The organism is Actinomadura hibisca NBRC 15177, assembly GCF_001552635.1.
GTDB classification, from domain to species: domain Bacteria; phylum Actinomycetota; class Actinomycetes; order Streptosporangiales; family Streptosporangiaceae; genus Spirillospora; species Spirillospora hibisca.
The window spans coordinates 1-228,586 of the sequence record NZ_BCRO01000012.1; the positions used below are offsets into that span (position 1 = coordinate 1).

The window sequence follows — 228,586 nt, forward strand, 5'->3', positions numbered from 1 at the left end:
ACTCGTCTAGGAGGGAGGGTGTTCGCCCGGCGTCACGAGCCCCGACTCGTAGGCGAGCACCACCGCCTGCACGCGGTCGCGCACCCCGAGCTTGCCGAGCAGGCTGCTGACGTGGGTCTTGACGGTGTGCTCGGTGACGTACAGCTCGCGCCCGATCTCGGCGTTGGACAACCCCCGCGCGACCAGCCGCAACGTCTCGCCCTCCCGCGCGGTCAGCGAGGCCAGCCGCGCGTCGGGACGCGCCGCGCCCCGCCCCCGCCCGACGACGTCGGCGATCAGCCGCCGGGTGACGGTCGGCGCGAGCAGCGCCTCCCCGGCCGCCACGACCCGCACCGCCTCCACCAGCTCGTCGCGCCGCATGTCCTTCAGCAGGAACCCGCTGGCCCCCGCGTGCAGCGCGTCGTAGACGTACTCGTCCAGGTCGAAGGTGGTGAGCACCAGCACCCGGGCGTCGCTCTCCCGGCAGATGACGCCGGTGGCCTCGATGCCGTCGGTGCCGGGCATCCGCACGTCCATCAGCACCACGTCGGGCCGCAGCTCGCGCACGGCCCGGATCGCCTCGGCCCCGTCGGCGACGGCCCCTGCCAGCTCCAGGTCCGGATGCGCGGACACGATCATCCCGAACCCGTCGCGCACCAGCGCCTGGTCGTCGGCGATCAGCACACGGATGGCGGTCACACCCCTAATTCAAGGGCAAAGTGGCCACCACGCGGAACCCCGAACCGCCCGCTCCCGGCCCCGCCGCCAGCTCCCCGCCGACGGCCGCGACCCGCTCCCGCATCCCCACAAGCCCGTGACCTCCGCCTTCGACCGCGCCGCCCACGCCGTCGTCGACGACCTCCACGCGCAGAACGTCCTCGCCCCACTCCAGCCGCACGACGGCGTTGCGCGCCCGCGCGTGCTTCACGGTGTTGGTGAGCCCCTCCTGAACGATCCGGTAGACGGCCGAAGCGAGATCCTGCGGCACCTCCACGGGCCGCCCGCTCTCCTCCAGCGAGACGTCGAACCCCGCCTTCCGCACCCCGTCCACCAACCCGGGCACCCCCGCCAGCCCCGGCGGAGGCCGCCGCCCCGAGTCCTCCTCCCGCAACACCCCCAGCGCCCGCCGCAACTGCGCCAGCGCCTCCCGCGCGGTGACGGAGATCGCGTCGAACACCTCCTCGGCCTTGTCCGGATCGCTCCGCACCACCAGCGGCCCGGCCTCGGCCTGGATGGCGACCATGCTCATGGCGTGGGCGAGGATGTCGTGCATCTCCCGCGCGATGCGCTGCCGCTCCCGCGTCGCCGCCGCCCCCTGCTCCTCGGCCAGCCGCTTGGCCCGCTCCTCCAGCATCGCGATCCGGTCCGCCCGCGCCCGCGCGGCGGTCCCCAACGTGTAGGCGGCGGCGAAGGCGAGCCCGACGACCCCCAGGTTCAGCACCTCGTCCTTGGGGATCAGGACCGAGGTGGACACCCCCACGACCGTGCCCGCGACGGCGATCGCCCGCTCGACCGGCGTGCACAGCGCGGCGAAGGTGTAGGTGGCGACGAGCTGCGCCGCCGGGAGGTCGCCGAGCGCGTCGCCGAACGCCAGCGCCGTCGTCCCGATCCCGCAGACCAGCGTGACCTCGAACGGGTACCGCCGCCGCCACAGCAGCGGCAGCGAGTTCCCGGCCGCCAGGATCGGGATCCACCAGGTGAGCCGCTCGTCGATGGCCATCTGGACCACCAGGTGCAGGCAGCACGCGAGCGCGATGACGGCGTCGGCGGACGCGGGCGGCAGGCGGGGCAACCGCTGGACGAGGGCACGGGGAGAGGGCACGGACTCCACTCCGGCGACGGGGGACCGGGCCCTCAGTATCCGCCAACGATCATCCCGCCGTCCTCCCTCTCAAGAGCGACTCAAGAGCGACCCGGCGGCCCTCACGGACGGGCGAGCGCGCGGGCCGTGACGGCGGCGTCCAGGATCCGGAGGCCGTCGGGGCTGCCCAGGTCCAGGCCGACCAGCTTGGCGACCTTGGCCAGGCGGTAGTCCAGGGTGTTGCGGTGGATGCGCAGCTCGGCGGCGGCGCGGGCGCGGTTGTGGCCGTGGCGCACGAAGGTGCGCACGGTGTCCAGCAGCACGGGCCTGCCGTCCAGCGGGTCCAGCTTGGCGGCCAGCGCGGGCAGGGCCGGGCCCGGCCGGGCCATCTGGTACTCCAGCAGGACGTCGTCCAGGCGGTAGACGCCGGGCGGCCGGTCCAGGCGGCCCAGCAGGTCGGCGATCTGCTCGGCCTCGGCGAGCGCGCCGGGGACGGCCGCGTGGTCGGCGGCGGTGGCGACGGCGGCGGTGACCGTGCGGGAGGTGGCCTCCGCGACCCGCTCCATCAGAGCGGGCAACCCGTCGCCGGGGGAGCCGGGCAGCAGGATCGTCCCCCCGTCCGGGCCGAGCGCGGCCAGCACGTCGGCCTGCTGGTGGGCGTCCAGGGCGGCCTGGACGCGGCGCACGGTGGGGCGCGCGTCGTCGCCGCCGGGCCCGAGCCGGAACACGACCACCAGGTAGGCGTCCGCGAGCGCGACCCCCGCCTGCTCGGCCAGGTCGGCGGCGGGCTCGCCCGCCAGCAGCGCGGCGATCAGGCCGCGCCGGGTGTCGCGGCGCTGCCCCTCGATCTGCTGCTGCTCGTGCAGGTGGGCGAGCGCCAGCGCGGGCAGGACGGCCGCCAGGTAGCGCAGGACGTGCGCGCCGTACCGGCGCAGGTCGGCGGCGTCGGCGTCCTCGGCGAGCAGCTCCCAGCACGCCTGCCAGCCAACCGGGTAGGCGGCGATGGCGGCGTCCAGCGGCAGGCCCTCGGCGGCCCGTCGCGCCGACCAGTCGATGATCTCGGTCAGCTCGGTGGCGTTGGGGCCGCGGTCCTCGCGCAGGGTCGTGGTGACCAGCCGGATGGTCTGGTCGAACGCCGCGCGCACGTCGCCGTCCAGCAGCTCCCGGGGCAGCAGGCCGTAGAAGGGGATCTCGGCCGCGCACCGTTCGACGGCCGCACGGGTCAGTTCGGGGATCCGGGCCACCATGCGGTCTTCGAATCGGGACATCGCCCAATATTTGCACGCGAACGTTGCCGCAGATGCGCACAGACAACACACCGGCCACATGAAAAGTTGTGCGTCCATACGGCCTCCCCACCCCTGGGCCGCATCACCCGAGGAGCAGCCATGCGCCGTCTCGCCTCCGTCCTCTCCGTCGTGGCCGTCGCCGGGGCGTCGCTGCTGGCGACCGCCCCCGCCAAGGCGGCCCCGCCCGGCGACGACACCTGGAGCAACCCCGGCCCGCACCCCGTCGCGACCAAGAACGAGCAGGTCACGACCTTCTACTACCCGGGCGACATCGCCACCAGCACGCGCACGCACCCGGTGATCGTGTGGGGCAACGGCACGTTCGCCTCCCCGGCGGCCTACGACCGGCTGCTGCGGCACTGGGCGAGCCACGGCTTCGTCGTGGCGGCCGCCAAGACCGCGTTCTCCAACAGCGGCAAGGAGATGCGCGCTGGCATCGACCGGCTCGCGACCCTGAACGGCCAGGCGGGCAGCCCCCTGCGCGGCAAGGTGGACCTGGCCCGCATCGGCGCGGCCGGTCACTCGCAGGGCGGGGCCGGTGCCATCAACAGCGGCGAGGACCGCCGGATCAGCACGTTCGTCCCCGTGCAGCCGGGCCCGCTCGCCTCGGCCTCGACCGTCCACGGCCCGGTTCTCTACCTCGCCGGGCAGAAGGACGGCATCGTCCCGCCCAAGAAGGTGCGCGTCTTCTACGACGCGACCAAGGCGGTGCCCGCCATCTACGCCGAGCGGCGCGGCGCGAACCACTTCGCCGCCACCGGTGACGGCGGCGGCTTCCGGGGCGTCACCACCGCGTGGTTCCGCTTCCACCTCATGGGCGACGCGCGGGCGCGCGCGGTGTTCTTCGGGCCGGGCTGCGGGATCTGCACGGACGCCGCCTGGAGCGACGTGCGGCGCAACGCCGAGGCCCAGCAGGTCCCCGGCGCGTAGGCGGAGGTGAGGCGGTGCCCGTGTCGTCGATGACCCTGACCCCCACCGAACTGCACGAGCGTGTCCCGGCCGTCGCGCGCGAGGTCGTGCACCAGATCAGGCGGGACCTGCCCGCCTTCGCCTGCGACCCGTGGTCGATGGCCGAGACGGCCGAACGCGCCCTCGGCCACTTCGTCGACCTGCTGGACGACCGGGACCCGCCGTCCGGCGCGCTCATGGAGCACTTCCGGCGCATCGGCGCGCGGGAGGCCCGCGAGGGCCGGGACCTGGAACCGCTGCGGGCCGCGTTGCGGATCGGCACGGGCACGGCGCTGCGCCACCTCACCGAGGAGGTCGCCGCGCAGGGCCCTCCGGCGGCCGTCGCGCACCTGATGGAGGCGGCGCTCGCCTACCTCGACCGGCTCCTCGACGCCGCCGCCGACGGCCACGCCGACGCCCCGGGGACGCGCCGCCGCCGGCTCCTGGAGAAGCTGGTCGCGCAGGACCTGACGGGCCTGGACCGCCTGGCGGCCGACTGCGGCTGGCCGTTGCCGCGCACGGTGGCGGCGGTGGCGCTGCGCGCGTCCCCCACCGCCGCCCGGCCCGCCCTGGACCCCGACACGCTGCTCGGCCTGCACCTGGCCGAGCCGTGCGCGATGGTCCCCGACCCGCAGGGCTCGGGCCGGTCCCGCGTGTTGCGGGCGGGGTTGCGCGGATGGACGGCGGCGATCGGCCCCACCGTGCCGCTGGCCGAGGCGGGCCGCTCCCTCGCCCTGGCACGCCGGGCGCTGCCGCTGGCGGCGGCCAGGACGACGCTGGTGGTGACCGACCACCTGCCGCTGCTCCTGCTGGACCGCGACCCCGACCTGGTCTCGGCGCTGATCGACCACCGGCTCCGGCCGCTGCTGGGACTGCCCGCCGCCTCCCGCCGACGGCTGGCCGAGACGCTGCTGGCCTGCATCGAGAGCGGCTTCAACGCGACGGAGGTGGCCGGACGGCTCTACCTGCACGCGCAGACCGTCCGCTACCGGGTCCGCCAGCTCGAAGCGGTCTTCGGGCAGGGCATCCACGACCCGGACCGGCGCCTGGACTACCACCTGGCCGTACGGGCGTGGCTGGCCTGCGCCGACGCCGCCGACGACCCGTGACGGGCGGCCGGGCGGAGCCGCGCGCCGGGTTAGGTTAGGCTCTCCTCATTCGGCCCGTTTTCGGAGGAAAAGTGTCGCTAGTCGGACTCGCGGGACGGGGATGAGCACGCTCGTCGAGCGGCGGCCCGCGTCCGGCGTCGTGGCGGTCCGGCGGCGGCGGGTCGCGGGGCTGGCCGTCCTCGCGGTGGTCCTCGCCGTCGCGGTGGCGGCGTCGCTGGCGGTCGGCGCGCGGGCGCTGGGCCCCGGCGAGGTCTGGCGCGGCCTGTTCGCGGCCCCGGGCTCCGACCAGCGGCTCACCGAGATCCGGCTCATCGTGCAGACCGTGCGGGTGCCCCGGACGGTGCTCGCGATCGTGGCGGGCGTCGCCCTCGGCGTCGCCGGGGTGCTGGTGCAGGGCTGCACGCGCAACCCGATCGCCGACACGGGCCTGCTGGGGGTGAACTCCGGCGCCTCGGTCGCCGTGGTGACGGCGATCTCCCTGTTCGGGCTCGCCAGCCCGTTCCAGTACGTCTGGTTCGCCTTCCTGGGGGCGGCGCTCGCCGGTGTCGTGGTGTTCGGGCTGGCGAGCATCGGGCGGGGGGCGGGCAACCCGCTGACGCTCGCGCTGGCCGGGCAGGGGATCACGGTGTTCCTGGCGGCGATGACCACGGCGGTCGCGCTGTCGAACCAGGCGGCGCTGAACGCGTGGCGGTTCTGGAACGCGGGCTCGGTGGCCGGTGTCGGCTTCGACGTCATCTGGCCGGTGGCCGCGTTCGTCGCCGCCGGGCTGGTCCTGGCGGCGGTCACGCTGCCCGCCGTCAACCTGCTCACCATGGGCGACGACGTGGCGCGGGGCCTGGGCGTGAACATCGCGCTGAGCCGGACCCTCGGCATCGTCGCCATCACCCTGCTGGCCGGTGCGGCGACGGCCGCGTGCGGCCCCATCGCCTTCCTCGGCCTCATGGTGGCCCACCTCGCCCGCCACCTGACCGGGCCGGACTACCGCTGGCTGGTGCCGTACGCGGGCCTGCTCGGCGCGGTCGTCCTGCTGGCCTGCGACATCGTGGGGCGCGTGGTCGTGCGGCCGGGCGAGCTGGACGCGGGCATCGTCGTCGCCGTGCTCGGCGCGCCGTTCTTCGCGATCCTGGTGCGGCGCGGAAGGTTCCGGAACGCATGACGGACACGGACGTGAAACCCCCGATGGCGCCGGGCGTGCGGCTCGGCCGCGTGTCCTTCGTGTGGCGGCCCTGGCTCGTCGCCGTCACGCTGCTGCTGGCGGCGGCGACCTTCCTGGTGTTCTGCCTGTCGATCGCCGTCGGCGACCTGTTCGTCAGCCTGCCCCGGGTGGTCGCGACGATCGCCGGCCGGGGCGAGCGGGTCGACCAGTTCGTGATCATGGATTTGCGCATGCCGCGCGCCCTGGCCGGGCTCGTGGTGGGGATCGCGCTGGGGGTGGCCGGGGCGATCACGCAGTCCATCGCGCGCAACCCGCTGGCCAGCCCGGACGTCCTCGGCATCACGGCGGGCGCGGGCGCGGTCGCGGTGTTCCTGGTGACGGTGTCGGGCGGCGTCGCCGCGACGGTCGCCGGCACGGTCGGGCTGTCGGCGGCGGCGCTCGCGGGCGGCCTCGGCACGGGGCTGCTGGTCTACTTCCTGGCGTGGCGGCGCGGGATCGACGGCTTCCGGCTCGTCCTCATCGGCGTCTCGGTGAGCGCGGCCATGGAGGCGGTCACGAGCTGGCTGCTGGTCACGGCCGACATCAGGGACGTCGCCCGCGCCCAGACGTGGCTGGTCGGCTCGCTGGACGGCCGGTCGTGGAACGAGGTCCGGGTGGCGCTGTGCTGCGCGGCCGTCCTGCTGGCCGTCGCCGCGGCCGCCGCGTTCCAGTTCCGGCCGCTGCACTTCGGCGACGAGGTCGCCGCGGGCCTCGGCGTCCGGTACACGGTGGTGCGGGCGGTCATGCTGCTGTGCGCGGTGCTGCTGGCGGGCGCGGCGGTGAGCGCGGCGGGCCCGGTCCCGTTCGTCGCGCTGGTGGCCCCGCAGGTGGGGATGCGGCTGGCGCGGCGCCCGACGCCGCCGCTGGTGGTCTCCGGGCTGGTGGGCGCGCTGCTGCTGATCGGCGCGGACGTGGTGGCGCGCACGGTGCTGCCGGTCACGCTCCCGGTCGGCGTGGTCACCGCCGCGATCGGCGGGCCCTTCCTGGTCTACCTGCTGGTGCGGGCCAACCTCAGGCAGGCGAAGTGACGGCGGGCGAGGAGAGGGAGGACGGGTGACCGCTCAGCACGGCACCGGGACCGGCGACGCCGTACGGCTGGCGGCCCGGGGGGTCGCGGTCGGGTACGGCGGCCGGACGGTCATCGACGGGCTCGACGTGGCGATCCCGCCCGGCGTCATCACCACGATCATCGGCCCCAACGGCTGCGGGAAGTCGACGCTGCTGCGGACCCTGGCCCGGCTGCTCAAACCGGCGCGGGGCACGGTCGTGCTGGACGGCGCGGACATCGCCGCGCTGAAGACCAGGGACGTGGCCAAGCGGCTCGGCCTGCTGCCGCAGGCCCCGGTCGCGCCGGAGGGCCTGACGGTGGCCGACCTGGTCGCGCGCGGCCGCCATCCGCACCAGAGCTGGTTGCGGCAGTGGTCGTCCGACGACGCCGCCGTCGTGGAGCGCGCGCTCGCCATGACCGGCGTGGCCGACCTCGCCGACCGCCCGGTGGACGCGCTGTCGGGCGGCCAGCGCCAGCGCGTCTGGATCTCGATGACCCTGGCCCAGGGCACCGACCTGCTGCTGCTGGACGAGCCGACCACCTACCTGGACCTCGCGCACGCGATCGACGTGCTCGACCTGGTGGACGACCTGCACGAGGCGGGGCGCACCGTCGTCATGGTGCTGCACGACCTCAACCTGGCCGCGCGCTACAGCGACAACCTCGTGGTGATGCGGGCGGGGGCGATCCTGGCGCAGGGCCACCCGCGCGAGGTGATCACCGCCGGGCTGCTGCGCGAGGCGTTCGGGCTGCGCGCCGAGGTGATCGACGACCCGGTGGGCGACCGGCCGCTGATCGTGCCGATCGGCCGCGCCCATGTCCGGTCCCACCAGGAGTGACCCGGTAAGCGGCGAAGATCCTAATTAGGTTAGGCTGCCCTTATTTTCAACGGACCGCCGGCCCCGGCCGGGCGCGGCGCACGGCGCGCGAACAAGGGATCTCGATTGCTCCTCCACCGAACGACCACGACGAAGTCCCTGCGGCGGCTGGCGGCCGTCCTGTCCGCGGCGACCCTGAGCGCCGGCCTGCTGGCGGGCTGCGGCTCCGGCTCGACCGACGAGCCGTCCGGCGGCGCTCCGGCGGCGGCCGCCGGCGCGTTCCCGGTCACCGTCGAGCACGCCTTCGGCTCCACCAAGATCGACGCGGCCCCCAAGAAGGTCGTCTCGGTCGGCTACACCGACGACCAGGCCATCCTGGCGCTCGGCACCACGCCGGTCGGCATGGTCGACCAGTACCCGAACCCGCCGGGCAAGAGCCCCGACATCAACACCCAGTGGCCCTGGGTGAAGGACAGGTGGGGCAGCGCCCGTCCCGAGGTCGTCATGAACAACGGCGACTCGGCGCCCAACTACGAGAAGATCGCCGCGCTGCGGCCGGACCTGATCATCGCGGTCTACTCCGACATCGACCAGGCCGCCTACGACAAGCTCTCAAAGATCGCTCCGACGGTGGGCCGGACCAAGGCCGAGAAGGAGCCGTTCAGCGCGCCCTGGCAGGACAACGCGGTGCAGATCGCCAAGGCGCTCGGCAAGGAGACCGAGGGCGCCGCGATGGTCAAGGGCATCCAGGACAAGCTCGACGCCGCCCGCAAGGCGCACCCGGAGTTCGCGAGCCAGACCGCCGTCGCGCTGTCCTGGTACAAGGGCACGATCTCGCCGTTCACCACCACCGACGTGCGCGGCCGGCTGCTGACGGGCATGGGCTTCAAGGGCGCCACCGGGATCGACAAGATCGCGGGCGGCAAGTTCTTCACCACGCTGTCCCCCGAGCGCATCGACCTCATCGACGTCGACCGCATCGTCGTCATCAACGACAAGGCCGACCAGGACTCGCTGAAGAAGTTCGGGCTGTTCAACAACCTCTCCGCCGTCAAGAAGGGGAAGGTGTCCTACCTGCTGGACAGCGAGGGCCCGGCGGTCGGCGCGGCCATGTCCCAGGGCACGCTGCTGTCGCTGCCGTACGCGATCGACGAGATGGTCAAGTCGGTCGGCTAGGTGTGAGCGCCCCCGACCCGCACGCCACCCCGGCGGCCCCGCGCACGGAGAGCCAGCGCACGGAGAACCCGCGCGAGAGCCCGCGCACGGCGGCTCCACGCACGGCGACGCTGCGCACGGCGACCGGACGCGAGGCCGTCCGATGGGTCGTCGCGCACTGCCGCGGCGTGCCCTGGTTGTCGGCCGCCACCGTGCTCACCACGGTGGCGGGGGCGGCGCTCCAGGTGCTGCCGGTGCTCCTGCTCGGCCGGGTGGTCGACGCGGTGGTCCGGGGCGAGTCGCAGTCGGTCCTGGTCACGGTCGGGGCCCTGATGGCGGCCGCCGCGCTGCTCGGCGCGGCGGCCACCGCGGCGTCGGCCTACCTGATCGGGCGGCTGGGCGCGGGCCTGCTCGCACGGCTGCGGGAGGGCGCGGTCCGGGCGGTGCTGGCGATGCCGAGCGCGCGGATCGAGCAGGTCGGCCGGGGGGACGTGCTCTCCCGGGTCGGCGACGACGTGGCCGTGCTCTCCAAGGGCGTCCGGACGGCCGTCCCCACCGTCTTCTCGGCGGGCGTGCTGGTCGTCATCGCCACCGCCGGGATGTTCGGCCTGGACTGGCGGCTCGGCCTGGCGGGCGCGGGCGCGCTGCCCGCGTACGCGCTGGCCCTGCGCTGGTACCTGCCCCGGTCCGCGCCGCTCTACCGGCGGCAGCGGGCCGCGCAGGCCGACCGGGCGCAGGCGCTGATCAGCGGCCTGAACGGGATCGCCACGGTCCGGGCGTACCGGCTCGAAGCCGCCTTCCAGGAGCAGGTCACCGCCGAGTCCCGGCGGGTGCGCGACCTCGGCGTCGAGGTGTTCCGGTTCTTCGGCCGGTTCGTCGGCCGGGAGAACCGCGCCGAGTTCGTCGGGCTGGTCCTCATCATCGTGGTGGGGTACGCCCTGCTGGAGGCCGACGCCGCCGGGCTGGGCGAGGTCGCGGCGGCCCCGCTGCTGTTCCACCGGCTGTTCAACCCGCTCGGCTCCATCCTGTTCACCTTCGACGAGGCGCAGAAGTCGGGCGCGAGCCTGACCCGGCTGGTCGGGGTGCTGGGGGAGGCCGCCGAGGACCGGCTCGTGGGCGACCCGGCCGTCGCCCCGGCGGACCCCGCCGCGCGGCCGGTGACCGTCGAGGGGCTGACGTTCGGCTACCCCGACTCCGAGGAGCCGGTCCTGCGCGACATCGACCTGGCGATCCCGGCCGGGGGCTCGCTCGCGCTGGTGGGGGCCACGGGCGCGGGCAAGACGACCCTGGCCGCGCTGGTCGCGGGCATCGGGACCCCGCAGGCCGGAACGGTGCGCGTCGGCCCGACCGACCTCGCCGACCTGGACGGGGCCGGGACGCGGGCCCTGGTGAGCATCCTGACGCAGGAGACGCACGTCTTCTCCGGCCCCCTCGCCGCCGACCTGCGGCTCGCCGCGCCGGAGGCGACCGACGCCGAGCTGGCGGACGCCCTGCGCACGGTCGGCGCCGACGGCTGGACGGACGCGCTGCCCGACGGCCTGGACACCCCGGTCGGCGAGGGCGGCGAGCGCCTGGACGCCGCCAAGGTCACCCAGATCGCCCTGGCCCGGCTGGTGCTGAGCCGGGCGCCGGTGGTGGTGCTGGACGAGTCGACCGCCGAGGCGGGCAGCCAGGGCGCCGCCGAACTGGAACGGGCCGTGCTGGCCGCGTGCCGGGGGCGCACCACGTTGTTCGTGGCGCACCGGCTGACCCAGGCGATGGCGGCCGACCGCATCGCCGTGCTGGACGCGGGCCGCGTGGTGGAGCAGGGGACCCACGAGGAACTGGTGGCTCTCGACGGCCGGTACGCGCGGCTTTGGCAGGCGTGGCGGGAGGCCGGCTAGCCCGATGACGACCTCTGACGCGCAGCACCGCACCGGGGCCGCGATCCTCCGGACGGCGCTGCGCCGCAACGCCGGGCCCATGGCCTGGGGCACCCTCCTCATGGGCCTGTACCAGGCGGGCGAGACCGCCTTCCCCATCGCGCTCGGCCTGATCGTCGAGCACACGATGCGGGACCGGAGTCCGGCCTCGCTCGGCCTGGCCGTCGCCGCGCTCGCCGTGATCATCACGACCGTGTCGTTGTCGTGGCGGTTCGGGATGCGCGTCCTGCAGAAGGCCAACACGACCGAGGCGCACCGCTGGCGGGTGCGGGTCGCGGCCTGCGGGCTCCAGCCGGTGGCGCGGAGGGTCGATCTCCGCTCCGGCGAGGTGCTGACCATCGCCACCGAGGACGCCGACCAGACCGCCGACATCATCGAGGTGGTGCCGCTGCTGGTCAGCTCGCTGGTGGCGGTGCTGGTCGCGGCGGTCACGCTGGGCCTGGCCGACCTCCGGCTCGGCGTGCTGGTGATCGTGGGGACCGTCGCGATCCTGTCGGCGCTGAGCGTGTTGTCCCGGCGGATCGGCGTGCGCACCCAGGAGCAGCAGGCCCGGGTGGCGCGGGCGGGCGCGAAGGTCGCCGACCTGATCATCGGCCTGCGCCCGCTGCGCGGCTTCGGCGGCAACCACGCGGCGTTCCGGTCCTACCGGAAGGTCAGCGGGGAGGCGGAGCGGCAGGCGATCGCCGTCGCCAAGGTGAACGGCGCGTACGAGGGCACCGCGCTCGCCCTCAACGCGGTCCTCGCCGCCGCCGTGACGCTGACGGCGGGCCACCTCGCGTTCCAGGGCAGGATCTCCGTCGGGGAGCTCGTCATGGCCGTGGGGCTGGCGCAGTTCATCATGGAGCCGCTCAAGCTGTTCTCCGAGATGCCGAAGTACGTGATGACCGCGCGCGCGTCGGCCGAGCGGATGGCGCTGGTGCTGGCCGCGCCGCCGGTGCGCGCGCCGGGGCCGGAGCGCCCGGTCACGGGCGGCGACCTGGAGATCGACTGCGTGCACCACGGGTCCTTGCGGAAGCTGAAGTTCACGGTGTCGGCCGGGGAGTTCGTGGCGATCGCGGCCTACCAGCCGCGCGCGGCGGCCGACCTCGTCTCGCTCCTGTCCGGCGACGTCCCGCCCGACGCCTGCGAGGGCGCGGTGCGGATCGGCGGGCAGGACACGGCGGACCTCTCCGTCGCGGCGGTCCGCGAGCACCTGCTGGTGAACCCGTACGACGGGGAGATCTTCGCGGGCACCCTCCGCACGAACATCGACCCGTCGGGCACCGCCCCGAGAGTGGCCGAGGCCGTCGAGGCGTCCCTGCTCACCGACGTCGTCGCCCTGCACCGCGCGGGGCTCGACCACGCCGTCCGCGACCGCGGGGCGAACCTGTCCGGCGGGCAGCGGCAGCGGTTGTCGCTGGCCCGCGCCCTCGCCGCCGACCCCGGCGTCCTCGTCCTGCACGACCCGACGACCGCCGTCGACGCGGTCACCGAGCAGCTCATCGCGCGCAACATCGCCGGGCTGCGCCGGGGCCGCGCCACCATCGTGATCACCAGCAGCCCGGCCCTGCTGGACGCCGCCGACCGCGTCCTCGTCCTGGACGGCGGCGCCATCACCGCGGAGGGCACGCACCGGCGGCTCCTCGACGCCGACGAGGACTACCGGCGGGCCGTGGCCCGCTAGCGCCCCGCCGGGCCCTTGCGGCCCACCCCCGCGTAGCACCACTGGCGCTCCGCGCGGGGCGGGACGATCGCGCCCGGGTCGGGACGCCACATCGACAGGGTGGTGAGGCCGGGGTCCACCAGCTCCATGTCCTCGAACAGCTTCATGACGTCGGCGCGGCCGCGCAGCGTGATCTGGTACGTCGCCTTGTCGTAGGCGGCGGCCGCCTCCTGGATGCTGCTGTCGGCGTCGAAGTCGCCGGTCACGTGCGACACCGCCAGGTAGCTGCCGGGCGCCATGGCGTCGCGCAGCCGCGCCACGACGCCCTGCGGGTCGTCGGCGTCGTCGATGAAGTGCAGCACCGCCAGCATCAGCACCGCGACCGGCTGCTCGAAGTCGATGAGCCTGTTCAGCTCGGGGTCGCCCAGGATGTCGTCGATGCGCCGCACGTCGCCCTGGATGACGGTCACCTCGGGCGTGTTGGCCAGCAGCGCCCGCCCGTGGGTCAGCACGATCGGCTCCACGTCGGAGTAGACGACGCGGGCGTCCGGCGCGACCTGGTGCGCGACCTCGTGCACGTTGCCCTGGGTGGGCAGGCCCGAGCCGAGGTCGATGAACTGCCGGATGCCCCGCTCGGCCAGGAACCGCACCGCGCGCCGCAGGAAGGCGCGGTTCTCGCGCGCCATGAACGGGGTGTCGGGCGCGTGCCGGACGACCTCCGCCACGGCCTCCCGGTCGACCGCGTAGTTGTCCTTGCCTCCGAGCAGGTAGTCATACATCCGCGGGACGTTCGGCGTCTGCGGGTCGACGGCGTTCAGTGTCTTCTCCCGGGCCTGTATTGCGGCGTTTTCCACGCTAGCCATATCGTGCAGTATCCAGAACATGGAAGCATTGCGCACATCCCCGCAACAACCGCATCGAAGAAACTGACGTGGGAGAGCGCAATGCGAGGCGACGGAGCCACTCCACCGCAGATCCCCGGGCCGCCCGCAGAGGACGACGGTGCCGAAGCCGTCGCGGCCGCCGGAGGACTGCACAACTACCAGTTGAATCTTCACGCAGAATACGGGCCGGTCGTCCGGCTCCCGCTGCCCGGCGCGGGCACGGCGGTGTCGGTGGCCGATCCGGTGCTGCTGGAGGCGACCGCGCGAATCAACAAGCGGCCCGAAAAGCTCTTCGAGTTCCTGGCCCCGCTCCAGGAATCGGGCAATCTGCAGACGATCCCCGCCGACGAACACGGCCCATGGTGTCGCGTCATGTTGTCGGTGCTGGCCGGACGGCCCTCGCACGAGAAGCACTTCGCGCAGTTCACGGCGTTGACCAATGAACTGGCCGACCGATGGGCGGAACGCGCCGCCGAAGGAACGGTCGCCCTGCAAAAGGACCTGAGCGAACTGTCGCTGCGCATGATCTGCGAATATGCGCTCGGCAGCAGTCTGGAAACGCCGGAATCGGCGGGCCAGGTCGTTTCCGCCTTCGAAAAGGTGCTCACCGAGTACCTGACGGACCGGGCGGACATGCCGGGCGCCGAACGGGCCCTGGCCTACCTGCGCGGGACCGTCGACCAGGTGCTCGCCGCCCACCGCGAACGCGGCGCCGACGAGGAGGCCGACCGCAGCGACCTGATCGCGGCCCTGGCCGCGGCGGGCGAGTCCCCGGCCCGCATCCGCGACACCGTCCTGATGACGATGCTGGCCGCCCACCACACCACCGGCGTCGCCATCTCCTGGACGTTGTACCTGCTGGCCCGGCACCCCGACGCGGCCAAGCGCGTCGTCGACGAGTTGGACGAGGTGCTGGGCGACCGCGCCGTCCCCGAGTACGCCGACCTCAAGCGGCTGACCCACCTGGACCGGGCGCTCCGGGAGACCATGCGGCTGTACCCGCCGGGCCCCTACGGCGCGCGCGAGGCCACCGAGGACCTGACGCTCGGCGAGTACACCGTCCCCGCGGGCACGGCGATCTTCTACCCGTTCTGGGCCGTGCACATGAACCCCGAGTACTGGCCCGACCCGCAGGTGTTCGACCCCGACCGGTTCACCCCGGAGGCGTCGGCCCAGCGCCCCCGGCTCGCCTACATCCCCTTCGGGATCGGCCCGCGCAGCTGCGAGGGCGCGGCCCTGGCGACGGTCGAGGCGCAGCTGGTGCTGGCCGTGCTGCTGAAGCGCTTCCACTTCGAGCTGGCGTCCGGCCAGTCGGTGACGCCCGTCGAACGTTTCGTGCTGTGGGCGGCCGAGGACATCAACATGACCCTGACACCGCGTTCCTGAACGCCTGGCCCGGCGCGCGGGGACCACTCCGCGCGCCGGGTCGGTCGGCGAACACCCAGCGGTTGACCGCGAGGGCGTCGTCGGGTTCGGGCAGCGGGCCGCGCCCATGGTGGCGGGCGAAGTCGAACGGGCTGGTGACGGTGGTGGACCAGCCGCGCGCCGCGAGGTCACCGGCGGAGTCGGGCCGCGGCTCGCCGTCGAAGAGGGCGAGCAGGTCCACGCCGATCCGCTGCCGGGCCGCCGTGTAGACGGGGTTGGCGCGGACCTGCGGGGACTCCGCCATGAGCTTGACCTCGAAGGCCATCGTGCTACCGGGGGCACTCAGCCGGTCCACGGTGTCGATCACCTGCTGCTCGGCGTCACGGGGCAGATAGAGCAGCAACCCCTCAGCCAGCCAGGCGGTCGGCACAGCGGGATCGAAGCCAGCGCCAAGCAACATCCGCGTCCAGTCATGACGCAGGTCGGCCGCGATAGGACGCCGGACGGCCCGGGGAGCGGCGCCGACGCCGTCGAGCACACCCTGCTTGAACGCAAGGACACCCGCCCGATCGATCTCATAAACGCTCTGCCCAGGCGGCCAATCAAGGCGGAAGGCCCGCGTGTCCAGGCCCGCACCGAGAAGCACGACCTGCTGGACACCCTCGCACGCGGAGCGCATGAGGAAGTCGTCGAGAACCCGGGTGCGCAGGCCGAAGTAGCGCCCCAGCCTGCCCCACAGCGGATCGCCGTCGCCGCCCGGCACGTCCTCCGGGCGGACCGGCCAGCCCGCCGACGCCGCCGCGGCGCGGACGAAGTGCTCGGCGTAGGGGTCGGCGGCCAGGACGTCGGGCCGGCGGGTCTCGATGGCCCGCGCGGCGGCGACCATGAGGGCGGTCAGGCCGACGCCGTCCTCGATTCCGGTGCGCTGCACGTGTCCTCCTGCGCGGCGGGCGGGGCCCAGCGGTCGGGGTGGTCATGAGTCGCGGTGTGGGCTCCGTAGACGGCGGTCATGAAGCGCAGAACATCAGCGTCTTCAAGGTGCAGGGCGGTGGTGCAATCGGTCAGCACCGTGATGTGGAAGCCCTTCTGGAACGCGGTGCGGGCCGTGGAGTCAACACACACGTCGGCGTAGAGCCCCGCGAACACCAGCCGCCCGACACCGCCCCGGACAAGATGCCGCTCGAAGCCAGAACCGAGAAAGGCGTCAAAACACGCCTGCTTGGTGAAGACGGCTTCTCCCACCTGCGGAGCGACCTGGCGGAACTCAGCACCCCACGAACCCTCCAGGCACTTGGGCCGCTTGCCCAGCACACGATCCCTGCGCCGCCAGCTCGCTCCCTGGTGCTCAGCGTCACCAACAAAGCGGACGAAAACGACCTCGACCCCACGTTCCCGCGCCAGCGCGACGGCCCGCGCGGAGTTGACCGCGACCTGCCGCAGCCGCTCCGGAGGCCCGGCGCAGAAGTCGTTCTGGAGATCCACCACGACGAGCGCCATCGTCTCCACGGCTCAGGTCTCCGCCGCCAGGACCGGCTGATCCTCCGGTTCCAGCGCGTCGATCAGGGCGTCCACCACGGCGGTGGTGGAGTGCCGCCCGCCGAGGTCGGCCGTGCGAACACCCTGCCGCCCGAGCGCCTCCAAGCCCCGCTCCACCATCCGCACGGCCCCGGCACACCCCGCGTGCCGCTCGGCGACCATCGCCGCCGCGCGCACGGTGGCGGTCGGGTTGACGGCGTCCCTGCCCTCCAGGTCGTCGGCCGAGCCGTGCACCGTCTGGTACTCGGCGAGCCCGGCGGCGTCCGGGTGTAGATAGATGTTCTCGGTGCAGCGGTTCTCCTGGCGCTCGGAACCGAACCGGTCGAGCAGCACCACGTGCATGATGTCGGCCCACTCGTTGCCCGCGATGATCACAGAACGGGGAGGCGGCCCCTTCTCGATGAGATCGCGGTTCACCGTGTCGGGCTGGCACAGGCGGACGCGGACGCCGTGCCGCTCGGCGGCGGCGGCGACCCACTCGTCCAGCGCACCGTCGAGCAGGTGGAACTTGTAGGCCATGACGATCTCGTCGACCCCGCCGTCGGGCCACTGCCGCCGCGCGCGCTCGACCGCGAAGGCGACGACCTTCTCGGTGATCTCCCGGCTGAAGGTCATGGTGCGGACGAGCGCGCCGGGTATATGGACATTTTCCCCGGTGTAGAACCCCTGTGCCGCATCCCGCACCAGCAGCAGGGAAACATCCCGATCCGCCACGAGGTCGACCTTCACCCCCTGCAAACGCTGGCGCACGAGATAAAGCGACTGGGCGTTGATGGCCGTACGAAAAACAGCCGTCGTACCCAGCGCCGCCTGCGTCCGGCAGAAATCGGTGTAGTGGTCCGCGTCATTCCGGGTGACCTCCCGGATGCGCTCGATTCCCGCACCGCCCAGCGACGAGTACGAGTGGTAGACCCTTTCCGACCGGACGATACCGACATCGGCCGAGAAAACGTCGGCGACACGACCCAGCACACGTTCGAAGACGGCCGCGAGCTCGGGGCCCGTCCCCCGGCCGACGGCGAGTCCGATGACCGCTCCCACCTGCGCTCCTTCGTCGGGGGTCGGCCCCGCGGTCGCGGGGCCGACGGGACGGGTGCGGCTCAGCCCGCGGCGACCAGCCGGTCACCGGCGATGCCGGCCTTGTCGGGGCTGTAGTAGTCCTTGATCCCGGAGATCCAGACCGAACGCTTGATCCGGTCGCCGGACACCGGCCCGAACGCGTCGAACAGCGCGTCGATGTTGGCCGGCTCGAAGCCGATGGCCGTCATGAGATCGGTGAACCGCTCCCGCTCGACCAGCCCGTCCCCATCCGGATCGCCCAGCGCGGCGAGGGCCTCGGCGAACTCGGCGATGGCGGCGTCGAAGCGCTCGGGGGACAGCACGCAGGCGCGGAACTCCTCGAAGGTGATCTGCCCGTCGCGGTTGGCGTCGAGCTCGGCGGCGAGCGTCATCCAGTAGTTGCGGAAGGCGGCCTGCATCGCCGCCCTGGCCGCCTCCCCGGAGTCGGACGCGGCGGCGACCACGCGGGCCGCCATGAGGTCGAAGTCCGCGGGTTCGAGGTTCCCGCTGCCGTCCGCGTCGAAGAGGGAGAAGATGAGCCGCACGCGCTCGATGGCCGCCTGTTGCATCGTTGCCGCCTTTCCATTGACCGCCACACGAAGTGGAAGCGGAAATCGGGTACCGACCCGCGGCAACTATAAGCAGCCGGTGAAGCGAAAACCAAGAGCCCAGCGGACTTCTTGACCATTCACAAAAACGACCAAAACCACGAACACGAAAAACGAAACAACCCCCGCCGGAGCACTCCAACAAAGGTCATTCCACACCCAAAGCGCCGACATGCCCATCAACCAACATGACGCCAAACACACTGAAATCTCCGAGCAAGCCGCGCACTCCGTCACTCGATCACACGACCCCAGCGCGCCCCTTCACACTGTCGGGCCAGCCGACACGGAACCGAGGAACCCGAGGGCTCCGGCGGCGGCGCCGGACGTCTGAGCAGATCACCCGCGCTTCATTCGGGTGCTGGGCCAGGATTGCCCTTGAGCCGGGCGGCGAGCTCTCGGATCTGCTGTTTGCGCTGCTCCTCCTGGTTGTTGCGATCCTCGGCCTCGTGGTGTTCCCGGCGCAGACGGCGGTCGCGCTCATGCTCGTCCAGCAGGCGAAGGGCGTCGAGCCGAGCCTGGACGTTCTGCGTCTTGGCGTGCTTGAGAAAGACCTCGTGCGTCTCCATGTCGGCGGCGGCGTGGTCGGCCACCTGGCGGTCGTAGGTGCTGAGTCCCGAGAGGCGTTTGGTCAGGATCGGCATGCAGTCCAGAGTGATCAGCGCGATGCGGAGCAGCCAGACGAAGAGGAAGACCATCAGGCTCTCGCCCTGGAGGGCCAGCAGCGCGTCGTCCTCCTCCAGGATGCCGATCTTGCCCTCGGGTCGGGGCAGCTGTTTGTCGATCTCTCGGGCGATCTCGGTCGAGTAGCCGGCATTGACCGTGCCCTGGGCCTCGACGGCGTTCTTGCTCTTGGTCTGGAGCTCGGCGAGCTGGGCCCGCCGCTCCGGGAGCTTGGAGGTGCGCAGGAGCGCCGCCCGCTCGCTCCGGATCTGGCGGCAGTTCGGTCCCTCGCCGACGACGCCCGTGGTCTCGTCACCGACGCGCTCGCCGCCGCATTCGGCGTGCCCCAGCCGCTCCAGCCTTTGCAGCGCGGCCATGTCCTTGTCGATGGCCGTCGACAAGGTCGACACCTGCGCGCCGAGCGACGTCACCGTGGTCGTCGCGGCCGCCGGATCGGTGCTGACGGTGATGAGCAGCTTCCGTTCCTGGCACGACTTGACGTCCTTGGCGGGGAGCTCCCGGTAGGGAACGGGATTGCAGGCGGTCAGCGCGCTGAGCTTGGTCGCCCGTTCCATCCGCCGGTCCTCGGCCACCTGCCGGTGGATCGCGGGCTCGAACATCTTGATCAGTAGCGGCTCGGCCACCACGAACCCCAGCACGACGGCCAGCAGGACCCGGGTGAGGAACACTCCGCGGCTGCTCTGCGTTCCGTGCGCGCTGGCGATCAGCCACCGGTCCACCGAGAAGATGATCCAGCCCCAGAACCCGGCGGCCAGCAGGTCCACCGGGAGCGGGGCGTCCGCGAACTTCTGCATCATGACGAACATGGACACGGCGGCGAGGGCGCCCGCGTTGATCACGATCAGGGCCATCGCGGTGTAACGTCCGCGATCCAGCGGGGCCATGCTCAACACCGACTCGTCCACCCCGATCAGCGAACGAAGCCACACGCCAGGCCCCTTAGGACCGCGCACCGGACGCCGAGGCGGCTCCCCCTCGATCCCGAGGGCAGGGACTGTCTGGACCGCCGTCATCAGAGGTCTTCCTCCCGGTACGGCATGTCGTCGGCGTCCTCGTGCTCAGGGGCCGGCCGCGGCGCGGCGGGCCTCTCCGGGACCGGCTCGGCCGCCTCGACCGGCAGGGGCTCCCTGCCGGACTCCGCCGTGGACGGCAGCTCGACCCGCTTCCCGGCGGCGAGTTCGGTGAGGATGCCGTCGATCTCCTTGATGCCCCGCTCGTCGAGGTGGCCCTTCCGCACCATCTCCTTGAGGACCTCCAGCCGCATCATGGTGCCCTGCACCATGGTGTCCCGGGAAAGCTGCGCGTTCTTGACCGAGTCCTCGTAAGCGCGGTCCTCGCGCAACCGTTCCAGCACGTGCTGCCGGTCGGCCTCCAGTTGGTGGAACTCGGCCAGCTCCTTGGCGCTGATCTCGCCCTGCTCGGCGGCGAGGGCGTAGGCCACCAGGGGCTGGTCGCCCACCGCGTCGGTGATCTTCGTGGCCTGGTGGATCCCGAAGTTCGTCTCCAGGGCCCGCCTGCGGTGCGTCGCGGCCTGTGCCGCCTCCTCGTGCCGTTCCCGCTGCTCCTGCTTCAGCCGGTCGCTGCGGAGCTTGTTGAGCTCCTGCTCGGTGCCCAGCACCTCCAGCCTGAGCTTGTGCAACCTGGTCTCGGTCTCCTCCAAGGCGTGCGCCCGGTCGTAGGTCCCGTTCCTCGCCAGCCCCGCGAGCCGCTCCTGGTGGTCGAGGTCGTCCCGGACGGCCTTGTCCACGTAGCCCCGGACCTCCTCCGGTGCGGGGATCTCGACGTTGTACAGAGTCGCCGTCATCCCAGTGAGCGGAACCGGCACGTAGTGGTTGTACGCCCGCAGTTCGGCGCGCACCTCCGTCTGGGCCGCCAGGAAGTCGGCGAGCTTGTGCTTCATCCCCGCCTTGAAGACGTCCTCATGCGCCCTCAGGTACGCGGCCAGGGAGGTTTCGATGTCGCTGAGCCCGGCCTCCACCACGGCGACCGGGTCGTGGACCCGGCACGTGAAGACGACGACGACGGTGAACTCGCCGCCCTCGGCGGAGGGGATGAAGAACTCGACCCTGACCTGCTTGTTCTCGGTCATGTTGACGACGCTCAGGTGCGTCGCCTCCACGACGACCTCGTCGTCCAGGCCCCACCGTCCGTTGTCGAGCACGTACCGGCCGCCCGAGTGGAACACACGGACCTGGCCCGCCTCCAGGGAGGGGATGTCCGAGGTGTCGCGGCGTCGGGAGCGCAGCCCGAGGAATCCGGACTTGGACACCGGCGACAGGACCTTCTGCATGCTGATCGGATAGGTCACGCTTGTTCTCCCATACGACGTTGTGCTCGTTCGATGGCCGCGAACAGGGCGGTTGTCACCGGGGTCACCCCGTTCCGCTGGTTCGCCGGAAGCCCGGCGAAGGCCGTGAAGTCCTTGGCCAGCTCGTCCTGCTGGTCCTTGGTCAGAAGGTTGCCCAGGAAGTCTCCGAGGCGTTGGGCGATCCGCTCCGGCTCGTCGGTGTGATGCCGCAACGCGTCGAGGTTGGCGTGCAGCGCGGCCAGCGCGGCATGCCTGACCGGCCGGTTCACCAGGAGCACCGACCAGGTGTAGCCGATGGCGTCCGCCAGTTCGGGGCGCTCGCAGAGCAGTTGCGCCGCCAGCGGCCGCCCCTGCGGGTCGTTGGTCTGGTAGACGGCGAGCATCGCCCGCAGCGCCATCCCGTACCTCTCGATCCGGCCGGGGACGCCGCGCAGTTTCCTGATCTTGCTCTCCAGGAACCGGACGACGCGCACGCGCCCGTCCGCGTCCTCCTGGGACAGGAACAGCCCGCCGAACGCCTCGACGGCGAGCGGTCCCAGTACGACCCCCCGGTTGCACGCCAGCTGCCAGAGGTTCTTCACGGCCTCGATCGGATAGAGCCGGCCGAGGACCCCCGAGAACGCGATGATCGCGTTGTACTTCTGCCCGGGCGTGCTGCCCTGCGTGGCCCATCCCGCGGCGACCCGGAGCGCGACCGGCGCCAGGTCCTCGTCGAAGCACATGAACCACAGCACGTGGACGGTCGTCAGCCGCCTCTGCCGGGCGTGCGAACGGGCCGGCTCGCCCCGCCCCGCCGCGACCGACCACGGGTTCAGGTAGGAGACCTCGACCTCGTCGAAGCTCGACCCGGCCAGTCTGGCCAGGCCCGCCGCGATGTGGAGGGAGAGCTCCGGCCTGGTCAGGATGTTCTCCAGCCAGATCCGGACCGCGTCCCAGAAGTACTCGTCGAACCGCCCCGCCATCTCGGCGAACAGGAAGCGCTGCGCCTCCGGCTCCCGCAGTTCGATCAGCCGCCGGGGCCGCCCGTCGACGATCACCTGCCTGATCCGGATCAGCGGGTTCTCCAGCTGCCGCCCTCTGACCTGGGGGAAGGCATCCTCCCTGGGGTACGGCGGTCGATCCGGGGGACGTGCCTCCTGCGCGGACTCCTCGGGCACCAGCTCCGCCAGCGCGACCTTCAGCAACTCCCGGCACTGCCCGAACCGCCGCTCGGACAGGCCCGGCAGGAACGCCAGCACGGTGATGTCGAGCACCTGCTCCCGCGTCGGCCCCTGCGCGAACCAGTCGCACACCTGGTCCTTCGCCGCCTCCCGCAGGACCGACGAGATCGCCTTCTCGGGCGGCAGACCCTGGACGAGCAGGTCCGTGACCTCGATCAGACACGCCATCGTCATGTCCTCGGGCAGCGCCTCGACCACTTTCACGATGTCCACGTCCGCCAGGCCGTCGCCCGCGTGCTCGCGGACGACCGCCGCCCTGTCCTCGGGCTGCGACCACTCGATCCTGGCGGTCATGGCCGTGCGCCGGCTCTCCTCCGAGGAGGTCACCACCAGGAACGAACCCCGCTTGTGCAGTTCTCCCTGGATCCGTTCCCAGTGGTGCTCGGCCTCCTGGTCGAAGGTGCCGAACCAGCCGGGCAGCAGGTAGCCGGTGTTTCCATTGAACTTGTGGTCGGCCAGCTCTCGCAGGCTCCTGGTCAAGGACAGCCTGACGATCGGCGCCTCTCCGCCGAGCATGCGGACGAGGAGATTGACGGCCCCGGTGAGCTTGCCGCTGCCGTCCGGCCCACACAGGGTGACCACGGCGTGCTTTTCTAGTGCCCCGATCGCGGCCTCGAACGGCTCGGGCTTCACGAAACGGCAGGTCAGCGCGGCGACCCGCTCCCGGGGCATCGGCCCGCTCACCGTCTGGCGGCTGGCCCGGCTCGTCGCCTTGCCAAACCCGAAATTCGCTCCCGACGCCTCCACGTCGCTGTTGAAAATGTTGATCAGCTGGTTAACCGGGGGATGGTCGGCGGGAGGAGGGACGTCTTCTCGCCCGTCCGCCTCGGCGGGGTTGCCGACGTGTTGGAAAGGCTGGCCGTCGTCGTCGGTGTGCACGCCTTCGCCGGAGGTCTCCTCGGGCACGGATCAGCCCCCGAAACCGAAGTTGGCGCCTCTGGCGTCCACCCGCTCGTGGAACTCGTTGTGCACCGAGGCGGACTGCTTCGGCAGCGAGCCGCCGCTCCTGGCCGTCGGCGCGGGCGCCTCGTCCGGCGGGATGGCAAGGGTGAGGGAGTGGATGGTCCGGCCCCGCGGGATCCAGAGCCAGGCACGCTCGCTGAACTCCTTGACCTGGACCTTCACCTCGCGGAAGTCCTTGGGGTCGACGGAGAGCGCGTGCCCGTGCCGAACGATGTCGGTGAAGATCCGGTCAGAGAGCATGACGGCGAGATCGGCCTCGGACTCCTTGAGGGCGGCGCGTAGCGGGGGGCTGTCGCAGAGCCGGGCGACCTCGACGGGACCCTGACCGCTGCGGCCGTTCACATCGGCGATGGCCGTGCCGTAGTGGATGGCCAGCCGGAGCCGGAGGCGGTTCTCCCACGGCGCGTTCCCGTTGCGCCGGTTCAGGAAGGCCGCCAGATAGCGCGGGAAGTCCCCGACCAGGCGTCCCTCGGCGGTCTGCGGGAGAAGGACCGAGAACTCCCCGTCGCCGGCGCCCTGCCGCTCCCAGTTGTCGCGGTCGAGCCCGGCCGAGGCCGCGGCCTGGTTCAGGACATCCAGGAGGCCCGTCTGGACATCCGACTGCCGCTGGTCGTCACCGCTCCCGTATCCCATGGCGTCGACCGAGATCATCGGACGCCGCTCGAATGCCCCTACCACCTTTTGTCCCCCTGTCGTGTTGGTGTCGGAAACGGGATCCTTGCACGCCCAGCCCTACGAGAAGCAGTACAAATACCTGTTTCGCCTAGGTCATCTAAGTCACTCCATCATTTGGTATTAGTACCAAATGATGGATTCGCCCAGGTGGTTCGCTGGTCTCAATCAAAGATCCGCAAGCTGGGAGGGAAAGTGGACTCCGAATCCATCGCCCCCGGTCCCGCGCACGACGCGACGGTCGCCCTGACCGCGGTGGGGACCTTCCAGAACTACCTGCAGCACGCCGACGCGAAGGTCTCGGTCCTGTCCGCGGTGCTCGCGGGCTCGGTAGGGGCGATGCTGAGCGCTGCCGACGGCACTTCCGCCGCCTTCGCCCTCCTCTATCTGGCCGCGTTCCTCGGCGCGGGCTTCCACCTCATCCAAGCGCTCCGGCCACGCCTCGATGACGATCCCGTGACCAGCGCGTTCGGCATCATGGGGATCGGTGAACACCTCCCGGCCGACGCTGACGCCCAGCGGGACGAAGCGTGGGCGATGGCCCGCATCCTCGCCGGAGTGGCCGCGCTGAAACACCGCCATGTGGCCCGGGCGGTCCCCTGGACGGCGGCGTCCGTCGTACTGGCCGTCACCGAGGTCCTCTGGGTTTCGATCACCGGCTGACCATCGCGAAGGCCTTCAGCTCTTCGATATCGGTCACCACGATCCGCCGATAGCCCGTTTTGATCAGGCCGGTGCCGCGCATCTGCTTGACGGCCTTGACCGCCGACTCCTTCGCGGCGCCGACCAGCTTTCCCAGTTCTTCCTGAGTGAGGGCGATCCCGAGGTCGACACCTCCCTCGACGGGGTAGCCGTGGCGTTCGGCGAGCTGGGCGACCGCCCGGGCCAGCCGCTTGTCGACCGGATAGCCCGTGAAGTCCAGCCGCCGCTGGTTGGCCCAGTCGAGCCGGTCGCCGAGCATGGTCGCGAGGAGCCGCCACGCTTCGGGATTGCGGTCGAGGAAACCCAGGAACCGCTCTTTCGGCAGCCGGTGGACCGCCCCACTCGTGCACGCGATCACGGTCGCGGACCGGGCCGTGTCACGGATCGCCGCCAACTCGCCCACCAGGTCTCCGCTGACCCTGATCCCGAAGAGGGCCTCCGCGCCGTTCTCCAGACAGCCGACCACCTTCACGCACGCCGGTGACCTGCTGCCCTGGGCCCTCAGCACCAGCACCTGGTCGGTGGACGCCCCCTGCACCATCAACGTCTGTCCGGCGCTCACGTGCTGCTCGGGCGCAATCGCCAGCAGCTCGCTCCGAAGCGACGCCTTCAACCCCGCCAGAAAAGTACCGATCGGCCAGCCTTCGCTCCCTGCTTCGGCCATGACCTCACTATCCCCGTCCACTGCCGCCCGAGACGCAAATCGTCAGTTTCGGAATCGCTCTTTGGCCGACGGAACCAGGTGCGGCGAGCACCTCGTCACCTCTGGGTGATCATTCGCGCGCACCGGCGACGTGAAAAGCAAAGATCAGAAGCGGTGGGCAGCGGTGCATGCCTGCTCGGCGGAATGAGGCGGGCCTTGCTTGGACGCCATCAAAAAACGCCCCGAGCCGGAGGCTTCGAGGCGTTCTGATCGTTGCTCGCTGTGGGCAGGGGCGGGGTCGAACCGCCGACCTTCCGCTTTTCAGGCGGACGCTCGTACCGACTGAGCTACCTGCCCAGGACGCACGCGCGGCGCGTCTGGCGGTCCTGACGGGATTTGAACCCGCGGCCTCCACCTTGACAGGGTGGCGAGCACTCCTAACTGCTCCACAGGACCTTGCGTGTCTCCGAGTCTAGCTTGTTCGGAGGTGTCCCTTGACCGGCTGGCCGTTTGTCTTGGCCGGGGCCGTTCTTGGCGACGTGGAAGAGCATACGGGATGCCTGAGGTCAGCGCCAACTCGTTAAGCCGGGGTGGGGGTCGTCGGGGTGTTCGGGCAGGTCAGGGGCGTGGTTGGGGGATGTGGGTGGGGGCGTGGGGGTGCGGGTGGGTGTCTTTGGGGGTGTCGGTGCGGGGTGGGGGCCGTGGGCGGTGCGGTGGGGGGAGGATGGGGCACGTCAGGTAACGGGGTGATAGCAGGCCGGTACCGGAACGGGGGTCGGTTTGGGCCTATGTATGGTGCAGGCGTCTCTGTTTTCGCTTTTGTAGCTTTCCGTTCCTGCTCTCACCGGGGGCGCGTCACGACGCGCGCGTTCCGGTGGCGCCGCTCCGACCGGGGCGGCTGAGACGCGAGAAAGGCCGACCCACATGGTTGAACCAACCTCCGAGGAGGGCTACCAGCGGGGCCTCGGCACCCGGCAGATCCAGATGCTGGCCATCGGCGGCACGATCGGGACCGGGTTGTTCCTCGGCGCGGGGAAGAACATCGCCAAGGCCGGGCCGGGGCTCATCCTCACCTACGCCGTCGCCGGCCTGATGTTGTTCTTCGTCATGCGGGCGCTGGGCGAGCTGCTCACCTACCGGCAGGCCGAAGGCGGGTTCGCCGGGTACGCGCGCGAGTTCCTCGGTCCCTTCTGGGGCTACGCCACCACCTGGACGTACTGGATCATCTGGGTGACCACCGGCATGGCCGAGCTGACGGCCGCGGGCGTCTACATCCAGAAGTGGTATCCGGGCTTCGAGACGTGGAAGACGGCGCTGATCGCGCTGGTCGTCCTGTTCGTGGTCAACCTGATCTCGGTCAAGCTCTTCGGCGAGCTGGAGTTCTGGTTCGCCATGATCAAGGTTGCCGCGATCGTGATGATGATCCTGGTGGGCCTGGGCGTGCTCGCGTTCGGGTTCAGCGACGCCGGGCCGACGGCCTCGGTGGACAACCTGTGGTCGCACGGCGGGTTCTTCCCCGAGGGCGGCTCGCCGGTGCTGATGACGCTCCAGATGGTCATGTTCGCCTACCTGGGCGTGGAGCTGGTCGGCGTCACCGCCGCCGAGGCCCGCGATCCCGACAAGAACATCCCGCGGGCCATCAACGCCCTGCCGATCCGGTTCGCGCTGTTCTACCTCGGATCGCTGCTGGTGATCCTGTCGGTGGTGCCGTGGACCGAGTTCCGGGGCGGCGCCAGCCCGTTCGTGCTCGCCTTCGACAAGATCGGGATCCCGGGCGGCGCGGACATCGTCAACTTCGTGGTGCTGACGGCGGCCCTGTCGTCCTGCAACGCGGGCGGCCTCTACTCGACCTCGCGCATGTTGCGCACGGCCGGGGTGAACGGCGACGGCCCCAAGGCCCTCACCCGGCTCAACGGGCGGGGCGTGCCGGTCCTGACCGTCGTCATCTCCGCGCTGGTGATGGGCATCGGCGTCATCATCAACATCTTCGTCCCGGAGAAGGCGTTCGAGTACATCACCTCGGTCTCCACCGGCGGCGCGATCCTTGTGTGGGCCGTCATCGTCGTCTCGCACCTGGTCTACCGCCGCAAGGTGCGCGCCGGTGAACTCCCCGCCTCGCCCTACAAGATGCCGTGGGCGCCCTACACGAACTGGCTCGTGCTGGCGTTCTTCGTGTTCGTCACCGTGACGATCGCGTGGGAGGCCGACACCCGTATCGCGCTGTACGTGATGGCGGGCTGGATGGTGCTGGTCCTGGTGGGCTGGCCGTTCGTGCGCCGCAACTCGCGTAGGGCCGAGGAGGGCGCGGTCGCGCTGGAGAAGACTCCTCAGGCTTGACGGAAACGGCCCGATGACGCGCGCGACGCGTCATCGGGCCGTTTTTCCTAGGCCACCTCTACGAGACGGCCGTCACGCAGTTCCGCACGCGTCCCTACGAAACCGTGCTGGAACCGCCGGTCGTGCGACACCACCAGCAGCGCCCCCTTGTAGGCGCCCAGCGCTTCCTCCAGTTCCTCGATGAGCGCCAGGGACAGGTGGTTGGTGGGCTCGTCCAGGATCAGCAGGTCCGCCGGACGCGTCACCAGCCGCGCCAGCTCCAGCCGTCGCCGCTGCCCGACCGACAGCGACGTGACCGCCTTCCCCAGGTCCTCCTTACGGAACAGCCCGAGCGCCAGCAACGCGTCCGCGTGCTCTACGGCAGCGCCCGGCAGCCCCTCCGCGAACGTGGCCAGCACGCTACGGCGAGACTCCTGCGCAGGCACTTCCTGCCGCAGATAGCCGATTCGCTTAGGCCGCTTCACCTTTCCGTGGTCCTGCGCCAGATCCCCGGCCAGGACGCGGAGCAGGGTCGTCTTTCCGGCACCGTTGGGCCCGGTCAGCAACATCCGTTCGCCGGGCGCGAGCTTGAACTCCGCGACGTCCAGCCGTCCGGACACCTTCACCCCGTTCATCTCGGCGGTCAGGCCGTCGCCCTTACCGCCCTCGATGCGCGCGGCGAACCGCAGCGGGTCCGGCGGCCGCGGGACGGGGTTTTCCTGCAACCGCTGCAACCGCTCGCGCGCGTTGCGGATCTGCGCCGAGACGCCCGCGTCCTTGGAGCGCCGGTGCTTGGAGAACCGGTCCTCGCGCGCGGGCGGTCCCAGCGTCCGCAGCCGCTCGGCCCCCGACTCGGCCAGCTCCGTCTGCCGGTCGATCTCGGTGAGCCACTCGGCGTACTCCTGCTCCCAGCGCCGACGCGCGGCCGCGCGCGCCGCCAGGTAGCCGTCCCAGCCGTCGCCGTAGCGGACGACGCTGTGCCGGTCGCGGTCGACTTCGAGGATCGCCGTCGCGAATCCCTCCAGGAACGCCCGGTCGTGCGTGACGGTGACGACCGTGCCCTGGTGCGCCCGCAGTTGCGCCTCCAGCCACGTCACCGCCTGCTCGTCCAGGTGGTTGGTGGGCTCGTCGAGCAGCAGCAGTTCGGGGGAGGCCGCCAGGACGCACGCCAGCCCGAGCCGGGACTGCTCGCCGCCCGACAGGCCGCCCAGCGCCCGGTCGCGGCCGATGTGCGCGAGGCCCAGGCCGTTCATGGCGGCGTCCACCCGCGCGTCGGCCTCGTAGCCGCCGCGCGCCTCGTACGCGCCGAGCAGATCGCCGTACTCGGTCATGTTCTCCTCGGTCAGGTCGGCCTCCAGCTCGCGCATCCGGCGCTCCATCGCGCGCAGGTCGGCGAGCGCCCGGTCGATGGCGTCGGCCACGGTCAGGTGGGCGGGCAGGCCCAGCGTCTGCCCCAGGTGGCCGACGCCGCCCACCGCCTCGACGGTGACCTCGCCGGCGTCGGGCCGCTCGGCGCCCGAGATCAGGCGCAGCAGCGTGGACTTGCCCGAGCCGTTCTCGCCGATGACGCCGACCTTCTCGCCGGTGCGGACGGTGAACGACACCTGCTCCAGGACGGGCCGCCCGTCGTAGGCCTTGGCGACGTCCTTGAGGGTGAGCTGGGAGACAGCAGAATGTGGGCGGCGGGTCATACGACCACCTCCGGAAGGTGAGAACCGGTCGCGACGGACCGGGAGATCGGCATGGGGGACTGGTCCGCTCACCGGGAGGGCACGCCGACGGCACGCCGCGACATCACACGGCGGTGCCGATACGGAGAAGAAGGACCCGGCAGCGGGGCGAAGGGCGAAGTGACCTGCACGGCGCGGGACGCACAAGGCGTCGCGGGCGCGGGACCTCGACCGGCCGCGCGGCGATCAGAACGCCGCGGCGGTGCGGGAGGCGACTACAGGTAGTACTGCCCGAAGAAGAAGCTGCCAGGAGAACCCATGGGGCACAGGATACCCAGCGACCTCTCGTCCGCAATTGTGACGGTCGTCATACTGTGATCGTGGTCGTGGGCCGGACCGTCCCCGCGATCTAGGGTGAGGGCGTCCCTCCCGACGTCGTCGTGACCCTCCCCGGGGGCAGGAGGCACAAGGTGAACGGCAGAGCGGTGCCACGCGCGCTCGGCGCGCGGCTCGGCGAGCTGCACGGTGTTCCCCGGACGATGCTGGAGCTGCGGGTCCGCTGGGTGCTGCTGGTGGTGGTCTCGGCGGCCAACGTCGGCGGCGCGCTGGTGGTGCTGCTGTTCGCGACCTTCGTCGTCCCCGACCCGCCGCTGAGGGACCCCGACCACGTGCACCTGGTGAACGCGGTCGCCTTCTTCAGCTACCCGGTCCTCGCCGGGCCGATCGCGCTGCTGCTGGGGCTGCGGTTGTGGCAGCCGGTCGTCCGGCTGGCCCGCGACGGCGGCGTCCCCGACCGCGCGCAGCGGCGCGCGGTGCTGCTCGGCCCGCTGCGGCTGACGCTGCTGGTCGGGGTGTTGTGGACGGTCGGCGCGATCGGCTGGGCCGTGCTCGACCTCGTCCTGTTCACGCCGCGCCTGGCGGTGAAGACCGGCCTGACCTGCCTGCTGGGCGCCGGGACCACCTGCACGCTGGTCTACCTGCTGTCGGAGCGGCTGCTGCGCCCGGCCGCCGCGCTGGTGCTGGTGATCGAGCAGCCGCGCCGCGTCCGGCTGCCCGGCGTCACCACCCGCGTCATGCTGGCCTGGGCGCTGGGCACCTCGATCCCGGTGTTCGGCCTGGTCTGCGTGGGCATCGCCGCGCTGGTGGTGCCGAGCATCCGCGCCGCCGAGCTGGCGGTCACGATCCTGGGCCTGGGCGGCACCGCGCTGCTGGTCGGCGCGGCGATCACCTACATGGCGACCCGCGCCATCGCCGACCCGATCGCGTCGGTGCGCTCGGGCATGGCCCGCGTCGCGCGCGGCGACCTGGACACCGTGATCGAGGTGTACGACGCCAGCGAGGTCGGGCAGCTCCAGGCCGGGTTCAACCACATGGTGGCCGGGCTGCGCGACCACGAGCGACTGCGCGACCTGTTCGGCCGGCACGTCGGCGAGGAGGTCGCGGGGCTGGCGCTGGAGAGCGGCGACGACATCGAGCTGGGCGGTGAGACGCGCGAGGTCGCGGTGCTGTTCGTGGACCTCGCCGGGTCCACGACGCTGGCCGAGACGCGCGCGCCCGACGAGGTGGTGGCGCTGCTCAACGCGTTCTTCGGCGTGGTGGTGGCGACGGTGGCGCGGCACGGCGGCTGGATCAACAAGTTCGAGGGCGACGCGGCGCTGGCGATCTTCGGCGCGCCGACCGACCTGGAGGACGCGGCGGGCGGCGCGCTGGGGGCCGCGCGCGAGATGGCGCTGCGGCTGCGCACCGAGATCCCGGACCTGAGGGCCGGGATCGGCGTCTCGGCCGGGCAGGTGGTGGCCGGGTACATCGGGGCCCGCGAGCGCTTCGAGTACACCGTCATCGGCGACCCGGTGAACGAGGCGGCCCGCCTCAGCGACCTGGCCAAGAACGCCGAGGAGCGGGTGCTGGCGTCCGGCACCGTCCTGGAGTTGGCGCACCTGGCCGAGGCCGAGGAGTGGGACCTCGGCAAGTCGGTCACGCTGCGGGGCCGCCGCAAGCAGACCCGGCTGGCGACGCCGCGCCCGCGCCCGCTCGTCCCCGAGCCGCGGGAGGCGGAGGACGAGGCCGGGGCGAGGGCGCGCCGCCGCCTGCCGAGGCCGCGCGTGCGGCGGCGTCGCCGGACGGTGGTCGTGCTGGGGGAGGACGCCGAGAACGTCCAGGAGGCGCGCGCCGAGTCGGTGGAAGCCGGTGAGGACGGGTTGATCGAGGTGGGCGTCGTCCCTGAGCGGCCTGTCCGGTTGACGGACGACGAGCCCGGGGAAGCGGCGGACGCCGTCCCCGCGAAACGTTTCCGGAAGCGTGCAAAAGTGGCGGACGCCGTGCCCGAGGCGGCCCCGGCATTTCCTAGCGAATCCCCCGAGATGAACACATAAGGTCATCAGGGTTGCACGATCCGACGCCGGGACGTTACGCGCGCGTCACCATCAGCACCAAGGGTTGGGCGGGACATCTCCTACCTTCCAGAGGTGACGATGCTCCGCCGGCTCGGTCCCAGCCTCGCCGCCGTCGTGGCGGCCACCGCGTTCACCGGTCTCGTCCCGGACGCCGCCGAGGCCGCTCCCGCCCCCGCCGCCCGGACCCTTGCACCGCCCAGGCCCCACCTCCTGCCCGCCTCCGCCCCCGACCTCCTGACCGCCCCCGCCAACGCCGCGCACCGCGGCGCCTCCGCGTCGGCCCCCGAGAACACCGTCGCCGCGTTCCGGCTCGCCCGTACCCACCGCGCCGACCTGTTCGAGCTCGACGTCCAGCAGACCCGGGACCGCAAGCTGGTCCTGATGCACGACATCACGCTGGCCCGCACGACCAACGTGGAACAGGTCTTCCCGCACCGTTCCCCCTGGCGGGTACGGGACTTCACCCTCGCCGAGATCCGCAGGCTGGACGCCGGATCGTGGTTCGCCCCCAAGTACCGGGGCGAGCGCGTCCCCACCCTCGGCGAGACGCTCAAGACCATGCGCGGCTCGGGCCTCGGCCTGCTGCTGGAGGTCAAGTCGCCCGAGCTGTACCCGGGCGTCGAGCAGCGGATCGCCGGTGATCTGCGGCGCGAACCGTCCTGGTTGCGGCCCGACCCGCGCGAGCGCCGCCTGGTCGTGCAGTCGTTCGACTGGAACTCCATGCGGAGCTTCCACCGCGTGCTCCCGGCCGTCCCGATCGGCCTGCTCGGCACGCCCAAAACGGCGCAGCTGCCGGGGCTGGCGAAGTTCGCCGACCAGATCAACCCGCCGTACACGGGCCTCACCGCCTCCTACGTCGACCAGGTGCACCGGTACGGCATGGACGTGCTCACCTGGACCGTCGACGACCCCGCCAAGATGCGCCGGGCCGTGCGCCTGGGCGTGGACGGCGTCATCACCAACAAGCCCGCCACCCTCGCCAAGGTGCTGCGCGAGAAGAGCAGCCGCGACGCGTAGCCACCGCCGGCGGCCGGCCACCGGCGCGGTGTCCGGGCGGCCCCGGCGACCCGGCCGAAACGGAATCCGCGCCCCCCGACGCCCGGGACGGGGCGATCGGGACGGCGGCGGCCCGATCGGCCCAAGCCGTTTCTTTGCCGCCTCTTGTTCGGCCGCCGCCCGTTCCCGCCCTCATGATCAACCCGCCGGATGGTTACCTCGCCTGCGGGAGGACGGGTGACCAGACGGCGATCATGGTCCATACGGGTGCGGATGACCCTGGTGGCGACGGCCATCGCGACGCTGGTGTGCGGCGGGGTCTCGGCGCTCGTGCTGGTCGGCGTGCGCGGCCAGGCCGCCGACTACGAGCGCGAGCAGACCACCTCGGCGGCGCTGCGCGTGGTGCACGTGATCAAGCGCGAGCGGCTGCCGTCCCTGCTGACCTCCGACGACACCGCCGCCCTCCAGGTGCTGAACGCCGCCGGCCGGGTCGTCGCCGCGACCGCCAACGTGCGCGGGCGGCCGCCGATCGCCTCGTTCCTGCCCAGCGAGCAGAGCGTCTACAGCACCCGCGTGTTGTGCCCGCCGGCCGGGCTGGCGGGCTGCATGAACGTGGTGTCGTTCCGCGTCTACCAGGGCGACGGCGACTGGATCGTCTACGCCGCCGACGCCACCGTGCCCTGGTATGTCAGCCCGGTGCTCTGCCTGGTCCTGCTGGGCCTGTCGCTGCTGGTCATCGCGCTGGCGGCGGTGTCGACCTGGCGGATCGTCGGCCACACGCTGGCGCCGGTGGACGCCATCCGCGCCGAGCTGGCCGAGATCACCGCCACCGACTCGGGCCGCCGGGTGCCGGTGCCCGCCAACCGCGACGAGATCCGGTCGCTGGCCGAGACCGCCAACGCCACCCTGGACCGCCTCGACGCCGGCCTGGAACGGCAGCGCCGCTTCACCTCCGACGCCTCCCACGACCTGCGCAGCCCCATCACCGCCGCCCGCGCCACCGTCGAGGAGGCGCTGATGTACCCCGACGAGACCGACTGGCCGCGCGCCGGGGCGTCGGTGCTGGAGTCCCTGGACCGGCTCCAGGCGATCGTGGCCGACCTGCTGGAGCTGGCCCGGCTGGACGCCGACACCCACGCCGGGGACGACCCGGTGGACCTGGCGACGCTGGTCAACGACGAGCTGGAGCGCGGCTCCCGGCACGTCCGGCTGGACCTCGCGCTGCACGACGGCGTGGTCGTGCGCGGCGACCGGCTGCGGCTGGCGCGCCTGCTGACCAACCTGCTGGACAACGCCGAACGCCACGCCGACGACGGCGTGCAGGTCGTCGTGCGGGCCGACGGGGACACCGCCGTCCTGACGGTCTGCGACGACGGCCCCGGCATCGCGCCCGCCGACCGCGAGGTGGTCTTCCAGCGCTTCGCGCGCCTCAAGGCGGCCCGCGAGCGCGACCCCGGCGGCACCGGTCTCGGCTTGCCCATCGCGCGCCAGATCGCGCGCTCGCACGGCGGGACGCTCACCATCGAGGACAGCCCGAAGGGCGCCTGCTTCACCCTGCGCGTCCCGCGCGCGCCCGCCTGATCAGGGCATGTTCCGCGCGTCGGCCTGTCAAGGCGCGTTCCGCGCGTCGGCCTGATCAGGCGGACGCGCCGGACAGGTGCATCCAGCCCGACACCTCCAGCGTCTTCACCTCGTCGGCGACGTGCCGGAAACCGGCGGGGTCCAGGCTGCCGCGCGCCTGCGCGATCACCGTCTCGTACACGAACGTCGAGGTGATGAACCCCAGGTCGGCGCTGGTGCGGGCCATCGCCCGCTTGAAGACCGGCGCGTCCAGCAGCCGGGCGGTCTGGATGATCGCCCAGCCGGAGACGCCCTCGGCGTCGGGCACCACCGGGCCGACGTGCAGCGCCACCCGCATCTGGAAACGTTCGGCCTCCGGGGCCGCGAGGTTGTGCCGCCGCAGCCCCTCCGCCAGCCGCGTCAGCATCGGGTCGGTCACCGCGCGCGTCGGGATCTCCGGCGGCGCGACCAGCAGCGCGCCGTCGCCGCGGTCCTCGCGGTGCAGCGCGGGCCACGGCACCGCCGAACCCTCCAGCGCCTCGCGCAGCAGGTCGTACATGACGCGCCGCACGCGCAGCCGGTCGTCGTCGCGCCGGTGCAGGCCACTGAACCCGACGATGTCGGTGAACAGGATCGTGCACATCTGCCCCGCCCACGTGGGCCGCTCGGGCGAACCGGCGGGCGAGGGGACGAGCCGGAGCACGCCCGACGCGGTGCCCGCCGGGCCGGCCGCGCCCGCCGCCCCCATCGGATCCGCCGCGCTCATGTGACCGGCCGCGCCTGCCTGGCCGGTCGCGCCCGCCACGTCCATCGGCCTCGTCGGACCCGCCGCACCCCTCTGGCCGCTCACGCCCATCGGCCCCGCCGGGCCGGCCGCGCCCGTCCTGTCCGCCATGCTCGCCGCGCCCGTCGCGTACGGCGTATCTGGCGTGTCCGGGCCGCCGTCGTCGAACGCGGCCCACGGCTCCGGCGGCCGGGCCCCGGGGAGGCTCGAACCGGTCGCCGACCGCACGGCCGAAGTGTGCTTCGGCATGAGCTCCTGGAGGTAGGGCTCCTCGGTGAGCCGGTCGTAGACCTGGTTCTCCATGACGGCCAGCACGCGCGGGTGCACCGACAGGAACGCCGCGAACTGCCGCGTCGACATCCGCAGGAACCGCAGGGTGTCCAGCGTGAACACCGACGCCGAGCGCCGCCGCAGCAGCAGCGCCGCCCGCTCGCCGAGCAGGTCCCCGGCGCCGCGCACCGCGATGATCTGCTCGCGGCCGTCACGTTCCACGCAGACCTTGGCCCAGCCCGTCAGGATGACCAGCAGGTGGTCGGCGATCTCGTCCACGCGCCACAACATGTACCCGGCCGGGAGCACGACCTCCTCGGCGGCCAGCGTGAACGCGGCCTGCTCGACCGGGGTGAGCGACTGCCAGAACGTCTGCGGCTGCCTCCCCTCGGGCGCGGGCGGGGCCGTCCGGGCGGGCTGCGCGAGCCCCGCCACCACCGGCGACCCGATCTCCTCGGGCTCGGCCACCGGGTGCCGCCCCGGGCCGGGGAGGGCGTGCAGGGACATGTCGGAACGGGCGCTCATCGGAACGGCGTCCGGGTCGTGCCCGTGCCGCATGCGGTCGGTCACCATGCCCGCCCCGTTTCCGGGAAGGAGCCGGTCAGGGCTCCGGCGGCCACGGCGGCCTGGCGGCCTCCGAACGCCAGCCCGTCCGTCGGCCCGCCGTGCGAGCGCCCTGGACCCCGGCGGCCCGGCCGGGAGGGGCCGGGCTCCGGGGAGTGGAGAGAGGCACGCCCCGCGAAGGCGCGTGCCATACGGGTGCATCCCGGCTGAGTGCGCGCCGCGCGGACGCACCTCGTGCAGGCGTGTCCCATGCGAGGGCGCGTCATACGGGTGCACCCCGGCTGGGTGCGCGCCGCGCGGGCGTGGCCCGTGCGGGCGTGCCCCGTGCAAGTACGCGCTGCGCGGGTGCGTCCTGGGAGGGTGCGCGTCGTGCCGGTGCGGGCCGCCGGTGCCTGCGGCGGGCGGCCAGGGGTGGACGGGGCGGAGCGGACGGCCGGTGACGCGGAGTCACCGGCGCCGGGGCGGGAGAAGGGGGCGGGAACGGGTCGGCGGGGACGGAAGTCGATCGTGGATTGGCGTGCACGGATTCTGATCATGTCGAGAACCCCATGTCCGGAATCGCGGTTTCCTGCGCGATCCCCTGGTCACTGTCTCCGTTGTCACGGATTGGACCGATGTATCGACCGCAAGCCGCTCCGCCTATACCCACACCACGTGATCGCGGTTAGACTGGAGAGGACGGTTGGGCTTGTTTCGCCTGGTCAAAAGGGTGTTTTCGGTAATGGAACACCCGATTGGCCGGCGCGCGGACGGACCCATCGGTCCCGAAGGGGTCGCCCTCCGCTTTCCTTCGATCCGCCTGGCCGCTAACCGGTGATCGAAGGGGAGTGAGGGCGGCTCTATTCATTTGTGCGCAAAAGCCGAAATGTCGGCGACGTTTCGTCCTCCTGCCGGCGGGCGGGCGCCGTGGGGATGGCCGCGCGGGCTCGGCGGGCCGGTCGGCGGCCGACGGACCGATCGGCTCCTCACCCAGCGTGAAGGATGATCGTACTGTATCACGGCACCACGCCTTGTACTAATGCGTGCCCTTTCATTATGCTACCTAGCACCATAGAAGGTGTATCTCCGCCACGAGACGCTTTGACACTTTGGTTTAGACCTTTGGCCTCGTTGCCGCGTCCGGGCCGTCCCGGGGAGGGCGTCCTACCCCGTGCGCCTGCCGGAGTGCCCTCCGGCAGGGCGGAAGGTGCCCGACTGCTATGTTGCATAAGACGAGTTGGCAGGCACTACCCAGAGTGAGATACGCGATGACCACTGACCAGGGCCCCGTTGTCCAGAGCGCGCTGCTGCGCAGCGAGCTCTCCCGGCTCCGCAAGGAGAAGGGGATGACCCAGGAGCAGGTCGCCGGCGCCCTGGAATGGTCGGCCTCCAAGCTGATCCGCATCGAGGGCGGCAAGAGCTCCATCACCCGGACCGACCTCCAGGCCCTGCTGATGGTCTACGACGTCACCTCCGAGAGCCGCCAGGAGCGCCTCCAGGCGCTCGCGCGCGGCGCCCGCGAGCCCGCGTGGTGGAACGAGTTCCGGGGCGAGGTCGAGGACATCCTGCTCACCTTCGTCGGCTACGCGGCGGGGGCTTCGTTCATCCGGCAGTTCCACGGCACGCTCGTGCCCGGCCTGCTGCAGACCGAGGAGTACGCGCAGGTGCTGAGCACCGGCATCGTCGACCCCACCGTCCGGGTGCGCAGCGCGCAGCTCCGGCTGCGGCGGCAGGAGGAGCTGGCCCGGCGGGAGAACCCGCCCCGCCAGTACTACATCCTCGACGAGGCGGTGATCCGGCGGCATGTCGGCGTCAAGGTCGATCCGGCCATCATGCCGAACCAGCTGCGCCACATCGCCGACGCCGCCGAGCAGAACGACCAGCTCACGGTGCGGATCATCCCCTTCAACGCCGGCGCCCACCTCGGGCTGTACGGCCCGTTCACGCTGCTGGAGTTCGAGGGCGGCCTGACCGACGTGCTGCACCTGGAGGGGCGGCCCGGGGCCAGCCTGGTGATCAGCGGGGACACCCCGCAGGTGAGCGACTACCGGGACAACTTCGAGGTGCTGCTGGAGGAGGCCCTGTCCGCCGACAAGTCCCTCGAACTGATCCGCCGGACCGCCGAGGACCTCGTGAACTGACCGCACCGCCGGTGTCCTGGAGGTGATCACCGACCGTCCGTCCACAGCCGCATAGCGCAACTTTTTGATCTTGTGGTCCCGTGTAGGCGGGATAACCGAGAACGTTTACACTCGTGAACGGGAAAATCCACAAGGTCGTGGTTTGTTGTGCCCTGCTCGGCTTTCGCTCGGTGGGAGTTCCTACCCGTACGGATTCGGTGAGACGGAGCCCGCCAGCAATGGATGGAGGGTTGCTGGATGGTCGACTGGTCTATTCGGGTGCCGGAGAACGCCTGGCGGAAAAGCAGCCACAGTGCTGAGGGCGGCGATTGCGTCGAAATCGCCGTCACTGATGCGTTCCTGCTGGTCCGTGACTCGCTGGACCGCGCCGGAGGGATCCTGGCCCTCGACGGCCCCGAGGGGCGTTCGTTGCTGACGCGCATCCGGGGCGGCGAACCGGCAGGACGCCGGAGCGCCTGACGTCCTTCCGGGACGGCCGCGAAAAGCGCGGCCGCGAAGTCCGCAGCGCCACTGATTTGCGGTGAAGGCCCGGGTGGCGCATGGGTCACCCGGGTGGCGCCGTTCGCCTTTTCTCACCCTTTGCAGCAATGAAGTCGCAATGAGTTAGACGGCCGCCATTGCCGCGACTTCCGTATGCGTGGAACCGTGCCGACGGCCCGCGTGGGAGCCGTCTGGTTCCGCGCGCCTCCCATCGCCAGGACCGATCTTGCCAACTATTGGACATCCGGTCTAGATTCAGCTCACCCGCGACACAAGTAAGCACTTACGTGCTCGGCGACGGCGGGTCTGACCTGGGAGGCTACGGCCGTGCGCGCAGCAGCAGGACCTCAAACCACACGGACCCGCACCGCCCGATCGCGCGCCAGGCGCGTTCTCGGCTCCCTCGCCCTGGCCCTCGGCCTCACGGCGAGCCTGACGGTCGTGCCCACGGCCTCCGCGCACGCCGCCGCCAAGTACCCCGTCGGCAACGTCGGCAAGGCCCTGGAGAACTTCTTCAACAGCCCCGACCAGGTCGCCGGTGCCAACGACTGGTCCTGCAAGCCCGGCCGCGAGCATCCCACCCCCGTCGTCCTCACCCACGCCACCTTCGTGAACCAGGGCGCGAACTGGGCGGTCCTGTCGCCGATGCTGGCCAACGAGGGCTACTGCGTCTACGCCTTCAACTACGGCATGGCGCCCATCTCGGTCGGCCGCGTCGGCGGCATGGGCGACATCCCCGCCTCCGCCGGGGTCCTGCGCGCGTTCGTGGACAAGGTGCTGGCCAGAACCGGCGCGGCCAAGGTCGACATCGTCGGCCACTCGCAGGGCGGCCTCATGCCGGGCTACTACATCAAGCGCCTGGGCGGCGCGGCCAAGGTCCGCACGTTCGTGGGGCTGTCGCCCAGCAACCACGGCACCACGCTGCTCGGCCTCGTCGAGCTCGGACGGCAGCTCAACCTGCTCGGCTTCGTGAACGAGGGCTTCAAGGGGCTCGGCACGCCCGCGCTGGTCCAGCAGCAGGCCGGGTCCGACTTCGTCAGGGACATGTTCGCCGACGGCGACACCGTCCCCGGCCCCCGCTACGTCGTCATCCAGACCAGGAACGACCTGGTCGTGACGCCCTACACCAACGCGTTCCTCAACGGCCCGAACGCCACCAACATCCTGATCCAGGACCAGTGCCCGAGGGACTACGTCGGCCACGTCGGGATGTTCAACGACGGCCCGGTCCTCCAGAACGTGCTGAACGTCCTCGGCCGCAACCGTCCCGGCTTCCGCGCCAGGTGCACCGGGTACGGCCTGCCGGTCTGACCGGCCCCGCCCCTACGCTGGACGGGTGCCCGATCACGCTCGCCGGCTCCAGGCCGCGCTTCCCGGCGTCGTCCGCACCGACCTGACCACCCGCGCCGCCTACGCGTCGGACGCCTCGGTCTTCCGGCGGGTGCCGCTCGCGGTCGCCGAGCCGCGCTCGCCGGAGGAACTGGCCCGCGTCCTGGAGGTGGCGGTGGCCGAGGGCCTGCCGGTCACCGTGCGCGGCGGCGGCACCTCCATCGCGGGCAACGCGATCGGCGCGGGCGTCGTCATCGACACCTCCCGGCACCTCAACCGGGTCCGGGCGGTCGACCCCGACGCCCGCACCGCCGTCGTGGAGCCCGGCGTGGTGCTGGACGACCTGCGCGCCGCCGCCGCGCCGCACGGCCTCACCTTCGGCCCCGACCCCTCCAGCCACTCCCGCTGCACCCTCGGCGGCATGATCGGCAACAACGCGTGCGGGTCGCACAGCGTCGCCTGGGGCGGCACGGCCGCGAACGTCGCGGCGCTGCGCCTGCTGCGCGCCGACGGCCGGGAGCTGGCCGCCACCCGCGGTTCCAGCGGCGACGCGCGGCTGGACGCCGAGCTGACCCGCCTGCGCGACGCGCACCTCGCGCCGCTGCGCACCGAGCTCGGCCGCTTCAGCCGCCAGGTCTCCGGCTACGGCCTGCACCACCTGCTGCCGGAGAACGGCTTCGACGTCGCCAAGGCCCTGGTCGGCAGCGAGGGGACCTGCGGCCTGGTCACCGAGGCGACCGTGCGGCTGGTGCCGGTCCCGGCGGCCCGCGCCCTGGCGGTGCTGGGTTTCCCGGACGTCTACACCGCCGCCGAGCAGGCCCCGTTCGCCGCCGCGACGGGCGCGCTCACCGTCGAGGGCATGGCCGCCGACCTGCTGGCCGCGCTGCGCTCCCAGCCGGGCCGGTCGGGCGCGGGCGCCGACCTGCCGCCCGGCGGCGGCTGGTTGTACTGCGAGGTCGGCGGCGAGACCGCCGGGCAGGCCCGGGAGGCCGCGCACGCGCTCGCCGCCGCCGTCCGCGACCGTGTCCCGGAGATGACGGGCGTGGTGGTGGACGACCCGGCCCGGATGCGCGCCTTGTGGTGGATCCGGGAGGCGGGCGCGGGGATCGTGACCCGGCTGCTGGACGGCGGCGAGGCGTGGGCGGGCTGGGAGGACTCGGCCGTCCCGCCCGAGCGCCTGGCCGGGTACCTGCGGGACCTGTACGCGCTGATGCGGACGCACGGCCTGCGCGGCGTCCCGTATGGGCACTTCGGCGAAGGTTGCCTCCACCTCCGGCTGAGTTTCGGGCTGGACGACCCGTCCGGCGTGGCGGTCTACCGGCGCTTCATGGAAGAGGCCGCCGCGCTCGTCGTCTCCTACGGCGGGTCGATCTCGGGCGAGCACGGCGACGGCCGGGCCCGCTCGGAGCTGCTGGGCACGATGTACCCGCCGGAGACGATGGCCGCGTTCGCCGCGTTCAAGCACACCTTCGACCCCGGCGGCGCGCTCAACCCCGGTGTGATCACCGACCCCGCCCCGCTGGACCGGGACCTGCGCCCCGGCCCCGGCCGCGACGCTCTGACGATCACGCCCGTGCACGCCCTGACCCGCGACCACGGCTCGTTCACCGCGGCCGTGCACCGCTGCGTGGGCGTCGGCTCGTGCCGCGACCTGCGCACCGGTGCGATGTGCCCGTCGTTCAAGGCGACGCGCGACGAGGTGCACTCCACGCGCGGCCGGGCGCGCGTGCTGGCGGAGATGTTGCGCGGCGAGACGTTGCCGGACGGCTGGCGCTCGACGGAGGTGCGGGACGCGCTCGACCTGTGCCTGTCGTGCAAGGCGTGCGCGACCGAATGTCCGGTGAATGTCGATATGGCGACATACAAGGCGGAGTTCCTGCACCGCCACTACGCCCGCCGGCTCCGCCCGCTCGCCCACTACTCGATGGGCTGGCTGCCGCTGTGGTCGCGCCTGGCGACAGCCGTGCCCGGCGGCGCGCGCCTGGTCAACGGGGCGCTGGAGCGCCGACCCGTCGCCGCCGCCGTCAAGCGCCTGGCGGGGGTCGAGCCGCGCCGCGAGATGGTCCGCTTCGCGGAGACGACGCTGCGGGCGTGGTTCCGCCGCCGCCCGCAGCGCCAGGGCGAAACCGTGGTGTTGTGGCCCGACACCTTCACCGACCTGCACGCTCCCGAGGTGGGCCGGGCGGCGGTGGAGGTACTGGAGGCCCTGGGGTACCGGGTGCTACTGCCGCCCGGACGGGTCTGCTGCGGCCTGACCTGGCACTCGACCGGCCAGCTCACGATCACTCGGCGGGTGTTGCGGCACACCCTGGCGACGTTGCGGCCCGCGCTGGAGGCGGGCGTGCCGATCGTCGGGCTGGAGCCGTCGTGCACGGTGATGTTGCGCGAGGAGGCGCCCGAGCTGCTGCCCGGCGACCCCTTGGCCAAGCTGCTGTCGGAGCACATGACGACCCTGGCCGAACTGGTGGACGCCCAGCAGGAGTGGCCGTTCACACCCCTGAACACGAGTGCCGTGACGCAGGTGCACTGCCACCAGGAGGCCAAAGGGTCCTACGACGCGGACCGGGCCGTCCTCGAACGCCTGGGCATAGCCGCCGACGTCATCGGCGCAGGCTGCTGCGGCCTGGCGGGCAACTTCGGCTTCGAGCCGGGCCATTGGGAGGTGTCCCAGGCGTGCGCCGAACGGGAGTTGTATCCCAAGGTGAACGAGGCCGACGACGACACCCTGGTGCTGGCGGACGGTTTCTCGTGCCGGACGCAGATCGCCCAGGGGACCGAGCGGCGGGCGCTCCACCTGGCCCAGGTGCTCCAACGGGCCTTGGGGTAGGAGAAGGGGAAGCTGCGCGCGCACGGACACGAATTCCGATGGAAGGCGAGCGCCGCCGCTGCGCTGGAGCTGGCGGACTTCGCCGTCACCGACCGGCTCCAGGGTGCCTAGTCCGCGATCAGCCGGGCGGCGTCCTCCTCATTCAGCACGATGCCGAACGTCTCGGCCAGCAGCCTCGGGATCTCCGCGCGCTCCACCTCGCGCACCTCGCTCGGGCCGCCGGGGAGGTTGGTCGTCCAGGTCGTGCCGTCCAGGACGTGGTGCGACTCCGCCGTGAAGCGCTGCGCGTAGGGACGGGCCGTGAAAGGCGACCTCGGGTGCGTGGACACGTAGTGGTTCCCCACGACGTAGTCCACGGTGTACTGGGGGTTCAGGGTGAAGGAGTGGCGGTCGATCCACCCGTTCGCGTTCGCCTGGTTCAGCGTCCACACGTCGTTGCCGGAACGTTCCAGGTGGAACTGCCAGCCGTCCTGGTCCACCTTCGTGCCGGGACGCAACTCGATCGGCTCCAGGGGCCCGGAGCCGAAACCGACGTCGCACAACCACCCCCGGTCGTCGTCGCTCGTCGTCACGCGCAGCAGGGCGTGGGTCGCCGGGCGAAGGGTGTCGGCGCCCAGGCTGACGCGGCCGTGCACCCCCGTCAGGCCGAAGCCGAGCCGCTCCAGCGCGGCCGCGAACAGCAGGGTGTGCTCGTAGCAGTAACCGCCGCGCCGCTCGCCGACCAGCTTCTGCTGCAAGGACGGCAGGTCCAGCGGGATCGGGCGGCCGAGCAGGATCTCCAGGTTCTCGAACGGCACCGTCGTGACGTGCGCGCGCTGCAAGGCGAACAGGGCCGCCGTGGTCGGCGCGCGCTCGCCGTCATAACCGATGCGGGCCAGGTAGGCGTCCAGGTCCAGGTCCTCGCCATGCCAGGAATCATCGTGCCGCACCGTGGGCCGTCCCCTCGTTGATCGCGATTACGGTCCGACCTTAGAAGCTCAGGCGTGCTTGAGGTCAAGGCCGGACGTGGCCGTTCCACCGCCCAGCACGGCGGTGTCGGCCAGCCGGAACGTGGCGGGGGAGAAGGCGGCCGAGAACGCCGGGACGCCGAGGGGTGAAATTCTCCCAAGAGAAGGTTAGCGATCATCTCTCAGGGCAATGATTCAGTCGCGGAGAGTAATCATCCGTCCTGAAGATCACCCGCCGCGCCCGGGACCGTCGACCGGAGCCTTCCACCGACCCCCGGGCCAACCGGCCGCCCTACCGGGCGCGGCGGGTGCATCACCTCAGCGCACGTAGACCGGCGTCCCGATCGGCACGATCGAGAACATCAGGTCGGCGGTGTGCGGCATCGGCAGCCGCGCGCAGCCGTGCGAGGCCGGGTACAGCGGCACGCTGCGCGAGCCGTGCAGCGCGTAGCCGCGGTAGAAGTAGATCGGCTTGTACAGGTCGCCCAGCGGCGCGTGCCGCCAGCCGTTGATCTTGCGGTAGACCTTGAAGTTCCCCGACGGGGTGGTGGCCACCTCGCACTTGCCCTGGTGGCAGTAGCGCTTGCCGCTGCCGGTCGAGGTGTGCGTGATGAGCTGGACGCGGCCGCTCTTGTAGACGACCACGAGCTGCCGCTTCTTGGAGATCTCGACCCGGTTCGCGGCCCCGTTGCGCACCACCGAGCCGGGCGTCTTCGGCTTGGCGAGCGCCGCCCAGGTGCCCTTGCCGACGTTCCCGCTCGGCTTGAGCCCGTTGACCTTCTGGAAGGCCAGCACGGCGTACCGGAGATCGGGCCCGTACCGTCCGTTGACCGCGCCCGGGTCGTACCGCAGCGCCTTGAGGCGGGTCTGGAGGTACTTCACGTGCTTGCCCTTGGCGCCGTACTGGATGGCGGGCCGCTTGACGGCGGCGGCCTCGGCCGCGGGGGCGACCAGCAGGGGGGCGACGAGGGCGGAGGCGAGGACGGCCATTCTCACGCGCATACGCAAACGACTCTCTGTCCTTGGAGGTGGGGGGAGCCTCCTGGAATCCCAGGGGCATCACCGACATCCTTGCGGAACAGGGGCCTTCCTGAAAGTCAGTCCTCGACATCGACGCCGAAGCGCCGCGCCAGTTCGGCCAGCCCGAAGTCGTAACCCTGCCCCACGGACTGCTGGGCCCAGCAGTCCGAAACGGTCCAGCGCCCGCCCGCGGGAAGATCCACGACCCCGCTCCGAGGCAGCACGACCGCCGCCCCGTCATCCGGTCCCTCCACGACGGGACCGTCCAGCCACCCGACCTCGTGCACGGGCACCTCAAGCGAGACGATCCGCGCCATCCGCCGATCCTTCTCCCCGCCCGCCAGAACCACAACGTCGGTGATACTCGCCGAAAGATTGACGGCGGCAGCGGCCCCTAACTCCCCAACGCGCGCCTGAGCGGCCGAAGCCTGCGGATGCGTCCCGCCGAGCACCAGAACACGCCGCCCACGAAGCGGCCCGGACGGTGCCTTCCCCGGCTTCGGAACCACCGTCTGCTGCTCATGCGGAACACCAGGCCGGACATCGTCCAGCAACCGGAGGAAGGCGGCCTCATCGACGATCGGCACGCCCTCGGTGATCGCCCGGCGGGCCTTCCCCGTCCCCGAGTTCCGATCGTTGGTGACGAGCACGCTGGTATGCCTGCTGACCGACCCCATGACGTTCAGCCCGGCGTCCACCGCCCGCCGCGCCAGCTCCCCACGATCCACCGAGGTGTCACCGGTGAAGGCGACCTTCATCCCCTGGACTAGGGGCTCACCCGCCTCCAACCGTCCAGGACTGCGATAAGCACACCGGACCTTGGGAACCTGAGTCGGGCGCAACGCCCTTTGCCAAGGCTGACAGGCGACCAGCGGCAACTCCATCCCGTACCGCGAGGCGTCCACCAACGAGGCCCGGAAAATCCCGGCCAGCGCCCGAGCGTCATGCAGGGCGTCATGCGCCTGCAACAGCTCGACCCCATAGTGCGCGGCGAGCGTCCCGAGTTGCATGTCCGAGACGGGCGGCCCGAGCCGCCGATTGAGCGTCAACGTGCAGAGCCGCCGCTCCACAGGCGGCTCCAACCCCGCCCGCGCGAACTCGGCCGCCAGAAAGCCGTAGTCGAACTGCGCGTTATGGGCAACGAGCACCCGCCCCCTGAGAAGCTCGGCAACACGCCCCGCGACCTGATCAAAGGTGGGCGCCCCCTGCAACCGCTCCCGGGTCAGCCCATGAATCTCGACGGGCCCGGGATCACATCCGGGATCGAGGAGCGTGGAGAACTCCCCGACCTGCTCCCCACCGGCCGAGAGCAGGACAACGGCGACCGAGAGGACCCGGTCGAACTCGGCGTGCAGCCCGGAGGTCTCCACATCGACACAAGCCCACTCGGCCGCACTGACCAGGGAAGACGCCACAGGGCCCAGCGTAACCACCCCATCTAGGACTTGGCGGTCAACTCGGCCAGATGTTCGTGCAGCAGATCGCGGCTGGCGTCGACCGACAACGTGTAGTCGCCTTCGATCAGGTTCCAGATGTCGCTGAGGTCGCCGGCCGCGAGCGCGATGCCGAGAACGCTGTAGGAGAGGCTGATCCGGTCGGCGACGCGCGGGAACTCCAGCACGTCGAAGTTGTAGAGCCGGTCCTCGAAGATCGGCGCGGCGGCGGGGACCAGCCGCACCTTGGCGTCCGGCCGGTCGGCGAGCTCCAGCAGGTGCCGGACCTGGGCGGCCATGATCTGCGGCTCGGGCACCCGGGTCAGGGCCTCCACGCTGATGATCAGATCGAGGAACCGGGTCCGGCCACCGGCGCGGAACCGCTGCCGGTGCCGGATGTTCTCCAGGTCGTCCTCGGGGTTGTGGGGCGGTAGCCGGTGGGCGTTCAGCAGCCGGGTGTAGGGCTCGGCCTGGGCGAGGGGCGGGATGGCCTGGAACCCGTGGGACCGGACGACGCTGGCCTCGGCCTCGGAGATGAGCGCGTCCCGCTTGAGGGCCTTCATGTCGGACAGCAGCGGCGCCATCCACTCCGGCCCGTTCGGCCGGGTCGCGAGATCGATCATGAGATCGGCAACCTTGGCGTCCCGCACCCGATAGCGCACGAGCAGGCGCTCGACCTCGTCCGGCGACGGCTGCCCGAACCCGGTCTCGACGCGCGCGAGCCAGTCGACGTCGAACCCGGTGGCGGCGGCGGCCTCGTCGTAGGACAGCTCGACGAGTTCACGAGTGCGCCGCAGATACAACCCGAGCCGCCGGGCGTTGATGTTCGGAACACGCTCTAGCTCACCCATCCGCACCTCCGAACCCCAGCGTGCCCCACCAAAGCACACCCCGCCCAGCCAATCGCCATTAGCGTCCAGTACGCCCCGATTAGTGCAGATGAGGCAATCGGCACGCGCAGCGCGAAGTTGTCCTGGGTGATCATTCTGCGATCCAGGAGAGTCTGGTGGGTGGGGTGCGTGCATACGACGTTGCCAGCCATAGGCTTCTATGGACGCACACTGCTCATGTGCGTATCAGGGCCACTGCGTGGCTGAACATTTCATTCAACCTGGCCAAGCTGCGAAGTCATGAAACGCGCGTAGCGTTTGGCAATAGCCTCGGGGTTGGGGCGGTCGACTTTTCGACGGGGCACACTTAGGTGCGCATCATGCATCTCCTGCAACCCGTGCTTGAGCATGGGGCCATCAACTACAAGCAAGATATCGCTACGGATGTGGACGGTTAGGTTGGGGCGTATGCCGAGGAGGTTATGGTCGTAGGCGGCATGGTGGATTTTGCAGAGCGTGAGTCCGTTGGATACCGCGGGAATTCCCTGCTCTTCGTGGTCCGGGATGATGTGCGCTGCGTCCAGGAGTGAACTATGCCGGAGGTGGCATATGGCGCAACTGTTTCCGTACGCCTGGAGTACGCGTTCCCGAAAAACAGGTTGATGCAGCCGCCGCTTGCTGGTTTGCGTGGCGTACCGGCGTTCGATGGGGGTACTTACCGAGGTGGAGGTCTTCCGCTGGTCGGCAGAGAGTGCCACTGCAACCTGCAACTTTTCAGGCTCATCTGCGACGATCCATACCGGGTAGATCGGCAAATAGCGACTCTGGCCAACGCCGAAGAACCAGATCAACGGCACACCACGGTGGAATGCCTCCCGCAACCCCACATTGGTGTAGAGCTGCGGATCGTGGCCTTGGTACTTGTAGCGCAGGAGGCCATCGGAGCCGATGGCATCTTCGTAGGGCGGGCGCTCGTTGTCTGAGGTGTAGGTCGTCAAGATAGACAGCGCTGCTGGTAGACGGCCAGGCTTACGGATGCCAAGTTGGCGGTCGACAAGCGGGAACGGCTCGCCTTCAAAGACGAAGTTGCGCAGTTCTTCGCGGTGTACTACCTGCTTTTCGTCGGTGACGACCTTGTCCAGCCACTCCATGGCGGCGCGGCGGATACGGCCGTCCAGGTCAGTGTCATGCGGTGCGGTGATCACTCCATGGTTGTACCGCACCTATCGGACATATCAGGCATGTCGCGTTGGCTGCTCTCTGCTCCTCTCGTGCCGTCGGTGGCAATCAGCCAGTGGTGGTCTTGGCGTAGTGGAAGACGTCGCCGGGCAGAGGGTGGGCCAGATCCCACAGGATGCGCATCGGGCGTTCGCCCTTGTGGCTGAGGTAAGTAATCGGGCCGGCGTACAGGTAGGGCGGGGTTCCTACCTTCGTCTCGCGGATGAACAGGTGCACCGAAGAACCGCGCTCAACGTGGTGGATGTAGCGCTGGCCGTCTCGGGAGTCCTCAGTGGTGCTGCTCTGTGACTCCCACTGGAACAGCGTGGGGGAGATGGCGCAGTCGTTGTACATGGTGGTGGGCTTGAAGCCCTGCTCGGTCTTGTTGATGGTCACCATGAACACGTCGGCTTGCTCCTGCTCCACCCAGCGCACGCCCTGTACCCACGAGCGGGGCTTGTCGATGCCGAAGGCGGAAAGCAGTTCGTCCTTGCTGTAACGAGCGTGCAGGTGAAGTGGAAGGTGCTGGATCTCAGGGACGGGACGTGTCACTCGGTGGATGCGCTCGAACAGCACATCGGTGATGGCCAGGATCTCCTCGCGACGGGCGTGGTTGGCCCACAGGCGGGCGAGATTGGCTTCCACGGCGCTGAGTGGGCGGCTGCTGTCGAGCGAGGCGTGCAACATGGCGATCAGGCGCTGGCGACGCGGGTCCGCGGAGGCCAGATCCGGCGGGTGGGGTGCGGCGAGGACCTCGCGAAGGAAGTCGAGGCGTTCGAGGTCGTCGATGTGCAGGATGCGGCCGATCGCGCGGCCGACATCCTGATCGTCTTTCTCGTTGGGGATCGGGCGCTGGTCGTAGCCTGCTTCGCGGCGCAGCCGGGTCCAGCCGCCTCGGGTGTTCCCGTAGAGGTCTTCGAGCTCTCGGCCCGTCTCGGCGAGGAAGGTGGGCAGCTCGACATCGCCCAATTCACGCAGTTCGGTTACCGCCTCCCTGAGGCGGAAACCGAGTGACTGCTTGATGTTGTCGAGCACGATCTGGCTGACTTCACGGTCCAGGTCGATGGAGCAGCCGGCCGGAAGGGTGGGGAAACCTGCTTCCACCTCGTCGCTGAGTCGGCCTCGCGGGATGCCGGTGAGGGCGGTGAAGCGCCGGTCGAAGCGGAAGTCCTTGTTCTGGTGGCCGACGAAGTCGAGCACCGTGAGGACCGGCTTGTCCTCGGTGAGCCGCAGGCCCCGGCCGAGTTGCTGGAGGAAGACCGTCGCGCTCTCGGTGGGACGCAGGAACAGGACGGTGTTGATGTCAGGGACGTCTACGCCCTCGTTGAACAGGTCAACGGTGAAGACCACATTGAGCGTGCCGTTCCGCAACTCTTGCAAGGCGGTCTCGCGGTCGGCGGTGCTCATCGTTGATGTCACGGCGCGCGCCGGAATGCCGCGGTAGTTGAACTGGTCAGCCATGAAGTGGGCGTGCTGGATGCTGACGCAGAACCCCACGGCCTTCATCGTTGACACGTTGCCGAGCTTGTCGAGGAGCGCTTGAACGATCATGTTCACGCGAGTGTGCAGCCCGGTGTAGAGCTCGGTCAGCTCGGTGGAGTCGTAGCCCTTGCGGCTCCAGGTGATCCCGGTCAGGTCGCTGTCGTCGTGGATGCCGAAGTAGTGGAACGGCACCAGTAGGCCGCGTTCGAGCGCTTCCCACAGCCGGAGTTCGACATCGGGCCGTCCATCGAACCAGTGCAGGATGTCGTCGCCGTCCGAGCGTTCGGGAGTGGCCGTGAGGCCGAGGAGCACGGTCGGCTTGAGGCGGTCCAGCAGCCGGGCATAGGACGCAGCGGCCGCGTGGTGGAACTCGTCCACGATGACCATGCTGAAGGCGTCGGGCGCCAGATCGGACAGGGAGTTCAGCGACTGGATGGAGGCGAAGACGTGCTGCCACTGCTGGGGCTTGTTGCCGTCTACCAGGAGTTCGCCGAACGAGCCGTCCTTGAGCACCGTGCGGAACGTGCTCAGGCTCTGCTCCAGGATCTCCTTGCGGTGTGCCACGAACAGCAGTGAATCGACTTTGCCCCGCTGCCGTAGTCGCTGGTAGTCCAGGGCCGCCACCACGGTCTTGCCGGTACCGGTGGCCATCACGACCAGGTTGCGCCAGCGCTGGTGCACCTCGCGTGCGGCGTCGAGTTCGTCGAGGATCTTTTGTTGGTACGGGTAGGGCCACACATCGATGTTGGCGATTTTCAGCGGGAGGGGAACGGGGCCGCTCTGCTCGGCGGTGAGCGCGGTGTCGAGCCTCTCCCGGTCTCGTGCGGGGTCGTAGTGCTCGAACCCTGGGTCATTCCAGTACTCGTCGAAGGTCGTGCGGAAGGTGTCGATGAGGTGGGGCTGCTCGGCTCCGGCCAGCCGCACGTTCCACTCCAACCCGTCCAGCATCGCGGCACGCGACAGGTTGGACGAGCCGACGTAGGCGGTGTCCAGTCCGGAGTCGCGGTAGAAGAGCCACGCCTTCGCGTGCAACCGGGTACGGCGGGTGTCGTAGGAGATGGCGACCTCGGCGCCCATCTCTACGAGACGTTCGATGGCGCGCAGCTCCGTCGCGCCCATGTAGGTGGTTGTGATCACCCGCAGCTTGCCGCCGCGCGCAAGGAACTCGCGGAGCGGTTCCTCGATGAGCCGCAGGCCGTACCACTTGATGAAGGCGCACAGCAGGTCCACCCGATCAGCGGAGGCCAGTTCCTTGGCAACCTCGTGACCGATCTGTGGCTGGTCACGTCCGTTGACCAGCAGCGCGCTGGAAGAGAGGGGGACCGCTGGGCGTTCCGGAAAACGCACCTTGCCGTTGGGTAGCTTGCTGGCGGCAATGGCGAGCAGCGCGTCGTGGGTGTCGGCCAGGAGGTCGTCTGGACCCGCAGAACCAGCGACGATCGTGGAGATCGCCTCGCTGATGTTGTTGGCGGCCTGCACCTGGAGGATGAGGGGATCGTGATCGGCGTCCGAAGTTTCCGCGGCGATCCGCAAGGCACGCCGGACGGTTTGAGTCAGATGCCGGACCAACAACTCTTCGGTGTCGAGGCGGTCGAGCGTCTCGCGATGCACAAGATCGCCGTTCACTTGCGTCAACTTCCGCTGCAACTCAGCGGTCACGACAGTCTCAAAGACCCCAGGGGCAAGCTCCGCCATAAGAGCACCCTATGAGGTGACTCTGACAGACCAAGCGCTACTGCCTAGCCCAGTTGGACGCCGAAGAAGAGGGCCGTCAGGGCGCCTAGTAGGCCCAGGGCGCCCCAGATCGCCAGGGCCCGCTTCGTTGTCGCGCGCATGTGCAGGAACGCGGCCACTCCCGAGAGCAGGACGAACGCCATCTTCACGTTCAGGGTCATCTGCGCCTGGTCGCTCATCTCGGTCGCGGTCATGTTCCAGATGCCCGTCAGCACCAGAATCGCGAACGCCGGCCACGCCACCGTGTTGAAGCGGCGGGCCGCCACCTTCGTCACGCCCTCGTAGCCGCGCAGTGCCGGTACCAGCGCTCCCAGCGTCAGCTGGCCGCCCACCCACACGGTGGCCGCCAGCACGTGCAGGAAGACACGCACGGTGTCCAGGGAGACGGGGAGCATGGGGCCTCCGGTCGGGGCGCGGGGTGGGTGCCGGATCAGGGTAACGGGGTGGGTGCGGTGACCAGGGGTGGCGTTTTAGGGGAGGACTGCAATTGTGCGGTGTTTTCGGTTTTAGACTGGAAATGGCATGACAGCGCCCCGCCTTCGGTGTGGGGAAGGCGGGGCGCGTTTATCGAGAAAGTTCTACCAGCGGTACCAGCGACCGCGCTTGCCGGACGGGCCGGTGCCGCGCGCCACGAAACCCAGCAGCCAGAGCACCAGGACGACCGCCGCAATGATCCACAGGACCTTCAGCGCGAAGCCGGCGCCGAGCAGGACCAGGGCGAGCAGCAGAACCAGGATCATCAACCAAGGCATTGTCATTTCCTCCTTGGCGCCATGTCTGCCCGAGGAGGAAGGGCCCATGCCGGAATAAGATCACAATTCGGAATCGTTGCCGATCATCGGACCGCGAGCCCGCGACCCCGGTCCTGATCCGCCGGCCGTCCCGACTACTGGCAGACTCAGCGGGGAACGCCCTGCCGACCATCGGCGTCGTACAGGGCACGGTGCGGCCGCCGGACGGCCGCGCCGGTGAACGATCGCCCTGGCACAGGAGGACACGCGGTGAGCACCGAGCTGGACATCACCGTCGCCGAACGCCGGCCCCTGCTGGTGGTCCTCGCCTACTCCGGCGAGCTCAACCTGCGCACCAGCGGCGAGATGCCCGCCACCGCCCTGGCCCTGGCGGGCGACGACCACCCGCACGTGGTCCTGGACCTGTCAGGGGTGCCGTTCTGCGACTCCAGCGGCCTGAACGCGCTGATCGTGCTCTACCGGCGGCTGCACACCAACGGCGGCACCATGACGCTGGCCGCCGTCCCCGACCGCCTGGGCCGCCTGCTCACCATGACGGGCATCGACCGCCTGATCCCCACGCACCCGACGGTCGAGGCGGCCCTGGCCGCTCACCCGACGCCCTCGTGAGAGCAGGGGCGTCTGTAACGCGAAACCCCGGCTGATCACTGGTGATCAGCCGGGGTGGTGATGGGTGGGTGCACCCATGCTTGCCGTACCCCCTACCGGATTCGAACCGGCGCTACCGCCTTGAAAGGGCGGCGTCCTAGGCCGCTAGACGAAGGGGGCCCCAGGGTGGCGGCTGGCCGCCACTCTTGACCAGACCAGCATAGGGGACAACCAGGCGGGACATGCAAATGGTTAGGCGCCCTGGCGCGGGGTCGGTGTGGACGGGCTGGTCGGCGGTGTTGTGGAGGGGGAGGTCGGGGTGGGCGAGGTCGGGGTCGGTTGCGGTGTCGGCGGGGTTATCGCTCGGTCCGGGGCCGGTTCCAGGTGGCGTTCGATCTGTGCCGACGTCAGGCCCAGGCCGCCCAGGCGCAGGTCGTCCCAGCCTTGCAGGCGGTGCGTCGCGCGGCTGAAGTAGAGCACGGACAGTTCGATGGGGGTGGGTTCTTCGTGTTCCACTGCGCGCAGGCCTGCGCCGCCTGTCGAGCCTTGTATGAACAGGCGGGTGTTGGACGGCAGCAGTTTCGTGCTGCGCTTGTGGGCGTGGCCTGACAGCACCAAGGGGGTCTGGCCTGAGAAGCCTTCGCCTTGGAACGGGTCGTGTACTGCTACGAGGTCGGGTGTTGTTCCGGCGGCCCGCAGCTTCTGTGCCTGGGACGCGCCCAGGGCGCGCAGCTGGTCGGAGTTCACGTTGTCGTCGCGCGTGCTCTTGTCCGGGGTGAAGCGCGAGTCGCCCACGCCGTAGATGCGCAGGCCCTCCACCTCGCGCACCTGGTCGTCCAGCACGATCGCGTTCTTCTGGCGGGCCACGGCGCGCTGGGTGCTCCGGGAGTCGTGGTTGCCGCGCACGTAGACGTAGGGGACCTTCAGGGACGCGATGTCGTCGGCGAAGCGGTCCTCGGGTTTGCTGCCGTGGTCGGCCAGGTCCCCGGTGTCGATGATCAGGTCGGCCTGGAACTGGGCGCTGACCGAGCGGATCACGTTCCAGGCCGCCGGGTTGAGGTGGATGTCGCTGACGTGCAGGACCCGCAGCGTGGACGGGTCGGGCTCGTAGGTCGGGAGGGTGGAGGTCGCCGCGTACAGCTTCGACACGTTGCCGACCAGGCGGGCGAGTTGCGCCCGGTACGCCGAGAAGCGCTCCACGATGTTGCGGGTGTCGCCCACCACCTGCGGGGCGTTGGCCAGCAGGCCGGTGTAGCGGGGTTCGGCGATCGCCTGCGGGTTGAAGGTCAGCCAGGTCACCAGGGTGATCGTCAGGGCGGCCGCGACGCTCGCGCCGAGGCCCAGCAGGGCGCGCCGCCAGGAGCGGAACACGATCAGGCCCGCCAGGAACGACGTCGCCAGCGCCAGCCCCACCGCGCGCAGCAGCAGCATGACGACGCCGTGCCGCAGCTCGGTGGCGATCTGGTCGGTGAGCCGGTCCAGCGCCCCCGCGTCCTCGATCAGCTTGCGGGCGGGCTCGGGGTGCAGCTCGGTGACGCTGGCCTGGAGCTGGAACGGTCCGGCGTGGGTGTCCAGGTGCAGCGCGCCCAGCGGCGGGATCTGGACCGTGGTGCCGCCGCTCCAGGCGGGACGCAGGTGCAGCGACACCTCCGTCGGGCCGACCGGGGTCTCGACGCGGCCGCCGAGCAGCAGGCCGACCAGCCCGCCGAGCAGGCCCACGGCGGCGACCGCCAGGATCCGGGCGGCCAGGCGGGTGCGGGGGCCGGGAGGCCGGACGCGCACGATGGCTCCTTCCGTCGCGCAGAATGAGGATGTGATCGAGATATCGCGAGCGGCGTTCGAGGAGCTGGTGGGCGAGGCCCTCGACACCATCCCGCCCGAGCTGACCGCGCACATGCGCAACGTCGTCATCGTCGTGGAGGACGACGCGCCCGAGCCCGGTCTGCTCGGTCTCTATCAGGGCGTACCCCTCACCGAGCGGGGTGACTGGTACGGGGGCGTCCTGCCCGATCACATTTCGATCTACCGCACCGAGATCCTGCAGATCTGCGAGACCGCCGAGCAGGTGGTGGAGGAGGTGCGCGTCACCGTCGTCCACGAGATCGCCCACCATTTCGGAATCGACGACGAGCGGCTGCACCGGCTCGGATACTGAACTGTGGCGCACATCACAGCGCGGCAAAGGGTTTCATCAATTGGGTACGGTAGGTCACATAACTGCCACGCAGCGTGAGTTAATAGGGGGGTCGCCCGGAACCGGGCCACCGAACTGGAGCGCGCGTGGCGGAGAAGCAGACCGGCCGGCATCGGCGGCCGCCTGAGGTGCAGGCCACCTACCGCGAGGTCTTCGCGGTGGGCGAGTTCCGCGCGCTGTGGCTGGCCCAGGCGTTGTCGTTCGTCGGCGACCAGCTCGCGCAGGTGGCGCTGGCGGTGCTGGTCTACCATCGCACCCAGTCGCCGTTGCTGACGGCGCTCACCTACGCCCTCACCTACCTCCCGCCGATCGTCGGCGGGCCGGTGTTGTCGGGGCTGGCCGACCTGTTCCCGCGCCGCACCGTCATGATCGTCTGCGACGTGGCGCGGGCCGGGCTGGTCGCGCTGATGGCGTTGCAGGACATGCCGTTCTGGCTGCTGTGCGTGCTGGTGTTCCTGGCGGTGCTGCTGGGCGCGCCGTTCAGCGCGGCGCGGGCGGCGCTGCTGCCCGACGTCCTGGACGGCGACCGCTACGTGGCCGGTTCGGCGATCAACAACATCACCCACCAGGCCAGCCAGATGCTGGGCTTCGTGGCGGGCGGCGCGGTGGTCGCGGCGGTGGGGGCCTACGAGGCGCTGGCGCTGGACGCGGTGACGTTCGGGCTGTCGGCGGTGATCCTGGTGGTCGGGATGCGGCGGCGGCCCGCGCCCAAGCGCCGCGAGCGCGAGTCGCTGGGGTTGTGGCGCGGCACGCGCGACGGCGCGGTCCTGGTCTTCGGCGACCCCACGCTGCGGTCGCTGGTGTTGTTCGCGTGGTTGTGCGCGTTCTACGTCATCCCGGAGGGGCTGGCCGCGCCGTACGCCGCGACGTTCGACAACAGCCCCGTCACGGTGGGCGTGCTGATGTCGGCGATGCCGACCGGCATGGTGGCCGGCGCGTTCCTGTTCAGCCGTTGCGTGCGGCCCACCAACCGGATCAGGGTGATGGGCTGGATGTCGATGCTGGCCTGCGCGCCCCTGATCGGCGCGGCGATGCACCCGCCGCTGTGGACGGTGGTGGCGCTGTGGGCGCTGTCGGGCGTCGGCAGCGCCTACCAGCTGGCGGCGAACGCGGCGTTCGTGGCGGCGGTGCCCCCGGCGGGGCGGGCGCAGGCGTTCGGCCTGGCCCAGTCGGGCATCCTGGCCGGTCAGGGCGTGGGCATCCTGATCGCGGGTGCGGCGGCGCAGGCGCTGGGCCCCGAGACGGTGGTGGCGCTGGCGGGCGCGCTGGGGTTGTCGGTGGCGGCGATGATGACGCTGAACTGGAACCAGGTGCGGGGCCAGGTGATCGCGGGGATGCGCGAGCGCTCGGAGGCGTCCTCGGCCGACCGGCCCGCCCCGCCGGACGCGGACGCGGTGGAGGAGGCGGACGCGGCGGGCCTGGAGACGGTCCCCGCCGACCCCGAGCCCTATGCGGTGGGTCAGGGCGGCGACCACGCCCCGGACCGCGCCCCCGCGTCCTAGGGCCTGTCTCAAAGACTTCAGCCACCGCGCGAGTGACTAACTGTCGCGGCGGGGCGAAGCCGGAGGCGAGCCCCGCCGGGACAGATCGCGAAGCGATGTGGCACTCGCCAAGGCACGGTCAGGGGGCGAGCCGCCAGGCGAGCCCCCTGGGCCGGGACTTTGAACACTGCCTAGCGGGTGACGTGCTTGTTCATGCCGTCCTTGGTCTTCTGGATCAGGTCCTGGATCTGCGGGGACTCGCCGGCCTTCCGGAGCAGGTCCTCGCCGATCGAGGTGGCCGCGCCCTCCTCGGGGATCAGCACCCACGCGATCGCGTACAGGGCGACGCCCGCGCCGCCGAGCAGGGTGAACAGGCCGAGGCCGAGCCGCAGGACGTTGGGGTCCACGCCCAGGTAGTCACCCGTGCCCGAGCAGACGCCGGCGATCATCTTGCCGTCGCGGGTGCGGCGCAGCCGCTTGGCCGGGGGGACGGTGTCGGTGGGGGCGGCGGTCTCGTTCTTGGTGAAGTCCATGCCTTGATGGTGCCCGCCGGGGCAGGCGCCCCACATCGGGGAACAGCCCTGATACGACCCTGAGCGGACCCCTGGACGGGGCGGGACGCGGGGGCGACGTACCCTGACGGGCGGACGATCCCGGCCCGGCGAGAGGACCCCTCATGGACGTGCTGCGCGTTGACGACCAGCTCACCGACGAGGAGCGGCTCGTCCGCGACACCGTGCGGGCGTTCGTCGCCGAGCGCGTCGCGCCGCACGTCGCGGAGTGGTTCGAGGAGGGCGCCTTCCCCGCCCGCGAGCTGGGGCCCGAGCTGGGCAAGCTGGGGCTGCTCGGCATGCACCTGGAGGGGTACGGGTGCGCCGGGACCAGCGCGGTCGCCTACGGGGTGGCCTGCCGGGAGCTGGAGGCCGCCGACTCGGGGCTGCGCAGCTTCGTGTCGGTGCAGGGGTCGCTCGCCATGGCCGCGATCCACAAGTACGGCTCCGAGGAGCAGAAGAACCGCTGGTTGCCGCCGATGGCGGCGGGCGAGGCGATCGGCTGCTTCGGGCTGACCGAGCCCGACCGCGGCTCCGACCCCGGCGACATGCGGACCCGGGCGCGGCGGGACGGCGCGGACTGGGTGCTCGACGGCGCCAAGATGTGGATCACCAACGGGTCGGTCGCCGACGTCGCGGTCGTGTGGGCCCGCACCGAGGAGGGCGTGCGGGGCTTCCTGGTCCCGGCCGGGACGCCCGGGTTCAGTGCCCGCGACATCCACCGGAAGATGTCGCTGCGCGCGTCGGTGACGTCGGAGCTGGTGCTGGAGGGCGTGCGGCTGCCCGCCGACGCCGTCCTGCCGGGCGTGACCGGGCTCAAGGGGCCGCTGGGCTGCCTGTCGGAGGCCCGCTACGGCATCCTGTGGGGCGCGGTCGGGGCGGGCCGGGCCTGCTACGAGTCGGCCGTCGAGTACGCCAGGACGCGCGAGCAGTTCGGCAAGCCCATCGGGTCCTTCCAGCTCACCCAGGAGAAGCTGGCCTGGATGGAGGTCGCGCTCGGGCAGGCGGGGCTGGTCGCGCTGCACGTGGGGCGGCTGAAGGACGCGGGGAAGGTCACCCCGCAGCAGGTGTCGTTCGGCAAGCTGGCCAACGTCCGCGCCGCGCTGGACGTGGCGCGGCAGGCGCGCACGGTCCTCGGGGCCAACGGGATCACGCTGGAGTACCCGGTGATCAGGCACATGAACAACCTGGAGAGCGTGCTGACCTACGAGGGCACCCAGGAGATCCACACGCTGGTGCTCGGGCAGGCGATCACCGGCATCTCCGCCTACCGGTAGAGGGGAAGGCCCCGCCCGGCGGCGGGGCCTTCGGTCGACGTCAGCGCACGACGACGCCGTCACCGCCGGACCAGGACTTGTTCCAGTACCCGGTGCCCGCGAAGCCGGCCTGCCAGTAGCCCGACGCCTTCGCCTGGAAACGCTTGCTGAACTTGCCGCCGCTCGCGGTCGTCACGGTCCCGTACGGGACCCACTTGGCGGTGCCCTTCTTCTTGAAGTAGATCGCGATCTTCTGGTTGCGGACGCCCGCGTAGGCGTAGCCGTAGCCGTCCAGGCCCTTCAGCCAGCCGGAGACGGTGATCGCCTTGCCCTTGCGGACCGGGGACGGGCTCGCCTGGAAGCCGCTGAAGTAGGTGTTCTTGCGCACCTGCCAGGTGCCGGTCCGGCGGGTCTCCCAGTTGTCGCCGGCCTCGTAGTCGGCGGCCTCGACGTCGACCGTCCAGGCGCCGGCGGCGTCGTAGTTGTACAGGTAGTCGCTGGCCCGCCACAGGCCCGGCGTGGAGGTCTTGGCCAGGTTGACGAAGATCCCGCCGCTGCCAACCCGCGGCTGGAGCTCGGCGGTCACCGAGTCGACGCCGGCGCTGGTGCGCACCTCGACGGTGACCTTCTGCTTGTTCACCTTGCTCTGCACGGCGACCGCCGGGGTGATCTTGACGCCGGTGATGGCCGGGGCCGCGGCGTGCGCCGGGGCCGCGACCGCGACCGTGCCCGCGGCGGCGACGGCGGCCGTGGACAGGGCGGCGGCGAGCAGTCTTCTCATGGTGTCTCCGGGGGTTGGAGTCGATCAGGGCATGGAAGAGACGCACGGGGTGATCATCCGGTTCACTCGACGGACATCCCGGTCGGCGACATCTCCCGGGGTTCCGCCGGGTACGGGTGGGACGACGGGGGATCTTGGGGGACCGCATGACGATGATCATCGTGACCGTGCTGCTCTGCCTGCTGGTCGCCTTCCTCCTGGTGCTGGGGGTCGGGGTGCTGCTGGCCAAGGCGCGGGTGGGGCCGTTCCGTTTCGGGACGCGGCGGCCCGAGGACGTCCGCCGCGCCGCCGAGGAGGACGTCGCCGCCGTCCGCCGCGACGACCGGTACTTCCGCCGCCGCTCGCCCGGGGCCGATCCCGACGACCTGTGACCCGGCGCACGCCCCGGCACCGTGAAGTACTGCTTAAGGTCGAGGCGAAGGGTTATTGACTGGACGCCGGTCGGCGGACCTGGGCAGACTCGTTGGCCCAGGTCAAGTGATTTCGCAGAGGAGCGGCATGAGAATCGGGATCGTCGGGGCCACCGGTCAGGTCGGGGGCGTCCTGCTCAGGATCTTGGCCGAGCGCGGGTTCCCGGTGGAGGAGTTGCGGCTGTTCGCCTCGGCCCGCTCGGCCGGGCGCAGGATGCCGTGGGGCGACGGCGAGGTGACCATCGAGGACGCCTCGGCCGCCGACTACCGCGGTCTCGACATCGTGATCTTCTCGGCGGGCAAGACCACCTCCCTGGAGCTGGGGCCCAAGGTGGCCGCCGCCGGTGCCGTCGTGATCGACAACTCCTCCGGCTGGCGCATGGACCCCGACGTGCCGCTGGTGGTCGCCGAGGTCAACCCGCACGCCGCCACGCGGCGGCCCAAGGGGATCATCGCCAACCCCAACTGCACCACGATGGCCGCGATGCCGGTGTTGCGCCCGCTGCACGAGGAGGCCGGGCTGACCGCGCTGGTCGTCGCCACCTACCAGGCGGTGTCGGGCAGCGGCCTCGCGGGCGTCGCCGAGCTGCACGAGCAGGCGCGCAAGGTCGTGGAGGGCGCCGACCGGCTCACCCACGGCGGGTCGGCGGTGGAGTTCCCCGAGCCGCAGGTGTACACGCAGCCGATCGCGTTCAACGTGCTGCCGCTGGCCGGCTCGATCGTCCCCGACGGGCTCGCCGAGACCGACGAGGAGCAGAAGCTCCGCAACGAGAGCCGCAAGATCCTCGGCATCCCGGATCTGAAGGTGTCGGGCACCTGCGTGCGCGTGCCGGTCTTCACCGGCCACTCGCTCCAGGTCAACGCGTCGTTCGAGCGCCCGCTCAGCCCCGAGCGGGCGGGCGAGCTGCTGTCGGGCGCGCCGGGCGTGGTGCTGACCGACGTCCCGACGCCGCTCCGGGCCGCCGGGCAGGACCCCACCTACGTGGGCCGCATCCGCCGCGACGAGACCCGCGAGAACGGCCTGGCGCTGTTCGCCTCGGGCGACAACCTGCGCAAGGGCGCCGCCCTCAACGCCGTGCAGATCGCGGAGCTGGTCGCCGCCGAGTGACCGTCCGCCGGTCGGCAGCCGCGCGCCTTCTCCGTTCCGGGGAGGGCGCGCGGTCGTTTCCGGATCATTCGGTCCGTTCGAGCGCGGCCGCGGGGAGGGGGCGCGGACCGGTCGGCGGGACGGGCTGCGGACCGGCCGCCGAAGCGCGCCGCCCCGCCTCCAGCGCCGGACGCCGCGCGGCCACCGGGGCGGAACCCGGCGGCACGGGCACCGGCACCCGCACCCAGCCGCGGTCGCGCCGGTCGGCGACCCGCACGTGCACCAGCGGCTCGTAGCCGTGCGGCCGCAGGTAGCCGTGCCGCACGATCGCGGTGAAGATCTCCTGCGACACCACCAGCACCAGCGGCGCGGCGGCCGCCTCCCGCAGCGCCCGCTTCACCGGCGGCGCGTCCAGCAGCCGGAACGCCAGGTCCAGGTCCTCGCCGTAGAAGCCCCAGTCGTCGCTGTGCACCTCGCCCGCGTGCACCACCGCCCGCACCCGCATCCGCAGCTCGGGCGCGGCGGCCGCGGCGTTGTGCTCGGCCAGCAGCGCGGCGAGCGTGGGGATCAGGCGGCCCAGCAGCAACGTCTTGGGCAGCGCGTCGTCGGGCCGGATCAGGATCAGCGCGCCGTCGCCCCGGTCGACCGGCTCCTCCCGGTGCTCGGGGGCGATGCCGGTCTCCCGCAGGGCGCGGTCGAGCAGCGCGTACAGGACGCGGCGCAGCTCGCCGCGTTCGGGGTTGGTCCGCGCCGTGGACCGTTCGAGGTCCACCGCGACGATCGACCGGTGCACCGGGCCGGGGGCCGTGCGCCCACCGGCGGGGGGCGCCGGTGCGAGCCGAATGCTCACCGTTCCTCCTCGTTCGCCGAAGGTCTTCGCCCCCAGCGTGACGGCGCGGCCCGGCGCGCGGGCGGCGGTGCACGAGGTTTGACCACGGTGGACGACTTTGCGCGGCGCGGACAGCGCGGACAGTCCGGCGCCGCGCGGCCACGCCGGGAAATTGGCCTATGGCTTGCCTGGACGCGTTTTGACAAAATTGGACATCGCTGGACTTCATGGAGGTTGCTGCGGTGGCGGCGATCAGGCGAAACCCGGCTCCTCCCGGGCCGGTCACCGAACTGCTCGACCGTCTCCACGAACTCCACCTGGCGGCGGGCCAGCCCTCGGTGCGGCGGATGGCCGTGCGCATCGGCCGGGGGCGGATCAGCTCCTCGACCATCCACAACATGTTCCGCGGGCCGCGCGTGCCGGGCTGGGAGTACCTGGAGCTGGTGGTGCAGGAACTGCGCGGCGACACCGTGGAGTTCCTGGCGCTCTGGCAGGCCGCGCGGCTGGCCGAGGACGCGGTCGCCGAGCCGGTCCCGCCGTCGGTGCTGGACGGCGCGGTCCCGCCGCCGCGCCCGGCCGGGGAGGCGGCGGGGCAGGGGCGGCGCGTCTGGTCCACCGAGATCCCGCGCCGCAACCCCAACTTCACCGGCCGCGCCGCCGAGCTGGACCGGCTGGCCGCCAACCTCGCCGCGCGCCGCCCGTCCGGCGGCCCGGCCATCCAGGTGATCTCCGGCATGGGCGGGCTCGGCAAGACCGAGATCGCCACCGAGTACGTGCACCGGCACGGCGACGAGTACTCGATCATCTGGTGGATCCGGTCGGAGAACCACGACCGGGTGCGGGACGCGCTGGTCGAGCTGGGGCGGCGGCTGGAGTTGCGGCAGGCCGCCGACGGCGGCGAGCGGGACCGGGCGATCGCCGCGGTGCTGGCCGCGCTCGGCACCGGCGCGCGGCCGAGCTGGCTGCTGGTCTACGACAACGCGACCCAGCCGCTGGACCTCCAGCCGTACCTGCCGGCCTGCGTGCCCGGCGGCCATGTCATCGTCACCTCCCGGCTACGGAACTGGCCCGGCTACATCGAGGCCGACGGCGTGCACCTGGCGCCGTTCACCGAGGACGAGGCCGTCACGTTCCTGCGCCGCCGCGTGCCCGGCCTCGCGCTGCACCACGGCCTGCCGCGCGAGGAGGACGCGCGCCGCACCGACGAGGCGCGGCGGCTGGCGGCGGCGCTCGGCCACCTGCCGATCGCCGCCGAGCACGCCGGGGCCTACCTCGCCGAGACCCGGCAGAGCGTCGGGGAGTACCTGGACCGGTTCGCCGAGAACGCGCACCGGCTGCTCAGCGAGCAGCCCGCCGACTTCCCCGCGCCGGTGTCGGCGACCTGGGCGGTGTCCACCACGCTGCTGAGCGCCGACGCGGTGCACCTGTTCAACGCCTGCGCGTTCTTCTCGCCCGAGCCGATCGCCGCCGAACTGTTCCTGGACAACGGCGACGCCGTCACCGAGCCGCCGGAGCTGGCCGCGGTGCTGACCTCGGCGCAGCGGTTCCGCGCGGCCTGCGGGCAGCTGCACCGGCTGTCGCTGGCCAAGGTGGACGGCGCGCACGACCTCATCCAGCTGCACCGGGTCGTGCAGGCCGTCACGCGGGGGCGGTTGCGGCAGGACCGGCCCGCGATGTTCCACGCCTACCGGCGCGCGGTCGACGCGCTGCTGGCCGCCTCCGACCCGGGCAACCCCGACCGCCGGGGCAACGACGGCGTCTACGACCTGTCGTTGCAGCACCTGGAGTCCGAGCCCGGCTTCCTCAACAGCGCCGACCCCGGCCTGCAACGCCTGATCGTCGACCAGGTGCGGCGGCTGCACCTGCGCGGCGGGCACGTGGAGGCGGTGCGGTTCGGGCAGCGGGCGCTGGCGGCCTGGCGCGGCCGGTTCGGCGCCGACGAGCTGCCGGTGCTGACGCTGGCGGTGGAGGTCGCGATCGCGATGCGGATGGACGGCCACGACGCCGACGCCCGCCAGCTCACCCTGGAGACGTTGCCGCTGCTGCGCCGCTCGCACGGCGACGAGCACGAGGTGACGCTGCTGTGCGCCAACACCTACGGCGCCGACCTGCGCGGCCGCGGCCAGCTCGGCGAGGCGCTGGAGCTGGACCTCAGCCTGCTGCCCAAGTTCGAGCGGGTCTTCGGCGTCGAGCACGAGCGCACCCTGAACGTCCGCAACAACATCGCCGCCGACTACCGGCGGCTCGGCCGCTACCGGGAGGCCCTGGAGTACGACCGGCGCACCCACCGGGACCGGCGGCGGGTGCTGGGCACCGACGACATCCGCACCCTGCACTCCCACGACGCGGTCGCCCGCGACCTGCGCGGCCTCGGCGCCTACCAGGAGTCGCTGGACACCGCGCGGCGCGTGGTGCACGCGTTCGAGGCGGTCGGCGGCGGCGAGAACCTGGACCGGCTGAACGCGCGCAAGGGCTTCGCGGTCGCGCTGCGCAAGGCCGGGCACCACTGGGACGCGCTGCGCGAGAGCGAGGACGTCGTGCAGCGCTACCTGGACTACCTGGGCCCGGACCGCCAGTACACGCTGCGCGCGGCGGCCAACCTGATCAGCGACCGGCGCGCGGTGAGCGACCTGGCGCGCGCCGAGGAGCTGGGCCGGGAGGTGCTGGAGCGGTGCCGCGCGGGGTTCCCCTACGACCTGACCTACGCGGTGCTGACGAACCTGGCCTCGGTGCTGCGCGTGACGGGCCGCGCCGAGCAGGCCCGCCGCTACGATCTCCAGGCCCGCGAGGGCTTCATCGGCGTGTACGGCGACCGGCACCCGTTCACGCTGGCGGTGACCATCAACTACGCCTCCGACCTGGCCGAGCTGGGGGAGCTGGCGGAGGCGATCCGCGTCGGCGAGGAGGTGCTGGTCAAGTGCCGCGAGACGCTCGGCGAGGACCATCCCGACACCCTGATCGCGGCGACGAACCTGGCGCTGGACCGGGCGTCGGCGGGCGACCGGGAGGCGGCCGGGGAGCTGCTCGTGGACACGGTGCGGCGCTACGAGCGCACCCTCACGCTGGAGCATCCCGAGGCGCGGGCGGCGATCCAGCGCGTCCGGCTCACCGCCGAGATCGAACCGTACTGAGGGCCTAGGAGGGTGTGCCGAGTCGGGCCAGATCGCCGAGTACGCGTGCGCTGACGTGCTCGATGAGCCGTTTCAGGTCCGCGCAGTAGACCGACGGGTTGCGGAAGCCCGCGCCGGGCCGGTAGCGGTGCGGGTAGAAGCCGCCGCCGCAGACGTCCATGACGGGGCAGGCGCGGCACGCGTCGGACAGGGCGTCCGCGCCGATCTGGCGGGCGACGGTGGTGGGATGGTCGAGCGCGGCGTCGAAGGGGTCGGCGGCGACGTGCAGGCCGGTGTGCGCGGCCCCGTCGTAGGCGGCGGCGAGCGAGTCGAGCTGCCGGATCGAGCCGTCGGTGTCCACCCCGATCAGCGAGGCGGGCAGCAGGCCCAGCGTCTCCACCGCCCCGGCCGCGCCGTACACGAGCTGGATCAGTTCCTCGAACATGCGGACCGAGGTCTCCTGCCGCACCGCCGAGTACCAGCGGTCGAACACCGCGATCAGCCATTCGCCGTGCCCGGCGCGGGGCTCGCTGCCCCAGTGCGCGTGCGGCAGCAGCAGATCGAGGGCGGGTGGCTCGAACGCCAGCAGCTCCTCGTAGGTGTCCACGGGGTCGTTGTGGACGTCGACGGTGCACAGCAGCCCGCTGTAGACGTCGCGGAACTCGGGCGAGTTGAGCAGCCGCAGCCCGGCCGCGACGCGGGGGAAGCTGCTGCGGCCGCTGGGCAGCAGCCGGTGCCGTCCGGTGGCGACCGCGCCGCCGTCCAGGCTGACGCCGAGCCGGACGCCGTGCGCGGCGAGGGCGCGCAGCAGCGACGGGGTGAGCACGGTGCCGTTGGTCTGGGCGGACATGGCGACCTCGGCGGGGACCTCGGCGCGCAGCCGTTGCACGAGGCCAGTGATCCAGTCCGCGCCCGCCAGCAGCGGTTCTCCGCCGTGCAGCACGACTTCGACGTGCCGCAGGTCGTGTGCGCGGGCGTGCTCGGCGATTCGTTGGACGGTCTGCTCGACGGTGGCGGCGCTCATCCGCCGGGGCTGGTCGCGCCAGCCCTGGTCGGCCATCTCGTAGACGTAGCAGTAGGTGCAGGAGAGGTTGCATGTGCTCTGGATCTTGAGGATGAACTGCCGGAACGGGACCGGGCGGTGTCCTCGTGCACGCTGCCGCGCCACGTCTAGATCGAGCAGGGGCCAGGGGGCGGGGTGCCCGGTGCTCAACTGCTCGGTGCTCATGCGAAGCGGCCCGCCAAATCCAGCGGATCGACCGGTTCGACGCTGCCGCTGAGCAGGGTGTGCACGTCGAAGACGAGCGGGAGGTGGGCGGTGAGCCCAGTGGCGGCCGGGGAGGGGGGCAGCCGGTGCAGGGCGAGCGCGAGGCCGATCCAGGCGTCCGGGCGGGGCTCGGGGGAGTCGAGGATCAGCTCGCGGTACGCCTTGACGGCGGTGTCGTCCGCGCCGTCGAGCAGCAGGGCGTCGGCGTTGCTGAGGGACGTGGTCGGGTTGCCCGTGTACAGCGCTCGGTAGCGGGATGGGTCCAGGTAGCGCAGGTTGAGGGCTCGGGTTCGTGCGTCGGCCACCACTTTGCGGGTGTCGGGCACGATCTCGCCTGGTGATGGTGGCGGGGCGACGGAAGTGTGGCCTTCGCGGAAGGCGTTCGCGGCGGCGGCGATCGTGTCCGGGGAGTGGTGGACGTGCCTCAGCAGCCAGGTCAGGCGGTGGTCCAGGGCGGCTTCGGCGGCGATGCGGCGGGGCTCGTCGGGGAGGGGTGCGCCGGTGAGGGCGCGGCCGTGCGCGTTCAGGACCGTCACGAAGTGTTCGCCCTGCTCGGTCAGCAGGCCGGTCGCCTTGAGCGTCCGGACGGTCGGGGCCAGCGTCGCGCGCCAGCGCGCGAACGACGCCTGCGCGTGCAGGACGGCGTCGGGCTCGGTCTCCGCCTCGTGCTGGACGCTCCAGAACCGCGCGATGCCCAGATGTGCGTAGATTCCTTGCAGGAGGCCGCCGGCAGGGCGGGGGTCCTGTCGCCAGGGGGCGTAGACCTGCGGGCCGCCCGTGCCCACGAGGGGGATCAGGTCCAGCAGGCCGCACAGTTTCAGGTGCTGGAACTCGTGCACCAGCGTCTCGGCCAGCGTCGCGACCTCGTCCGGCCACGAGGTGGCCACCGCCCCGAACGCGGCCGGGGTCGTCGCGCTCACCAGGTCGGTGGCGCGGCGCGGGGTCAGCGGGACCAGCACCGGCAGCGCCTCCGCGATGGGCTCGGCGGCCCAGCGGTGGTGCGACGCCAGCAGCCGCCACGCGTCCTGGACGCGTCGCCGCCAGCGTTCGACGTCGGGGGCGGGCATGTCCTGCGTCATGGGCAGCGAGTAGCGGTCGAGGTAGGGGTCGGCCGTCTCCAGCAGCACTTCCCAGCAGATCCCGGCAGCTTCGGCACGCACCAGCGGTGTGCCCTCCCAGTGGGGGATGGGCGGACGGGTGCCGTCGTCGGGGGTCAGCAGGGTGCGGTTCAGGGTTAGGTGCTCGCCGAAGGCGACGGTTTCGGCGTCGCCGCGCACGTGGATCCAAGGGCGGTCAGTGCCGAGGCGTGCTGCGCCGAGGCCCGGCAACCTGACGCGTCCCTCGTGCACCGGCACGTCCAGCGCGAACGGCACGCCCGCCCGCACGGCCGCGGCGGCGGCCAGGCAGGCGAGCTGCGCGAGGTCGATCGGCGAGCCCCGGTCCAGATGCACCAGACAGTCGTGCGCCCACGACCCCAGGTGCGGCAGGCCCAGCAGCCAGGCGTAGGCGTCGGGGACGGCCTCCTGGACGCGGGCGAGCAGGTCGAACGCGTCCTGGAAGGCGGCGGCGCCCGGCCTGCCCGCCGCCGCCCCGGCGATCGCCCACACCATCAGGACGTGCTTGCTGCGCTCGGCCTCGCGCAGGCGTCGCAACACCCCCGCGTCCCCGCCGCCCGCCGCGAGCGCGGTGAAGTCGGCGACCGGCAGCCGGTGCCCGGTGATCACGGCGCGGGCCTAGATCCGCGCGTTGAACGAGCTGAGCGGTGTGCCGGTCTCGCGCAACCGGCGCCGGTACAGGGCGATCGACCGGGCCAGCGGGGAGTCGCCCAGCTCGGCGAGCCGGTCGAGGGGGACGTCGCGCAGGTCGGGCAGCGCGGTCTTGAGATCCGGGCGCGGCGGGGTCATCGGCTTTCCCGCGGAGGCGTGCCGGGAAGGGACGGGCCGGAGAAAGCCGGGCCGGAGAGGGGCGAGCCGGTCAAGGGCGAGCGCCACCGCGCGGGAGTCACTGGGCCATACTGGAGCAACCTAGCGTGGTGGGGCCGCTCGCGAACCGCCGAGCGGAATGATGGGCATAGAGTCATGCCCTTTTCCGGGGATAGTGGCCGCCGATATTGGACGGCCGTGTGACCGGGGTGGCCCGGCGTTCAGTTCCCGATGGGTCCGGCTTGGCGCGGCCGGTTTGGCGCGGCCCGGTCCGTCGAGACGCGGACGGCCGTCGCGGGCGTCAGGCCGGGCGGCGGCCCCGCACCTGTAGCGAGTCCAGCAGCGTGGCGGTCGCGGCGGCGATCTCCTCCACGGCACGGTCGAACGCCTCGGCGTTGTGGGCGGCGGGCGCGCGGAAACCGGAGATCTTGCGGACGTACTGGAGCGCGGCGGCCCGCACGTCCTCGTCGGTCACGTCCTCGGTCATCGGCGGGCGAAGGGTCTTGATGCTGCGGCACATGCCGCCATTGTGACCCCCGCCACCGACAGTCCGCCGTCCCGGGAAAGTGTTCGGCCCCCGGCACCAGGAGATCCGGTGCCGGGGGCCGTGCGGGGGGCGGTCGAGAGGGGGCTGGGGGTAAGACCGTACGGGCCGGGCCGAGAGTCGTCCCGTACGGCCCGTCTCACCTCACGCGCTCGCGGGGACCGCCGGGCTCACATGGGAGCTGTGGCGGAGGGGCCGATCCGGTCCCCGCGGGGCGCATCACCCGTACGAGCCGGTACGGCCGTACGAGCCGGTGCGTCCGTAGGAACCGCCTTCGCGGCCGTACGAACCATCGCGTCCGTACGAGCCGCTGCGGCCGTACGAACCGTCATCGGTGGCCGCCGAGGCGTTCGTCACGGGGACGAACACCGTCGCGGCGGCGGCGAGCGCGGCCAGGGCGAGCGCGGTAGGGCGTTTCACAGGGGTGCTCCTTCCGGTACCCGGCCCGCGGCCGCCTTGTGGGCGGGAGGGTCCGCCGGGCCGGGCGTTCGACTGTGGAGGGGGACCCCGCGGTGGTGCTCACGCGGATGCGGCCGGGCGGGGGCGGCCGCATCCGCGAGCGTTCCGAGGCGGGGACGTCGCGGTGCGCTGGGGCGGGGTTCCGATCCGTTGTCTTGGAGAGGGGGACTCATCCGGATGAGCTGAGCAGCAGTGCACCGTGATATCCGGCCCGTGTCAATGAATCCATTCGCCACTGGATTTTCAATGCCGGAGCACAGGCCGTCGAATGTTCTGAAAAGCGGCGCTGAGCTGCGGCGGGAGTGGTGGCGTCGGGTCATCGAAGGGGCCGTTCCTCGGGGTTTTTCACATCGCCTGTACGGGGAATTCGCACCGGCGGGCGGTGGTCAGGACCTGGTGATGGTCAGGTTGTCCACGCCCGCCTCGACCAGGCTCGCGGTGCCCGCGTCGGCCGCGTCCACCAGGATGCGGACCGACTGCCCGGCGTAGGCCGACAGGTCGGCGTTCGCCGTCTGCCAGGCCGCCGCGCGGTTGGTCGCCGAGGCCGTCTGGTTGAGGACGGTGGTCGAGCCGTTCGGGCCGACGACCCGCACCCGCAGGTAGTCGGTGGCCGAGGCGTTGTTCAGGTGCCCCAGGTACCAGGAGAACGACAGCCGCAACGTCCCCGCGGGCAGGGTGATCGGCGCGGACTGGATGCTGGTGGTGCCGCCGTCCAGGTCGTTGGTCCCGGCGTCGGCTCCCGCGCTCGCGCCCGTGACCAGGGACGATCCGGCGAGCTGGAGCGCGGTCCCGCTGTAGGTGGTGGCCTGCGCGGTGGCCCGCTCGAACCTGCCGGAGGTGGCGGTGTCGGTGCCGCCGGGGTTGGCCGTCCAGCCCTTGTCGGTGGCGAAGTCGTCGCTGTAGACGGTCTCGCCGGGCGGGGTGCCGGTGCCGCCGAGCGTCCACACCGCGTAGGCGATGGCGTCGGAGTTGCGGTCCAGCGCGGTGTCGTTGATGTTGCTCGTGGTGTCGCAGGAGGCGTGGTAGCAGCGGTCGAAGGCGGTGCCCGCCGTGCCGCCCCACAGTTGCGCCTGCGCGGTGGTCTTGCGGCCCTCGGCGCCGGTGAACATGCCGCCCGCCGGGATGCCGTAGCGGATGAAGCCGCCGTAGTCGGAGCGGCCGTCGAAGGCGGTGTCCTGGACGGTCACGCCGATCGAGGAGAAGTAGGCGCGCAGCGTGCTCTCGATCTCGGCCGAGCCCGCCGGGCCGCCGCTGCCGCTGGAGCCGTCGCCGTCGTAGGCGAAGTAGCCGGGGTTGGGCGAGCCGACCATGTCGAAGTTCAGGTAGCCCTTGATCTTGCTGCGCTCGGCCGAGGGCAGGTTGGCGGTGTAGTAGTTGGAGCCGAGCAGGCCCAGTTCCTCCGCGCCCCACCAGGCGAAGCGCAGGTGCTTGGCGGGCTGGAGGCCCGCGCGGGAGACGGCGAGGGCGGTCTCCAGGATGGCGGCCGAGCCGGAGCCGTTGTCGTTGATGCCCGGCCCGGCCGTCACGCTGTCCAGGTGCGCGCCGGTCATGAGCACCTGGTTGGCGTCGCCGCCGGGCCAGTCGGCGATGAGGTTGTAGCCGGTCGCGCCGCTGGCGGTGAACGACTGGATCGTGGTCTGGAATCCGGCGGCGTCCAGCTTGGCCTTCACGTAGTCGAGCGAGGCGCGGTAGCCGGGACGGCCGTGGGCGCGGTTCCCGCCGTTGCTGGTCGCGATCGACTGGAGTTGCGTCAGGTGGGCCTTGACGTTGGCGAGCGGGATGTCGGGCGCGGCGGCGGCCGTCCTCGGCGCGGCGGCGTTGGCGACCGTTCCGCCGGTCAGCGCGGCCGACAGTGCGGTCGACAATGCCAGGGCGACCGCGCCCGCGAGCACACGGGATCTCATGGGTTCCTCCGGGGGGAAGGGACCGGTCCGGGGCGGCGGAGCCCAAGGGGGAGGGACTGATGGGCGCCGCCGCCCCGGACCGGGCGATCAGGAGCTGGTGATCTGGACGTTGTCGAGGGCGCCCTCGACGAGGCTGGCGGTGCCCGCGTCGGCGACGTCCACCACGATGCGGACCGACTGCCCGGCGTAGGCCGACAGGTTCGCGGTCGCGGTCTGCCAGGCCGCCGCGCGGTTGGTGGCCGAGGCCGCCTGGTTCACCACGGTGGTGGAACCGTTCGGGCCGACGACCCGCACCCGCAGGTAGTCGGTGGCCGAGGCGTTGTTCAGGTGGCCCAGGTACCACGACAGGCTGAGCGACACGGTGCCGCTCGGCAGGGTGATCGCGGGCGACTGGGCGCTGGTGACGCCGCCGTCCACGTCGTTGGCCCCGGCGTCGGCCCCGGCGCTCGCGCCGGTGACCAGCGTGGTGCCCGCGAGCTGGAGCGCGGTGCCGCTGTAGCTGGTGGCCTGCGCGGTGCCGCGCTCGAACTTCCCGGAGGTGGCGGTGTCGGTGCCGCCGGGGTTGACCGTCCAGCCCTTGTCGGTGGAGAAGTCGTCGGTGAAGACGGTGCCGCCGGGCCCGCCGCCGCCGACGGTGAGGGTGTAGGTGGCGGTGCGGTCCACGCTCGCGCCGTCACCGAGGACCGTCAGGGTGTAGGTGCCGTTGGGCGTGCCCGCCGGGACGTTGACGGTCATGGTGGCCGACTGCCCGGAGGTCACCGTCGCGGGCGAGAACGTGGCGGTCGGGCCGCCGGGCGTGCTCGTCGCCGACAGCGCCACCTGCTGCGCGCTGCCGCCGGTGGTCTGGGTGCTGACGGTCGCGGTGACCGAGCCGCCCGCCTGCGCGCTGCCCGAGGTCGGGCTGAGCGACAGCGAGAAGTCGTTCTGCTGGGTGCCGCAGGACGCCTCGCCGGACTGCGCCGGGACGCTGACGGCGCTCCAGGCCGCCTTGACCGCGTTGCACTCGGTCGCCGAGCCCGGGAACAGCTGCACGGCGGCGTTCACCGTCTCCAGCCGGGCGCGGGCGTGGCTCCAGGCGGTGACCTTGCGGTTCAGGCCGCCCATGAAGATCTGCCCGGCCTTCTGGATGCCGATGCCGGTCACCGTGGAGCTGTTGCAGGTCGGGCTGGAGGGCTTGCCGCCGCCCGGGTTGGAGCCCTCGGCCAGCAGGTAGAACCAGTGGTTCTGCGGACCGGCCGCCGCGTGCACCTCGGTGCTCGGGATCGAGGAGGAGTAGCAGTTGGGGTCGCCGACCGCCGACGGGTTGTACATGTTGCGGATCGGGCCCTGGCCGACCAGGTCCACTTCCTCGCCGACCAGGTAGTCCGGCGGGTCGTAGGCGGCGGGCTCGTTGATGTAGTGCTCGGTCAGCGCGCCGAAGATGTCGCCGGCCGACTCGTTCATGCCGCCCTTCTCGTTGCCGCTGCCGCCGCCGGAGCCGCCGGGCGTGGTCTGGAAGATGGCGTGGCCGTACTCGTGCGCGACCACGTCCACCGAGGTGGCCTGCCGGGTGTTGGCCTGGTTGTGGCCGAAGTTGGTGTAGCTGCCGTTCCAGTAGGCGTTGACGTCGGCGAGGCCGACGCGGGCGGGGAAGCCGCCGCCGGAGCCGTTGATGCCGCTGCGCCCGAGCCAGGCGCCCAGCATGTCCCATTCCTTCTGCGCGGCGTACAGCGTGTCCACGCACGCGGTTTCCAGGTTGGTGCCGCTGCCGTTGCCCCAGGCGCTGTCGGGGCCGGTGTAGGCGCTGCCGTTCTGGCCGCCGCAGCGCAGGCCCGAGCGGTTGGGGTCGGTCATGGAGGTGGGCTGGGTGCTGATGTCCACGGTGCCGTGGTAGTAGCTCTGGTCGTCGGCGGCCGGGGTCACCTCGTCCCAGGTGCGCGCGACCTCGCCGGACGCGGCGTCCACGTAGACGTGCAGCTTGGCGGGCTTCTTCTTGAGGGTGCCGGTGACGATGACCTCGTACACCAGGCGGCCCTTGCCCTCGGCGAGCACGGTGAGCTTGGGCGCGCTCGCGCCGTCGGCCTTGGTGAGCTCGGCGCGGGCCGTCGCGGTGGCCTTGGCGGCGGGCAGCGACGGCTTGGTGCCGACGTCGAGCTTGCCGGACTGGGCGACGCTGGTGCTCAGCACCGCGCCGGTCTTGTTGGTGACCACGACGAAGTCGCCGCCGTAGACGGGCAGGCCGTCGTAGGTGCGCTCGTAGGACACGTACTGGAGGCCGCCGGCGCCCGACACCACGCCGGTGCGGACGACCTTCTCCTCGGCCGCCTTGCGGAAGACGGCGGGCTTGGCGACCACCAGGCGGTCGGCGGACGCCGCCGCGACGGCCCGGGGGTCGGGGGCGGGGGCGGCGGGGGCGGAGGGTCGGGCGGCGACCGGGGCGGCCGTCGCCAGGACGAGACCGGCGGCGATCGCCGCGGCCCCGAGGGAGGGGGATCTCACAGGGGTCTCCTGCTGCGTTCCGGGAGGGACAGGGGGTCATCCGGATGAGCTGTGCAGAAGTAGACCCCGGTGGGGGGTTGTTGGCAATAAATCCGCTTAGTACTGGATTTTCAATGCCTGTCCAATGCGGGGTGAACGGCGGGCCCGGCCGGGGTGAACACCCGGGCGGGCCCGCCGCCGACGTGCGGGACGCGCAGGGCGCGCGTCAGGGCGCGATGCGCGCGCAGAGCCAGGCCAGCGCGAGCGGGTACCGGTAGTCGATGCCGCCGTGCGCGGCGTCGAACAGCTCGAAGTGGATCACGTCCTCGCCGACGCCGTTGTCCAGGAGCGCGCGCCGGAACGCCTCCGCGCCGACGTCGAGGGACCACTCGTCGCGCGTCCCGGCGTCGATCCAGATCGCCCGCTGCGACCGCAGCGCCTCGGCGTACCGGGACGCCATCCGCACGGGGTCCACTGCCAGCCAGCGTTCCCACACCTCCGGGCGCATGACGCCGGTGACGGTGTCGAACGGCAGCTCGGGCGTGCCGTCCTGGCGGGCCGAGTAGCAGGCCGCCATCGCGTAGATCTCCAGCATCTTCTCGTCGCCCGGTTTGGTGAACGACACCCGCGAGCGGAAGTCGTCCCACCAGCGCGCCGGGTCGCCCTCGTAGTCGCGCAGGATGCGGACGACGCCGGGGAAGTCGCCCTGGTAGGCGTACTCGAACAGGGCGTCCCCGGCGTGCGTGGCGAACGCGCCGAACAGGTCGGGCCGCAACATCGGCGTGATCATCGCGCCGTAGCCGCCGCTGGACTTGCCGCTGATGGCGCGGTGCTCGGGCGCGTCCAGCGTCCGGTAGCGCGCGTCCACCCACGGCACGACCTCGTCGCACAGGTAGGAGTGGTAGCGGCCGGTGCCGGGGGAGTCCACGAACTGGCTGCCGCCGTAGGAGGTCCAGGTGTCGGGGAACACCAGGAGGGCGGGCGGGGCCTCGCCGCGCGCGAACACGGCGTCGGCGGTCTCGGGGAACGGCTGCCGGAAGGGCGCGCGGTTGCGCCACATGGCGGTGTGGCCGGTGAAGCCCTGGATGACGTACACCACCGGGTAGCGGCGGTCGGGGTCGTCGTCGTAGCCCGGCGGGACGTACACCGTCAGCGGCCGGTCGGCCGGGTCCTTGAGCGGGTTGTCGCGCAGCAGGGCGCTGCTGATGACGTGCTCGTCGAGCCGTCCGGCGAGGTCGGCGGACCAGGGCAGCATGGCGGACTCCTTCGTTCGCGGCCGGATTCCGACGTTATCCGCCGGGACCGTCACGTTTCGCGCCAGGACCGTCCGGGAGGCGGGCTTCCCCGCCGGCTGTTGAAATCTGGGCAAACCCCCGCGTGGTCGGCGGGGGCCGCGGTTGGTCGCCCTCGCGGCGGGGTAAGCGCCGGGTGTTGCGCTACTTGGCTGGGGGTGGCTCGTGGGGCTGCGCACGTGGATCGACGGTTGGCCCGTGTACAAGCAGGTCACCGGGCAGGACAAGCTGGGACGCGGTGCTGCGGCCAAGTCCGGCCACACGGCCGAGCGGCAGTCGAAGATCCAGACCGCCGACCGGGTGGTGAAATCGGTCTGCCCCTACTGCGCGGTGGGTTGCGGCCAGAAGGTCTACGTCAAGGACGAGCGGGTCGTCCAGATCGAAGGCGACCCCGACTCGCCCGTCAGCCGGGGGCGGTTGTGCCCCAAGGGCTCGGCGACCCTCCAGCTCACCACCGGGGACGCGCGCCGTAACAAGGTCCTCTACCGCCGCCCGCACGCCGCGGACTGGGAGGAGCTGGACCTCGACACCGCCATGCGGATGGTGGTGGACCGCGTCCTGGACACCCGCGCCGGGAACTGGCAGGACACCGACGACGAGGGCGCCCGCGTCAACCGCACCCTCGGCATCGCCAGCCTGGGCGGCGCGACGCTGGACAACGAGGAGAACTACCTCATCAAGAAGTTGTTCACCGCGCTCGGCGTCGTCCAGGTGGAGAACCAGGCGCGGGTCTGCCACAGCGCGACGGTGGCGGGGCTCGGCACCTCGTTCGGGCGCGGCGGCTCGACGATGTTCCTCCAGGACCTCCAGAACTCCGACTGCATCGTCGTGCAGGGCTCCAACTTCGCCGAGGCGCACCCGGTCGGCTTCCAGTGGGTGATGGAGGCCAAGGCGCGCGGCGCGACGATCATCCACGTGGACCCGCGCTTCACCCGCACCAGCGCGGTCGCCGACGTGCACGTGCCGATCCGCGCGGGCTCCGACATCGTGTTCCTCGGCGCGATCATCAACCACGTGTTGCGCACCGGGGCCTACTTCCACGACTACGTGGTGTCCTACACCAACGCCGCCACCCTCGTGTCGGAGGAGTTCCGCGACACCGAGGACCTGGACGGGCTGTTCTCCGGCCTGGACGCGGAGTCCCGCAGCTACGACTCCGACAGCTGGCAGTACGAGGGCCAGCACATCGTGGCGGCGTCCGGCGAGCGCGACTCCGACTACGGCAAGGGCCGGTCCGACGAGGACCAGCCCTCGGTCGCCGAGGCCGGGCGCAGCGAGAGCCACGGCGCGGGCGGCGCGCCCCTGGACGAGGACGAGCCGCGCACCGACCCCACGCTGGAGCACCCGCGCACGGTGTTCCAGATCCTCAAGCGCCACTACGCCCGCTACACGCCCGAGATGGTGGAGCAGGTGTGCGGGGTGCCGCCCGAGCTGTTCGCGAAGGTGTGCGACGCGCTGGTCAGCAACTCCGGCCGCGACCGCACCAGCGCGTTCGCCTACGCGGTGGGCTGGACGCAGCACACCGTCGGGTCGCAGTACATCCGCGCCGCGAGCATCCTGCAACTGCTGCTGGGCAACGTCGGCCGTCCCGGCGGCGGCATCCAGTCGTTGCGCGGGCACGCCAGCATCCAGGGCTCCAGCGACATCCCGACGCTGTTCGACCTGCTGCCCGGCTACATCCCGATGCCGCACGCGCACCTGCACGAGGACCTGGACTCGTTCGTCGCCGGGGACGCCGCCAAGAAGGGCTACTGGGGCAACATGCGCTCCTACGTGGTCTCGCTGCTGAAGGCGTGGTGGGGCGACGCCGCGACCGCCGACAACCAGTTCTGCTTCGACCACCTGCCCCGGCTCACCGGCAGCCACAGCACCTACGACACCGTGCTCGCGCAGATGGACGGCGTCTGCAAGGGCTACTTCCTGATGGGCGAGAACCCGGCGGTCGGGTCGGCCAACGCGAAGATGCAGCGGCTCGGCATGGCCAACCTGGACTGGCTGGTCGTGCGGGACTTCTCGCTGATCGAGAGCGCCACGTGGTGGAAGGACGGCCCGGAGATCCAGAGCGGCGAGCTGCGCACCGCCGACATCGGCACCGAGGTCTTCTTCTTCCCCGCCGCCGCGCACACCGAGAAGGCGGGCAGCTTCACCAACACCAACCGCATGCTCCAGTGGCACCACACCGCCGTCGAGCCGTCCGGCGAGGCGCGCAGCGACCTGTGGTTCATGTACCACCTCGGCCGGATCATCCGGGAGCGGCTGGCGGACTCGACGGCGGCGCGCGACCGGCCCGTCCAGGAGCTGACCTGGAACTACTCGACGCACGGGCCGCTGGACGAGCCGTACGCCGAGGAGGTGCTCGCCGAGATCAACGGGCACGGGCCGGACGGCGCGCCGCTGTCGTCCTACGAGCAGCTCAAGGACGACGGCTCCACCACCTGCGGCTGCTGGATCTACTGCGGCTCCTACGCCGACGGCGTCAACCAGACCGCCCGCCGCAAGCCCGGCGACGAGCAGGACTGGATCGCCGCCGAATGGGGCTGGGCGTGGCCCGCCAACCGCCGCATCCTCTACAACCGCGCGTCGGCCGATCCGGACGGCAAACCGTGGAGCGAGCGCAAGGCCCTGGTGTGGTGGGACGAGGCCGAACGCAAGTGGGTCGGGCACGACGTCCCCGACTTCAAGGCCGACAAGGAACCGTCCTACGAGCCGCCGGAGGACGCGCAGGGACCGGCGGCGCTGTCGGGCACCGATCCGTTCATCCTCCAGGCCGACGGCAAGGGCTGGCTGTTCGCGCCCGCCGGGCTCGTGGACGGGCCGCTGCCCACGCACTACGAGCCGCAGGACTCCCCGTTCGAGAACCCGCTGTACGGGCACGACCGCAACCCCGTCCGGCAGGTGTTCGCGCGCAAGCACAACCGGTACCACCCCACCGGCTCGGAGGTGTTCCCGTACGTCGTCACCACCTACCGGCTCACCGAGCACTTCACGGCGGGCGGGATGACGCGCTGGTCGCCCTACCTGGCGGAGCTGCAACCGGAGTTCTTCTGCGAGATCTCCCCGGAGCTGGCCGCCGAACGGGAGCTGGAGCACGGCGGCTGGGCGACGATCGTCACCGCGCGCAACGCGATCGAGGCGCGCGTCATGGTGACCGAGCGGATGGCGCCGCTGCGCGTGCAGGGCCGGACCGTCCACCAGATCGGCCTGCCCTACCACTGGGGCCCCAACGGCTACACCACCGGCGACGCCGCCAACGAGCTGTCGGCCATCAGCCTCGACCCCAACGTGCACATCCAGGAGGTCAAGGCGCTGACCGCCGACATCCGCCCCGGCCGCCGCCCGCGCGGCCCGGCCCTTCCCGACCTGGTCCGCGACTACCAGCGCCGGGCCGGAATAGACCAGCACACCGGCATGGAGGTATGACGATGGGCCGCATCTCCGGTCCGCTGCACGACGTCGCGGGCGACGCCGGTTACGAGAACCACCCGCAGCGCATGGGGTTCTTCACCGACACCTCGGTCTGCATCGGCTGCAAGGCGTGCGAGGTCGCGTGCAAGGAGTGGAACGCGATCCCCGAGGACGGCCTGACGTTCACGGGCATGTCCTACGACAACACCCAGGGGCTGAGCGCCGACACCTGGCGGCACGTGGCGTTCATCGAGCAGCGCAAGCCGCTCGGTATGCAGGACCCCGGCATGGACTACGGCGACGTGGACTACAGCGGCGTCGACGTTCTGGGCCTGGCAAGCGAAAACGACGCGCGGGGCGACTTCCGCTGGCTGATGGCGTCGGACGTGTGCAAGCACTGCACGCACGCCGCGTGCCTGGACGTGTGCCCTACCGGCGCGCTGTTCCGCACCGAGTACGGGACCGTCGTCGTGCAGTCCGACATCTGCAACGGTTGCGGCTACTGCGTGCCCGCCTGCCCCTACGGCGTCATCGACCAGCGCAAGGACGACGGCCGGGTCTGGAAGTGCACGATGTGCTACGACCGGATCTCCGACAACCTGGAACCGGCCTGCGCCAAGGCGTGCCCCACCGATTCCATCCAGTACGGCCCGCTGGACGAGCTGCGCGAACGCGCGGCCGCGCGCGTGGACCAGCTCCAGGAAGCGGGCGTGCACGACGCGCGCCTCTACGGCGACGACCCGGACGACGGCGTCGGCGGTAACGGCGCGTTCTTCCTGCTGCTCGACGAGCCGGAAGCCTACGGCCTCCCTCCGGCACCGGTCGTCACCACAAAGGACCTGCCGTCCATGTGGAAGCACGCCGGTGCGGCGGCCGCGACCCTGATCGGCGGGATGGCCGCCGTCTACGCGTGGAGCAGGCGATGAACGAGACCGAGGTGACTCCTGGGGGCGAGCGCGACCAGCGTCCCGGCCGGGAGGCGGTGCCGGGGGCCAAGGGCGGCCGCGAGCGCCTGATGGTGCCCAAGGCGACGCCCGACTCCTACTACGGCCGCCCCATCATCAAGCAGCCCACCTGGCGGGCCCTGAACATCGCGGGCTACCTGTTCCTGGGCGGCCTGGCGGGCGGCTCGTCGGTGCTCGCGCTGGTGTCGGAGCTGACCGGCCGCCACGCCATGGCCCGCGCGGGCAAGATCGGCGCGCTGGCCGCCATCGGGGTGTCCACCGGCGCGCTGATCGAGGACCTGGGCCGCCCCGAGCGCTTCGTCAACATGTTGCGCGTGTTCAAGCCGACCTCGCCGATGAGCATGGGCTCGTGGATCCTGCTGGCCTACGGCCCCGCCGCCGGGGTCGCGGCCGTCACCGACGTGACGGGCCTGTTCCCGCGCGTCGGCCGCGCCGCCACCGGCTGGGCCGCGCTCACCGGGCCCGCCGTCGTGTCCTACACGGCCGTGCTGATCTCCGACACCGCCGTGCCCGCCTGGCACGGCGCGTACCGGCAGATGCCGTTCGTGTTCGCCGGATCGGCCGCCGCGTCCGCCGCCGGGCTGATGCTGGTGGCCGCGCCCAGGAACCAGACCTCGCCCGCGCGCGGCGCGGCCGTCCTGGGCGCGACCCTGGACCTGACCGCCACCGCGCTCATGCAGCGCGCTCTGGGCGACGTGGCCGAGACGCAGCGAAAAGGCCGCGCGGGCACGCTGATGCTCGCCGCCAAGGTCCTGACCGCCGCCGGAGCCGTCGGCGCGACGCTCACGCGCCGGTCGCGCGCGGGCTCGGCGCTGTCGGGCCTGGCGCTGCTGGCCGGGGCGGCGTGCACGCGCTTCGGCGTCTTCGAGGCGGGGAAGGCCAGCGCCGCCGACCCGCGCTACACGGTCATGACTCAGCGCCGCTGAACAGCGCCGCCAGCCGGGGGAGGCGGCGGAGCGTCTCGGCCTCGTCCTCGACGTCCCAGTCGTCTCCCTCCGGGCGCGCGGGCCGCGCCGTCCGCTTGAGCGCGGCCTCCATGGCCGCGTCGAACGTGCCGGCCTCGCCGCGCGCCCGCCGGTAGGCGTCGCGCGCCGCGTACGAGAAGCCCTCGCAGCCGAGCCAGCCCCGGCCCTCGATACCCATCCGCCGCACCACGGGCAGGTCGGCCAGCGAGTCGGGGTCGGCGACGGCCCGCTCGAACGCCGCGCGTCCCTGCAACATCAGCCCGGCGCGGAAGTCCATGAAGCCGTCGTCGCCGCAACCGCCCTCGATGAGGTAGGCCGCGTTCCACAACGGCCGCCGGTAGGCCGAGTCGGTGATCGCGACGTACCGGACGTCGAACGCGACGATGTCCTCGGGCGACAGCCGCGCCAGCCGCTCGGTCACCGCCTCCACCAGCGGATCGTCGGCCGCGTCCCGGTCGTCGGCCGCGTCCCGGTCGTCGGCCCGTGCGCCGACCGCCGCCCGCGCGTCGTGGACGATCCCCCACCAGCGCTCGCCGTCCATGCCCTCGCCCGTGCCTTCGCCCAAGCCCATGCCCGCATGATGGCAGCCGCCTCCGACAGTCCGGGGTGTACCCAGGTACACCCCGCCCCCGGTGTTCAGGCCCATTAACCGGAGCGTGCCGCGCCGACAGAGTTGATCACGTCGACCCCGACCGAGGAGAACACATGCGACGCGCTCTCACCGTCACCGCCCTGTCCGCCGCCCTGACCGCCGGTCTGGCGGCCCCCGCCGCGACCGCCACGACCGCCATCCCTGTTTACGGCGTTAACGCAGCCCTGCCGCAGCCGCACGGCCTCCAGGCCGCCGCGAACGACCTGGTCGCCGCCGGGCAGCCCGGCGTGATCATCATGTCCCGGCGCGGCGGCCGCGTCGCGCACGCCACCGCCGGGGTCGCCGACCAGGCCACCGGCGCCCGCATGGACCCGCGCCTGCACGTCCGCGTCGCCAGCGTCACCAAGACGTTCACCGCGACCGTCCTGCTCCAGCTCGTCGCCGAGCGCAAGGTCTCCCTCAACGACACCGTGGACCGCTGGCTGCCCGGCCTGGTGCGCGGCAACGGCAACGACGGCCGCGAGATCACCGTCCGGGACTTGCTGGGCCACACCAGCGGCCTCGCCGAGTACGTCCTCGACCCGCGCATCCGGACCGAGCCCCGCCGCGACTGGAAGCCGGAGGAGCTGGTCGCCATCGCGCTGGAGCAGGCCCCGTCCCGCACCGCGACCTACAGCAACACCAACTACATCCTCGCCGGGATGATCATCGAGAAGGCGGGCGGCCACACCTTCGCCGCCGAGCTGCGCGACCGCATCCTGCGCCCGCTCGGCCTGCGTCACACCTCGCTGCCCACCGACCGCTTCTTCCCCGGCCCCTACGTGCACGGCTACTGGGGCGACTACGGCGACGTCAGCACCGAGGTGAGCCCGTCCAGCGGCTGGACGTCCGGCGGCGTCATCTCCACCGTGGACGACGTGGCGCGCTTCCACCGCGCCCTGTTCACCGGCCGCCTCCTACCTCGCAAGCTCCAGCGCGAGATGACCACGACCCACACCGTCAAGGACGGCGACACCCGCTACGCCTACGGCCTGGGCGTCGCCAAGGAGCGCCTGTCCTGCGGCATCGCGTGGGGCCACGACGGCGGCTGGCCCGGCTACCGGACCTGGACCTACACCAGCGCCGACGGCAAGCGCCAGGCCGTCATCACCTACAACCAGTCCAGCGCCGAACTGGAGGCGCAGCCCCGCTTCCAGGCCGCGCTGAAGAAGGCCGCCGAGAAGGCGTTCTGCGGCTGACCGCCCCGCGCGTTCGCGCAGGTGAAGCCCGCGAGACCATGGGCTTCCCCCGCAGATCGGAGACCAATGAACCAGCAGCAGGCGTCCGGCGCGTTCGTGGAGCTGAACCACGTCGTCCGGGACGGCATGCGCACCGCGCCCAACCTCCCGGAGCCCGCCGTCAGCCCCTACCTGACGCGCGAGGCGTCCCGCGAGATCTACGCGCCGGGCACCGAGTTCACCATCGACCGCATCAGCATGGTCGGCGGCACCGGCACCTATCTGGACGCGCCGTTCCACCGCTACCCGGACGGGGCCGACCTCACCGGCGTGCCGCTGGAGCGCACGGTGGACCTGCCCGCGATCGTCATCGACGTCCGCGACGCGAAGGACGCGATCGGTGTGGAGATCCTGGAGAAGCACGACGTGCGGGGCGCGGCGGTGCTCCTGTACACCGGCGACGCCGAACGCTTCGACACCCCGGCCTACACCGCCGCCCCGCGCTTCCTGACCCGCGCCGCCGCGTCCTGGCTGATCGAGCAGAACGTGGTGCTGGTCGGCATCGACGCGGCCAACGTGGACGACACCGGCGACGGGCAACGTCCCGCGCACACGCTGCTGCTGGGCGCTGGCGTCCCCATCGTGGAGAACCTGACCGGCCTGGATCTGCTGCCCAAGACGGGGGCGCGCTTCACCGCCGTGCCGCTGCGCGTCGCCGGCTTCGGGTCCATCCCGGTCCGCGCCTTCGCCCGCCTCCCCTGACCGGCGACCCGGCTCACTCCCCGGTGGAGCCGTCGATCCGCTCGCGCAGCAGGTCGGCGTGGCCGTTGTGCCGCGAGTACTCCTCCAGCATGTGGCAGAGCACCCAGCGCAGCGAGACCACGCCCGTGCGGTGCAGGCCGGTGACGGCCAGCGACTCGGCGGCGGCCACCATGGCGCGGGAACGCTCGCACTCGGCGCGCCAGGCCGCGAACACCTCGTCGGGGTCGGCGTCGGCGGCGTCGAAGGCGGGCGTGCCGTCCGTGCCCAGGCCCCAGGGGCGCGGGCCCGCCGCGCCGCCCATCACCTTCTGGAACCAGTTCCACTCGACGTCGGCCATGTGCCGCACCAGGCCCAGCAACGTCAACGTGGACGGCGGCACGGCGGGTTCGCGCAACTGCTCGGTGGTCAGCCCGGCGCACTTCATCGCCAACGTCTCGCGCTGGTAGTCCAGGAAGGCGTGCAGCGTGGCCAGCTCGTCGCCCTCGCGGGGCGGTTCTACTCTGTCGTCTTTAAGCATCGTGGCTGATCGTAGCGCCGGGCCGAACGTGGTTCGCCTCAATAAGCCGCGAGGCTCGCCCGCGCCGCCTCCACCGCGTGGGGAACCGGACGGCGCGCCCGCGCCACCACGGGCAAGGTCCGCACGGCGTCAGCCAGACCACGACGGCCGTGCGGCGTCCCCATGCTGGTCAGGGCGATCCGGCCGAGCGCGGGCAACGGGCGGCGCAACCACGCGGTGAGCAGCCGGTTCCGGACCTCCAGCCGACGACGACCCGCCGGATCACGCCCGTGGACCGACGGGTGGTGATGGACGATCAGCTCCGGCACGTACGCCAGCCCCAGCCCCGCCGCCGCGAGATCGAGCGCGAGCAACTCCTCCTCGCCGCCGAAGTGCAGCACCTCCGAGAAGCCCCCCACCGCCAGGAACGCTTCCCGCCGCACGATGATCGAGCACGCCAGGAACCCCAGGATCGACGGCCCCGGCAGGTCGGCCGGGCTGCCCAGCGGCGCGCGGGCCATCAGGTCCGACACCGGGTCGACGGCCTCCTCCGGCCCGACCAGGACCCGCGCCGCCAGCAGCGCCGTGCGCGGGTGCCCGTCCATGAGCGCCACGGCCTTCCCCAGCGAGCCGGGCGCCCACCACGAGTCGTCGTCGGCGAAGGCGACGTACCGGGTGTCGGCCGCGCGCACCCCGAGGTTGCGGGCGGCGGCCCCCAGGTTGCGGGGCGACCGGACCACCCGGGCCCCGGCGGCGAGCGCCGCCTCGGCGGTGTCGTCGGCCGAGGCGTTGTCCACCACGATGACCGGCGCGTCATGCTCGCCCAGGCTGCGGCGCAGCTCCGGCCCCCGGTCGCGGGTGGCGACGACGATCGTCACATCGGACACGCGTGTCTCCTAGCTGACATAGCGGCGGGCACGTGACCTGCGCTGCGGCCCCTCCAGCGTGCGCAGCCGCGACTCGACGCCGGGCGGCACCGGGACCCGCTCGCGCAGCACCCACGGGATGCCCGCGGCGGCCTCGACGAGGGCGTGCGCGGTGATCCGGTCGCGCGGGACCGTGCGCAGCAGCCCGCCGGTGCGCCGCAGCGCGCTGCCGACCGGGCGGCGCAGCCACGTCGTCCACAACGTGTTGCGGATGCCGTGGCGGCGGCGCAGGTGCGGGTCGCGCAGCGGCGACGGCTGGTGGTGCACGACGACGTCCTCGGCGTAGCAGAGCTGCCAGCCCGCCGTGAGCAGGTCGGCGGCGAGCAGCTCCTCCTCCCCGCCCAGCCACAGGCGCGGCGAGAAGCCGCCCACCGAGCGGAAGGCCGAGGTCCGCAGCGCGGACGCCCCCGCCAGGAACGAGCCGAGCGCCGGCCCGGGAAGCCAGGACGGCCCCGGGACGGGCGAGTCGCGCAGCTCCGGCACGATCGGGTCCTCGACGCCGCCGGGCTCCACCAGGATGCGGCCCGTCACCACGCCGATCCCCGGATGGGCCTCCAGCAGGGCCGCCGCGCGCGGCAACGCCCCCGGGGCCCACCAGGTGTCGTCGTCGCAGAAGGCCATGTACGGGGTCCGCACGTGGTCGGCCGCGAGGTTGCGGGCCACCGCGCCGAGGTTGCGGGGCGCCCGGAGCAACGTGAACTCCGGGAACCGCTCGGCGACGGCCTCGGCCGACCCGTCCTGGGAGGCGTTGTCCACCACCAGCACCGGCGGCTTCTCCGGCAGGTCCCGCAGTCGTCCGAGGGTGGCCAGCAGGCTCTCGCGGCGGCCGTGCGTGATCACTACAACACTGCACTGCATGAGGTTGCTGATACCCCGGCCGTGCCTTGCATATGCGATTTCTTCTGCTATCTCACAGTATCAGGCAGTACCACTGTTACTTATCTGATGGCAAAGCCCGTCAGAACCGTCGTTTGCTGCTCTAAGCGCGGGTAGTAAGCATTTCGGGCGATAAGAATTCCTCGCATTTATTGCGACGTCGACCCGTGAGGACCCCGCTAGGCCAGCGGTTCCGGCCGATTTCCACGGCCGTGGACCGGCTCCTGCCCGTTGCCGCGTATCGGAGATCGCATGCGTGTTCTGGGGATCAATGCCATTTTCCACGACCCCGCCGCCGCCCTTGTGGTGGACGGCCAGGTGGTCGCCGCCGCCGAGGAGGAAAGGTTCAGCCGCCGCAAACACGGCAAGCGCCCCTATGCCTTCTCGGCGTGGGAACTGCCGGAGAAAGCCGCCCAGTGGTGCCTCCAGGAGGCCGGCCTCGAACCGGGCGACCTCGACGCGGTGGCCTACTCCTACGACCCGTCGCTCGTCGAGCCCGGACTGGAGGGCCACGAGGGCGAGTGGGAGAAGTTGCGCACCCTCTACGCCACCCAGGCCCCGTCCATGCTGGCGACCGCGCTGCCCGGCCTCGACCCCGGCATCTTCCGCTACGTCCCGCACCACGTGGCGCACGCCGCGTCCGCCGGGCTCGCGGCCCCCGTCCCCGGTGACGGCGACGTCCTCGTCCTGGACGGGCGCGGCGAGTCGCACTCGCACCTCGCCGGGACCTACGCCGACAGCGCGCTCATCACGCTGGGCGCGCAGAAGCTCCCGCACTCGCTCGGCCTGATGTACGAGGACCTCACCCAGCACCTGGGGTTCCTGCGCTCCTGCGACGAGTACAAGGTCATGGCGATGGCGTCCTACGGCACGCCGCGCTTCGCCGACGACCTGCGCGCCCAGGTGTACGCCCGCGACGACGGCGGCTTCGAGGTCGGCCGCATCGACTGGTCGGCGCTGGCCAAGCCGCTGCGCGCCGACGAGGCGTGGACCGAGGACCACGCCGACCTCGCCGCCAGCGTCCAGCTCCGGCTGGAGGAGGTGCTGCTCGACCTCGCCACCTGGCTGCACGGCCGCACCGGCTCGCGCCGCCTGACGATGGCGGGCGGCGTGGCGCTCAACTGCGTCGCCAACTCCAAGCTCGCCGCCGAGGGCCCCTACGAGGAGATCTGGGTCCAGCCCGCCGCCGGTGACGCCGGGACGGCCCTCGGCGCGGCCCTGCACGTGGCCGCCGAGTCCGGCGACACCATCAGCGCGATGCCCGGCGCGGCGCTCGGCCGCCAGTGGGACGACGCCGAGCTGGCCCGCTGGCTCGACACCGCGCACGTGCCCTACCACCGGCCCGCCGACCTGGCCGCCACCGTCGCCGACGCGCTGGCCCGCGACGAGATCGTCGCCTGGTTCCAGGGCCGCAGCGAGTACGGGCCGCGCGCCCTGGGCCACCGCTCGCTGATGGCCCACCCCGGCAACGCCGACAACCTGGAGCGCCTCAACGACGTCAAGGGCCGCGAGCAGTTCCGGCCCGTCGCGCCGATGGTGGCCCTGGACCGCGCCGCCGAGATCTTCGACGGGCCGATCCCGAGCCCGTACATGTTGTTCGTCCACGACGTGAAGCCCGAGTGGCGCGACCGCATCCCGGCCGTGGTGCACGTGGACGGCACCGCCCGCATCCAGACCATCGACCGCGAGCAGGAGCCGCTGGTCGCCGCCCTGCTGCGGTCCTTCGAGGCCCGCACCGGCCTGCCGGTGGTCGTCAACACCAGCCTCAACACCGCCGGCCGCCCGATGGTGGACGACCCGCGCGACGCGCTGGAGTGCTTCGGCTCGGCCCCGGTGGACCTGCTGGCCATCGGCCCGTACGTGGTCCGCCGCCGGGAGGTGTTCGACCGGTGAGCCGGCCGCCGTCTTACGAGATCGTGGTCCCGACCATCGGCCGTCACAGCCTCGGCGTCATGCTGGAAGCGCTGCTGGCGTCGATCGAGGCGGCCCCCGGGCCGGGCCCGAAGGCGATCTGGCTGGTGGACGACCGTCCCGACGCGGGCCCGCCGCTGCCGCTGCCCGACCACACCGGGCCGCTGGTCCGGGTGCTGCGCTCGGGCGGGCGCGGTCCCGCCGCCGCCCGCAACACCGGCTGGGCCGCGACGAAGGCCGACTGGACCGTCTTCCTGGACGACGACGTCGTGCCATCCCCGGAATGGGCCGCCGACCTGGCCGCCGACCTCGCCGGGCTGCCGCCCGAGGTCGCCGGTTCCCAGGGCCGCGTCACCGTGCCGCTGCCGCCCGACCGCCGCCCGACCGACTGGGAGCGCAACACCGCCGGTCTTGAGGAGGCGGCCTGGATCACCGCCGACATGGCCTACCGCCGCAAGGTGCTCGCCGCGACCGGCGGCTTCGACGAGCGGTTCCGCCGCGCCTTCCGCGAGGACGCCGACCTGGCGCTGCGCGTGCTCGACGCCGGGTTCCGCCTGGTGCGCGGCGAGCGGCGCATCACCCACCCGGCGCGGCCCGCCGGGTTCTGGATCTCGTTGCGGATGCAGAAGGGCAACGCCGACGACGTCCTGATGACGCGCCTGCACGGCCGCGACTGGCGCGAGCGGGCGCAGGAGCACAACGGGCGCTTCGGCCGCCACGTCCTGACCACCGCCGCCGCGCTGGCGGCCCTGGCCGCCGTCCCCGCCCTGCGACGCCCGGCAGGACGCGCGGTCGCGCTCGGCGCGGTCGCCGCCTGGGCCGCGCTGACCGCCGAGTTCGCCGCCGTCCGGCTGCGGCCCGGCCCCCGCACCGCCGGGGAGACGGCCCGGATGCTGGTCACCAGCGTCGCGATCCCGCCCGCCGCCATCGGCCACCGGCTGCGCGGCACGCTGGCGCACCGGACCGCCGGGCCCTGGGGGTCGCGGCCGGTGGTGCTGTTCGACCGGGACGACACCCTGATCCGCGACGTGCCCTACAACGGCGACCCCGCGCGCGTCGAGCCGATGCCCGGCGCGCGCGACGCCCTGGACCGGCTGCGCCGCAACGGCGTGCGCGTCGGCGTGGTCTCCAACCAGTCCGGCGTCGCCAAGGGCCGTATCACCGCCAAGGACGTGCTGCGCGTCAACGCCCGCGTCGAGGAACTGCTCGGCGGCTTCGACGTGTGGGAGTTCTGCCCGCACGACAACGCCGACGGTTGCGGCTGCCGCAAGCCCCGCCCCGGCCTGATCGAGCGGGCCGCCGCCCGGCTCGGCGCGGACCCGGCCGACTGCGTGGTCATCGGCGACATCGGCGGCGACATGCAGGCCGCGGCCGCCGCCGGGGCGCGCGGCATCCTGGTGCCGACCGGCCGGACCCGGCCCGAGGAGGTCAGCGCCGCCCGCGAGGTCGCCGGCGACCTCGCCGCCGCCGTGGACCTGGTGCTGGGCGCCCGGCGGGCCCGGAGCGCCCGGGGCGTCCGGAGGACGGCCCGGTGAGGGTGCTGGTCGTCCGCCTGGACAACCTCGGCGACGTGCTGCTGTCGGGGCCCGCCGTCCGGGCGGTCGCCGACCGCGCCGACGAGGTGGTCATGCTCTGCGGGCCGCGCGGCCGGGCCGCCGCCGACCTGCTGCCGGGCGTGGACCGCGTCGTCGAGTGGTGCGCGCCGTGGATCGACCCCGAGCCCGGCCCGGTGGAGGCCGCCGAACTCGACCGGCTCACCGAGCTGGTGCGGGGCGTGGACCGGGCGCTGATCTTCACCTCGTTCCACCAGTCGCCGCTGCCGCTGGCCCTGGTGTTGCGGCTGGCGGGCGTCGGGTGGATCGGCGGGATCAGCGACGACTACCCCGGCTCCCTGCTGGACCTGCGGCACCGCTGCGAGAGCGACGTCCCCGAGCCCGAACGGATGCTCGCGCTGGCCGCCGACGCCGGGTTCCCCGCGCCCGCCGACACCCGGCTGCGGATCAAAGGGCCGCTGCCGGACGTGGACGCGCTCACCGGAGGGCCCGGCTACGTCGTGGTCCACCCCGGGACGTCGGTGCCCGCGCGGGCCTGGCCGCCGCAACGGTGCGCCGAGGCCGTCCGCGTGCTCGCCGCCGAGGGACGCCGCGTCGTGGTCACCGGCCACCGGGAGGAGAAGGAGCTGACCGCCGAGGTCGCCGGGGCCGACGGGCTCGACCTGGGCGGACGCACCTCGCTGCTGGAGCTGGCGGCGGTGCTGGCGGGCGCGGACGCCGTCGTGGCGGGCAACACCGGCCCCGCGCACCTGGCGGCGGCCGTCGGCGCGCCCGTCGTGTCGCTGTTCGCGCCGACCGTGCCCGCCGCGCGCTGGGCCCCCTACGGGGTGCCGACCGTGCTGCTGGGCGACCAGAACGCCCCCTGCGAGGACACCCGGGCCACGGTCTGCCCGATCCCGGGTCACCCCTGCCTGTCGTCGGTGACCGCCGACCAGGTCGCCGCCGCCGTGAAGGAGGTCATCCGATGAGAGTCCTGATGTGGCACGTGCACGGTTCGTGGGCCACCTCGTTCGTGCACGGGGCCCAGACCACGCTCGTGCCGGTCACGCCCGACCGGGGGCCCGACGGCCTCGGCCGCGCCCGCACCTTCCCCTGGCCCGACCGCGTCGTGGAGGTCCCGCACGACCGGCTGCGCGAGGAGGACGTGGACGTGGTCGTGCTGCAACGGCCGCACGAGCTGGAGCTGGCCGAACGATGGCTGGGACGGCGGCCCGGCCGCGACGTCCCGGCCGTCTACGTCGAGCACGACACCCCGCGCCGCACCGCCTCCGACGTGGGCGGGCCCGACGAGGTCGTGCCCGACAGCCGCCACCTGCTGCACGACCGCTCCGACATCCCGGTCGTGCACGTCACCCACTTCAACGACCTGTTCTGGAACTGCGGGCGCGCGCCGACCACCGTCATCGAGCACGGCGTCGTCGATCCCGGCCACCAGTTCGCCGGGGACCTGCCGCGCGCCGGGGTGGTCGTCAACGACCCGCTGTCGCGGGGCCGCGTCACCGGCACCGACCTGCTGCCGCGCCTGGCCCGCGACGTCCCGATCGACCTGTTCGGGATGCGCGTGTCCGGCGCGCCCGAACGGCTCGGCGTGCCGCCGGAGCGGTTGTGGACCTTCGAGGACCTGCCGCAGGACCAGATGCACGCCCAGCTCGCCCGCCGCCGCGTCTACCTGCACCCCTACCGCTGGACCTCGCTCGGCCTGTCGCTGATCGAGGCGATGATGCTCGGCCTGCCGGTGGTGGCGCTGGCCACCACCGAGGCCGTGGAGGCGGTGCCGCCGGAGGCGGGCGTGCTGAGCACCAGGGTGGACCGGCTCGCCGAGGCGGCCCGCGAGCTGATCGCCGATCCCGAACGCGCCCGCCAGCTCGGGAAGGAGGGCCGGGCCGCCGCCACCCAGCGCTACGGGCTCGACCGTTTCCTCCGCGACTGGGAGCGCCTGCTCACCGAGGTGACCCGATGAAAGTGGCCATGATCTCCGAACACGCCAGCCCGCTGGCCGCCTGGGGCGGCCTGGGCGGCGCCGACGGCGGCGGGCAGAACGTGTTCGTCGCCGACCTGGCCGCCGAGCTCGGCCGCCAGGGCCACCACGTGACGGTCTACACCCGCCGCGACGACCCCGGCCAGCCCGCCCGCGTGCGGCTCGCGCCGGGCGTGACGGTCGAGCACGTCCCGGCCGGGCCCGCCGGGGAGGTGCCCAAGGACCGGCTGCTGAAGTGGATGCCGGACTTCGCCCGCTACCTCCAGGCGCGCTGGGCCGACGACGCGCCCGACGTCGTGCACGCCCACTTCTGGATGAGCGGGCTCGCCGCGCTCCAGGCCGCCGAGCGGCTGCCCGGCGGCCTGCGCCCGCCGGTCGTGCAGACCTACCACGCGCTCGGCGCGGTCAAGCGCCGCCACCAGGGCGACCGCGACACCAGTCCGGCCGAGCGCATCGACCGCGAGCGGGAGATCGGCCGGAGCGCGGACGCCGTCATCGCGACCTGCTCCGACGAGACGCGCGAGCTGGTCGAGCTGGGCGTGCCCCGCGAGCACATCATCGTCGTGCCGTGCGGGGTGGACCTGGAGCGTTTCACCCACGACGGCCCCACCGCGCCGCGCGGCGACGGGCACCGGCTGGTCGCGCTGTCCCGGCTGGTCGAGCGCAAGGGCGTGGACACCGCGATCCGGGCGCTGGCCCACATCCCGGACGCCGAGCTGGTCGTCGCGGGCGGCCCGCCCCGGCACGTGCTGGAGGGCGACCCCGAGGTGCGCCGTCTGCGCGAGGTCGCGGCCGAGGCCGGGGTCGCGGGCCGGGTGGAGTTCACCGGGCGGCAGGACCGCGACCAGGTGCCGGCGCTGCTGCGCTCGGCCGACCTGGTGGTCACCCTGCCCTGGTACGAGCCGTTCGGCATGGTGCCGCTGGAGGCGATGGCCTGCGGCGCGCCGGTCGTCGCCACCGGCGTCGGCGGGCACGTCGACACCGTCGTGGACGGCACGACCGGCGTCCTGGTGCCGCCGCGCGATCCCGCCGGGACCGCGCACACGATCAACGGGCTGCTGGCCGACGCCGACCGGCGCGCGGCGATGGGGGCGGAGGCCCGGCGGCGCGCGCGCACCCGGTACTCCTGGGCCCGCGTCGCGCTCGCCACCACGGAGGTCTACGCCAGGGCCATGGCGCACGGAGAGGTTCGAGCATGACGACCACCACGCACCGGACGACGACCACGATCGCCGAGGACGAGCGGCTGGAAGCGCTGGCCGAGGCCGCGCTGCGGTTCCGCTCCTGGACGCCGACCATCACGCGCTGGGGCCAGCGGCTCGCCCGCGTGCTGGACCGCGGCGGGCGGCTGCTGGCCTGCGGCAACGGCGGCAGCGCCGCCGAGGTCCAGCACCTGACCGCCGAGCTGGTCGGCCGCTTCGAGGACGAGCGGCGGCCGCTCGCGGCGATCCCGCTGCACGGCGACTCCTCCACCTTCACCGCGCTCAGCAACGACTACGGCCTGACCAACGTGTTCGCCCGCCAGGTGCAGGCGCACGGCCGCCCCGGCGACGTGCTGTTCTGCCTGTCCACCAGCGGCCACAGCCCGAACGTGCTGGCCGCCGCGCACGTGGCCCGGCGGCTCGGCGTCACCGCCTGGGCCGTCACCGGGCCCGGCCCCAACCCGCTCAGCGAGGCGTGCGACGAGGCGATCACGGTGGAGGCGCGGCGCTCGGCGACCGTGCAGGAGATCCACTTGGCGGCCGTGCACCTACTGTGCGGCGTGGTGGACCGGTCGCTGGAGGCACGGCGGTGAGCGGGCCGCTGGTGGTGGTGGGCGACGTCCTCATGGACGTCGACATCATCGGCGGCGCCAACCGGCTGTGCCCGGACGCACCGGTCCCGGTCATCGAGCAGGCCGTCGAGCGGGCCCGGCCCGGCGGCGCGGGCCTGGCGGCGCTGCTGGCCGCCGCCGACGGCCGCGACGTGCAGCTCGTCACCGCGCTGGCCGACGACGAGGCGGGCCGCCGCCTCCGCTCGCTGCTCGACCCGCACCTGGAGGTCGTGCCGCTCCACCTGCAAGGCGGCACGCCCCAGAAGATGCGCATCCGCTCGGGCGGCCAGTCGATCGCCCGCCTGGACGTCGGCGAGGGCGAGGCCGTGGACGGCCCGATCGGACCCGCCGTCATGGACGCCCTGCGCGGCGCGGGCACCATCCTGGTCTCCGACTACGGGCGCGGCATGACCCGGCACGCGGCCGTCCGGTCCCTGCTGGCGGGGCTCGCGCCGCAGGTGCCGGTCGTGTGGGACCCGCACCCGCGCGGCGAGCCGCCCGTCCCCGGCACCCGCCTGCTGACGCCCAACGAGGACGAGGCGCGGCGGCTCTCGGACGCCGAGGGCGGCGAGGTGGACGGATCCGGGCCGTCGGCCGCCGCCCGCCGCGCGCGGTTCCTCGCCGACACCTGGAACGTCGCGGGAGTGGCGGTCACGCTCGGCGCGAGCGGCGCGCTGCTGTTCAACGGCATCGGCACGCCGTTCCTGGTCCCGGCCGAGCCCGCCGTGGGCGACCCGTGCGGGGCGGGCGACAGCTTCGCCGGGCGCGCCGCGCAGGTCATCGCCGACGGCGGCGAGCTGACCGAGGCCGTCAGCGCCGGGGTGCGCTACGCCTCGGAGTTCGTCAACGCGGGCGGCGCGCTCGCGCTGGCCACCCGGCTCGCCGAGGACGGCTCGCCCGCCCTGCGGCCCGCCCGCGCCTGCGACGCGTTCGACACCGCCGAGCGCGTCCGGCAGGCGGGCGGCACGGTGGTCGCGACCGGCGGCTGCTTCGACCTGCTGCACGCCGGGCACGTGAGCCTGCTCCAGCAGGCCCGGCGGCTCGGCGACTGCCTGATCGTGTGCGTCAACTCCGACGCCTCGGTGCGCCGCCGCAAGGGCCCGACCCGGCCCGTCACCACCGCCGACGACCGGGTGCGGGTGCTCCAGGCGCTCAGCGCCGTGGACGCCACCGTGGTGTTCGACGACGACACGCCCGCCCCGCTGCTGGAGCGGCTGCGCCCCGACGTGTGGGTCAAGGGCGCCGACTACGCCGGGGAGCCGCTGCCGGAGGCCGACGCCGTGCGCGCCCACGGCGGCGAGGTGGTGCTGCTGCCCCTGCTGGAGGGGCGGTCCACGACCCGGCTGCTGTCGTCGGCGGGAGGCGTCGGGTGAGCGCGCCGCAGGCCCTGGTGCTGCGCGCGCTCGGCCTCGGCGACCTGCTGGTGGCGGTCCCGGCGCTGCGGGGGTTGCGGCGCGGGCTGCCCGAGCACCGGATCACGCTGGCCGCGCCGCGCGTCCTGGAACCGCTGGTCCGCCTGTCGGGGGCCGTGGACGACGTGCTGCACAGCGTCGAGCTGGCGCCGCTGCCGCCCGCCGGGCCGGTGGACGTGGCCGTTGACCTGCACGGATGCAATCCCGAGAGCCACGACCTGCTGCGCCCGGCCCGACCGCGCCGCCTGCTGGCGTTTGCGCATCCCGGCTCGCCCGACATCGACGGGCCCGCCTGGAACCCCGACGAGCACGAGGCCCGGCGCTGGTGCCGCCTGGTCTCCTCGTACGGGTTCCCGGCCGACCCCGACGACCTGGACCTGCCCGCGCCGCCCCGCGCCTCGCCCGCGCCCGGCGCGGTCGTGGTGCATCCGGGCGCGGCGTTCCCGTCGCGCCGCTGGCCCGTCGAGCGGTTCGCGGCCGTCGCCGCCGCGCTGCGCGACGACGGCCACCGGGTGGTCGTCACCGGAGGCCAGGCCGAGACGGCGATCGCCCGCAAGGTCGTCGAGCTGGCCGGGCTCGCCCCGGACGCCGACCTGTCGGGCCGCACCGACCTGCTCGACCTGGCCGCCCTGATCGCCGGAGCCCGGCTGGTGGTGTCCGGCGACACCGGGACCGGCCACCTCGCGACCGCCTACCGCACCCCGTCGGTCCTGCTGTTCGGCCCGACCCCGCCCGCCTGGTGGGGACCGCCGCCGGACCGCCCGCAACACCGGGTGTTGTGGGCCGGGCGGCGCGGCGACCCGCACGGCGGCAGCCCCGACCCGGGCCTGCTGGAGATCTCCACGGCCGACGCCCTGGGGGCGGCCCGGCGGACGCTCGCCGGAACCGCCCGCTCCCAGGACCGTCTGCCCGACATGGAAGGAGTGACATGACGACCACGAGACGCGCCGTGGTGACCGGCGGGGCGGGCTTCCTCGGCTCGCACCTGTGCGAGGCCCTGCTCGACCAGGGGGCCGAGGTGGTGTGCCTGGACAACCTGCTGACCGGCACCGCGCAGAACATCGCCCACCTCGGCGGGCGGCCCGGCTTCCAGTTCCTGCGCTGCAACGTCACCGCGCCGGTGGAGGTCCCGGGCCCGGTGACAGAGGTGTACCACTTCGCCTCGGCCGCCTCGCCCGCCGACTACCTGCGGCTGCCCATCCAGACGCTGGAGGTCGGCAGCCAGGGCACGCGGCACGCGCTGGACCTCGCCGAGCGCAAGGGGGCCCGCTTCCTGCTGGCCTCCACCTCCGAGGTCTACGGCGACCCGCTGGAGCACCCGCAGACCGAGTCCTACTGGGGCAACGTCAACCCGATCGGGCCGCGCAGCGTCTACGACGAGGCCAAGCGGTTCGGCGAGGCGCTCACCTCGGCGTTCCGGCACTCCCGCGGGCTGGACACCGCGATCGTGCGGATCTTCAACACCTACGGCCCGCGGATGCGCCCCGACGACGGCCGCGCCATCCCGACGTTCCTGGGCCAGGCCCTGGCCGGGGAGCCGCTCACCGTGACCGGCGACGGCGGCCAGACGCGGTCCATCTGCTACGTGGACGACACCGTTCGCGGCATCCTGCAACTCGCCGAGTCCGAGCACCCGGGGCCGATGAACATCGGCAGCCCGTTCGAGACGTCGATGCTGGACCTGGCGCGGCTCATCATCGAGCTGACCGGCTCGTCGTCGCAGGTGCGGTTCATCGACCGCCCGGAGGACGACCCGAAGGTGCGCCGTCCCGACACCACGCTCGCCCACGAGGTCCTCGGCTGGAAGCCGAAGGTGACGGTCGAGGAAGGGCTGCGCGCCACGATCGAGTGGTTCGAGCAGGAGGTGGGGCTGCGCCGCACGGCCTGAAGGACGCGGCGACCGGGCCCCCGATGTGGAGGAGAACTCCACATCGGGGGCTCAGAGTATGTGGCCCCGCACCATGGGCTCGGAGTGTGACCCACCTTACAGTTCCGAGCATGACGAACGGCTCCCCTTCACCGTCCCCCGGTCCACTCGCAGGTCAGGGTGTGGATCTCGGCGGCCGGACCGTGCTGGTCACCGGCGGCGGCAGCGGCATCGGGCGCGCCTGCGCCGTCGCGTTCGCCGCCGCCGGGGCCACCGTGCACGTGGTGGACATCGACGCGGCGGCGGCCAAGGACGTCGCCGCGTCGATCGGCGGGCACGCGCACGTCGCCGACCTCGCCGACGCCCTCACCGTCGAGGGGCTGCCCGCCGAGGTCGACGTGCTGGTGAACAACGCCGGGCTCCAGCACGTCGCGCCGATCCACGAGTTCCCCGCCGACCGCTTCACGCGCATCCAGCAGGTCATGGTGACCGCGCCGTTCCTGCTGCTGCGCCGCGTCCTGCCGCACATGTACGACCGGGGCTGGGGGCGGATCGTCAACATCTCCAGCGTGCACGGCCTGCGCGCCAGCCCCTACAAGTCCGCCTACGTCGCCGCCAAGCACGCCCTGGAGGGGCTCAGCAAGGTCGCCGCCCTCGAAGGCGCGCCGCACGGCGTGACCAGCAACTGCGTCAACCCGGGCTACGTCCGCACGCCCCTGGTCGAGGGGCAGATCCAGGAGCAGGCCGCCGCGCACGGCATCAGCGCCGACGCCGTGCTCGACGAGGTCCTGCTCGCCCGTTCCCCCCTGAAACGGCTGATCGAGCCGGACGAGGTCGCCGCGGCCGCGCTGTGGTTGTGCGGCCCGCACACCGGTTTCGTCACCGGCACGTCGTTGCCCCTGGACGGCGGCTGGACCGCCGGCTGACCTCTCGGCCCACCCCCTCGGCCGCCCCCTTCGGCCGATCCCCACCCCGACCGAACAACGGAGACCCCCTCATGTCCCAGCCCGCTCCGCGTTCGGGAGGCATCGGCCGCATCGTCGGCGCCTCCCTGATCGGCACCACCGTCGAGTGGTACGACTTCTTCCTCTACGGCAGCGCCGCCGCGCTGGTATTCAACAAGCTGTTTTTCCCGACCGCCGACCCGCTGACCGGCACGCTGATCGCGTTCACCACCTACGCGATCGGGTTCCTGGCCCGGCCGCTGGGCGGGATCGTGTTCGGCCACTTCGGCGACCGGATCGGCCGCAAGAAGCTGCTGGTGGTCAGCCTGCTGATGATGGGCGGCGCGACCTTCGCCATGGGCCTGCTGCCCACCCACGCCACCATCGGCGTCGGGGCCCCGATCCTGCTGACGCTGCTGCGCCTCGTGCAGGGCTTCGCGCTGGGCGGCGAGTGGGGCGGCGCGGTGCTGATCGTGTCCGAGCACGGCGGGGCCGAGCGGCGCGGGTTCTGGGCGTCCTGGCCGCAGTCGGGCGCGCCCGGCGGCAACCTGCTGGCGACCGGCGTGCTGGCGCTGCTGGCGGCCGTCCAGTCGGACGCGGCGTTCCTGTCGTGGGGCTGGCGCGTGCCGTTCCTGCTGTCCGGCGTCCTGGTGATCATCGGGCTGTGGATCCGCGTCTCGGTGTCGGAGTCCCCGGTGTTCCTGGAGGCGAAGGCCCGCGCGGGCGAGACCCCGCACGTGCCGGGCGTCGAGGTGTTCAGGAAGAGCTGGCGGCAGGTGCTGGTCGCGATCGGCACCCGCTTCGGCGAGAACGTCTCCTACTACATCCTCACCTCGTTCCTGCTGGTGTACGTCACCACCCACCTGGAGCTGAGCAAGAGCACGGCGCTGAACGCGGTGCTGATCGGCTCGGCGATCCACTTCGTCACGATCCCGCTGTGGGGCGCGCTGTCGGACCGCGTCGGCCGCCGCCCGGTCACGCTGATCGGCTCGGTCGGCATGGCGGTGTGGGCGTTCGCGTTCTTCGCCCTGGTGGACGGCAAGTCCTTCCCCGTCATCACCCTGGCCGTCACGATCGGCCTGCTGTTCCACGGCGCGATGTACGGGCCGCAGGCCGCCTTCATCTCCGAGATGTTCGACACCCGCGTCCGCTACACCGGCGCGTCCATGGGCTCCCAGCTGTCGTCCATCATCGCCGGGGCCCTCGCGCCGATCATCGCCGTGGAGCTGCTGAAGGACCACGACTCGGGCACGCCGATCGCGCTCTACATGTGCCTGGCGGCGGTCGTCACCACCGTCACCGTCGCCATCGCCCGCGAGACGCGCGGCCGCGACCTCGCCGACGTGCACGCCGACGCCGACGCCCGGCCGCGCACGGTCGCCGCCGCCCGCCCCGAGACCGCCTGACCGGTGCGAACATGGGGCCCGTGACCGACGCCGACCCCACCGCCACCGCCCTGTGCCGGCTGCTCGACCTGCTGGCACAGGGCGCTCCGGCGGAGGACTTCGGCGTCCCCGCCGCCGAGGCCCGCGCCGCCGGGGCCGGTCCCGCCGGGCAGGCGCTGGTGGAGCGGGCCGTCCGCACCGCCCTCGGCATCCGCAGCACCCTCCAGCAGCACCGGCGGCGCGAGACCGAGCTGGCCGCGCTGTTCGACACCGCCGGGGACCTCGCCGCGCTGCGCAACCTCGACGCCGTGCTGCGCGCGATCGTGCACCGCGCCCGCACCCTGCTCGGCACCGACGTCGCCTACCTGACGATGAACGACCCCGCCGCCGGTGACACCTTCATGCGTGTCACCGACGGCTCGGTGTCGGCGGCGTTCCAGCAGCTCAGGCTGGGCATGGGGGAGGGCCTGGGCGGGCTGGTCGCGCAGACCGCCCGCCCCTACGCCAGCACCGACTACCGCGTGGACACCCGCTTCCGGCACACCACGACCATCGACCACGGCGTCGCCGAGGAGGGGCTGCGCGGCATCCTCGGCGTCCCGATGCGCGTGGGCACCCGCGTGATCGGCGTCCTGTACGCCGCCGACCGCACCCCGCGCGAGTTCGCGCCCGACGCCGTCGCGCTGCTGTCGTCGCTGGGCGACCACGCCGCCGTCGCCATCGACAACGCCCGCCTGCTGGAGGAGACCCGCGCCGCGCTGGCGGAGCTGAACGCCGCCGGGGCCGCGATGAGCCGCACCGCCGAGACCCACGACCGGCTCACCGACCTGGTGCTGCGCGGCGGCGACGTCCCCGAGGTGGCGCGCGAGATCGCCGTCCTGCTCGGCGGCGGCCTGGTCGTGCACGACGCCGACGGCACCGAGCTGGCGCGCGTGGACGCCGAGCCGTTCACCCCGCCCGCGCAGGGCGTGGCGGCCTCCCGCGCCAGCGGCCAGGCCGTCCCGGTGGACGGCACGTGGATCTACGCCGTGCTCGCCGGGCCCGAGCCGCTCGGCAGCATGGCGCTGCTCGGCCGCGCCGACCTGACCGACGGCGACCGCCGCCTGTTCGAGCGCGCGGGCCTGGTCACCGCGCTGCTGCTCCTGCTGCGCCGCTCGGTCGCCGAGGCCGAGGACCGCGTGCGCGGCGAGTTGCTGGGCGACCTGCTGACCGGCGGCGGCTCCGCCAGCCTGACGCTGCGCGCCCGCAAGCTCGGCATCACGCTGACCGCGCCGCACGCCGTCCTGGTCCTGCACTGCGACGCCGCGCGCCGCCCCCGCCTGCTCACCGAGGCGGCCCGGCACGCCCGCGCGCTCGGCGGCCTGGCGGGCTCGCACAACGGCAACGTCACCCTGCTCGTCCCGGTGGCGGAACCGGGCCGCCTCGCGCGGCGGCTCGCCGCCGAGCTGAGCGAAACGCTGGCGACCCCCGTCACCGTGGGCGCCGCCGGGCCGGGCGACGGCCCCGGCGACATCCCGGCCGCCTACGACGAGGCCCTGCGCTGCGTGCGGGCCCTGCACACCCTCGGCCGCACCGGCGAGGGCTCGGACCTGGCGTCGCTGGGGTTCCTCGGCGTCCTGCTGGGCGACCGCGCCGACGTGCACGGCTACGTGCGGCGCGTCCTCGGCCCGGTGATCGACTACGACGCGCGGCGCGGCACCGAGCTGGTCCGCACGCTGGACGCCTACCACGAGGGCGGCGCGTCGCCCTCGCGCGCCGGGCAGGCCCTCCACGTGCACGTCAACACGGTCGTGCAGCGCTTGGACCGGGTGCGGCAACTGCTGGGCGAGGACTGGAACACCCCGTCGCGCGCCCTGGAACTGCACCTCGCGCTCCGCCTCCACCGCCTCACCGGCGCTGCCGCCCGTTCCGAGCCGAATCCGCCGGATTGACCGCGCCGCACCGAGGGTAAAGATGAACGGAGCCCGTCCCGACGGGGGCGGCGACCCACGGCGGGTGGTCACTCCAGACCCCGGTGTCACCGGCTTCGAACGACTCGGAGCGGTACGACATGCAAGATCATCTTTTGCTGACCGCCACCTGCCGCGCCCTGGCGGACCCGGGGCCGCAGGCCCTGCGGATCGACCTGCCGCCCGAGGTCCTGGCCCGGGTCGCGAAGGCCGCCGCGCTCGCCGGGACGAGCGTCCGGGAGTACGTGCTGGAGGCGGTGGCGGCGCGGATCCGGCAGGACGCGCGCGCGGACGGCGACGGCTCGGCGGGCGTCCCGCGTCCGGTGCGCGACCGGAACCTGCGGCGGCGCACCTGGGAGCTGGCCTGGGACGACACCGCCGCCGCGCAGGCCCGCGCGCTGGTCCGCGAGGCCCTGGACGGCCGGGGCGCCGGCCCGGACGCCGACGCCGCGATGGTCATGGTCAGCGAGCTGGTGACCAACGCGTTCCGGCACGGCGCGCGCCCCATCCTGCTGGGACTCGCCCTGGGCGAGGACACCGTGCACTGCCACGTCGGCGACGGCAACCCGGCCCCGCCCGTGCCCGGCACGCCGGAGACCGACGACGAGAACGGGCGCGGCCTGTGGCTGATCGCCGGGATGGCGAACTCCTACGGCTGGTACCCGGCGGTCCCCGGAAAGGTCGTGTGGTTCTCCCGTCGGCTGGCCGCCGCCGACCCCTAGCGCGAGCCGCCGCCAGAGGTTCCTGCACAAGGACGGGCAATGCGGAGCGTTCCATCCGGCCATAACCCCGCGCCGCTGACCGGGGGCGCGTAACCTAGGGGGTGCGGCCCCGTACGCATTGTGAACGACATCGCTTTCGCGATCTTCCGTGCCGTCCAGACCCCGCGTCACGCAGATCGGCTTCGACCGTGCTCCCCCCCCCGCGCGGTGACACCGGATCTGAGACCCCGGGAGAAGACCCATGGAAGCCCTGACCGTGCGGCTCAGCCGCCTGGACGGCACCGTCACCATGACGGTGCGCGGCGACCTCGACATGGCGACCGTGGCCCTGCTGCGCCGCCGCGCCGACCACCTGCTGCTCCGGCGCGACGGCGACCGGCCGCGGATCGTCATCGAGCTGAGCGGCCTGACCTTCATCGACGCCACCGGCCTCGGCGCGCTGATCGCGCTGCGCGGGCGCACCGCGCGCGGCCGTCCCGCGCTGACGGTGGCCGGGAGGCCGCCGTGCCTGACGCGGCTGCTGAACGCGCTGGGGATGGCCGACGACTGGTGACGGCGCGGGCCGTCCCTCAGCCCTCCCGGCACGGGAAGCGGAACGAGTGGGTGAACCCGGTCGGCGGCCTGCCCGGCCGGGTCCGCGACCCGTAGGTGACGGCCACGACGCCGATGAGCGAGGGCGCGTGCTCCCCGCCGACGCCGTAGACCTCGCACAGCAGCAGCCGGACCGGCCGCACCACCCGCATGCGCAGCTCCAGCCCGGCGGGCGCGGCGGCGGTGACCAGGCCGCCGAGCTGGGCGAGCACGTCGTCGGCGACGGCGGTCAGCCCCCAGTTCCGCAACCGCCCGCGCACCGCGCGCCGGGCCCGGGACAGCGCGGCGCGCCCGCCGGGCGAGCGCCAGCTGTCGGCGAGGACCTCGGGTTCCGCGCGGTCGTCGGCCACCATCGGCTCGGACAACGCCGCCTCCTCAGCTCGTGTTCTCAGCGGCGGCGAACCGCCGGGGACGGGCGCGACAGGCCCCTTCTACCCGCTGGAAACCGATCGAAGACACTTGTCGGGGGTCCGGCCGGACCGGGGCGGCGGCCGTGCCCGGCGGCGCGCCGAGTACGGTCGCAGCAGGTGGTGTCCGAGCGAGGAGCGCGCATGAGTGGCCGTCCCGGTGACGCCGCCCCCGTCCCGTCCACGTCGCGGGAAGCGGAGGCGGCGGAGGACGCGCCGTCCAGGGGCGCCCTGGTGAAGCTGCTCGCCTTCGCCGCGGTGCTGGTCGGGCTCGGCGTCCTGATGGCGCTGGGCGGCGGCGGGCTCTGGGACGACATCAGCTCGTGGGTGGACTCGCTCGGTTTCTGGGGGCCGCTGGTCTTCATGGTGTGTTACGCGCTGGCGGTGTCGGCGCTGATACCCGGTTCCGTGCTGAACGCGTCCGCCGGAGCGCTTTTCGGTGTCGCCCTGGGGTCGGCGGCGGTGCTCGTCGGAGCCACGGCGGGCGCGGCGCTCTCGTTCGGCCTGGCGAGGCTGCTGGGACGTCCGGCGGTGGCCCGCTACACCGGGTCGGGACGGCTCGCGCGGCTGGAGGCGTACCTGTCGCGCCGCGGCTTCGAGTCGATCCTGGTGCTGCGCATGGTGTCGCTGTTCCCGTTCGGCGCGGTCAACTACGGGGCGGGGGTGGCCGGGGTGCGGTTCGCCCCGTACATGGCGGGCACCGCGCTCGGGATCGTGCCGGGCACGCTCGTGTACGTCGGACTCGGCAGCGCGCTCAGGGAGCCGGGGTCTCCGCTGGTCTGGATCGCGCCGGTGGGCCTTGTGGTCCTGAGCGCGGGCGGCTGGTGGGCGTCACGACTGGTCCGCGCGCGGGCGGCTGGTTCCGACGCCTAGCGCGCGGCCAACGAGGAACTGCGCGAGGACTCCTCCTGATCCGCCCGCCCGTCCGACCGGGCACACCAGAGGGCGACCGCGATGAAGACGAGCTGCTCGGGAATCCTGAACCACAGGGGCGTGGCCGGATCGCCGTTCAGCGGGACGTCCTCGATCGCCGCGTAGACGTTCGCCGGGAACATCACCACGAACAGCACGACGAGGCCGATCCCCGCGACGGGCCGGGTCGCCGTGCGCACCAGCCCCAGCGCGCCGAGCAGCTCCAGGACGCCGGTCGCGTAGACCATCAGGTCCGGGAACGGCACGAACGGCGGGACCATCGCCGTCATGTCGGCGTGGCTGGGCATCACCGTGACGCTGTCGGGCATGAAGTGCGCGGTGCCGGTGCAGACGAGCATGGCCGCCAGCGCGTGCGCCCCGCTGACCCGCCAGGTGGCGAACCGGGCGACGCCGAGCAGCCCGAGCAGGCGGAAGCCGAGCCAGGGGCCGAACAGCAGCAGGAGGGTGTCGAACATGGTCATCCTTCGGTGCGGTGGTGGGCGGTGAAGAACAACCCGGCGCCCCAGGCGTCGCGGGCGGAGACGAAGAAGCCGCCGCCGGCCTCGCGGGTCGCGGTGCCGCCGTCCTCGACGAGCGCGCGGGCGGCGGCGACGTCGTCCACCGCGATGGTCATGGCGGCCGGGTAGGAGGCGGCCGGGACGGGCTCGCCGGGCAGGGCCTCCGCCGCGTCCGAGGCCCGGACGATCTCCAGACGTCCGGCCGCCAGTTCCAGGACCGTGCGCGGCCCCTGCCGTTCGGGCGCGGTCTGGAGAATGCGGGCGTACCGGGCCGTGACCGCCGCGAACTCGGCGTCGGCAACGACGATCAGCACCGCCTCCAGGGCGCGGGCCCCGTTGGGATGGCGCAGGTAGCGCGGCTGATGCACGTAGCGGCGGGTGAGGTGCTGGGCGAACCCCACGTACGCCTCGGGCGTCGAGCGCGGATCGAGGTGGACGGCGCGGGCGCGCATGGTGCGGGTGCCGTCCTCGGTCTCGACGTCGCGTTCCAGGTCCAGGACGCCGGAGGTGCGCAGCCCGGCGTCGGCCAGCCGCCGGTCGGTGGCCTCGGCGTCGCCGGTGTCGAAGTTGAGCAGCCGGAATCCGTCGGCCATCGCCTTGGTGCGCCAGGGGTCGGGCGCGGACCCGTCCACGATGCCCAGCAGTTCGATGTAGGCCCCGCCGAACAGGGCGCAGCGGTTGGCCGTGCAACCGGGGACCGGCGGCTCGCCGGGGCGCTCGTTCAGCAGGTGCCGGGAGCGGGGGCTCAGGGTGAAGCCGAGCGAGGTGTAGGCGCGTTCCAGCCCGTCCAGATCGCGGGTCACGATGCCGGTGTGGTGGAAGCCGTGGATGTCGCGGGTCATGCGCCGATGCTGGACCGGCCACCGCCGTCCAGTCCCGAACGAACGCGGCGTACGCCGTTATCCGACACCGATCTACCATCATGAGGTGGATTCGGTCAGGCTCGAACAGGTCGATCTGCAACTGCTGCACGCGCTCCACCTCGACGGGCGCGCGCCGTTCAGCCGGATCGCCGAGGTCCTGGGCGTTTCCGACCGCACGGCCGCCCGCCGCTTCGCGCGGCTGCGCGCCACCGGCACGGCCCGCGTCACGGCCGTGCTCGACAGCCGCGGCACCGGCCACGCCGAGTGGCTGGTGCGCCTGCGCGTCCGGCCCGCCGGGGCCGCCGCCCTGGCCCGGACGCTGGCGCGGCGGCCCGACACCGCCTGGGTGACCGTGCTGTCGAGCGGCACCGAGATCGTCTGCATCCTGCGCGTCCCGGCCGGGCACGCGGCCCCGCTGGCGGCGCTGGCCCGCCACCCCCACATCCTCGACGTGCAGGCGTACGGGCTGCTGCGGCACCTGATGGACGGCCGCTGGTTCGGCCGGACGTCGGCGCTCGACGGCGAGCAGGTCGCCGCGCTCCGGCCGCCGCCCGGCGACGCCGCCCCCGTCGTCCTGACCGATCTCGACCGGCGGCTGCTCCCTGCCCTCGCCGCCGACGGCCGCGCCGCCTACCCGCGCCTGGCAGGCCACGTCGGCTGGTCGGAGTCGGCGGTGCGTCGGCGGCTGGAGGAGCTGCGCCGCTCCGGCACGCTCCGCTTCGACGTCGAGATCGATCCGGCGGCGCTCGGCTTCCCGACGCAGTGCCTGCTCTGGCTGACCGTCGCCCCCGCCCGGCTCGCCGCCACCGCCCGCGCCCTGGCCGCCGACGCCGAGACGGCCTTCGTCGGCGCGACCACCGGCCCGCACAACCTGCTCGCCATCGCCGTCTGCCGCGACGAGGACGCCCTCTACGCCTACCTCAGCGAGCGGATCGGAGCCCTCGACGGCGTCGGGCGCGTGGAGACGAGCCCGATCACCTCCTACACCAAACGCGTCGCCCCGCTCGGCTGAGCGGCCCGGCGGCCCGTCCGGCAGGCGCGTTCCCGTCCCCGTAAAGCGCAGGTCAGCCGGTATTTACGCCTGCCCGGAAAAATCGCCTGACAGTCTGACAACACCGTTTCTCTTGTGGACCTCTGGGCCATCCGTGACGTTTGTGTCGTCTCGATCAGCTTCCCGCCAGCAAACAGGAGAAACGATGAAGTCGCCCGCATACGCCGCAGCCGTCCTGTCGGCCGTCCTGCTCGCTTCCCTGACCGAGGCGTCCGGGACGGCGGCGGCCGCCGAGAAGGCCGTCCCGTCCGTGAACATGGAAGCGGTCGTCAAGGCGGCCCAGATCGACCCGCGCCGCCCCGACCAGACGCTGACACCCGGCGCGAAGGCCAGCGTGCTCCTCGTCGAGCAGGCGCTACGCGACCGGAAACTGCTCGACGCCAAATGGGTGGACGGGTACTTCGGCACCACGACGGTCGCCGCCTACGCCAAGTACCAGAAGTCGCTCGGCTACACCGGACTCCAGGCCAACGGGCTGCCGGGCAAGACCTCCCTCACCCAGCTGGGGACGAACCGCTTCACCGTCACCCGCGCCATCGGACCGGGCGCCAAGGTGACCAGCGGCGGCTTCACCCTCAACACCCGCACGCGGGACATGCTCGCCGAGGCCAAGAAGTTGTTCGGCGGCAGCCTCGTACTGGAGCAGGGCTCCTACAACCCCGGCGGCGACCCCACGTCGGCGGGCACCCACGACGGCGGCGGCGTCGTCGACATCTCGGTCCAGGGGATGAGCGCGACCACCCGCACCAACGCCGCCCGCGCGCTACGCCGCGTCGGCTTCGCGGCGTGGGTCCGCAGCCCCCAGCAAGGCAACTGGCCGTGGCACATCCACGCCACCGCCATCAGCGACACCGACCTGTCCACGCAGGCGCAGCAGCAGGTCGGCGACTACTACCTCGGTCTGAACGGGCTCGCCAACCACGGCCCCGACGACGGCCCGAAGGTGACCATCCGCACCTGGGAGGAGTACCGGGCCGGCTGACCCCTCCGACATCCACGCTCCCACAGCGAAGGAGAACGGCATGAAGACGCTCAACAAGATCCTCACCGGGACGACCGCGGCGCTGGCGCTGGGCGGGGCGGTGCTCGCCACCGCGTCGCCCGCCTCGGCGGCGACCAGGAACGGCACCTGCGAGAGCGGCGAGTTCTGCTACTACTACAACAGCGGGAACCAGGGCTCGGTCTCGGACTTCACGGGCTCGGTCTCCGACTACGGGACCACGCAGCCCTCGTGCTTCGACTTCAAGGGCGCGGGTGCGGGCAAGGGCCTGTGCGTCAAGAACCAGGCGGCCTCGGTCTGGAACCGGTCGAGCAAGACGGTCCGCGTCTACTTCAACAGCGGCTACGGGGGCAGCTACCAGGACTTCGCGGCCGGGGCCAAGGGCAACCTGAACTCCACCCTGAAGAACCAGAACGCCTCCCACGAGTTCGGGCCGACCGCGCGCACGAACCTGTCGCGCGGCCTGTACACGCTCACCGGAGGCCGCATCACCTGCGGCTTCGACGGCTACACCACCACCCCCGGGCGGCACGAGGGCATCGACATCGCCCGCGGCATCGGCTCCGACGTCCGCGCCCTGACCAGCGGCCAGGTCATCTCCGTCGTCCGCGGGGCCACCGGCCGGGCCGGGCTGTCCACGATCGCCGTCTACAACGCCTCGCTGAACAAGACGGTGATCTACCTGCACTCCGCCCCGCGCTCCTCGCTGAGCGTGGGCCAGAACGTCAGCCGCGGCCAGGTCATCGCCGACGAGTCGTGGCACGGCGTGTCGTCCAGCGCGTCCGCGCACACCCACGTGGAGATGCGGATCGGCAAGCAGACCCGCGCGGCCAAGAGCGTCGACGACCCGCACCTGGACAACCCGAACCCGACCTCGTTCTGGAACTCCCAGGGCTACAACGTCCGCTAGCGGCGAGGGAGAGCAGCGTGTCGAAACGAACCGCACGGCTGATCGCGGCGACCGCCGCGACGGTGCTCGGCGGGCTGGTGCTCGTGGCCCCGCCCGCCTCGGCGGCGGGCCGCGACGGAACCTGCGACAGCGGCGAGTTCTGCTACTACTACAACAGCGGGAACCAGGGCTCGGTCTCGGACTTCACGGGCTCGGTCTCCGACTACGGCACCGCGCAGCCGTCGTGCTTCGACTTCAAGGGCGCGGGTGCGGGCAAGGGCCAGTGCGTCAAGAACCAGGCGGCCTCCGTCTGGAACCGCAGCGCCAAGACCGTCCGCGTCTACTTCAACAGCGGCTACGGGGGCAGCTACCAGGACTTCAAGGCCGGAGCGAAGGGCAACCTGAACTCCACCCTGAAGAACCAGAACGCCTCCCACCAGTTCCTGAGCTCCACCCCGCCGCCGACCGGCTGCAAGACCGACGGCACGCACAGCAAGCTCCCGACGACGATCCTGGTGTACCGGGTGTCCCTCAACCGGGTGGAGCGGGTCGCGTTCAAGACCTACGTCCAGAACGTGCTGCCCAACGAGTGGGTGACGAGCTGGCCGAGGGAGTCCCTGCGGGCCGGCGCCATGGCCGTCAAGCACTACGGCTGGTACTGGGCGCTGCACTCGACCCGCAAGACGTCGGGCGGCCAGTGCTTCGACGTCTACGACACCACGTCGAGCCAGGTGTACAAGCCGGGCTCCGCCACGGCCTCGACGAACGCGGCGGTGGACGCGACGTGGAGCACGCGGATGACCCGCGGCGGAAAGATCCTGCAGGCCCAGTACTGCTCGACCACGACGGCGTGCGGCGCGTGGGTGAACGGGGACTGGATGTCGCAGTACGGCTCGCGTGACAAGGCCAACGCGGGCTGGACCTACTCCCGGATCCTGACGGCCTACTACAGCGGGATCGCGCTGAACTCCTGAGCCGACCCGCAAATCAACCCCGGCCCTGCCGCGCCCCGCACGCGGCAGGGCCGGACTCAGTTGACGATGACCTGGAAGTTGACGGGCCGACTGCCGGGAAACGCGACTCTCCCCGAAGCGTCCATCATCTTGAACCGGACATAACACAGCCCCGGGCTCTTCGGCGTAAAGACCTCAGTCCGAACATCAACGGTCCCACCCGGCCGCGTGTCCTTGATGGACACACGGTTCTTGGTCCGGCACTGGTCCTCCCGCTGCGGAAGATCGAGCCGGAGCAGCGAGTACCCCTGCCACCGGACGGTCCCGACGTTCTTGAACCGCCAGACCTTGACGACGGTCTTGCCAGAGCCGACCCGCGTGCAATCGGGCAGGGTGACATCGGCGATGAACTGGGCGGCGTCCCCCTTATGCAACGGTTGAGCCGCCGCAACCTGCGGCGCAGTCACAGGACAGACAGGCGAGGCAGCCTTGGGAGAAGCGGACGCAACACTGGGACGCCCCTCCTCAGCCCCAGAGTCACGATTGACAATGACGACCCCGAAGACCGCCACCCCCAGCACAGCCGAAGCCAGCACAACCGCAAAAACAAGCCGAAACCGCCCACCCCCCTCCGGCGCAGGCAGGGAGTCTGAGCTCTTGTCGACAGGCTGCGTCGCCCGCTCCCCGATATCAACGTGCACACTCTGGGGCTCAGTGGCAGAACTGGCCACCGAAACGTCCGCAAGGACCGGCAATCCACCAGTACCGTTCGCCCGGACGGTCAGGTTCGCCTGCTCCCAGCGCTCCTGGTAGTCATCGGGATCGGCGCCGCACGCCTTGACGAACTCGACGGTGGTGCCCCAGCTCGGCAGCCGGTTGCCCTTGGTGGCCTCGTGAAGGGTCGTGTGGGAGATCGCCCCGGACCGTCCGGACATCTCCCGGAAAGAGGGATTGCCGACCGAGTTGCGCAGTTCGCGCAGTGCGGCAGCGAAGTCCGCGACCGCCTCTGTCCGTGCACGCATGCCGTCGTCCACCGGGCGAAGCTAACAGCGCCCACCACCTTCCCTCAAGAGCTTGATCGAATACGGCCGCCCGCCCCGGCGGACCGGTCCACCGCCAGAGCCGCCAGACCACCACCGAAACAACGCCCAGCACCCACCCCGACGACGCCCCAAAGCCAGCAGATGTTCATGCGGAAAGAGCAAAACCCCCTGAGAAGTTCTTCACACCCCCGCAGTGGTTAGAGAAAAGCCAGAACGAGCATGCGACAAGAATGTTCACCAAGCTAAGTAACGCCAAGCCCACCCCCCGACGCGCCCTGCTGCCCACGGCGACCGCAGCGATGCTCCTAGGAGCCGCAGCCTGCGGAGGCGGCACAACCAGCGACAACACCTCGTCGGCCGCCAGCACCCCAGCGCCCCCGAAAACGACGTCTCCCTCCCAGAACAACGACGGCGAAACCCAACCCCCCACCGCTGACTCCCCGAACACCCCCCAAACCAAGAACGCCGAAGCCTGCAAATCCGCCGACCTCAAGCCCAGCCTGACGAACAGCGACGCAGCAGCAGGCAACCTGTACTTCAAACTGCGCCTGACCAACACGGGCTCCACGTCATGCACGCTGTTCGGCTACCCGGGCGTCTCACTGATGCGCCGCGACGGCAGCATGATCGGCAAGCCCGCCACCCACGAAGGCCCGCAGGGCCAAACGATCCGCCTAACCGCAGGCGGCAGCGCAACGGCGACCCTGCACACCGCGAACAAGGGCGTCTCAGACAAGCCCTGCCTACCGAAGCCCGACCTACTGAAGATCTACCCGCCCGGCCAAACGGAGCCCCTGACCCTACGCACCGACCGCCCCGAGGTATGCGCCAACGTCTTCACCGCGACCACAATGACGAAGCCCTGACCCAGAGCGAACGCGCAAAGCCGCGTCCGCCCTGGTCAAGCTGAGTGGATCGCATGAGACTCGAACCCAACCAAGGGGTCTGGTTCGTGCCGGTAGGTGTGTTCAGGGGACGGCTGGTTTGCGGGCGGTGAGCAGACGGGTCGGGACCCATGGACTACCCCACCACGCACGCCAGCCGAGGCCGCGCACGCAGATGTCCTGGGCGTTCAGCCGAGCCAGCACCGCAGCGTACTGGCGGGGGGTTCGCGCCAGGTCGGCGATCAGCAGGCGGCCGCCCGGCCGCAGCACCCGGTAGGCCTCGGTGATCGCTTGGGCGCGGGCGTCGGCGCCGAAGATGGTGTGCACCGTCAGGCTGGACACCACCAGGTCGAAGCTCGCTTCCGCGTACGGGAGCCTGCGCAGGTCACCCCCTTGCACATGAACGCGGTCGGCGACGCCTTCGGCGCGGGCGTTGCGCAGGGTCGCCGCCGGGGTGTTGCCGGACTGGTCCCGTCCACGCCACAGGTCCACACCGACCACCTGGCCCCGCGGCAGGCGCCGGGCGGCGGCCAGCAGGACGGCGCCGCGTCCACACCCCAGATCGAGCAGCCGCTCGTCGCCACGCAGGTCCAGCTCGTCCAGCACATCCCGCCAGACCAGGAACTTGCCGCGCAGCGTGGCGTGCAGGCTCAGGGCCAGGCATCCCGCCAGCAGGGTGCCGGAGACCAGCGCGGGCAACGCGGCGCCCAGACCGGCGGTGACCGCCATCACCAGCCCGGTCACCCAGAACCCCACCACGACCAGGCCCACAAAGCCGAACCCATAGGGAGCATCCATCCCGTACCGCGCGCCAGACACCCCGCCACTCTGCCACGAACCAGCCACTCAGAGACCGACTACGCCGCCCCGCTCCACCACCGCCCAACTCACCGCCGCTCTGCTGCCGGCCGACCTCAAGGCATTCGGTCAAGGGATCTACGACGTCGAGGATCCGTTGCATCCGCTGCGCTGGTTCGATTGGGACGACCTGCGTGAGTGCTTCGAGCGAGAGACGACATTCCTGAGCATGCCCTCAGCCCAGCGTGAGGCGGAGACTCGCAAGATCCTGGACCAGACGTTCGGTGGCATGGATCCCGCCGCTGGGAAGGAATAGGCGGGGCTATCCGCTGTTCTGCGCATGCCCGGTGAACCCCTGGGACACCACGTTGTGGCATCCCAGGGGAAACCGCCACCGACCGCACATGGCCGGCATGTATCCGATCGGCACCCCGTACCGGATCACGATCGGCGCATAGCGCCCTCGTCCCGACCTCAAAAGGGTTGAGCCTCTGAGCGGTTGTCCCAGCCCACCGCGCTGAAGGGTTTTTGGCGCTGGAAGGCGGCAAGACCTTCGGCGGTGTAGGGGTAGGTCGCGGCGGGGAGCCGGTCCAAGGGCCACCAGGCGATCTGGGAGCACTTGTGGGGTTCGGCGTTGCAGGGCTCGCCGTCCCAGCGTCGCACTTCGAAGAACGTGCCCATGCGGGCGTTGCCCAGGTGGTTGCGGTAGTGGATCAGGTGGGCGAAGCGCAGGTCGTGTTCGGCGATGCGGACGCCGATTTCTTCGTGGGCTTCGCGGATGGCGGCTTGGGCGATGGTCTCGCCCGCCTCCAGCTTTCCGGAAGGCAGGTTCCAGCGGCCATCGGCGTAGCCGGTGCCGGCTCGTTGGGCCAGCAGGACGTGGCCGTCACGGATCAGGATCAGCAGGGCGTCCATGATCGTGGTGTAGGGGGCCTGCTCAGCCTGGGCAAGGGCGCTCATAGGTGGGTGAGGTTAGCGTGGCCTGCCACTTCGTCTGGTCCAGACGCGCAGAAATCCAGGCGACTCGTTGGCAGGTCGTCAGTCCTTGGGGGACCTCGATCAGCGGCAGCCCGGTTTCGTAGGCGGTCTGGCGGAGCGTCTCGTCCATGGCGTGCTGTAGATCGGCCACCTTGTCGCGGAAACGGTCGCCGGGCTGGCGGGGGTCGTAGGTGTCACTGGTGTAGAAGATGGCGTCGTACATCGGCGCAGCAGCGGCCGCGAGCTGCTGCATCGCGTCCACGAGCCGTTGGTCGCCCGGCGGGAGCAGCAGTCGGGCGTAGGCGACGACGTTGAGCAAGGTCTTGTCGGTGATCAGCAGGCGCTGGTTGCGAGCGGCGCGGAGATGAGTGGTGAGTTGGGCGCCGAAGGCGTCGAGTTCCGCGGCGCGGTCGAAGGTCCCGTTGCCGTGCAGGACGATCTCTTCCATGAAGGGGCTCGACCTGGCGGGTTCGTCGGTGCAGGTCACGTGCACGTTGTGTTCGCGGTAGTAGCTGGTCAGCGCGTGGACGAGAGTTGTCTTGCCGGAGGCGTGGGTGCCTTCGACGGCGATGACGCGACATTGGCGGATGGCCACGTGAGACCTCTCCTTGGTCGGCAAAGCATTGGAGCGACGGAGCCGGGAAGCTCAGAGCAGAGCACGGAAGGTAGGGGAGTCCAACCAGGCGAAGCGGCTGGCCAGTTCCGCTCGGAGCACGGTGTTGACGTTGAGGGTTCCTGTCCAGTGCCCGAGGTCCCGGCCGTTGAGCGTTGCGTACGCGGCGGATAGACCATGGCGGAGGTTGAGGACGGTGATGCGTTCGCGTGCCTCGGTGTTCTGGTCGTTGAGCCAGTCGCGGTGTAGGGCGGTCATGGATTTGCGGGCGAGTTCAGGCTGGGTGATGTCGAGTGCGAGCTCGCCGCATACGTCCACGAGGCGGCGGCTGATTCCGGTGAGGGCGTCTGTGAGGTCGTAGCGGGAATCGACGACCTGAGGGGCTTCTGCCGTCCGTCGGTCGTGCCAGCGTGTACGCAGGGATTCGACGTGGTGGAGTTGGCGTGCGCTGGCGTTCCGCAGGACGGCGAGGTCGCTGGAGACCTGGTGGCCGATGATCAGGTCGGCGGTCTCGCAGACGGTGCTGATCTCCGCGTCGGCGGCTTCGATGAGGTCAGCGGTTTCCCGGTCGTCGGCGACGTAGGCGCTCGTGTATCCGAAGGTCGTGGGCACCGGTCCCGGTTGATCGGAGATCTGGAGCCAGGTGACGGACCAGCAGAACGGAATGTTCCCGTTCTTTATGCGGTAGTTCTTGCTCCATTCCACGTCCAGCGAGGCGACCAGGAGTCGGCCGGGCTCACGTTGAGGAGCGCGGCCGAGGCCGCCGAGATTGCTATTGATGATCATTGCAGTGCTTTCGCGGGATCTCTGGGTTCCGATGGTGGTCAGCGCACGACAGCTTGTTCAAGGAACGGGTGAACGGGCGAATTTTCAGGTGGCGGGGTTGACGCTGGACGGCGCGGCGAAGGTCTGGCTGGGGAAGCAATCGGCGGCGTTGGCAGCCAGGTGTGCACCGGCGTCGAGTTCACTTTCCCAGCGGTATCGGCCCAGATGGCGCAGGCCGATCAGGCCGCTGACCAAGCTGCGCTGAGTTGTGTGCGAGCCGATTGCTTCGGCGGCCGGGCTGATGGTGCTCGGAGGTGGCGTCATGCCGATGCCGAACCGGGCGGCGGTTTCGGCGAGGTCCGTACCGCAAGGTTCCACAGCGGTGATCTCGCAAAGCTCGGCCATGCCCGAAGGGTTCCGGCCGCTCGGCCAGGCGTCGGCGAGCGCCGTGATCCCTCGGTGCTCGGCTGCATTCGGCACCATGTTCTCGATTGCGCGTAGTGCGTCTTCGAGTCGATAGCCGATCACGACCTTCGCCAGTCGGCGGGCACGGGAGACGTCGAGCTCGAAGCACTTGAGCAACTCGTCGATCTCGGCCCGGTCCGCGGCGCTGATGGCGCGAAAGCCGAAGCGGGACACGGCGGTCGGGACGACTGACTTGGTGCGATGCAGGGGAAGGTAGACCACCGCATATCCGAGGGCGACCAGACTGCTTTCCGCGTGCACGAGCTGAACGTCGAAGGCGGCGGCGAGTTGCGGTTCCTTGCGCCAGAGCTGGCCGGTGCCGTATGGGTCATCCGGCCAGCTCATGTTGGTGTAGGCCGCCATCAGCGGATCGCTCGATCCTGAGTGAGGATGCTGCTCCCCAGGTACTTGGCGTAGTGGTTCTCCTTGTAGGGGTACCGCTCCCACAGCGCCGTGATCGGCTCCTGGAGGATGTTGCCGAGGGGCAGCCACAGGTCGGGACGGTCGTAGACGGGCCAGGCGTTGGTGTTGCCGTTTGGCTCGATCACGATCATGTGGCCCTCGGTGCGCTCGGTCCACGGCGTCATACGAACGGCCGGAGCCCAATCGTGCGTCGTGCGGAGCTCCACGAGCCGGTGGAAGTGGTCGGTCGCCTCCTCGACGGTGATGAACTCGTGTTCGGGCAGGTCGAGCGCGTTGCCCTTGCGCAGCGGAAGGATCAGTTTGACCTTGCCCGCGCCGAGGACATCGGCGATCTGCACCAGGTAGGGGAGCCCGTGCAGGGTGGAGCGCAGGACCACGGCCGAGAAGGAGATGGGGATGCCGGCGCGGTGGAATGCCTGCACACCCGACAGGACCTTGTCATAGTCGCCGCGGACCCGGCGGAAGATCTCGCGCGGGCCGTCGAAGCCGATGTTGGCGAACTCGATCCTTCCCGCGAGTTCGGGGGCGAGGTCCATGCCGCGCGTGGCGTTGGTCGGCAGGCCGATGATGAACCCGTCGAAGACGTCGACCACCTCCGACAGGTCACGGCGCAGCAGCGGTTCACCGCCGGACAGGAAGACGCGGTGGACGCCGGCCAAGTTGGTGGCCATCACCTTGAGCTGTTCCAGCGAAGGGTCTTTCATCTGGAGCGTTTCGCTACAGAAGCTGCAGTCGAAGTCGCACCGCTTGGTGACCTGGACGATCACCGAGAGCGGTGCGTGCGAGGCGGCGGCGAGCTCGCCGACGTGATCGGTGCTCGTACCCGCCAGGGCGAAGTGGTGCCCAGGGGTGAACGAGATCGATCCGTCCCCGAGGGGCTTGCGGGGTCGGGCGGGAACCGCCGGCATTCCGAGCAGGGTCATGGTGGGACTCCGTTCTGAGCGGGGCACGAGTGCCACCGCCTAGTGAATTCCGGAGATCCTGACCCGCCTAGAGGAGATCAGAGGAGGTGATCGCTCGTAGCTTCAGAGCCGAGGGGCAGGCTGTAGAGCACGTCCCAGCGGTAGGTCCTGCCTTCGCGGCGCAACTCGACCAACTCGACTGATGCGATACGCACGTTCACCGGCGGAAGCGTGCGGAGCGGGGCGACAAGAGCAGCGACGGGGCCAGTGGGGCGTTCCTGGTTGTTGTAGGTCACCCCGAGGTGGGGCCTGAAGCGGCTCGTAGGTTTACCGCCGGGTACTCCGGCCTGCGCGTTGACTTCGGTCAACGCCGCGTGCAGATCAATCAGGGGAGACCAAGGTGTGACGCTGCACCGGACCGCGCCCCGGGAAGCCGTCAGGGGATGGACGTCTGCCGTGAACGCCGCCGGGATACGGCTGAGGGCCTGGTCGGCCAGAGCATCGATCGTGCCGAGGTCCACTTGATCGGGCTGGCCGATCTTGGTGATGGTGATGTGCAGCCCGTCTTCGGGAACGTCGTCCATGCGGAGTGGCGTCAGGGCTTCCTGACAGAGGCGGGCCGTCTTCACCAGCGCGGGAACGTCGGAAAAGGTCAGCATCCAGTAGTAGGCGCGGTGGCCGTCATGCCAAGGCGGCCGGTTCCAGTGGTCCTGCATCGTTTCGAGACGCTGGAACGCGGTCCAGTCATGCGCGGTGATCGTCGCCGGGTCGTTGAGGTTGGTCGGCGGGGAGGGCGGGAAAGACCGCTGATCCTCTCGAAGAACGGGAATCATCGTGTCCTTCCGGGCGCGTCCTCGTTGATCGCTTGGGCGAGCGGTCGCGTGAACCACTCGTCCAGCCGCTGTCGGTAGTCCCCGACCTCGGTCTTTTCCGCCCAAGGACTGACCAGTCCGGCGAGTTCACGCGCCCGCTGCCCCACTGACTTGATGGGTGCGGCGGAAGCCATCTCCAACGCCTCGCATCCGAGCGCCATCGCCCGTTCCACCTCGGGTGACCGTTGTGCGACCAGGGCACTGGCGACGTCCAGACGGACCAAAGCCTTGCTCCATCTCGACTGCGAACTCTCCACCAGCTCGTCCAACTGATCGGCGTACTCCAGCACCTGCTTGGGTTGTCCCAGGGACAGGAACGCCGTTACGGCGTTCGCCACCGTTCGAGCAGGACTGTACGGGGCGAAAGCGATGCACGGCGACATCCCGTCTGGAAGGTCGTCGGTCTGGTCGGAGAGACGGAGCGCTTCTCCGATCATGCGTTCCGCCTGGCCGCTCGTCCCACTCATCCGCGCCGAAGCCCTGGCCCTGCCGTTGACGAGCACCCTGATCGCCTGAGGACTGGACGGCGCCAAATCCACAGCGCATGCCGCGACCTTGTCCGCCTCGTCGTACCGGCCTTGGTAGTACAACCCGAACGACCGGGTGCCCAAAGACCACATCCGTAGCTCGACGTCGCCGACCTCTTGGGCAAGAAGATCGGCTTCGGTGCAATACGCCTCGGCCATGTTGGGCCGTCCGATGTTGACCGACATGTAGGCCAGCAGCCCCGCGGCACGTCCGGCCAGCGAGTACAACTCCGTTCGCTGGGCAGGCGACTGGCGTCCTTCCAAGAGAGCGTGCAAGGTTTCGCGCAGAGACCGGGCTTCCGGGATCAACGGCCAGGGACCGAGAAGCTCGTAACGTGCCACCACGTGCTCGATGGAGCGATGGGCCATCTCAAGCAAGCGATGGTCGACGTTCGATGTAAGGACCGCGCGGGCCTGGGCCAGGATGCGTGTCGGATCGTCAGACTCGATCCCCTCGCCGTCGTCCTGTGGCCCGACGGAAGCCGGGAGTCCGACACGGAACTCCGGTAGGCGCTCCCAGACCCGGCGGTAGAGCTCTGCGTAGATCGGGCCCGGCCGGTGGGTTCCGCTCTCATGGAAACGGATCTCCCGGATGATCGAGCTTCTACTGGGAAGTTGGGTGCGCGTCCTGTCGTCGGCCGCCGACTCCAGCTGCCTTGCCATCTCGTTCTGAGTCCAGCACAGGCGCAGCCGCCTTTCACGGATCTCTTCGGCCCAAGCGGGCCGGACCTCATCGCTGCTCATCCGGATCCCTAGACGTGGGTGACTGCAAGCTCTCCTGCCTCCTCCTCCAGTCTCTTCCTGACAATGGCCATTTCTCAGGTGTTCGCTTTCGGTGACCGAAGCAACACCGGACAGAAGGCTTGAGTGACCGCCTCCGTGAAACGCGAAACGGACATGATGCCCGAACCCCTCGACAAGTCTGAACCGCGTACGGCCACGAAGCGGAGGGCGCGCGCAACCCCCGACGTCCTCGATGATGGCGGCAAGTGATGGATGCCTGGACAGAGCCACTGCACCGGCTGAGCCGATCGCTGCGTTCCGCAGGTGTAGTGACCACGCTGGACACCACATCACGGGTGATACCGCGTTTGAAGGTCACCGGCAGGCGCAGCGTGACCGTGGGCTGCTATCCCCTGGGCAGTCTCGGATTGAGACTCTCGGCTGAGCTTGATGGCGATCTGGTGAGCCCGTTGATCGACCTCGGGGCTCCCGCACCGGAGCGTTCAGCCCAGATCATTCGCCGCATCCTGGAACTGGCCGGCCACCGGTAAAGCCGATGTCGGCTTACAGAAGATGCCCAGGCGAACATTGCCGCGCTTCACCGCAGAGTTGGTTCCGGCAAACCATAGGAATCCGAATCTTGATCTATTGGCGCAAGGTGTTCAGTGATGCTGACCCGGCCGCTGCGAATGCACCGGCTGCCACCCGGCAGCGGGCGGCGACCCAAGGAGGAAACGCATGAGGAGAACCACGCGACGTGAGCTGTTGTCGGCGGAGGAGTGGGTGGGGGCGTCGCCGCTGGTGTGGCGGCGCGCCTACCCCGGCCGTAAGGAGCAGGTGTCGGTCGCGCGTCGGTTCGCCGAGTCGCTGTTCGCCGCTGGTCACTGCGCGGAGGCAGTGGGGTTCGCGGTGAGCGAGCTGGCCACCAACGCTCTCCGGTACACCCGCTCGGGCGATGACGCGGGCTGGTTCGGTGTCGAGATCGTCGATGACGATCCGGTGTACGTGGCCGTTACCGACCTGGGCGGCGACAAGGTGCCGGTGCTGTGGCCGGAGAGCATCGGCGACCAGTACCGCGAGCACGGCCGGGGCTTGCGGGCCTTGTCGACCATGGCCATCGCGCTGGGCGTCCACGGCAGCCCCGCCCTTGGCCACACCGTCTGGGTCGACTTGGACCCGCTCGCCGACCTTAATGACGACCTCACTAGCCAGAAGGAAATTCTGCTGGTCGTGTAGGGAGGGACCAGCCTGTTCATACCAGGCTGGTCCCTCGTGGCCAGGATAACCACCGCAAGAACTGATGGCCTCGCCTTCGCCCGTTTTCGGGCAAGGCGGGGCTATCCGCTTTTCCTGGACGAAGTCGAGGTAATGAGACCCGAACTCATCAGCCTTGCTCACCCGTAACCTGCGATCAGGAGTGTCGCTCCTGGCGGCATCTGTTCTTGCTGGTGAACTCGGAAAAGCGGTGACGTAAACCTCCGTCATTGGTAACGCAGGCTCGGTCACCAAGACACAGGCGGCTCACGGGAACGCTCAGGCTGACCACCGTCAGCATCCGGCGGCTTCCCGCGATGGCCGACCTGGTCACCGCCGGACACATCCTCGGGATCGGCCGCACCAAGTCCTACCAGCGCTCCCGCACCGGCCAACTTCCCTGCCGCATCCTGCGTGTGGGCCGCAACTACCGATGATCGTCGGTCCCGGGACGGGACGCCGGACAACCACCGAGCAGCCACGGCGGCAAATCACCCCAAACACGGCGCAGGGCGAACGCGACATATTCGCGTTCGCCCTGGTCAAACGGGGTGGGTCGCGTGGGACTCGAACCCACAACCTACGGATTAAAAGTCCGTCGCCGTTTGGCCGGACTGATCACAATGGATTGCGTCGGGCCAGTTCAGTGCGTGCGCCGGACAGCTATGGACGTCGCTGGACAGGGGCGGACTGCAACCCAAACTGCAACCCGTCCGGCACCCGCATGCGTCCGCCAGGTGCATCTCGGCCGTCACTCCGGGGCCCCCGAGGTCACAGCCGATGGGCGCTTCGATCCGCCGGCCCCGCCCACCACCACGGTTTCGGCAAGTCCTGGACCATCGGTGTGTGGTGGGGGAGACTCGCAGCATGGCCAAGCTGACCATGACCTCAAGCCGGTGGGACGAAATCACTGCACTGCTGCAGGATGAGCAGGGACTAAGGGTCAAGTACCCCAAGGTGGCCGAATATCTGGACATGGCGGCACAACTGGCGGGAACTGGTGACGCTCAAGCAGACGCACAGTTCGACTTGCGATTCGTGCACTACATGACCGGTGGCAGCGCCGTGAGTTCAAATCCGTACTGGGACATCGTTGAGCCATTTGTAGCCGAGCATGACGGCCGCCGAGTGGTGAGCGATGGCGAAGCGGGAATGAGTGCACGTCTCGCTTTTGCGCAGATGCTCTTGCAAGCAACATATGCGTACGCGATTCCTGCCCCGCAAACCATCGAATGGGTAGCGGACTTCTGCGCAGATCTCCCAATCATAGAACTTGGAGCCGGGCGAGGTTATTGGGCGGCACAGTTGGCCCGCTCTGGGCTGACCGTCGAAGCGTACGACTCGGAACCGCCGGACAAGGCCAGGAACGTCTCATTCCCTGGCGCGGCCGGTCAGGCTGACATCTGGCACCCTGTCGGGGGGCTGACTGAGTTCGCGGCACGTGCGCGGTCGGCGGATTATGCGCTGTTCCTCTGCTGGCCGCCTGGTTGGGGGGATGCGATGTCGTCTGAGGCGCTCACGATGTTCGAGGATGCCGGGGGCGAACGACTGCTCTACGTCGGAGAACCAAAGGGCGGAAAGACGGGCAATGATGCCTTCTTTGATGCTCTGTCCGCTCGGTGGCGACTGGAGACCGTAGACCCGAACTTCGTTTCATGGGGGACAGAGAAGGACGTGGCGCAGGGCTGGGTTCGAATCTGACCCCACGCACAGCAGAAGGGGGTGGCCGACGTGTCGGCCACCCCCTTCTGCTGTGTCCCTACTTGAGGGACATGCGGAACACGAACGCGTCGTATCGACCCCTGGGGTACGACACATCGGAGATCATGATGATCCGGTCATCGGCTGCAATGAACCGCTGGTGAACCGACTTGACGAGGTCGCCGGGCGTCGTCCGCAGCCATTCGGCATGCACCGGCGTCGGCAGCTTGTCGGAAATCGTCTCCTCCAGGAAGTCGGCCCCGGAGATGTCGATGACGTCCAACGGCTGATAGGTGTCCGAGATCGAGATCGGCCGGCCGTCCTCGGTGGCCCGGGTGACGACGTGCTTGATCTCTGCCCCCACCGGAACGCCGAGGGCCTCCGCGAGGTCGTTCGTAGCGGGGATCTGTTCGGTCTCTCGCTCCACCTGGATCTGCTGGTCTGACTCGTTCTGGAACGACCGCTCGGCGGCCTCCAGCTGGCGTTCGGGGGACACGCGGACGAGGTTGGGCCGGTCGGCGACGAAGACCCCCCGTCGCCGCACAGACCGAACGAGCCCCTGGCTCTGGAGGAGTTCCAGGGCCTTCCGAACCACGATGTCTGACACGCCGTTCTGCTGCGCGATCTCGGCGTAGCTCGGGAGCTGCATGCCGGGCGGGAGTTCCCCCCCTCGGATGCGTCGGGCGTACTCGCCCGCGATGCGGACGTAGGCCGGTTCTGCCACTGAGTGATCAGTCCCTTCGGGCACTCTTCGATGTCACTCCTACCAGCGTATACGCAGCAACGTATACCTAGCCCTTGTGCGTATACGAAGTTGCGTATACGCTCCTGTTCAGTGACCTACTCCGCAGGGAGAAACCCCGGGAGTACTGGGCAAACAGGAGGTTTCGCGTGTTCCCGCAGAAGTCCAGCAACATCCCGCAGTGGATCGCCGGTGTGGCGGTGGCGATCTTCGCGATCAACAACCCGGAGAAGGCCGCTGCGCTGGTCAACCAGGTCATCAACGCCATCACGACGTTCGCCGGTTCGCTGGGCTGACACCGGCCATGACCACCGGCTTCCCGACGCAGGCGCGGTCCGGCGCACAAGCCGCCAAGCACGCCGCTGGACCGCCCTGCCTCCGACTGATCACGCACCCCAAGGAGATGCGCGTGTCCCGTCGCCTGTCCGTCCTGGACACCCCGCCCGGTCCGCTGCTGGACGTGCGGGGCGCCCCCGCCGCCGGTGCGCAGTGCCGGTTCGACCCCGAGTTGCACACCGGTCCCGACGCCGAGGAGTCGCCCGCCGAGCGGGAGGCCCGCGAGCTGGTGGCCGCCGAGGTGTGCCGGACCTGCCCGCTGCGCCTGGAGTGCCTGGCCTACGCGCTGGCCACCCGGCCCGAGGTCGGTGTGTGGGGCGGTCTGACCGCCGCCCAGATCGCCGCGCTGCCCGACCGCCCGACTGACGAGTTGAAGGACGTGGCCTGATGACCGTACGCACGCTCACCACCACCGACACCGACCGTTTGGCGCTGAACCTGGAGGTGCCCGCCGGCACCATCCAGGTGACCGCCGAGCCCGGCCGGCGCACCGCCGAGGTGCGCGTCACCGCGCTGGGCGACGACCCGGCGGTTGCCGCCGCCGTCCGGGACGCGCACCTCACCTGGGACGCCGAGCGGGGCGAGCTGGCGGTGAAGATCCCGCCGATGCAGGGCGGTGCCACCACGATCCGGCAGAGCTTCGGCACCGTGACCGCCGGCGCGACGGTGGTGGGCGCGGTCATCTCCGGCGACTTGATCAGCATCGGCAACGCCGTGGGCGGCCTGATCATCGTCAACGGCCAGACCGTGGCCGGTGGTTCGATCGAGATCGACGCCTACGTTCCCGAGGGCGCCGCGCTGACCGCCGTCACCGGCTCGGCGTCGCTGACCGCGACCGGCGAGTACGGCCCAGTGGTCTACAAGACCACCTCCGGTGACCTGACGGTGGGCGGTGCCCGCCTGCTCAACGCCCGCTCCACCTCCGGCGACGTGCGCGCCGAGGTGGTGGACGGCCGCGCCATCGTGGGCAGCGTCTCGGGGAACGTGCGCATCGGCCGCTGCGACCACACCGAGGTGACCACCACCTCCGGTGACATCACCCTGGCCGACTTCGGCGGGTACGCCGAACTGACCTCGGTATCGGGCGACATCACCGCCCACGCCACCGAGGGCGCCCGCATCACCGCCCGCGCCGTGTCGGGCGATGTGCACATCACCGCCACCGCCACTGCGCTCGCCGAGGGCCTGCACACCGCCGCCAACTCGGTGAGTGGTCGCGTGACGTCCCCCACCGGCCAGACCGACCAGACCGGCGGCGCGACCCGTACCCGCCGCCCGCGCCGCACCACCGGCGGTGCCCGGTGACCGGCTCGGCGGTGGTGTTCGCCGCGGTGTTCGTGGCGCTGTACGCCGGTCACGAGGTGGGCGACTACTGGTTGCAGACTCACCACCAGGCGTGCGGCAAGGGCGCCCCCGGCTGGGCCGGCCGCGTCCTGTGCGCTCGGCACGTGGTGGCCCTGACCGCCGCCAAGCTCGCCGCCCTCACCCTGGCCGTCCTGGTGTTGGCGCTGCCGTTGAACCCCTACGCCACCGCCGTGGCGCTGCTGGTGGACGCGGTCTCGCACTACTGGGCCGACCGCCGGACCACCGTGGCCAAGCTCGCCGCGCTGCTGGGCCGCACGGTCGTCCCCGGCAAGGGCGAGTTCGTGGCGCTGGGCGCGCCCCGGCCCGGCCGCGACGACAACCCCACGCTGGGCACCGGCGCCGCCGCCCTGGACCAGTCCTGGCACAAGGTGTGGTTGTTCATCGCCGCCCTGATCACGGCCGCGGGGGTGGGCTGACCATGGAGTTGACGCCCAAGCACGCCATGGTGGGGGCGGTGTCGGCCGCCGCGCTGACCGCCCAGACCTCCCCGGAGTTGCTAAACCTGCCGCCGGTCCCGTACGCGTGGATGACGCTGGCCGCCTACGGCGCCTGGCAGGCCCGGACCGGTTGGGAGCGGTTGGCCGCCGGCCGTACCCCGCGCGGTCGGCGCCGCAAGAACCGTTACCAGGGCACCGCATCGGCGGTTGAGCTGCACCGGCGGTTGTCGGCGCGTGCGGTCCGCAGGCACGGTTCCCGTACCCGCCCGATGCTGGACGTGCGCGCCGCCGAGGTGACCGAGGTCGGGGTGGCGATCGGCCGTGTGCACCGGTGGTCGCCGCGCCTGTTCGGCACCGCCGAGGACTCCTACCTGCTGGTGGCGCCGCCGCGCACCGGCAAGACCGGCTGGATGGCCGGTGCGGTGCTGGATGCGCCCGGCGCGGTGGTGGCCACCTCCACTCGCGTGGACCTGCACACCCACACCGCCCTGACGCGCGCCGACCGCGGCCCGGTGTGGGTGCTCAACCCCGACGACATGGGCGCGGTGCCTTCCACGCTGCGGTGGTCGCCGCTGGTGGGGTGCCACCTGCCCGGTGAGGCGATGCAGCGCGCCGGTTACCTGCTGGACGCCACCGGCTCCGGCGGTGACGGCAAGGACGCGTTCTGGAGCGGGCAGGCCCACACGTTGCTGCGGTTGATGCTGCACGCCGCCGCGCTGGCCGAAGGCGACCTGCGGGATGTGTACCGGTGGGTGTCCCACCCCGACAACCCCGCCCCGCTGGCGATCCTGGCCCACCACCCGCACGCCGCTACCGGCTGGGCTGATGAGTTGGCCGACCTGTTGGAGGCCCCGGACGGCACGCTGGGCAGCATCGCCCGCACCGCCGCCGGCGCGCTGGCGTGGCTGTCTGATCCCGCTTTGGAGCACGCCGCGTGCCCGCCGGTGGGGGAGGAGTTCGACGCCACCTCGTTCCTGCTGGACGGCGGCACCCTCTACCTGATCGGCGCCGACCGCCCGCACGCTTCCATGGCCCCGTATGTGGCGTGCCTGACCGCGTTCTTGTTCGAGCACGCCAAGCGGCTGGCCGCCCGGTCGCCGGGCGCTCGCCTGGACCCGCCGCTGACGCTGGCGCTGGACGAGGCCGCCATCATCTGCCCGGTGCCGCTGGAGCGCTGGAGCGCCGAAGCCGGCGGGCACGGTGTCACCGTGCTGGCCGCGGTGCAGTCCATCGCCCAGCTTCACGACCGGTGGGGCGAGCCGCGCGCCAAGACGATCTGGAACAACGCCACCGTCAAGTTGGTGTTCGGCGGCTTCACCGACGCCGCCGAACTGGAGGCGGTCTCCGCCATCTGCGGCCACCACGACGTGGTGGCCCACGCCCCGCGCCGTCTCCCGGCCACCGGTGGCGACCGGGAGCAGCGCCCGGCGCCGGTGCTGCGCACCGAACGGGTGCTGCCGCCCGAGCGGCTGCGGCTGCTGCCGCCCGGCCGCGCGCTGCTGCTGCACCGCACCACCCGCCCGGCCATCGTCTGCCTCAGCCCGGTATGGGACCGCCCCGACTACCGGCCCGCACCGCCCCCACAGGCCCCGATCGGCACCGTTCCCGCGCTGACGCCCCGCGGCCCGCTCCCGGCCCTGACCGCCGCCTCCCCCACTGCTCTGACCGCCGCCTCGGCACCCGCCCCCAACGAAGGGATCGCATCGTGAGCCGCTTCACCAACCTGGTCAACCTGGCCCGGCACCCCCGCACCACCGCCCAGCGCATCAAGCAGAGCGTCGCCGAGGTCCCCCTGAACTTCGACGGGACCATGAGCCGCGCCGAGCGAGCCCGCTGGCGGCAGGTCAACCGCGCCAACTACCGCGCCCTGGCCGACCTGCACGCCAGTGAGGCCCGCGACCTGCGCCGCGCCCTGCCCATCGCCCAGCGCGACCCCCGCATCTCCAAGGAGGCGATCCGCCAGGCCACCGAGTTCATGCGCCAGGGCGAGCGTGAGGCCCGGCAGTACCGCGAGCAGGAGCGCAAGTACACCCGCTGGCACGACAAGATCGGCGACCGCCGCCGCACCCGCAAGCCCCAGAACCAGGAGCGAACGCGATGACCACCCGCCAATGGGTCCGGTTCGCGATGTGGTGGCTGATGACCGGCACCTTCGCCACGGTCGTGCTCGCGCAGGTGGTGGCCCGATGACCCGCCGCTCGCCCGCCCGCTTCTACGACCCCACCGGCGCCCGGTTCGGCCTCCCCACCTACCCGTGGGGGATGGCGCCCGGTCACCTGATGACGCTGCGCCAGCTCGCCGCGTGCGGCAAGCGGCCCGGCGGTCAGCAGGTGGTGGCGCAAGTGCTGTGGCACTCCACCCGCCACACCGGCAGTGCCGGCCGCGTCCGGGTCCGCGCCGCCTACCTGTACGACGTGCGCCTGGCGCTGCCCAAGCGCGTCCCGACCGCCGCCCAGCGTGCCGCGCTCGGGAAGGCCCTGCGTGCCCGCCGCATCTGCCCCGACTGCGGCCGCGACGCCGGTTACGTGCTGCGTCGCCGGTGGGGCGTGTGCAACGACTGCGCCGACCGACAGGAGATCGCGGCATGACCGGCTACCTGACCACCCCCGGCCCCGACGACGACCAGCCGGCGAAGCCCGGCGGGCTGCTGCTCTACCTGATGTGCATCGAGTATGACCCCTGCGGCGAGTGGGACCCCTTTGAGGAGCGCCCCGTCTGCGGCTTCCCGCTGGCCGAAGGGCCCTGCCCCAACCACGGCACCACCCTGGACTGAACGGAGAACCTGCCATGACCCGCTGGACGGTGGTGACCGGCGCACAGGCCACCAAGCACGCCGCCGACACCACGACCGTTCCCCTCCGACCGATCACGACCCCCCACGGCACCCGCCCCACCCCGGCCTACAGCTCGCGCAAGCGCTGCCCCGGTTGCGGCGCGGTCTTGGACGGCGGCCCGATCCGCTACCGCTGTGCCCCGTGCGCCACCGGCTACTCCGCCGCCGACCTGGTCCCCGCCGAACGCCGCCCCGCGCCCCGGCCCGCCGACACCACCGCCCGCACCGACCTGGGGGAGGCCGCATGAGCACCCCGCACACGCCCCCGCCTTCGTTCGGCAACCCCGACCCCAACGAGCCGCCCGCGCCGCCGGTTCGGCCGTTGACCGGTAACGAGTTCACCGCTGCGGTGACGGTGGCCGCGTTGGTGGCGGTGCTGGCCCTGCTGGGCTTCGTCAACAGTTTCGCCGCCGTCGCCGACGCCGCCCGCCCCTCGTTCGGCCGGTTGGCGTGGACGGTGCCGGTCGGCATCGACCTGGGCATTGCCGCGTTCGCCGCACTCGACATCGTGCTGGCGCGCCTGGACATGCGGGTCAAGTGGCTGCGGTTGGTGCCGTGGGCGCTGACCGGCGCCACCGTGTACCTGAACGTCGCCGTGGAGCACACCGCGTTCGGCCGCATCTCCCACGCGCTGTTGCCGGTGCTGTGGGTGATCGCGGTGGAGATCGGCGCGCACGTCATCCGGGTGCGCGCCGGGATCGCCTCCGGTACCCGCATGGACGGTATCCGCGGCTCCCGGTGGGTGCTGGCGCCCTGGCCGACGCTCAAGCTGTGGCGCCGCATGGTGCTGTGGGAGATCCGCTCCTACCCCGACGCGCTGGGCCGCGAGCGTGACCGCGTGCTGGCCCGCACCGACCTCAAAGACACCTACGGTGCGCTGGCGTGGCGGTGGAAGGCGCCCCGCCGCACCAAAGCCCTGTACCGGCTGGGCGAGCTGACCCCCGCCACCCTGCCCACCGGCCTGCCCGCTGGTCTGTCCGCCGAGGTCGCCCCGGCCACCGTGACCGCCACGCCCGGCGACCTCGGCGACACCGGCCCCGACACCGGCCCCGTCACCGTGACCGCCCGGCCGGTGCCCGCGCTGACCGCCGGCCGCGCCGACACCACCCCGGACACCACCTCGGGCAGTGCACCGGACAGCGCGCCGGTCACCGTATCCGGTGGTGTGTCCGCCGCCGGGACCGGTCCCCGACCGGCCACCGTGACCGCCCGCACCCGCCCCGCCAAGTCCGCCACCCGACCGACCGCCAAGACCCGCGGCAAGACCGGCGCTGCGTCCGACCGGTTGGCCGCCCGTGCCCGCAAGCTGCTGGCCGACCACCCCGAGATGACCGGCGCCGAGTTGGGCCGCCGCCTCAAGGTCTCCGAGCGCACCGGAAGCCGACTGCGCAACCGCCTGACCACCCCGACCACCACCGAGCACGCCCCCGAGCACGCCACGCAGGAAGGCGCCACCTCATGACCACCGCCGAGCACGCCATGGGTGAGGTGATCCCCCTCCCCGTCACCACCCCCGACACCACCGCCCCGGCCACCGACCACACCGACCACGGCGCCCCCGCCACGCTGCCGGACAACACCGGCGGCACCCCGCCGATCCCGCCGCCCGCGCCCACCGACACCTCCGACAACGACGGCGACGACGACGGTGTGCTTGAGGGCCGCGTGCTGGTGGACGGCCCCGACATCGGCCGCCCGGACGTGGCCGCGCGCCGGATGGACGCCGAGCGCGCCCAGCGCCGCCCGATCGTGGCGCCGTGGCTGCGTGACCGCGACGAGGCCCGCACCACGGTGCGGTGGGCGATCGGGTACGCCGGTCACGTCACCGGCTACCACGCCGCCCGCATCCCCCTCTACGGCCTGCGGCTGGGCCTGCGCTCCCCGCGCGGGCTGTACCGGATCGCCGCCGGCACCGCCCAGTGGACCTTCGACATGGACGCCCGGACGTTGCGCGCCCACGTGGTGGACCGCAAGGACCACGACGCGTACCTGCGGCTCATGGGGGAGCGCAACGCCCGGGTGCGGGGCCGGTTGTTGGTGACCGGCGGCGGCACGGTCGGGATCGGGCTGGCCGCCGCGTCGGTGACGGCCGCCGGCGGGCTGACGCAGACGGCGGTCATGGCCGCGCTGGTGGCGGTGCTGGGCTGGATCGGCACCCCGAAAGACAAGCGCGTGCTGGACACCGCCGTGGTCTCGACCAAGGCGCCCAAGCTCACCAGCGAGATCGTGGTCCGCGCGTTGTCGGCGCTGGGCATCGCCGAGATCAACAAGGCCGTGGGCAAGGGCGGCGGCGGGATGACCTTCCCCGCCCCCATCACCCGCGACGGCCCCGGCTGGCGCGCCGAGGTGGACCTGCCGTACGGGGTGACCGCCACCGACATCATGGAACGCCGCGACCGGCTCGCCTCCGGACTGCGGCGCCCCATGGGGTGCGTGTGGCCCGAACCCGCCCACCACCAGCACGCCGGCCGCCTGGTGCTGTGGGTCGGCGACCAGGACATGAACCAGGTCAAGCCCCCGACCTGGCCGCTGGCCAAGACCGGCGCCACCGCCGACCTGTTCAAGCCCATCCCGTTCGGCACCGACCAGCGCGGACGCGTGGTCACCATCACCCTGATGTACGCCAACAAGCTCATCGGCGCGATGCCTGGCGCGGGCAAGACCTTCGCCATCAAGCCGACCCTGCTGGCCGCCGGGCTGGACTCCACCGCCGAGTGCCGGGTGTTCGAGTTGAAGGGGACCGGTGACCTGGACTTCGCCGAGAAGTTCGCCCACCACTACGGGTCCGGCCCCGACGACGCCACCATCGGCGCGTGCCTGGAGTCGCTGCGCGAGGTCTACGCCGACCTTGAGAAGCGCGCCAAGACCCTGGCCCGCCTGCCCAAGGACGTGCGCCCCGAGAACAAGGTGACCCCCCAGCTCGCGGCCAACAAGTCGCTGGGGCTGCACCCGCTGGTGTTCGTGGTGGACGAATGCCAGGAACTGTTCTCCCACGACGACCACGGCGCCGAAGCCGGTGGGCTGGCCACCGCCATCATCAAACGAGGCCGCGCGCTCGGGGTGATCCTGATGTTGGCGACGCAGCGCCCCGACAAGGACTCGCTGCCGACCGGCATCTCCGCCAATGTCGGTACCCGGTTCTGCCTGCGGGTCATGGGCCAGCTGGAGAACGACATGATCCTGGGCACCTCGATGTACAAGAACGGGATCAGGGCGACCACCTTCACCAAGCAGGACCGCGGCATCGGCTACCTGGCGGGGGAGTCCGACGAGCCGCAGATCTGCCGCGGCTACTACATCGACGGACCGGCCGCCGACCGCATCGCCGAACGCGCCCGCGCCGCCCGCAAGCTCGCGGGCACCCTGACCGGCTACGCCGCCGGCGAGGACACCACCCCCACCACCGACGACGGCGCCACCCTGCTGGACGACCTGGCCGCCGTCTTCGCGCCCGGTGAGGACAAGGCCCACTCCCAGACCCTCGTTGACCGGCTCGCCGAGCTGCGCCCGTCCGCTTACGGCGCGTGGGCCGACCTGGACGGAACCGGCAAGGCCAAGCAGCTCGCCGCCGCCCTCAAGCCGCACGGCATTACCACCCCCCAGGTTTGGGGACAGGACGAAACCGGCAAGGGCCGCAACCTCAAGGGCGTCCACCTCGACCACGTCCGCGCCGCCCTGGACACCACCCGCCACGACACCGAGTAGCCCCCGGCACCGCCTCTAGGTCTAGAGGCCACCACCTCTAGACCTAGAGGCCCCTCTAGACACCCATCCCCACCCTGACCAGTGATCTAGCACCTAGAGGCCCCACCAGCACAAACCCCCGAAACCGCCCTAGGAGGCCCCCTTGCCGCCCCTACTCGCCGCCTCTAGCGGCGCCGGCCCCGACCTTGGAACCTGGCTCCTGCTGGCCGCGCTCACCACTGTCGGCTACCTGATCCACTGCGTGATCTGGCCGTATCGGGCGTGCCGTAAATGCCACGGCGTCGGCAAGTTCCTCGCCCCGTCCGGCCGCGCGTGGCGGTACTGCAACCGCTGCACCGGCCGCGGCGCCCAGCTCCGCACCGGCCGCCGCATCTGGACCCGCATCAAGAACACCCACGCCCACAACCGCAACAACCGCTGACCGCTCCATAGGGCCGCGAGATGTGAACGGGCGGTCCGGCGCACAAGCCACCAAGCACGCCGCCGGACCGCCCTACCTCCGACCGATCACGGCCCCCAACGGAAGACCCGAAGCCCACCGCGGAGACCTAGAAGGAGGTCCCCCCATCATGGCCTACAACCCGCCGCAGAACCCACCCCTCCCGCCCTCCGCGCAGTGGCCGGCGCTGATCGGCCCGTGGTGCCCGATGTGCGATCGCGCCGACCGGATGCGTTGGACCGGCGCCGGACACGACCCCGACGGCACCGACATCAACACCTGGCGCTGCCGCGGCTGCGGCACCGAGCTGTGGACCGAAACCACCTGGTGGCCCGTCTATGACGGCCCCGACTGCCCGACCTGCCACACCCCGGTCACCTGCTGGGGCGCCATCGCCCCCGACCATCTGGGTGACCTGTGGCTGTGCGAGTACGCCCACGAGTTCATCCTCACCCCTGAGGGCCTGATCGTGTTGCCCGGTGAGGACGCCGCATGAACGAGCCGGTTTTCTACCTGGGTGCCCATCAGCCGCACTGGCTGTGGACCACCGACATGCCCTTGTTCGTCTCCCACCGCCAGCTCGCGCGCAAGGTCACCTTGCGTCCGGCCGTCTGCCGGTGGGCGCTGGATTCAGGCGGGTTCACTGAACTGTCCCTGCACGGCCAGTGGATCACTACCCCCGCCCAGTACGCCGACGTCGCCCACCGCTACGCCGAACATCTCGGTGTCCCCGACTTCCTGTCTCAGCAGGACTGGATGTGCGAGCCGTTCATGGTCGAGCGCACCGGCCTGAGCGTGCGCGAACACCAGCACCGCACCGTCGCCAACTACCTGGAACTGCGCGAGCTGGCGCCCGCGCTGCCGTGGCTGCCGGTCCTCCAAGGGTGGGCGCTGGGCGACTACCTGGACTGCGTGGACCTGTACACCTCGGCGGGGGTGGAGTTGGCCGCGCTGCCGCGCGTGGGGCTGGGGTCGGTGTGCCGCCGCCAGTCCACCGCCGAGATCGGCCACATCACCGCCACCCTGGCCGGGCTCGGCCTCAAGCTGCACGGCTTCGGCGTCAAAACCGGCGGCCTGCACCGCTACGGCCACCACCTCGCCTCCGCCGACTCCATGGCCTGGTCCTACAACGCCCGCCGCCTCCCGCCGCTGCCCGGCTGCACCGGACACAAGAACTGCGCCAACTGCCTGACCTACGCCACCGCCTGGCGCACCCGCCTGCTGGCCAAGCTCGCCGCCCGCAACCAGCAACACGGCCAGCAAGCCGACCTGTTCGCCCTGTCCGCCCGCCAGCAGCAGGACGCCGCATGATGCGCCCGGCCCCGACCGCCACCGCCACCACGCGCACCACCCGCGAGCTGCGCAAGGGCGACGCCATCCACGTGCGCGGCATCGGCGCCGTCGCAGTGGTCGCCACCCTGGCCCTGCCCGGCAGGCAGATGTTGATCCTGCTGGCCCGCGACGACCTGGCCGTGGTCAGCACCCCCGACGCCCGTTGGGACGCGCTGTGCCCTACCGCTCCGCTGTTCACCGCGACCGTCACCTACTGCGCAGCCTGCCGAGGAGTTGGACGCACATGCCGCCTGTGACCGCCCACCCCGCTCCGCATCCGGGCGCCGCCGCGCTGGCGTGCGCACGCCGCGGCTGGCACGTGTTCCCCCTGACCCCGCGCGGCAAGAAGCCCGCGCGCGGCTTCACCGACTGGGAGACCAACGCCACCACCGACCCGGCCCGCATCCGCGCGTTCTGGACGCGCGGCCGGTACAACGTCGGCATCGCCTGCGGCCCGTCCGGACTGGTGGTCATCGACCTGGACACCCCCAAGCCCGGCCAGACCCCGCCTGCCGAGTGGGCGCAGCCCGGCATCGGTGACGGCGCCGACGTACTGGCCGCGCTCTGCGAGCTGGCAGAGCAGCCGTTCCCCACCGAGACCTTCACCGTCACCACCCGCCGCGGCGGGATGCACCTGTACTTCACCGCCCCGCCCGGCGCCGAGCTGCGCAACACCTCCGGCCGCCTGGGCTGGCTCATCGACACCCGCGCCCACGGCGGGTACGTCGTCGCGCCCGGATCGCTGGTGGACCTGCCCGACGGCACCGGCCCCTACACCGTCACCCACAACGTCCCGCCCGCCCCGCTGCCCGACTGGATCACCCACCGCCTCACCCCGCCCTCTCTGGAGTGCCGCCCCGCCCCCGAGGTGGCCGCGCCCAGCGCCTACATCACCACCGCACTCCAACAGGAGGCCCAGCGCGTGCGCACGGCGGTGATCGGCGGACGCAACCACGCCCTGAACAAGGCCGCCTACCACCTGGGGCAGCTCATCGGCACCGGCGGCCTGACCTACGACCACGCCTATGAGGCGCTGTACGCCGCCGCCTCCGCGCACTTCGGCCCCGGCCACCAGCACGTCACCCCTGACGAGGCCCACGCCACCATCACCTCCGGCCTGACCGCCGGAACCCGCCGCCCCCGCACCCTGCATCGGAAGGAAGCGGCATGAACGCCCAACCCGCCGGTCTGGGCGGTGCCGAGCTGCTGGACGCGCTCGTGGCCGCCCTCACCCGCTACGTCATCCTGCCGACCCCCGCCGCCGCCGACGCGGTGGCGCTGTGGATCGCCGCCACCCACGCCCAACCCGCATGGGCCCACGCCCCCCGCCTGGTCATCCGGGCACCGGAAAAGCGGTGCGGCAAGTCCCGCCTGCTGGACGTGATCGAGGCGACCTGCCACGAGCCGTTCATCACCGTGAACTCGTCTTCGGCCGCGGTGTACCGGTCGATCACCGAGGACCCGCCCACCATGCTGGTGGACGAAGCCGACACCATCTTCGGCCCCAAAGCCGACGGCAACGAGGACCTGCGCGGGCTGCTGAACGCCGGCCACCAGCGCAACCGGCCCGCCAAGCGGTACGACGCCAACACCGGCCGCGTGGAATCCATCCCCACCTTCGCCATGGCCGCGCTCGCCGGTATCGGCGCCATGCCCGACACCATCGAAGACCGCGCCGTCATCATCCGGATGCGCCGCCGCGGCCCCGGCGAACAGGTGGCCCCGTTCCGGCACAAGCGCGACCGCGAACCGCTGCGCCGCCTGGCCGCCGAGGTCGCCCGGTGGCTGCGCGGCGACCTGGCCACCCTGGAGACCGCCGAACCCGACATGCCCGTAGAAGACCGCGCCGCCGACACCTGGGAACCCCTCGTGATCGTCGCCGACCACGCCGGGCGGCACTGGCCCGACCGCGTCCGCGCCGCCGTGCTCGCCCTCACCACCGACACCGGCACCGCCGACCAGATGTCGGCCCGGCTGCGGCTGCTCACCGACTGCCGCACCGCCTTCGGCCACGACCCCGCCCTACCGACCGCCACCCTGCTGGAACGCCTCAAGGCCGACCCCGAAGCGCCATGGGCGACCTACGGCCACACCGGCCTGACCGCGATGCGGCTCGGCGCCCTGCTGCGCGAATACGAGATCCGATCCACCACCGTCCGCTTCCCCACCGGACAGGCCAAGGGCTACCTGCGCGCCGACTTCATCGACGCCTGGGGCCGCTACTGCACCCCCGACGACACTCCCGAACGCCCCACCCCGGCCACCGTCACCACCCTGCCCCGCACCGCCGAAGGAGGGTAAGCCGTACCAGCCGTACCAGCCTCAACAGCGCAGGTCAGCCCTGGTACGGCTCGCACCCCTGGTACGGCTCAAGCCGTACCAGCCAACCAAGCCGTACCAGGGCTGACCTGCAAAAACGAGGCTGGTACGGCTGGTACGGCTACCCCCTCAGAACTGACCCCCGACCGCCCGGCGCACAAGCCACCAAGCACGCCGCCGAGGCACCCCGACCGATCACAGAGAGGTCCCGGACCATGGAACAGTCCGTGAGTAAGCCGCTCTACCGAATCAGTGAGGTGGTTGAGCTGTTGCCCTACGGCCGCAGCAAGATCTATGAGCTGATCAAGAACGGGCGCATCCGCACCTACAAGGAGGGCGGCTTGCAGGTCGTCCCGGCGGAAGCGATCACGGAGTACGTTGCCCTGCTGGCGAGCGAAGCGGAAGCCGCCTGACATGGCCAACGGCAAGCGACTGCCCAACGGGCGCTCATCCATCTACTACAGCGAGTCGGACGGGTTGTGGCACGGCTGGGTGACCATGGGCGTAAAGGCCGATGGGAGCCCGGACCGGCGCCACCGCAAGGCCAAGACTGAACCGGAGGTCACGGCCAAGGTTCGCGAATTGGAGGCCAAGCGCGACGCCGGAAAGGTCTCCAAGGTCGGCAAGGCCCCCACCGTTGCCGAATGGATGCGTGACTGGCTCGACAACATCGCCGCGCGCAAGGTCGACCCGACAACGCTGGAAACCACCTATCGGCCGAAGATCGAACAGTGGATCATCCCTGGCCTCGGAAAGCACCGCTTGGACAAGCTGTTTCCCGAGCACCTGGACAAGTTCTACACGTGGCTCGCCAAGCAGGGACTCGCCCCGAACACCATCCTTCAGATTCACCGGATCCTGTCGCGTGCGCTCAAGGTCGCGACGCAACGGGAAATCATCGGCAGGAATGTGGCCACCCTGGTGGACGCACCGCAGGCAGAAGAGACCGAAACCGAGACGCTCACCGCCGAGGAAGCGCGAAGGGTCATCCAGTTGGCGAGCACGCAGCGCAACGGAACCCGCTGGTCCGTCGCGCTTGCGCTCGGCCTCCGTCAAGGGGAGGCGCTTGGGTTGCGGTGGAAATACGTGGATCTCGCCCGAGGCATCATCAAGGTGCACTGGCAAATCAAGTTCGATTCCTACCGGCACGGCTGCGCCGATCCCTACGAGTGTGGGAAAAGGCTGCACCGCCTACCGTGCCCGTCTGACTGTCCCAAGGCGAAGCGCACTGCGGGACGGCGACACATCTGCAAGTCGAAGTGTCCGGCACGCTGCCGCCAGCATGCCAAGGGGAAGTGTCCGAAGTTCTGTGCGCCATCATGCGTTGCGCATGCGCGCGCGTGCCCTCAGCGCGTCGGCGGATGGAAGTTCACCCGCCCCAAAGGGAAGCGCAAGCGGGAAATCCCGATCCCGCCGCCGCTCTTGAAGGTCCTCAAAGAGCACAAGGCGCTACAGGATGCTGAAAAGGAGGTCACCGGCGACGACTGGAAAGCGTGGGATCTCGTCTGGTGCCTGCCGGACGGCCGCCCGATCGAACGCCGAGCCGACTGGGGAATGTGGAAGGCGCTCCTGACGGCAGCGGGTATCCGGGCCGACGCCTACCGGCTGCACGACGCTCGGCACACTGCCGGAACCTTGCTCGGTGAGCAGGGCGTAGACATCCACGTGATTCAGCGCATCCTTGGGCACGCTCAGCTCAGCACGACGCGCCGCTACACCCACCCCACGGACGGGCTCACGACCACCGCCATGGGGCGCATGGGGAACGCCCTCTGGGGCTGAAAACGAGGGAACTGCAACCCAAACTGCAACTCGGAACGACCAGGGCGGACACCGAAACCGCTGTCCGCCCTGGTCACACTGGGTGGGTCGCGTGGGACTCGAACCCACAACCTACGGATTAAAAGTCCGGAGCTCTGCCAATTGAGCTAGCGACCCGCGTGGTAAGCGTACCGAGATCGGGGGTGGGTTCGCACGGGGGTTAGTGGGTGCCTGGTCAGGTGAGGGGGATCGGCCAGGTTTCGCGGCGGTGGGCCGCGTCCCAGAACATCCACTCGTAGCGGGCGGCCGTCAGGTAGGCGCGGTGCATCGCCTCGTGGTCGGCGGGGCCGAGGGTCGCGGCGTGGCGGTCGGTGAGGGCCAGGACGTCGTCGACGATCTTCTTGAAGTCGTCGCCGCCGTAGGTGGCGATCCAGCGGGCGTAGAGGGGGTCGGGGGAGGAGGCGGTCAGCAGGTCCGCGCCGACGCGGGCGTAGATCCAGTAGCAGGGGAGCACGGCGGCCAGGCCCTCGGCGAAGGAGCCGTTGTGCACGGTGGCCAGCAGGAAGGTCGTGTAGGCCGTCGTGGTGGGGGACGGGGGCTGGTCCACGCCGCCCAGTTCGGTCAGGAAGCCCGCGTGCAGCGCTTGCTCGACGGCGTTGGCGTTGGTGGCGTGCTCGCCGAACATGCCGGTGTCGGCCGGGGTCGGGGCCTTGGCCGCCAGGACGTTCAGGGCGCGGGCGTACTCGCGCAGGTAGTGGCTGTCCTGGGCGATGTAGTAGCGGAACGCCTCGCGGTCCAGGTCGCCGGACGTCAGGCCCTGGAGGAAGGGGTGGGAGCGGATGCGGTCGTAGGTGCCGCTGCTTGCTGCCCAGAGTTGGGATGTGATGCCCATGTCGCCCCCTTTGTGTGGATTTGATCTTAGGTGATGGTGATCGGCAGGTGCTTCAGGCCGTTCTGGAAGTTGGAGGCCATCCGCACGGGCGTGCCGTTCAGGTTGATGGTGCGGGGCAGGAGTTCGCGGAAGATCGCCCGCATCTGGGTGCGGGCCAGGTGCGCGCCCAGGCAGAAGTGCGGACCGAAGCCGAAGCTGACGTGGTCGTTGGGCGTCCGGGACACGTCGAAGCGGTCGGGGTCGGGGAAGACGTCCTCGTCGCGGTTGGCCGAGGCGTGGTAGACGACCACCTTGTCGCCGGCGGCGATCTTCTGGCCGGACAGGGTGAGGTCGTGGGTCGCCGTCCGGCGGAAGTCCAGCACCGGGGGCCAGTGGCGCAACATCTCCTCGACGGCCGTGGGGAGGAGGGTGGGATCGGCTTGGAGGCGGGCCAGTTCGGCGGGGTGTTCGAGGAGGGTGAGCAGGCCGCCGGGGATGCCGTTGCGCAGGGTCTCGTTTCCGGCGACGGCGAACAGGAAGAACTGGTTCTCGAACTCGGTGGTGGTCAGGCCACCGGCCAGCATGCGGGACATGATGTCCTCGCCCGGGGCTGCTTTCTTTTCGGCGGCCAGCGCGTGGGCGTAGGCGAACATGTCGCGCAGGGCCGCCCGGGAGCGCGGGTTCATGGGACGGCCGTCCGGGCGTGTCAGGGACGCGGGGCGTTCGGCGACGGCTGAGCGGCCCATGGGGCTCAGGGCGGAGGTCTCGGCCGTGAACAGGGTCGCGTAGTCGGCGTCCTGGTAGCCGATGATGCGGGACGCCCAGTCGAACAGCAGGCGGCGGTCCGAGTCCGGGACACCCATGATGTGCGCCAGCGTCCACACGGGGAGGTCGGCCGCTACTTCGACGAAGTCCACCACGCCGTGCGCGTCAGAGATCAGGGAATGGGCGCGGTCGGCGATCGTCGCTTCCAGTGCCCGGATGGCGCGGGGCGTGAACGCGGCGGCGACGATGCGGCGCAGTCGGGAGTGGTCGGGCGGGTCCTGGTTGAGCATCATCTCCTGGACGAACGTCAGGTCCTCGGGCGTGTCGGGATCGCGGATCTGGGTCGCGCCCAGGTGCGAGGAGAAGTCGGCGGGCGTGCGCAGCACGTGCTTGACGTCGGCGTGCCGGAACACCGCCCAGTAGCCGGGGCCGGGCGGCCAGGGACCGACGGCGGGCTCGGGGATCCAGGCGACCGGGCTCTCCGCGCGCAGGCGGCGGAAGGCGTCGTAGGGCACGCCGGACGCGTAGGTGGCGGGCAGGAAGATCTCCTCACGCATGCCCCCAGCGTGCATGATGGCGGGGTGACGGTGAAGCCTGCGGACGGCGACAAGATCCTTCGAGACAACTTCGCGCCCTGGGTGCTCGACCTCGGCCTCACGGTCGAGGCGGTCGGCGACCGGAGCGCCACGTTGCGGCTGCCCTGGTCGGACCGGCTGGCCCGGGAGGGCGGCGGCCTGTCGGGCCAGGCGCTGATGGCGGCCGCCGACACCGCGACGGTGATCGCGGTGGCCGGGGCGCGCGGCGGCTTCGTGCCGATGACGACCGTGCAGCTCAACACCACCTTCCAGCGCCCGGTCAAGGACCGTGACGTGCTGGTCGAGGTGCGCATCACCAAGCTGGGGCGGACGCTCGCCTTCGCCGATGTCACCATGACGGCCGAGGGGCAGGACGAGCCCGCTGCGCATGCCACCACCGTGTACGCCATTTTGGGCTGAGTGGCCTCTGGGCGGGATGACGGCTCTGGCGGTCAGGTCGTGGGGGTGGGAGGCAGAGCCTTGGACCATGGCGGTAGGGGCTCGCAGACGTTGAGCCATGCCTTGGGCGGCGTGCCGATGATGCCGCCCACGATCGCGCAGGTCGTGTCCACGTCGCCGCCTGCGGCGGCTGTTGTCCAGAAGGCTCGTTCGTAGTTCTTTTGGTTGCGGGCGGCTGCCCAGAGGGCGAACGGCACTGTGTCGTGTGCCGCCACCTGGCGGCCGTTGCCCAGGACGGCGGCGGCCGTGGTCGGGTCGCTGAGCGGCAGTAGCTTGCGCGCCTCGGTGACGCCGTCGCGTACTTTGCCCGGCGGTAGGTGCTCCAGGATCTCGTCCAGGAAGGTGCCTGGGGGTAAGGGTGGCAGAGCTGCTGCTACGGCTACCGCTATTGCGCCTGCTACGGCTTCTGGGTGGGGGTGGGTTACCTCGGCTGACAGCCGTGCTTGTTCGGCCGCCTTGGCCGGGTTGTCAGCGAACCATGCGCCCAGCGGGGCTACGCGCATCGCTGCGCCGTTGCCCCAGGAGCCTTGGCCGTCGAACGCCTCGCGGGCCAGTGTCCGCCAGTCGCCGCCTTCCCGGATGAGGCGCAGCAGCCGGTTCGTTGAGGGGCCGTAGCCGCGGTCGAAGTCGTGATGGGCCGCGAAGGCGGCTGACAGCGCGTCTTGGTCGATCTCGCCGTGGGTGGTGAGAACCAGGTGGATCGAGCATGCCATCTCGGTGTCGTCGGTCCACTGCCATGGGGCCGGGGGCAGGGTCTGGGCCTCGAACGCGGCGCGGTTGGCGGGGACGAAGAACTGGGAGCCCAGGGCGTCGCCTACGGCCAGGCCTTGCAGGGAGGTCAGGGCGCGTTGGTGGGGTGTCGTCGTCATGTCCTCAGCCTGCCGAGGGCCGGTGGGGCGAGGGAAGGCCGAACGCGGTTCTGTGGATAACCCCATGAGGAAGGGCCCGGCCGCCGGTGGCGGTCGGGCCCTTCCTCAGAGCGGGTTCGGTTCGGGCTGGGTCAGTAACCCGGGCGGACGGCGCCGCTGAAGTTCCGCTTGTAGTAGCCGTTGAGCTTGACCTTCTTGATCCGCTTGCCCGAGCTGGGGGCGTGGATCATGTAGCCGCGGCCGACGTAGATGCCCATGTGGCTCTTGCCGGAGTAGAAGAACAGCAGGTCGCCCTTGACGGCGCCCTTCCACGACACCTTGTACTTGACGGCGCGGTAGATCTGCTGGGTGGTGCGGGGCAGCTTCACGCCCGCCTTGCGCCAGGAGCCGCCGGCGAGGCCGGAGCAGTCCCAGGAGCCGGGGCCCGTGCCGCCGTAGCGGTAGGGGTCGCCGATCTGCTTGTAGGCGTAGTTGACGGCGTAGGCGGCGCGCTGGCGCTGCTTCTGGGCCTTCGCCTTGGAGACACGTGCCTGGGCGCTCACCGCTGCCGCCTGCTGGGGCGCTGCCGCGGCCGCGTGCACCGGTCCGGCAGCCAGGAGCGAGGCTCCGAGCACGGTCGCGGAGGTGACGGCGATGCCGCCGACGAACGGCTTACGGGAGAGACCGGTTTTCAGGGGGGTACGGGGGGTATGCAGGACGACTCCTGAGTTCGGTGACGTTGCCTACCGGGACAGCCCGCACCGCAGACGGGATTCGCTCTGGGTGGGGGTTGCGCGCAGGCCGGTTCCCGCGAAGCCCATGGGAGAAGGCTCCGGGGGTCTCGACCGCTTCCGGCTCCGTGCTCATGGCTGCACGGATGCGGCGGGCCGACGGCTGGCTCGGGCGGCGAAGAGGCTGGAGGCCGCGAGCCGCGCGTCGGACGAGCTGTTCTGTTATCTCGTGCGGCCCGCCGGGCGTGCCGCATGGATCGGCAGGAACGTAGCCAGAGCTGAGGATATCTGGCAAATCTCGGGGGAGTTATCGGCGGCTGCCGAGCCCTGGCCGGAGCGTTCCTTCCCCCTTCTGCCTGCGTTGATCCCTGTCTTTTCGGCCAGTTGTGATCTGCATCACATGAGGGGAAACGGGGGCTTCTGCGGACGGTTGCGGGGCCCTTTTCCGGGTCTTCGGGGCCCTCACTATCAGTAGCCGGGACGGACAGCTCCGCTGAAGTCCCGTTTGCAGTAACCCGACGGCCTCACCTTGCTGACCTGCTTGCCGGAGTCAGGAGACGGGGGTCGTGTGGCCGTGGCTGACGTGGACGCCCGGGTGACTTCCGCCGGGCCGGTCGTGGCTCCCTGATGATCACGTTCGTGCTGGTCGCGGCGGTTCCGGCGGCGGCTGGAGTGGCCGCGCCTGCTGGGCTGTCGGCAATGCCGCGTCGGCGAGCGCGGCTCTGAACGCGGTCAGCGGAAGTGAGGGATGGTGGGCGGGGAAGGGGGTTCCGAAGTTGTTCGGGATTGCTCTTTGTGTCGCCGTTCATGTCTGTTGGGGTGAGGGGGCGAAAAGGTTTCCGCCGCGTGATGGCGGTCGCGGCCGTCGCTCGGCTTCATGCTTCTGATCTGCGTGAACTTGGTGAGGCGGTCCCGCTCGTGGCTCCTGGGGCGGCGGGGCGCGGCTCGTTGTTCATTGTTCGGATGTGCTGATGGAACCGCTGCCGTTGGACTTTGGCGATGGTAATTCCGATTTTGGTGGGCGGCAATTGTTGGGGTGGCCTCCCGGGTTTTTCGAGCCGGGAAAGGCTGATTACGGGGAGTGATGGTGGCTGTGGAAAGCCGGATGGTGGTTTATCCGGTTGTGATGCCAGCCACAAACCACTGCTCCGTGCCGCTCTCGTGGGGTCCGGCGTTGAATGTCCGGAATCACGGAGCGTGGCGAAGGGAGATTTCGCTAACCCCTAAGCAACGGAAAGACGCCCGCCGGCGGGCGGGCGTCGCTGATTTCCGCTCCGGCGGCCGTGCAGGGTGACGTACGCCATGTCCGGTTAGGGGCAATCGCGGACGTGTTATCCGCCTCACGTCCGGTCAGCTCCACGCCCCGGCCGCGTCCCCGGTGTACGGCGCGCCGGGTGGCAGCGCGGGGCCCGGCGTGGCCGCCTGCGCCGCCGCCCCGGCCTCCTGGCGGTCCCGGACGCACTTGGCGAGGGTGAAGGTCGAGGTGGTGACGTACAACATCCCCAACGCCAGGAAGGCCCGGATCCACATCGGTGCGGGCAGGTAGACGATGCCCAGCGCCACCGCCGACAGCGAGACGACGAACGACAGGATCGCCTGGACGAAGAACGCGGTCGTGCTCTTGATCTGAAGCAGTCCGTTCATGCCGACCACTGTGCGCCGCGTCACGCCGTCCGGCCTGAGTACGGGAACGCAATCGCCTACTCGGTTCGGCCCCTGAGTATCCGGGGTTGCCGGAACCGGTCAGGTCGTGGGGATTGACGGCGACCCCTGACGCGCCTGTGATCCGAGTCATAGTCGCGTCGGAGGGAGACTCCGTGCTCGGTACGACCGGCCGATCGCGCGTTCCGTACCTTCTGTCCGCTCTGCTCCTGCTCACCGCCGTCCTGACGGCTCCGCCCGCCCATGCTGCGTCGGTGGTGGCGAAGTTCCCGCCCGGCTTCCTGTGGGGCGTGTCCACCTCCGGTTTCCAGTCCGAGGGCTCTTTTCCGGACAGCAACTGGACCCGATACGTGGCGCGCAAGGCGTACGGCGTCAAGGACCCCTACAAGAACTCCGTCGATTTCCGCCACCGCTACCCCGGTGACATCAACCTGGCCCGAGGGCTCGGCGTCAACACCTTCCGCACCTCCGTCGAGTGGGCGCGCGTCGAGCCGCGCCGTGGTTTCCGCGATCCCCGGGCCCTCGCCTACTACGACGACCTGATCCGCCGGATCCAGGCGGCCGGGATGCGGCCGATGATCACCCTGGACCACTGGGTGTACCCCGGCTGGGTCGCCGACCAGGGCGCCTGGGACAACCCGCGCACCCAGGACGACTGGCTGCGCAACGCCCGCTTCCTGGCCGAGCGCTACCGGGGCCGGGGCGTCCTGTGGATCACCTTCAACGAGGTGAGCCAGTACCTCTACCACGAGCTGCTGAGCCGCCCCATGACGCTCGCGCAGCTCGCCACCATGCGCACCGCGCTGATCCGCACCCATCGGGCCGCCTACGACGTCATCCACCAGGCGGACCCGGGCGCGAAGGTGTCCAGCAACGTCGCCTACGGGGCGGTCTTCAACGCCGTGTTCGACGCCGCCCACTTCAACCAGGTCACCGACAAGCTCGACTTCGTCGGCGTCGACTACTACTACGGCGCCAACCTCCAGAACCTCACCGCCCTCAACGCCCTGACCGGCGAGTTCTGGCGCATCGACCCCGAACCCGAGGGCCTGTACTACGTCCTGAAGAACTACCAGCGCCGCCTCCCGCACCTGCCGCTCTACATCGTGGAGAACGGCATGCCCACCGACAACGGCAAGCCCCGAGCGGACGGCTACACGCGGGCCGACCACCTGCGCGACCACCTCTACTGGGTGCAGCGCGCCATCGCCGACGGCGTCAAGGTGATGGGCTACAACCACTGGAGCCTCACCGACAACTACGAGTGGGGCAGCTACCGGCCCCGCTTCGGCCTGTACCGGGTGGACGTGCTGACCGACCCCGGCCTGACCCGCCGCCCGACCGACGCCGTCCCCGCCTACCGCCAGATCATCGCCAACGCGGGCGTCCCCAAGGGCTACGTCCCCAAGCGCAAGCCGGGCTGGTGCTCCATCGAGGACCCCATCGCCACCTGCCTGGGCACCACGCCCACCCCGCCCGCCGCCTACCGGGCCACACTTCCCTGACCGCCGTGTCGTATAGAAATGAAAACCGTTTTCATGTCACCCTGAAGGGGTCATCCACCCACGAGGGGAGAACGGCCATGTCCCTGTCCGTCGACGCGACCCTGCTCGACCAGGCCCGCCGCGGCCCGGTCGACGACGCCGCGTTCGTCGCCTGCGTCCGCGAGTCGCTGCCCTACGCCTGGCAGGTCGTCAGCGAGGTCGTCGCCCGCATGCGCGCCACCGACACCGGCTTCGCCGACAACCAGACCCCGCCGCCGGACGAGCGGGCGCGCGGGCAACTGCTGCGCGCCCTGGCCTCCGACGCCATGCGCACCGCACTGGAGCGCCACTTCGGTGTGCGCCTGGCGTTCCAGAACTGTCACCGCCTGGCGGCCTTCGAGCCGGGCGCGGCCGGCACCGCCGACCGGTACGCGACCTTCACCTCGCCCCGCGCCCAGCTCCTCAACCAGTCACCGGAGCTCGTCGACTGCTGACCGGCCCCGACGGCCGTTGCCCGCCCCGGGAACCCGCGGCGGGTAACGGCCGTCGATATGGGTATGACCGCTGTGTTCTTCCTCACGGTTCCGGGCCTGGTCATCGGCCTGTTCGTGTTCGCGGCCCTCGACCGTGCGGGAGTCTGGGCCAGCAAGCGCTTCCGCCTTCCATGGCTGCGCGGCGAGGGCGGCCGCCCCGTCTCGGCCACCGCCCTGGAGGGGTTCGAGGTCTTCTACGGCCCTGCCAAACGCCATGAGCTGGAGGAACGCCGCACCTCGCTGGTCAGGCGGGACGAGGAGCGCGACGGCGCCCCGCCGCACGGCCCCCTCGATCTCGACGCCGGGATCGCGGTGATCCGGCGTCCCGGGGGCCCGGCGACCGGATAAACGCCGCGTCCCTGGGTACCGGCCACGGCGACCGCGACTATCCAGGGGAGCACGTGGGCGAAACGAGCATCGGTATCGAGCCGTCGCAGGCCGCCGCTGAGAGTCTGCTGCTGAGCCTGAAACGGGCGGCAGCCGTGCTGGAGGAGACGGGCGTCCCGTTCGCGTTGGCGGGCGGCTTCGCGGCGTACGCGCGCGGCGCGGCGCAGTCCACCCACGACGTGGACTTCGTGCTGCGCGAGAGCGACGTGGACACCGCGCAACAGGCGCTGGTGGCCGCCGGGATGCGGCCGCAGGAGTGCCCGGAGAACTGGCTGGCCAAGGTGTACGACGGGGATCAGCTCATCGACCTGATCTTCGCGCCCACCAGCCGCCCGGTGGACGACGAGCTGCTGGGCCGCGCCGAGATGATGTCGGTGGCGGCGGTGCGCATGCCCGTGCTGCGCGCCGACGACATGGTCGTCATGCGGCTGCTGGCGTTCAGCGAGACGGCCTGCGACTTCAGCGGGTTCCTGCATGTGTGCCGGGCGCTGCGGGAACAGGTGGACTGGCCGCGCGTGGCGGCCGAGACCGCCGAGTCGCCGTACGCGTACGCGTTCCTCGCCCTGCTGGCCCGGCTCGGTGTCATCGAGGGGGATTTCCTGTGAGCGAGTATCTGGCCGCCCATATCCAGGAGCGGCTCGCGACCGAGGTGCACGAACTCGGCATCACCGTGGACGTCCGCGACGACGTGGTCTACCTGCGAGGGCAGGTGGCCTGCGCGGAGCGGTGCCGCGAGATCGAGGTGGCGGCGCGGATCGCCGCCGAGGGCCGCACGGTCCGCAACGAGGTGTCGGTGGTCCCGGTGCGGGACGCCGAGGGGGAGGAGCAGCTTTCATGATCCGCATCGCGGCGGTCGGGGACCTGCACGTGGCGCCGGAGGTGGCGGGCACCTACCGGGAGCGGCTGGGCGCGCTGCCCGAGCACGCCGACGTGCTGCTGGTGGCCGGCGACCTCACCCGGCACGGCACCGTCGAGGAGGGGAAGGTCGCCGCCGCCGAGCTGCGCGACCTGGGCGTCCCGGTGATCACGGTGCTGGGCAACCACGACCACCACTCCGACGCCGAGGACGAGATCACCAAGGTGCTCGAAGACGCCGGGATCACCGTGCTGGAGGGCGACGGGACCGTGCTGGACTGCGGCGGCACCCGGCTCGGCGTCGCGGGCGGCAAGGGCTTCGGCGGCGGCTTCGCCGGCAAGTGCGCCAGCGACTTCGGCGAGCGGCCCATGAAGGCGTTCGTGGAGGAGACCAAGGACTTCGCGGGCCGCCTCGGCGCGGCGCTGCTCGGCCTGGAGTGCGACGTGCGGGTCTGCCTGACGCACTACGCGCCGGTGCCCGACACGCTGGCCGGGGAGCCGCCGGAGATCTACCCGTTCCTGGGCAGCTACCTGATCGCCGAGGCGATCGACGCGACCGACACCGACCTCGCGATCCACGGGCACGCCCACATGGGCTCGGAGAAGGGCCTGACGCCCGGCGGGGTGCGGGTGCGGAACGTGGCGCTGCCGGTGATCCAGCAGGCGTACGCCGTCTACGCGATGGAGAGCGAGCGGGCCGCGGCGCGCTGACCCGTCTCGCGGCTCCGGCCGGGCTCCCCCCTGGGGGCCCGGCCGTTCGCCGTTCAGGCGTTGCGCAGCAGCTTGTAGACCGCTTCCTCGACGGGGCCCTGGGTGGCCAGCCCGCCGTCGTCGGTGGCCACGCCCAGCTGGGTGAGCGCGGGCCCGATCGTGACGCCCTGCTCGTACAGCTCGATGATCCGGGGGTCGATGTAGGAGGCGCGCGCCACCGCCGGGGTGTTGCCCAGGTAGGACGCGACCTCCTGCACCACCCGGCTCACTGCGCGCTTGCGCTTGGCCTCGGTGTCGTCGGCCTCGACCGACACCGCCAGGCCCACCGCGGCGAGGACGGTGGCGTGCCAGGTGCGGAAGTCCTTGGCGGTGAAGTCGCCCTCGGTGACCTCGCGCACGTAGTCGTTGATGTCGGAGGTCGTGACGTCGTGCCAGCCGCCGGGCACGCGGTAGGCGAGCAGTTCGGGGCCCTCGTCCTTGCGCCGCTTGAGGCCGTTGACGACCTTGCACACGTCGGGTTCGGCGACCGACTGGTGGCGCTCCTTGGCGCCCTTGGCCAGGTACTCGAACGTCACCCGCCCACGCCCGCAGGTGACGTGCTCGCGCAGCACCGTCGCCAGCCCGTAGGTGCCGTTCTCGCTGGCGTACTCCTCGCCGCCGATCCGGAAGAAACCCAGGTCGATGAGGCGGACGGCGGCGGCCAGCACGCGTTCGCGGGTGTAGCCGCGCCCCGACAGGTGCGCGGCCAGCGTCTCGCGCACGCGCGGGAGGCACTCGGCGAGGCCAAGGACGCGGTCGTGCTTGGCGCGGTCGCGCTGCTCGCGCCAGCTCGGGTGGTACAGGTACTGGCGGCGGCCCGCCTCGTCGGTGCCCAGGGCCTGGAGATGGCCGTCGGCGTCGGGGCAGATCCACACGTCGGTCCACGCGGGTGGGATCACCAGCGCCTTGATGCGCGTGATCTCGTCGGGGTCGCGGAGCGGTTGCCCGTCAGGGCCCAGGTAGCGGAAGCCGCGCCCGCAGCGGCGCCGGCCGAATCCCGGTTCGGCCGGGTCGCTGCGGGTCAGGTCGTGCAGGACCTCGCTCATCCCGGGTGGATCTCCCCGCCGGCCGGCACCAGGTTCTGCCCGGTGTAGTAGGACGACAGGCGGTCGGCGGCGAAGAAGACGTAGGACGGGGCGATCTCGTCGGGCTGCCCCGCCCGGCCCATCGGCGCCTGCTTGCCGAACTCCTCCACCTTCTCCTCGGGGAAGGTGGCCGGGATCAGCGGCGTCCACACCGGCCCCGGCGAGACCGCGTTGACCCGTATCCCCTTCTCCATCAGGTTCTGCGCGAGAGACTGGGCCAAGGCGACCGCGGCGGCCTTGCTGGCCGAGTAGTCGATCAGCGTCTTGTTGCCGCGCAGGGCGTTGATGGAGCCGGTGATGACGATCGAGGAGCCCTCGCCGAGGTGGTCCAGGGCTTCCTGGACGGTCCAGAACAGCGAGAACACGTTCACCTCGAACGTGCGCCGCAGCTGCGCGCCGTCGATCTCGCGGACGTCGTCCACCGGCTCCTGCGTGCCGTGGTGCAGCACCAGCACGTCCAGGCCCCCCAGGTCCCGGACGGCGTGCCTGACGATCTCGCGCGCGTGCCGCTCCTCGGCCAGGTCGCCGCCGAAGGTGACGCACCTGCGCCCCTCCGCCTCCACCAGCTTGGCGGTGTGGCGGGCGTCGTCGTCCTCCTCCAGGTAGGTGATCGCGACGTCCGCGCCCTCCTTGGCGAACGCGACGGCCACCGCGCGGCCGATGCCCGAGTCGCCGCCCGTGATCAGCGCGCGCCTGCCCGCCAGCAGCCCGCTGCCGGTGTAGCCGCGCATCTCGTCGTGCGGTTCGGGTGTCATCTCCCCGGTGCGACCGGGGTAGGACTGGCTCTGTGCTGGTCGTTCGCTCATGGTCTCCCCTCCCATGATCCGGATCCGATCCGGACTCCGGCGAGTGCCCGGCGGCGTGCGCGACAAACCCGGCCCGTAGTGTGACTTGCGAGTAACTTCGCACTTCCGGCTTGCCCGGAGGGGCTGGCAGAGTGTGGGGTGACCTGTGGGTAACATCACCCCGAATCACATTCGGTTCCTGACGTAAGGTGCTGCTTATGGACCTGAACGGAGTTTCCGCCGTCGTTTCCGGTGGTGCGAGCGGCCTTGGCGAGGCCACGGTTCGCGCCCTGGCCGCCGACGGCGCCAAGGTAGTGGTGGCCGACCTCAACGAGGACCGGGGCAAGGCCCTGGCCGACGAGGTCGGCGGCGTGTTCGTCAAGACCGACGTCTCCGACGAGACGCAGGTGCAGGCCGCCGTCCAGGCCGCCGTCGACACCGGCGCGCCGCTGCGCGTCATCGTCAACAGCGCCGGCATCGGCTGGGCCTCGCGCACCGTGGGCCGCGACGGCTCGCCGCACGACCTGGCGACCTTCCAGAAGGTGATCCAGGTCAACCTGATCGGCACCTTCAACCTGATGCGCATCGGCGCGGCCGCGATCTCCCAGACCGAGCCCGCCGACGCCGACGGCCTGCGCGGCGTGGTGATCAACACCGCGTCCATCGCCGCGCTGGAGGGCCAGACCGGCCAGGTCGCCTACTCCGCCTCCAAGGGCGGCATCGTGGGCATGACGCTGCCGGCCGCGCGCGACCTGGCCGCCATCGGCGTCCGCGTCAACACCGTGTGCCCGGGGATCATCGACACCCCGATCTACGGCGAGGGCCCCGAGTCGGAGGCGTTCAAGGCCAAGCTGGCCGCGCCGGTGCCCTTCCCCAAGCGCATGGGCAAGGCCGGCGAGTTCGCGCACCTGGTCAAGTCCCTGATCGAGAACGACTACATGAACGGCGAGACCATCCGTTTCGACGGTGGCATCCGTTTCCAGCCGAAGTGAGGCACTGAATGTCGGACGCGGTTCGCACCGAGGAAGACGGCGCCGTCCTCGTCATCACCATCAACCGCCCGCAGGCCAGGAACGCGGTCAACGGTGAGGTGGCGCAGGGCATCGCCGCGGCGATCGAGGAGCTGGACTCCCGCAAGGACCTGTCGATCGGCGTGCTGACCGGCGCCGGCGGCACCTTCTGCGCCGGCATGGACCTCAAGGGCTTCCTGACCGGGGACAACCCGATCGTGGAAGGCCGCGGGTTCGCCGGGATCGTCGAGCGCCCGGCCGCCAAGCCGCTGATCGCCGCCGTCGAGGGCTACGCCCTGGCCGGCGGGTGCGAGGTGGCGCTGGCCTGCGACATGATCGTGGCGGCGAAGGACGCGCAGTTCGGGCTGCCCGAGCCCAAGCGCGGCCTGGTCGCGGCGGGCGGCGGGCTGCTGCGGCTGCCGCAGCGCATCCCGTTCCACATCGCGATGGAGATCGCCCTCACCGGCGACAAGTACTCCGCCGAGCGCATGGCCGAGCTGGGCTTCGTCAACCGGCTCACCGACAGCGGCGGCGCGCTCGCCGCCGCCAAGGAGCTGGCGCTGAAGGTGGCCGAGAACGCGCCGCTGGCGCTGGCCGCCACCAAGAAGATCATCGTCGAGTCCGCGGACTGGACCGACGAGGAGGCGTGGGCCAAGCAGGGCGAGATCGTCATGCCCGTCTTCGGCTCCAAGGACGCCATGGAGGGCCCGGCGGCCTTCGCCGAGAAGCGCAAGCCGGTCTGGAAGGGCGAGTAGCCCTTTCATGCGATCGCCCGGCGGCTCCCGGCCGCCGGGCGTTTCCTTTTAGAAGATCCCTCTTACTTGCGGGTAAGTCTTCCCGTACTCTTTTGTCCGCCTTGCGACTGATCTTGGGAGCGGACAGATGAGAAGGAACACGATCCTGGCGGCGTCCACGGCCCTCGCCTGCGGAGCCGGTCTCGTCCTGACCGCCGCTCCCGCGCACGCCGCGGCCTGGCGCAACATCGCCAGCCCCGCGCTGAACTACAACGGCTCGCTGGAGCGCGTCGACTTCGCCGACAAGAACACCGGCTGGGCGGTCGGCAACGCGGGCAACTTCCTGTCGCCCAAGGCCGCGCTGGTCCGCTGGAACGGCAAGGGCTGGGCGGGCCAGAGCAGCCCCGTCGGCTTCACCCCCACCGACGTGGCGGCGGGCAACGCCAAGCGCGCCTGGGTCGTCGGCTTCAACCTGTCGGGCCCGGTCTCCATCTACTGGAACGGGACCAAGTGGGCCAAGGCCGCCTACCCGATGGTCGGGATGCCCTCCCAGGTCTCGGCCGGGCTCGACGGCACCGCCTACTCGATCGCGGGCCTGGACGCCACCGCCGGCGGCCCCAGCGCGATCCTGCGCTGGACGGGCACGGCGTGGGCCGACGCCAAGGTGCCGCTGCCGCCGTCCTCGTCGATCACCGCCGTGGACGTGCGCGCCAAGAACAACGTCTGGCTCGCCGGGACGACCAGCGACGGCCGCGCGGTCACCGGGATCGTGCTGCACTACAACGGCTCGACCTGGAAGCGCATCAACGTGCCGGGCGCAATGGGCGTGCCCGCCTACCAGGCCGTCCTGACCCGCGTCGCGGTCTCCGGGAGCAACGTCTACGTCCAGCGCGCCGCCCAGTACGCACAGACCACCAACGCCCTCCTCCAGTGGAACGGCAAGACCTGGCGCACCCTCAACAACCCGGGCAACGCCATCGGCACGGGCCTGACCGCCGACGGTAAGGGCGGCGCGATCGTGCTGCCGGTGACCAACGGCACCAAGACCCAGTACCTGCACTTCAACGGCACCTCGTGGGCGTCGGTCTACGGCCCGGCCCGCTCGGGCAAGGTGCAGGCGGGCGACGCCGACCAGCGTCCCGGCACCACCGGCATCGTGAGCGCGGGGACGGCGACCGCCTCGAACAAGAAGGTGCCTTTTATCGAGTACTTCGGCTGACCGGTCAGCTGGGGACGCTCTCCGGGACCGCTTCCGGCTCCGGGGAGGTCTCCGGGGCGGTCGGGGTCGGTTCCGGCGTGTCGGTGATGCTCGGGGACGGTGTCGGCTCGGGCGGCGTGGTGGGGCAGTCCGCCGCGTCCGTCCCGTCGGTTCCTTCCGTTTCTTCCGGCGCGGTCGGCTGCGGGCAGGTGTCCGGCGTCAGCGGGGTGATCGACGCGGTCGGCGTCGGCAGGGTCGTGACGCGCTTGGCCGCGTAGCGGGGCGCGGACTTCTCCTTCTGGTCGTCCTGCACCCGGATTCCGCTGACGCCGGGGCGCGGCTTGAGAACGGCGACGTTGCCCTGCGCCTGGAATTCGTACTCGCCATTGACGAGAAAGGTCATCTTCATCGAGCGCTTGATCTTGACGAGGTAGTCGCGGACGATCCCGCCCACCGTTCTGCGCACGATCAGGAGGGTCTCGCCCGGCAGCACCTGCCGGTGCTGGAGCGACTGCTGGAGCGAGAACGAGCCCACCGGCGTCACGATGTGCGGGCTGGCCTTGAGCCCGATGTTCCCGCCCGCGTCGATGGACAGTTCGATCGGCAGCAGCGGCGGCTGGTAGGACACCTCGGTGCCGCCCGGGTCCTCGCAGGCGGTCAGCATCATCGGAAAGGCGAGGGCGACGGCGAACGCCTTCATTTCCCGGCGGTCGCGGAAAACCGCCGGGCGGGGGGAGAGATCGGGCACGGGCTTTTTCCTTTCGCTTTCCGGCTGAATGGTTAGAGGGCGGCCCGGCAGGAAAGGTTCTTGATCCATGTGAGGTGCCTCACAGCGGAGGTGACGCCGAGGAGCTGCTCGGCGCGCGTTCAGGGTCCTTTCAGGTTGGGGTGGCATCCTCGCCGTGATTGCGGAGGGGTTCTCTTGGCTGAACAAGCGGTGAGCGGCACGGGCAAGGCGCCGGAGGCGACCCTGCTCGTGGTCGAGGACGAGCCGAACATCCGGGAACTGCTGGCGGGCAGCCTGCGGTTCACCGGCTTCGAGGTGGTGACCGCCGACAACGGCGCCGACGCCGTGCAGGCCGCGCGGCGGCACCGGCCCGACCTGATCGTGCTGGACGTGATGTTGCCCGACATCGACGGCTTCGACGTCGCGCGGCGGTTGCGCTCGGGCGGCGACCACACCCCGGTGTTGTTCCTGACCGCGCGGGACGCGGTGCAGGACCGCATCAAGGGGCTGACGATCGGCGGCGACGACTACGTCACCAAGCCGTTCAGCCTGGAGGAGGTCATCGCCCGCATCCGGGCGGTGCTGCGCCGGTTCCGGGGCGGGGCGGCCGAGCCCGCGCCGCGCATGGTCTTCGCCGACGTCGAGCTGGACGAGGACAGCCACGAGGTGTGGCGCGGCGGCAAGGTGATCGCGCTGTCGCCGACCGAGTTCAAGCTGCTGCGCTACTTCATGGCCAACGCCGGGCGCGTGTTGTCCAAGGCCCAGATCCTCGACCACGTGTGGAACTACGACTTCCAGGGCGACGCCGGGATCGTCGAGTCCTACGTGTCGGCGCTGCGCCGCAAGGTCGACAACGCCGAGCCCCGGCTGATCCACACCCTGCGCGGGGTGGGCTACGTGCTGCGCGAGCCGCCGGGCTGATGGCCTGGCTTCGGGGGCTGGCCGGCCGCACGCCGCTGCGGGTCAAGCTCATCGCGGGCATGCTGGCGCTGGTGGCGCTGGCGCTGACGGTGATGAGCGTGACCGGCGCGTGGGTGCTGAACCAGTACCTGGTGGAGCGCGCCGACAGCCAGCTCCGCAACACCGTCGGCCGCGCCGTCAACCAGGTGAACCGGCAGCTGCACCGCCAGGACGGGCTGCGCATCTCGCTGCCCAGCGAGATCTATGCGCAGGTGCAGGCCCCCGACGGGCGGGTCGTGGACGAGGAGGCCGCCGACGGCGCGACCGGCCGTCCGGTGCTGCCGCCCGACCTGCGGCAGCGGCTGGACGTGCCGTTCACCGCGCCGAACCAGGAGCGCGGCGGCGCGCCGTGGCGGGTGCTGGCCGAGCCGCTGCCCGGCCGCCTGGTGGTCGTCATCGGGCTCAGCATGGACGAGATGCAGCGCACGGTGGGGCGGCTGGTCACCATCGACGTGATCGTCGGCATGCTGGTGCTGGGCGGGCTGACGGTGCTGGGCGTGTGGGTGGTGCGGTTCAGCCTGCGGCCGCTGTCGGCCATCGAGGCGACCGCCGGGGCCATCGCCGCCGGCGACCTGTCCCGGCGCGTCCCGGCCGCCGACCCGCGCACCGAGGTGGGCCGGCTCGGCCGCTCGTTCAACGCGATGATCGCGCAGATCGAGGCGGCGTTCGGGGCGCGCGCGGAGTCGGAGGCGGCGGCGCGCCGCTCGGAGGAGAACGCGCGCCGCTCGGAGGAGCGCATGCGGCGCTTCGTCGCCGACGCCTCGCACGAGCTGCGCACGCCGCTGACGGCGATCCGGGGCTTCGCCGAGTTCTACCGGCAGGGCGCGGCGCGCACCCCCGAGGAGCTGGACCGGCTGATCAAGCGCATCGAGGAGACCGCGTCCCGGATGGGGCTGCTGGTGGAGGACCTGCTGCTGCTGGCCCGGCTGGACCGGCAGCGCCCGGTCGAGCGCCGCCCGGCCGACCTGCTGGCGGTGGCGGCCGACGCCGTCCAGGAGGCCCGGGTCGTGGCCCCGGACCGCCGCATCGACCTGGCGGTCGAGGGCGGCACCGCCTACCAGGTGCTAGGTGACGAGCCGCGACTGCGCCAGGTGTTCGGCAACCTGCTGGCGAACGCGGTCGCGCACACCCCCGAGAGCACGCCGGTGGAGGTCCGGTTGTCGCCGGGCGTCCTGCGCGGCGCGCCCGCCGCCGTCTGCGAGGTCGCCGACCGCGGGCCGGGGCTGACGCCCGAGCAGGCCGAGCGGGTCTTCGAGCGTTTCTACCGGGCCGACAAGGCGCGCAGCCGCGAGGACGGCGGCACCGGGCTGGGCCTCGCGATCGTGGCGGCGCTGGTCGCCGCGCACGACGGGAAGGTCGAGGTGGAGTCGGAACCGGGGGAGGGCGCGGTGTTCCGCGTCATCCTGCCGCTCGCGCCGGACTGACGTTCAGCGGAATCTCAGATTCGCCTCAGGGGCGTTTCAGGGCGGTCGCCAATCCTTGGGACAGAACCTCAGGGGGAGGGACATGAACACCGAACAGCCCAACTTCGCACCGTACGGACAACCGTGGCCGCCCCAATCCGGGCCGTACTCCGCACCGCACCCGGCAACGCATCCGGTATCGCCTGCCGCGCCCGTCCGGGCGGGCTGGTCGGTCCGCCGCCGTCTGGCCGCCATGGGGGCGGCGGCCGCGCTGGCGGTCGGCGCGGGCAGTGCCGGGGCCGCCGTCGCGCTGACGGTGGCCGGGCCCGACACCGTCGCGTCCAGCCCCGTCGCGGTGGCCGGGACCTCCGGCAGGAGCGCCACGGCCGCGCAGGTCGCCGCCGCCGTCCAGCCGAGCGTGGTGTCGGTCCAGACCCGCACCGCCGACGGCACGGGCACCGGCTCGGGCGTCGTGCTGCGCGCCGACGGCATGATCCTGACGAACGCGCACGTCGTGGAGGACGCCGCGCAGGTCACCGTCAAGCTCAGCGACGGGCGCACCGCCTCGGCGCGGGTGCTCGGGACCGACACCGCGCACGACGTCGCGGTGATCCAGGCGAGCGGCGTGTCGGGCCTGAAGCCCGTCGTGCTCGGCGACAGCGACAAGCTGGCCGTCGGTGACCCGGTGCTGGCGCTCGGCAGTCCGCTCGGCCTGGACGGCTCGGTCACCTCCGGCATCGTCAGCGCCCTGGGCCGCCAGATCCAGGAGGGCGACTCCGGCGAGGAGCAGCAGGGCTCGCCGTACACGCGGGAGCAGGTGAGCCGGCAGCCGCAGACGGTCATCGAGAACGCGATCCAGACCGACGCGGCCATCAACCCGGGCAACTCCGGCGGCGCGCTGGTCAACGGGGCCGGGCAGCTCATCGGCGTCAACACCGCCATCGCGACCTCCGGCAGCGGGTCGGGCAACATCGGCGTCGGGTTCGCGATCCCGGTGAACGACGCCAGGAAGGCCGCCGAGAGCATCATCGCGAAGGCGGCCGCTTAAGACTCATCGGCGGGAGCGGTCCGTGCGAGCTCTGGGGGGAGCGGGCGGGCGGACGCTCACGTCCGGTGAAACAGGGCCGCCAAGGACCCGGGCCGGGGTCCTGGCGGTCCAGCATGGGAGAGCACGGCCGCGCGGTTTTCCACGAAACCGCGCGGCCGTGCGGGTTTTCCGGCTCAGAGGAAGCGGCGCATGGCGCGCAGGTAGTACTCGCGCGGGTAGGTCCGTACGCGCAGCGGCAATCTCGGGTACACCAGCGCGAGCACGTCCAGCAGCAGCCGGAAGCGGCGGGCGCGGGCGGCGTTCCACTCCCACCCGTACTGCTCGCGGATCGGCGCGGGCATCAGCCCGGCCGTCAGCAACCGGATCAGGGCGTTGCCGCTGAGCGGCAGCGGCGGGCTGAGCACCTGCTCGGCGACGGCGTGCGAGGCGGGGCTGATCCGGATCGAGTTGACCATGCCGGCGTAGTAGCGGCGGAAGTCGGCGTAGGTGGCGGGCATGCGGTCCTCGGGGCAGCCGAGGATCGTGGCGTAGACCTTGGTCTGGCCGTAGAACCCGGCCAGCTCGTCGTCGGTGAAGGCGCGGCGGAAGACCGCCTGGTAGAACTGCGTGGCCACCGCGAACAGCGTGGCGGCGACCCAGACCTGGAGTTCGGGGTCGTTGGCCTCGTAGCCGGGGCCGGTGACCTGCTCGTGGCCCTTGCGGACCAGCGCGCTGAGCCGCTCGGCGTCGTCGCGGTCGCCGAACTGCACGGTGTAGAGCCAGCCCATGGTGTTGCGCAGGCGGCGTTGCGGGTCCTCGGCGGTGTAGCTGTGGTCGTAGACGCCCTGGGCGACTTTCGGGTGTGCGGTCTGGAGCAGGGACGCCGCCCCGCCCGCCGCGATCAGCAGCCCCTCCCGCCCCACGACGCGGATGAGGTCTCCGTCCTGAAACAGCGCATCGGCCATGCGGACCATCATAAGTAAGTACTTGCTTCTGTGGTGCCGGAAAACGACGCGACATGATCCGCCCACGGTGGGGATAATCGGACCATGCCCGACCAGATCCACGTCCGCGGCTCGGTCTCCGTCCCGGAGGCCGAGCTCAGCTGGCGTTTCTCGCGTTCCTCGGGGCCGGGCGGGCAGCACGTCAACACCAGCGCCACCGCCGCCGAACTCTCCTTCGACGTCGCCAACACGCCGTCCCTGCCGGACGCGCTCCGGGAACGGGCGCTGGCGCGGCTGTCGCACCGCCTGGTCAAGGGCGTGCTGACGATCCGCGCCGAGGAGTACCGCTCGCAGCAGCGCAACCGTGACGCCGCCCGCGCCCGCCTCGCCGCGCTGCTGTCGGAGGCCATCGCGCCGCCGCCGAAGAAGCGCATCCCGAAGAAGATCCCGCGCGGCCTCAACGAGCGCCGCCTGGAGAACAAGCGCCGCCGCTCCGACGTCAAGCGGCAGCGGCAGTCCCGCTGGGACTGACGCCGACTCGCGGCGTCCCACAGGCCGTAGCGTTCCCGCCTGCGGCGTCCTCGGCCCGCAGCGCCGTCCTACAGCCCGCGACGCGCCCGGCCTCAGCGTTCCCGGCCCGCAGCGCCGTCCGCCCTCAGCGGGCCCGGATGGCCCGCATGGCCGCGCGGCGCGTGTCCCCGTCCAGCACGTCGATGTAGACACCGCCGTCCAGGTGGGCGCACTCGTGCTGGAGGCAGCGCGCGAAGTACCCCGTGCCCTCCACCCGCACCGGCGTGCCCTTGACGTCCACGCCCTCCACGACCGCGTGCGAGTAGCGCGGCGTCGGGAAGTTCATGCCCTTCAGCGACAGGCAGCCCTCGGGCTCGACGAGCGTGTCGCCGTCGGCGGCCACCAGCGTGGGGTTGACGACGTGGCCGACGTGGCGGCGGCCCGCGTCATCCTTGCAGTCGTAGGTGAACAGGCGCAGCGGGACGCCGATCTGGTTGCCCGCCAGGCCCGCGCCCTCCGCCTCGTACATGGAGACGAACATGTCCTCCACCAGGCGCTCCAGGGACGCGTCGAACGTGCGGACGGGGTCGCACGCGGTCCGCAACACGGGATCGCCCAGCTGCCTGATGGGACGTACGGTGCCGCGGTCGTTCCTGCCCTTCGCCATACGAAGATCTTATAAAGCGCGGACGGCGCCCCGGCCCCGAACGACCGGAGCCGTGCGGTGGCGGGACGCCGTCCGATGCCTGCGCGTTCGGACTTATTCGGGCTCGACCGGGCCGCGGGCGTGGCGCGGAGCGGAGTCGGTGCCGCCGTCCGGACCCGACAGCGGAGTCGGGGCCTTGACCTGCGGCGGAACCTGCGGAGCGGGGGAGTCGGCGTTCGGCTCGGCGTCGGCGGGCTTGGCGCCCGGGGCCTGGACCGGCTTGGCCTGCACCGGCGGGCCGCTCTGCACGGGCGTGGGCTGGACGGGCTTGGCCTGGGGCGTGACGGGCTTGGGCGCGGCGGGCGCCTGGGACTGCGCCGGCGCGGGCTGGGCGGGCGTGCCCTGGCCGGGAGCGCCCTGCACGGGCGTGGCCTGGACGGGCTTGGCGACCTGCACCGGCTTGGCCTGCACCGGCACGGCCTGGGCGGCGGGCTTGGCCTGCGCGGGCACCGGCTGCTTGCGGGCCGGGGCCTGCTTCACCGCGTCGTCGACCATCTTCTCCAGCGGCCCCGCCTCGTTCTCGGCGGTCAGCAGCCGGTGCAGCGTCTCGTTGATCTCGGTGAGCCGCTGCAACGCCTGGGTGTGGTTGCGGGTGAGCTGGTTCAAGCGCTGGGTGGCGCCCTCGTTGATCACACCGGCGCGGCGCTCGGCCTGGGTCAGGGTGCGCTCGGCCTCCAGCCGGGCGGAGGTCACCGTCTGCTCGGCCTCGTGCTTGGCCGCCGACAACACGCTGTCGGACTCCTTCTTGGCCGAGGCGAGCACGTGGTCGGCCTTCTCCTGGGCCTGGGCGAGGTCGCGGTCGGCGTCCGAGCGGGCCGCCTCGACGATCCGCCCGGACTCGTGCTCGGCCTCCTTGCGGATCTGCCGGCCCCGGTTCTCGGCCTCGGCCACCTTCTCCTTGGCCTCGTCCTCGGCCAGGTTGATGATCTGCCGGAGCCGGTCCGACAGGTCGTCGCCGGTGGGCTTGCGGGCCTCGCGCACCTCGGCCATCTCCCGGCGGGTGCGCTCGACGTCGTCGAGGGCGCGCGCCAGGCGGGCCTCCAGCTCGCGGATCTGGTTCTGGCTGCGGGCGATGAACTCGTCGACCTGGCGGCGGTTGTAGCCGCGCATGACGATCTCGAAGGATTCCTCGCGCAGGAGGTTCGGCAGGATTTCCGCTTCGTTGCTCATGGTGCCTCGGGGATCGTGGCGGGGGTGATCACCCCGTCGGGTCGGAGACGGCGCAGGACACGTCAGGCCAGGTTCGCACCGCCCCGGGAGGGCGGACGCCTCATTATCAAACGCTGGCACCGACTCTTGTCCGGTCCACCCCATTCGCGCAACCGGAACGCCGTTCTCGCTGCCGTTTCTTAACCTGGGCGCACCGACAAGGGGCTCAATTCTAGGAAATTTCCCTTGCGTCCGGTGGCGCGAGCGACCTCCCTCGGTGTGGCGCGCGTCCCTTTTCCGGACCGGGCCGCCGTGCCCCCGGCCACGGGCCGGGTCCTAGCATCGCGGGCATGAACTACGTGGGCTCTTTGGGAACGGACGAACCGGACATCCACCCCGAGGCGTGGGTGGCGCCCGGCGCCGTCGTGGTCGGCAAGGTGACGCTGGGCGCGCGTGCCAACGTCTGGTACGGCTCGGTGCTGCGCGCCGACGACGAGCGCGTGGTGGTCGGCGAGGATTGCAACATTCAGGACCTGTGCTGCATGCACTCCGACCCCGGCATGCCCGCCGTCCTGGAGGACCGGGTCAGCCTCGGCCACAAGGCGATGGTGCACGGCGCGCACGTGGAGACCGGCGCGCTCATCGGCATCGGCGCGATCGTGCTGAACGGCGCCCGCATCGGCGCGCACACCCTGATCGCGGCGGGCGCGCTGGTCCCGCCCGGCAAGCAGATCCCCTCGGGCGTGCTGGTCGCGGGAACCCCCGGCAAGATCGTCCGGGAACTGACCGACGACGACCGCCTGGTGCTGGAGCACACCCCGCCGGTCTACGTCAAGAAGGCCGAACGCCACCGCACGGCCGAGTGGCGCTGAGCCCCTCCCGCCCGGCGGGTACGGCCACCGGGGGCTGACGACCCGGGACCGCGTTTGACTACCATGACGGCGTGGTGTGGGGACCGGGTTATGGCGGTGCGGGGTACGGTGCTGCCCCGCCGCCTGGGCGGGGTCCGCGCGGGCACGGGCCGTCCGGTTCGGATCCGTTCGCGGCGACCGAGCGCGACACCCGCGCCATGGTCGCGGCGAGCTGGTGGCAGGCCGCGCCTCAGCAGCAGCGGCAACACGCGATCGGCGGCCGGATGCTGGTGCTGCCCGACGGCACGTGGTGGTTGTTCGGCGCGTGGGCCCGCTGGTACCGGCTGCATCCGTCCGACGGGCAGTGGTACCTGTGCCCGCCGCCGCGTTCGCCGCAGGACCGGATGGCGGCCCGGCCCGCCCAGCAGGGCGGGCAGCGCACGCCGTCGTTGCCCGCGCACGTCGTGCCCGCCGGGCCCGACTTCGACTACGACCCGCCCGGCTCGTTGCCGTTCGTCGGCCGGGCCTTCGCCCCCGACCTGACCGGCCGCGTCCGCGCGACGGTGGAGTCGGCGGCGGCGCTGCCCGCCGCGGAGTACCCGCACTGGTGGTCGCAGTTCACCGCCGAGACGCCGTCCACCGTGGCGGTGGCGTGGGGCGTGCTGCTGTGGTGCGCGAACGCGCCGGTGTTCGACGCGCGGCTGGACGCCCAGATGCTCGACCTGTGGCGGCCCTACCGCGCCAAGCCGCTGCCCGCGACCGACGGGCCGCGCTGGTTGACCCCGCCGCCGCTGGAGACGCTGGTCGGCCTGTACGCCGAGCGGTTGCGCGCCGGGCACGTGGAGGCCGCCGTCATCGTGCTGCGCACGATGTGGGCGGTGGCGACCGCGCTGCGCGCCGACGCCCGGTTCCAGCCGCGCGCGGACGCGTTGCTGGCGATCCTTGGCGGCACCCTCAGCAACCCGACCGTGGACTACGACGCGCTGCCCTACGGCGACCAGGCCATCGTCCAGCAGTGGTTGACGCGGTGCCCGCCCCACCTGGTGCCCGCGCTGCGCAACGAGAGTTCGCCGGGCGACAACTTCCGGCACGCGTTCTACGCGTTCGCCGAGCGCGTCGCCGACCACGCGGGCGATCCGGGTGGTCCCGCCTACATCGAGCCGCGCCTGGTGGCGGCGGCGCTGCTGGCCGCGGATCTCGCGGTGGTGCGCGGGGACATGGCCGCCGGGATCGTGCCGTGGCTGGATCCGGAGATCCGCTACACGGTGCAGGCGGTGCTGGACCAGCCCGGCCATCCGCTGCGCCGGATGTGGCCGGACGATCTGCGGCTGGCCGAGCCGCTGCGCTCTGTGCGGGGTGACGGCGCGGAGAAGTTGCTGGCGGCGATGTACGAGCTGGACCTCGCGTGGTGCCGTCTGGCGGGGATGCCCGCGCGCCCGCGCGGGTTCCCGGTGCCGACCGCGCTCATCGCGGTGCTGATGGGGGAGCGCCGGGTGCGCGCCACGGCCAAGGCGCCCACGATCGTCCCGCCCGCCGCCGGTCCGGCCGGGCAGCGGTTCGGGCAGCAGCAGCCGCCCTACAGCGCGCAGAGCCAGCCGGGGTTCGCGCCGGGCGCGGAGGCGCAGCAGGCGCCGTCGCCCGCCGAGCCCGACCGGCCGTTCGTGCAGCCGCCCGCCAAGCCCGCCGCCTACTCGCCTGCGCACGCCCCTGCGGAGGAGCAGCCGGAGGCGAACGCCGCCCCGCCCTACACCGAGCTGGGTTTCCAGCGGCCGGGCGGGCAGGCGGGCTTTGCGACGCCCGAGCCGCAGGGCGGGCAGGCGGCCTTCGCGACGCCCGAGCCTCAGGGTGGCTTCTCGCCTCCTGAGGAAGAGCGCAACGAGCCTGCGGCCCCGCCCTACACGGCGTTGGGTTTCCAGCCCGCTGGGAGCCCGCCAGCGCCTAATGTGCCTCCGGCCGAGGCCCAGCCTCAGCGGCCGCCCGCCGATTTCTCCGGCACGCGTGTGGACGAGCCCGCTTTCAACCAGCAGCAGGCTCCCCCGCCGCCGAACAACCCGCCCGGGACGCGCGTGATGGGGGCCGACGCGCTCGACGACGCGGGCGTCCACGAGCAGCCCGCGCCCGCCGGTCCCGCGCCCGTCGGCCCTCCGCCCGGCACGCGCATCATGTCCGAGACGATGGTCGGCGACTTCGGCTTCCTGGACGACACCCCGGTGCCCGAGCAGCCCGTCCACGAGATCCCGCCGCCGCAGGACCGCAGCGAGCGCCGCGTCCTGGAGCGCTACGGCATCGGCTTCGTGTCCGGCGAGCTGGACGCGGGCGACCTGCTGGACGAGCTGCGCGAGCAGTGCAGGATTACCGAAGCGGGCGCTGTGGCCTGGAACGCCCCGGGCGGGGCCGGGGACGAGACGACCCGCGTGGACGGCGCTCCGGGCTCGCTGCGCGCCGGGATCCCCAGCGTCCTGCTGGTCGGCACCCCGCACACCGGGCAGCGCCGCCTGGCCCGGCTGATCGCCCTGACCCTCGCCGACGCCGGGACCGGTGACGGCGCGATCCGCGCGCACGACGCCGACGACGTCCGGGACGCCCCCGCCGAGCGCATCGCGGGCATCCTGGCGCGTCCCGGCCCGGCGATCCTGTTCGAGCGGCTGGACGTCGCGGTCGCCGCCGCGCCCGACCCGGCCGCGGTCGCCGCCGCCGTCCGCCGGGTCCGCCGCGACCCCGCCAACACGACCCCGCTGATCGCCACCTGCGAGCCGCGCGCCTACAAGCGGCTGCTCCAGGACCACCCCAAACTCGTGCAGACCTTCCGCGTCTACCGGCTGCCCGATCTGACCGACCTCGACAACCGCATGACGCTGCTGCTCCTGCTGGCCGGGGAGCGCCGCGTCACCGTCGGCGGCGCGGCGCTGGAGGCCGCCCGCGCCGACCTGGACCGCCTGCGCGGCCCCGGCGACCTGGTCGGCGCCCGTCTGGTGGAGGCCTACCTCGACCAGGCCAGCCAGCGCGCGATGGACCGGGCCGGGGCCTCCCGCGACCGGCTGGTGTTGTCGCCCGAGGACCTGACGGGCGTGGCCGAGGGCATCGAGCCGTCGTTGCGGCCGCCCGGCGACATCGGCGGCTACCTCCACCGGCTCGACCAGCTCAGCGGTCTCGCCGAGGTGAAGCGGGCGGTCCACGAGCTGGTCGAGGACGCCGAGCTGGCGGCCGGGCGCGCCCGGCACGGGGTGCCCGACCGCACGCCCCGCCACCTGGTCTTCACCGGGCCGTCGGGGACGGGCAAGACCACCGTGGCGGGCCTGGTCGGCGGCGTCTACGCCGCGCTCGGCCTGCTGCGCTCGGGCCACGTGGTGGCGTGCCGCCCGGTGCACCTGGCCGGACGCGACCCCGCCGACACCGAGGCGCGCGTGGCGGGCATGGTCGAGCAGGCGCTCGGCGGCGTGCTGCTGGTGCAGGAGGCGCACCGGCTGGACCGCAGCCCGGAGGTCGTGCGGCACCTGCTGGCGGCGATGCGGCGCGAGGGCGGCCGGTTCCTGGTGGTGCTGTCCAGTCCGGCCGCCGAGGCCGAGGGGTTCCTGGCGGGTAACCCGGCGCTGCGGGCCGAGTTCGGGCGCGTGCTGGAGTTCACCGGGATGGGCGACCGCGAGCTGGTGCGGCTGTTCCAGGACTATGCCGAACGCGATCTGTACATCCTGGACGAGGAGTTGCGGGTGGAGCTGCTGGCGCGGTTCGAGCGGCTGCGCGAGGACCCGGCGTTCGCCTACGCCCGCACCGTGCGGCTGCTGTTCGAGCAGACGGTGGCCCGGCAGGCGGCGCGGCTGGCCGGGGCCGACGTCAACGCCGCCACCGTGGCCCGCCTGACCGCCCGCGACCTGCCCGAGACGGCGCTGGAGCAGATGCTGGGCGAGTTCCACCAGGGCCGCTGACGCGCCGCCGCGCCCGGCGCGGACCACCCGGACCGGCCAGGTTCGCGCCCGCCGGACCACCACTCCGGATCATGCGAGGGTGGCCCGCGAATGGCCCTCTTGGGTCATGTGCCGCCGCGCCCGGCGCGCGTAGCCTTGAGGTCGGGCAGTGGGAGCAGCTTCGACCCCGCGGGGAGCGGGGCGCCGGTGGGTGCCGGCAGCCGCGTGTCGCCCGCCCTGACCGGCGGGCAGGATCGCAAGGAGGTGGACGCGATGCGCCAGAACCTCGATCTGCGCGTCCAGGACCGTGTCGCGCTGGACGAGATCGAACTCTACGCCGAGATGCTCAGCGCCGTGGCGGAGGCCGACAAGCCGCTGACGCTGGCGGAGATCGACATGGTGCTCGGAGTGGACTCCGCGGATTCCGCGGACCGGGCGCTGACGCGACAGGACTGACGCAGGACCGATAAGCACACGACCGGACGTGCCGGGCCGCCCCGCAGCGGGGCGACCCGGCACGTCCGCGTCACGGGCCCTGACGTCGCGGGCCCGCGCGTCACGGGCCCGCCGGCACGGCCCGCTCGTCACGGGCCGTGACCGTTCAGGCGATGTCGTACCCCGCCTCGTCGATGGCCGCGCGCAGCGCCGCGTCGTCGAGGTCGGTGCCCTCGACGACGACCGTCTTGGCGTCCACGTCCACCGTGACCTGGCTGACCCCCGGCACCTGGCGCACCTCGCCGCCGATGGCCTCGACGCAGTGCCCGCAACTGATGTCGGGCACGCTGTAACGAATCTCACTCATGATCGAGTATCGCTTTCCGTGTGCGGACCGTACCCGGCCGACAGTACGGGTCCGCCCCGCCGGATAGGGGTATGTGTCGCGGGTGTGCACCTCTTGATCTAGGGCACCCTTGTAGGTGAGAGGATGGCGGACACCAGCCGAAACCTGGGCGAAGGTTCTTTTTACGGCTGGTTCCGCCTACGATCCTCTGCGGACTGTTCCGGCACTTCAGGAGAACGACGTGCGTTTGCGTCTCACGCCGCGTGAGGACAGCTTCTACGACATGTTCGCCGATTCGGCGAACAACCTGGTCACCGGCGCCAGGCTGCTCGTGGAGCTCATCAGCGACGGCGCTGATCGGGAAGCGATCGCCGAGAAGATGCGCGCCTGCGAGCACGCGGGCGACGAGGCCACCCATGCGATCATGCGCCGGCTGAACGAAACCTTCATCACCCCCTTCGACCGCGAGGACATCTACCGGCTGGCCTCGACGATCGACGACGTGATGGACGAGATGGAGGAGGCCGCCGACCTCGTCGTGCTCTACCGGATCGAGGAGTTCCCCAAGGGCATCGTGCACATGGTGGAGGTGCTGGAGCGGGCGGCCGAGCTGACCGCCGAGGCCATGCCCCGCCTGCGCTCGATGAAGGAGCTCAACGAGTACTGGATCGAGATCAACCGGCTGGAGAACCAGGGCGACCAGGTGTACCGCAAGCTGCTGGCGCAGCTGTTCAGCGGCGAGTACGACACCCTGACCGTGCTGAAGCTCAAGCAGGTCATCGACCGGCTGGAGGAGGCCGCGGACGCCTTCGAGCACGTGGCCAACACCGTCGAGACGATCGCGGTCAAGGAATCATGAGCCCGGCGGGGTCCACCGTCGCCAAGGAGCCGCCACCCGGACCGCCCGACCCCACGCTCGCCGAGCAGGCGCGCCGGGGGCCGAGCAGGTTCTGGCTGCTGATGCCGCTGGGCGTGCTGCTGGTGATGGCGCTGGGCGCGATCGGGCTGCGCACCGACGCGCAGATCGCCGTGCTCATGCTGGTCGTGGTCATCGCGTTGATCTTCGACTACACCAACGGCTTCCACGACGCCGCCAACGCCATCGCGACCTCGGTGTCCACCCGGGCGCTGACACCGCGCGCGGCGCTGCTCATGGCCGCGGTCATGAACATGGTCGGCGCGCTGCTGGGCGTGCAGGTCGCCAAGACCGTCAGCGAGGTCATCACCCCGCCGACGGGGCTGCACGGCCTGACGGTGGTGGCGGCGGGCGTGCTGGGCGCGATCACCTGGAACCTGATCACCTGGTACTTCGGGCTGCCCTCCTCGTCCTCGCACGCCCTGATCGGCGGCGTGGTCGGGGCGGGGCTGGCCTCGGCGTCCTCGGTGAACTGGGAGAAGGTGGTCGACAAGGTCGCCATCCCGATGGTGGTCTCGCCGGTGGTCGGGTTCTTCCTGGCCTACGCGTTCATGGTCGCGCTGCTGTGGATCTTCCGCCGGGCGCACCCGGGCCGGGTGGGCCGCCGCTTCCGCATCGCGCAGTCGCTCTCGGCGGCGTCGATGGCGCTGGGGCACGGCCTCCAGGACGCCCAGAAGACCATGGGCATCATCGTGCTGGCCCTGGTGACCACCGGCCACTCCGACGGCAGCTCGGTGCCGCTGTGGGTCATCCTGGCCTGCGCGGGCGCGCTGTCGATGGGCACCTACGCGGGCGGCTGGCGCATCATGCGCACGCTGGGCCGCAAGGTCATCGAGCTGGATCCGCCCAAGGGCTTCGCCGCCGAGGCGACGGCCTCGGTGATCCTGTACGCGGCCGCCTACATCTGGCACGCTCCAATCTCCACCACGCACACGATCACCTCGGCGATCATGGGCGTGGGCGCGACCAAGCGGCTGTCGGCCGTGCGCTGGGGCGTGGCGGGCAACATCGTGGTGGCCTGGGTGCTGACGATGCCCGCGGCGGCGCTGGTGGCGGCCGTCGTGTACTGGCTGGTCCACCTGTTCGGCGCCTGACCGGGCGCCTTCCGAACGACATCGGGGCCGCTCCGACCGTGCAGGTCGGAGCGGCCCCTTTCGTCGTGTCAGCCGGTCACTGGCCCGAGATGCGGTCCAGCGCGGGCGGCGCGATCGGGGAGTGGGCGCCGAAGTAGGCCACCAGGGCGTCCAGGTCGATCGGGCCGAGCGCGGTGCCGCTGCCCTTGGTGAAGGTGGTGAAGCCGTCCCCGCCGCCGAGCAGGAAGTTGTTGGCGGAGATCTTGTAGGTCGCGGCCGGGTCCACCGGCGCGCCGTTCACCGTGATCGCCGAGACGCGGTCGCCGACCGGCCTGGAGCGGTCGATGGTGAAGCGGAAGTTGGCCGACGGCTGGAGGATCTTCTCCCCGGCCGAGGTCCACTGCTGTTCCAGCAGCTCGTCGAGCTGCGCGCCGGTCAGCGAGGTCACGCCGGTGACGTTGCTGAACGGCTGCACCGCGAACGCCTCGCCGTAGGTCACCACGCCCTCGCCCTCGCCGCCGCTGGGCTTGAAGTCGAAGTCGGTGCGGATGCCGCCGGGGTTGGTCACGGCGATCTGCGCCCCCAGGCCCTTGGTGGCCTCCAGGTGCGCGTCGGCGATCACGTCGCCGAGCGCGGACTCGCCGGCCGAGGAGGCGGTCCGCCTCAGGTCGGCGGTGATCCTGCCGATGGGCTTGTTGGCGATGGTGGAGACCCGCTCCTTCCACTCCGCCACGAAGTCCGCGGTCGGCTGGTCGGTGATGTCGCGGGTCACCACGTGGTTGTCGCCCTTGAGCGTGGAGCGCACCACGTCGTTGGTGCGGCGGTCCACCTGGAAGTCCACCTGGGTGATCACGCGGCCGAACGAGGAGCCGGAGGAGTACAGGCGCGGCTTGCCGGCCGGGTCGGTCACCGAGCACAGGTACTGCTGGTGGGTGTGGCCCGCCAGGACCACGTCGATGTCGGGGTCGGCCTCCTTGGCGATGCGGGTGCCCGCGCCCGGGACCGTCCCGCACGCGTCCGGCCGCTGCCCGGCCGGGGTCTGGTCGCCCTCGTGCACGAGCAGGACCATGGCGTGGACGCCGCGCGCCTTCAGCTCCTTGGCCGCCTTGTTGGCCGAGACGACCTCGTCCTCGAACCTCAGGCCCTCGATGCCCTCGGCGGTGACGATGCTGGGCGTCGTCTTGGTGACCACGCCGATGAAGCCGACCCGCACGCCGTTGACGTAGCGGATCGTCCACGGCTTGAGGGCGGGCTTGTTCTTCTTCTCCTTCAGGACGTTGGCCGCCAGGTAGGTGAACTTGGCGCCCTTCCACTTCCCGGCCGGGGAGCAGCCGTCCTTGGGGTGGCAGCCGCCCCACTGGATGCGGTGGAGCTCCTTGTAGCCCTCGTCGAACTCGTGGTTGCCGACCGCCGAGGCGGTGACGCCCACGTCGCCCAGGAACTCCACCGACGGCTCGTCGTGGTAGGCGGCCGAGATCAGCGGGGAGGCGCCGATCAGGTCGCCCTGGGCGACCTTGAGGGTGTTGCGGTCGGTGAGCCGCTTGAGGTGGGCGGCCAGGTGGGCCGCGCCGCCCGCGAGGACGGTCTTGCCGTCCTCGTCCACGGCGTTGGCCGAGCTGCCGGTCGGCGGCTCCAGGTTGCCGTGGAAGTCGTTGATCGCCAGCAGCCGGACGGCCGAGGTCGGCGCGGGCTGGGCCGCGACCGGCTGGGCGGTCGCCGCCACGGCCACCGCGCCCGCCGCGGCACAGGTCGCGAGGAGGAATCTGCGAGTCATTCTGCGCACAGTAGAGAGGCCGGACGCACAGATCCCTGTCCGATGAATGACAGTTTCATGTCTTTTCGTCAGGACCCTCCCGTCGAGCGCCGCCGGCCGCCGCATACCCTGGTGATCATGAGTGAGGTGCAGGCGCGCGCGGCGCTGCCGCAGGCGGAGATCGACCAGGTGCTGGCCCTGCGGGACGCGGCCGACGCCGCCGACGGCGTCGGCCCGCTGTCGGAGGCGGCCGTGCTCGCCCTGCGCGCGGGCGGCCCCGGCCTGACGATCACCGGGGACGGCACGGTCGTCGCCTACGCGCACCTGGCGCCCGCGACCGCCGACGAGCCCGCCGCCGCCGAGCTGGTCGTCCACCCCGCGCACCGCCGCCGGGGCCACGGCCGCGCCCTGCTGCGCGCGACGCTGGCCGAGGCCGCCGGGCCGCTGCGGGTCTGGGCGCACGGCGACCTCCCGGCCGCCGCCCGGCTGGCCGCCGCCGAGGGGCTGGAACGCGCCCGCGCCCTGTTCCAGATGCGCCGCCCCGCCGCCGACCCGCTGCCCGAGGTCAAGACCGCCGAGGGCGTGCGGCTGCGGACCTTCGAGCCGGGCCGCGACGAGCGGGCGTGGCTGGAGGTCAACGCCCGCGCCTTCGCGACCCACCCCGAGCAGGGCGCCTGGACGCTGGACGACGTGCGCGCCCGCGAGGCCGAGCCCTGGTTCGACCCGGCCGGGCTCTTCCTGGCCGAGCGCGACGGCCGGGTCGTCGGCTTCCACTGGACCAAGATCCACCCGGACGGCCTGGGCGAGGTCTACGTCGTGGGCGTGGACCCGTCCGCGCAGGGCCTCGGCCTCGGCCGCACGCTGACGCTGACGGGCCTGCACCACCTGCGCGACCGGGGCGTGCCGCAGATCCTGCTGTACGTGGACGAGTCCAACACCGCCGCCGTCAAGCTGTACGAGTCGCTCGGCTTCACCCGCCACGCGGTGGACGTCATGTACGGGACGCCCGCCGGGACCTGACCGAAGCCCCTTCCGCCTGGCGAAACGGCGGCGCGGACCCCGTCCGCGCCGCCGTTTCGCGTTCCCCGCCCGAGGCCGCCGCCACGCCCGGGACACCTGCCCGAAAGGCCCGGGTTGTCAGGGGTTACGTGCGGTGTGACCTGGGGTGTTAACCCGCTGTCCACGGCGAATCGGGACATTCTTCGCGGCTCTGCCCGGCCCAGTTCATGCTCCGTTCACCTGGAGCGGGGTGCCCGTACACCTGGCCTGCCTAGCGTCGCATCCGACGGTGACCCCGCGACCTGGACGAACGGTCCAGCCCCCTGTCGGACACCGCCCCACGAGTATCAAGAGGAGACCCTCCGGTGAAGAACGGTTCTCGACTGGCCGCCCTGGGCGGTGTGGTCGTCGCGGGTGCGCTGGCGCTCAGTGCGTGCGGCAGCGACAACAACACCTCCGGTTCGACCGCGAGCAACGCCCCGGCCGGCGACATCGACTGCGCCAAGGCCACGGTGAACGCCGCCGGGTCCAGCGCGCAGAAGAACGCCATCGAGGAGTGGACCAAGATCTACGCGCAGAAGTGCGCGGGGGCCAACCTCAACTACAACCCCAGCGGCTCGGGCGCGGGCATCCAGGCGTTCACCTCCGGCCAGGTGGCGTTCGCCGGTTCGGACTCGGCGCTCAAGGACGCCGAGGTCGCCGCCGCCAAGCAGCGCTGCCAGGGCAACAACGCGCTGAACCTGCCGATGGTGGTCGGCCCGGTCGCGGTGGTCTACAACGTGCAGGGCGTGGACGGCCTCCAGCTGTCGCCCGAGACCGTCGCGGGCATCTTCGCCGGCAAGATCAAGACCTGGAACGACCCGGCGATCGCCAAGGAGAACTCCGGGGCCAAGCTGCCCGGCACGCCGATCAAGCCGGTCTACCGCGCCGACGAGTCGGGCACCACCGACAACTTCACCAAGTACCTCAAGGCCACCGCCCCGGGCGTGTGGACCTGGGAGCCGGCCAAGAAGTGGCCGAACGGCACCGGCCAGGGCGCCAACAAGTCCGACGGCGTGGCCAGCCAGGTCAAGAGCACCGCCGGCTCGATCTCCTACGTGGAGCTGTCGTTCGCCGAGAACAACAAGCTGCAGAAGGCCAAGGTCAAGAACGGCGCCGGCGAGTACACCGAGCTGACGCCCGAGTCGGCCTCCAAGGGCGTGGCCGGCGCCAAGGTCGTCGGCACCGGCAACGACGTCGCGCTGAAGATCGACTACACCACCAAGGAGGCGGGCGCGTACCCGATCGTCCTGGTGACCTACGAGGTGGCGTGCGAGAAGGGCCTGCCGGCCGAGCAGTCCAAGTTCGTCAAGTCCTTCCTCACCTACACCTCCAGCGCCGACGGCCAGAAGATCCTGACCAACCTGGGCTACGCGCCGCTGCCCGACAGCGTGCTGACCAAGGTCCAGGCGTCCGTGAAGGCCCTGGCCTGAGCGTGACCCCGTCCCCCGCAGCCCCGCCGCCGGCCGTCCCGGCGGCGGGGCCCGCGGAGGTCGTGCCGACGTGAACCGAGGAGGACCTCCCGTGACCAGCGACACCGGCGTCGAGACGCGCGTCGGCGCCCAGCACCGCGCGGCCGGACGGCCGATCAGCACCGGCCGCATCGGCGACAAGATCTTCCTGCACGCCGCCCGCGGGTCCGGGATCCTGGTCCTGGTGATCATGGCGGCCATCGCGGTCTTCCTGGTGTGGAAGGCGATCCCGGCCCTGCAGCGGAACGAGGCGAGCTTCCTCACCGCGCAGGACTGGGACCCCAACGCGACGCCGCCGAAGTTCGGCATCGCCCAGCTCGCCTTCGGCACCGTCATGTCGTCGCTGCTGGCGCTGCTGATGGCCACCCCGGTCGCGATCGGGATCGCGCTGTTCATCTCCTTCTACGCCCCGCGCCGCCTGGCCTCCGGCCTCGGCTACGTGGTGGACCTGCTCGCCGCGGTGCCCAGCATCATCTACGGCCTGTGGGGCCTGCTGGTGCTGGCCCCGCACATGGAGGGCATCAGCAAGGCCCTCAACACCGCGCTCGGCTGGATCCCCTTGTTCGGCGGCGACAGCCCCGGCAAGAACTCGATCTTCACCGCCGGGGTGGTGCTGGCCATCATGATCCTGCCGATCATCTCCTCGATCTCCCGCGAGGTGTTCGTGCAGGTCCCGCGGGCCAACGTGGAGGCCGCGCTCGCGCTGGGCGCCACCCGCTGGGAGATGATCCGGCTGTCGGTGCTGCCCTACGGCCGCTCGGGCATGGTCGGCGCGGCCATGCTGGGCCTCGGCCGCGCGATGGGCGAGACCATCGCGGTCGCGATGGTGCTGACCTTCGTGCCCGGCATCAACCTGCACCTGCTGGAGGACGGCGGCTCCACCTTCGCCGCCAACATCGCCAAGAGCTTCGGCGAGGCCACCGACACCGGCCGCGGCGCGCTGATCGCCTCCGGCCTCGTGCTCTTCGTGATCACCCTGGTCGTCAACATGGCCGCCCGCGCGGTCGTGGCCCGCCGCAAGGAGTTCGTGTGACCGCCCCCTCCCTGGCCAAGGCCCCGCCGCCCGCGCGCGGCTCCGCGCTGGGCGCGCCGTCGGCCCGCCGCAAGATCACCGACCGGGCCGTGCAGGGCCTGGTCTACCTGGCGTTCGCGCTGGCGATGATCCCGCTGGTGTCGGTGCTGTGGACGGTGGTGGGCCACGGGCTGTCCCGGCTGGACCCCACCTTCTTCCAGTTCTCGATGAACGGCGTGGGCGGCAAGGACGCCGGGGGCGGCGCCTACCACGCCATCATCGGCACCCTGGAGCAGGTCGCGATCACCACCGTGATCGCGGTGCCGATCGCCGTGCTGACCGCCGTCTACCTGGTGGAGTACGGCGCGGGCAGCCGCCTGGCGCGCACCATCAGCTTCTTCGTGGACGTCATGACCGGCATCCCGTCGATCGTGGCGGGCCTGTTCGTGCTGGCGTTGTGGCTGCTGGCGGTCGGCTTCGGGTTCTCCGGCTTCGCCGGGGCGCTGGCGCTGACCATCCTGATGATCCCCACGGTGGTGCGCGCCACCGAGGAGATGTTGAAGCTGGTGCCAAGCGATCTGCGCGAGGCGTCCTACGCCCTCGGCGTGCCGCGCTGGCGCACCATCTGCTTCGTGGTGCTGCCGACCGCGCTGCCGGGCGTGCTCACCGGCGTCATGCTGGCGGTCGCCCGCGTGATGGGCGAGACCGCGCCGCTGCTGCTGACGATCTTCGTCACCAAGGCGATCAACACCAACCCGTTCGACGGCCCGCAGGCGTCGCTGCCCACCTTCATCTGGGACCAGGCCGCCGACCCCAACCAGAACTCGATCGACCGGGCCTGGACCGGCGCGCTGGTGCTGATCGGGATCATCATGCTGTTCAACCTGGCGGCCCGCCTGGTCGCCCGCCGCTTCAAGCCCGCCGGCCGCTGACCCGCCGTCCCCGACCCGACCCGACAGGAGTACCGACCCCATGGCCAAGCGGATCGAAGTGTCCGGGCTGCACGCCTACTACGGCGGCGTCCACGCCATCGAGGACATCTCGATGACCATCGAGCCGCGCTCGGTGACGGCCTTCATCGGGCCGTCGGGCTGCGGCAAGTCCACCTTCCTGCGCACGCTGAACCGGATGCACGAGGTCATCCCGGGCGCGTACGTGGAGGGCAAGGTGCTGCTGGACGACGAGGACCTGTACGCCTCCTCGGTGGACCCGGTGGCGGTGCGCCGCTCGGTCGGCATGGTGTTCCAGCGGCCCAACCCGTTCCCCACCATGTCGATCTACGACAACGTGGCGGCCGGGCTGAAGCTGAACGGCGTGCGCGGCAAGAGCCGGCTGGACGACATCGTCGAGGAGTCGCTCCAGGGCGCCAACCTGTGGAACGAGGTCAAGGACCGGCTCGGCAAGCCCGGCGCGGGCCTGTCGGGCGGCCAGCAGCAGCGGCTCTGCATCGCCCGCGCGATCGCGGTGCAGCCGCAGGTGTTGCTGATGGACGAGCCGTGCTCGGCGCTGGACCCGATCTCCACGCTGGCCATCGAGGACCTGATCGCCAAGCTGAAGAACCAGTACACGATCGTCATCGTGACCCACAACATGCAGCAGGCGGCGCGGGTCAGCGACCGCACCGCGTTCTTCAACATCGCGGGCACCGGCAAGCCCGGCAAGCTGATCGAGATCGACGACACCTCGAAGATCTTCACCAACCCCGAGGTCAAGGCCACCGAGGACTACATCACCGGCCGCTTCGGCTGACCGGGACCCCGGCGGAAACGACGCAGCCCGCACGCGATGCGTGCGGGCTGGACGCGCGTCGGGCTCAGGAGGGGACCGGCGTCTTCTCCTCGGCCTCGCCCGGCCGGTGGTCGGGGACGAAGCGGTAGCCGACGTTGCGGACCGTTCCGATGAGCGACTCGTACTCGGCGCCGAGCTTGGCGCGCAGCCGCCGCACGTGCACGTCCACCGTCCGCGTGCCGCCGAAGTAGTCGTAGCCCCACACCTCCTGGAGGAGTTGCGCGCGCGTGAAGACCCGGCCCGGGTGCTGGGCCAGGTACTTCAGCAGCTCGAACTCCTTGAAGGTGAGGTCCAGGACCCGGCCGCGCAGCCGCGCGGTGTAGGTGGCCTCGTCGATGGTCAGCTCGCCGCTGCGGATCTCGCCGGGCACGTCGTCGACCTCGGCGACCGCCGCCGCCCGGCCGACCGCCAGCCGCAGCCGCGCCTCCACCTCCGCCGGGCCCGCCGACTGGAGCAACACGTCGTCCAGGCCCCACTCGGGGCTCAGCGCGGCGAGGCCGCCCTCGGTGACGATCGCCAGCAGCGGGCAGTCCAGGCCGGTGGTGCGCAGCAGCCGGCACAGGCTCTTGGCCTGCACCAGGTCGCGGCGGGCGTCCACCAGGACCACGTCGGCGGGTGGCGCGTCGATCAGCGCCGAACCCTCCGCGGGGGCCACGCGCACCGAGTGCAGCAGGAGCCCCAGCGCGGGCAGCACCTCATCGGAAGGTTCCAACGCGTTGGTCAGCAGGAGCAAGCTGCTCAAGTGCCGCCTCCTCGCCTCAAAAGACGTCGAGGATCCGGGCGGCTCATTCCCCGGCCCGGCACACGGCCCTCGGCACGAGGTGAGATGACCATGAAGGGGCTGAGTGATGAACTCCATGGCCTCGTCGCCCGAATCCCTCAGCCCTGAGCATATCCGAGCGCCCTCCCGGGGCAACGGGTGATATCGGGCTCACCGCCGGGGTGGCCGGAATGAGACGCTAGGGCCATGGCGAAGGGAACGATGCGGTACTGGGCGGCGGCGAAGGCCGCGGCGGGCACCGCCGAAGAGCCGTACGAGGCCCGCACGCTCGCGGAGGCGATCGCCGCCGCGGCCTTGCGGAACGGGCGTGGCGGCGAGTTCGCCCGGGTCGTGGAGCGCAGCTCGTTCCTGGTCGACGGCGACCCGGTGGGCACGCGCGCGCACGAGTCGGTGGTCCTCCCCGACGGGGGCGTGGTGGAGGTGCTGCCGCCGTTCGCGGGTGGCTGACGTCACAACGCGCGGCCGGGCGCGCCGTCACCGATCTTGCTCGGGTCGCTCCGCCAACCGACGGCCGGGCCCGGCCATCTCACTCCGCAGGGCGACCCGGCCGCCGGACGCCGCGCGCTAACGTGGCGATCACGGCCGAGCGGCGGTCGGCCCCTCGAAGGAGAGACATGCGCAAGGTACTGCTGGTGTTGCTGATCCTGCTCGTCGGAGGCGCGTTCGCCGCCGACCGGCTGATCCTGCGCGGCGCGGAGGACGAGATCGGCCGCCAGGTCGCCGCGCAGTACCAGTTGCCGCGCGACCCGGACGTGAAGATCCACGGCTTCCCGTTCCTGACTCAGGCGTTCGCGGGCAAGTACGAGCGCATCGACGTGGCGATCGGCGACTGGCGCCAGGAGGGCGTCACGGTGGGCGACGTCACGGTGGAGATGCGGGGCGTGCACGCGCCGCTGTCGGAGGTCGCGGCGGGCAACAGCGACAACATCACCGCCGACACCGCCACCGCCTCGGCCGTGGTGCCCTACGAGGTGATCAAGCAGCGGGCGCCCAAGGAGGTCAAGCGCATCGCGCCCAAGGGCGAGAACCTGGAGGTCGACCTGACCGGCCAGGTGCTGAACTTCCCGCTCGCCGGAACGGCCGTCGTGTCGGTCAAGCCCACCGGCAAGGGCATCGCGATCACGCCGCTGTCGGTCGGCACCGGCGCTGGCGTGCAGGTGCCGCTGGCGCTGATCCAGCAGCAGCTGACCTGGGTCGTCCCGGTCACCGACCTGCCGGTCGGCGCGCGCATCAGCCGGATCGAGCCGACGCCCGAGGGCCTGCGCGTCTCGGCCACCTCCGAGAACGTCAAGATGAACAGCCTGCCCCGCAACAAATAGCCGCGGGGGTTGTGAACCGTCCGGAACCGGCGTACGTGTCAGTGGTGTGGGTCCCACCGCGGATGAGGGGTTGCTGCGTGCGCTGTACGGCGAGCACGGCGGCCCCCTGCTGGGGTACGTGCTCCGGCTGACCGGCGGCGACCGGGCCCAGGCCGAGGACGTGGTGCAGGAGACGTTGTTGCGCGCCTGGCGGCATCCCGAGGCGCTGGCGGGACGGCCGGTGCGGCCGTGGTTGTTCACCGTCGCCCGCAACCTGGTGGTGGACGCCCACCGCGCGCGCCGGGCGCGCCCGCCCGAGACCGGCATCGACGACCGGGTCGCGGCGATCCCCGCCGGGGCCGACGAGATCGACCGGGCGCTGGAGTCGTGGACGGTGGCCGAGGCGCTGGCCGAGCTGAGCCCGCAACACCGGGCCGTGCTCGTGCAGACCTACTACCGGGGGTTGTCGGTGGCCGAGGCCGCCAAGGCGCTGGGCGTGCCGCCGGGCACGGTGAAGTCGCGGACCTACTACGCGCTGCGTGCGTTGAAACTCGCGCTGGAGGAGCGGGGGCTGGCGCCGTGAGCGGATGCGCGGAGATCAGGGCGTCGCTCGGGGTGTACGTGGTCGGGGCGATCGAGCCCGCCGAGCGCGCGCGGCTGGAGGAGCACCTGGCGGGGTGCCCGGCGTGCCGGGACGAGCTGGCCGCCTTCGCGGGGCTGCCCGCGCTGCTGGGCCGGGTGGACGAGGAGCAGATCCGCGAGGTCGCGGGGCCGCCCGAAGAGCTGCTGGAGTCGCTGCTCGCGCGCGCGGGGGAGGAGCGGCGGCGTCCCTCCCGGTGGATACCGCTCGCGATGGCGGCGTGCGTGCTGCTGCTGGTCGGGGGCCTGTTCGGCGGGCTGCTGACGTCGCTGGGCGATGACCGTCACGTCAGCGCGCCGCCGCCCGTCCAAACGACCACCGCGGCGAGCCCGGGTCCGTCGCCCGCCGAACCGCCCGGCGAGAAGATCACCGCCGAGAACCCCCGGACCGGCGTCAAGGGCTACGCGATCCTGCGCGCCAGGAAGTCCGGCACCCACATCGAGCTGTACCTGTCGGGCGCGCCCTACGGCGACGCCTGCCGCTTCCAGGTGGTGGCGCGCGACGGGCAGAAGGACTCCCTGGGCAGCTGGAACGTCGCCTACAAGGGCAAGGGCTACGGCGAGTACAAGGGCGTGACGCGCTTCCCGCGCGACCAGCTCTACTCGCTGGAGATCAACACGCTGGACGGGCGGCCGCTGCTGATGTTCCCGGCCTGAGGAGGAGCTGTGGAAGAAGCGCGGCCCGCGTGCGGTTGGGACCGGTGATGGAAGGCGCAATCGTCGCGGCCGTGGTGCTGGCCGCCGCTACCGTGTTCGGACTGGTCCGCAAGCGCCGGGACGGCGTGCTGCGCGAGCGGAGGGGGAACGGCATGGCCGGGGAGCCGCCCGACGAGCAGCTGCTCGCGGTGGTCGAGCTGGGGGAGCGGGCCACGCTGGTGCAGTTCTCCAGCGCCTTCTGCGCGCCGTGCCGCACGACCCGGCGGGTGCTCGGCGAGGTCGCCGCGCTCGTCGAGGGCGTCTCACATGTCGAGCTGGACGCCGAGGCGCACCTGGAACTGGTGCGCCGCCTGAACGTGCTGCGCACCCCCACCACCCTCGTCCTGGACACCGCCGGACGCGAGGTCCGGCGGGCCGCCGGGGCGCCCCGCAAGGCCGACGTGATCGCCGCGCTGGGCGCGGCGATCGGCTGAACGGTGCTCGGTCTGACCTGCGCCAAAGCGCGCCCAGGTGTCTCGAAAGCCGAGACGGATGTGACACCGCGCCGATTGTCGGCTTACCATCGTCCCGTGCGTTACTGGACAGAGCAGCTGCTCACGAAGCGTCGCGCGGTCGACTTCTGCCGCGTGGCCGCCTCGCTGTGTCGCATGGCCTGAGGCATCGAGCCCGCCAGTCCCCGAGCATCCGCCACCCTTCCCCGGTCTTTCCGGGTGAAGACCGCCAGCTCGTACGCACCTCCCTCCGCCAGGAGCACCCCGATGCAGGTCGATCCGCGTGGGCAGCGCTTCGCCGCGGCCGTCACCACGCTGGTGCTGATCGCGGTCCTGGTCACCGGTAACGCCGTGCTGCTGGCCGGCCAGGCCCTGGTGTTCGCGATCGCGACCGTCGGCGGCCTGCGCCTGGCCCCCTACGGGGTGGTCTTCCGGGTGCTGGTCCGGCCGAGGCTCGGCCCGCCCGCCGAGCTCGAAGAGCAGGCCCCGCCCCGGTTCGCCCAGGGCGTCGGCCTGGTCTTCGCCCTGGCGGGCACGGCCGGGTACGCGCTGGGGGCCGACTGGCTCGGCATCGGTGCCACCGCCTTCGCGCTGGGCGCGGCTTTCCTGAACGCGGTGTTCGGGTTCTGCCTCGGTTGCGAGATGTATCCGCTGATCCGCCGCATCACCACGAAGATTCGCTCCGACAGGGAGGTTCCCGCATGAGCCGTTCCGACGTCCTGGTGGACGCTGCTTGGGTCGAGGCGCACCTGGACGACCCCGGCCTGGTCCTGGTCGAGGTCGACGAGGACGTGTCCGCCTACGACAAGGGCCACATCCGTGGCGCCGTGAAGATCGACTGGAAGACCGAGCTGCAGGACCCGGTCCGCCGCGACTTCGTCGACCGGACCGGCTTCGAGCAACTGCTGTCGGGCAAGGGCATCGCCAACGACGACCTGGTGATCCTCTACGGCGGCAACAACAACTGGTTCGCCGCCTACGCCTACTGGTACTTCAAGCTGTACGGCCACGGCAACGTCAAGCTGCTGGACGGCGGCCGCAAGAAGTGGGAGCTGGACTCCCGCGAGCTGGTCACCGACGTCCCGTCCCGCCCGGCCACCGACTACAAGGCCCAGGAGCAGGACCTCAGCATCCGCGCGTTCCGCGAGGAGGTCGTGGACGCCATCGGCTCCCAGAACCTCATCGACGTGCGCTCGCCCGACGAGTTCAGCGGCAAGCTGCTGGCCCCGGCGCACCTGCCGCAGGAGCAGGCGCAGCGGGCCGGCCACGTGCCGACCGCGCGCAGCATCCCGTGGTCGAAGGCGGCCAACGACGACGGCACCTTCAAGTCCGACGAGGAGCTCCGCAAGCTCTACAGCGAGGCCGGGGTGGACCTGAACAAGTCCACCATCGCCTACTGCCGCATCGGCGAGCGCTCCTCGCACACCTGGTTCGCGCTCCGCGAGCTGCTCGGCCTGCCCGACGTCAAGAACTACGACGGCTCCTGGACCGAGTACGGCTCGCTGGTCGGCGTGCCGATCGAGCTCGGCGAGCCCAAGTAGCCCTTCGAGCCTTGTCCCCGCCGCGCCCGGCGGACCGTGCCTTTCCGTGCACACGGAGATTGTGAGGAACCCCATGACTCAGGGCTGCGCAGCGCCCGCGCAGACGGCGCACCTTCCGGCGACCGTCGACCTGGCCAACGAGGCCGTCATCCAGGGCACCGTGACCCGCGAGGGCAACCCGGTGTCCAGCGCCTACGCCCGCCTGCTCGACTCGACCGGCGAGTTCACCGCCGAGGTCGTGACCGGCGACGAGGGCGTGTTCCGCTTCTTCGCCGCCGACGGCGACTGGACGGTCCGCGTCCTGGCCGCCGGCGGGGTGAGCGTGGACAGCAGCGTCACCGCGAAGGTCGGCGAGGTCGCCGCCCTGGAGGTCGCGATCTGAGGCCGTCCCCGGCCCGCTTCCGGCCCCCGCCGCCCGCTCCGGGCGGCGGGGGCCGCTGCGTTCGGCGGTCTGTGGCTAATTGGCCGCATTGGCCGGTTCCGGCACGGGACGGATCGGTAACATCGGCCGGGTGCCAGCCCCGTCCGCACGATCGCCGCTGATCCTCCCCTGGGCCGCCGTCCGGCTCGCGGGACGCTTCGCGCTGCCGCTCACCCTGTGGTTCACGGTGGGCGAGCTGCTGCGCTACGGCGCGCTGTACGGCGGGTACCGGCTCGGGTCGGTCAAGGGCGCCGCCGCCTCGGTCGTGCCGCTGGTGACCGTCAGCCTGCTGGTGCTGACCTCGCTCACCGTCACCGTGCTGATGATCCACTGCGTGCGCGAGGGGCTGGAGTCGGTGCACGCGCGCCAGGCCGACGGGGAGCTGACGCCGTGGGCGGTCGGCAACGACGAGTCGGTGCTCGGCGCGCTGGGCCGCGCGGTGGTCCCGTTCGTCATCTTCTACCTGGCGTGGGGGATGCAGGGCGACGACGCCCGCGAGTTCGCCGCCGCCTCCTCCGCGCGCGGCTTTACCGAGGGCGGGTTCGCCGGGCAGACCGAGGGCCTGGGCATGTTGCTCACCCTCGACAGGCACCTGTCGCTGGCGGTCGTGCTGACGGTGGTGTGCTTCGGGTTGAAGACGCTGGTCGAATGGCGGCTGGAGGACCGGCTGCCCCGCGCCGCGCGGCTGCTGATCGCCGTGCTGGAGGTGGAGTTCGCGCTGTTCTGCGTGTTCACCATCGACCAGCTGCGGCGCAAGGGCGGGGACTGGCTCACCGGCCGGGAGGCGTGGCGCTGGTTCGACGAGGCGGCCGGTGACCTGCTCGAACTGTGGCCCGCCGTGCAGCACGCGGTGCTGGGCGGGCTGATCTGGCTGGTGATCGCGGGCGTGGTGCTGGGGCTGGACGCCAGCGACCACGACCGGGTGTTCGGGGGGAGCCGGGCCGGGCGGCGGCTGGCGCGGGCCAGCGGGATCGACCGGGTCAACTCCCCGCGCGAGATCCTGACGCGCGGGCTGCGCGACCTGTGGTTGCCCGCCTGGTACGGGCTGCGGCTGGTGCGGCGGTCGGGCGTCGTGCCGTTCGGGTTGTTCTGCGTGTTGTTCGTCGGGCTGGACGTGGCCGACCCGCTGCTGCGGCGGCAGGTATACGAGCTGGTCGGCGCGCATCCGGTGGCGTGGTGGATGCCCCGGATGCCGCTGGTGGAGTTCGGCGTCGGGCTGGTGGTGCAGGTGCTGAAGATCTGCCTGCTGGCGGCGGCGTTCGACCTGGTGGTCGCGCGGGTCACGGCGCGAAGCGCAGCAAAGGCCGTGGCCCCTTCCGCGCTGGGTCCGCAGGTGGGCGGACCTCCAGCGTCAGCGAACGCAGCTTCGCCCTCGGCACCACCGCTCGCACGGTGATCCGGATCGGCGTTCCCGGGGTCTGCGGCGCGGCCGTTCCCGTGGCCGACCACACGTGGCCTTCGGTGTCGCGCAACTTGTAGGTCGTCCCGTACGACACGGTCTTGGCGGCGGTCGCAGTCTTCGGCCGCACCGACAGGATGACGTGCATCTCGGCCGCGTCGGCGGGGCCGCCCGCCGGAGGCTGCTTGCTCGCCAGCCGGTTGACCTGCCACCACTGCGCGCCCGCCAGCTCGCCCGCGTCGCCCTTGGGCACGTCGATCGCCTTCTCCTGGGGCGGGGCGAGCCGCTGCGCGCTTTTGGACTCGTCGGCCCAGTGCAGCACCAGCAGCAGCGTGACCAGCGACGCCAGCGCGACGGCCTGGATGACGCGCCGGTCGCGCGGCGTCATCACCGGTTCGGGCTCGGGCGCGGCGGCCCGGTGCGCGCCCTGGTACTCGCCGGTCGTGGTCATGACCGCTCCGCCCGGGGGTCGTACTTCTCGACGGCATCGCGGACCAGATCGGCCGCGCGGGACTTGCCCAGCCCGAGGTCGATCTCGGCCGCCGCCGAAAGTTGCGGCAGCAGCCCGCCGGTGCCCACCACCAGCCGGGCCCCTTCCAGCCGCTCCTTGGGCAGCTCGAACAGGTAGGCGGCGGTGCCCCACAACATCGGCTGGAACTCCGGCGCGACGGCCTGCGCGGCCTCCGGACGCGGCCCTTCCTTGAACGAGAAGCCGCCGGGCGTCTCCAGCGTCACCCTCATCAGCTTCACCGGCTCGCGTTCGGCGCGCGCCCGCACCCGCACCGCCAGGAACACGCCCTCGGTCCGCACGGGCGCGCTCGCCCGCCCGAACGACAGCGCCGGGGCCAGCGACCGCGCCGCCACGACCCGGTCCACCCGCACGCTGAACTCCGGCGTGGACACCACCGTGCCGACCCCGCCCGAATCGCGGATCGGCTCCAGCACCCCGGCCTCGGCGTCCGGCTTGGCCTCGTACAACCACATCGACGCCGCGAGCAGCAGCGCCCCGCAGAGCCCGCCGCCGCCCCGCACCAGCACCTCGCGCCCGTTCACGCGCCCGCCACCGCCAGCGTGACGCGCTCTTCGAGCTTGTCGTCCTCGGGCTCGGGCCGCCAGGTCACGTCGGTGTCGGTGAACCCGGGCCGCTTCTCCCACTTGCGCAGCCCGACGGTGAAGGTGCGCGGCGCGTCGGCCGGGCCCATCCGCCACTTGGCGGTCGCCTCCACCGCCATCCCGGGCTGCACGGCGTCGGTCCGCGACCCGGCGGCGACGCCGTCGACCGCGTCGGGCCGCAACCACTTGCCGTCCTTGGTGCGCGCGGCGATGCCCGCCGTCAGCCCGCCCAGGCCGAGGGACGCGCTGTCGTCGCCCTTGTTGGCCACGCGCAGCCGCACCGCCAGGAACCGCTGCGTCCCGGTCCCGAGGCCGAGCGCTCCGGCGGTGATGATCCGCGCGTCCCGCACCGTCACCTCGAACCGCTCGACGTCCACGGCCTTGCCGGGCTTGTCCGGCGGCTTGGCGGCGGTCGCCCTGAACCCTCCGGCCACCCCGGTCCCGCCCGCCAGCATGGCCAGGACCCCGGCCACGAGGGCGGGCACGACGAACCGCGGACGGGTCCGCGCGGGCGGCGAGGGGGCGTGCATCCGCCCGATGGTAACGCCCTTTCTGACTACCATCACCGGATGCCGTACAGAGCGCGCTTCCTCCCCGTCAGGCCGGTGCTGATGCTCGCCTTCGGCGCGGCGGTGGTGCCGTTCCTGGTCGGCGGGTTGTTCCTGGAGTCGCTGCGGGAACCGGCGGTGATCGCGGGCCAGGTGTTCTGGTTCCTGGTCGTCGCCTGGCTGGTCAGCTCGGCGGCGTTGCGGTTGCGGCGCATGGCGCGCAGCGGCTGGACGGCGCTGGCGATCGAACCGGACGGCGTGCGGCTCGCAGCGGGAGCGGACGGCCCGGCGTGCCTGTTCCCCTGGGACGACGTCGAGGCCGTGGTGCGCTTCGGCGAACGGTCGCTCGTCTACCAGAACCGGCTGATCCCGTACGTAGGCGTGAGCCTGCGGCCGGGCCGTCCCGGCAGCGTCCAGGACTTCCGCGAGCGGCTCGCGACCGCCCTGAAAGACCCCGGCCTCGGCGACACCGACCGCGAAACGTTCGAGCTGGCCACCACCACCATCGACGACCCGGACTTCCCGGCCGGGCACGCCGTGAGCGCGTATCTGCGCGTCCGCGACTGGCGGCTGAGCCGCGCCAAGCTGGAGCGCGCCGTCGCGGAGCTGGCCCCGGACCGCGTCACGGTCGTGGTGGCCGATCCGGACGCGCCGCCCCACGAGTGGTTGCGCTCCCGGAGCTTCCTGGAGGAGTACGAGACCCGAACGCCCGAGGCATAGCGGCATAACCGAACGTGCCACGATGGCAGATCTTCTCCGCTTCGATGGAAGTGCCGCCGTCTCCTCGCCTAATCTGTCGGAACCCCCCGCCCTGCCGGAAGAGGGACGCGGATGGACAGTGAACTCTTCGAGCGCCCGGTGCTCCAGTACTGGAACTTCCGCCGGAGCTTCCGCATCACCGCTCCCCGGGGCGGCGTCCTGGCCCGGACCGTGCCGGTCGCCGGGGGCCGGGGGAGAGGTCTGCTGGCGATGCGGTACTCCTCGTCCACCGACGTCGGCGCGCTCCTCGTCGAGATGCGGGACGCGAAGGGCGGGCTGCTGCTGACGGTGGACCGGGCCGCCGGGGAAAACCGGCGGAACCTCCCCGAGCAGCCGATCCTGGTACGCGCGCCGGACGGGACCGTCCTCGGCTGCCTGGCGCTGAAGGACCACGTGGGGCGGGGCAACGGCAACCCGGTGGGCCCGACCCCGCTGTCCCGCCGCGAATGCCTGCTGGACGAGCGCGGGACCGTGCTGGCGATGATCGTCGGGGAGGCGGTGCGGCCCGCCGACGTCTCGCGCTACCGCGACTACTTCGCCCCTGACGGCCGGCAGATCGGGCACTACGAGAGCGGCGTCCTGCGGATCGACCGGCGCCTGCCCTGGCCGCTGCGGGCGCTGGTGGTCGTCTCCCCGCTGCTGCTCCACATCAGGAGCGGAGGATGACCGGGACGCACGGCGACATCGCCGCCTGGGACGGTGAAACGGCCGCCGAGGCGGAACGCGACCTGCGGGCATGGCGCGTCCGGTACCTGTTCAGCGGCGGCATCCCCCTCCTGCTCGGCTGGTCGCTGCTCGGCGCGCTGGTCCTGGAGGCGGACTCCCTCCACGGGGCGCTGGGGACGGCCCTCGGCGTGTGGGCGGTCGGCGGCGTCCTGACCGCGTGGGTCGTCCTGGCGGAACGGATCGTCCTGCCCGCCGTCGGCGCGGCCTGCACTGCCCTGTGGGTGCTGCCGGGGGCCGTCACGGGCGTCGGCCCGCTGGTGCTGGTCGGCCTGGCTCCGGCCGGCGCCGCCACGCTGCTCAGCTTCCTGAGCAGCGGAAAGAGGCTGCAACGGATCATGCGCCCCGCCGACCGCCGGGCAGGCCCGCCGGACGGGTAGGACGCCTCCGCCCCCGGAACGATCGTTCCGGGGGCCGTCAGGATCCTTACGCCAGCCCTGGAAGCGAGCCATGGTTCACCTCACGAATGGAAGAGGTGGTCGGCCAGATCACGCCACTGCGCGCGGGTGAGGGAGAGCTTGGGGCCGTGGGGGTCCTTGGAGTCGCGGACGGCCGTGCCTTCGGGCAGACGAGCGACCTCGACGCACGCTCCTTGGTCTTGGCTGCGACTGCTCTTACGCCACGTGGCCGCTGTCAGATCTGGCGATCGGGTCATGGCTGCGCCTCCTTCTGGACAGCCGAGTCACGTCCTCAACAACCCGGCGATCATTTTGATCGTATCCTCGGGGCTTTCCGCCACGGCGGTCAGCCGCTCGAAGGCTATGCGGAACCGATCAACGTCGGAGGGCTCTTCGATGAAGAGCTCACCCGCGACGTTCTCGACGTACACGGCGTCGGGATCGAGGCGTTCAGGGAACTCCAGGATGGTGAAGGGGCCGGTCGTCCCAGGGTGACGCCCCTTTCTGAAGGGAATCACCAGCAGCGTCACCCTGGGAAGCTCGGCCGCTTCCAGAAGATGTTCCAGTTGGGCGCGCATCACGGTCTCGTCGCCCGCCGGTCGCCGTAGGGCGGCTTCGTCGACCACTGCGAGCAGCCGCAGCGGGTCGCCACTGGTGAGGATCGACTGGCGAGCGAGTCTGATGTCCACGCGTTGCTCGATCTGCTCCGACGAGATCTCGGCGGGTCCGCTGCGCAGCAGGGCGCGGGCGTAGTCGGCGGTCTGGAGCAGGCCGGGGATGACGGCCAGCTCGAAGGTCCGCTCCGTCGACGCCTCGGCCTCCAGCCCGACGAAGGTCGTGTACGACTCCGACAACATGTCGCGATAGGGGTGCCACCAGCCGCGCTCGCGTCCCTCTCTCGCCCAGGCCATGAGCTGTTCCCGCTGATGCTCGTCGGTCACCTCGTAGACGTCGAGCAGGTCTTGCACGTCGCGCGGGTTGGGGCGCACCCATTCGCCGCGTTCCATCCGGGTGAGCTTGCCGGCCGCCCAGCTCAGCCGCTGGGTGACGTCGAGCGCGGTGAGACCGCAGTCCTGGCGGAGCCTGCGCAGTTCGGCGGACAGGCGTCGGCGGCGGAGGGTCGGGCTGCGCCGGGAACTCGACATGGCTGTCTCCATCCGATCACGAGCAGTGAGGAGATCGTAGGGCACTGCGGCGATCCAGACATTCGGACAGCAAAAGGTGGCGAGCAAAGGTTGTCATTGCGATTTTGGTGACAGAGCGCCATGATGTCATCACCTCCTGACTTCCGCGTCGGGTTCGCTCGCTTGTCGACCAATACAGGGAGTGATCAACTGATGACGCCAGCCCAGCTCTCCTCCGCCCATCCCGGGTGGACCATCTTCCGATCGCGAGGTGCCGCCGGTGATCCCGCCGCCTGGTACGCCACCCGTGACCAGCGGCTCAGTGACGCCGAGCTCTACCGGGGCGCGGCCGCCACCCTCGCCGCCGACACCCCCGAGGAACTGCACGCCCTACTCGTCGCGCAGCACGACGCCGGGCCCCTCTCGCCGTCCGACCAGGAGTTGTTCGCCGCCGTCGAGCTGCCCGGCACCAAGGCCGCCGTTCCCATGCTTCGCCGGTGGGTCCGCGCTCTGTGCTCCGGCTCGTCCCGGCGGGCCGGTGATCTGGAGCTGATCGCCAGCGAGTACGCCACCAACGCCCTCTGGCACTCCGCCAGCGGGCTGCCCGGCGGCCGGTTGCGCGCCGAGATCCAGCACAGCGCCGACAACGTCCGGCTCACCGTCTACGACGGCGGTCCCATCGGCGTCTCCCAGACCTGGCCCGACGAGCAACTGGACGAGCACGGGCGCGGTCTCATGCTCGTCGCCGCCTACGCCGACGACTACGGCGACCGTCGCCTGCCGGACGGCCGCCACGTCGCCTGGGCCCTCCTCAACCGCTGACTACGCGGGCTTGCGGAAGACGCCGCCGTACTCGTACAGCCCCTTGTGCTTCTCGGTCGCCCCGATGTACGGCATCAGCTCCGGGTCGACCTGCGGCAGCGGCGGCTGGTCCGGGTCGGGACGCCAGTCGTCCACGTCCACCAGGCCGGGCTCGACCGGCTCCAGGCCCTCGAACAGTTCGGCGATCTCGGTGCGGCTGCGGGTCTGCCAGGGCACCCCGGCCGCGTTCATGCGGGCCTGGAGCGCGGCGCCGCGCTCGACGTCGTCGGCCATCGCCTGCGTGAACGCCAGGTGGCTGCCGGGCGCGGCCCGGTCGATGACCGAGTGCAGGACGCGGCGCGGATCGTCCTCGTCGCGCAGGTGGTGGCCGACCGACAGGTACAGCACCGCCAGCGGCTGCGACAGGTCGAGCAGGCGGGTGACCTCCTCGCTGGCGAGGATCGCCTCGGGGTCGCGCAGGTCGGCGGTGATGATCGTGGTGGACTCGTCGTCGCTGAGCAGGGCGCGGGCGTGGGCCAGCACGATGGGGTCGATGTCGACGTAGACGACGCGGGACTCGGGCGCGAACCGCTGCGCGACCTGGTGCACGTTCTCGTTGGTCGGCAGCCCGCAGCCCATGTCGAGGAACTGGCGGATGCCCGCCTTCTGGACCAGGTGGCGCACCGCGCGGTAGAGGAACAGGCGGTTCTGCCGGGTGACGTCCACGGTCTCGGGGAAATCGGGCAGGTTCATCATCGCGAACTTGCGGTCGATCTCGTAGTTGTCCTTGCCGCCGAGATACCAGCCGTAGAGGCGGGCGGAGGTGGGAACGTCGGTCGGGATGTCCATGCGCTGCCCCATCCGGCCAGAAGATCTTGAGACGGCACGAAAGTACCAGCGGGCCGGGCTTTTGGCGGGATGTTCCCCTTTTCGGGGGCCTTGATCCGCGGGTGTCAGACCGTTGGCGGGCGAGTTCACCGTCAACACCTTCCAGTCCGCGCTGAGCGCCCTGACCCGGTGCTTCGCCGCGGTGATCGTGGACTGCGGCGCGGGCATCCTGACCGAGCGGCACCTGTTACCCCGACGGCACCCCGGACGCGCCGGTCCGCTTCGGGTGCGGGCAGAGTGCCGTCGACCAGTGCCCTGATGAGCCGGAGCTGTTCGTGGGTGTTGCTGCCCGGGGGCACCTCGCCGGGGGTCCGCCACGTGATCTGGGTCGCATGCGGCATGAGGTCGCTCCTGCCGGGTAGAGGGCGCGCGGGGTTGGATGTGGAGACAGGGTCCGCCGGACGGGTGAGTCCGGCGGGCCCTGCGGGGTCTCAGGGCCAGTCGCGCTTCAGCGTCAGGTCCCACGGCGTCAGCGTCCACGGGCCGTACGGGTCGGCCGCCAGGTGCGCCACCGCCTTCTCGTGGTCGGCCTGCGACGCCCCGCCCGACCACAGCAGGCGGCCCTGGAGGTAGCACGTCGCCAGGTCCTGCCAGGAGGTGTAGCGGCGCTGGATGTCCAGCGCCAGCGGCAACATCCGGTCCCAGCAGTACTGCTCGGTCAGCCAGCCCGCCAGGTGGCCCAGCCGGTACAGGAGCAGGGCGCGGCTGTAGTCCCAGATCAGGAAGCGGCCCACGTTCGCGCGCAGCGCCGGGTCGTCGGCCAGCAGCTTGAGGCGGTGCAGCTCCTCGGCCGCGTGGTCGCGGTCGTTGAACAGGCCGTGCAGGAACGCCGCCAGCTCCGCCCCCTCGGGGCTCGCGTCCGCGCCCGGCTCGTCGCGCAGCAGGGACGGCACCAGCTTGGCGTACACCTCGCCCACCACCCCGTAGCGCACGCGGACGAGCGCCACCAGGCGCTCCACGAACGGCGGCTCCATGCGCTCGTGCGCGATCATGCCGTCCACCTCGCGCAGCAGCCGCCCGTACTCCTCGCGCTCGGCCTCCGCGCGGTCGGCCAGGTCGGCGTCCTGCACGAAACCGGCCCGGTGGCCGTCCTGCACCAGCCAGTTGACGGCGGGCAGCAGCTGGTCGAGGTCGTCGATGTCCCACGGCTCGCGCAGCAGCCGGTGGGCGGTGTCCCGGTCGGCCTCGGAGGCCGCGCCCAGCCGGTCCAGCGGCAGGCCGTTGGCGACCGCGCCGGGCGCGGCGGCCCCGATGATCCAGCGCTGCACGGGGGTCAGCTCGCGCCGCGACAGCAGCGCCCACAACCCCTGCCGGAAACGTTCGGCGCACGCGGCCTCCTGCTCGCCGAACTCGACCAGGTCCACGCGCAGCGCCGGGTGGTCCAGCCGCAGCCGGTAGGAGATCAGGCCCTTGCGCAGCACCAGGTGCTCGGGCCGCAGGTCGGCGAACGGGACCGCGACCGGGCCCCGCGCGACCTCGCGGGCGGCGGGCCGCACCTCCACCTCCGGGCGCGTCGAGACCGCCACCGCGACCAGCGCGACCAGCAGCACCACCGCCAGGCCGAGCATGACCGTGCCGGACGCGAGCGTCACCGTGGCCGGGCCCTCCAGGCCCAGCAGCGCGAGCAGCCCGCCCACCAGCAGCACCAGCACGCCGAGGAGCCCGGATGCGACCGTCCACACCGCGAGCCGCAGCGGCGCGCCCCGGAACCGCAACACGCCGTCGACCGCCCGCACATCGCCCTCGGCCAGGCTGCCTGCGACGGCCTTCGCGAGTGCTTCGGGCTCCATGGCCAGGACCTTAACCCATCACCTTTACGGAGATCATCACCTCTTTTCAGGAGATGCGGGCCGGGGACGAGAGGAACGGAAGGGACCGATGCCCCGTCTGATCGGTAAGGTGCGGAAACCCCGCGCCGACCCCCGGATGAGGAAGCCGAGTTGACCCCACCCCCGTCCGGCGGTCCGTACCCGCCGCCCCTCGGCCAGCCTCCGCCCGTCTACCCGCCGCCCGGCCCGCCGCCGCCGCCGTCGGGCGGCGGCGGAGCGTTGGTCATCGCGGGGGTGACGGCGGCGGTCCTGGTCGTGGTCGGCGGCGGCTACCTGCTGGTGTCGGGCGGCGACGACGACGCCCGGCCCGGCCGCCGGATCGTCACCTCGCGGCTGCCGGTCCCGCCCGCCCGCGCCGTGCCGACGCCCGCCACCGCGCCGGCCCCCGGCCGGCCCAGGACGAGGATCACGGTGCGGGACGGCTTCCTGGGCGACCCCGTCCGGATCGGCCCGGCCACCTACCGGCGGTCGGGCCGCTGGACGCGGCCCTGCGCCTCGATCGCCAAGCCCGCCCTGCGGACCCTGCTGCGCAGGACCCCCTGCGTCGCCGCCGCGCAGGGCGCGACGTACCGGGCGCCGGACGGCCGCAGCCGCGTGCAGCTCACGCTCCTGGCGTTCGCCGACCAGGCGCAGGCCAGGAGCGTGTCCCGGGCCGTCAACTCCAGCGTGGCCCCGGTCATCCGCGTCGCCCGCGGCGCCGAGCCCGGCCACTGGTGGTCCACCTCGTACGTGGGCAGCCACGTGCTGGTGCGCCAGTCGTTCCGCGACGGCTCCGGCTACCCGGGGACGCGCACCGGGCCCGCGCAGACCCACGGCGACGCGCTGATCCGCCGCATGCACGCCGAGCTGGTCGGCCTCTACCGCCGGCCGGACTGACCCTCCGACGGGGCCGCCGAGGTCGCGGTCGGCGCCGTGCCGGACGCGGTAGACCAGGGTGGGGTGGGCGCCGATCGGCGCGGCGGGCCGGGTGGTGAAACCGGGCGCGTGGTCGCGGGCGTCGGGCACCGGCGCGAACGTGCCGCCGGCCCGGAGCGGCGGCCGCCGGCCCTGTCCGAAGAGATGACTTTCCGGTGTCTGCCGTGGCGCATGTCCCATGTGTGCTGAAATGTTACGGATGCAGCGATCAGTCATGCCGCCGCACGGCCGTCCCGAGCCGCGCGCGCCGCAGCCGCGCGGGCCGTGGGGCCCCGGCGCCCCGACCGGGCCGCAGCCGCAGCCACCGGTCCGGGGGCGCGGCTGGCGCGCGCTCGGCGTCACCTCGATCGTGCTGTCGGTGCTGCTGGTGGCCGGGAGCATCGGCGGCTACACCTTCTGGCGGCGGCTGGACGGGCAGATCACCCGCGAGAACGTGGACGACAAGCTCGGCGACAAGCGGCCCGCCAAGCTCAACGCCGCGCTGAACATCCTGGTCATGGGCTCCGACACCCGCGCCGGGGAGAACGCCCGCTACGGCCAGGAGGCCGGGCAGCGCTCCGACACCACGATCCTGCTGCACATCTCGCCCGGCGGCGACGGCGCGATCGGCATCAGCTTCCCGCGCGACTCGATGGTGAAGATCCCCGAGTGCAGCAAGGAGAAGGGCGGGAAGGTCCCGGGCCGGCTCGACATGATCAACTCGGCGTACGCGCTGGGCGGGCCCGCCTGCACCTGGCGCACCATCGAGTCGCTGACCGGCATCCACATCGACCACTTCGTCGAGGTGGACTTCTCCGGCTTCAAGCGGGTGGTGGACGCGCTGGACGGCGTGGAGATCTGCGTCCCCAAGCGCATCGACGACCCCAAGGCCGAGCTGCACCTGCGCAGGGGCCGCCAGATCGTGCGCGGCGACCAGGCGCTCGGCTACGTGCGCACCCGCACCGGCGGCCTCGGCGACGGCTCGGACCTGTCGCGCATCAAGCGCCAGCAGGCGTTCATGGCCTCGGTGGTCAAGAAGGCCACCGACAAGGGCATGCTCACCGACCCCGGCAAGACCTACGACTTCCTGTCGGCCGTCGCCAAGTCGATCAAGGCGGACCGGCGGCTGAACCTGTCGGTCATGCAGAAGGTCGCGGGCAGCCTGAAGGGCATGAGCGCGGGCAAGGTGCGCTTCATGACCGTGCCGGTGGAGGCCTACCCGGCCGACAAGAACCGGGTGCAGTTCAGCTCGTCGCTGGCCAGGCCGCTGTTCGAGGCGATCCAGCAGGACAACGCGCCGCCCGAGCCCGCGCCGCCGGTGGTGCCGGCGCAGCAGGGGGCCAAGCTGCCGCCCGTCCCGCCCGCGCAGGTGCGGATGGGCGTCTACAACGCGACCAAGGTGGACGGCCTCGGCAAGCGCATCGCCGAGCAGCTCGGGAGCAAGGGCTTCGCCGTCGACAAGGTCGGCACGCTCAAGGCCACCGCGGGCGCGCGCACCGAGATCCTGTTCGGTCCGGGCGCCCAGCGGCAGGCGGCCGCGCTGGCGGCGGCGCTGCCGGGCCATCCCCCCAGGCCCGCCCCCCGGGGGAGGGCGGGCTTCGTCTACCTGATCATCGGAACGGACGGGCTCACCGTGCCGGGTACCGCCCGTCCGGTCCCCAAGGTCGCCGGGGAGGTCCGAGCCGACCAGAACATCTGCGGTCTGGGCCGGGCCTGAGCCCGGCCTCGCGGCGGCCCGTGCCGGGGCCGCCGAAGCGCCGTCCGGTTACATCCGGGTGAAATGACCCGTCCGCTCCCCTTAAACGGATGGACGGGACAAATCGCGCGGATATCGTGGCGGCGCGCAACCACCAACCGCAACAAACCGTCCCATGTGTGACGAGAAAGATCGTTTACCTCAGGTGTGGAGTCCCCCGCCTCCGCGCCTCCCCACCCCCCCCGGAAACGGATTATGCGCCCCGAACCTTTCGCCTTGCTGATGACCGTGTACGGCGGTGACCGGGAAGACTACGTGCGGGAGGCCTTCCGCAGCGCGGTGGTGGACCAGGCGTTGCGGCCCGACCAGGTGGTGCTGGTGCAGGACGGCCCGGTCTCCCCGGAGCTGGCGGCCTGCCTGCGCCACCTGGTCGCCGCCAGCCCCGTCGAGGTCACCTTCCTCCCGCTGCCCCACAACCGCGGCCTCGGCCCGGCCCTGGACGCCGGCCTCCAGGCCAGCCGGCACGACATCGTGGCCCGCATGGACGCCGACGACGTGGCGATGCCGCACCGCTTCCAGCTCCAGGTGCCGCTGGTGCAGGCGGGCGCGGACCTGGTCGGCGCGGGGCTGCTGGAGTTCGGCACCGACACCGGCGACATCGTGGGCCGCCGCACCCCGCCCAGCGACCCGCTGGACATCGCCCGCTACTCGCGGCTGCACGACCCGTTCAACCACCCCACGGTGGTGTACCGGCGCAGCGCGGTGCTGGCGGCCGGGGGGTACGGCGACCTGCCGCTGATGGAGGACTACTGGCTGTTCGTCCGCATGATCGCGGCGGGCGCGCAGGTGGTGAACGTCGCCGAGCCGCTGGTGTACTACCGGGTCGGCGACGGCGCCTACGAGCGGCGCGGCGGCCGGGCGCTGCTGCGCTCGGAGTTGCGGCTCCAGCGCGAGATGCGGCGCGGCGGCTTCATCTCCCGCACCCAGTACTGGCGCAACGTGATGCTGCGCGGCGGCTACCGGCTGGTGCCGACGCCGATCCGCCGCCCCGTCTACCGGATGATCGTGGCCCCCTACGGGGCGCGCCGCAACCGGTCGCGCGGCATGGACGTGGCGACGCAGGTGCGCGAGCAGGTCCAGGAGGCCGCCGGGGCGCCCGCCATGAACGGGCGCGGGGCCGTCCCGTACGTGCCGCGGCACGCCCGGCGCGACCCCGCCGACGACATCCTCTAGCGGGCCGGGGCACCCGGCCGGTCAGGACAGCGGTTGGTCGGGACACCCGGCCGTTCGGAGTCCCTGACCGGCCAGGGCGTCCGGCCGGTCAGGGCACCCGGCGGATCAGGGCACCCGGCGGATCAGGGCACCCGGCGGATCAGGGCACCGGCCGCGTCCACAACACCGGCTGCTCGTCCTTGGGGCCGCTGGCGTGGCCGACCCCGAGCAGGGAGGTCCCGAGCACGGCCAGCCCGGTGACCTGCTGGTCGCCGGGCCCGCCCAGGCCCTCGCCGCCGGGCGTGGCCGTCTCCCAGGACGCGCCGTCGGCCGAGGTCCACGACACCACGTCGGTGCTGCCCGGCCGCCCGGTGGTCCCGGCCGCGGCGAAGCCCTGCGGGGTGGCGGTCAGCGCCGTGACGGCGGCCTTCGGGTCGTCGCCGAGCGAGGTGATCGGACGCCAGTTCGCGCCGCCGTCGCCGGACTGGTAGCCGATCCGGACCAGCCCCTGCGGCGTCGCGCCGACGCCGAGCGCGACCACCGTGCCGCCCTTGGCGGCGACGTGGGTCAGGTGCCCCTCGGTCACGCCGCCGGAGGGCAGCGGCAGCTCCCGGAACGTCCAGGACTTGCCGTCGGCGGAGGTCCACGTGCCGGGCCGGTTGCCCGCCGCGCCGCCGTCGCGCGCCTGGCGGGCCCCGCCGACCGCGACGTAACCGGCGGAGGTCGCCGCGACGCCCAGCAGCCAGCGGGCCACGCCGGGCCGGGCCTCCAGGGCCTGCCGGTCGGCGCTGGCGGCGCGCTGCCAGTTCTTGAGGTCGGCGGAGTGCCACGCCGCCGCGGCGGTGCCGTTGGTGCCGACGATCACGTAGCCGTTGGGCCCGGCCGCGGTCGCGGCGGTGGCGGGCACCGTGCGGGAGTTGCCCCGGAAGGCGGGCAGCCCGTCCACGGCCTGCCAGGTGGCGCCGTCGGCGGAGGTGACCACCAGCGGGCGGCGCGGCGCGGTCTGGTCGTAGCCGACCGCGAGCCAGCCGTTGCCGCCGCCGGCGACGCCCGTCAGGCGCTGCTCGCCGGGCCGGGTGAACGCCGCGCCGAGGCCCTGCGCGGCCTGCCAGGCGTTGCCGTCCTGCGAGGTCCACACGCTGGCGTCGCCGCCCGCGCTGCCCACCGCGACGGCCCGGCCGGAGGCGGCCCCGACCGCCGCCACCCGGTGGTCGGAGCGCAGCGCGCCGGGCACCTTGGCGAGATCGACGGGCAGGGCGCGCCCGGCGGAGTCCCACACGTTCACCAGGGCGTTGGTGTCGCCGCCGCCCGCCTGCCGGCCCACCATGACCGTCTGGCCGCCCGCGACGGCGGCGTCGAGCGGCTCCACGCCCTGCCGCAGGGGCAACGAGCCCGCGTCCTTCCAGGAGCGGCCGTTGGCGCTGCGGCTGACCAGCAGGTCGCGGCCGCGCACGACCACGGCGGCGAAGCCGTTCTGGTCGGCGACGATCCGCTGGACCCGGCGGTACCCGGCGGCCAGGACGCGGCCCGCCGCCGACCACGACTGCCCGTCCTTGGAGACGAACGCCTGGCCGTAGGAGCGGCGGCCGGGCAGCTCGCGGATCGCCACGAAGCCGGTCGGGCCGCCGCCGATCAGCAGGCCGCGGCTGCCCTTGGGCACCGGGACCGCCGAGCCGGACCAGGAGCGCCCGCCGTCGGTGGAACTCCACACCCGCCGGTAGGCGGCCTGGCCCTTGCCGGGCGTGTGGATGCCCTCGATCAGCATCGTCTGGCCGCTCACGGCGGCCTCGGTCAGCTCCAGCTTGCCCCGGTCGACCTGGAGGCCGATCTGCCCGCCGACGCGGGCCTCCCAGCGGCGGCCGTCGCCCGAGACCCACACGGCGGGCTGCGCGTCGCTGAAGTCGCCCTTGGAGGTCACCTCGCCGAGGGCGAGGAAACCCGAGCCGCCGCCCACGATCCGCCGCACGCGGGTGTGCGCGTTGAACACGTCGCCGACGGCGTCGGGCTCGCGCGACCACGTCGCGCCGTCGGCGCTGGTCCACACCACGCCGCTGCCGGGCCGGGCGCCGATGGCGACCCAGCCGCCCGCCGAGCCGCCGACCACCTGCGGGATCTCGCCCGGGGCGGCGGCCTGGCCGTCGCGCATGGCGGCGGTGACGAAGGTCCGGCCGCCGTCGCTGGAGCACAGGAAGACCCCGCGACCGCCGTCGGCGTCGGTCTCGCCGCCGACCGCGACCAGCGTGGACCCGGCGCCCGCGACGCTGGTGACGGCCTGGTCGCGGCCGTCGGAGCGCAGCGCCGAGGCGGGCGGGAACGCCGCCCCGGCCAGCTTGGCGCCGCCGCTCTGCTCGTCCTCGCCGCCGCCGGTCAGCGCCACGACGCCGCCCGCGACCACGGCGACGACCGCCACGCCCGCGACCGCGATGATCAGGGGCTTCCTGCTCCGCTTCGGACCGCCGCCGCCCTTGCGGGACTTCTTGGCCGGGCCGGGCTGGTCTCCGCCGCCGCCGACGCCGAGGAGCCAGGGCTCGTCGATCTGGGGCGGCGGGGCGAACGGGCGGGGGGAGTCGGCCGGAGCCTGCGGCTGGCCGGGCACCTCCTGCGCGTACGGGAACGGCGCGGGGCCCGCCTGGTGCTGCGCCTGCTGCTGGCCGGGGATCTCCTGCGCGTAGGGGAACGGCTCGGGGGCCTGCTGCTGGCCGGGGACCTCTTGCGCGTAGGGGAAGGGTTCCGGGGCCTGCGGCTTGTTGCTGGGGATTTCCTGCGCGTACGGGAAGGGCTCGGGAGCCTGCTGCTGGCCCGGGACTTCCTGCGCGTACGGGAAAGGCTGGGGGGCCGCGGGCTTGTTGTCCGGGATCTCCTGGGCGTAGGGGAACGGCTCGGGAGCGGGCGGCGCGGGCGGCTGCTGGGGCTGCTGCGCGAACGGCGGCGGCGGCTGGTACCGGACGGTCTGGTCGGCCTGCGGGACCTGCTCGGTCGCGGGGGCCTCGCCGGTCCCGGACGCCGGGGCGGCGGGCCGCGTCTCCTCGCGGGTGTGCTTGTTCCCCTGGTCGGGCTGCTCACCGGCGGCCGGCATGAACGCCGACATGTCCGCGATGGTGGCGTCGGGGTTGTAGCTCCCCTGGCCGGGGTCGCCGAACTGCTGGGTGCCCTGCCGCTGCGCATCGGGCCGCTGGGCGGCGGGACGCTGCTCCCCGTTCGGGAAGTCCCGGGTCCGCATCGCGCCGCTGATGTCGAGATCGGTGACCGTGCGCTCGCTCGCGGACTCCTCGTGCTCGGGCAGCGGCACGCCGAACTCCGGGAGCGGCTGCGGGCCCGGCGCGGGGGCCTGCCCCCACTGCGGCGGGGGCGGGGGCGGCGCGACCCCGGGGTCGCCCGGCCGCTCCTCGGACCGCTCGCGCTCGTCGTGGCCGTCGGGGGTCCTGGGGTCAGTCACGCCAGTGATGATAGCGACGCATCGGGACGAGCGATCCTAATCGGACTTCAGCTGCCGGCCCATCCACCGCATGATCTCGGGGGTGAGCCGCCGGAAGGTGCCGAAGTTGTGGCCGCCCTGCTCGGGGAACAACGTGTCGGTGCGCAGCGGCGGCCTGGTGAGCCGCGTGTACCGCAACGCCTGGTCGTAGCCCTCCTCGCGCTTGCTGGAGGCCAGCAGCACCGACACCGGCGGCGGGGGCAGGTGCTCCAGCCGCCACAGCAGGTCGTTGTCGTCGCGCACGGCCTTGCTGCCGCCGTACAGGTCGCCGGTGGTGGCGTCCTGGAGCGAGCGCAGGTAGCCGCCCAGCGACGCCGCCGCCGAGAACCGGTCGGAGTGCCGCATCGCCAGCTTGACCGAGCAGTAGCCGCCCGCCGACTGGCCGAGCACGCCCCACCCGGCGGCGGTGGTGGCCAGCCGGTAGGTCGCGCCGAGCGCCTGCGGGACGTCCTGGCTGAAGAACGTCTCGGCCTGCGGGCCGCCGGGCACGTCGGTGCACTGGGTGTCGCGGGGCGGCGCGACCATCGTCCGGGTGATCACGTAGACGGTGGGCGGGATCGCGCCGGACCGCATGTCGCGGGCGGCGGTCTTGACCAGCTCCTGGCGCTCGATGATGCCGCGCGGGTCGCCGGGGTACCCGGCCAGCACCAGCGACACCGGGAAGCGGTGGTCCTTGAAGCGCGGCTGGAAGTACTGCGCGGGCAGATAGACGAACGCCTTGACCTGGAGGCCGGTGCGGGGGCCGCGGATCTCGGTCTGTTCGAGCTGGCCGTCCTTGGCGGGGTCGCGCAGACCCTGCTGGGCGGCCAGCGGCGACACCGACCGGGGCAGCGGGCCCGCCGCCGCGCGGGCCGGGCCGCGCCCGCCCTGCACGCTCACCGGGCCGCCGACGTTGCCGAGCAGGTCCGACCAGCTGTTGTAGAAGACGAAGTAGGCGTTCATCCCGGTGGCCAGCGCCAGCACGATCACCAGCTGGCAGGCCGCCAGCAGCCCGGCGCGGGCGGCGGCGCGCCGCCTGCCCCGGCCGTTGACCTTCGGTAGCAGCCACAGGGTCCCGGCGAACGCCACCACCGCCAGCGCGCAGAGCAGGCCGACGAAACCCGTGCCGGTGAGCTGCATCCCGTCCCTTCCGTAACGATTGGTACCGCCATGATCCGTGCTGTCATGATCTGTAGCGTCATGATCTGTACTGCGAGCGGCACACTATTGGGTGCGGCCCGCGGCCGTGCACGCCCGCCCCGAGCAGCGCGTCAGCGCGTACAGCAGCGCGGAGAGCCGCGCGCGCCGGTCGGGCGGGAGCCGTCCGGCCTGGTTGGCGAGCCGGGAGGGGTCGCGGTTCAGGTCGTAGTACTCGCGCTCCCCGTTGGCGTACTCCACGTACAGCTCGTCGCGGGTGCGCAGCGCGTTGTAGGTCGGCGGCGCGCCGGGGCCGGAGTCCTGCCGGTCGGGGTCGTCGGCCGAGGGCGGCGGCTTCACATGCTCGATGAAGGCGACGTCCCGCCAGCCGGACGGCCGCCCGCCGCGCAGGAACGGAACCAACGACGCGCCGTCGGCGGTGTCCGGGACGGGCGCGCCCGCCAGCTCCAGGAACGTGGGGGACAGGTCGGTGTTCTGCGCGAACGCCTCCACCGTGCGGCCCGCCGGGACACCGGGGCCGACGACGATGTAGGGCACCCGCACGTCGGTGTCGTAGGGGGTCATCTTGCCGCCCGCCAGCCGGTGCTCGCCGAGGTGGAAGCCGTTGTCGGAGCCGAAGACCAGGTAGGTGTCGGCGGCGTGGCCGGTCCGCGCGAGCGCCTGCCGCAGCCTGCCGACCATCTCGTCCACCGCCTGGACCATGCGCACGCGGTTGCGGAACCCCTCGTCCACGGCGCGCAGGCCCGGCGGGCGCAGCTTGGGCCGGGCCCGCAACCAGGACGGCTTGTCGGAGTTGTCGGCCTCGTTGAAGGCGGGCGAGCGCGGGGCCGTCAGGCCGGGGAACGCGGCGGCGTGCCGGGGCGCGGGGACGAAGGGGCCGTGCGGCGCGAAGGTGGCGATCTGGAGGAAGAAGGGCTTGCGGTCCTTGGCGGCGCGCTGGACGAAGTCCTCGCCCTTGCCCGCCAGCACGTCGGTGAGGTAGTCCTCCGGGCGCTGGCCGTAGGAGACCAGCCGGCCGTTCTCGTTGAGGTTGTAGTCGTACTCGCCGTAGCCGTTGCCCGCGACGTACCACTCGTTCCAGCCGGGCGGGACGTAGGGGGACGGGCCGCCGTTGCGCTCGCCCGGCGCGTAGCCGTTGAGGTACTTGCCGAGCAGCGCCGTGCGGTAGCCCGCGCGGCTGAGGGGCGGGGCGTAGGACGCCTTCTCGCCGCCGCGCGCCGCGAAGACGCCGTAGCCGCCGTCCGGCGGGAAGTTGGTGCGTACGCCGGTGTTGTGCGGGTACTGGCCGGTGAACATGGTGGCGCGGGAGGTGCAGCAGAGCGAGTCCGCCACGATGAAGCGCGAGAACGTCAGCCCGTCGCGTTGCATCTGCGTCACGTTGGCCATGTGGGGAACCAGGTCCCAGGAAAGATCGTCGGTCAGGACGAAGACGACGTTCGGCTTGGCCGCGGCGGGCCGCCCGCGCTCCGGCCGCCGATCCGCTCCCCCGCAGGAGACCGCCGCCAGCAGCACCGCGACGAGCAGCGGGAACAGCGGCGGCCGATGTCGGATCAACGTCCGGTCTCCTTCGGGTAGGCGCCGGCTGGCTAGCGTAGTCAGGTTGGTGGTGGTGTGCGTGATTGGCGGTATTCGAGGGTGATGCGCGACAAGCCGGGCGTGTGGAGCCGGCAGGCGTGGTTCCCGGTGGTGGCCGGCGCGGCGATCTGCGCGCTGGTGGCGCTGGCCGTGGCGGTGATCCTGCCGTCGGGCGGGGAGTCCGCACCCCCGGAGCCGGCCAGGGCCGCAGCGTCCGCCGGGGCCGCCGCCTCCGCGCCGCCGGTCCCCACCCCGGCGGGCACGGCCACCCCGCTCACCGCCCCCGGGTACAGCCCGCTGAAGCCGGTGATCCCCGGGAGCTTCGCCGACCCGATGATCCTCAAGGACGGCGACGTCTACTACGCCTACGGCACCAACAACGGGGCCGCCGCCCTGCCCGTCGCCACCGCCCCCGCCCCGACCGGCCCGTGGACGGTGTCGCCGGGCGACGGCCTGGCGCGGCTGCCGTCGTGGGCGGTGAGCGGCTGGACGTGGGCGCCCGAGGTGGTCCCGCCGCTGCGCAAGGGCGACCCCTACCTGCTCTACTTCTCCGCGCGCGCCCGCGAAGGCAACGTGCAGTGCGTGGGCGTCGCCACCGCCGTCTCGCCCGCCGGGCCGTTCACGCCCCGCGACGGCGCGCCGCTGATCTGCCCCCGCAACCTCGGCGGCGCGATCGACCCCGCCTCCCACATCGAGGCCGACGGCGCCCGCTACCTGGTCTACAAGAGCGACGCCCGCAAGACCGCGGCGATCTACCTGGTCCGGATGGCCCCCGACGGCCTGGCGACCGCGGGCCCGGCCAAGCGCCTGCTGGGCCGCGACGCCGACGAGCCGGTGCTGGTGGAGGCCCCCGACCTGGTCCGCCGGGGCGACCGCTACGTGCTGTTCTACTCGGCCGGGTGGTACTTCCAGCCCAACTACCAGACCCGGTACGCGACCGCGACCTCCATCGCGGGCCCCTACACCAAGGCGGGCGAGCCGCTCCAGTCCACCGGCGGCTACGGCGGGAAGATCACCGGGCCGGGCAGCGCGGACCTGTTCGGCGGCGGCGACGGCGACCAGCTGGTGTTCCACGGCATCGTGAAGCGGCACGGCGGGTCGAAGGTGGACCGCGCGATGTACGTGGCCGCGCTGGGCTGGGACGGCTCGCGCCCCGTCCTGCGCGGCGTCCCGGTCCGGTACGAGGCCGAGCGCGGGCGGAACAACGGGTGCGTGGGGACGCTCAAGCGGCCCAAGGCGTCCGGCGACGGGGCGGTGGGGCCGTTCGACCGCGACGGTTGCCGCTACGAGCTGCCGGTCTTCGCCCCGGCGGCGGGCCGCTACGAGATCCGCACCGGCTACGCCAACCGCTCCGGCGGCGCGTCGCTGCTGGAGCTGTCGGTCAACGGCAAGGCGGCGGCGTCGGTGCCGATGCGCCCGACCAGGGGCGACGACTGGGCGTCCACCACCGCCTCGGCCGACCTGGTCGCGGGCTGGAACACCCTCGGCCTGCGCCGCCTCGAAGGCCGGGGGCAGGTCGACTACCTGGAGTTGCGGTAGTAGCCGGTCCGCACGTACAGGGTCATCTGCCCGCCCCGGTAATGCCAGGTCCCGGCCGCGCGCCACGGCCCGGCGGCCATGACCATCGCCTGGCGGCGCGCGACCATCGTGTCGCCCGGGTCCTGGATCGACCGGCTGGCCATCACCCAGACCCGGTCGGTGCGCGCCAGCAGCGGGACGAGCTGGTACGGCGGCCGGTCGCGGCCCTTGATGTTGGAGGCCGCCACCGGATCGACGCGCAGGCTCACGTCGCGCAGCCTGCCGAACGCGTCGGGGTAGGCGGCCGAGGCCCAGCGGACCACGCCCGCCAGGTACACGATCGCGTCGCCGTCCCGGGCCCGCTCCCGGATGACCTGGGCGGCGGCGCGCAGGTCGTCGGGCTTGCCGTCCTGCCGCCGCGCCGCCACGTGCCCCGGGACCGACAGCCCCGCCAGCAGCACCAGCGCCGCGCCCGCCGCGACCGGCACGGCCGCGCGGTGCAGCGGGCGCGCCAGCTCCGCGAGCCGGGCCACGCCCGCGCCCGCCAGCAGCGCCATCGCGGGCACGCAGAAGTACACGTAACGGAACATGAACATCGGGTCGGAGACGGCCGACACCACCAGCAGCACCACCGGCGGCAGCACCAGCCACGGCACCGCGACGGCGGTCAGGGACACCGCGCCGCGCGCCGCCCGCCCGGCGACCGCGCCCAGCACGGCCAGCGCCAGCACCGCGTACACCGGCCACGGGCCACCGGCCAGGAACTCCACGGTCTTCCACACCGTCCGGGGCGACGGGGCCGGAAGCCAGTCCACCTGCACCTTCTGGTCGAACGCCGCCACCGCGAAGGGCACCAGCAGCACCCCCGCCGACCCGGCGGCGACCAGCCAGCGCCACAGGGCACCCGCTGGACGGGACCGCGACAGCAGCAGCGCGCAGCCGTGCGCGGGCACCAGCAGCACCGCGTCCAGGTTGAACAGGCTCACCACGACGATCGACGCGCCGTATCCCGCCCACCACCAGCGGCGGCGCGAGCCCTCGGCGTCCAGCGCGCGGACCAGCAGGTAGGTGGCCAGCACGGCGGCGGCGGCCACCATGGCGTACGGGCGGGCCTCCTGCGCGTGCAGGGTGGCGGTGACCGACCCGGCGAACACCAGCCCGGCGGCCAGGCCCGCGAGCGTGCCCGCCAGGCGGCGGCCGATCACGGCCACGCCCGCCGCCGCCCCCGCCGTCGCCAGCACGCCGGGCAGCCGCAGCGCCGCCTCGCCGGTCCCGAACAGCACCACCCACGGGCGCATGACCAGGTAGTACAGGGCGTGCACCAGGTCCAGGCGCTCGAACACCCGCAGCATGTCGGCGGTGGGACGGCCGGTGACGCTGACGGTGGCGGCCTCGTCCAGCCAGAAGGACGGGCCGCCGACGCCCACCACCCCCACGGCGAGCGCCGCCAGCGCCGCCGCGAGCGGAACGGCGGCGCGCCGCGCGGTCACCTCCCGGTCCCGGACGCGCCGGGCCCCGTCTCCGGAGCCCGGACGCCGACCTCCCGCAGCAACTCGCCGGTCGGTTTCGGCCGGGTCAGCAGCCCGGCCCGCATCCCGCGCAACATCGCCCGGCCCAGGGTGCCGCGATCGTCGGAGGCGACGAAGGTGCGCGACCAGCGCCGCACCGTCGAGCCCGCGTACAACACCCGCTCGGCCGGGGCGAGCCCGGGGCTGGCGGTGAACAGCCAGATCTTGTTGCGCACCTCGTAGAAGAACCGGTCGCCCGGGTCGGTCTCGGTGCCGCCGAACACCCGCGTCTTGTGCACCACGACGCTGGCCGGGCACAGCAGCCCGCGCCGGCCGCGCAGCAGCCGGGTGGTGAACTCGAAGTCGTCGTTCCACAGGAAGTAGTCGGCGACCGGCAGCCCGCGCTCGCGCACCGAGCCCGCGTCCACCAGCACCGAGACGAACGAGGCCGACCGGATCGGCACGCACCCGGCGGCGCGCGCCGCCGCCCGCTCGGCCGCGCCCGTCCCGGGCTTGGCGCGCGGGGTGTTCATCGGGTGGTCGCGGCCGTCGGTCCACACCACCCGGCTCGCCACCAGCACCGGGGGGCCGTCGGCGGCGGCCCCGCGCTCGCGGGCGTCCAGGAGCGCCGCCAGCGCGCCGCGCTCGGGCACGGTGTCGTCGTCCAGCAGCCAGATCAGGTCGCTCCCGGCGTCCAGGGCCCGCGCCGCGCCCGCGCCGAACCCCCCGGCCCCGCCCACGTTCCGGGGCAGCTCCAGCAGGTCCACCTGCGGGAAGCGGTCGCGGACCAGGCGCGCGGTGCCGTCGTGGGAGGCGTTGTCGACGACGATGACCCGGTCGGGGGAGCGGGTCTGGCCCAGCAGCGCCGTCAGCGCCTCGACGAGCAGGTCGCGGCGGTTGTAGGTGACCACCACGGCCGTGACGACCGGTGTGACGACCGGCGCGGTCACGGCGTCCGCCGCCCCACCCGGCGGGTGGCGCGCTGGAGGGCCGGGGCGGACTCGCCCGCGGCCTCCAGCAGGCGGTCCAGGTTCTCGCGGACGCCGGTGAGCTGGCTGTTCAGGTGGGCGAGCCCGATCCGCTCGTGCGACTGCGTCAGGCGTTCCAGCAGGTGGGCGACCACGCCGACCGAGGCGGTGGAGACCAGCGCCTCGGGGACCTGGTCGGGCAGGCGGCCCGCGGCGGGCAGCCGCAGCTCGCCCAGCTCCTCCAGGTCGCCGACCACGTCGTAGTCGGCCGCGCGGATCGCCTCCGCGACGCGCGCGCCCTCGCGCCGGGCCCAGTCCTGGTGCCGCTCGGGCAGCGTCATGGGGTGCCGCCCGACCTGGTCGGCGGCGGCGGCGAGCCCGCCCTTGAGCAGGTACTCGCCGACGACGCGCTCGTAGTCGCCGCCCAGCATCGGCCCGATGCGCTCGTTCAGGCGGCGCAGCAGCTCGGCCTCCACGGTGGTCAGCGGCGCGTCCTCGTCGAGGCCGCCCACGTCGCAGAGCGCGGGGTCGATGCCGGTCAGCGCGCAGTACCGGGACCACAGGACGCCGGGGCGGGCGCCGGGCGCGGGCAGGGTGATCACGTGGACGCGGTCGGCGCCCGCCGCCCGCGCCCAGGGCCCCAGCGCGCGCGGCGCGTCGTGCAGGCCCCAGAACAGCCCGCCGAACGGGGGCGCGGCCTTGTCGCCGTTCGCCACCAGGTCGTCGGTGAACCGGTCGAAGGTGATCGCGTGGCCGTGCCGGATCTGCTCCTGCCAGTCGGCCAGCAGCTGCCAGCCCAGCGCGCGGGTGCTGAACACGATGTGGACCTCGGCGGGCTCCAGCGAGGCCACCGCCCGCCGCGCCTGCTCCTCGCTCGCCCCGGCCAGCAGCGGCTCGGTCAGCACGACCGTGGGGCCGCCCCAGTCGTGGACGCGCTCGACCATCCGGTTCCACGCGCCGTCCCAGGCCGGGTCGCGGCGCCCGCCCCAGGACATCTCGCGCAGGTCCATGGTCGCGCCGAAGTGCTCCTGCGGGCCGCCGAACGGGTAACAGACGCCGTTGTCGCCGAGCCGCCGCCGGTTGCCCCACAGGGCGCGCCGCAGGAAGCGGCCGCCGGTGGCGGGGGCGCCGACGTGCAGGTAGATCCTCTTGGTCACTTGTCGTTCACCTTCGCTTGAACCCGGCGGTAAGCGGCACGCAGCAGCCGGGACGTCTCGGGGTACCGCTCGGTGACCTCGCGGACGGTGCGCCGTGGCAGCGGCGCGGCGTCGTGGGCCATGCGGCCGGTGCGGTCCAGCAACTCGGCGAGGTCCTCCGCTAGGCCGCCGACGCGCTCGTCGAGCGGCAGGTCAGCGCCGGGCACGGTCGCCGACCGCGCCTCGCGGGCGCGCAGGCGGCCCAGCAGCGTCGCGATCGTCTCCATGCCGACGTCGGCCATCTCGGGCCAGCGCGGGTCGTCGGGGTGCCGCGCGCCGGCCGGGTCGCCGGGGGCGGGCTCGGGGACCAGCTCGGCCAGGTCGCCGTGCACGGTGTAGGACGCCGCGCGCAGCTCGGCGACGGTCCGCTCGGCCCACTCGACGGTCCACGGCAGCTCCTCCGCCGGGAGCGTGATCTTCTCCGGGTCCGGCCGCCGGGTCAGGGTGTCCTGGGCGAGGAAGTGCTTGACCTCCTCGTTGTAGACGTGCCAGCCCACCCGGCCGTCCAGCGCCTGGTTGACGCGCAGCAGGAACTGGGTCTCGGCCAGCCCCAGCGAGGGGTTGCCGAACGAGGCGGACGGGTCGCACACCTCCGGGTCCAGGCCGGTCGCCGCGCAGAACCGCCGCCACAGCAGGTCGCGGGGCGCGCCCGGCCGGGGCAGCGTCACCACGTGCACCCGCTCGGGCGGCAGCGCCGCGCCCCACCGCTCCAGCACCGCCACCGGGTCCTGGAGCCCCCAGAACAGCCGGGCGATGTGGTGGTCCTGCCAGTCGGCGCGCTTGATCTGCGCCACGAACTCGGTGAAGTCGGTGGTGAAGCGGTTCTTGACGTCCTCCTGCCAGTGCGCGGGGATCTGCCGGGCCAGGTCGCGCACGGTGAACACGACGTGGACCTCGGCGAAGTCCAGGTCGGCGAGCGCGCGCTCGATGTGGCCGGGCCGGGCGGGCGCGAACAGCTCCTGCGAGATGATCGAGGTGCCCGGCCAGTCGCGGACCTCGGCCAGCAGCTCGGGCCACGCGCCGGGGACCATCGGGTCGGAGGCCCCGGGGAAGAAGGCCCGGCGCAGGTCGAAGGCGGCGCGCACGTGCGCGGCCACGTCCCGGCCCGGGTAGAGCACCCCCGCCTCGCGCAGCCGGTCCCGGTTCAGCCACAGGATGTTCTGCACGTAGGTGGTGCCGCTCTTCGCCGCGCCGACGTGCACGTGGACCACGGGGCGCGGGCGACGCGGCGCGGGTGGGGGAGTGGGTGGGACCACCGCGTTCCTCGGGTTCTCTGCGCCGGTACTGATCAGTTCAGGTATCTTAGCCAGCAATCTGCGACCTTATGTCGATATGACCTGGCGGTATCCGCCCTCCCCCTTTTCCTCTCGCGAGATGGACGACCGTCTGTGAACGTTGACCTTGTCGTGGTCGGTTCCGGATTCTTCGGACTCACCGTCGCCGAGCGCTGCGCGGCCGACCTCGGCCTGCGCGTCCTGGTCCTGGAGCGGCGCTCCCACCTCGGCGGCAACGCCTACAGCGAGGCCGAGCCCGAGACGGGCATCGAGATCCACCGGTACGGCGCGCACCTGTTCCACACCTCCAACGAGCGGGTGTGGGAGTACGCCAACCGGTTCACCGCCTTCACCGGCTACCGGCACCGCGTCTACAGCACCTTCAAGGGCCGCGTGTACCCGATGCCGATCAACCTCGGCACGATCTGCTCCTACTTCGAGCGGGCCTTCACCCCCGACCAGGCGCGGGCGCTGATCGCCGAGCAGGCCGCCGAGGTGCGCGACCCCGCCAACCTGGAGGAGAAGGCGATCTCGCTGATCGGGCGGCCGCTGTACGAGGCGTTCGTCCGGGGCTACACGGCGAAACAGTGGCAGACCGACCCCCGGGAGCTGCCCGCCTCGATCATCACCCGGCTGCCGGTCCGCTACACCTTCGACAACCGGTACTTCAACGACGTGCACGAGGGCCTGCCGGTGGACGGCTACACCGCCTGGCTGGAGCGGATGGCCGACCACCCCAACATCGAGGTGCGGCTCGACACCGACTTCTTCGACCTGCGCGACGAGCTGGTGGGCACCGTCCCGGTCGTCTACACCGGCCCGCTGGACCAGTACTTCGGCTACGCCGAGGGCGAGCTGGGCTGGCGCACCCTGGACTTCGAGACCGAGGTCGTGCCGACCGGCGACTACCAGGGCACCCCGGTGATGAACTACGCCGACGAGGACGTGCCCTACACCCGGATCCACGAGTTCCGGCACTTCCACCCCGAGCGCGCGCACTACCCGGCCGACAAGACCGTGATCATGCGGGAGTTCTCCCGCGCGGCGACCCGGGGCGACGAGCCCTACTACCCGATCAACACCGCCGCCGACCGCGACCGCCTGCTGCGCTACCGGGAACTGGCCCGGCGCGAGGACGGCGTGCTGTTCGGCGGCCGGCTCGGGACCTATCAGTACCTCGACATGCACATGGCGATCGCCAGTGCGCTCGGCATGGTGGACAACCGGCTGCGCCCCCACTTCGTCGAGGGGGCGCGGCTGATCAGCGGAGGTGTGGACGAGTGACCGGGCAGGGGCTGCGGGTTCTGCAGCGTGTGGTGATGCCGGCCGATCGCGACCTGGACGTGCTGAAGCTGTACGTGGACGGCGAGATCGTCCGCGGCGCCGACGCCGACGGCGGCACCGGCCAGGTGGACCGGCGCGGCGTGGTGGTGCCGATCGGGCGGCGGGTGTCGTTCGAGACCTACTTCAACGCCTTCCCCGCCGGGTACTGGCGGCGCTGGACCTCGGTCGCCGAGGTGACGCTGCGGGTCCGGGCGCGCGGCGAGGGGCACGTGATCGTCTACCGGTCCAGCGCCAAGGGGCACGCGCAGCGCGTCGCGTCGGTGCGGATCGACTCGGCGGAGGTCCGCGAGGAGAGCTTCACGCTGTCGCTGGGGCCGTTCGTGGACGGCGGCTGGTACTGGATGGACCTGCTGGCGGGCGAGCAGAACCTCGTGCTGGAGCGGGCCGACTGGTGCGCCCCGAGCGAGGTGCGGCAGGGCCGGGTCAGCCTCGGCATCACGACGTTCAACCGGCCGTCGTTCTGCGTGGACCAGCTCGTCGCGCTGGGCGAGGTGCCCGAGGTCCTGGAGATCGTCGACGAGATCTTCGTGGTGGACCAGGGCGACCAGAAGGTGCGCGAGCACGGTGACTACGCCCGCGCCGCCGAATCACTGGGCGGCCGGCTGAAGGTGATCGAGCAGCCGAACCTGGGCGGCTCGGGCGGCTTCTCCCGCGCGATGGACGAGACCCTGCGCAGCGACACCAGCGACTACGTGCTGCTGCTGGACGACGACGTGGTGACCGAGAGCGAGGGCGTGCTGCGCGCCGTCGCGTTCGGCGACCACGCCCGCACGCCGACCATCGTCGGCGGCCACATGTTCAACCTGTTCGTGCGCTCCCAGCTGCACGCCTACGGCGAGGTCATCCAGCGCTACCGCTGGTGGTGGGAGGAGGCGGCGCACACCCGCCGCGAGCACGACTTCGCGAAGGAGCCCGACGCGCGCGCGGGCGTCGTCGGCACCACCGAGACCACCAGCTCCGGCAGCCTGCGCGAGACGCCCTGGCTGCACCGGCGCGTGGACGTGGACTACAACGGCTGGTGGATGTGCATGATCCCCGTCGAGGTGGTCCGCAAGATCGGGCTGTCCATGCCGATGTTCATCAAGTGGGACGACGCCGAGTACTGCGTGCGCGCGGGCGCGGCGGGCTTCCCGACGGTGTCGCTGCCGGGCATGGCCGCCTGGCACGTGCCGTGGCAGGACAAGGACGACGGCATCGACTGGCAGGCCTACTTCCACGAGCGCAACCGGCTGGTCACCGCGCTGCTGCACTCGCCCTACGAGCGCGGCGGCAACCTGGTCAAGGAGAGCTTCATCATCTCGGTGAAGCACGCGCTGTCCATGCAGTACTCCACCGCCGAGCTGATGCTGACCGCGATCGAGGACGTGCTGCGCGGCCCCGACCACATGCACGCGGGCATCGGCGCGAAGCTGGCGGAGATCCGGGCGCTGCGCGAGACCTTCCCGGACGCGCGCGCCGAGCCCAGCCACGAGGACTTCCCGCAGGTGCGGCAGCGGCCCGCCAAGCGGGGCCGCGCGCCCAAGCCGCCCAAGGGCCGGGTGCGGCTGCTGAAGGGGGCCGCCGTCGGCACCCTCAAGCAGCTCCGGCCGCTGGACTCGGCCACGCGCGGCAACCCGCAGACGGTGATCCCGCACATCGACCGGCACTGGGGGGTGCTGGCGCAGTTCGACAGCGCGCTGGTCTCCTCCGCCGACGGGGCCAAGGTCTCCTGGTACCGGCGCGACCCCGAGCGCTTCAAGGAGATCATGAAGCGCACCTCGCTGCTGCACGCCCGGCTGAGCCGGGAGTGGCCGGAGCTGAGCCGCGCCTACCGCACCGAGCAGGACGCGCTGACCGCGCCGGAGACCTGGCGCCGCACCTTCGAGCAGGCCGGCGGCCGATGACCACCCTGCTCACCCCGCCGGCCGGGCGCATGCGCCCGCCCGGCGGCGAAGGCGGCCTGCGGCAGGTGCTGCGGCACCGGTACCTGCTGAAGCTGCTGGTGCGGCGCGAGCTGCGGTCCCGGTACAAGGGCTCGGTGCTGGGCCTCGGCTGGTCGTACGTGCGGCCCGGCGTGCACTTCGCGGTGTACTTCTTCGTCGTCGGCCTGTTCCTCGGCATGGACCGTCAGGTCGAGCACTTCCCGATCTTCCTGTTCTCCGGGATGGTGCTGGTCAACCTGCTCACCGAGACGCTGCACGCGGCGACCCGGTCGGTGACCGGCAACGCGCCGCTGGTGCGCAAGGTGTTCCTGCCGCGCGAGCTGTTCCCCACCGCGTCGCTGCTGGTGTCGCTGGTGCACTTCGTGCCGGGGGTGCTCATCCTGTCGGCCGGCGCGGTCGCCTACGGGTGGCGGCCGTCGTTCGGCGCGCTGGGCGCGGGCCTGCTCGGGCTGGCCATCGTGGTGCTGCTCGGGTACGGCCTGGGCCTGCTGTGCGCGGCGGTGAACGTGTTCTTCCGCGACCTGGAGCAGGCCGTGGACGTCTCGATCATGGTGGTCACCTGGTCGGTGCCGATGATCTATCCCTGGACGCACGTCCGGGAGCACGCGCCGGGCTGGTTGTTCGAGGTGTACCTGGCCAACCCGCTGGTCAGCGCGGTGAGCCTGTTCCAGCGGGCGTTCTGGTACCCCGGCACCGGCGGGACGTTCGAGTTCCCGCCGCACCTGTACGCGCGCTCGGCCGTCGCGCTGGCGGTGTCGGTGGTGGCGCTGGTCGTCGGGCGCGCGGTGTTCGCCCGCACCCAGCAACGTTTCGGGCAGGAGCTGTGATCGTGGGCCCCTCGATCGTCGTCGACTCGGTCAGCAAGCACTTCACGCTGCGGCACGCCCGCTCCCTCAAGGAGATGAGCGTGCGCGCGCTGCGCGGCCAGCCGCTGTCGGACCGCTTCACCGCGCTGGACCAGGTCAGCCTCACCATCCACCCGGGCGAGACGGTGGCGCTGATGGGGCTGAACGGCTCGGGCAAGTCCACCCTGCTGAAGATGATCTCCGGGGTGCTCCAGCCGGACACCGGCCGGGTGCTGGTCCGGGGCCGGGTCGCGGGCCTGATCGACGTGGGCGCCGGGCTGCACCCGGAGCTGACCGGCCGGGAGAACGTCTACCTCAACGGCGCGATCCTCGGCATGTCCGAGCGGGAGATCGAACGCAAGTTCGACGCCATCGTGGACTTCTCGGGGGTGGGCCGCTTCCTGGACGACCAGGTGAAGTTCTACTCCTCGGGCATGTTCATGCGGCTGGCGTTCTCCATCGCCGCCCACACCGAGCCGGACGTGTTCCTGATCGACGAGGTGCTGGCCGTCGGCGACCCGCCGTTCCGGGAGAAGTGCCTGGCCCGCATCCGCGAGCTGCGCGGCCAGGGCCGGGCGATGGTGATCGTGGCGCACGACATCAAGATGCTCAGCCGGCTGTGCGACCGGGGCGTGATGATGCGGCAGGGCCGGGTGGTGTTCGACGGCCCGGCCGACCAGGCCGGGGCGCTCTGGCGGGAGGACCGCCAGGACCGGCAGGCGCGGATCGTTGCCGGAAATGGGTGATTCTCCAGTATTGTCCGTCTGACTTTCGGAGACCCCAGGGAAAGGTGCGTCGTTGGCCACGCAGAAATCCGCCGGAACGCTTCTCGACGACGTCCGCCGAGTGATCGCCGACCAGTCCTGCGCGGTCCTGTCGCTGGACGTCTTCGACACCCTCCTGTGGCGGCGCGTGCCCCGGCCGACCGACGCCTTCGCCCTGCTGGCCGCCCGGCTGCGCGCCGAGGGGCTGGCCCCGGCCTGGCTCACCGACGAGACCTTCCGGCGGATGCGCATCGCGGCCGAGGACCGCGCCCGGCGCGGGCGCGGCGCGCTGGGCTCGGAGGTGTCGCTCTACGACATCTGGGCCCAGCTCCCCGAGGCGACCTTCGGCGACGTCCCGGCGGAGCGGCTCGTGGACGCCGAGGTCCGGCTCGAACGCGAGCTGACGGTGGTGGACCTGGACATCGCCGAGATCGTCACGGCGGCGCGCAAGCGCGACATCCAGCTCGTGCTGGTGTCCGACACCTACTTCACCGAAGATCATCTTCGCACCCTGCTGGACCGGCCCGGCCTGGAGGCGCTGCGCGAGGCGCGGATCTTCCGCTCGCACCAGCACGGCACCGACAAGGCGTCCGGCCTGTGGGAGATCGTGCTGCGCGACCTGGACCGCAGCCCCCAGCAGATCGTGCACATCGGCGACAACGAGGTCGCCGACCGCGACGTGCCCGATGAGCTGGGCGTGCGCACGGTGCACTACGTCCGGCTGGACGAGCCCTACCGGGCGGTGCTGCGGCGCGAGGGCGAGCCGCTGGCCGGCTTCGGCGACCCCGCCCCCGACCTGGACGAGATCGCCGGCGACGCGGGCCTGACCAGCCTGCGCGCCAAGGCGGTCCACTCCGGTTCCGCGCACGCCACCGCCTCCCTGGAGGTCGCCTGGCGCTACGGCGCGGCCGTGCTCGGCCCGGTGCTGACCGGGTTCGCCGAGTGGGCGGCCGAGCGGGCGCACCAGGAGGGCACGCGCACCCTGTGGTGCCCGATGCGCGAGGGCGAGCTGCTGGCCGAGCTGATCAACGAGGCGGCGCGCGCCCGGGGCCTGGCGGTCACCGCCAAGCCGGTCTGGTTGTCGCGCTTCGCCACCTCGCTGGCCGGGCTCGACCCGCACGACCTGGACGCGGTGCACGGCTTCGTCCGCACCGGCTACCGGATGACGGTCCGGCAGGTGCTGGAGGTGCTCGGCCTGACCCCCGGCGAGGTCCCGGGCCTGGCCACCGAGCTGAACAGCATCATCGACAACGGCGGCATCGCCGACCGCGTCGCGCGCACGGTGACCGAGTCCGCCCACCTGCGCAACCGCATCATGCTGACCGCGACCACCGCGCGCGAGCGGCTGGTCGGGTCGCTGCGCGCCGCCGGCGCGCTGGAGGACGGCGACCTCACGCTGGTCGACCTCGGCTGGGGCTGCACGATCCAGCGCCAGCTCGCCCGCGTCCTGGAGATCGCGGGCATCGGCGTCGCCCCGGCCGGGCTCTACCTGGCCACCGACCGCCGCTCCGAGCGCGCCTACGCCGAGGGGCTGCGCGCCGAGGGCTACCTGGCGCAGGCCGGGCATCCCGCCGGCGTCGCCGCCACCCTCACCCGCAGCCCCGAGATCATCGAGCAGTGCGTCAACGCGCTGTGCGGCTCGCTGGTCGGCTTCACCGAGGAGAACGAGCCGGTCCTCGGCGAGGTCTCCGACAGCCCGTCGCAGGCCGCCGAGCGCCGCACCGTCCAGGACGGCGTCCGCGCCTTCCAGGCCCTGTGGAACCGCTACGTCGCGCAGGCCGACGGCGAATGGCCCGAGCTGACCGGCCAGGCCGCCCGCAACCGGCTGTCGCGCATCCTGGTGGCGGCGCTGGAGTCGCCGACCGCCGACGAGGCGGCGGTGTTCGGCAACTGGACGCACGAGGACAACTTCGGCTCCTCGGAGACGACCACGCTGCTGCCCGCCGACCTCGCCCGCGCGGTGCCCTACCTGTCGCCGGGCGGCCTCGCCGACCTGCACATGCGCGACTCGTTCTGGCCGGGGCTGATCGCCGCCTCCGACACCCACCTGGGCGCGCAGGTCCGCGCGATCACCGAGGGGCACCTGGACGCCGAGGCGCTGGAGCCGACCGGCGAGCCGTTCCACACCCGGCTGCGCTACCGGACCTCCGACGACGAGTGGCACCAGGTCATCCGGCAGCGGGTGCGGGTCAACCACAACGGCCTGTCGTTCAGCCGGCTGCGCTTCGAGCACCACGACACCGTGGACATCTCGCTGGCGGTCCCCGGCCGCCCCGCGATCGTGCGGATCGACTGGATCGAGGCGAAGGTCGTCACCGGCGGCCGGTCCCGGCAGCAGGTGCTGCGCTGGGAGACCCCCGAGGACCTCATCGGCCTGCACTACGCCGACTGCCGCTACCTGGGCGGCAACCTGGTCGAGTTCTTCGCGCCGCACGCGGCCATCTGGCTGCCGCTGGCCCGCCGCGCGGGCGTGCCGGTGGTGACGTCGGGCGAGGTCAGCGTCGCGTTCGCGATGCTCCCGCAGTCGGCGAACGGGCGGGCGCCGCGGGTGCCGGTGGACAAGAAGGCCGCCGCCACCGCGCGGGCGATGCGGCTGACCGACCGGATCGGCGAGGAGTACCGCACCGCGGGCGTCAAGGGCATGGTGGCGGGGGCGTCGAGGGTCGCCCGCCGCAAGCTCGGGGGCGACGCGTGACCCTGGACATCGGGCCCTCCGGTTCCCGCTCCGACCCGCACCGGCAGGCGCGCGACGCCCGGAGCCGGTCGTTGCTGCTGCACTCGCTGGCGGTGTTCGAGGAGCTGTTCACCGAGCTGTTCGCCGCCCGCACGGTCGCCACCGTGGTCGAGGTCGGCGTCGAGACGGGCGGGGCCAGCCCGATCTACGCCGACCTCGGCGCCACGGTGCACTGCGTGGAGCCCGCCCCCGACGACCGGCTGCGCGCCGCCATCGCCGACGACCCGCGCCTCACGCTGGTGGAGGCGTACTCGCCGGGCGCGCTCGCCGAGCTGCCCCCGGCCGACCTGTACGTGCTGGACGGCGACCACAACTACGCCGTGGTGCGCGCCGAGCTCGACTGGATCATGCGGAACGCGCCGAACGCGGTGGTGGTCCTGCACGACGTGTTGTGGCCGTCGGGCCGCCGCGACTCCTACTACCAGCCCTCGCCGCTGCCCCCGCAGGACCGGCACCCCGACAGCCACGAGGGCCCGACCGTCTGGCACGAGGGCCTCACCGGGACCGGCTTCGTCGGCGACGGCGTCTTCACCATGGCCGAGCGGGCGGGCGGCGAGCGCAACGGCGTGCTCACCGCCATCGAGGACGCGGTGGCCGAGGCCGACGAGGAGTGGCGGTTCGGCCTGGTCCCCGCCGTGTTCGGGTTCGGCGTCCTGGCCCGGCGCGACGCCGAGGGCACCGACGCGGTCTTCGCGGCGCTGCGGCCGTACCTGAACTCGCCGCTGCTGGCGGCCATGGAGAACAACCGGATCGCGCTCTACACCCGCGTGCTCCAGCTCCAGCACGAGGTGGACCAGCGCGCCGCCGACGCCGACCGGCTCGCCGAGACCGTCGGCGTCCAGCAGGCGGAGATCGAGAAGCTGGGCGGCGCGGAGCCGGAGCGGTCCGCGCCCGTCCTCACCGGCTACGTCGAGTCGGTGTCGATGCACGAGCCGACCTGGGGCACCTTCCTGGAGCCCGACCCGGCCCTGCGCGAGGTGGAGGACCTGCCGGGCGCGCTGGGCGTCGGGATCGTCAGCGGGCACCGCGAGGACCTGGGCGCGCTGGCCGGGCACGACCCGCTGTTCGACCGGATCGCGGCGCGGATCGGGTTCGCGACCGTGCAGGCCGAGGACCAGTGCAGCGCCCAGCACTACTTCGACGTGTTCGGCAGGGTCCAGCGCGAGCACCGGCGGCTGACGCGGCTGGTGGACGTCGGCGTGTTCATGGGCTCGTCGGCGTGCGTGTTCGCCGGGTGCGCCGAGGCGATGGGCCTGGAGGTCGACCTGGTCGACGTCAACGCGGCCTACCTGCGGTTCAGCCACGAGCGGGTGCGGCGGATCTTCCCCGGCGTCGCCTCGCGCGTCCGGATGTTCCACGGCGACCTGCCCACCTACGCGGCCACCGTCCTGGCGGCCGAGCCGAGCACCCGGGCGATGGTCCACCACGACGGCTCGCACCACTTCGTGCAGGCGGTGAAGGACCTGAGCGCGCTGTACTTCGTGCGCGACCGGGTGCACGCGCTGGCGGTCCGGGGCACGCACCTGCGCGGCCGCGTCCGGGAGGCCAACTTCGTCGACGCCGCGATGTCGGCGGTGTTCGGCGACGAGCGGCCGCGCGAGCCGCTGGGGGCGCGCTTCACCGAGGCGACGCCGGCGGTGCTCGAACCCAACCCCTGGGACGGCAACTACTTCCTGGCCGGGCAGGCCGAGGGCCAGTTCCTGCTGCTGGGGGACGCCGACTGGAAGTACCCGCACCCGTCGATGGAGCCGGCGGACTTCCTGCCGGTGAAGGCGCCACCGGCGGGCTGACGGCGGGACGAGATGGCCGGATGCGGCCAACCCCGGCGTGCTCGATGTCCGATCTTCGTAGCAGGTGAGCCCGATGACCGAATTGGCGAACCAAGTCGGTCATCGGGCGGCCTGTTCCGTTGAACGTCGCGCGCCACCCCCGGAACCTCTTTACTCTGTCGGGTGGAGGAACCCGGACCGACCACCCCAGACCAGCCCCATGACCTCCCTCCGTCCCGACGGCCCCGCCACCGCGGGGTCGCGCCGCTTCCGGCGTTCCCCACCCGCAACCCACAGCTCCCATCGGTCCTCCCGGGGGTCCCAGACGTGCCGGACATGGCGAGTGGAGCCGCGATGACGCGGTTCGTCCAGGCCGACCGTGTCTACGTCGGCTGGCGCTACGCGCAGATGCACCCCGACCCGGGACCGCCGCCGCCCGCGCCGGAGCCGCCCCCGCCCGTCCCGCCCGCCCCGCCGGCGCGGCGGCCGGGCGAGACGATGGCGGGCCGCCCGCTGCGGGTCGCCGCCGCCGGGACGGGGGTCGGCGCGGCGCTGTTCCTGGTCTGCGGGGCGCTGGGCGTGCTGCCGTGGGCGTTCGCGGTGGTCGCGCTGCTGGCGTGCGCGGTCGTGCTCGGCATCACGGGCACGGCGCTGTGGCGCGACGAGCGCGGCGTGCGGGCGCGGCTGGCCGAGGAGCGCGAGACCCGCCGCCGCGACCACCGGGCGGCCGAGCTGGCGCGCGCCGAGGCCGAGAAGCGGCACCGGGCCGCCTACCGCGACTGGGAGCGCCGCCGCCGCGCCTACGAGGACCAGCGCGAGTGGTACCCCGTCGCCGTCCCGCCCGGCGTCGACCGCGTGGACGTGGTCGGCGGCACCCTGGCGGGCTGGTCGGCGGCCGTCACGACGATGGGCGCGGCCCGGCTCGCGGTGGGCGCGCGCGTCACCGTCATCGACCTGTCGGAGGGCGCGGTCGCGCACGACCTGCTGCGCCTGGCCGCCAGCCGGGGCGACGACCCGCTGGTCTGGGTGCTGCCCGCCGACCTGCCCCGGCTGGACGTCACCCGGGGCCTGAGCCCCGAGGCGCTGGCCGACGTGTTGTCGCTGGTGGTCGGCGCGGGGGAGGAGCGGTCCAGCACCCGCGACCTGTCCTACGACAACTCGATCCTGGAACGCATCATCGAGGTGCTGGGCCCGGACGCCACGATCCCGCAGATCACCGCGGCGCTGCGCGTGCTGGCCCAGGTCGGCGACCCGCGCGCCGACCTGCGGCGCGGCCTGCTCACCGACGAGCAGCACGAGCGGCTGGCCACGCTGTTCGGCCGCAACGCCACCGACCGGATCGTGGTGCGGCACGCGTGGGCGCTGGAGGCCCAGCTCCGCAAGCTGGAGAAGCTGGCCACCGACCCCGTCCGGCTGCCGCCGTCGCGCCTGCACGTGGTCTCGATGGACCGCCGGGCGGGCGTGCTGACCAACCGCGTCCTCGGCACCTACGTGACCACCGCCCTGACGCACCGCATCCGGGAGTCGCCCCCGGGCGGCCGCTGGGACCACACCCTGTTCCTGTGCGGGGCGGAGAAGCTGCGCGGCGACGTGCTGGACCGCCTGGTCGACGCGTGCGAGGCCACGGGTACGGGCCTGGTGCTGATGTACCGTTCCATTCCCGCGCACGTCCGCGAGCGCCTGGGCCGTCGCGGGCACGCCGCGGTGGGCTTCATGCGGCTGGGCAACCCCGAGGACGCGCGCGTGGCCGCCGAGCACATCGGCGCCGACCAGCGGCTGCTGGTGGCCGAGATCACCGACACGGCGGGCCAGACGCTCTTTGACGTGGCGGGCGAGTCCTACGCGAGCACGGTCGCCTACGCGCGCGCACGAGGCGACGGCCTGACAGACCCCGTCTGGTCGCCGCTGCCAGCTCCGGCCGACGACGACGCTCTAGTAGAGGGCATCAGCTCGGCCACCGCGTGGGGTCGCACGATGCCGCCAGGCGTCGCCCGCCAGACCGTCCGCGAACTCCTCGTGGAACCGCCGCAGCTACAGGAACTGCCACCTACGGCGATGGTTTTCACCCACGCGGGAGCAGCGGGCCGCCGCACCCTGCTGGTGGACGCGAACCCGGGCATCATCACGCTCCCGACCGCGCACTCGATGCAGTTCGAGGAGTACCTGCGCGAACAGGAAAGCCAGCCGCAGGACGACCCCGACGAGGAACCGGAAGCCCAACCCGCCCTGGACGAACCAGACCGTCCCCCGGGCCCCCGCCACGCCCTACCGCGCCCGTCCCGCCGCAAGCCGTCCGGCAGGCACGCCGCCGACCCACCCGCCTGACCGTCCCCCCGCCATAACGCGCAGAGTGGTGGCGCGGGGGATGGGGGCGGGGAAAGATGCTGGGGTGATGCCCCCCGGTATGCAGCCCCACGTCCCGTCGCAGTTCTCGCCGCCGCCGGACGCGGCCGTGTTGCCGGGGCCCTGGTTCCGCATCCAGGCCATCCCCGCGCCCGAACGGGCCGCGTCCGCCGAATGGGACTTCGTCAGCGTCCTCCCGGCCGCGCTGTCGGCGGCCCGGCGGCGGGAGCCGTTCGTGGTGGGGTGGTTGTCGCCCGGCGGCGGCGCGCCGCTGGAGCTGATCACCAACGCGGGGGCCGTCGGGACGTCCGCCGGGCGGGCGCAGGGCGTGCTGTTCCCGAGCGGGGCGCGGGGCGTGCCGATCGGCGACGCGTGGATGCGGCAGGCCGAGCGCATGACGTGGACGCGCTGCCCCGGGCGGCTCGCCCCGCAGGGACCCGGCGACGGCGGCGGGGCCAACCTCTTCGAGTCCACGCTCGTCACGCTGATGGAGCGGCCGTTCGGCTGGTTCGTGGTCGCCGACCCGTGCGACGAGCGGCTGATCGACCAGGAGATGCGCGAGCTGCACCACGAGCTGCGCATGTTGCGGCGCGGCGAGGACGAGCAGGCACGGCTCGCGGTGACGCGCGCCGACCAGCGGCTGGCCGAGCTGGACGCCTTCCGCGAGGCCGGGCTGTGGCGCGTGCGGGTGCTGGCGGGCGCGGCCTCGCCGGAGGAGCTGGGCCAGATCGCGCCCGTGCTCGTCGGGTCGATGGAGCTGGGCCACCACCCGTACCGGCTGCGGTCGGGCTTCGGGAGCGGGGCGTTCGCCGAGGTGCTGCGGCCGGAGGCGGCCCCGGCGACGTTGCGGCCGCTGGAGAACGAGCAGCGCTACCCCTTCGTCGCCACGGCGGGCGCGCTCGCGGCGCTGGCCGGGCTGCCCCGCCGCGAGGTGCCGGGCCTGCGCGTGCTGGACGCCGGGTACTTCGACGTCACCTCCGAGACCGAGGACGTCGGCAACGGCCCCCGCATCGAGCTGGGCGCGATCCTCGACGGCCAGGACCGGCAGGTCGGCCGCTTCACCGTGCCGCGCTCCACCATCAACCGGCACGTGTTCGTCACCGGCGCGACCGGCGCGGGCAAGTCGCAGACCGTCCGGCACCTGCTGGAGCAGCTCACCCGCGCGGGCATCCCGTGGCTGGCGATCGAGCCCGCCAAGTCCGAGTACGCCGCGATGGCCGGGCGCATCCAGGACCTCGGCGGCCCGGTCACGGTCGTCAACCCCTCCGACCCGGCCGCGGTGCCGCTGTCGGTCAACCCGCTCGCGCCCGAGCCCGGCTACCCGGTGCAGGCCCACATCGACATGGTGCGGGCGCTGTTCCAGGCCGCCTTCGACGCCGAGGAGCCGTTCCCGCAGATCATGGCGCAGGCCCTCCAGCGCGTCTACGAGGCCAACGGCTGGGACGTGGTGACCGGCGCGGGCGTGCCCGGCTCCCTCATCGAACCGGCCGTCCCCACCCTGGAGCAGCTCCAGACCGCCGCCCTCCAGGTGATCCGGGACGTCGGCTACGGCCGCGAGCTGATGGCCGACGTCCAGGGCTTCGTGGACGTGCGGCTGCGCTCGCTCCGCATCGGCTCGGCGGGCCGCTTCTTCGAGGGCGGCCACCCCGCCGACATCGGCGGCATGTTGCGCGACAACATCGTGCTGGCCATCGAGGACGTCGCCAACGACGAGGACAAGGCGTTCCTCATGGGCACCCTCATCATCCGCATCGTCGAGCACCTGCGGATGCGCTCGCGCGGCGGCGCGACCGCGCCCGGCCTGCGCCACGTCATCGTCATCGAGGAGGCGCACCGGCTGCTGCGCAACCGCGGCCCCGAGCGCACCAGCTCGCACGCGGTGGAGCTGTTCGCCGGGATGCTCGCCGAGATCCGCGCCTACGGCGAGGGCATCGTGGTCGCCGAGCAGATCCCCACCAAGCTGGTGCCCGACGTGATCAAGAACACCGCGCTGAAGGTCGTGCACCGGCTGCCCGCCTTCGACGACCGCCACCAGGTCGGCGCGGCCATGAACCTGGACGAGGACCAGTCCCGCGAGGTCGTGTCGCTGCGCCCCGGCGTCGCGGCGGTGTTCGCCGACGGCATGGACCGGCCGCTGCGCGTCCGCGTCCCCCTCGGCGAGGGCCGCGAGGCCGTGCTGCCCGGCCCGCCGCCCCCGGTGGACGGCCGCCGCTCGGCCGCCTGCGGCTGCGAGTGCCGCTCGGGCCGCGCCTGCACGCTGCTGGAGCTGCGCGAGGCCGACCTGCTGGCGGGCCACCCCGACTGGGCGTGGTTGCGGTTGTGGTCCGACACGCTCGTGCTGGCCCACGTCACCAACCGCCCGATGCCCGCCGTCCCCACCGAGCTGGGCCGCGCCTGGTCGCGGCTCGCGCCCCGGCTGCGCGAGTGCACGCTCGCGACGGTGCTGGAACGCGCCGTCACCCGCCGCTCCCAGGCCCTGCGCGCCGCCTACCCGCCCGCCGACCTGACCGCCACCGTCGCGGGCGTCGCCCAGCAGCTCCTGGGCGGCTCCCACACCCTGCCCGGCACCCAGCCCGGCCCCCAGTGGGTCATCCCGCAGCTCCGCTGGCTGCACGAACTGGACCGCCTGTTCCCCTACTACGGCGACGGCGCGCCCGACAAGCACGCCCCCGCGCCGCCGCTGGAGTACCAGCTCGCCGGGCTGAAGCAACCGCCCGACCCCAAACTCGGCCACCGCCTGCGCGCCCTGCGCCGCCACCCGCTGTCGATGGAGCTGGACCGCAACCGCCCGCTGGCCCTGGTCGCGCTGGGCGGCGACGACGACCACGCGGGGTTCTACCGGGACCTCGCCGTGGTGGCGATCGGCCTGGCCGAGCACGAGCAGATCGCCGACGTGGCCGAGACGATGCGCGCGGGCTCGTGGCTGGAACCGGTGCTGAGCTGGCCGGACCGCCTGATCGCCCCGTTCGCCGACCCGGAACGCGGCCTACCGTTCCTGGAGGGGTGACGCTGCGCGGCCACTTGAGGACGCCGGATCATCGCTGGAAACGGCTGTCCCGATGGCCGACGGGTGCGATCGTCGTCACTGTCCGGTCCCGACCGGTCACCGCGCTCCCGGCGCTGCGGTGACCTCTCCCTGGAGGCGCGTCGATGAATCCCGAGCAGCCCAACGGCGACCGCCCGGCCAGACCGTTCTTCGCGCACGCCCGCGGTTTCACCGCCGCCGCCGGCCAGCCCCTCCAGCACGCCACCCGCTACCTGGCCGCAGGAACCTACATCCGGCGCGCCTTCGAGGACCTCGTCATCTCGGAGTTCCTGCACGACCGCCACCGGGCGATCGTGCCGTCCTACGGGTTCGATCTGGAGGTGGTGCTGCGGCACGCCCTGCGCGCCCGGCGGCTTCGGTTGTACCGCGACCTGATCCTGATCGGCGTGTGGGTCGTCTGCTGGGTGTTGTCGCCGCTGGCGGCGATCCTGGTCGGCGCCACGCTGGCGACCGGCGTGGTCGCGGCGGTCCTGGGCAGCCGCATCGGCGGTGGAATGCTCCCGTCGATCATGGTGGTGGCCGCCGTCATCGTGGTGCCGCCGCTGGTCGGCGGCCTCGGCGTGGCCGTCACCATGCCCCTGGCGGAACTCGGCCTCATCGACGCCGGGGACGCCCTCAGCGGCGACATCGCCGGACCGGCCTTCGTGGTCTCGGCGCTGCTGCTGATCCTGAGCCTGGCCGGTGTCGTCTTCGGGCACCTGGCGCTGGTGCTGCGGGCGCTGTCGCACAGCCTGGCGCCGGGCGCCACCGGGCCGGGTCCGGCGGTGTCGGCGAGCGAGGCCCCGCGCTTGGCCCGGGTCGCGTCCGCGCAACGCGGCAACGTCACCCTCTATGCGGGCACCAACCCTTTCCTGGGCGGCGGCGGGGTCAGGTCGCGGGCCTGGTCGATCGTCCTGGAGCTGGACCGTCCCGCAGCCGAGCGGCTGACCGGTCCGCGCCCGTCCGCACCGGTCGACCCGGTGGTGATGCACCAGCGCGTCCGGGACGCCATGAGGGCGATGCGCGACGAGCTTCCACCGGCCGATCCCGGCGCCCGCCCGCTGCCGTTCCACGAACGCGTGGTCAGCCTGGTCATCGACGACCACATCGTCGGCCGCGGTCTGTGCGATCACCGCGGCGCCGCCCCGGGCGGCGCCTGGGTCGCCCACCCCCTGCTCGATCCCGGCGGCCCGACGCCCTACTCCCTGGCCACCGGCCCGACCATCGACGCGATCAAACGCCATCCGCAGGGCACCCTGCGCTACTACCAGCGCATCAGCATCGGCGCGCAGTCCCAGCCGGTGACCGCCTCCGACGGCCGGCTGGTGATGCCGGCCGAGGAGCAGGACTTCTCGGCCAACACCTTCGTGTACCTGGCCGTCGAAGGTCGCATGTTGTACGGCCAGTTCGTCACCCGGGCACTGCCCCCCATCCGCGCGGACTTCCGGATCGTGGACAACCTGCCTTCCTGGGGCACCACCGCCCTGGTCCGCGAAGCGGTCCGGGTCGGCTGGTCGGAGGCCGGTTCCGCAGCCCTGCTCGCCGTTCCGCGAGCCCTTCAGGCCGGCTGGGGATGGCTGGGCGAGCAGCTCGGCCTCGGCGCCCCGAACCCGGCCGCCCAACCCATGTACGACTACGGCGCGCGCATCAGCATCCGCGAGGTGGCGGCCGCCAAGGGGTTCGCCACCTACCTCCAGGAACTGGACGTCACCAAGTACACCCGCATGGTCCAGCAGCGCGTCAACGACGCCCTGCTCGACTACCTCGACCGCGAGTGCGGCATCGACGTCTCGGCCTACCGCGCCCAGGCCGAGCAGATCATGAACCAGGGCGTCATCATCACCGGCGGGAACGTCAGCGGGCAGGTCGCGGCCGGCGGCCGCATACGGCAACAGCAGACCGGCCGTCCGGCCGGCGGAACGAGCTAGCGGAGGACACCATGACCCAGCACGGCGGCGAGCGCGGCATCACCATCGGCGGCAACGCCAACGTCTCCGGGCAGGTCGCCAGCGGCGACAACGTCACCCAGACCCAGCACCAGGGCGGCGCGGCCGGGTCCGCCGCGCTCGCCGAGCTGACCCGCGTGGAACGGCTGCTGGACGAGCACGCCGACCAGATCCCCGAGGTGGGCCGGGCCCGCCGCGACCTGGCCGACGTCCGGGAGGAGCTGGAGGGCGACGACGCCGACACCGAGCGCGTGGAAGGCGCGCTGGGACGGCTCGGCCGCCGCGTCGCGGGCGTGACGGTGCTCGTCGAGGCCGTCAAGAACCTGGCCGGGCAGCTCGGCCTGAACTAGCCGGACTGAACTAGCTGGTCAACGACTAGATGCCGCCCTGGTCGCGGGTGCTCATCCCCGTGTCGCGGGCGACCGGGTTCCAGTACTCCAGGAACTCGCTCTTGGCGCTGGTCGCCCGCTGGTCGGCCGAGCGCGGCTCGGTCGGGCAGCCGTCGGTCTGGTAGAGCCGGTTGGACTCCACCGACGCCTCCAGCGCCCGGACCAGCGCGGACTTCATCTCCGTGCCGTTCTCCAGCGCGCCGGTCTCCAGCCCGCGCGCCTGCGCGAGCTGGTCGGCGCGTTGCGTCCCGACGCGGCGCAGGATCGTCTGGTCGCAGCCGCCCTCGGTCGCGGTGGCGAGTTCGGAGCGGGTGGCGGCCATCTCGCCCAGCAGCGCGTCCACCGAGCGGGCCTGCTGCGTCTGGTCGCCGGACGCGGTGGGCTCGGCCGACTCGCTGGGATCGTCGGACGGCGTCTCCGAGGTCTCCTCGCTGGTCTCGGGGGCGGCCTGGGTGGTCTGCCGCCCGGTGTCCCCGGCCTGGTTCGCGCCCTTGTCGTCGCCGGACGGCCACAACACGATCGCCGCCGCGACGGCGGCGAGCAGCACCGCCCCGGCCGCGATCAGCAGGTAGGGCTTGCGGCTGCGGCGCGCGGGCTCGGGCGGCTGCCAGATGACCGGCTCGTCCCACGGCTCGGGGGACAGCGCGATCGACGTCTCGCCCGGCCCGGCGGGCGGCGGGGGCGGCGGATACGGCGGGGGCTGCTCGGAACGCGGCGCCCAGTCCGCCGGATCGGCGGGTGACGGCGACCAGTCCGCAGGGGCGGCGGGTGGCGGCGGCGAAGGCGTCCAGCCCGGCGGGTCGGAACGCCGGTCGGAGCGCGTCTCGGCGTGCGGATCGGGCGGCTCGGAGCGCGGCGACCAGTCCGCCGGGTCGGCCGGGGGGTTCGACCACGGCGGCGGCAGCGGGCGGCCCTGGCCCGGGTCCGGCGTGGTCGCCTCCTCCGAGACGCCGCTCAGCGGTGTGTTGCACCGGGTGCACCGGGGCAACGCAGGGGTCGTGTCGCTACCGCATCCCGGGCACCGCATCGCGTAACCCCCCATGTCAGGTTCCAACGCAGACAAGATACTGCGCGGTGCCCTGTCACCGGCGGTTCCGGACCAGGTCGCAATCCGGTTGTGATCGGACGCCTACCAACCGTTCCACTGGCGGGTCGGCTGCCCGGTCTTCTTCGCGACGCGGTTCCAGAGCACCACGAACCGCTTCTTGCTCAGCGTCGCGCGCTGCTCGGCGGGCGCGCGGCCCGGCGCCTTGGCGGCGTCCGGGCGCGGCTTGCCCTTGCAGTGCCGCTGGTTGCGCTGCGCCCAGGTCAGCAGCGACTGGTCCACCTGGAGCGACGCCTGGAACGACTGCCGCAGGTGGGCGCGCATCCGCTCGCCCTGCTGGAGCTTGTCGAGCTTGAGCCCGGCGGTGCGGCGCAGCTGGTTCTGCCGCCGCGTCGCGACCTCCTGGAACCCGCTGATCGCCTGGGGCAGGTCCTGGCACTTGCCGGTGAGCGTCAGTGACCGGGCCAGCGTGCGGCGGGTGTCGGAGCTGGCGTTCAGCAGCAGGTTGACCTGGACGGCCTGCGCGACGGCCGGGTCCTGCTTCTTGTTCTGGGTCTCCTTGGCCGCCGCCGGGTCGGTGGCCGACGCCGTCGGAGCCTTCTTCTCCTCACCCTCGGGCCACATCACCATCCCCACGGTGGCGACCGCGACCAGCACCAGCGCGCACACGCCGATGACCAGCGGCTTGCCCGCCTTGCTGCCCGACGGGGACGGCGCGGCGGGCGCCGGGTAGCCGCCCTGCTCGCCGAACTGGCCCCCGAAGGGGCCCTGCCCGCCCGGCGGCGGCTGCTGCGGCGGACCGAAACCTTGCGGCCCCTGGTCCATGGCCTGCGTGGCCGGGCCGTTCGCGCCCAGCACGGCGGTCGCGCCCCACTGCGGCGCGGCGGGCTGGGCGTTCCAGTCCATCTGGGTGGGGGCGGGCGTGTTGGGCTGCGGCTGCGCGGCGGGCGGCTCGTTCCAGTTGGACGGAGCGGCCGGGGCCTCGTTCCAGCTGGGAGGCGCGGCCGGAGCTTCGTTCCAACCGGCGGGCGCGGCCGGGGCCTCGTTCCAGGTGGGAGGCGCGGCGGCCTCAGGCTCCGGCTTGCGTGGCTTGGCGTACCAGGAGTCCGGGACGATCGACTCCGACCCCGGCGTTCCCGCGTGCGGCTGCTCCGCCCACGCGGGCGGCGGCGCGATCTGCGTCGCGTCGGCCGCGCCCGGCGTCGCGGACGCGGTGGGCGGGGCGGGCTCGTCGTCGGCGTCCGGCTCGAACACCCACGCGGCGGTCGACTCGGGATCGGCGGGCGCGCCGTTCAGCTGCGCGGGCGGGGGCGTGCCCATCGGCCCGGTGCCTTGCGGCGCCGGGCTCAGCGGCCCCGAACCCTGCTGTCCCGAGCCCTGCGGCTCCGCGCCCTGCGGCTCGGCGGGCGCCCACGACGGCGTCGGCGGCGGCACCATCATCGTCTTGTCGCCCAGCCCCTGCGCGGCGCTGGGGGCCGCCACCGGCGCGCCCAGCGGCTCGTTCAGCGGAGCGCCGCAGTTCGAACACCCGCCGAGCGTCCCGGGTGTGTCGCCACCGCACGTCGGACACCGCATAGTCCAGAACCTCGCCTCGTCGCCTGAATCGCCCTCGTCCCCCGGGCCCGCCCGCCTGGTCGCGGGCGTCGCTTCCCCGCGTACCGGCAGGGACCCCGACAAAAGTACTGTGTACCGCCGTTCCGTGACGCCGTGATGGAGACTTCGCGGCCGTCCGGCGGCGTCCGCCGGGTCTGGCACCGAACCACGGACGATCTGTCAAGGTCAAGAGCGGCGGTCCGGGTTTACCGGGTCCGGTGTGATCCTCGTCGCATTGAGAGCACTCCGGGGAGGCGAGGTGACGTCCTTCGCCCGTCGCGGGCCCGGTGATCCGGCGGCCGACGCCAACCAGCGGGATGAAGCGGTTAGGCTCGGGCAAGGTTTCGAGGCGCTTCAGATGCTCAACCGGAAGAAGACGAACGTTTATGAGCAAGCTTCCGCTGCGTTCGCAGCTCGCGGTCGCGCTCGGTCGCACGGCCGCCTCCATGTCCCGGCTGGCCGGCAAGGGCGACGGCTCGGTGATCGGCGGCCGGATCGGGCTCCGCCTCGATCCGGAACTGCTGACCCGGCTGGCCGCCGACCGCAAGCTCGTCCTGGTCAGCGCCACCAACGGCAAGACCACCACCACCCGGCTGATCACCTCGGCGATGACGCCGCTCGGCGAGGTCGCCACCAACGCCTTCGGCGCCAACATGCCCACCGGGCACGTGTCGGCGCTGGCCTCGGCGCCCGGCGCGCGCTACGGCGTGCTGGAGTGCGACGAGAAGTACGTGCCGATGGTGCTGAAGGAGACCGGCGCCAACCTCGTCGCGCTGATGAACCTCAGCCGCGACCAGATGGACCGGGCCGCCGAGATCTGGCTGCTGGCGGGCAAGTGGCGCAAGGCGCTGGAGTTGTCGCCGCAGAGCCACGTCATCGCCAACTGCGACGACCCGCTGGTCACCTGGGGCGCGGCCACCGCCAAGAGCGTCACCTGGGTCGCGGCGGGCCAGCACTGGCGCGAGGACTCCTGGTGCTGCCCCGAGTGCGGCGGCCCGCTGGACCGCCAGGACGGCGAGGAGAACAGCGACTGGCGCTGCCGCCAGTGCCACTTCGCCCGGCCCCGCCCCGACTGGGTGCTGCGCGGCGACCACGTCGTCGACCCGCACGGCCGCGCGATCCCGCTGTCGGGCCTCAACCTGCCCGGCCGCGCCAACCGCTCCAACGCCGCGATCGCGCTGGCGGTCGTCGCGCAGTTCGGCGTGCCGCCCGAGCAGGCGCTGCCGCTGATGGCCGAGGTCAAGTCGGTCGCCGGGCGCTACACCACCGTCGAGCACCAGGGCCGCACCATGCGGCTGCTGCTGTCGAAGAACCCGGCGGGCTGGCTGGAGGCGTTCGACGTGCTGCAGCCCGCGCCCGGCCCCGTCGCGCTGTCGGTCAACGCGCAGGGCCCCGACGGCCGCGACACCTCCTGGCTGTGGGACGTGGACTACCGCATCCTGCGCGGCCGCCCGGTGTGGGTGACCGGCGAGCGGCGCATCGACCTGGCCGCCCGGCTGGAGGCCGCCGAGGTGTCGTTCACCGTGGTGGACGACTTCGAGCAGGCGGTGCAGGCGGTCCCGCCGGGCCACCTGGACGTGATCGCCAACTACACCGCCTTCCAGAACATCCGAACGAGGTACGGCCGTGTCGTCTGACCACATCAAGATCGTCTGGATCTATCCCGACCTGCTCAGCACCTACGGCGACCAGGGCAACACCCTGGTGCTGGAGCGCCGGGCCGCGCTGCGCGGCATCCCGACCGAGACCGTGCACCTGCGCTCGGACGAGCCGGTGCCCCAGGACGGCGACATCTACCTGCTGGGCGGCGGCGAGGACCGGCCGCAGATCCTGGCCGCCCAGCGATTGCGCAACGACGGCGGCCTGCACGCCGCCGCGCGCCGCAACGCGGTGATCTTCGCGGTGTGCGCGGGCTACCAGATCATGGGGCACGAGTTCGGCGGCGACGAGGGCCAGCCGCTGCCGGGCCTCGGCCTGCTGGACATCCGCAGCTACCGGGGCCAGCAGCGCGCGGTCGGCGAGGTCGTGTCCGACGTGGCGGCCGAGTTGCAGGTGCCGCGCGTCACCGGGTTCGAGAACCACATGGGCGCGACGACGATCGGGCCGAACGCGCGCCCGTTCTCCAAGGTCGTCTCCGGCGTCGGCAACGGCGACGGGCAGGGCTTCGAGGGCGCCTACCAGGGCCACATCCTCGGCACCTACATGCACGGCCCGGCGCTGGTCCGCAACCCCGCGCTGGCCGACCTGCTGCTGACCTGGGCGCTGGGCCGCCAGTTGCAGCCGCTGGAGCCGTCGTGGTCGGAGCGGCTGCGCGACGAGCGCCTGAACGCCGTCGTCCCCTCCTGACACGAACCGACGCCGCGTGCGCCCTCCCGGGGCCACGCGGCGTCGCCGTTCCTACGAGGCGCTGGCCTCGGCCTCTTCCTTGCGCTTGCTCTTGCAACGGCCGTGCGCCTTCTCCTCCGGATGCGACCGCACCCGCAGCAGGCTCGCCACCGCCGTGATCGCCAGCACGCCGAGGATGACCGCCAGCGACACCGGCGTGGGGATGTGCGGCACGGCCTCGGTGACGTCCTCGTGCAGGAACGCCAGGATCAGCTTGACGCCGATGAACGCCAGGACCACCGACAACCCGATCGACAGGTAGACCAGCTTGGTCAGCAGACCCTCGATCAGGAAGAACAACGAGCGCAGCCCCAGCAGCGCGAACGCGTTGGCCGCGAACACGATGAACGCCGACTGCGTCACCCCGAACACCGCCGGGATCGAGTCGAGCGCGAACAGCAGGTCGGTGCTGCCGATCGTCAGGAACACCAGCAGCAGCGGCGTCATGACGCGCTTGCCGTCCTCGTGCGCCAGCAGCCGCCCGCCGTGGAAGTCGGTGCTCACCGGCATGATCTTGCGGGCCCGCCGCACCAGCCAGTTCTCGCCGACCTCGGGCTCGTCGCCGCGGTGCCGCACCAGCTGCACCGCCGTCCACAACAACACCAGCCCGAAGATCAGGAAGGTGAACGAGAACAGGCTGATCGCCGCCGCGCCCACCGCGATGAAGATCGCCCGCAGCACCAGCGCCGCCGCGATCCCGAACAGCAGCACCCGCTCCTGGTACTCGGCCGGCACCTGGAACCGCGACATGATGATCAGGAACACGAACAGGTTGTCGACCGACAGGCTCTTCTCGACCACCCACCCGGCCAGGTACTCGGTGCCCGCGTCCCCACCGATCAGCAACCACACCGCCGCGCCGAACAGCAGCGCGAGCCCGACGTAGAAGGCCGACCAGAAGGACGCCTCCTTGATCCCGACCGCGTGCGGCCGCCCGACGGCCACCACCAGGTCGAAGACGAACAGGGCGAGGATCAGCCCGATCGTCGCCCACCAGGCCCACATCGGTATCTCGACCACGCGGCGCTCCTCGGACAGGGGGTCTGTCGCCCTGTTATCTCCGCTCCGCGCCGGTCAAACCGGTCAGTACACCAGCGCCTGCGCGCCCTCGGCCGTGATCTCCTCCACGAACGTGGGCGCCCCGGCGATCCGGATCCCCGGCACCACGTCGTCGGGCCCGATGCCCCGCCGCGCCGCGCACTGCGTGCACAACGTCACCTGCCCGCCGTCCAGCACCACCGCGAGCAGATCCTCCAGCGGCGTGGCGTGCGCGAGCTTGAACTGCTCGGCCCGCCCCGGCAGCGCGAACCAGGCCGACTCGCCGGTCAGCCACAACGACACCGGCACCCCGCTGGCGACCCCGGCCGCCGCGACCGTGAACGCCTGGTTGCACCGCTCCGCGCCGTCCGCGCCCGCCGTCGCCTTGATCACCAGAGATCTCGCCATACCGCGCACTCTAATCTCTCGTAAGATCACGCCATGGGCGGCATGGTGAACGCGGGGGTCCTGGTCCTGTTCTTCGGCGTGGTGGCGCTCGCCGCGATCGCACTGGTGGCGCGGCTGGCCCGGCTGAAATAGCCGCTACGCTCGGTGCCCATGGAGCCTGAGCTGCACCCCGACCTGAAGCCGCTGGAGTTCCTGCTCGGCACGTGGAAGGGCGCCGGAGTCGGCGACTACCCGACCATCGAGGCGTTCAACTTCGGGCAGGAGATCTCCTTCACCCACAACGGCAAGCCGTTCCTGAGCTACGCCAGCCGGAGCTGGCTGATCGAGCCCGACGGCTCGGTGGGCCGCCCGCTGGGCACCGAGACGGGCTACTGGCGGCTGCACGAGGGCAAGCAGATCGAGCTGACCCTGGCCCACCCGACGGGCATCGTGGAGATCTACGTCGGCGACCTGGCCTTCCACCGCATCCAGCTGCAGACCGACGTGGTGGCGCGCACCGCGACCGCCAAGGAGGTCACGGCGGGCACCCGCATGTACGGGCTGCTGCCGGAGAAGGACGGCAAGCGCGACCTGGGTTGGGTCTATGAGATGGCGGCCATGGGTCAGCCCCTCCAGGTGCACCTGTCGGCCCAGCTCAAGAAGGCCGACTAGCCCCGGGAAATGAACGATCCCCGGGCCTTCCCACCGGGTGGCGGGGTGATGGACAGGACTGGTCCATCGGCCCGAGGATCGGGTAACTGCCTGGTTATCGCCGGTCGCCGTCGCGACCGTACGTGCCGCCGCCTAGACGGCGGCTCCGAGGCGTGAAACGGCGACTAGCGGACAGCCACCTCGCGAGTCCCAGAATGAATCATTTCTTGGACCACCTCCTTTCGCGCGTGCTCGCAAGCTATGCGACGTGAGCGGCGCAGGGCAAACGTTTTATTCGCGAGCACTTCGACGACCTTGTGGCGCATACACTTCGGGCATGGCCGAGACGTGGCAGGAGGAGCTGCGGGCGAAGGGCTACCGGGTCACGCCGCAGCGCCAGCTCGTCCTCGAAGCGGTGAGCGATCTGGAACACGCGACGCCGGAGGAGATCTGCACCCAGGTGCAGCGCACCGCCAAGGGCGTCAACATCTCCACCGTCTACCGGACGCTGGAGCTGCTGGAGGAACTGGGGCTGGTCAAGCACGCCCATCTGGGGCACGGGCCGCCCAACTACCATCTGGCCGCCGACGCCGAGCACATCCATCTGGTGTGCCGCGACTGCGGGACGGTCAACGACGTCGACCCCGAGGCCGCCGCGGGGCTCGCGGCCGGGCTGCGCAAGGAGTTCGGGTTCGAGACCGACGTGCACCACCTCACGGTGTACGGGCGCTGCGCGGGCTGCCACGCGTCGTAGTGTGGAGGGCATGGAGAGCCCGCTGCTGCAGTTGAAGGGCGCCGTCGCAGGCGACGCGCCCGACCAGGAGATCGCCGCGCACTACGGGGAGCCGTCGCAGGAGCAACGCGCCCTGGAGGCGGGGCGGGCCTTCGTGGACCGCAGCAACCGGGGGGTCGTGCGGATCGCGGGGCCGGACCGGCTGCGCTGGCTGCACAGCCTGACCAGCCAGCACCTGGAGGGGCTGAAGCCGGACGAGCCGACCGAGGCGCTGCTGCTGGACGTCAACGGCCGGGTCGAGCACCACCTGAGCCTGGTGGACGACGGCGAGGCGGTGTGGGCCCACGTCGAGCCGGGCGCCGCGCCCGCGCTGGTGGAGTTCCTCGACCGGATGCGGTTCATGTTGCGGGTCGAGGTGGCCGACGAGTCCGAGCGGTTCGCGGTGGTGACGCTGGCCGGCGAGCCCGGCGCGTCGTACCCGCACGGGGAGCGTGGCCTGGCCGACCCGGTGACGGGGGGC

The 228,586-nt window shown here is 72.1% G+C and carries 213 protein-coding genes and 4 tRNA genes (1 of these 217 cut by a window edge); 129 read left to right on the top strand and 88 right to left on the bottom strand.

The window, feature by feature from the left end:
• Positions 1–6 precede the first annotated feature (6 nt).
• From AH6_RS06100 to AH6_RS06110, 3 genes are all read right to left on the bottom strand, one after another.
• Positions 7–678, bottom strand: a complete 672-nt coding sequence (locus AH6_RS06100; RefSeq protein WP_281180196.1) for a response regulator — start codon at positions 676–678, stop codon at positions 7–9.
• Between the two features lie 4 nt (positions 679–682).
• Positions 683–1,801, bottom strand: coding sequence for a sensor histidine kinase (locus AH6_RS06105; protein ID WP_157431297.1), 1,119 nt, complete (start codon positions 1,799–1,801; stop codon positions 683–685).
• A 101-nt stretch (positions 1,802–1,902) separates the two neighbouring features.
• Positions 1,903–3,048 carry a PucR family transcriptional regulator gene (locus tag AH6_RS06110; RefSeq protein ID WP_067475006.1) on the bottom strand — a complete coding sequence of 382 codons (1,146 nt, stop codon included), beginning with the start codon at positions 3,046–3,048 and terminating at the stop codon, positions 1,903–1,905.
• A gap of 120 nt (positions 3,049–3,168) precedes the next feature.
• On the opposite strand from AH6_RS06110, the gene AH6_RS06115 reads away from it, so the two are divergent.
• From AH6_RS06115 to AH6_RS06150, 8 genes are all read left to right on the top strand, one after another.
• The gene (locus AH6_RS06115) at positions 3,169–3,999 is read left to right on the top strand and encodes an alpha/beta hydrolase family protein (protein ID WP_067475009.1); all 831 of its coding nucleotides are present in this window, start codon (positions 3,169–3,171) and stop codon (positions 3,997–3,999) included.
• A gap of 29 nt (positions 4,000–4,028) precedes the next feature.
• Positions 4,029–5,126, top strand: coding sequence for a helix-turn-helix domain-containing protein (locus AH6_RS06120; RefSeq protein ID WP_157431298.1), 1,098 nt, complete (start codon positions 4,029–4,031; stop codon positions 5,124–5,126).
• A gap of 100 nt (positions 5,127–5,226) precedes the next feature.
• The gene (locus AH6_RS06125) at positions 5,227–6,282 is read left to right on the top strand and encodes a FecCD family ABC transporter permease (protein WP_067475015.1); all 1,056 of its coding nucleotides are present in this window, start codon (positions 5,227–5,229) and stop codon (positions 6,280–6,282) included.
• Positions 6,279–7,349: a FecCD family ABC transporter permease gene (locus AH6_RS06130; protein WP_067475018.1), complete on the top strand. Its 1,071-nt coding sequence runs from the start codon at positions 6,279–6,281 to the stop codon at positions 7,347–7,349. The genes AH6_RS06125 and AH6_RS06130 overlap by 4 nt, the downstream gene beginning before the upstream one ends.
• A 25-nt stretch (positions 7,350–7,374) precedes the next feature.
• Positions 7,375–8,208: an ABC transporter ATP-binding protein gene (locus tag AH6_RS06135; protein WP_067475022.1), complete on the top strand. Its 834-nt coding sequence runs from the start codon at positions 7,375–7,377 to the stop codon at positions 8,206–8,208.
• Positions 8,209–8,313: 105 nt separating this feature from the next.
• Complete coding sequence (locus AH6_RS06140; protein WP_067475025.1) at positions 8,314–9,363, top strand: iron-siderophore ABC transporter substrate-binding protein; 1,050 nt, start codon at positions 8,314–8,316, stop codon at positions 9,361–9,363.
• Between the two features lie 2 nt (positions 9,364–9,365).
• Positions 9,366–11,225, top strand: a complete 1,860-nt coding sequence (locus AH6_RS06145; RefSeq protein WP_083982280.1) for an ABC transporter ATP-binding protein — start codon at positions 9,366–9,368, stop codon at positions 11,223–11,225.
• Between the two features lie 4 nt (positions 11,226–11,229).
• The gene (locus AH6_RS06150) at positions 11,230–12,927 is read left to right on the top strand and encodes an ABC transporter ATP-binding protein (RefSeq protein ID WP_067475028.1); all 1,698 of its coding nucleotides are present in this window, start codon (positions 11,230–11,232) and stop codon (positions 12,925–12,927) included.
• Here the strand turns inward: AH6_RS06150 and AH6_RS06155 are convergent.
• Positions 12,924–13,769, bottom strand: a complete 846-nt coding sequence (locus AH6_RS06155; RefSeq protein WP_083982282.1) for an SAM-dependent methyltransferase — start codon at positions 13,767–13,769, stop codon at positions 12,924–12,926. The two genes, AH6_RS06150 and AH6_RS06155, sit on opposite strands and share 4 nt — an antisense overlap.
• Positions 13,770–13,850: 81 nt before the next feature.
• Between AH6_RS06155 and AH6_RS06160 the strand changes: the two genes are divergently transcribed.
• Complete coding sequence (locus AH6_RS06160) at positions 13,851–15,176, top strand: cytochrome P450 (RefSeq protein WP_067475034.1); 1,326 nt, start codon at positions 13,851–13,853, stop codon at positions 15,174–15,176.
• Here AH6_RS06160 and AH6_RS06165 read toward each other — a convergent pair.
• The 8 genes from AH6_RS06165 to AH6_RS06200 form a co-directional block, all read right to left on the bottom strand.
• Positions 15,148–16,086: a class I SAM-dependent methyltransferase gene (locus AH6_RS06165; RefSeq protein WP_218005731.1), complete on the bottom strand. Its 939-nt coding sequence runs from the start codon at positions 16,084–16,086 to the stop codon at positions 15,148–15,150. The genes AH6_RS06160 and AH6_RS06165 overlap by 29 nt on opposite strands.
• Complete coding sequence (locus AH6_RS06170; RefSeq protein ID WP_067475839.1) at positions 16,050–16,652, bottom strand: cysteine hydrolase family protein; 603 nt, start codon at positions 16,650–16,652, stop codon at positions 16,050–16,052. Before AH6_RS06170 ends, AH6_RS06165 begins: the two co-directional genes overlap by 37 nt.
• 12 nt (positions 16,653–16,664) lie before the next feature.
• Positions 16,665–17,732 carry an isocitrate/isopropylmalate family dehydrogenase gene (locus tag AH6_RS06175; protein WP_067475036.1) on the bottom strand — a complete coding sequence of 356 codons (1,068 nt, stop codon included), beginning with the start codon at positions 17,730–17,732 and terminating at the stop codon, positions 16,665–16,667.
• 59 nt (positions 17,733–17,791) lie between these two features.
• Complete coding sequence (locus AH6_RS06180) at positions 17,792–18,319, bottom strand: EF-hand domain-containing protein (RefSeq protein WP_067475039.1); 528 nt, start codon at positions 18,317–18,319, stop codon at positions 17,792–17,794.
• Between the two features lie 389 nt (positions 18,320–18,708).
• Entirely contained in the window at positions 18,709–19,971 is a 1,263-nt protein-coding gene (locus tag AH6_RS06185; RefSeq protein ID WP_169807808.1) for a DUF4407 domain-containing protein, read from the bottom strand.
• Between the two features lie 83 nt (positions 19,972–20,054).
• Positions 20,055–21,350 (bottom strand): hypothetical protein, encoded by a 1,296-nt coding sequence (locus AH6_RS06190; RefSeq protein ID WP_067475044.1) that lies wholly within the window; start codon positions 21,348–21,350, stop codon positions 20,055–20,057.
• Positions 21,347–23,476, bottom strand: coding sequence for a hypothetical protein (locus tag AH6_RS06195; protein WP_067475047.1), 2,130 nt, complete (start codon positions 23,474–23,476; stop codon positions 21,347–21,349). The genes AH6_RS06190 and AH6_RS06195 overlap by 4 nt, the downstream gene beginning before the upstream one ends.
• 3 nt (positions 23,477–23,479) lie before the next feature.
• Complete coding sequence (locus AH6_RS06200) at positions 23,480–24,184, bottom strand: hypothetical protein (RefSeq protein ID WP_067475050.1); 705 nt, start codon at positions 24,182–24,184, stop codon at positions 23,480–23,482.
• Positions 24,185–24,400: 216 nt separating this feature from the next.
• On the opposite strand from AH6_RS06200, the gene AH6_RS06205 reads away from it, so the two are divergent.
• Positions 24,401–24,868 carry a Pycsar system effector family protein gene (locus tag AH6_RS06205; protein WP_067475054.1) on the top strand — a complete coding sequence of 156 codons (468 nt, stop codon included), beginning with the start codon at positions 24,401–24,403 and terminating at the stop codon, positions 24,866–24,868.
• Here the strand turns inward: AH6_RS06205 and AH6_RS06210 are convergent.
• From AH6_RS06210 to AH6_RS06220, 3 genes are all read right to left on the bottom strand, one after another.
• Positions 24,858–25,571 carry a Crp/Fnr family transcriptional regulator gene (locus AH6_RS06210; RefSeq protein WP_067475842.1) on the bottom strand — a complete coding sequence of 238 codons (714 nt, stop codon included), beginning with the start codon at positions 25,569–25,571 and terminating at the stop codon, positions 24,858–24,860. The genes AH6_RS06205 and AH6_RS06210 overlap by 11 nt on opposite strands.
• A 262-nt stretch (positions 25,572–25,833) precedes the next feature.
• Positions 25,834–25,907: transfer RNA gene (locus AH6_RS06215), tRNA-Phe, on the bottom strand.
• A 21-nt stretch (positions 25,908–25,928) separates the two neighbouring features.
• A tRNA-Asp gene (locus AH6_RS06220) sits at positions 25,929–26,006 on the bottom strand.
• A gap of 468 nt (positions 26,007–26,474) precedes the next feature.
• Here AH6_RS06220 and AH6_RS06225 point away from each other — a divergent pair.
• On the top strand, positions 26,475–27,887 hold the full coding sequence (locus AH6_RS06225; protein ID WP_067475057.1) for an amino acid permease: 1,413 nt from the start codon (positions 26,475–26,477) through the stop codon (positions 27,885–27,887).
• 47 nt (positions 27,888–27,934) lie between these two features.
• On the opposite strand, the gene abc-f is transcribed toward AH6_RS06225, so the two are convergent.
• Entirely contained in the window at positions 27,935–29,557 is a 1,623-nt protein-coding gene (gene abc-f, locus AH6_RS06230) for a ribosomal protection-like ABC-F family protein (RefSeq protein ID WP_067475060.1), read from the bottom strand.
• Between the two features lie 449 nt (positions 29,558–30,006).
• On the opposite strand from abc-f, the gene AH6_RS06240 reads away from it, so the two are divergent.
• The 3 genes from AH6_RS06240 (at position 30,007) to AH6_RS06250 (ending at position 34,506) form a co-directional block, all read left to right on the top strand.
• Positions 30,007–31,908 (top strand): adenylate/guanylate cyclase domain-containing protein, encoded by a 1,902-nt coding sequence (locus AH6_RS06240; RefSeq protein ID WP_245679197.1) that lies wholly within the window; start codon positions 30,007–30,009, stop codon positions 31,906–31,908.
• A 99-nt stretch (positions 31,909–32,007) separates the two neighbouring features.
• Complete coding sequence (locus AH6_RS06245; RefSeq protein WP_067475071.1) at positions 32,008–32,946, top strand: glycerophosphodiester phosphodiesterase; 939 nt, start codon at positions 32,008–32,010, stop codon at positions 32,944–32,946.
• A gap of 252 nt (positions 32,947–33,198) precedes the next feature.
• On the top strand, positions 33,199–34,506 hold the full coding sequence (locus AH6_RS06250) for a sensor histidine kinase (RefSeq protein WP_067475845.1): 1,308 nt from the start codon (positions 33,199–33,201) through the stop codon (positions 34,504–34,506).
• Between the two features lie 55 nt (positions 34,507–34,561).
• On the opposite strand, the gene AH6_RS06255 is transcribed toward AH6_RS06250, so the two are convergent.
• Positions 34,562–36,112: a cyclic nucleotide-binding domain-containing protein gene (locus AH6_RS06255; RefSeq protein ID WP_067475074.1), complete on the bottom strand. Its 1,551-nt coding sequence runs from the start codon at positions 36,110–36,112 to the stop codon at positions 34,562–34,564.
• 1,238 nt (positions 36,113–37,350) lie between these two features.
• Here AH6_RS06255 and AH6_RS06260 point away from each other — a divergent pair.
• The 4 genes from AH6_RS06260 (at position 37,351) to AH6_RS06275 (ending at position 42,859) form a co-directional block, all read left to right on the top strand.
• Positions 37,351–38,223, top strand: a complete 873-nt coding sequence (locus AH6_RS06260) for a helix-turn-helix domain-containing protein (RefSeq protein ID WP_067475077.1) — start codon at positions 37,351–37,353, stop codon at positions 38,221–38,223.
• Positions 38,224–38,460: 237 nt separating this feature from the next.
• A complete protein-coding gene (locus AH6_RS06265) occupies positions 38,461–38,682 on the top strand; it encodes a DUF397 domain-containing protein (RefSeq protein ID WP_067475080.1) in 222 nt (73 codons plus the stop codon).
• Between the two features lie 462 nt (positions 38,683–39,144).
• Positions 39,145–40,014: an esterase/lipase family protein gene (locus AH6_RS06270; protein WP_083982290.1), complete on the top strand. Its 870-nt coding sequence runs from the start codon at positions 39,145–39,147 to the stop codon at positions 40,012–40,014.
• Positions 40,015–40,039: 25 nt separating this feature from the next.
• Positions 40,040–42,859, top strand: a complete 2,820-nt coding sequence (locus AH6_RS06275) for an FAD-binding and (Fe-S)-binding domain-containing protein (RefSeq protein ID WP_067475086.1) — start codon at positions 40,040–40,042, stop codon at positions 42,857–42,859.
• A 107-nt stretch (positions 42,860–42,966) separates the two neighbouring features.
• Here the strand turns inward: AH6_RS06275 and AH6_RS06280 are convergent, their stop codons facing one another.
• The 8 genes from AH6_RS06280 to AH6_RS06315 form a co-directional block, all read right to left on the bottom strand.
• Entirely contained in the window at positions 42,967–43,788 is an 822-nt protein-coding gene (locus AH6_RS06280) for an arylamine N-acetyltransferase family protein (RefSeq protein WP_067475090.1), read from the bottom strand.
• Positions 43,789–44,124: 336 nt separating this feature from the next.
• Positions 44,125–44,796 carry a L,D-transpeptidase family protein gene (locus tag AH6_RS06285; RefSeq protein ID WP_083982292.1) on the bottom strand — a complete coding sequence of 224 codons (672 nt, stop codon included), beginning with the start codon at positions 44,794–44,796 and terminating at the stop codon, positions 44,125–44,127.
• A 107-nt stretch (positions 44,797–44,903) separates the two neighbouring features.
• A complete protein-coding gene (locus tag AH6_RS06290) occupies positions 44,904–46,241 on the bottom strand; it encodes an exonuclease domain-containing protein (protein ID WP_245679199.1) in 1,338 nt (445 codons plus the stop codon).
• 23 nt (positions 46,242–46,264) lie between these two features.
• Complete coding sequence (locus AH6_RS06295) at positions 46,265–47,110, bottom strand: Scr1 family TA system antitoxin-like transcriptional regulator (protein WP_067475096.1); 846 nt, start codon at positions 47,108–47,110, stop codon at positions 46,265–46,267.
• 251 nt (positions 47,111–47,361) lie between these two features.
• On the bottom strand, positions 47,362–48,294 hold the full coding sequence (locus AH6_RS06300; protein ID WP_218005732.1) for an HNH endonuclease: 933 nt from the start codon (positions 48,292–48,294) through the stop codon (positions 47,362–47,364).
• An 82-nt stretch (positions 48,295–48,376) separates the two neighbouring features.
• The gene (locus AH6_RS06305; protein ID WP_245679200.1) at positions 48,377–51,448 is read right to left on the bottom strand and encodes a DEAD/DEAH box helicase; all 3,072 of its coding nucleotides are present in this window, start codon (positions 51,446–51,448) and stop codon (positions 48,377–48,379) included.
• An 80-nt stretch (positions 51,449–51,528) separates the two neighbouring features.
• Entirely contained in the window at positions 51,529–51,918 is a 390-nt protein-coding gene (locus AH6_RS06310; RefSeq protein WP_067475102.1) for a hypothetical protein, read from the bottom strand.
• A gap of 183 nt (positions 51,919–52,101) precedes the next feature.
• The gene (locus AH6_RS06315) at positions 52,102–52,263 is read right to left on the bottom strand and encodes a hydrophobic protein (protein WP_218005733.1); all 162 of its coding nucleotides are present in this window, start codon (positions 52,261–52,263) and stop codon (positions 52,102–52,104) included.
• Positions 52,264–52,524: 261 nt separating this feature from the next.
• On the opposite strand from AH6_RS06315, the gene AH6_RS06320 reads away from it, so the two are divergent.
• Complete coding sequence (locus AH6_RS06320; RefSeq protein WP_067475109.1) at positions 52,525–52,884, top strand: STAS domain-containing protein; 360 nt, start codon at positions 52,525–52,527, stop codon at positions 52,882–52,884.
• A gap of 86 nt (positions 52,885–52,970) precedes the next feature.
• Here the strand turns inward: AH6_RS06320 and AH6_RS06325 are convergent.
• Together AH6_RS06325 and AH6_RS06330 are read right to left on the bottom strand one after the other, a co-directional pair.
• Positions 52,971–53,043 (bottom strand) — tRNA-Glu (locus AH6_RS06325).
• Positions 53,044–53,115: 72 nt separating this feature from the next.
• Positions 53,116–54,645 carry a metallophosphoesterase family protein gene (locus AH6_RS06330; RefSeq protein ID WP_245679201.1) on the bottom strand — a complete coding sequence of 510 codons (1,530 nt, stop codon included), beginning with the start codon at positions 54,643–54,645 and terminating at the stop codon, positions 53,116–53,118.
• 31 nt (positions 54,646–54,676) lie between these two features.
• On the opposite strand from AH6_RS06330, the gene AH6_RS06335 reads away from it, so the two are divergent.
• Together AH6_RS06335 and AH6_RS06340 are read left to right on the top strand one after the other, a co-directional pair.
• Positions 54,677–55,018: a metallopeptidase family protein gene (locus AH6_RS06335; protein ID WP_067475112.1), complete on the top strand. Its 342-nt coding sequence runs from the start codon at positions 54,677–54,679 to the stop codon at positions 55,016–55,018.
• Between the two features lie 125 nt (positions 55,019–55,143).
• Positions 55,144–56,559, top strand: coding sequence for an MFS transporter (locus tag AH6_RS06340; RefSeq protein WP_083982304.1), 1,416 nt, complete (start codon positions 55,144–55,146; stop codon positions 56,557–56,559).
• A gap of 170 nt (positions 56,560–56,729) precedes the next feature.
• Here the strand turns inward: AH6_RS06340 and AH6_RS06345 are convergent, their stop codons facing one another.
• Positions 56,730–57,071, bottom strand: a complete 342-nt coding sequence (locus AH6_RS06345; RefSeq protein WP_067475114.1) for a PspC domain-containing protein — start codon at positions 57,069–57,071, stop codon at positions 56,730–56,732.
• Positions 57,072–57,214: 143 nt separating this feature from the next.
• Between AH6_RS06345 and AH6_RS06350 the strand changes: the two genes are divergently transcribed.
• Complete coding sequence (locus AH6_RS06350; RefSeq protein ID WP_067475117.1) at positions 57,215–58,366, top strand: acyl-CoA dehydrogenase family protein; 1,152 nt, start codon at positions 57,215–57,217, stop codon at positions 58,364–58,366.
• Positions 58,367–58,406: 40 nt separating this feature from the next.
• Here AH6_RS06350 and AH6_RS06355 read toward each other — a convergent pair whose 3' ends face one another.
• Entirely contained in the window at positions 58,407–59,126 is a 720-nt protein-coding gene (locus AH6_RS06355; RefSeq protein ID WP_067475121.1) for a hypothetical protein, read from the bottom strand.
• Between the two features lie 146 nt (positions 59,127–59,272).
• Between AH6_RS06355 and AH6_RS06360 the strand changes: the two genes are divergently transcribed.
• Positions 59,273–59,497, top strand: coding sequence for a hypothetical protein (locus tag AH6_RS06360; RefSeq protein ID WP_067475123.1), 225 nt, complete (start codon positions 59,273–59,275; stop codon positions 59,495–59,497).
• Between the two features lie 127 nt (positions 59,498–59,624).
• A complete protein-coding gene (locus AH6_RS06365) occupies positions 59,625–60,644 on the top strand; it encodes an aspartate-semialdehyde dehydrogenase (protein WP_067475126.1) in 1,020 nt (339 codons plus the stop codon).
• 64 nt (positions 60,645–60,708) lie between these two features.
• On the opposite strand, the gene AH6_RS06370 is transcribed toward AH6_RS06365, so the two are convergent.
• Positions 60,709–61,473 carry a hypothetical protein gene (locus AH6_RS06370; RefSeq protein WP_067475129.1) on the bottom strand — a complete coding sequence of 255 codons (765 nt, stop codon included), beginning with the start codon at positions 61,471–61,473 and terminating at the stop codon, positions 60,709–60,711.
• Positions 61,474–61,679: 206 nt separating this feature from the next.
• Between AH6_RS06370 and fxsT the strand changes: the two genes are divergently transcribed.
• The gene (fxsT, locus tag AH6_RS06375; RefSeq protein ID WP_157431299.1) at positions 61,680–64,583 is read left to right on the top strand and encodes an FxSxx-COOH system tetratricopeptide repeat protein; all 2,904 of its coding nucleotides are present in this window, start codon (positions 61,680–61,682) and stop codon (positions 64,581–64,583) included.
• Positions 64,584–64,587: 4 nt separating this feature from the next.
• Here fxsT and AH6_RS06380 read toward each other — a convergent pair whose 3' ends face one another.
• The 8 genes from AH6_RS06380 to AH6_RS06410 form a co-directional block, all read right to left on the bottom strand.
• On the bottom strand, positions 64,588–65,790 hold the full coding sequence (locus AH6_RS06380; protein WP_067475134.1) for an FxsB family cyclophane-forming radical SAM/SPASM peptide maturase: 1,203 nt from the start codon (positions 65,788–65,790) through the stop codon (positions 64,588–64,590).
• Complete coding sequence (locus tag AH6_RS06385) at positions 65,787–67,553, bottom strand: aKG-HExxH-type peptide beta-hydroxylase (RefSeq protein ID WP_067475137.1); 1,767 nt, start codon at positions 67,551–67,553, stop codon at positions 65,787–65,789. The genes AH6_RS06380 and AH6_RS06385 overlap by 4 nt, the downstream gene beginning before the upstream one ends.
• Before the next feature lie 9 nt (positions 67,554–67,562).
• A complete protein-coding gene (locus tag AH6_RS43475; RefSeq protein WP_157431300.1) occupies positions 67,563–67,733 on the bottom strand; it encodes an FxSxx-COOH-like cyclophane-containing RiPP peptide in 171 nt (56 codons plus the stop codon).
• Between the two features lie 319 nt (positions 67,734–68,052).
• A complete protein-coding gene (locus AH6_RS06390) occupies positions 68,053–68,271 on the bottom strand; it encodes a DUF2277 domain-containing protein (RefSeq protein WP_067475140.1) in 219 nt (72 codons plus the stop codon).
• A gap of 243 nt (positions 68,272–68,514) precedes the next feature.
• Positions 68,515–68,715: a hypothetical protein gene (locus AH6_RS06395; RefSeq protein WP_067475145.1), complete on the bottom strand. Its 201-nt coding sequence runs from the start codon at positions 68,713–68,715 to the stop codon at positions 68,515–68,517.
• 425 nt (positions 68,716–69,140) lie between these two features.
• Positions 69,141–70,658 (bottom strand): M28 family metallopeptidase, encoded by a 1,518-nt coding sequence (locus AH6_RS06400; protein WP_067475148.1) that lies wholly within the window; start codon positions 70,656–70,658, stop codon positions 69,141–69,143.
• A gap of 87 nt (positions 70,659–70,745) precedes the next feature.
• Positions 70,746–73,136, bottom strand: a complete 2,391-nt coding sequence (locus tag AH6_RS06405; RefSeq protein ID WP_067475151.1) for a M4 family metallopeptidase — start codon at positions 73,134–73,136, stop codon at positions 70,746–70,748.
• A gap of 205 nt (positions 73,137–73,341) precedes the next feature.
• The gene (locus tag AH6_RS06410) at positions 73,342–74,370 is read right to left on the bottom strand and encodes an alpha/beta hydrolase (protein ID WP_067475154.1); all 1,029 of its coding nucleotides are present in this window, start codon (positions 74,368–74,370) and stop codon (positions 73,342–73,344) included.
• Between the two features lie 202 nt (positions 74,371–74,572).
• Here AH6_RS06410 and fdh point away from each other — a divergent pair, with 202 nt between their 5' ends.
• From fdh to nrfD, 3 genes are all read left to right on the top strand, one after another.
• Complete coding sequence (gene fdh / locus AH6_RS06415) at positions 74,573–77,827, top strand: formate dehydrogenase (protein ID WP_067475161.1); 3,255 nt, start codon at positions 74,573–74,575, stop codon at positions 77,825–77,827.
• A gap of 71 nt (positions 77,828–77,898) precedes the next feature.
• The gene (locus AH6_RS06420) at positions 77,899–78,738 is read left to right on the top strand and encodes a 4Fe-4S dicluster domain-containing protein (protein WP_245679223.1); all 840 of its coding nucleotides are present in this window, start codon (positions 77,899–77,901) and stop codon (positions 78,736–78,738) included.
• Entirely contained in the window at positions 78,735–79,703 is a 969-nt protein-coding gene (gene nrfD, locus AH6_RS06425; RefSeq protein WP_067475164.1) for an NrfD/PsrC family molybdoenzyme membrane anchor subunit, read from the top strand. Before AH6_RS06420 ends, nrfD begins: the two co-directional genes overlap by 4 nt.
• Here the strand turns inward: nrfD and AH6_RS06430 are convergent.
• Positions 79,684–80,313 (bottom strand): DUF4240 domain-containing protein, encoded by a 630-nt coding sequence (locus tag AH6_RS06430; RefSeq protein WP_218005734.1) that lies wholly within the window; start codon positions 80,311–80,313, stop codon positions 79,684–79,686. The genes nrfD and AH6_RS06430 overlap by 20 nt on opposite strands.
• A 134-nt stretch (positions 80,314–80,447) precedes the next feature.
• On the opposite strand from AH6_RS06430, the gene AH6_RS06435 reads away from it, so the two are divergent.
• On the top strand, positions 80,448–81,572 hold the full coding sequence (locus tag AH6_RS06435) for a serine hydrolase domain-containing protein (protein WP_067475167.1): 1,125 nt from the start codon (positions 80,448–80,450) through the stop codon (positions 81,570–81,572).
• A gap of 66 nt (positions 81,573–81,638) precedes the next feature.
• Positions 81,639–82,313 carry a cyclase family protein gene (locus tag AH6_RS06440; protein ID WP_067475170.1) on the top strand — a complete coding sequence of 225 codons (675 nt, stop codon included), beginning with the start codon at positions 81,639–81,641 and terminating at the stop codon, positions 82,311–82,313.
• A 13-nt stretch (positions 82,314–82,326) separates the two neighbouring features.
• Here the strand turns inward: AH6_RS06440 and AH6_RS06445 are convergent, their stop codons facing one another.
• From AH6_RS06445 to AH6_RS06455, 3 genes are read right to left on the bottom strand one after another with little or no spacing between them, the layout of a single operon-like run.
• Positions 82,327–82,830, bottom strand: coding sequence for a DinB family protein (locus tag AH6_RS06445; RefSeq protein ID WP_067475177.1), 504 nt, complete (start codon positions 82,828–82,830; stop codon positions 82,327–82,329).
• A gap of 38 nt (positions 82,831–82,868) precedes the next feature.
• Positions 82,869–83,696 carry a glycosyltransferase family 2 protein gene (locus tag AH6_RS06450; protein ID WP_083982306.1) on the bottom strand — a complete coding sequence of 276 codons (828 nt, stop codon included), beginning with the start codon at positions 83,694–83,696 and terminating at the stop codon, positions 82,869–82,871.
• A gap of 9 nt (positions 83,697–83,705) precedes the next feature.
• The gene (locus AH6_RS06455; protein WP_067475180.1) at positions 83,706–84,593 is read right to left on the bottom strand and encodes a glycosyltransferase family 2 protein; all 888 of its coding nucleotides are present in this window, start codon (positions 84,591–84,593) and stop codon (positions 83,706–83,708) included.
• 270 nt (positions 84,594–84,863) lie between these two features.
• Here AH6_RS06455 and AH6_RS06460 point away from each other — a divergent pair, with 270 nt between their 5' ends.
• The 14 genes from AH6_RS06460 to AH6_RS06525 all read left to right on the top strand — a co-directional run bounded on the left by AH6_RS06460 (position 84,864) and on the right by AH6_RS06525 (position 100,698).
• Positions 84,864–86,504, top strand: coding sequence for a carbamoyltransferase family protein (locus AH6_RS06460; RefSeq protein ID WP_067475183.1), 1,641 nt, complete (start codon positions 84,864–84,866; stop codon positions 86,502–86,504).
• Positions 86,501–88,057 (top strand): HAD-IIIA family hydrolase, encoded by a 1,557-nt coding sequence (locus AH6_RS06465; RefSeq protein WP_083982308.1) that lies wholly within the window; start codon positions 86,501–86,503, stop codon positions 88,055–88,057. The genes AH6_RS06460 and AH6_RS06465 overlap by 4 nt, the downstream gene beginning before the upstream one ends.
• The gene (locus AH6_RS06470) at positions 88,054–89,043 is read left to right on the top strand and encodes a glycosyltransferase family 9 protein (protein WP_067475186.1); all 990 of its coding nucleotides are present in this window, start codon (positions 88,054–88,056) and stop codon (positions 89,041–89,043) included. Before AH6_RS06465 ends, AH6_RS06470 begins: the two co-directional genes overlap by 4 nt.
• Positions 89,040–90,035: a glycosyltransferase family 4 protein gene (locus AH6_RS06475; RefSeq protein WP_067475188.1), complete on the top strand. Its 996-nt coding sequence runs from the start codon at positions 89,040–89,042 to the stop codon at positions 90,033–90,035. Before AH6_RS06470 ends, AH6_RS06475 begins: the two co-directional genes overlap by 4 nt.
• The gene (locus AH6_RS06480) at positions 90,032–91,252 is read left to right on the top strand and encodes a glycosyltransferase (RefSeq protein WP_067475190.1); all 1,221 of its coding nucleotides are present in this window, start codon (positions 90,032–90,034) and stop codon (positions 91,250–91,252) included. The genes AH6_RS06475 and AH6_RS06480 overlap by 4 nt, the downstream gene beginning before the upstream one ends.
• Positions 91,249–91,848: a D-sedoheptulose-7-phosphate isomerase gene (locus AH6_RS06485; protein ID WP_067475193.1), complete on the top strand. Its 600-nt coding sequence runs from the start codon at positions 91,249–91,251 to the stop codon at positions 91,846–91,848. Before AH6_RS06480 ends, AH6_RS06485 begins: the two co-directional genes overlap by 4 nt.
• The gene (rfaE2, locus tag AH6_RS06490) at positions 91,845–93,239 is read left to right on the top strand and encodes a D-glycero-beta-D-manno-heptose 1-phosphate adenylyltransferase (protein ID WP_245679202.1); all 1,395 of its coding nucleotides are present in this window, start codon (positions 91,845–91,847) and stop codon (positions 93,237–93,239) included. Before AH6_RS06485 ends, rfaE2 begins: the two co-directional genes overlap by 4 nt.
• Positions 93,236–94,210, top strand: coding sequence for a glycosyltransferase family 9 protein (locus AH6_RS06495; protein WP_157431302.1), 975 nt, complete (start codon positions 93,236–93,238; stop codon positions 94,208–94,210). Before rfaE2 ends, AH6_RS06495 begins: the two co-directional genes overlap by 4 nt.
• The gene (locus AH6_RS06500) at positions 94,207–95,166 is read left to right on the top strand and encodes a UDP-glucuronic acid decarboxylase family protein (RefSeq protein ID WP_067475196.1); all 960 of its coding nucleotides are present in this window, start codon (positions 94,207–94,209) and stop codon (positions 95,164–95,166) included. The genes AH6_RS06495 and AH6_RS06500 overlap by 4 nt, the downstream gene beginning before the upstream one ends.
• 110 nt (positions 95,167–95,276) lie before the next feature.
• On the top strand, positions 95,277–96,071 hold the full coding sequence (locus AH6_RS06505; RefSeq protein ID WP_067475199.1) for a 3-hydroxybutyrate dehydrogenase: 795 nt from the start codon (positions 95,277–95,279) through the stop codon (positions 96,069–96,071).
• Between the two features lie 71 nt (positions 96,072–96,142).
• Entirely contained in the window at positions 96,143–97,495 is a 1,353-nt protein-coding gene (locus AH6_RS06510; RefSeq protein ID WP_067475202.1) for an MFS transporter, read from the top strand.
• An 11-nt stretch (positions 97,496–97,506) separates the two neighbouring features.
• Positions 97,507–99,405, top strand: a complete 1,899-nt coding sequence (locus tag AH6_RS06515; protein WP_067475205.1) for a helix-turn-helix domain-containing protein — start codon at positions 97,507–97,509, stop codon at positions 99,403–99,405.
• A 119-nt stretch (positions 99,406–99,524) separates the two neighbouring features.
• Entirely contained in the window at positions 99,525–100,145 is a 621-nt protein-coding gene (locus AH6_RS06520) for an ATP-binding protein (protein ID WP_083982312.1), read from the top strand.
• Positions 100,146–100,386: 241 nt separating this feature from the next.
• Positions 100,387–100,698, top strand: coding sequence for an STAS domain-containing protein (locus AH6_RS06525; protein ID WP_067475211.1), 312 nt, complete (start codon positions 100,387–100,389; stop codon positions 100,696–100,698).
• Between the two features lie 16 nt (positions 100,699–100,714).
• Here AH6_RS06525 and AH6_RS06530 read toward each other — a convergent pair whose 3' ends face one another.
• On the bottom strand, positions 100,715–101,101 hold the full coding sequence (locus AH6_RS06530) for a hypothetical protein (protein ID WP_067475213.1): 387 nt from the start codon (positions 101,099–101,101) through the stop codon (positions 100,715–100,717).
• 186 nt (positions 101,102–101,287) lie between these two features.
• Between AH6_RS06530 and AH6_RS06535 the strand changes: the two genes are divergently transcribed.
• On the top strand, positions 101,288–102,016 hold the full coding sequence (locus AH6_RS06535) for a TVP38/TMEM64 family protein (RefSeq protein ID WP_083982314.1): 729 nt from the start codon (positions 101,288–101,290) through the stop codon (positions 102,014–102,016).
• On the opposite strand, the gene AH6_RS06540 is transcribed toward AH6_RS06535, so the two are convergent.
• Both AH6_RS06540 and AH6_RS42160 read right to left on the bottom strand, forming a co-directional pair.
• A complete protein-coding gene (locus AH6_RS06540; protein ID WP_067475215.1) occupies positions 102,013–102,531 on the bottom strand; it encodes a DoxX family protein in 519 nt (172 codons plus the stop codon). The two genes, AH6_RS06535 and AH6_RS06540, sit on opposite strands and share 4 nt — an antisense overlap.
• Positions 102,532–102,533: 2 nt before the next feature.
• A complete protein-coding gene (locus tag AH6_RS42160) occupies positions 102,534–103,415 on the bottom strand; it encodes a VOC family protein (RefSeq protein WP_083982316.1) in 882 nt (293 codons plus the stop codon).
• Between the two features lie 85 nt (positions 103,416–103,500).
• On the opposite strand from AH6_RS42160, the gene AH6_RS06555 reads away from it, so the two are divergent.
• From AH6_RS06555 to AH6_RS44580, 4 genes are all read left to right on the top strand, one after another.
• Positions 103,501–104,448 carry an Lrp/AsnC family transcriptional regulator gene (locus tag AH6_RS06555; RefSeq protein WP_067475220.1) on the top strand — a complete coding sequence of 316 codons (948 nt, stop codon included), beginning with the start codon at positions 103,501–103,503 and terminating at the stop codon, positions 104,446–104,448.
• A gap of 184 nt (positions 104,449–104,632) precedes the next feature.
• On the top strand, positions 104,633–105,469 hold the full coding sequence (locus tag AH6_RS06560; protein WP_067475223.1) for a peptidoglycan-binding domain-containing protein: 837 nt from the start codon (positions 104,633–104,635) through the stop codon (positions 105,467–105,469).
• Positions 105,470–105,509: 40 nt separating this feature from the next.
• Positions 105,510–106,397, top strand: coding sequence for a peptidase inhibitor family I36 protein (locus tag AH6_RS06565; protein WP_067475225.1), 888 nt, complete (start codon positions 105,510–105,512; stop codon positions 106,395–106,397).
• 17 nt (positions 106,398–106,414) lie between these two features.
• Positions 106,415–107,350: a peptidase inhibitor family I36 protein gene (locus tag AH6_RS44580; RefSeq protein ID WP_169807809.1), complete on the top strand. Its 936-nt coding sequence runs from the start codon at positions 106,415–106,417 to the stop codon at positions 107,348–107,350.
• A 56-nt stretch (positions 107,351–107,406) separates the two neighbouring features.
• On the opposite strand, the gene AH6_RS06575 is transcribed toward AH6_RS44580, so the two are convergent.
• Positions 107,407–108,363, bottom strand: a complete 957-nt coding sequence (locus tag AH6_RS06575) for an NBR1-Ig-like domain-containing protein (protein ID WP_067475228.1) — start codon at positions 108,361–108,363, stop codon at positions 107,407–107,409.
• 239 nt (positions 108,364–108,602) lie between these two features.
• On the opposite strand from AH6_RS06575, the gene AH6_RS42165 reads away from it, so the two are divergent.
• Positions 108,603–109,238, top strand: a complete 636-nt coding sequence (locus tag AH6_RS42165; RefSeq protein ID WP_083982318.1) for a DUF4232 domain-containing protein — start codon at positions 108,603–108,605, stop codon at positions 109,236–109,238.
• Positions 109,239–109,340: 102 nt separating this feature from the next.
• Here AH6_RS42165 and AH6_RS06590 read toward each other — a convergent pair whose 3' ends face one another.
• From AH6_RS06590 to AH6_RS06625, 8 genes are all read right to left on the bottom strand, one after another.
• Positions 109,341–110,054, bottom strand: coding sequence for a class I SAM-dependent methyltransferase (locus AH6_RS06590; RefSeq protein ID WP_067475241.1), 714 nt, complete (start codon positions 110,052–110,054; stop codon positions 109,341–109,343).
• A 474-nt stretch (positions 110,055–110,528) separates the two neighbouring features.
• A complete protein-coding gene (locus tag AH6_RS06595; protein WP_245679203.1) occupies positions 110,529–110,969 on the bottom strand; it encodes an NUDIX hydrolase in 441 nt (146 codons plus the stop codon).
• 22 nt (positions 110,970–110,991) lie between these two features.
• Positions 110,992–111,627 (bottom strand): AAA family ATPase, encoded by a 636-nt coding sequence (locus AH6_RS06600; protein ID WP_067475245.1) that lies wholly within the window; start codon positions 111,625–111,627, stop codon positions 110,992–110,994.
• Between the two features lie 51 nt (positions 111,628–111,678).
• The gene (locus AH6_RS06605; RefSeq protein WP_067475246.1) at positions 111,679–112,431 is read right to left on the bottom strand and encodes a hypothetical protein; all 753 of its coding nucleotides are present in this window, start codon (positions 112,429–112,431) and stop codon (positions 111,679–111,681) included.
• Positions 112,432–112,515: 84 nt separating this feature from the next.
• The gene (locus AH6_RS06610; protein ID WP_067475247.1) at positions 112,516–113,238 is read right to left on the bottom strand and encodes a hypothetical protein; all 723 of its coding nucleotides are present in this window, start codon (positions 113,236–113,238) and stop codon (positions 112,516–112,518) included.
• The gene (locus AH6_RS06615; RefSeq protein ID WP_067475248.1) at positions 113,238–114,221 is read right to left on the bottom strand and encodes a radical SAM protein; all 984 of its coding nucleotides are present in this window, start codon (positions 114,219–114,221) and stop codon (positions 113,238–113,240) included. Before AH6_RS06615 ends, AH6_RS06610 begins: the two co-directional genes overlap by 1 nt.
• Positions 114,222–114,298: 77 nt before the next feature.
• On the bottom strand, positions 114,299–115,033 hold the full coding sequence (locus AH6_RS06620; protein ID WP_067475254.1) for a 2'-5' RNA ligase family protein: 735 nt from the start codon (positions 115,031–115,033) through the stop codon (positions 114,299–114,301).
• Positions 115,030–116,343: an NsdA family TPR-like regulatory protein gene (locus AH6_RS06625; RefSeq protein WP_067475257.1), complete on the bottom strand. Its 1,314-nt coding sequence runs from the start codon at positions 116,341–116,343 to the stop codon at positions 115,030–115,032. Before AH6_RS06625 ends, AH6_RS06620 begins: the two co-directional genes overlap by 4 nt.
• 308 nt (positions 116,344–116,651) lie before the next feature.
• Here AH6_RS06625 and AH6_RS43480 point away from each other — a divergent pair, with 308 nt between their 5' ends.
• The 3 genes from AH6_RS43480 to AH6_RS42170 all read left to right on the top strand — a co-directional run bounded on the left by AH6_RS43480 (position 116,652) and on the right by AH6_RS42170 (position 119,277).
• Complete coding sequence (locus tag AH6_RS43480) at positions 116,652–116,873, top strand: hypothetical protein (RefSeq protein WP_157431303.1); 222 nt, start codon at positions 116,652–116,654, stop codon at positions 116,871–116,873.
• Positions 116,874–117,060: 187 nt separating this feature from the next.
• Positions 117,061–117,558 carry an ATP-binding protein gene (locus AH6_RS06630; RefSeq protein ID WP_067475260.1) on the top strand — a complete coding sequence of 166 codons (498 nt, stop codon included), beginning with the start codon at positions 117,061–117,063 and terminating at the stop codon, positions 117,556–117,558.
• Between the two features lie 885 nt (positions 117,559–118,443).
• On the top strand, positions 118,444–119,277 hold the full coding sequence (locus tag AH6_RS42170) for a hypothetical protein (RefSeq protein ID WP_083982320.1): 834 nt from the start codon (positions 118,444–118,446) through the stop codon (positions 119,275–119,277).
• 58 nt (positions 119,278–119,335) lie between these two features.
• On the opposite strand, the gene AH6_RS06645 is transcribed toward AH6_RS42170, so the two are convergent.
• Positions 119,336–120,001, bottom strand: a complete 666-nt coding sequence (locus AH6_RS06645) for a GntR family transcriptional regulator (RefSeq protein WP_067475266.1) — start codon at positions 119,999–120,001, stop codon at positions 119,336–119,338.
• A 167-nt stretch (positions 120,002–120,168) separates the two neighbouring features.
• Between AH6_RS06645 and AH6_RS43485 the strand changes: the two genes are divergently transcribed.
• The 19 genes from AH6_RS43485 to AH6_RS06735 all read left to right on the top strand — a co-directional run bounded on the left by AH6_RS43485 (position 120,169) and on the right by AH6_RS06735 (position 134,567).
• The gene (locus AH6_RS43485; RefSeq protein ID WP_157431304.1) at positions 120,169–120,315 is read left to right on the top strand and encodes a hypothetical protein; all 147 of its coding nucleotides are present in this window, start codon (positions 120,169–120,171) and stop codon (positions 120,313–120,315) included.
• 113 nt (positions 120,316–120,428) lie between these two features.
• On the top strand, positions 120,429–120,743 hold the full coding sequence (locus AH6_RS06650; protein WP_245679204.1) for a WhiB family transcriptional regulator: 315 nt from the start codon (positions 120,429–120,431) through the stop codon (positions 120,741–120,743).
• Positions 120,743–121,660 carry a DUF4097 family beta strand repeat-containing protein gene (locus tag AH6_RS06655; protein ID WP_067475272.1) on the top strand — a complete coding sequence of 306 codons (918 nt, stop codon included), beginning with the start codon at positions 120,743–120,745 and terminating at the stop codon, positions 121,658–121,660. The genes AH6_RS06650 and AH6_RS06655 overlap by 1 nt, the downstream gene beginning before the upstream one ends.
• On the top strand, positions 121,657–122,136 hold the full coding sequence (locus tag AH6_RS06660; RefSeq protein ID WP_067475276.1) for a hypothetical protein: 480 nt from the start codon (positions 121,657–121,659) through the stop codon (positions 122,134–122,136). The genes AH6_RS06655 and AH6_RS06660 overlap by 4 nt, the downstream gene beginning before the upstream one ends.
• 2 nt (positions 122,137–122,138) lie before the next feature.
• Entirely contained in the window at positions 122,139–123,866 is a 1,728-nt protein-coding gene (locus AH6_RS06665) for a type IV secretory system conjugative DNA transfer family protein (protein WP_067475279.1), read from the top strand.
• On the top strand, positions 123,863–124,258 hold the full coding sequence (locus AH6_RS06670) for a hypothetical protein (protein ID WP_067475282.1): 396 nt from the start codon (positions 123,863–123,865) through the stop codon (positions 124,256–124,258). The genes AH6_RS06665 and AH6_RS06670 overlap by 4 nt, the downstream gene beginning before the upstream one ends.
• 85 nt (positions 124,259–124,343) lie before the next feature.
• Complete coding sequence (locus AH6_RS06675; RefSeq protein ID WP_067475285.1) at positions 124,344–124,745, top strand: RRQRL motif-containing zinc-binding protein; 402 nt, start codon at positions 124,344–124,346, stop codon at positions 124,743–124,745.
• Entirely contained in the window at positions 124,742–124,930 is a 189-nt protein-coding gene (locus AH6_RS43490) for a hypothetical protein (protein ID WP_067475288.1), read from the top strand. Before AH6_RS06675 ends, AH6_RS43490 begins: the two co-directional genes overlap by 4 nt.
• Positions 124,931–124,944: 14 nt before the next feature.
• The gene (locus AH6_RS43495; protein WP_067475291.1) at positions 124,945–125,238 is read left to right on the top strand and encodes a hypothetical protein; all 294 of its coding nucleotides are present in this window, start codon (positions 124,945–124,947) and stop codon (positions 125,236–125,238) included.
• The gene (locus AH6_RS06690; protein ID WP_067475295.1) at positions 125,235–126,452 is read left to right on the top strand and encodes a DUF2637 domain-containing protein; all 1,218 of its coding nucleotides are present in this window, start codon (positions 125,235–125,237) and stop codon (positions 126,450–126,452) included. Before AH6_RS43495 ends, AH6_RS06690 begins: the two co-directional genes overlap by 4 nt.
• The gene (locus AH6_RS06695) at positions 126,449–128,695 is read left to right on the top strand and encodes a DUF3631 domain-containing protein (RefSeq protein ID WP_083982324.1); all 2,247 of its coding nucleotides are present in this window, start codon (positions 126,449–126,451) and stop codon (positions 128,693–128,695) included. Before AH6_RS06690 ends, AH6_RS06695 begins: the two co-directional genes overlap by 4 nt.
• Before the next feature lie 142 nt (positions 128,696–128,837).
• On the top strand, positions 128,838–129,116 hold the full coding sequence (locus AH6_RS06700) for a hypothetical protein (protein ID WP_067475298.1): 279 nt from the start codon (positions 128,838–128,840) through the stop codon (positions 129,114–129,116).
• 148 nt (positions 129,117–129,264) lie between these two features.
• Positions 129,265–129,630: a hypothetical protein gene (locus tag AH6_RS06705; protein WP_067475301.1), complete on the top strand. Its 366-nt coding sequence runs from the start codon at positions 129,265–129,267 to the stop codon at positions 129,628–129,630.
• Positions 129,627–130,445, top strand: a complete 819-nt coding sequence (locus tag AH6_RS06710; RefSeq protein ID WP_067475305.1) for a deazapurine DNA modification protein DpdA family protein — start codon at positions 129,627–129,629, stop codon at positions 130,443–130,445. The genes AH6_RS06705 and AH6_RS06710 overlap by 4 nt, the downstream gene beginning before the upstream one ends.
• Complete coding sequence (locus AH6_RS06715) at positions 130,442–130,723, top strand: hypothetical protein (RefSeq protein ID WP_067475308.1); 282 nt, start codon at positions 130,442–130,444, stop codon at positions 130,721–130,723. The genes AH6_RS06710 and AH6_RS06715 overlap by 4 nt, the downstream gene beginning before the upstream one ends.
• On the top strand, positions 130,711–131,637 hold the full coding sequence (locus tag AH6_RS06720) for a bifunctional DNA primase/polymerase (RefSeq protein ID WP_067475318.1): 927 nt from the start codon (positions 130,711–130,713) through the stop codon (positions 131,635–131,637). Before AH6_RS06715 ends, AH6_RS06720 begins: the two co-directional genes overlap by 13 nt.
• The gene (locus AH6_RS46525; RefSeq protein ID WP_067475319.1) at positions 131,634–132,767 is read left to right on the top strand and encodes a DUF3631 domain-containing protein; all 1,134 of its coding nucleotides are present in this window, start codon (positions 131,634–131,636) and stop codon (positions 132,765–132,767) included. The genes AH6_RS06720 and AH6_RS46525 overlap by 4 nt, the downstream gene beginning before the upstream one ends.
• Before the next feature lie 245 nt (positions 132,768–133,012).
• Positions 133,013–133,198, top strand: a complete 186-nt coding sequence (locus AH6_RS06730; protein ID WP_218005735.1) for an excisionase family DNA-binding protein — start codon at positions 133,013–133,015, stop codon at positions 133,196–133,198.
• 1 nt (position 133,199) lies between these two features.
• Entirely contained in the window at positions 133,200–134,567 is a 1,368-nt protein-coding gene (locus tag AH6_RS06735; RefSeq protein ID WP_218005736.1) for a tyrosine-type recombinase/integrase, read from the top strand.
• An 83-nt stretch (positions 134,568–134,650) separates the two neighbouring features.
• Here the strand turns inward: AH6_RS06735 and AH6_RS06740 are convergent.
• The 3 genes from AH6_RS06740 to AH6_RS06750 all read right to left on the bottom strand — a co-directional run bounded on the left by AH6_RS06740 (position 134,651) and on the right by AH6_RS06750 (position 136,739).
• A tRNA-Lys gene (locus tag AH6_RS06740) sits at positions 134,651–134,723 on the bottom strand.
• A gap of 58 nt (positions 134,724–134,781) precedes the next feature.
• On the bottom strand, positions 134,782–135,438 hold the full coding sequence (gene tenA / locus AH6_RS06745) for a thiaminase II (protein WP_067475325.1): 657 nt from the start codon (positions 135,436–135,438) through the stop codon (positions 134,782–134,784).
• A 26-nt stretch (positions 135,439–135,464) separates the two neighbouring features.
• Positions 135,465–136,739, bottom strand: a complete 1,275-nt coding sequence (locus AH6_RS06750) for a cytochrome P450 (RefSeq protein ID WP_067475328.1) — start codon at positions 136,737–136,739, stop codon at positions 135,465–135,467.
• A 24-nt stretch (positions 136,740–136,763) separates the two neighbouring features.
• On the opposite strand from AH6_RS06750, the gene AH6_RS06755 reads away from it, so the two are divergent.
• A complete protein-coding gene (locus AH6_RS06755) occupies positions 136,764–137,177 on the top strand; it encodes a PaaI family thioesterase (RefSeq protein ID WP_067475331.1) in 414 nt (137 codons plus the stop codon).
• 32 nt (positions 137,178–137,209) lie between these two features.
• On the opposite strand, the gene AH6_RS06760 is transcribed toward AH6_RS06755, so the two are convergent.
• The 3 genes from AH6_RS06760 to AH6_RS06770 form a co-directional block, all read right to left on the bottom strand.
• On the bottom strand, positions 137,210–138,085 hold the full coding sequence (locus AH6_RS06760) for an ADP-ribosylglycohydrolase family protein (protein WP_067475334.1): 876 nt from the start codon (positions 138,083–138,085) through the stop codon (positions 137,210–137,212).
• A gap of 131 nt (positions 138,086–138,216) precedes the next feature.
• Positions 138,217–138,627 carry a C40 family peptidase gene (locus tag AH6_RS06765; RefSeq protein ID WP_245679205.1) on the bottom strand — a complete coding sequence of 137 codons (411 nt, stop codon included), beginning with the start codon at positions 138,625–138,627 and terminating at the stop codon, positions 138,217–138,219.
• A 1,518-nt stretch (positions 138,628–140,145) separates the two neighbouring features.
• A complete protein-coding gene (locus tag AH6_RS06770; protein ID WP_083982379.1) occupies positions 140,146–140,439 on the bottom strand; it encodes a YiaA/YiaB family inner membrane protein in 294 nt (97 codons plus the stop codon).
• 173 nt (positions 140,440–140,612) lie between these two features.
• Between AH6_RS06770 and AH6_RS06775 the strand changes: the two genes are divergently transcribed.
• The 6 genes from AH6_RS06775 (at position 140,613) to AH6_RS06800 (ending at position 144,427) form a co-directional block, all read left to right on the top strand.
• Positions 140,613–141,962: a glycoside hydrolase family 1 protein gene (locus AH6_RS06775; protein WP_067475336.1), complete on the top strand. Its 1,350-nt coding sequence runs from the start codon at positions 140,613–140,615 to the stop codon at positions 141,960–141,962.
• 77 nt (positions 141,963–142,039) lie between these two features.
• Complete coding sequence (locus AH6_RS06780; protein WP_067475337.1) at positions 142,040–142,435, top strand: SCO5389 family protein; 396 nt, start codon at positions 142,040–142,042, stop codon at positions 142,433–142,435.
• 63 nt (positions 142,436–142,498) lie between these two features.
• Entirely contained in the window at positions 142,499–142,822 is a 324-nt protein-coding gene (locus AH6_RS06785) for a DUF6191 domain-containing protein (protein ID WP_067475338.1), read from the top strand.
• A 53-nt stretch (positions 142,823–142,875) separates the two neighbouring features.
• Complete coding sequence (locus AH6_RS06790; protein WP_245679206.1) at positions 142,876–143,466, top strand: nucleotidyltransferase; 591 nt, start codon at positions 142,876–142,878, stop codon at positions 143,464–143,466.
• Positions 143,463–143,699 (top strand): BON domain-containing protein, encoded by a 237-nt coding sequence (locus tag AH6_RS45240; RefSeq protein WP_067475342.1) that lies wholly within the window; start codon positions 143,463–143,465, stop codon positions 143,697–143,699. Before AH6_RS06790 ends, AH6_RS45240 begins: the two co-directional genes overlap by 4 nt.
• A complete protein-coding gene (locus tag AH6_RS06800) occupies positions 143,696–144,427 on the top strand; it encodes a metallophosphoesterase family protein (protein ID WP_067475344.1) in 732 nt (243 codons plus the stop codon). The genes AH6_RS45240 and AH6_RS06800 overlap by 4 nt, the downstream gene beginning before the upstream one ends.
• Positions 144,428–144,480: 53 nt before the next feature.
• On the opposite strand, the gene AH6_RS06805 is transcribed toward AH6_RS06800, so the two are convergent.
• Both AH6_RS06805 and AH6_RS06810 read right to left on the bottom strand, forming a co-directional pair.
• Complete coding sequence (locus AH6_RS06805; RefSeq protein WP_067475347.1) at positions 144,481–145,512, bottom strand: DNA topoisomerase IB; 1,032 nt, start codon at positions 145,510–145,512, stop codon at positions 144,481–144,483.
• Complete coding sequence (locus AH6_RS06810; RefSeq protein ID WP_067475350.1) at positions 145,509–146,357, bottom strand: SDR family oxidoreductase; 849 nt, start codon at positions 146,355–146,357, stop codon at positions 145,509–145,511. The genes AH6_RS06805 and AH6_RS06810 overlap by 4 nt, the downstream gene beginning before the upstream one ends.
• A 197-nt stretch (positions 146,358–146,554) precedes the next feature.
• On the opposite strand from AH6_RS06810, the gene AH6_RS06815 reads away from it, so the two are divergent.
• The 3 genes from AH6_RS06815 (at position 146,555) to AH6_RS06825 (ending at position 149,299) form a co-directional block, all read left to right on the top strand.
• Positions 146,555–147,328, top strand: coding sequence for an SDR family oxidoreductase (locus AH6_RS06815; RefSeq protein ID WP_067475353.1), 774 nt, complete (start codon positions 146,555–146,557; stop codon positions 147,326–147,328).
• An 8-nt stretch (positions 147,329–147,336) separates the two neighbouring features.
• Complete coding sequence (locus AH6_RS06820) at positions 147,337–148,101, top strand: crotonase/enoyl-CoA hydratase family protein (RefSeq protein ID WP_067475356.1); 765 nt, start codon at positions 147,337–147,339, stop codon at positions 148,099–148,101.
• Between the two features lie 127 nt (positions 148,102–148,228).
• On the top strand, positions 148,229–149,299 hold the full coding sequence (locus AH6_RS06825; RefSeq protein ID WP_067475360.1) for a hypothetical protein: 1,071 nt from the start codon (positions 148,229–148,231) through the stop codon (positions 149,297–149,299).
• Between the two features lie 4 nt (positions 149,300–149,303).
• Here the strand turns inward: AH6_RS06825 and AH6_RS06830 are convergent, their stop codons facing one another.
• Positions 149,304–150,026 (bottom strand): hypothetical protein, encoded by a 723-nt coding sequence (locus AH6_RS06830; protein WP_157431306.1) that lies wholly within the window; start codon positions 150,024–150,026, stop codon positions 149,304–149,306.
• A gap of 174 nt (positions 150,027–150,200) precedes the next feature.
• On the opposite strand from AH6_RS06830, the gene AH6_RS06835 reads away from it, so the two are divergent.
• From AH6_RS06835 to AH6_RS06845, 3 genes are all read left to right on the top strand, one after another.
• On the top strand, positions 150,201–150,926 hold the full coding sequence (locus AH6_RS06835; RefSeq protein ID WP_067475369.1) for a response regulator transcription factor: 726 nt from the start codon (positions 150,201–150,203) through the stop codon (positions 150,924–150,926).
• Entirely contained in the window at positions 150,926–152,389 is a 1,464-nt protein-coding gene (locus tag AH6_RS06840; RefSeq protein ID WP_067475372.1) for a sensor histidine kinase, read from the top strand. Before AH6_RS06835 ends, AH6_RS06840 begins: the two co-directional genes overlap by 1 nt.
• A gap of 232 nt (positions 152,390–152,621) precedes the next feature.
• The gene (locus tag AH6_RS06845) at positions 152,622–153,416 is read left to right on the top strand and encodes a S1C family serine protease (protein WP_067475375.1); all 795 of its coding nucleotides are present in this window, start codon (positions 152,622–152,624) and stop codon (positions 153,414–153,416) included.
• A gap of 173 nt (positions 153,417–153,589) precedes the next feature.
• On the opposite strand, the gene AH6_RS06850 is transcribed toward AH6_RS06845, so the two are convergent.
• Positions 153,590–154,360: an oxygenase MpaB family protein gene (locus tag AH6_RS06850; protein ID WP_067475378.1), complete on the bottom strand. Its 771-nt coding sequence runs from the start codon at positions 154,358–154,360 to the stop codon at positions 153,590–153,592.
• 84 nt (positions 154,361–154,444) lie between these two features.
• Between AH6_RS06850 and arfB the strand changes: the two genes are divergently transcribed.
• Complete coding sequence (gene arfB, locus AH6_RS06855) at positions 154,445–154,870, top strand: alternative ribosome rescue aminoacyl-tRNA hydrolase ArfB (RefSeq protein ID WP_067475380.1); 426 nt, start codon at positions 154,445–154,447, stop codon at positions 154,868–154,870.
• Positions 154,871–154,994: 124 nt separating this feature from the next.
• Here arfB and def read toward each other — a convergent pair whose 3' ends face one another.
• Positions 154,995–155,516: a peptide deformylase gene (gene def, locus AH6_RS06860; protein WP_067475381.1), complete on the bottom strand. Its 522-nt coding sequence runs from the start codon at positions 155,514–155,516 to the stop codon at positions 154,995–154,997.
• A gap of 93 nt (positions 155,517–155,609) precedes the next feature.
• A complete protein-coding gene (locus AH6_RS06865) occupies positions 155,610–156,725 on the bottom strand; it encodes a DivIVA domain-containing protein (protein ID WP_083982328.1) in 1,116 nt (371 codons plus the stop codon).
• Between the two features lie 329 nt (positions 156,726–157,054).
• Between AH6_RS06865 and AH6_RS06870 the strand changes: the two genes are divergently transcribed.
• The 3 genes from AH6_RS06870 to AH6_RS06880 all read left to right on the top strand — a co-directional run bounded on the left by AH6_RS06870 (position 157,055) and on the right by AH6_RS06880 (position 161,913).
• The gene (locus tag AH6_RS06870; protein ID WP_067475384.1) at positions 157,055–157,576 is read left to right on the top strand and encodes a gamma carbonic anhydrase family protein; all 522 of its coding nucleotides are present in this window, start codon (positions 157,055–157,057) and stop codon (positions 157,574–157,576) included.
• Positions 157,577–157,773: 197 nt separating this feature from the next.
• Complete coding sequence (locus AH6_RS06875) at positions 157,774–161,478, top strand: ATP-binding protein (RefSeq protein WP_067475386.1); 3,705 nt, start codon at positions 157,774–157,776, stop codon at positions 161,476–161,478.
• Between the two features lie 186 nt (positions 161,479–161,664).
• Positions 161,665–161,913, top strand: a complete 249-nt coding sequence (locus tag AH6_RS06880) for a hypothetical protein (RefSeq protein WP_245679207.1) — start codon at positions 161,665–161,667, stop codon at positions 161,911–161,913.
• Between the two features lie 145 nt (positions 161,914–162,058).
• Here AH6_RS06880 and AH6_RS06885 read toward each other — a convergent pair whose 3' ends face one another.
• Positions 162,059–162,259, bottom strand: a complete 201-nt coding sequence (locus tag AH6_RS06885; RefSeq protein WP_067475389.1) for a heavy-metal-associated domain-containing protein — start codon at positions 162,257–162,259, stop codon at positions 162,059–162,061.
• 220 nt (positions 162,260–162,479) lie between these two features.
• On the opposite strand from AH6_RS06885, the gene AH6_RS06890 reads away from it, so the two are divergent.
• Both AH6_RS06890 and AH6_RS06895 read left to right on the top strand, forming a co-directional pair.
• Positions 162,480–163,097: a DUF47 domain-containing protein gene (locus AH6_RS06890; RefSeq protein ID WP_067475392.1), complete on the top strand. Its 618-nt coding sequence runs from the start codon at positions 162,480–162,482 to the stop codon at positions 163,095–163,097.
• The gene (locus tag AH6_RS06895) at positions 163,094–164,248 is read left to right on the top strand and encodes an inorganic phosphate transporter (protein ID WP_083982330.1); all 1,155 of its coding nucleotides are present in this window, start codon (positions 163,094–163,096) and stop codon (positions 164,246–164,248) included. Before AH6_RS06890 ends, AH6_RS06895 begins: the two co-directional genes overlap by 4 nt.
• Positions 164,249–164,324: 76 nt before the next feature.
• Here AH6_RS06895 and AH6_RS06900 read toward each other — a convergent pair whose 3' ends face one another.
• The gene (locus AH6_RS06900; protein ID WP_083982332.1) at positions 164,325–166,001 is read right to left on the bottom strand and encodes a bifunctional metallophosphatase/5'-nucleotidase; all 1,677 of its coding nucleotides are present in this window, start codon (positions 165,999–166,001) and stop codon (positions 164,325–164,327) included.
• Positions 166,002–166,118: 117 nt separating this feature from the next.
• Between AH6_RS06900 and mshD the strand changes: the two genes are divergently transcribed.
• From mshD to pstB, 5 genes are all read left to right on the top strand, one after another.
• Positions 166,119–167,000, top strand: coding sequence for a mycothiol synthase (gene mshD, locus AH6_RS06905; RefSeq protein WP_067475891.1), 882 nt, complete (start codon positions 166,119–166,121; stop codon positions 166,998–167,000).
• A gap of 344 nt (positions 167,001–167,344) precedes the next feature.
• Entirely contained in the window at positions 167,345–168,451 is a 1,107-nt protein-coding gene (pstS, locus tag AH6_RS06910; RefSeq protein WP_067475398.1) for a phosphate ABC transporter substrate-binding protein PstS, read from the top strand.
• Between the two features lie 91 nt (positions 168,452–168,542).
• A complete protein-coding gene (pstC, locus tag AH6_RS06915) occupies positions 168,543–169,523 on the top strand; it encodes a phosphate ABC transporter permease subunit PstC (protein ID WP_067475401.1) in 981 nt (326 codons plus the stop codon).
• On the top strand, positions 169,520–170,434 hold the full coding sequence (gene pstA, locus AH6_RS06920; RefSeq protein WP_169807811.1) for a phosphate ABC transporter permease PstA: 915 nt from the start codon (positions 169,520–169,522) through the stop codon (positions 170,432–170,434). Before pstC ends, pstA begins: the two co-directional genes overlap by 4 nt.
• Before the next feature lie 40 nt (positions 170,435–170,474).
• Complete coding sequence (pstB, locus tag AH6_RS06925) at positions 170,475–171,251, top strand: phosphate ABC transporter ATP-binding protein PstB (protein ID WP_067475404.1); 777 nt, start codon at positions 170,475–170,477, stop codon at positions 171,249–171,251.
• A gap of 64 nt (positions 171,252–171,315) precedes the next feature.
• Here pstB and AH6_RS06930 read toward each other — a convergent pair whose 3' ends face one another.
• A complete protein-coding gene (locus AH6_RS06930) occupies positions 171,316–172,032 on the bottom strand; it encodes a winged helix-turn-helix transcriptional regulator (RefSeq protein ID WP_067475407.1) in 717 nt (238 codons plus the stop codon).
• Positions 172,033–172,257: 225 nt separating this feature from the next.
• Here AH6_RS06930 and AH6_RS06935 point away from each other — a divergent pair, with 225 nt between their 5' ends.
• The 10 genes from AH6_RS06935 (at position 172,258) to AH6_RS06980 (ending at position 178,514) form a co-directional block, all read left to right on the top strand.
• On the top strand, positions 172,258–172,518 hold the full coding sequence (locus tag AH6_RS06935; RefSeq protein WP_067475410.1) for a MoaD/ThiS family protein: 261 nt from the start codon (positions 172,258–172,260) through the stop codon (positions 172,516–172,518).
• A gap of 167 nt (positions 172,519–172,685) precedes the next feature.
• Positions 172,686–173,390: an LmeA family phospholipid-binding protein gene (locus tag AH6_RS06940; protein ID WP_067475412.1), complete on the top strand. Its 705-nt coding sequence runs from the start codon at positions 172,686–172,688 to the stop codon at positions 173,388–173,390.
• Between the two features lie 70 nt (positions 173,391–173,460).
• Complete coding sequence (locus AH6_RS06945) at positions 173,461–173,952, top strand: sigma-70 family RNA polymerase sigma factor (protein WP_245679208.1); 492 nt, start codon at positions 173,461–173,463, stop codon at positions 173,950–173,952.
• Positions 173,949–174,665 (top strand): anti-sigma factor family protein, encoded by a 717-nt coding sequence (locus tag AH6_RS06950; protein ID WP_067475417.1) that lies wholly within the window; start codon positions 173,949–173,951, stop codon positions 174,663–174,665. Before AH6_RS06945 ends, AH6_RS06950 begins: the two co-directional genes overlap by 4 nt.
• 47 nt (positions 174,666–174,712) lie before the next feature.
• Positions 174,713–175,138 carry a thioredoxin family protein gene (locus tag AH6_RS06955; protein WP_067475420.1) on the top strand — a complete coding sequence of 142 codons (426 nt, stop codon included), beginning with the start codon at positions 174,713–174,715 and terminating at the stop codon, positions 175,136–175,138.
• Between the two features lie 96 nt (positions 175,139–175,234).
• Positions 175,235–175,321, top strand: coding sequence for an Ms5788A family Cys-rich leader peptide (locus AH6_RS47020; RefSeq protein ID WP_369688708.1), 87 nt, complete (start codon positions 175,235–175,237; stop codon positions 175,319–175,321).
• Positions 175,322–175,423: 102 nt separating this feature from the next.
• A complete protein-coding gene (locus AH6_RS06965; RefSeq protein WP_067475427.1) occupies positions 175,424–175,861 on the top strand; it encodes a DUF4395 domain-containing protein in 438 nt (145 codons plus the stop codon).
• Positions 175,858–176,697 (top strand): sulfurtransferase, encoded by an 840-nt coding sequence (locus AH6_RS06970; RefSeq protein WP_067475430.1) that lies wholly within the window; start codon positions 175,858–175,860, stop codon positions 176,695–176,697. Before AH6_RS06965 ends, AH6_RS06970 begins: the two co-directional genes overlap by 4 nt.
• A 73-nt stretch (positions 176,698–176,770) precedes the next feature.
• Positions 176,771–177,079 (top strand): DUF1416 domain-containing protein, encoded by a 309-nt coding sequence (locus tag AH6_RS06975; RefSeq protein WP_067475433.1) that lies wholly within the window; start codon positions 176,771–176,773, stop codon positions 177,077–177,079.
• 130 nt (positions 177,080–177,209) lie between these two features.
• Positions 177,210–178,514, top strand: coding sequence for a hypothetical protein (locus AH6_RS06980; RefSeq protein WP_067475436.1), 1,305 nt, complete (start codon positions 177,210–177,212; stop codon positions 178,512–178,514).
• Here the strand turns inward: AH6_RS06980 and AH6_RS43500 are convergent.
• From AH6_RS43500 to AH6_RS06990, 3 genes are read right to left on the bottom strand one after another with little or no spacing between them, the layout of a single operon-like run.
• Complete coding sequence (locus AH6_RS43500; RefSeq protein ID WP_157431307.1) at positions 178,399–178,968, bottom strand: hypothetical protein; 570 nt, start codon at positions 178,966–178,968, stop codon at positions 178,399–178,401. The genes AH6_RS06980 and AH6_RS43500 overlap by 116 nt on opposite strands.
• On the bottom strand, positions 178,965–179,570 hold the full coding sequence (locus tag AH6_RS06985) for a hypothetical protein (protein ID WP_067475439.1): 606 nt from the start codon (positions 179,568–179,570) through the stop codon (positions 178,965–178,967). The genes AH6_RS43500 and AH6_RS06985 overlap by 4 nt, the downstream gene beginning before the upstream one ends.
• Positions 179,567–180,160: a hypothetical protein gene (locus tag AH6_RS06990; RefSeq protein ID WP_067475442.1), complete on the bottom strand. Its 594-nt coding sequence runs from the start codon at positions 180,158–180,160 to the stop codon at positions 179,567–179,569. Before AH6_RS06990 ends, AH6_RS06985 begins: the two co-directional genes overlap by 4 nt.
• Before the next feature lie 39 nt (positions 180,161–180,199).
• On the opposite strand from AH6_RS06990, the gene AH6_RS06995 reads away from it, so the two are divergent.
• From AH6_RS06995 to AH6_RS07005, 3 genes are all read left to right on the top strand, one after another.
• Complete coding sequence (locus AH6_RS06995) at positions 180,200–180,898, top strand: hypothetical protein (protein WP_157431308.1); 699 nt, start codon at positions 180,200–180,202, stop codon at positions 180,896–180,898.
• 111 nt (positions 180,899–181,009) lie between these two features.
• On the top strand, positions 181,010–181,603 hold the full coding sequence (locus tag AH6_RS07000) for a hypothetical protein (RefSeq protein WP_067475447.1): 594 nt from the start codon (positions 181,010–181,012) through the stop codon (positions 181,601–181,603).
• Positions 181,600–182,040 carry a hypothetical protein gene (locus AH6_RS07005; protein ID WP_067475450.1) on the top strand — a complete coding sequence of 147 codons (441 nt, stop codon included), beginning with the start codon at positions 181,600–181,602 and terminating at the stop codon, positions 182,038–182,040. Before AH6_RS07000 ends, AH6_RS07005 begins: the two co-directional genes overlap by 4 nt.
• 80 nt (positions 182,041–182,120) lie before the next feature.
• Here AH6_RS07005 and AH6_RS42175 read toward each other — a convergent pair whose 3' ends face one another.
• On the bottom strand, positions 182,121–182,315 hold the full coding sequence (locus AH6_RS42175) for a DUF397 domain-containing protein (RefSeq protein ID WP_083982334.1): 195 nt from the start codon (positions 182,313–182,315) through the stop codon (positions 182,121–182,123).
• Between the two features lie 27 nt (positions 182,316–182,342).
• Positions 182,343–183,203, bottom strand: a complete 861-nt coding sequence (locus AH6_RS07010) for a helix-turn-helix domain-containing protein (RefSeq protein WP_067475452.1) — start codon at positions 183,201–183,203, stop codon at positions 182,343–182,345.
• 192 nt (positions 183,204–183,395) lie between these two features.
• On the opposite strand from AH6_RS07010, the gene AH6_RS07015 reads away from it, so the two are divergent.
• A complete protein-coding gene (locus AH6_RS07015; protein WP_067475455.1) occupies positions 183,396–184,004 on the top strand; it encodes an ATP-binding protein in 609 nt (202 codons plus the stop codon).
• Here AH6_RS07015 and AH6_RS07020 read toward each other — a convergent pair whose 3' ends face one another.
• A complete protein-coding gene (locus AH6_RS07020) occupies positions 184,005–184,832 on the bottom strand; it encodes an SAM-dependent methyltransferase (protein ID WP_245679209.1) in 828 nt (275 codons plus the stop codon).
• A gap of 470 nt (positions 184,833–185,302) precedes the next feature.
• Complete coding sequence (locus AH6_RS07025) at positions 185,303–186,661, bottom strand: DUF1266 domain-containing protein (RefSeq protein WP_067475462.1); 1,359 nt, start codon at positions 186,659–186,661, stop codon at positions 185,303–185,305.
• 150 nt (positions 186,662–186,811) lie between these two features.
• Here AH6_RS07025 and AH6_RS07030 point away from each other — a divergent pair, with 150 nt between their 5' ends.
• From AH6_RS07030 to AH6_RS07040, 3 genes are all read left to right on the top strand, one after another.
• Positions 186,812–187,576: a hypothetical protein gene (locus tag AH6_RS07030; RefSeq protein WP_157431309.1), complete on the top strand. Its 765-nt coding sequence runs from the start codon at positions 186,812–186,814 to the stop codon at positions 187,574–187,576.
• 238 nt (positions 187,577–187,814) lie between these two features.
• On the top strand, positions 187,815–189,311 hold the full coding sequence (locus tag AH6_RS07035; RefSeq protein ID WP_169807812.1) for an LCP family protein: 1,497 nt from the start codon (positions 187,815–187,817) through the stop codon (positions 189,309–189,311).
• 261 nt (positions 189,312–189,572) lie between these two features.
• Positions 189,573–190,523: a glycosyltransferase gene (locus AH6_RS07040; RefSeq protein ID WP_245679226.1), complete on the top strand. Its 951-nt coding sequence runs from the start codon at positions 189,573–189,575 to the stop codon at positions 190,521–190,523.
• Positions 190,524–190,662: 139 nt separating this feature from the next.
• Here the strand turns inward: AH6_RS07040 and AH6_RS07045 are convergent, their stop codons facing one another.
• The 3 genes from AH6_RS07045 to AH6_RS07055 all read right to left on the bottom strand — a co-directional run bounded on the left by AH6_RS07045 (position 190,663) and on the right by AH6_RS07055 (position 196,668).
• Entirely contained in the window at positions 190,663–193,938 is a 3,276-nt protein-coding gene (locus tag AH6_RS07045; protein WP_067475467.1) for a sialidase family protein, read from the bottom strand.
• A gap of 36 nt (positions 193,939–193,974) precedes the next feature.
• Positions 193,975–195,096 carry an alpha/beta hydrolase gene (locus tag AH6_RS07050; RefSeq protein ID WP_067475470.1) on the bottom strand — a complete coding sequence of 374 codons (1,122 nt, stop codon included), beginning with the start codon at positions 195,094–195,096 and terminating at the stop codon, positions 193,975–193,977.
• Positions 195,097–195,180: 84 nt separating this feature from the next.
• The gene (locus AH6_RS07055) at positions 195,181–196,668 is read right to left on the bottom strand and encodes a sulfatase family protein (protein WP_067475473.1); all 1,488 of its coding nucleotides are present in this window, start codon (positions 196,666–196,668) and stop codon (positions 195,181–195,183) included.
• Positions 196,669–196,752: 84 nt separating this feature from the next.
• On the opposite strand from AH6_RS07055, the gene AH6_RS07060 reads away from it, so the two are divergent.
• Positions 196,753–198,228, top strand: a complete 1,476-nt coding sequence (locus AH6_RS07060) for a family 43 glycosylhydrolase (protein WP_067475475.1) — start codon at positions 196,753–196,755, stop codon at positions 198,226–198,228.
• Here AH6_RS07060 and AH6_RS07065 read toward each other — a convergent pair.
• From AH6_RS07065 to AH6_RS07080, 4 genes are read right to left on the bottom strand one after another with little or no spacing between them, the layout of a single operon-like run.
• Positions 198,210–199,697: a glycosyltransferase family 39 protein gene (locus tag AH6_RS07065; protein WP_067475478.1), complete on the bottom strand. Its 1,488-nt coding sequence runs from the start codon at positions 199,695–199,697 to the stop codon at positions 198,210–198,212. The two genes, AH6_RS07060 and AH6_RS07065, sit on opposite strands and share 19 nt — an antisense overlap.
• Positions 199,694–200,665, bottom strand: a complete 972-nt coding sequence (locus tag AH6_RS07070) for a glycosyltransferase (protein WP_067475484.1) — start codon at positions 200,663–200,665, stop codon at positions 199,694–199,696. Before AH6_RS07070 ends, AH6_RS07065 begins: the two co-directional genes overlap by 4 nt.
• A complete protein-coding gene (locus AH6_RS07075; protein WP_067475486.1) occupies positions 200,662–201,840 on the bottom strand; it encodes a hypothetical protein in 1,179 nt (392 codons plus the stop codon). Before AH6_RS07075 ends, AH6_RS07070 begins: the two co-directional genes overlap by 4 nt.
• The gene (locus tag AH6_RS07080) at positions 201,837–203,090 is read right to left on the bottom strand and encodes a hypothetical protein (protein ID WP_157431313.1); all 1,254 of its coding nucleotides are present in this window, start codon (positions 203,088–203,090) and stop codon (positions 201,837–201,839) included. The genes AH6_RS07075 and AH6_RS07080 overlap by 4 nt, the downstream gene beginning before the upstream one ends.
• 177 nt (positions 203,091–203,267) lie before the next feature.
• Here AH6_RS07080 and glf point away from each other — a divergent pair, with 177 nt between their 5' ends.
• From glf to AH6_RS07130, 10 genes are all read left to right on the top strand, one after another.
• Complete coding sequence (gene glf, locus AH6_RS07085) at positions 203,268–204,437, top strand: UDP-galactopyranose mutase (RefSeq protein WP_067475491.1); 1,170 nt, start codon at positions 203,268–203,270, stop codon at positions 204,435–204,437.
• The gene (locus AH6_RS07090; RefSeq protein WP_067475493.1) at positions 204,434–206,380 is read left to right on the top strand and encodes a glycosyltransferase; all 1,947 of its coding nucleotides are present in this window, start codon (positions 204,434–204,436) and stop codon (positions 206,378–206,380) included. The genes glf and AH6_RS07090 overlap by 4 nt, the downstream gene beginning before the upstream one ends.
• The gene (locus tag AH6_RS07095; protein ID WP_067475495.1) at positions 206,377–207,246 is read left to right on the top strand and encodes an ABC transporter permease; all 870 of its coding nucleotides are present in this window, start codon (positions 206,377–206,379) and stop codon (positions 207,244–207,246) included. The genes AH6_RS07090 and AH6_RS07095 overlap by 4 nt, the downstream gene beginning before the upstream one ends.
• 2 nt (positions 207,247–207,248) lie before the next feature.
• Positions 207,249–208,010: an ABC transporter ATP-binding protein gene (locus AH6_RS07100; RefSeq protein ID WP_067475897.1), complete on the top strand. Its 762-nt coding sequence runs from the start codon at positions 207,249–207,251 to the stop codon at positions 208,008–208,010.
• Positions 208,011–208,062: 52 nt separating this feature from the next.
• On the top strand, positions 208,063–210,723 hold the full coding sequence (locus AH6_RS07105; RefSeq protein WP_067475500.1) for an HAD family hydrolase: 2,661 nt from the start codon (positions 208,063–208,065) through the stop codon (positions 210,721–210,723).
• Complete coding sequence (locus tag AH6_RS42180) at positions 210,720–212,552, top strand: class I SAM-dependent methyltransferase (protein ID WP_218005738.1); 1,833 nt, start codon at positions 210,720–210,722, stop codon at positions 212,550–212,552. The genes AH6_RS07105 and AH6_RS42180 overlap by 4 nt, the downstream gene beginning before the upstream one ends.
• A gap of 333 nt (positions 212,553–212,885) precedes the next feature.
• Positions 212,886–214,856, top strand: a complete 1,971-nt coding sequence (locus AH6_RS07115) for a hypothetical protein (RefSeq protein WP_067475502.1) — start codon at positions 212,886–212,888, stop codon at positions 214,854–214,856.
• A gap of 67 nt (positions 214,857–214,923) precedes the next feature.
• On the top strand, positions 214,924–217,881 hold the full coding sequence (locus AH6_RS07120) for an ATP-binding protein (RefSeq protein WP_245679210.1): 2,958 nt from the start codon (positions 214,924–214,926) through the stop codon (positions 217,879–217,881).
• Between the two features lie 143 nt (positions 217,882–218,024).
• Positions 218,025–219,827, top strand: a complete 1,803-nt coding sequence (locus tag AH6_RS07125; RefSeq protein ID WP_067475518.1) for an AbeC-like domain-containing protein — start codon at positions 218,025–218,027, stop codon at positions 219,825–219,827.
• Positions 219,828–219,838: 11 nt separating this feature from the next.
• Entirely contained in the window at positions 219,839–220,195 is a 357-nt protein-coding gene (locus tag AH6_RS07130) for a hypothetical protein (RefSeq protein WP_067475521.1), read from the top strand.
• A gap of 25 nt (positions 220,196–220,220) precedes the next feature.
• Here the strand turns inward: AH6_RS07130 and AH6_RS07135 are convergent, their stop codons facing one another.
• The gene (locus tag AH6_RS07135; RefSeq protein ID WP_067475524.1) at positions 220,221–221,222 is read right to left on the bottom strand and encodes a hypothetical protein; all 1,002 of its coding nucleotides are present in this window, start codon (positions 221,220–221,222) and stop codon (positions 220,221–220,223) included.
• A 141-nt stretch (positions 221,223–221,363) separates the two neighbouring features.
• On the bottom strand, positions 221,364–222,761 hold the full coding sequence (locus AH6_RS07140; RefSeq protein WP_067475526.1) for a hypothetical protein: 1,398 nt from the start codon (positions 222,759–222,761) through the stop codon (positions 221,364–221,366).
• 497 nt (positions 222,762–223,258) lie between these two features.
• On the opposite strand from AH6_RS07140, the gene AH6_RS07145 reads away from it, so the two are divergent.
• Together AH6_RS07145 and AH6_RS07150 are read left to right on the top strand one after the other, a co-directional pair.
• Positions 223,259–224,509 (top strand): Mur ligase family protein, encoded by a 1,251-nt coding sequence (locus AH6_RS07145; protein ID WP_067475529.1) that lies wholly within the window; start codon positions 223,259–223,261, stop codon positions 224,507–224,509.
• Positions 224,499–225,218 (top strand): type 1 glutamine amidotransferase, encoded by a 720-nt coding sequence (locus AH6_RS07150; protein ID WP_067475532.1) that lies wholly within the window; start codon positions 224,499–224,501, stop codon positions 225,216–225,218. Before AH6_RS07145 ends, AH6_RS07150 begins: the two co-directional genes overlap by 11 nt.
• A 51-nt stretch (positions 225,219–225,269) precedes the next feature.
• Here AH6_RS07150 and AH6_RS07155 read toward each other — a convergent pair whose 3' ends face one another.
• Together AH6_RS07155 and AH6_RS07160 are read right to left on the bottom strand one after the other, a co-directional pair.
• Positions 225,270–226,277 (bottom strand): TerC family protein, encoded by a 1,008-nt coding sequence (locus AH6_RS07155; protein ID WP_067475535.1) that lies wholly within the window; start codon positions 226,275–226,277, stop codon positions 225,270–225,272.
• A 63-nt stretch (positions 226,278–226,340) separates the two neighbouring features.
• Positions 226,341–226,703: a DsrE family protein gene (locus AH6_RS07160; protein WP_067475538.1), complete on the bottom strand. Its 363-nt coding sequence runs from the start codon at positions 226,701–226,703 to the stop codon at positions 226,341–226,343.
• 150 nt (positions 226,704–226,853) lie between these two features.
• Between AH6_RS07160 and AH6_RS07165 the strand changes: the two genes are divergently transcribed.
• The 3 genes from AH6_RS07165 to ygfZ form a co-directional block, all read left to right on the top strand.
• Positions 226,854–227,354: a heme-binding beta-barrel domain-containing protein gene (locus tag AH6_RS07165; RefSeq protein WP_067475540.1), complete on the top strand. Its 501-nt coding sequence runs from the start codon at positions 226,854–226,856 to the stop codon at positions 227,352–227,354.
• Positions 227,355–227,670: 316 nt separating this feature from the next.
• Entirely contained in the window at positions 227,671–228,087 is a 417-nt protein-coding gene (locus tag AH6_RS07170) for a Fur family transcriptional regulator (RefSeq protein ID WP_067475543.1), read from the top strand.
• A gap of 10 nt (positions 228,088–228,097) precedes the next feature.
• Positions 228,098–228,586 carry the start of a CAF17-like 4Fe-4S cluster assembly/insertion protein YgfZ gene (ygfZ, locus tag AH6_RS07175; protein WP_067475546.1) on the top strand. The gene runs 531 nt beyond the window's last position, so 489 of the gene's 1,020 nt are visible here — the first part of the coding sequence; the start codon lies at positions 228,098–228,100; its stop codon lies beyond the right edge, outside the window.

Bases quoted from the DNA above. Each gene is read 5' to 3' on its own strand.
- AH6_RS06160 (WP_067475034.1), top strand. From the start codon at position 13,851: ATGCGAGGCGACGGAGCCACTCCACCGCAGATCCCCGGGCCGCCCGCA.
- AH6_RS06990 (WP_067475442.1), bottom strand. From the start codon at position 180,160: ATGCACGCCCCCTCGCCGCCCGCGCGGACCCGTCCGCGGTTCGTCGTG.
- AH6_RS06520 (WP_083982312.1), top strand. From the start codon at position 99,525: ATGCAAGATCATCTTTTGCTGACCGCCACCTGCCGCGCCCTGGCGGAC.
- AH6_RS06940 (WP_067475412.1), top strand. From the start codon at position 172,686: ATGCGCAAGGTACTGCTGGTGTTGCTGATCCTGCTCGTCGGAGGCGCG.
- AH6_RS06155 (WP_083982282.1), bottom strand. From the start codon at position 13,769: ATGGCTAGCGTGGAAAACGCCGCAATACAGGCCCGGGAGAAGACACTG.
- AH6_RS07145 (WP_067475529.1), top strand. From the start codon at position 223,259: ATGAGCAAGCTTCCGCTGCGTTCGCAGCTCGCGGTCGCGCTCGGTCGC.
- AH6_RS06735 (WP_218005736.1), top strand. From the start codon at position 133,200: ATGGCCAACGGCAAGCGACTGCCCAACGGGCGCTCATCCATCTACTAC.
- abc-f (WP_067475060.1), bottom strand. From the start codon at position 29,557: ATGACCCGCCGCCCACATTCTGCTGTCTCCCAGCTCACCCTCAAGGAC.
- AH6_RS06260 (WP_067475077.1), top strand. From the start codon at position 37,351: ATGACCACTGACCAGGGCCCCGTTGTCCAGAGCGCGCTGCTGCGCAGC.
- AH6_RS06485 (WP_067475193.1), top strand. From the start codon at position 91,249: ATGACGACCACCACGCACCGGACGACGACCACGATCGCCGAGGACGAG.
- AH6_RS07095 (WP_067475495.1), top strand. From the start codon at position 206,377: ATGACCACCCTGCTCACCCCGCCGGCCGGGCGCATGCGCCCGCCCGGC.
- AH6_RS06365 (WP_067475126.1), top strand. From the start codon at position 59,625: ATGAGAATCGGGATCGTCGGGGCCACCGGTCAGGTCGGGGGCGTCCTG.
- AH6_RS07120 (WP_245679210.1), top strand. From the start codon at position 214,924: ATGCCCCCCGGTATGCAGCCCCACGTCCCGTCGCAGTTCTCGCCGCCG.
- AH6_RS06510 (WP_067475202.1), top strand. From the start codon at position 96,143: ATGTCCCAGCCCGCTCCGCGTTCGGGAGGCATCGGCCGCATCGTCGGC.
- AH6_RS06805 (WP_067475347.1), bottom strand. From the start codon at position 145,512: ATGAGCGAGGTCCTGCACGACCTGACCCGCAGCGACCCGGCCGAACCG.
- AH6_RS07025 (WP_067475462.1), bottom strand. From the start codon at position 186,661: ATGGAGCCCGAAGCACTCGCGAAGGCCGTCGCAGGCAGCCTGGCCGAG.
- AH6_RS06720 (WP_067475318.1), top strand. From the start codon at position 130,711: ATGCCGCCTGTGACCGCCCACCCCGCTCCGCATCCGGGCGCCGCCGCG.
- AH6_RS06605 (WP_067475246.1), bottom strand. From the start codon at position 112,431: ATGATCATCAATAGCAATCTCGGCGGCCTCGGCCGCGCTCCTCAACGT.
- AH6_RS06695 (WP_083982324.1), top strand. From the start codon at position 126,449: ATGACCACCGCCGAGCACGCCATGGGTGAGGTGATCCCCCTCCCCGTC.
- AH6_RS06800 (WP_067475344.1), top strand. From the start codon at position 143,696: ATGATCCGCATCGCGGCGGTCGGGGACCTGCACGTGGCGCCGGAGGTG.
- arfB (WP_067475380.1), top strand. From the start codon at position 154,445: ATGCCCGACCAGATCCACGTCCGCGGCTCGGTCTCCGTCCCGGAGGCC.
- AH6_RS06750 (WP_067475328.1), bottom strand. From the start codon at position 136,739: ATGCGTGAGGAGATCTTCCTGCCCGCCACCTACGCGTCCGGCGTGCCC.
- tenA (WP_067475325.1), bottom strand. From the start codon at position 135,438: ATGGGCATCACATCCCAACTCTGGGCAGCAAGCAGCGGCACCTACGAC.
- AH6_RS06785 (WP_067475338.1), top strand. From the start codon at position 142,499: ATGACCGCTGTGTTCTTCCTCACGGTTCCGGGCCTGGTCATCGGCCTG.
- AH6_RS06975 (WP_067475433.1), top strand. From the start codon at position 176,771: ATGACTCAGGGCTGCGCAGCGCCCGCGCAGACGGCGCACCTTCCGGCG.
- AH6_RS06430 (WP_218005734.1), bottom strand. From the start codon at position 80,313: ATGGGCTTGGGCGAAGGCACGGGCGAGGGCATGGACGGCGAGCGCTGG.
- AH6_RS06360 (WP_067475123.1), top strand. From the start codon at position 59,273: ATGACGATGATCATCGTGACCGTGCTGCTCTGCCTGCTGGTCGCCTTC.
- AH6_RS06110 (WP_067475006.1), bottom strand. From the start codon at position 3,048: ATGTCCCGATTCGAAGACCGCATGGTGGCCCGGATCCCCGAACTGACC.
- AH6_RS06620 (WP_067475254.1), bottom strand. From the start codon at position 115,033: ATGATTCCCGTTCTTCGAGAGGATCAGCGGTCTTTCCCGCCCTCCCCG.
- AH6_RS06435 (WP_067475167.1), top strand. From the start codon at position 80,448: ATGCGACGCGCTCTCACCGTCACCGCCCTGTCCGCCGCCCTGACCGCC.
- AH6_RS06285 (WP_083982292.1), bottom strand. From the start codon at position 44,796: ATGGCCGTCCTCGCCTCCGCCCTCGTCGCCCCCCTGCTGGTCGCCCCC.
- AH6_RS43490 (WP_067475288.1), top strand. From the start codon at position 124,742: ATGACCGGCTACCTGACCACCCCCGGCCCCGACGACGACCAGCCGGCG.
- AH6_RS06995 (WP_157431308.1), top strand. From the start codon at position 180,200: ATGCCGTACAGAGCGCGCTTCCTCCCCGTCAGGCCGGTGCTGATGCTC.
- AH6_RS06350 (WP_067475117.1), top strand. From the start codon at position 57,215: ATGGACGTGCTGCGCGTTGACGACCAGCTCACCGACGAGGAGCGGCTC.
- AH6_RS06965 (WP_067475427.1), top strand. From the start codon at position 175,424: ATGCAGGTCGATCCGCGTGGGCAGCGCTTCGCCGCGGCCGTCACCACG.
- AH6_RS06780 (WP_067475337.1), top strand. From the start codon at position 142,040: ATGTCCCTGTCCGTCGACGCGACCCTGCTCGACCAGGCCCGCCGCGGC.
- AH6_RS06625 (WP_067475257.1), bottom strand. From the start codon at position 116,343: ATGAGCAGCGATGAGGTCCGGCCCGCTTGGGCCGAAGAGATCCGTGAA.
- AH6_RS06595 (WP_245679203.1), bottom strand. From the start codon at position 110,969: ATGGACGCCCTGCTGATCCTGATCCGTGACGGCCACGTCCTGCTGGCC.
- AH6_RS06170 (WP_067475839.1), bottom strand. From the start codon at position 16,652: ATGGCGCTCGTCGTGGTGGATCTCCAGAACGACTTCTGCGCCGGGCCT.
- AH6_RS06715 (WP_067475308.1), top strand. From the start codon at position 130,442: ATGATGCGCCCGGCCCCGACCGCCACCGCCACCACGCGCACCACCCGC.
- AH6_RS06760 (WP_067475334.1), bottom strand. From the start codon at position 138,085: ATGACGACGACACCCCACCAACGCGCCCTGACCTCCCTGCAAGGCCTG.
- AH6_RS06865 (WP_083982328.1), bottom strand. From the start codon at position 156,725: ATGAGCAACGAAGCGGAAATCCTGCCGAACCTCCTGCGCGAGGAATCC.
- AH6_RS06525 (WP_067475211.1), top strand. From the start codon at position 100,387: ATGGAAGCCCTGACCGTGCGGCTCAGCCGCCTGGACGGCACCGTCACC.
- AH6_RS06615 (WP_067475248.1), bottom strand. From the start codon at position 114,221: ATGACCCTGCTCGGAATGCCGGCGGTTCCCGCCCGACCCCGCAAGCCC.
- AH6_RS06295 (WP_067475096.1), bottom strand. From the start codon at position 47,110: ATGGGTGAGCTAGAGCGTGTTCCGAACATCAACGCCCGGCGGCTCGGG.
- AH6_RS06665 (WP_067475279.1), top strand. From the start codon at position 122,139: ATGGAGTTGACGCCCAAGCACGCCATGGTGGGGGCGGTGTCGGCCGCC.
- AH6_RS06820 (WP_067475356.1), top strand. From the start codon at position 147,337: ATGTCGGACGCGGTTCGCACCGAGGAAGACGGCGCCGTCCTCGTCATC.
- AH6_RS06845 (WP_067475375.1), top strand. From the start codon at position 152,622: ATGGGGGCGGCGGCCGCGCTGGCGGTCGGCGCGGGCAGTGCCGGGGCC.
- AH6_RS06115 (WP_067475009.1), top strand. From the start codon at position 3,169: ATGCGCCGTCTCGCCTCCGTCCTCTCCGTCGTGGCCGTCGCCGGGGCG.
- AH6_RS06810 (WP_067475350.1), bottom strand. From the start codon at position 146,357: ATGAGCGAACGACCAGCACAGAGCCAGTCCTACCCCGGTCGCACCGGG.
- AH6_RS06265 (WP_067475080.1), top strand. From the start codon at position 38,461: ATGGTCGACTGGTCTATTCGGGTGCCGGAGAACGCCTGGCGGAAAAGC.
- AH6_RS07160 (WP_067475538.1), bottom strand. From the start codon at position 226,703: ATGGCGAGATCTCTGGTGATCAAGGCGACGGCGGGCGCGGACGGCGCG.
- AH6_RS06440 (WP_067475170.1), top strand. From the start codon at position 81,639: ATGAACCAGCAGCAGGCGTCCGGCGCGTTCGTGGAGCTGAACCACGTC.
- mshD (WP_067475891.1), top strand. From the start codon at position 166,119: ATGAGTGAGGTGCAGGCGCGCGCGGCGCTGCCGCAGGCGGAGATCGAC.
- AH6_RS06225 (WP_067475057.1), top strand. From the start codon at position 26,475: ATGGTTGAACCAACCTCCGAGGAGGGCTACCAGCGGGGCCTCGGCACC.
- AH6_RS07115 (WP_067475502.1), top strand. From the start codon at position 212,886: ATGACGCGGTTCGTCCAGGCCGACCGTGTCTACGTCGGCTGGCGCTAC.
- AH6_RS06200 (WP_067475050.1), bottom strand. From the start codon at position 24,184: ATGATCTCGGTCGACGCCATGGGATACGGGAGCGGTGACGACCAGCGG.
- AH6_RS06180 (WP_067475039.1), bottom strand. From the start codon at position 18,319: ATGCAACAGGCGGCCATCGAGCGCGTGCGGCTCATCTTCTCCCTCTTC.
- AH6_RS06420 (WP_245679223.1), top strand. From the start codon at position 77,899: ATGGGGTTCTTCACCGACACCTCGGTCTGCATCGGCTGCAAGGCGTGC.
- AH6_RS06250 (WP_067475845.1), top strand. From the start codon at position 33,199: ATGACCCTGGTGGCGACGGCCATCGCGACGCTGGTGTGCGGCGGGGTC.
- AH6_RS06475 (WP_067475188.1), top strand. From the start codon at position 89,040: ATGAGAGTCCTGATGTGGCACGTGCACGGTTCGTGGGCCACCTCGTTC.
- AH6_RS07015 (WP_067475455.1), top strand. From the start codon at position 183,396: ATGACGCCAGCCCAGCTCTCCTCCGCCCATCCCGGGTGGACCATCTTC.
- AH6_RS06460 (WP_067475183.1), top strand. From the start codon at position 84,864: ATGCGTGTTCTGGGGATCAATGCCATTTTCCACGACCCCGCCGCCGCC.
- AH6_RS06565 (WP_067475225.1), top strand. From the start codon at position 105,510: ATGAAGACGCTCAACAAGATCCTCACCGGGACGACCGCGGCGCTGGCG.
- AH6_RS07040 (WP_245679226.1), top strand. From the start codon at position 189,573: ATGACCGTGTACGGCGGTGACCGGGAAGACTACGTGCGGGAGGCCTTC.
- AH6_RS06130 (WP_067475018.1), top strand. From the start codon at position 6,279: ATGACGGACACGGACGTGAAACCCCCGATGGCGCCGGGCGTGCGGCTC.
- AH6_RS07125 (WP_067475518.1), top strand. From the start codon at position 218,025: ATGAATCCCGAGCAGCCCAACGGCGACCGCCCGGCCAGACCGTTCTTC.
- AH6_RS06955 (WP_067475420.1), top strand. From the start codon at position 174,713: ATGGAAGGCGCAATCGTCGCGGCCGTGGTGCTGGCCGCCGCTACCGTG.
- AH6_RS06505 (WP_067475199.1), top strand. From the start codon at position 95,277: ATGACGAACGGCTCCCCTTCACCGTCCCCCGGTCCACTCGCAGGTCAG.
- AH6_RS06380 (WP_067475134.1), bottom strand. From the start codon at position 65,790: ATGAGCACCGAGCAGTTGAGCACCGGGCACCCCGCCCCCTGGCCCCTG.
- AH6_RS06655 (WP_067475272.1), top strand. From the start codon at position 120,743: ATGACCGTACGCACGCTCACCACCACCGACACCGACCGTTTGGCGCTG.
- nrfD (WP_067475164.1), top strand. From the start codon at position 78,735: ATGAACGAGACCGAGGTGACTCCTGGGGGCGAGCGCGACCAGCGTCCC.
- AH6_RS43495 (WP_067475291.1), top strand. From the start codon at position 124,945: ATGACCCGCTGGACGGTGGTGACCGGCGCACAGGCCACCAAGCACGCC.
- AH6_RS06895 (WP_083982330.1), top strand. From the start codon at position 163,094: ATGAGCCCGGCGGGGTCCACCGTCGCCAAGGAGCCGCCACCCGGACCG.
- AH6_RS06310 (WP_067475102.1), bottom strand. From the start codon at position 51,918: ATGCTCCCCGTCTCCCTGGACACCGTGCGTGTCTTCCTGCACGTGCTG.
- AH6_RS06840 (WP_067475372.1), top strand. From the start codon at position 150,926: ATGGCCTGGCTTCGGGGGCTGGCCGGCCGCACGCCGCTGCGGGTCAAG.
- AH6_RS06885 (WP_067475389.1), bottom strand. From the start codon at position 162,259: ATGAGTGAGATTCGTTACAGCGTGCCCGACATCAGTTGCGGGCACTGC.
- AH6_RS42175 (WP_083982334.1), bottom strand. From the start codon at position 182,315: ATGACCCGATCGCCAGATCTGACAGCGGCCACGTGGCGTAAGAGCAGT.
- AH6_RS06315 (WP_218005733.1), bottom strand. From the start codon at position 52,263: ATGATCCTGGTTCTGCTGCTCGCCCTGGTCCTGCTCGGCGCCGGCTTC.
- AH6_RS06560 (WP_067475223.1), top strand. From the start codon at position 104,633: ATGAAGTCGCCCGCATACGCCGCAGCCGTCCTGTCGGCCGTCCTGCTC.
- AH6_RS42160 (WP_083982316.1), bottom strand. From the start codon at position 103,415: ATGACCCGCGACATCCACGGCTTCCACCACACCGGCATCGTGACCCGC.
- AH6_RS43500 (WP_157431307.1), bottom strand. From the start codon at position 178,968: ATGACCACGACCGGCGAGTACCAGGGCGCGCACCGGGCCGCCGCGCCC.
- AH6_RS42170 (WP_083982320.1), top strand. From the start codon at position 118,444: ATGGCCAAGCTGACCATGACCTCAAGCCGGTGGGACGAAATCACTGCA.
- AH6_RS06535 (WP_083982314.1), top strand. From the start codon at position 101,288: ATGAGTGGCCGTCCCGGTGACGCCGCCCCCGTCCCGTCCACGTCGCGG.
- AH6_RS07060 (WP_067475475.1), top strand. From the start codon at position 196,753: ATGCGCGACAAGCCGGGCGTGTGGAGCCGGCAGGCGTGGTTCCCGGTG.
- AH6_RS06630 (WP_067475260.1), top strand. From the start codon at position 117,061: ATGAGGAGAACCACGCGACGTGAGCTGTTGTCGGCGGAGGAGTGGGTG.
- AH6_RS07165 (WP_067475540.1), top strand. From the start codon at position 226,854: ATGGAGCCTGAGCTGCACCCCGACCTGAAGCCGCTGGAGTTCCTGCTC.
- AH6_RS07170 (WP_067475543.1), top strand. From the start codon at position 227,671: ATGGCCGAGACGTGGCAGGAGGAGCTGCGGGCGAAGGGCTACCGGGTC.
- AH6_RS07050 (WP_067475470.1), bottom strand. From the start codon at position 195,096: ATGCAGCTCACCGGCACGGGTTTCGTCGGCCTGCTCTGCGCGCTGGCG.
- AH6_RS06345 (WP_067475114.1), bottom strand. From the start codon at position 57,071: ATGGACTTCACCAAGAACGAGACCGCCGCCCCCACCGACACCGTCCCC.
- AH6_RS42165 (WP_083982318.1), top strand. From the start codon at position 108,603: ATGTTCACCAAGCTAAGTAACGCCAAGCCCACCCCCCGACGCGCCCTG.
- AH6_RS06255 (WP_067475074.1), bottom strand. From the start codon at position 36,112: ATGGTGACCGACCGCATGCGGCACGGGCACGACCCGGACGCCGTTCCG.
- AH6_RS06970 (WP_067475430.1), top strand. From the start codon at position 175,858: ATGAGCCGTTCCGACGTCCTGGTGGACGCTGCTTGGGTCGAGGCGCAC.
- AH6_RS06455 (WP_067475180.1), bottom strand. From the start codon at position 84,593: ATGCAGTGCAGTGTTGTAGTGATCACGCACGGCCGCCGCGAGAGCCTG.
- AH6_RS06900 (WP_083982332.1), bottom strand. From the start codon at position 166,001: ATGACTCGCAGATTCCTCCTCGCGACCTGTGCCGCGGCGGGCGCGGTG.
- AH6_RS07035 (WP_169807812.1), top strand. From the start codon at position 187,815: ATGCAGCGATCAGTCATGCCGCCGCACGGCCGTCCCGAGCCGCGCGCG.
- AH6_RS06690 (WP_067475295.1), top strand. From the start codon at position 125,235: ATGAGCACCCCGCACACGCCCCCGCCTTCGTTCGGCAACCCCGACCCC.
- def (WP_067475381.1), bottom strand. From the start codon at position 155,516: ATGGCGAAGGGCAGGAACGACCGCGGCACCGTACGTCCCATCAGGCAG.
- AH6_RS06210 (WP_067475842.1), bottom strand. From the start codon at position 25,571: ATGGCCGAAGCAGGGAGCGAAGGCTGGCCGATCGGTACTTTTCTGGCG.
- AH6_RS06710 (WP_067475305.1), top strand. From the start codon at position 129,627: ATGAACGAGCCGGTTTTCTACCTGGGTGCCCATCAGCCGCACTGGCTG.
- AH6_RS07000 (WP_067475447.1), top strand. From the start codon at position 181,010: ATGGACAGTGAACTCTTCGAGCGCCCGGTGCTCCAGTACTGGAACTTC.
- pstB (WP_067475404.1), top strand. From the start codon at position 170,475: ATGGCCAAGCGGATCGAAGTGTCCGGGCTGCACGCCTACTACGGCGGC.
- AH6_RS06400 (WP_067475148.1), bottom strand. From the start codon at position 70,658: ATGAGATCCCGTGTGCTCGCGGGCGCGGTCGCCCTGGCATTGTCGACC.
- AH6_RS06590 (WP_067475241.1), bottom strand. From the start codon at position 110,054: ATGGATGCTCCCTATGGGTTCGGCTTTGTGGGCCTGGTCGTGGTGGGG.
- AH6_RS46525 (WP_067475319.1), top strand. From the start codon at position 131,634: ATGAACGCCCAACCCGCCGGTCTGGGCGGTGCCGAGCTGCTGGACGCG.
- AH6_RS06870 (WP_067475384.1), top strand. From the start codon at position 157,055: ATGAACTACGTGGGCTCTTTGGGAACGGACGAACCGGACATCCACCCC.
- AH6_RS06675 (WP_067475285.1), top strand. From the start codon at position 124,344: ATGACCCGCCGCTCGCCCGCCCGCTTCTACGACCCCACCGGCGCCCGG.
- AH6_RS07020 (WP_245679209.1), bottom strand. From the start codon at position 184,832: ATGGACATCCCGACCGACGTTCCCACCTCCGCCCGCCTCTACGGCTGG.
- AH6_RS06120 (WP_157431298.1), top strand. From the start codon at position 4,029: ATGACCCTGACCCCCACCGAACTGCACGAGCGTGTCCCGGCCGTCGCG.
- AH6_RS06875 (WP_067475386.1), top strand. From the start codon at position 157,774: ATGGTCGCGGCGAGCTGGTGGCAGGCCGCGCCTCAGCAGCAGCGGCAA.
- AH6_RS43475 (WP_157431300.1), bottom strand. From the start codon at position 67,733: ATGACCCCGCCGCGCCCGGATCTCAAGACCGCGCTGCCCGACCTGCGC.
- AH6_RS06610 (WP_067475247.1), bottom strand. From the start codon at position 113,238: ATGGCGGCCTACACCAACATGAGCTGGCCGGATGACCCATACGGCACC.
- AH6_RS06355 (WP_067475121.1), bottom strand. From the start codon at position 59,126: ATGAGAAGACTGCTCGCCGCCGCCCTGTCCACGGCCGCCGTCGCCGCC.
- AH6_RS06245 (WP_067475071.1), top strand. From the start codon at position 32,008: ATGCTCCGCCGGCTCGGTCCCAGCCTCGCCGCCGTCGTGGCGGCCACC.
- AH6_RS06770 (WP_083982379.1), bottom strand. From the start codon at position 140,439: ATGAACGGACTGCTTCAGATCAAGAGCACGACCGCGTTCTTCGTCCAG.
- AH6_RS06515 (WP_067475205.1), top strand. From the start codon at position 97,507: ATGGGGCCCGTGACCGACGCCGACCCCACCGCCACCGCCCTGTGCCGG.
- AH6_RS06480 (WP_067475190.1), top strand. From the start codon at position 90,032: ATGAAAGTGGCCATGATCTCCGAACACGCCAGCCCGCTGGCCGCCTGG.
- AH6_RS06150 (WP_067475028.1), top strand. From the start codon at position 11,230: ATGACGACCTCTGACGCGCAGCACCGCACCGGGGCCGCGATCCTCCGG.
- AH6_RS06815 (WP_067475353.1), top strand. From the start codon at position 146,555: ATGGACCTGAACGGAGTTTCCGCCGTCGTTTCCGGTGGTGCGAGCGGC.
- fxsT (WP_157431299.1), top strand. From the start codon at position 61,680: ATGGAGGTTGCTGCGGTGGCGGCGATCAGGCGAAACCCGGCTCCTCCC.
- AH6_RS06705 (WP_067475301.1), top strand. From the start codon at position 129,265: ATGGCCTACAACCCGCCGCAGAACCCACCCCTCCCGCCCTCCGCGCAG.
- AH6_RS06850 (WP_067475378.1), bottom strand. From the start codon at position 154,360: ATGGCCGATGCGCTGTTTCAGGACGGAGACCTCATCCGCGTCGTGGGG.
- AH6_RS07005 (WP_067475450.1), top strand. From the start codon at position 181,600: ATGACCGGGACGCACGGCGACATCGCCGCCTGGGACGGTGAAACGGCC.
- AH6_RS06540 (WP_067475215.1), bottom strand. From the start codon at position 102,531: ATGTTCGACACCCTCCTGCTGCTGTTCGGCCCCTGGCTCGGCTTCCGC.
- AH6_RS06500 (WP_067475196.1), top strand. From the start codon at position 94,207: ATGACGACCACGAGACGCGCCGTGGTGACCGGCGGGGCGGGCTTCCTC.
- AH6_RS06410 (WP_067475154.1), bottom strand. From the start codon at position 74,370: ATGCTGCCCTGGTCCGCCGACCTCGCCGGACGGCTCGACGAGCACGTC.
- AH6_RS06125 (WP_067475015.1), top strand. From the start codon at position 5,227: ATGAGCACGCTCGTCGAGCGGCGGCCCGCGTCCGGCGTCGTGGCGGTC.
- AH6_RS07010 (WP_067475452.1), bottom strand. From the start codon at position 183,203: ATGTCGAGTTCCCGGCGCAGCCCGACCCTCCGCCGCCGACGCCTGTCC.
- AH6_RS06935 (WP_067475410.1), top strand. From the start codon at position 172,258: ATGGCGAAGGGAACGATGCGGTACTGGGCGGCGGCGAAGGCCGCGGCG.
- AH6_RS06445 (WP_067475177.1), bottom strand. From the start codon at position 82,830: ATGCTTAAAGACGACAGAGTAGAACCGCCCCGCGAGGGCGACGAGCTG.
- AH6_RS07130 (WP_067475521.1), top strand. From the start codon at position 219,839: ATGACCCAGCACGGCGGCGAGCGCGGCATCACCATCGGCGGCAACGCC.
- AH6_RS06390 (WP_067475140.1), bottom strand. From the start codon at position 68,271: ATGTGCCGCAGCATCAAGACCCTTCGCCCGCCGATGACCGAGGACGTG.
- AH6_RS06825 (WP_067475360.1), top strand. From the start codon at position 148,229: ATGAGAAGGAACACGATCCTGGCGGCGTCCACGGCCCTCGCCTGCGGA.